At 72.4% G+C, this 211,203-nt stretch carries 192 protein-coding genes and 2 pseudogenes; 106 read left to right on the top strand and 88 right to left on the bottom strand.

Going from position 1 to position 211,203, the window contains the following annotated elements:
- Positions 1-497: 497 nt before the first annotated feature.
- Entirely contained in the window at positions 498-1,613 is a 1,116-nt protein-coding gene (locus ACFQRI_RS19665; protein WP_380670695.1) for a hypothetical protein, read from the bottom strand.
- Between ACFQRI_RS19665 and ACFQRI_RS19660 the strand changes: the two genes are divergently transcribed.
- From ACFQRI_RS19660 to ACFQRI_RS19585, 16 genes are all read left to right on the top strand, one after another.
- Positions 1,602-2,339 (top strand): tetratricopeptide repeat protein, encoded by a 738-nt coding sequence (locus ACFQRI_RS19660; RefSeq protein WP_380670693.1) that lies wholly within the window; start codon positions 1,602-1,604, stop codon positions 2,337-2,339. The genes ACFQRI_RS19665 and ACFQRI_RS19660 overlap by 12 nt on opposite strands.
- The gene (locus ACFQRI_RS19655) at positions 2,336-3,331 is read left to right on the top strand and encodes an HAD-IIA family hydrolase (RefSeq protein WP_380670691.1); all 996 of its coding nucleotides are present in this window, start codon (positions 2,336-2,338) and stop codon (positions 3,329-3,331) included. The genes ACFQRI_RS19660 and ACFQRI_RS19655 overlap by 4 nt, the downstream gene beginning before the upstream one ends.
- Before the next feature lie 70 nt (positions 3,332-3,401).
- Positions 3,402-3,632 (top strand): hypothetical protein, encoded by a 231-nt coding sequence (locus tag ACFQRI_RS19650; protein WP_380670689.1) that lies wholly within the window; start codon positions 3,402-3,404, stop codon positions 3,630-3,632.
- A 4-nt stretch (positions 3,633-3,636) separates the two neighbouring features.
- Entirely contained in the window at positions 3,637-4,482 is an 846-nt protein-coding gene (locus ACFQRI_RS19645) for a TlyA family RNA methyltransferase (RefSeq protein WP_380670687.1), read from the top strand.
- Positions 4,479-5,375, top strand: coding sequence for an NAD kinase (locus tag ACFQRI_RS19640; RefSeq protein ID WP_380670685.1), 897 nt, complete (start codon positions 4,479-4,481; stop codon positions 5,373-5,375). Before ACFQRI_RS19645 ends, ACFQRI_RS19640 begins: the two co-directional genes overlap by 4 nt.
- Before the next feature lie 116 nt (positions 5,376-5,491).
- Positions 5,492-7,273, top strand: a complete 1,782-nt coding sequence (gene recN / locus ACFQRI_RS19635) for a DNA repair protein RecN (protein ID WP_380670683.1) — start codon at positions 5,492-5,494, stop codon at positions 7,271-7,273.
- 91 nt (positions 7,274-7,364) lie between these two features.
- Complete coding sequence (gene steA, locus ACFQRI_RS19630) at positions 7,365-8,549, top strand: putative cytokinetic ring protein SteA (protein ID WP_380670681.1); 1,185 nt, start codon at positions 7,365-7,367, stop codon at positions 8,547-8,549.
- Positions 8,546-9,484: a copper transporter gene (locus tag ACFQRI_RS19625; protein WP_380670679.1), complete on the top strand. Its 939-nt coding sequence runs from the start codon at positions 8,546-8,548 to the stop codon at positions 9,482-9,484. Before steA ends, ACFQRI_RS19625 begins: the two co-directional genes overlap by 4 nt.
- Before the next feature lie 224 nt (positions 9,485-9,708).
- A complete protein-coding gene (locus tag ACFQRI_RS19620) occupies positions 9,709-11,409 on the top strand; it encodes a CTP synthase (RefSeq protein WP_380670717.1) in 1,701 nt (566 codons plus the stop codon).
- A gap of 116 nt (positions 11,410-11,525) precedes the next feature.
- Positions 11,526-12,182: an NUDIX domain-containing protein gene (locus tag ACFQRI_RS19615; RefSeq protein ID WP_380670677.1), complete on the top strand. Its 657-nt coding sequence runs from the start codon at positions 11,526-11,528 to the stop codon at positions 12,180-12,182.
- Positions 12,179-13,120 carry a site-specific tyrosine recombinase XerD gene (xerD, locus tag ACFQRI_RS19610; RefSeq protein ID WP_380670715.1) on the top strand — a complete coding sequence of 314 codons (942 nt, stop codon included), beginning with the start codon at positions 12,179-12,181 and terminating at the stop codon, positions 13,118-13,120. Before ACFQRI_RS19615 ends, xerD begins: the two co-directional genes overlap by 4 nt.
- A 238-nt stretch (positions 13,121-13,358) precedes the next feature.
- On the top strand, positions 13,359-14,291 hold the full coding sequence (locus ACFQRI_RS19605; protein WP_380670675.1) for a ParA family protein: 933 nt from the start codon (positions 13,359-13,361) through the stop codon (positions 14,289-14,291).
- Positions 14,288-14,647 (top strand): hypothetical protein, encoded by a 360-nt coding sequence (locus tag ACFQRI_RS19600; protein ID WP_380670674.1) that lies wholly within the window; start codon positions 14,288-14,290, stop codon positions 14,645-14,647. The genes ACFQRI_RS19605 and ACFQRI_RS19600 overlap by 4 nt, the downstream gene beginning before the upstream one ends.
- A complete protein-coding gene (locus ACFQRI_RS19595; protein WP_380670672.1) occupies positions 14,644-15,531 on the top strand; it encodes a segregation and condensation protein A in 888 nt (295 codons plus the stop codon). Before ACFQRI_RS19600 ends, ACFQRI_RS19595 begins: the two co-directional genes overlap by 4 nt.
- Entirely contained in the window at positions 15,528-16,250 is a 723-nt protein-coding gene (scpB, locus tag ACFQRI_RS19590; protein ID WP_380670670.1) for an SMC-Scp complex subunit ScpB, read from the top strand. Before ACFQRI_RS19595 ends, scpB begins: the two co-directional genes overlap by 4 nt.
- The gene (locus tag ACFQRI_RS19585; RefSeq protein WP_380670668.1) at positions 16,240-17,004 is read left to right on the top strand and encodes a pseudouridine synthase; all 765 of its coding nucleotides are present in this window, start codon (positions 16,240-16,242) and stop codon (positions 17,002-17,004) included. The genes scpB and ACFQRI_RS19585 overlap by 11 nt, the downstream gene beginning before the upstream one ends.
- Positions 17,005-17,055: 51 nt before the next feature.
- Here the strand turns inward: ACFQRI_RS19585 and ACFQRI_RS19580 are convergent, their stop codons facing one another.
- A complete protein-coding gene (locus tag ACFQRI_RS19580) occupies positions 17,056-18,234 on the bottom strand; it encodes a cation:proton antiporter (RefSeq protein WP_380670666.1) in 1,179 nt (392 codons plus the stop codon).
- Between the two features lie 24 nt (positions 18,235-18,258).
- Entirely contained in the window at positions 18,259-18,741 is a 483-nt protein-coding gene (locus ACFQRI_RS19575) for a cation:proton antiporter regulatory subunit (RefSeq protein WP_380670664.1), read from the bottom strand.
- A 165-nt stretch (positions 18,742-18,906) separates the two neighbouring features.
- On the opposite strand from ACFQRI_RS19575, the gene cmk reads away from it, so the two are divergent.
- The 5 genes from cmk to ACFQRI_RS19550 all read left to right on the top strand — a co-directional run bounded on the left by cmk (position 18,907) and on the right by ACFQRI_RS19550 (position 23,593).
- Positions 18,907-19,620: a (d)CMP kinase gene (cmk, locus tag ACFQRI_RS19570; RefSeq protein WP_380670662.1), complete on the top strand. Its 714-nt coding sequence runs from the start codon at positions 18,907-18,909 to the stop codon at positions 19,618-19,620.
- Positions 19,617-20,288 (top strand): lysophospholipid acyltransferase family protein, encoded by a 672-nt coding sequence (locus ACFQRI_RS19565; protein ID WP_380670660.1) that lies wholly within the window; start codon positions 19,617-19,619, stop codon positions 20,286-20,288. Before cmk ends, ACFQRI_RS19565 begins: the two co-directional genes overlap by 4 nt.
- Entirely contained in the window at positions 20,285-21,718 is a 1,434-nt protein-coding gene (der, locus tag ACFQRI_RS19560; RefSeq protein ID WP_380670658.1) for a ribosome biogenesis GTPase Der, read from the top strand. The genes ACFQRI_RS19565 and der overlap by 4 nt, the downstream gene beginning before the upstream one ends.
- A 133-nt stretch (positions 21,719-21,851) precedes the next feature.
- Positions 21,852-22,523: a response regulator gene (locus ACFQRI_RS19555; RefSeq protein WP_380670656.1), complete on the top strand. Its 672-nt coding sequence runs from the start codon at positions 21,852-21,854 to the stop codon at positions 22,521-22,523.
- On the top strand, positions 22,520-23,593 hold the full coding sequence (locus tag ACFQRI_RS19550; protein WP_380670654.1) for a sensor histidine kinase: 1,074 nt from the start codon (positions 22,520-22,522) through the stop codon (positions 23,591-23,593). Before ACFQRI_RS19555 ends, ACFQRI_RS19550 begins: the two co-directional genes overlap by 4 nt.
- Positions 23,594-23,629: 36 nt before the next feature.
- On the opposite strand, the gene ACFQRI_RS19545 is transcribed toward ACFQRI_RS19550, so the two are convergent.
- Positions 23,630-25,702, bottom strand: a complete 2,073-nt coding sequence (locus ACFQRI_RS19545; RefSeq protein ID WP_380670652.1) for a S9 family peptidase — start codon at positions 25,700-25,702, stop codon at positions 23,630-23,632.
- 304 nt (positions 25,703-26,006) lie between these two features.
- Between ACFQRI_RS19545 and ACFQRI_RS19540 the strand changes: the two genes are divergently transcribed.
- The 3 genes from ACFQRI_RS19540 to ACFQRI_RS19530 are packed head-to-tail and all read left to right on the top strand — an operon-like array spanning position 26,007 to position 31,120.
- Positions 26,007-26,972: a glycosyltransferase family 2 protein gene (locus tag ACFQRI_RS19540; RefSeq protein WP_380670650.1), complete on the top strand. Its 966-nt coding sequence runs from the start codon at positions 26,007-26,009 to the stop codon at positions 26,970-26,972.
- A gap of 6 nt (positions 26,973-26,978) precedes the next feature.
- On the top strand, positions 26,979-29,411 hold the full coding sequence (locus ACFQRI_RS19535; RefSeq protein WP_380670648.1) for a GtrA family protein: 2,433 nt from the start codon (positions 26,979-26,981) through the stop codon (positions 29,409-29,411).
- Positions 29,408-31,120, top strand: coding sequence for a PIG-L family deacetylase (locus tag ACFQRI_RS19530; RefSeq protein WP_380670646.1), 1,713 nt, complete (start codon positions 29,408-29,410; stop codon positions 31,118-31,120). The genes ACFQRI_RS19535 and ACFQRI_RS19530 overlap by 4 nt, the downstream gene beginning before the upstream one ends.
- Before the next feature lie 62 nt (positions 31,121-31,182).
- Here ACFQRI_RS19530 and ACFQRI_RS19525 read toward each other — a convergent pair whose 3' ends face one another.
- Positions 31,183-32,538, bottom strand: coding sequence for an MFS transporter (locus ACFQRI_RS19525; RefSeq protein WP_380670644.1), 1,356 nt, complete (start codon positions 32,536-32,538; stop codon positions 31,183-31,185).
- Positions 32,539-32,684: 146 nt separating this feature from the next.
- On the bottom strand, positions 32,685-33,473 hold the full coding sequence (locus tag ACFQRI_RS19520) for a DeoR/GlpR family DNA-binding transcription regulator (RefSeq protein WP_380670642.1): 789 nt from the start codon (positions 33,471-33,473) through the stop codon (positions 32,685-32,687).
- A gap of 122 nt (positions 33,474-33,595) precedes the next feature.
- On the opposite strand from ACFQRI_RS19520, the gene ACFQRI_RS19515 reads away from it, so the two are divergent.
- The 7 genes from ACFQRI_RS19515 (at position 33,596) to ACFQRI_RS19485 (ending at position 41,076) form a co-directional block, all read left to right on the top strand.
- Complete coding sequence (locus tag ACFQRI_RS19515; RefSeq protein ID WP_380670640.1) at positions 33,596-34,282, top strand: HAD family hydrolase; 687 nt, start codon at positions 33,596-33,598, stop codon at positions 34,280-34,282.
- 27 nt (positions 34,283-34,309) lie between these two features.
- Positions 34,310-35,368: a 2-hydroxyacid dehydrogenase gene (locus ACFQRI_RS19510; RefSeq protein ID WP_380670638.1), complete on the top strand. Its 1,059-nt coding sequence runs from the start codon at positions 34,310-34,312 to the stop codon at positions 35,366-35,368.
- Positions 35,365-36,831, top strand: a complete 1,467-nt coding sequence (locus ACFQRI_RS19505) for an FGGY family carbohydrate kinase (RefSeq protein WP_380670636.1) — start codon at positions 35,365-35,367, stop codon at positions 36,829-36,831. The genes ACFQRI_RS19510 and ACFQRI_RS19505 overlap by 4 nt, the downstream gene beginning before the upstream one ends.
- Positions 36,828-38,549 (top strand): dihydroxyacetone kinase family protein, encoded by a 1,722-nt coding sequence (locus tag ACFQRI_RS19500; RefSeq protein ID WP_380670634.1) that lies wholly within the window; start codon positions 36,828-36,830, stop codon positions 38,547-38,549. Before ACFQRI_RS19505 ends, ACFQRI_RS19500 begins: the two co-directional genes overlap by 4 nt.
- Positions 38,546-39,013 carry a ribose-5-phosphate isomerase gene (locus ACFQRI_RS19495; RefSeq protein ID WP_380670632.1) on the top strand — a complete coding sequence of 156 codons (468 nt, stop codon included), beginning with the start codon at positions 38,546-38,548 and terminating at the stop codon, positions 39,011-39,013. Before ACFQRI_RS19500 ends, ACFQRI_RS19495 begins: the two co-directional genes overlap by 4 nt.
- Before the next feature lie 79 nt (positions 39,014-39,092).
- Positions 39,093-39,731, top strand: a complete 639-nt coding sequence (locus ACFQRI_RS19490; RefSeq protein WP_380670713.1) for a class II aldolase/adducin family protein — start codon at positions 39,093-39,095, stop codon at positions 39,729-39,731.
- A gap of 85 nt (positions 39,732-39,816) precedes the next feature.
- On the top strand, positions 39,817-41,076 hold the full coding sequence (locus tag ACFQRI_RS19485; RefSeq protein ID WP_380670630.1) for a GNAT family N-acetyltransferase: 1,260 nt from the start codon (positions 39,817-39,819) through the stop codon (positions 41,074-41,076).
- Between the two features lie 60 nt (positions 41,077-41,136).
- On the opposite strand, the gene idi is transcribed toward ACFQRI_RS19485, so the two are convergent.
- A complete protein-coding gene (gene idi / locus ACFQRI_RS19480; protein ID WP_380670628.1) occupies positions 41,137-41,712 on the bottom strand; it encodes an isopentenyl-diphosphate Delta-isomerase in 576 nt (191 codons plus the stop codon).
- A gap of 729 nt (positions 41,713-42,441) precedes the next feature.
- On the opposite strand from idi, the gene ACFQRI_RS19475 reads away from it, so the two are divergent.
- From ACFQRI_RS19475 to ACFQRI_RS19465, 3 genes are all read left to right on the top strand, one after another.
- Positions 42,442-42,759 carry a (2Fe-2S)-binding protein gene (locus ACFQRI_RS19475; protein WP_380670626.1) on the top strand — a complete coding sequence of 106 codons (318 nt, stop codon included), beginning with the start codon at positions 42,442-42,444 and terminating at the stop codon, positions 42,757-42,759.
- Positions 42,756-44,117 carry an FAD-dependent oxidoreductase gene (locus ACFQRI_RS19470; protein WP_380670624.1) on the top strand — a complete coding sequence of 454 codons (1,362 nt, stop codon included), beginning with the start codon at positions 42,756-42,758 and terminating at the stop codon, positions 44,115-44,117. Before ACFQRI_RS19475 ends, ACFQRI_RS19470 begins: the two co-directional genes overlap by 4 nt.
- Before the next feature lie 311 nt (positions 44,118-44,428).
- Complete coding sequence (locus ACFQRI_RS19465) at positions 44,429-45,937, top strand: hypothetical protein (protein ID WP_380670622.1); 1,509 nt, start codon at positions 44,429-44,431, stop codon at positions 45,935-45,937.
- 48 nt (positions 45,938-45,985) lie between these two features.
- Here ACFQRI_RS19465 and ACFQRI_RS19460 read toward each other — a convergent pair whose 3' ends face one another.
- A complete protein-coding gene (locus ACFQRI_RS19460) occupies positions 45,986-47,548 on the bottom strand; it encodes an aldehyde dehydrogenase family protein (RefSeq protein ID WP_380670620.1) in 1,563 nt (520 codons plus the stop codon).
- A 323-nt stretch (positions 47,549-47,871) separates the two neighbouring features.
- Between ACFQRI_RS19460 and ACFQRI_RS19455 the strand changes: the two genes are divergently transcribed.
- Positions 47,872-48,681 carry an SGNH/GDSL hydrolase family protein gene (locus tag ACFQRI_RS19455; protein ID WP_380670618.1) on the top strand — a complete coding sequence of 270 codons (810 nt, stop codon included), beginning with the start codon at positions 47,872-47,874 and terminating at the stop codon, positions 48,679-48,681.
- A gap of 123 nt (positions 48,682-48,804) precedes the next feature.
- Positions 48,805-49,812 carry an Acg family FMN-binding oxidoreductase gene (locus ACFQRI_RS19450; RefSeq protein ID WP_380670616.1) on the top strand — a complete coding sequence of 336 codons (1,008 nt, stop codon included), beginning with the start codon at positions 48,805-48,807 and terminating at the stop codon, positions 49,810-49,812.
- A gap of 70 nt (positions 49,813-49,882) precedes the next feature.
- Here ACFQRI_RS19450 and ACFQRI_RS19445 read toward each other — a convergent pair whose 3' ends face one another.
- The 5 genes and pseudogenes from ACFQRI_RS19445 to ACFQRI_RS19425 form a co-directional block, all read right to left on the bottom strand.
- Positions 49,883-50,656, bottom strand: coding sequence for an SDR family oxidoreductase (locus tag ACFQRI_RS19445; protein WP_380670614.1), 774 nt, complete (start codon positions 50,654-50,656; stop codon positions 49,883-49,885).
- Complete coding sequence (locus ACFQRI_RS19440; RefSeq protein ID WP_380670612.1) at positions 50,657-51,553, bottom strand: dihydrodipicolinate synthase family protein; 897 nt, start codon at positions 51,551-51,553, stop codon at positions 50,657-50,659. It lies immediately after the preceding gene.
- Between the two features lie 79 nt (positions 51,554-51,632).
- Positions 51,633-51,788, bottom strand: coding sequence for a hypothetical protein (locus ACFQRI_RS19435; RefSeq protein ID WP_380670719.1), 156 nt, complete (start codon positions 51,786-51,788; stop codon positions 51,633-51,635).
- A 136-nt stretch (positions 51,789-51,924) separates the two neighbouring features.
- A pseudogene (locus tag ACFQRI_RS19430) lies at positions 51,925-52,026 on the bottom strand (hypothetical protein); the annotation flags it as partial.
- Between the two features lie 293 nt (positions 52,027-52,319).
- Entirely contained in the window at positions 52,320-52,799 is a 480-nt protein-coding gene (locus ACFQRI_RS19425) for a cation:proton antiporter regulatory subunit (protein WP_380670610.1), read from the bottom strand.
- Positions 52,800-53,206: 407 nt separating this feature from the next.
- Here ACFQRI_RS19425 and ACFQRI_RS19420 point away from each other — a divergent pair, with 407 nt between their 5' ends.
- From ACFQRI_RS19420 to ACFQRI_RS19405, 4 genes are all read left to right on the top strand, one after another.
- On the top strand, positions 53,207-54,292 hold the full coding sequence (locus ACFQRI_RS19420; RefSeq protein ID WP_380670608.1) for a J domain-containing protein: 1,086 nt from the start codon (positions 53,207-53,209) through the stop codon (positions 54,290-54,292).
- A gap of 78 nt (positions 54,293-54,370) precedes the next feature.
- Positions 54,371-54,781, top strand: a complete 411-nt coding sequence (locus ACFQRI_RS19415) for a DoxX family protein (RefSeq protein ID WP_380670606.1) — start codon at positions 54,371-54,373, stop codon at positions 54,779-54,781.
- A 20-nt stretch (positions 54,782-54,801) separates the two neighbouring features.
- Positions 54,802-55,194, top strand: coding sequence for a VOC family protein (locus ACFQRI_RS19410; RefSeq protein ID WP_380670604.1), 393 nt, complete (start codon positions 54,802-54,804; stop codon positions 55,192-55,194).
- Between the two features lie 138 nt (positions 55,195-55,332).
- Positions 55,333-56,019 carry a dienelactone hydrolase family protein gene (locus ACFQRI_RS19405; protein WP_380670602.1) on the top strand — a complete coding sequence of 229 codons (687 nt, stop codon included), beginning with the start codon at positions 55,333-55,335 and terminating at the stop codon, positions 56,017-56,019.
- A gap of 48 nt (positions 56,020-56,067) precedes the next feature.
- Here the strand turns inward: ACFQRI_RS19405 and ACFQRI_RS19400 are convergent, their stop codons facing one another.
- The 4 genes from ACFQRI_RS19400 to ACFQRI_RS19385 all read right to left on the bottom strand — a co-directional run bounded on the left by ACFQRI_RS19400 (position 56,068) and on the right by ACFQRI_RS19385 (position 60,636).
- Entirely contained in the window at positions 56,068-57,222 is a 1,155-nt protein-coding gene (locus ACFQRI_RS19400; RefSeq protein ID WP_380670600.1) for an NAD(P)/FAD-dependent oxidoreductase, read from the bottom strand.
- A complete protein-coding gene (locus ACFQRI_RS19395; protein WP_380670598.1) occupies positions 57,219-58,658 on the bottom strand; it encodes a sodium:solute symporter family protein in 1,440 nt (479 codons plus the stop codon). Before ACFQRI_RS19395 ends, ACFQRI_RS19400 begins: the two co-directional genes overlap by 4 nt.
- Positions 58,648-59,796, bottom strand: a complete 1,149-nt coding sequence (gene solA, locus ACFQRI_RS19390) for an N-methyl-L-tryptophan oxidase (protein WP_380670596.1) — start codon at positions 59,794-59,796, stop codon at positions 58,648-58,650. The genes ACFQRI_RS19395 and solA overlap by 11 nt, the downstream gene beginning before the upstream one ends.
- A 135-nt stretch (positions 59,797-59,931) precedes the next feature.
- Positions 59,932-60,636: a GntR family transcriptional regulator gene (locus ACFQRI_RS19385; protein WP_380670594.1), complete on the bottom strand. Its 705-nt coding sequence runs from the start codon at positions 60,634-60,636 to the stop codon at positions 59,932-59,934.
- Between the two features lie 129 nt (positions 60,637-60,765).
- On the opposite strand from ACFQRI_RS19385, the gene ACFQRI_RS19380 reads away from it, so the two are divergent.
- Entirely contained in the window at positions 60,766-61,911 is a 1,146-nt protein-coding gene (locus ACFQRI_RS19380; RefSeq protein ID WP_380670592.1) for a CaiB/BaiF CoA transferase family protein, read from the top strand.
- A 142-nt stretch (positions 61,912-62,053) separates the two neighbouring features.
- Positions 62,054-63,376, top strand: coding sequence for an MFS transporter (locus tag ACFQRI_RS19375; RefSeq protein WP_380670590.1), 1,323 nt, complete (start codon positions 62,054-62,056; stop codon positions 63,374-63,376).
- 59 nt (positions 63,377-63,435) lie between these two features.
- Here the strand turns inward: ACFQRI_RS19375 and ACFQRI_RS19370 are convergent, their stop codons facing one another.
- The 6 genes from ACFQRI_RS19370 to ACFQRI_RS19345 form a co-directional block, all read right to left on the bottom strand.
- Complete coding sequence (locus tag ACFQRI_RS19370) at positions 63,436-64,107, bottom strand: GntR family transcriptional regulator (protein WP_380670588.1); 672 nt, start codon at positions 64,105-64,107, stop codon at positions 63,436-63,438.
- A gap of 77 nt (positions 64,108-64,184) precedes the next feature.
- Positions 64,185-65,657 (bottom strand): FAD-dependent oxidoreductase, encoded by a 1,473-nt coding sequence (locus tag ACFQRI_RS19365; RefSeq protein ID WP_380670586.1) that lies wholly within the window; start codon positions 65,655-65,657, stop codon positions 64,185-64,187.
- Positions 65,650-65,970: a (2Fe-2S)-binding protein gene (locus tag ACFQRI_RS19360; protein ID WP_380670584.1), complete on the bottom strand. Its 321-nt coding sequence runs from the start codon at positions 65,968-65,970 to the stop codon at positions 65,650-65,652. The genes ACFQRI_RS19365 and ACFQRI_RS19360 overlap by 8 nt, the downstream gene beginning before the upstream one ends.
- Complete coding sequence (locus ACFQRI_RS19355) at positions 65,967-67,121, bottom strand: NAD(P)/FAD-dependent oxidoreductase (RefSeq protein ID WP_380670582.1); 1,155 nt, start codon at positions 67,119-67,121, stop codon at positions 65,967-65,969. Before ACFQRI_RS19355 ends, ACFQRI_RS19360 begins: the two co-directional genes overlap by 4 nt.
- A gap of 38 nt (positions 67,122-67,159) precedes the next feature.
- Positions 67,160-68,161, bottom strand: a complete 1,002-nt coding sequence (locus ACFQRI_RS19350; RefSeq protein WP_380670580.1) for a proline racemase family protein — start codon at positions 68,159-68,161, stop codon at positions 67,160-67,162.
- Between the two features lie 79 nt (positions 68,162-68,240).
- On the bottom strand, positions 68,241-69,143 hold the full coding sequence (locus tag ACFQRI_RS19345; RefSeq protein WP_380670579.1) for a dihydrodipicolinate synthase family protein: 903 nt from the start codon (positions 69,141-69,143) through the stop codon (positions 68,241-68,243).
- Positions 69,144-69,289: 146 nt separating this feature from the next.
- Here ACFQRI_RS19345 and ACFQRI_RS19340 point away from each other — a divergent pair, with 146 nt between their 5' ends.
- Positions 69,290-70,729, top strand: a complete 1,440-nt coding sequence (locus ACFQRI_RS19340) for an alanine/glycine:cation symporter family protein (RefSeq protein WP_380670577.1) — start codon at positions 69,290-69,292, stop codon at positions 70,727-70,729.
- Positions 70,730-70,828: 99 nt separating this feature from the next.
- Here the strand turns inward: ACFQRI_RS19340 and ACFQRI_RS19335 are convergent, their stop codons facing one another.
- The 4 genes from ACFQRI_RS19335 to ACFQRI_RS19320 all read right to left on the bottom strand — a co-directional run bounded on the left by ACFQRI_RS19335 (position 70,829) and on the right by ACFQRI_RS19320 (position 75,334).
- Complete coding sequence (locus ACFQRI_RS19335; protein ID WP_380670575.1) at positions 70,829-72,346, bottom strand: UxaA family hydrolase; 1,518 nt, start codon at positions 72,344-72,346, stop codon at positions 70,829-70,831.
- 136 nt (positions 72,347-72,482) lie between these two features.
- Complete coding sequence (locus ACFQRI_RS19330) at positions 72,483-74,087, bottom strand: GMC family oxidoreductase (RefSeq protein ID WP_380670573.1); 1,605 nt, start codon at positions 74,085-74,087, stop codon at positions 72,483-72,485.
- A 120-nt stretch (positions 74,088-74,207) separates the two neighbouring features.
- Positions 74,208-74,540, bottom strand: coding sequence for a helix-turn-helix domain-containing protein (locus ACFQRI_RS19325; RefSeq protein WP_380670571.1), 333 nt, complete (start codon positions 74,538-74,540; stop codon positions 74,208-74,210).
- Positions 74,537-75,334 (bottom strand): thioesterase family protein, encoded by a 798-nt coding sequence (locus ACFQRI_RS19320; protein WP_380670569.1) that lies wholly within the window; start codon positions 75,332-75,334, stop codon positions 74,537-74,539. Before ACFQRI_RS19320 ends, ACFQRI_RS19325 begins: the two co-directional genes overlap by 4 nt.
- Positions 75,335-75,509: 175 nt before the next feature.
- Here ACFQRI_RS19320 and ACFQRI_RS19315 point away from each other — a divergent pair, with 175 nt between their 5' ends.
- Positions 75,510-77,975 carry a M14 family zinc carboxypeptidase gene (locus tag ACFQRI_RS19315; protein ID WP_380670567.1) on the top strand — a complete coding sequence of 822 codons (2,466 nt, stop codon included), beginning with the start codon at positions 75,510-75,512 and terminating at the stop codon, positions 77,973-77,975.
- A gap of 15 nt (positions 77,976-77,990) precedes the next feature.
- On the opposite strand, the gene ACFQRI_RS19310 is transcribed toward ACFQRI_RS19315, so the two are convergent.
- The 7 genes from ACFQRI_RS19310 to ACFQRI_RS19280 all read right to left on the bottom strand — a co-directional run bounded on the left by ACFQRI_RS19310 (position 77,991) and on the right by ACFQRI_RS19280 (position 85,429).
- Positions 77,991-78,479, bottom strand: coding sequence for a SixA phosphatase family protein (locus tag ACFQRI_RS19310; protein WP_380670565.1), 489 nt, complete (start codon positions 78,477-78,479; stop codon positions 77,991-77,993).
- 100 nt (positions 78,480-78,579) lie between these two features.
- On the bottom strand, positions 78,580-79,380 hold the full coding sequence (locus ACFQRI_RS19305; RefSeq protein ID WP_380670563.1) for an SDR family oxidoreductase: 801 nt from the start codon (positions 79,378-79,380) through the stop codon (positions 78,580-78,582).
- Positions 79,381-79,652: 272 nt separating this feature from the next.
- A complete protein-coding gene (locus ACFQRI_RS19300) occupies positions 79,653-80,486 on the bottom strand; it encodes a sugar phosphate isomerase/epimerase family protein (RefSeq protein ID WP_380670711.1) in 834 nt (277 codons plus the stop codon).
- A 5-nt stretch (positions 80,487-80,491) separates the two neighbouring features.
- Positions 80,492-81,649, bottom strand: a complete 1,158-nt coding sequence (locus ACFQRI_RS19295) for a dihydrodipicolinate synthase family protein (RefSeq protein ID WP_380670561.1) — start codon at positions 81,647-81,649, stop codon at positions 80,492-80,494.
- Complete coding sequence (locus ACFQRI_RS19290; RefSeq protein ID WP_380670559.1) at positions 81,646-82,794, bottom strand: Gfo/Idh/MocA family protein; 1,149 nt, start codon at positions 82,792-82,794, stop codon at positions 81,646-81,648. Before ACFQRI_RS19290 ends, ACFQRI_RS19295 begins: the two co-directional genes overlap by 4 nt.
- A gap of 119 nt (positions 82,795-82,913) precedes the next feature.
- The gene (locus ACFQRI_RS19285) at positions 82,914-83,921 is read right to left on the bottom strand and encodes a LacI family DNA-binding transcriptional regulator (RefSeq protein WP_380670558.1); all 1,008 of its coding nucleotides are present in this window, start codon (positions 83,919-83,921) and stop codon (positions 82,914-82,916) included.
- 134 nt (positions 83,922-84,055) lie between these two features.
- Positions 84,056-85,429, bottom strand: coding sequence for an MFS transporter (locus ACFQRI_RS19280; RefSeq protein WP_380670556.1), 1,374 nt, complete (start codon positions 85,427-85,429; stop codon positions 84,056-84,058).
- 204 nt (positions 85,430-85,633) lie between these two features.
- On the opposite strand from ACFQRI_RS19280, the gene ACFQRI_RS19275 reads away from it, so the two are divergent.
- The 3 genes from ACFQRI_RS19275 to ACFQRI_RS19265 all read left to right on the top strand — a co-directional run bounded on the left by ACFQRI_RS19275 (position 85,634) and on the right by ACFQRI_RS19265 (position 90,283).
- The gene (locus ACFQRI_RS19275) at positions 85,634-86,731 is read left to right on the top strand and encodes a Gfo/Idh/MocA family protein (protein WP_380670554.1); all 1,098 of its coding nucleotides are present in this window, start codon (positions 85,634-85,636) and stop codon (positions 86,729-86,731) included.
- Positions 86,716-87,549, top strand: coding sequence for a DUF6807 domain-containing protein (locus ACFQRI_RS19270; RefSeq protein WP_380670552.1), 834 nt, complete (start codon positions 86,716-86,718; stop codon positions 87,547-87,549). The genes ACFQRI_RS19275 and ACFQRI_RS19270 overlap by 16 nt, the downstream gene beginning before the upstream one ends.
- A gap of 97 nt (positions 87,550-87,646) precedes the next feature.
- On the top strand, positions 87,647-90,283 hold the full coding sequence (locus ACFQRI_RS19265) for an exo-rhamnogalacturonan lyase family protein (protein WP_380670550.1): 2,637 nt from the start codon (positions 87,647-87,649) through the stop codon (positions 90,281-90,283).
- 66 nt (positions 90,284-90,349) lie between these two features.
- Here ACFQRI_RS19265 and ACFQRI_RS19260 read toward each other — a convergent pair whose 3' ends face one another.
- The 8 genes from ACFQRI_RS19260 to ACFQRI_RS19225 all read right to left on the bottom strand — a co-directional run bounded on the left by ACFQRI_RS19260 (position 90,350) and on the right by ACFQRI_RS19225 (position 99,075).
- Positions 90,350-91,123 (bottom strand): sugar phosphate isomerase/epimerase family protein, encoded by a 774-nt coding sequence (locus ACFQRI_RS19260; protein ID WP_380670548.1) that lies wholly within the window; start codon positions 91,121-91,123, stop codon positions 90,350-90,352.
- Positions 91,120-92,940 (bottom strand): DUF2264 domain-containing protein, encoded by a 1,821-nt coding sequence (locus ACFQRI_RS19255; protein WP_380670709.1) that lies wholly within the window; start codon positions 92,938-92,940, stop codon positions 91,120-91,122. Before ACFQRI_RS19255 ends, ACFQRI_RS19260 begins: the two co-directional genes overlap by 4 nt.
- Positions 92,940-93,908: a hydroxyacid dehydrogenase gene (locus tag ACFQRI_RS19250; protein ID WP_380670546.1), complete on the bottom strand. Its 969-nt coding sequence runs from the start codon at positions 93,906-93,908 to the stop codon at positions 92,940-92,942. The genes ACFQRI_RS19255 and ACFQRI_RS19250 overlap by 1 nt, the downstream gene beginning before the upstream one ends.
- Positions 93,905-94,750 carry a carbohydrate ABC transporter permease gene (locus tag ACFQRI_RS19245; protein ID WP_380670544.1) on the bottom strand — a complete coding sequence of 282 codons (846 nt, stop codon included), beginning with the start codon at positions 94,748-94,750 and terminating at the stop codon, positions 93,905-93,907. Before ACFQRI_RS19245 ends, ACFQRI_RS19250 begins: the two co-directional genes overlap by 4 nt.
- Positions 94,747-95,691, bottom strand: a complete 945-nt coding sequence (locus tag ACFQRI_RS19240) for a carbohydrate ABC transporter permease (RefSeq protein ID WP_380670542.1) — start codon at positions 95,689-95,691, stop codon at positions 94,747-94,749. The genes ACFQRI_RS19245 and ACFQRI_RS19240 overlap by 4 nt, the downstream gene beginning before the upstream one ends.
- A gap of 50 nt (positions 95,692-95,741) precedes the next feature.
- On the bottom strand, positions 95,742-97,028 hold the full coding sequence (locus ACFQRI_RS19235) for an ABC transporter substrate-binding protein (RefSeq protein WP_380670540.1): 1,287 nt from the start codon (positions 97,026-97,028) through the stop codon (positions 95,742-95,744).
- Positions 97,029-97,110: 82 nt separating this feature from the next.
- Positions 97,111-98,196, bottom strand: coding sequence for a substrate-binding domain-containing protein (locus ACFQRI_RS19230; protein ID WP_380670538.1), 1,086 nt, complete (start codon positions 98,194-98,196; stop codon positions 97,111-97,113).
- A 171-nt stretch (positions 98,197-98,367) separates the two neighbouring features.
- Positions 98,368-99,075 carry a GntR family transcriptional regulator gene (locus tag ACFQRI_RS19225; RefSeq protein WP_380670536.1) on the bottom strand — a complete coding sequence of 236 codons (708 nt, stop codon included), beginning with the start codon at positions 99,073-99,075 and terminating at the stop codon, positions 98,368-98,370.
- 95 nt (positions 99,076-99,170) lie between these two features.
- Between ACFQRI_RS19225 and ACFQRI_RS19220 the strand changes: the two genes are divergently transcribed.
- Positions 99,171-100,511 (top strand): MFS transporter, encoded by a 1,341-nt coding sequence (locus ACFQRI_RS19220; RefSeq protein ID WP_380670534.1) that lies wholly within the window; start codon positions 99,171-99,173, stop codon positions 100,509-100,511.
- Positions 100,508-101,533 carry an L-idonate 5-dehydrogenase gene (locus ACFQRI_RS19215; protein ID WP_380670532.1) on the top strand — a complete coding sequence of 342 codons (1,026 nt, stop codon included), beginning with the start codon at positions 100,508-100,510 and terminating at the stop codon, positions 101,531-101,533. The genes ACFQRI_RS19220 and ACFQRI_RS19215 overlap by 4 nt, the downstream gene beginning before the upstream one ends.
- On the opposite strand, the gene ACFQRI_RS19210 is transcribed toward ACFQRI_RS19215, so the two are convergent.
- Both ACFQRI_RS19210 and ACFQRI_RS19205 read right to left on the bottom strand, forming a co-directional pair.
- Positions 101,534-101,893: a VOC family protein gene (locus tag ACFQRI_RS19210; RefSeq protein WP_380670530.1), complete on the bottom strand. Its 360-nt coding sequence runs from the start codon at positions 101,891-101,893 to the stop codon at positions 101,534-101,536.
- A 59-nt stretch (positions 101,894-101,952) separates the two neighbouring features.
- Positions 101,953-102,864, bottom strand: coding sequence for a LysR family transcriptional regulator (locus tag ACFQRI_RS19205; RefSeq protein WP_380670528.1), 912 nt, complete (start codon positions 102,862-102,864; stop codon positions 101,953-101,955).
- Positions 102,865-103,200: 336 nt separating this feature from the next.
- Here ACFQRI_RS19205 and pqqB point away from each other — a divergent pair, with 336 nt between their 5' ends.
- Genes pqqB through pqqE form a run of 4 tightly spaced genes read left to right on the top strand, consistent with a single transcriptional unit; the run spans position 103,201 to position 106,155 of the window.
- The gene (gene pqqB / locus ACFQRI_RS19200) at positions 103,201-104,088 is read left to right on the top strand and encodes a pyrroloquinoline quinone biosynthesis protein PqqB (RefSeq protein ID WP_380670525.1); all 888 of its coding nucleotides are present in this window, start codon (positions 103,201-103,203) and stop codon (positions 104,086-104,088) included.
- On the top strand, positions 104,085-104,780 hold the full coding sequence (gene pqqC / locus ACFQRI_RS19195; RefSeq protein ID WP_380670523.1) for a pyrroloquinoline-quinone synthase PqqC: 696 nt from the start codon (positions 104,085-104,087) through the stop codon (positions 104,778-104,780). Before pqqB ends, pqqC begins: the two co-directional genes overlap by 4 nt.
- Complete coding sequence (gene pqqD, locus ACFQRI_RS19190; protein WP_380670521.1) at positions 104,780-105,043, top strand: pyrroloquinoline quinone biosynthesis peptide chaperone PqqD; 264 nt, start codon at positions 104,780-104,782, stop codon at positions 105,041-105,043. The genes pqqC and pqqD overlap by 1 nt, the downstream gene beginning before the upstream one ends.
- On the top strand, positions 105,040-106,155 hold the full coding sequence (pqqE, locus tag ACFQRI_RS19185) for a pyrroloquinoline quinone biosynthesis protein PqqE (RefSeq protein ID WP_380670519.1): 1,116 nt from the start codon (positions 105,040-105,042) through the stop codon (positions 106,153-106,155). The genes pqqD and pqqE overlap by 4 nt, the downstream gene beginning before the upstream one ends.
- Here the strand turns inward: pqqE and ACFQRI_RS19180 are convergent.
- Complete coding sequence (locus ACFQRI_RS19180) at positions 106,115-107,608, bottom strand: helix-turn-helix domain-containing protein (RefSeq protein WP_380670517.1); 1,494 nt, start codon at positions 107,606-107,608, stop codon at positions 106,115-106,117. The two genes, pqqE and ACFQRI_RS19180, sit on opposite strands and share 41 nt — an antisense overlap.
- Before the next feature lie 199 nt (positions 107,609-107,807).
- Here ACFQRI_RS19180 and adh point away from each other — a divergent pair, with 199 nt between their 5' ends.
- The 5 genes from adh to ACFQRI_RS19155 all read left to right on the top strand — a co-directional run bounded on the left by adh (position 107,808) and on the right by ACFQRI_RS19155 (position 113,269).
- Positions 107,808-109,331, top strand: a complete 1,524-nt coding sequence (gene adh / locus ACFQRI_RS19175) for an aldehyde dehydrogenase (RefSeq protein WP_380670515.1) — start codon at positions 107,808-107,810, stop codon at positions 109,329-109,331.
- On the top strand, positions 109,331-109,711 hold the full coding sequence (locus ACFQRI_RS19170; RefSeq protein WP_380670513.1) for a DUF779 domain-containing protein: 381 nt from the start codon (positions 109,331-109,333) through the stop codon (positions 109,709-109,711). Before adh ends, ACFQRI_RS19170 begins: the two co-directional genes overlap by 1 nt.
- Before the next feature lie 245 nt (positions 109,712-109,956).
- Positions 109,957-111,219: an iron-containing alcohol dehydrogenase gene (locus ACFQRI_RS19165; RefSeq protein ID WP_380670511.1), complete on the top strand. Its 1,263-nt coding sequence runs from the start codon at positions 109,957-109,959 to the stop codon at positions 111,217-111,219.
- An 11-nt stretch (positions 111,220-111,230) separates the two neighbouring features.
- The gene (locus ACFQRI_RS19160) at positions 111,231-112,589 is read left to right on the top strand and encodes a MadS family sensor histidine kinase (RefSeq protein WP_380670509.1); all 1,359 of its coding nucleotides are present in this window, start codon (positions 111,231-111,233) and stop codon (positions 112,587-112,589) included.
- Between the two features lie 5 nt (positions 112,590-112,594).
- Positions 112,595-113,269 (top strand): MadR family response regulator transcription factor, encoded by a 675-nt coding sequence (locus ACFQRI_RS19155; protein WP_380670707.1) that lies wholly within the window; start codon positions 112,595-112,597, stop codon positions 113,267-113,269.
- Positions 113,270-113,302: 33 nt separating this feature from the next.
- Here the strand turns inward: ACFQRI_RS19155 and ACFQRI_RS19150 are convergent, their stop codons facing one another.
- A complete protein-coding gene (locus ACFQRI_RS19150; protein ID WP_380670507.1) occupies positions 113,303-113,830 on the bottom strand; it encodes a phenolic acid decarboxylase in 528 nt (175 codons plus the stop codon).
- A gap of 96 nt (positions 113,831-113,926) precedes the next feature.
- Between ACFQRI_RS19150 and ACFQRI_RS19145 the strand changes: the two genes are divergently transcribed.
- On the top strand, positions 113,927-114,424 hold the full coding sequence (locus ACFQRI_RS19145) for a MarR family winged helix-turn-helix transcriptional regulator (RefSeq protein ID WP_380670505.1): 498 nt from the start codon (positions 113,927-113,929) through the stop codon (positions 114,422-114,424).
- 68 nt (positions 114,425-114,492) lie between these two features.
- On the opposite strand, the gene mftM is transcribed toward ACFQRI_RS19145, so the two are convergent.
- From mftM to mdo, 4 genes are all read right to left on the bottom strand, one after another.
- A complete protein-coding gene (gene mftM, locus ACFQRI_RS19140; protein WP_380670503.1) occupies positions 114,493-115,389 on the bottom strand; it encodes a mycofactocin oligosaccharide methyltransferase MftM in 897 nt (298 codons plus the stop codon).
- On the bottom strand, positions 115,386-116,903 hold the full coding sequence (locus tag ACFQRI_RS19135; protein WP_380670501.1) for a VWA domain-containing protein: 1,518 nt from the start codon (positions 116,901-116,903) through the stop codon (positions 115,386-115,388). Before ACFQRI_RS19135 ends, mftM begins: the two co-directional genes overlap by 4 nt.
- 19 nt (positions 116,904-116,922) lie before the next feature.
- Positions 116,923-118,110 (bottom strand): AAA family ATPase, encoded by a 1,188-nt coding sequence (locus tag ACFQRI_RS19130; protein ID WP_380670499.1) that lies wholly within the window; start codon positions 118,108-118,110, stop codon positions 116,923-116,925.
- A gap of 87 nt (positions 118,111-118,197) precedes the next feature.
- Positions 118,198-119,490, bottom strand: coding sequence for an NDMA-dependent methanol dehydrogenase (gene mdo, locus ACFQRI_RS19125; protein WP_380670497.1), 1,293 nt, complete (start codon positions 119,488-119,490; stop codon positions 118,198-118,200).
- Positions 119,491-119,851: 361 nt separating this feature from the next.
- Between mdo and mftD the strand changes: the two genes are divergently transcribed.
- Entirely contained in the window at positions 119,852-121,015 is a 1,164-nt protein-coding gene (gene mftD / locus ACFQRI_RS19120; protein ID WP_380670495.1) for a pre-mycofactocin synthase MftD, read from the top strand.
- Between the two features lie 61 nt (positions 121,016-121,076).
- On the opposite strand, the gene ACFQRI_RS19115 is transcribed toward mftD, so the two are convergent.
- On the bottom strand, positions 121,077-122,033 hold the full coding sequence (locus ACFQRI_RS19115) for an AraC family transcriptional regulator (protein ID WP_380670493.1): 957 nt from the start codon (positions 122,031-122,033) through the stop codon (positions 121,077-121,079).
- Positions 122,034-122,356: 323 nt separating this feature from the next.
- Here ACFQRI_RS19115 and ACFQRI_RS19110 point away from each other — a divergent pair, with 323 nt between their 5' ends.
- Both ACFQRI_RS19110 and ACFQRI_RS19105 read left to right on the top strand, forming a co-directional pair.
- Entirely contained in the window at positions 122,357-123,577 is a 1,221-nt protein-coding gene (locus ACFQRI_RS19110) for a cytochrome P450 (protein ID WP_380670491.1), read from the top strand.
- On the top strand, positions 123,577-124,605 hold the full coding sequence (locus ACFQRI_RS19105) for an NADH:ubiquinone reductase (Na(+)-transporting) subunit F (RefSeq protein WP_380670489.1): 1,029 nt from the start codon (positions 123,577-123,579) through the stop codon (positions 124,603-124,605). The genes ACFQRI_RS19110 and ACFQRI_RS19105 overlap by 1 nt, the downstream gene beginning before the upstream one ends.
- 265 nt (positions 124,606-124,870) lie before the next feature.
- Here the strand turns inward: ACFQRI_RS19105 and ACFQRI_RS19100 are convergent, their stop codons facing one another.
- The 4 genes from ACFQRI_RS19100 to kdgD form a co-directional block, all read right to left on the bottom strand.
- Complete coding sequence (locus tag ACFQRI_RS19100) at positions 124,871-126,334, bottom strand: GntP family permease (protein WP_380670487.1); 1,464 nt, start codon at positions 126,332-126,334, stop codon at positions 124,871-124,873.
- A gap of 268 nt (positions 126,335-126,602) precedes the next feature.
- Positions 126,603-127,925, bottom strand: a complete 1,323-nt coding sequence (gene gudD / locus ACFQRI_RS19095; RefSeq protein ID WP_380670485.1) for a glucarate dehydratase — start codon at positions 127,923-127,925, stop codon at positions 126,603-126,605.
- A gap of 16 nt (positions 127,926-127,941) precedes the next feature.
- The gene (locus ACFQRI_RS19090; protein ID WP_380670483.1) at positions 127,942-129,522 is read right to left on the bottom strand and encodes an aldehyde dehydrogenase (NADP(+)); all 1,581 of its coding nucleotides are present in this window, start codon (positions 129,520-129,522) and stop codon (positions 127,942-127,944) included.
- Complete coding sequence (gene kdgD / locus ACFQRI_RS19085; protein WP_380670481.1) at positions 129,519-130,433, bottom strand: 5-dehydro-4-deoxyglucarate dehydratase; 915 nt, start codon at positions 130,431-130,433, stop codon at positions 129,519-129,521. The genes ACFQRI_RS19090 and kdgD overlap by 4 nt, the downstream gene beginning before the upstream one ends.
- Positions 130,434-130,536: 103 nt before the next feature.
- On the opposite strand from kdgD, the gene ACFQRI_RS19080 reads away from it, so the two are divergent.
- Positions 130,537-131,472 carry a LysR family transcriptional regulator gene (locus tag ACFQRI_RS19080; RefSeq protein WP_380670479.1) on the top strand — a complete coding sequence of 312 codons (936 nt, stop codon included), beginning with the start codon at positions 130,537-130,539 and terminating at the stop codon, positions 131,470-131,472.
- A 75-nt stretch (positions 131,473-131,547) separates the two neighbouring features.
- Positions 131,548-132,600: a hypothetical protein gene (locus ACFQRI_RS19075; protein WP_380670477.1), complete on the top strand. Its 1,053-nt coding sequence runs from the start codon at positions 131,548-131,550 to the stop codon at positions 132,598-132,600.
- Here ACFQRI_RS19075 and ACFQRI_RS19070 read toward each other — a convergent pair.
- A complete protein-coding gene (locus ACFQRI_RS19070; protein ID WP_380670475.1) occupies positions 132,548-133,834 on the bottom strand; it encodes a YbiU family protein in 1,287 nt (428 codons plus the stop codon). The two genes, ACFQRI_RS19075 and ACFQRI_RS19070, sit on opposite strands and share 53 nt — an antisense overlap.
- A gap of 99 nt (positions 133,835-133,933) precedes the next feature.
- Between ACFQRI_RS19070 and ACFQRI_RS19065 the strand changes: the two genes are divergently transcribed.
- Positions 133,934-135,037 carry an ROK family transcriptional regulator gene (locus ACFQRI_RS19065; protein ID WP_380670473.1) on the top strand — a complete coding sequence of 368 codons (1,104 nt, stop codon included), beginning with the start codon at positions 133,934-133,936 and terminating at the stop codon, positions 135,035-135,037.
- 38 nt (positions 135,038-135,075) lie between these two features.
- Here the strand turns inward: ACFQRI_RS19065 and ACFQRI_RS19060 are convergent, their stop codons facing one another.
- From ACFQRI_RS19060 to ACFQRI_RS19050, 3 genes are read right to left on the bottom strand one after another with little or no spacing between them, the layout of a single operon-like run.
- On the bottom strand, positions 135,076-136,344 hold the full coding sequence (locus tag ACFQRI_RS19060) for an MGH1-like glycoside hydrolase domain-containing protein (RefSeq protein WP_380670471.1): 1,269 nt from the start codon (positions 136,342-136,344) through the stop codon (positions 135,076-135,078).
- Positions 136,341-137,135: a sugar phosphate isomerase/epimerase family protein gene (locus tag ACFQRI_RS19055; RefSeq protein WP_380670469.1), complete on the bottom strand. Its 795-nt coding sequence runs from the start codon at positions 137,133-137,135 to the stop codon at positions 136,341-136,343. Before ACFQRI_RS19055 ends, ACFQRI_RS19060 begins: the two co-directional genes overlap by 4 nt.
- Positions 137,136-137,137: 2 nt before the next feature.
- Positions 137,138-138,160 carry a zinc-dependent alcohol dehydrogenase gene (locus ACFQRI_RS19050; protein WP_380670467.1) on the bottom strand — a complete coding sequence of 341 codons (1,023 nt, stop codon included), beginning with the start codon at positions 138,158-138,160 and terminating at the stop codon, positions 137,138-137,140.
- 120 nt (positions 138,161-138,280) lie between these two features.
- On the opposite strand from ACFQRI_RS19050, the gene ACFQRI_RS19045 reads away from it, so the two are divergent.
- From ACFQRI_RS19045 to ACFQRI_RS19030, 4 genes are read left to right on the top strand one after another with little or no spacing between them, the layout of a single operon-like run.
- Positions 138,281-139,666, top strand: a complete 1,386-nt coding sequence (locus tag ACFQRI_RS19045) for an ABC transporter substrate-binding protein (RefSeq protein WP_380670465.1) — start codon at positions 138,281-138,283, stop codon at positions 139,664-139,666.
- Positions 139,667-139,679: 13 nt separating this feature from the next.
- Positions 139,680-140,639: a carbohydrate ABC transporter permease gene (locus ACFQRI_RS19040; protein WP_380670463.1), complete on the top strand. Its 960-nt coding sequence runs from the start codon at positions 139,680-139,682 to the stop codon at positions 140,637-140,639.
- A complete protein-coding gene (locus ACFQRI_RS19035) occupies positions 140,639-141,505 on the top strand; it encodes a carbohydrate ABC transporter permease (RefSeq protein ID WP_380670461.1) in 867 nt (288 codons plus the stop codon). The genes ACFQRI_RS19040 and ACFQRI_RS19035 overlap by 1 nt, the downstream gene beginning before the upstream one ends.
- Complete coding sequence (locus ACFQRI_RS19030; RefSeq protein WP_380670459.1) at positions 141,489-142,658, top strand: ROK family transcriptional regulator; 1,170 nt, start codon at positions 141,489-141,491, stop codon at positions 142,656-142,658. Before ACFQRI_RS19035 ends, ACFQRI_RS19030 begins: the two co-directional genes overlap by 17 nt.
- A 24-nt stretch (positions 142,659-142,682) precedes the next feature.
- Here the strand turns inward: ACFQRI_RS19030 and ACFQRI_RS19025 are convergent, their stop codons facing one another.
- From ACFQRI_RS19025 to ACFQRI_RS19010, 4 genes are all read right to left on the bottom strand, one after another.
- Positions 142,683-143,726, bottom strand: coding sequence for a glycoside hydrolase family 43 protein (locus tag ACFQRI_RS19025; protein ID WP_380670457.1), 1,044 nt, complete (start codon positions 143,724-143,726; stop codon positions 142,683-142,685).
- A 167-nt stretch (positions 143,727-143,893) separates the two neighbouring features.
- The gene (locus tag ACFQRI_RS19020; RefSeq protein WP_380670455.1) at positions 143,894-144,316 is read right to left on the bottom strand and encodes a PepSY domain-containing protein; all 423 of its coding nucleotides are present in this window, start codon (positions 144,314-144,316) and stop codon (positions 143,894-143,896) included.
- A 114-nt stretch (positions 144,317-144,430) separates the two neighbouring features.
- Positions 144,431-145,720 (bottom strand): sensor histidine kinase, encoded by a 1,290-nt coding sequence (locus ACFQRI_RS19015; protein WP_380670453.1) that lies wholly within the window; start codon positions 145,718-145,720, stop codon positions 144,431-144,433.
- Positions 145,720-146,415: a response regulator transcription factor gene (locus tag ACFQRI_RS19010; RefSeq protein WP_380670451.1), complete on the bottom strand. Its 696-nt coding sequence runs from the start codon at positions 146,413-146,415 to the stop codon at positions 145,720-145,722. The genes ACFQRI_RS19015 and ACFQRI_RS19010 overlap by 1 nt, the downstream gene beginning before the upstream one ends.
- Before the next feature lie 54 nt (positions 146,416-146,469).
- Here ACFQRI_RS19010 and ACFQRI_RS19005 point away from each other — a divergent pair, with 54 nt between their 5' ends.
- Positions 146,470-146,931: a hypothetical protein gene (locus tag ACFQRI_RS19005; RefSeq protein WP_380670449.1), complete on the top strand. Its 462-nt coding sequence runs from the start codon at positions 146,470-146,472 to the stop codon at positions 146,929-146,931.
- Here ACFQRI_RS19005 and ACFQRI_RS19000 read toward each other — a convergent pair whose 3' ends face one another.
- The 3 genes from ACFQRI_RS19000 to ACFQRI_RS18990 are packed head-to-tail and all read right to left on the bottom strand — an operon-like array spanning position 146,932 to position 150,139.
- A complete protein-coding gene (locus ACFQRI_RS19000) occupies positions 146,932-147,939 on the bottom strand; it encodes a sugar phosphate isomerase/epimerase family protein (protein ID WP_380670447.1) in 1,008 nt (335 codons plus the stop codon).
- 10 nt (positions 147,940-147,949) lie between these two features.
- Entirely contained in the window at positions 147,950-149,077 is a 1,128-nt protein-coding gene (locus tag ACFQRI_RS18995) for a Gfo/Idh/MocA family protein (protein WP_380670705.1), read from the bottom strand.
- Between the two features lie 60 nt (positions 149,078-149,137).
- Entirely contained in the window at positions 149,138-150,139 is a 1,002-nt protein-coding gene (locus tag ACFQRI_RS18990; protein ID WP_380670445.1) for a LacI family DNA-binding transcriptional regulator, read from the bottom strand.
- Positions 150,140-150,395: 256 nt separating this feature from the next.
- On the opposite strand from ACFQRI_RS18990, the gene ACFQRI_RS18985 reads away from it, so the two are divergent.
- Genes ACFQRI_RS18985 through ACFQRI_RS18965 form a run of 5 tightly spaced genes read left to right on the top strand, consistent with a single transcriptional unit; the run spans position 150,396 to position 155,053 of the window.
- A complete protein-coding gene (locus tag ACFQRI_RS18985; protein ID WP_380670443.1) occupies positions 150,396-151,616 on the top strand; it encodes an ABC transporter substrate-binding protein in 1,221 nt (406 codons plus the stop codon).
- 5 nt (positions 151,617-151,621) lie between these two features.
- Entirely contained in the window at positions 151,622-152,503 is an 882-nt protein-coding gene (locus ACFQRI_RS18980) for a carbohydrate ABC transporter permease (protein ID WP_380670441.1), read from the top strand.
- Positions 152,504-153,304, top strand: coding sequence for a carbohydrate ABC transporter permease (locus ACFQRI_RS18975; protein WP_380670439.1), 801 nt, complete (start codon positions 152,504-152,506; stop codon positions 153,302-153,304).
- A 13-nt stretch (positions 153,305-153,317) separates the two neighbouring features.
- Complete coding sequence (locus ACFQRI_RS18970) at positions 153,318-154,037, top strand: ThuA domain-containing protein (RefSeq protein WP_380670437.1); 720 nt, start codon at positions 153,318-153,320, stop codon at positions 154,035-154,037.
- Complete coding sequence (locus ACFQRI_RS18965) at positions 154,034-155,053, top strand: Gfo/Idh/MocA family protein (RefSeq protein WP_380670435.1); 1,020 nt, start codon at positions 154,034-154,036, stop codon at positions 155,051-155,053. The genes ACFQRI_RS18970 and ACFQRI_RS18965 overlap by 4 nt, the downstream gene beginning before the upstream one ends.
- A 168-nt stretch (positions 155,054-155,221) precedes the next feature.
- Here ACFQRI_RS18965 and ACFQRI_RS18960 read toward each other — a convergent pair whose 3' ends face one another.
- The gene (locus ACFQRI_RS18960; protein WP_380670703.1) at positions 155,222-156,214 is read right to left on the bottom strand and encodes a TerC/Alx family metal homeostasis membrane protein; all 993 of its coding nucleotides are present in this window, start codon (positions 156,212-156,214) and stop codon (positions 155,222-155,224) included.
- A gap of 260 nt (positions 156,215-156,474) precedes the next feature.
- Here ACFQRI_RS18960 and lexA point away from each other — a divergent pair, with 260 nt between their 5' ends.
- Positions 156,475-157,125, top strand: a complete 651-nt coding sequence (lexA, locus tag ACFQRI_RS18955; protein ID WP_380670433.1) for a transcriptional repressor LexA — start codon at positions 156,475-156,477, stop codon at positions 157,123-157,125.
- Between the two features lie 61 nt (positions 157,126-157,186).
- On the opposite strand, the gene ACFQRI_RS18950 is transcribed toward lexA, so the two are convergent.
- A complete protein-coding gene (locus tag ACFQRI_RS18950; RefSeq protein ID WP_380670431.1) occupies positions 157,187-158,086 on the bottom strand; it encodes a helix-turn-helix domain-containing protein in 900 nt (299 codons plus the stop codon).
- Positions 158,087-158,633: 547 nt separating this feature from the next.
- Between ACFQRI_RS18950 and ACFQRI_RS18945 the strand changes: the two genes are divergently transcribed.
- The 7 genes from ACFQRI_RS18945 (at position 158,634) to ACFQRI_RS18915 (ending at position 162,295) form a co-directional block, all read left to right on the top strand.
- On the top strand, positions 158,634-158,864 hold the full coding sequence (locus ACFQRI_RS18945; protein ID WP_380670429.1) for an alpha/beta fold hydrolase: 231 nt from the start codon (positions 158,634-158,636) through the stop codon (positions 158,862-158,864).
- Positions 158,865-158,874: 10 nt separating this feature from the next.
- Positions 158,875-159,528, top strand: a complete 654-nt coding sequence (locus tag ACFQRI_RS18940) for an alpha-ketoglutarate-dependent dioxygenase AlkB family protein (protein WP_380670427.1) — start codon at positions 158,875-158,877, stop codon at positions 159,526-159,528.
- 180 nt (positions 159,529-159,708) lie between these two features.
- On the top strand, positions 159,709-159,942 hold the full coding sequence (locus ACFQRI_RS18935; RefSeq protein WP_380670425.1) for a hypothetical protein: 234 nt from the start codon (positions 159,709-159,711) through the stop codon (positions 159,940-159,942).
- Entirely contained in the window at positions 159,939-160,364 is a 426-nt protein-coding gene (locus tag ACFQRI_RS18930) for a thioesterase, FlK family (RefSeq protein WP_380670423.1), read from the top strand. Before ACFQRI_RS18935 ends, ACFQRI_RS18930 begins: the two co-directional genes overlap by 4 nt.
- 180 nt (positions 160,365-160,544) lie before the next feature.
- Positions 160,545-161,387 carry a p-hydroxycinnamoyl CoA hydratase/lyase gene (locus tag ACFQRI_RS18925; protein WP_380670421.1) on the top strand — a complete coding sequence of 281 codons (843 nt, stop codon included), beginning with the start codon at positions 160,545-160,547 and terminating at the stop codon, positions 161,385-161,387.
- Between the two features lie 5 nt (positions 161,388-161,392).
- On the top strand, positions 161,393-161,839 hold the full coding sequence (locus ACFQRI_RS18920) for a MarR family winged helix-turn-helix transcriptional regulator (RefSeq protein WP_380670419.1): 447 nt from the start codon (positions 161,393-161,395) through the stop codon (positions 161,837-161,839).
- A gap of 21 nt (positions 161,840-161,860) precedes the next feature.
- The gene (locus ACFQRI_RS18915) at positions 161,861-162,295 is read left to right on the top strand and encodes an acyl-CoA thioesterase (RefSeq protein ID WP_380670417.1); all 435 of its coding nucleotides are present in this window, start codon (positions 161,861-161,863) and stop codon (positions 162,293-162,295) included.
- 547 nt (positions 162,296-162,842) lie between these two features.
- On the opposite strand, the gene ACFQRI_RS18910 is transcribed toward ACFQRI_RS18915, so the two are convergent.
- A complete protein-coding gene (locus tag ACFQRI_RS18910) occupies positions 162,843-163,865 on the bottom strand; it encodes a LacI family DNA-binding transcriptional regulator (protein WP_380670415.1) in 1,023 nt (340 codons plus the stop codon).
- A gap of 228 nt (positions 163,866-164,093) precedes the next feature.
- Here ACFQRI_RS18910 and ACFQRI_RS18905 point away from each other — a divergent pair, with 228 nt between their 5' ends.
- The 4 genes from ACFQRI_RS18905 (at position 164,094) to ACFQRI_RS18890 (ending at position 168,218) form a co-directional block, all read left to right on the top strand.
- A complete protein-coding gene (locus tag ACFQRI_RS18905) occupies positions 164,094-165,536 on the top strand; it encodes an Nramp family divalent metal transporter (RefSeq protein WP_380670413.1) in 1,443 nt (480 codons plus the stop codon).
- Positions 165,533-165,901, top strand: coding sequence for a hypothetical protein (locus tag ACFQRI_RS18900; protein ID WP_380670411.1), 369 nt, complete (start codon positions 165,533-165,535; stop codon positions 165,899-165,901). Before ACFQRI_RS18905 ends, ACFQRI_RS18900 begins: the two co-directional genes overlap by 4 nt.
- Positions 165,902-165,968: 67 nt before the next feature.
- Positions 165,969-167,306, top strand: a complete 1,338-nt coding sequence (locus ACFQRI_RS18895; protein ID WP_380670409.1) for an NAD(P)H-dependent oxidoreductase — start codon at positions 165,969-165,971, stop codon at positions 167,304-167,306.
- Positions 167,307-167,330: 24 nt separating this feature from the next.
- A complete protein-coding gene (locus ACFQRI_RS18890) occupies positions 167,331-168,218 on the top strand; it encodes an NAD(P)-dependent oxidoreductase (protein ID WP_380670407.1) in 888 nt (295 codons plus the stop codon).
- Between the two features lie 97 nt (positions 168,219-168,315).
- Here the strand turns inward: ACFQRI_RS18890 and ACFQRI_RS18885 are convergent, their stop codons facing one another.
- Positions 168,316-169,434, bottom strand: coding sequence for an NADH:flavin oxidoreductase (locus tag ACFQRI_RS18885; protein ID WP_380670405.1), 1,119 nt, complete (start codon positions 169,432-169,434; stop codon positions 168,316-168,318).
- A 161-nt stretch (positions 169,435-169,595) separates the two neighbouring features.
- Between ACFQRI_RS18885 and ACFQRI_RS18880 the strand changes: the two genes are divergently transcribed.
- From ACFQRI_RS18880 to ACFQRI_RS18870, 3 genes are all read left to right on the top strand, one after another.
- Positions 169,596-170,051, top strand: a complete 456-nt coding sequence (locus tag ACFQRI_RS18880) for an RrF2 family transcriptional regulator (RefSeq protein ID WP_380670403.1) — start codon at positions 169,596-169,598, stop codon at positions 170,049-170,051.
- A 105-nt stretch (positions 170,052-170,156) separates the two neighbouring features.
- Complete coding sequence (locus tag ACFQRI_RS18875) at positions 170,157-171,335, top strand: lytic transglycosylase domain-containing protein (RefSeq protein ID WP_380670401.1); 1,179 nt, start codon at positions 170,157-170,159, stop codon at positions 171,333-171,335.
- Between the two features lie 68 nt (positions 171,336-171,403).
- A complete protein-coding gene (locus tag ACFQRI_RS18870) occupies positions 171,404-172,879 on the top strand; it encodes an amidase (RefSeq protein WP_380670399.1) in 1,476 nt (491 codons plus the stop codon).
- A gap of 12 nt (positions 172,880-172,891) precedes the next feature.
- Here the strand turns inward: ACFQRI_RS18870 and ACFQRI_RS18865 are convergent, their stop codons facing one another.
- A complete protein-coding gene (locus tag ACFQRI_RS18865; protein ID WP_380670397.1) occupies positions 172,892-173,962 on the bottom strand; it encodes an acyltransferase family protein in 1,071 nt (356 codons plus the stop codon).
- A 278-nt stretch (positions 173,963-174,240) separates the two neighbouring features.
- Here ACFQRI_RS18865 and ACFQRI_RS18860 point away from each other — a divergent pair, with 278 nt between their 5' ends.
- From ACFQRI_RS18860 to ACFQRI_RS18850, 3 genes are all read left to right on the top strand, one after another.
- Positions 174,241-175,191 (top strand): HAMP domain-containing sensor histidine kinase, encoded by a 951-nt coding sequence (locus tag ACFQRI_RS18860; protein ID WP_380670395.1) that lies wholly within the window; start codon positions 174,241-174,243, stop codon positions 175,189-175,191.
- A 4-nt stretch (positions 175,192-175,195) separates the two neighbouring features.
- On the top strand, positions 175,196-175,843 hold the full coding sequence (locus ACFQRI_RS18855) for a response regulator (RefSeq protein ID WP_380670393.1): 648 nt from the start codon (positions 175,196-175,198) through the stop codon (positions 175,841-175,843).
- Between the two features lie 339 nt (positions 175,844-176,182).
- Positions 176,183-177,034, top strand: a complete 852-nt coding sequence (locus ACFQRI_RS18850; RefSeq protein WP_380670391.1) for a glycine/sarcosine N-methyltransferase — start codon at positions 176,183-176,185, stop codon at positions 177,032-177,034.
- Positions 177,035-177,059: 25 nt separating this feature from the next.
- Here the strand turns inward: ACFQRI_RS18850 and ACFQRI_RS18845 are convergent, their stop codons facing one another.
- Positions 177,060-177,815: an IclR family transcriptional regulator domain-containing protein gene (locus ACFQRI_RS18845; RefSeq protein WP_380670389.1), complete on the bottom strand. Its 756-nt coding sequence runs from the start codon at positions 177,813-177,815 to the stop codon at positions 177,060-177,062.
- A 61-nt stretch (positions 177,816-177,876) separates the two neighbouring features.
- Between ACFQRI_RS18845 and ACFQRI_RS18840 the strand changes: the two genes are divergently transcribed.
- Positions 177,877-178,161, top strand: a complete 285-nt coding sequence (locus tag ACFQRI_RS18840; RefSeq protein ID WP_380670387.1) for a hypothetical protein — start codon at positions 177,877-177,879, stop codon at positions 178,159-178,161.
- Positions 178,162-178,195: 34 nt separating this feature from the next.
- On the opposite strand, the gene ACFQRI_RS18835 is transcribed toward ACFQRI_RS18840, so the two are convergent.
- The 3 genes from ACFQRI_RS18835 to ACFQRI_RS18825 form a co-directional block, all read right to left on the bottom strand.
- Entirely contained in the window at positions 178,196-180,124 is a 1,929-nt protein-coding gene (locus ACFQRI_RS18835) for an aconitate hydratase (RefSeq protein WP_380670385.1), read from the bottom strand.
- A 238-nt stretch (positions 180,125-180,362) separates the two neighbouring features.
- The gene (locus ACFQRI_RS18830) at positions 180,363-180,932 is read right to left on the bottom strand and encodes a hypothetical protein (RefSeq protein ID WP_380670383.1); all 570 of its coding nucleotides are present in this window, start codon (positions 180,930-180,932) and stop codon (positions 180,363-180,365) included.
- 250 nt (positions 180,933-181,182) lie between these two features.
- A complete protein-coding gene (locus tag ACFQRI_RS18825) occupies positions 181,183-181,779 on the bottom strand; it encodes a TetR/AcrR family transcriptional regulator (protein ID WP_380670701.1) in 597 nt (198 codons plus the stop codon).
- Between the two features lie 105 nt (positions 181,780-181,884).
- On the opposite strand from ACFQRI_RS18825, the gene ACFQRI_RS18820 reads away from it, so the two are divergent.
- Positions 181,885-182,934: an NAD(P)-dependent alcohol dehydrogenase gene (locus tag ACFQRI_RS18820; protein ID WP_380670381.1), complete on the top strand. Its 1,050-nt coding sequence runs from the start codon at positions 181,885-181,887 to the stop codon at positions 182,932-182,934.
- Between the two features lie 59 nt (positions 182,935-182,993).
- Here ACFQRI_RS18820 and ACFQRI_RS18815 read toward each other — a convergent pair whose 3' ends face one another.
- Together ACFQRI_RS18815 and ACFQRI_RS18810 are read right to left on the bottom strand one after the other, a co-directional pair.
- Complete coding sequence (locus tag ACFQRI_RS18815) at positions 182,994-183,770, bottom strand: enoyl-CoA hydratase-related protein (RefSeq protein WP_380670379.1); 777 nt, start codon at positions 183,768-183,770, stop codon at positions 182,994-182,996.
- Positions 183,771-183,942: 172 nt separating this feature from the next.
- Positions 183,943-184,995: a LacI family DNA-binding transcriptional regulator gene (locus tag ACFQRI_RS18810; protein ID WP_380670377.1), complete on the bottom strand. Its 1,053-nt coding sequence runs from the start codon at positions 184,993-184,995 to the stop codon at positions 183,943-183,945.
- A 316-nt stretch (positions 184,996-185,311) separates the two neighbouring features.
- On the opposite strand from ACFQRI_RS18810, the gene ACFQRI_RS18805 reads away from it, so the two are divergent.
- Both ACFQRI_RS18805 and ACFQRI_RS18800 read left to right on the top strand, forming a co-directional pair.
- Entirely contained in the window at positions 185,312-186,070 is a 759-nt protein-coding gene (locus ACFQRI_RS18805; protein WP_380670375.1) for a pectate lyase, read from the top strand.
- Positions 186,071-186,194: 124 nt separating this feature from the next.
- Positions 186,195-186,962, top strand: coding sequence for an oxygenase MpaB family protein (locus ACFQRI_RS18800; protein WP_380670699.1), 768 nt, complete (start codon positions 186,195-186,197; stop codon positions 186,960-186,962).
- A 108-nt stretch (positions 186,963-187,070) separates the two neighbouring features.
- Here ACFQRI_RS18800 and ACFQRI_RS18795 read toward each other — a convergent pair whose 3' ends face one another.
- From ACFQRI_RS18795 to ACFQRI_RS18785, 3 genes are all read right to left on the bottom strand, one after another.
- Positions 187,071-187,796, bottom strand: coding sequence for a mycothiol-dependent nitroreductase Rv2466c family protein (locus ACFQRI_RS18795; protein ID WP_380670373.1), 726 nt, complete (start codon positions 187,794-187,796; stop codon positions 187,071-187,073).
- A gap of 72 nt (positions 187,797-187,868) precedes the next feature.
- Positions 187,869-189,602 (bottom strand): ABC transporter ATP-binding protein, encoded by a 1,734-nt coding sequence (locus ACFQRI_RS18790; protein WP_380670371.1) that lies wholly within the window; start codon positions 189,600-189,602, stop codon positions 187,869-187,871.
- On the bottom strand, positions 189,599-191,263 hold the full coding sequence (locus tag ACFQRI_RS18785; protein ID WP_380670369.1) for an ABC transporter transmembrane domain-containing protein: 1,665 nt from the start codon (positions 191,261-191,263) through the stop codon (positions 189,599-189,601). The genes ACFQRI_RS18790 and ACFQRI_RS18785 overlap by 4 nt, the downstream gene beginning before the upstream one ends.
- Positions 191,264-191,518: 255 nt before the next feature.
- On the opposite strand from ACFQRI_RS18785, the gene ACFQRI_RS18780 reads away from it, so the two are divergent.
- The gene (locus ACFQRI_RS18780) at positions 191,519-191,713 is read left to right on the top strand and encodes a hypothetical protein (protein WP_380670367.1); all 195 of its coding nucleotides are present in this window, start codon (positions 191,519-191,521) and stop codon (positions 191,711-191,713) included.
- A 183-nt stretch (positions 191,714-191,896) separates the two neighbouring features.
- On the top strand, positions 191,897-194,668 hold the full coding sequence (locus ACFQRI_RS18775; RefSeq protein ID WP_380670365.1) for an FAD-binding and (Fe-S)-binding domain-containing protein: 2,772 nt from the start codon (positions 191,897-191,899) through the stop codon (positions 194,666-194,668).
- A 56-nt stretch (positions 194,669-194,724) separates the two neighbouring features.
- Here the strand turns inward: ACFQRI_RS18775 and ACFQRI_RS18770 are convergent, their stop codons facing one another.
- A complete protein-coding gene (locus tag ACFQRI_RS18770; protein ID WP_380670363.1) occupies positions 194,725-195,768 on the bottom strand; it encodes a glycoside hydrolase family 43 protein in 1,044 nt (347 codons plus the stop codon).
- A gap of 59 nt (positions 195,769-195,827) precedes the next feature.
- Positions 195,828-197,828 (bottom strand): alpha-L-arabinofuranosidase C-terminal domain-containing protein, encoded by a 2,001-nt coding sequence (locus ACFQRI_RS18765; protein WP_380670361.1) that lies wholly within the window; start codon positions 197,826-197,828, stop codon positions 195,828-195,830.
- A gap of 351 nt (positions 197,829-198,179) precedes the next feature.
- Between ACFQRI_RS18765 and ACFQRI_RS18760 the strand changes: the two genes are divergently transcribed.
- From ACFQRI_RS18760 to ACFQRI_RS18750, 3 genes are all read left to right on the top strand, one after another.
- On the top strand, positions 198,180-199,214 hold the full coding sequence (locus ACFQRI_RS18760; protein WP_380670359.1) for a LacI family DNA-binding transcriptional regulator: 1,035 nt from the start codon (positions 198,180-198,182) through the stop codon (positions 199,212-199,214).
- A gap of 130 nt (positions 199,215-199,344) precedes the next feature.
- The gene (locus ACFQRI_RS18755) at positions 199,345-201,012 is read left to right on the top strand and encodes a sodium:solute symporter family protein (RefSeq protein WP_380670357.1); all 1,668 of its coding nucleotides are present in this window, start codon (positions 199,345-199,347) and stop codon (positions 201,010-201,012) included.
- Positions 201,013-201,030: 18 nt separating this feature from the next.
- Entirely contained in the window at positions 201,031-201,297 is a 267-nt protein-coding gene (locus ACFQRI_RS18750) for a hypothetical protein (protein ID WP_380670355.1), read from the top strand.
- A 54-nt stretch (positions 201,298-201,351) separates the two neighbouring features.
- Here the strand turns inward: ACFQRI_RS18750 and ACFQRI_RS18745 are convergent, their stop codons facing one another.
- Both ACFQRI_RS18745 and cmtR read right to left on the bottom strand, forming a co-directional pair.
- Complete coding sequence (locus ACFQRI_RS18745) at positions 201,352-202,005, bottom strand: cation efflux transmembrane domain-containing protein (RefSeq protein ID WP_380670353.1); 654 nt, start codon at positions 202,003-202,005, stop codon at positions 201,352-201,354.
- A complete protein-coding gene (gene cmtR, locus ACFQRI_RS18740; protein WP_380670351.1) occupies positions 202,002-202,331 on the bottom strand; it encodes a Cd(II)/Pb(II)-sensing metalloregulatory transcriptional regulator CmtR in 330 nt (109 codons plus the stop codon). The genes ACFQRI_RS18745 and cmtR overlap by 4 nt, the downstream gene beginning before the upstream one ends.
- Before the next feature lie 164 nt (positions 202,332-202,495).
- Between cmtR and ACFQRI_RS18735 the strand changes: the two genes are divergently transcribed.
- The 3 genes from ACFQRI_RS18735 to gcl all read left to right on the top strand — a co-directional run bounded on the left by ACFQRI_RS18735 (position 202,496) and on the right by gcl (position 206,036).
- Positions 202,496-203,299, top strand: coding sequence for a hydroxypyruvate isomerase family protein (locus ACFQRI_RS18735; protein WP_380670349.1), 804 nt, complete (start codon positions 202,496-202,498; stop codon positions 203,297-203,299).
- Complete coding sequence (locus ACFQRI_RS18730; RefSeq protein WP_380670697.1) at positions 203,296-204,213, top strand: 2-hydroxy-3-oxopropionate reductase; 918 nt, start codon at positions 203,296-203,298, stop codon at positions 204,211-204,213. Before ACFQRI_RS18735 ends, ACFQRI_RS18730 begins: the two co-directional genes overlap by 4 nt.
- Positions 204,214-204,332: 119 nt before the next feature.
- Positions 204,333-206,036: a glyoxylate carboligase gene (gcl, locus tag ACFQRI_RS18725; RefSeq protein ID WP_380670347.1), complete on the top strand. Its 1,704-nt coding sequence runs from the start codon at positions 204,333-204,335 to the stop codon at positions 206,034-206,036.
- Between the two features lie 322 nt (positions 206,037-206,358).
- Here the strand turns inward: gcl and bioD are convergent, their stop codons facing one another.
- The 4 genes from bioD to bioB are packed head-to-tail and all read right to left on the bottom strand — an operon-like array spanning position 206,359 to position 210,453.
- Complete coding sequence (gene bioD, locus ACFQRI_RS18720) at positions 206,359-207,003, bottom strand: dethiobiotin synthase (protein WP_380670345.1); 645 nt, start codon at positions 207,001-207,003, stop codon at positions 206,359-206,361.
- Positions 207,000-208,136 carry an 8-amino-7-oxononanoate synthase gene (locus ACFQRI_RS18715; protein WP_380670343.1) on the bottom strand — a complete coding sequence of 379 codons (1,137 nt, stop codon included), beginning with the start codon at positions 208,134-208,136 and terminating at the stop codon, positions 207,000-207,002. The genes bioD and ACFQRI_RS18715 overlap by 4 nt, the downstream gene beginning before the upstream one ends.
- Complete coding sequence (locus ACFQRI_RS18710) at positions 208,133-209,392, bottom strand: adenosylmethionine--8-amino-7-oxononanoate transaminase (protein WP_380670341.1); 1,260 nt, start codon at positions 209,390-209,392, stop codon at positions 208,133-208,135. Before ACFQRI_RS18710 ends, ACFQRI_RS18715 begins: the two co-directional genes overlap by 4 nt.
- Positions 209,392-210,453, bottom strand: coding sequence for a biotin synthase BioB (gene bioB / locus ACFQRI_RS18705; protein ID WP_380670339.1), 1,062 nt, complete (start codon positions 210,451-210,453; stop codon positions 209,392-209,394). Before bioB ends, ACFQRI_RS18710 begins: the two co-directional genes overlap by 1 nt.
- Before the next feature lie 160 nt (positions 210,454-210,613).
- Between bioB and ACFQRI_RS18700 the strand changes: the two are divergent.
- Positions 210,614-210,946 (top strand): annotated as a pseudogene (locus ACFQRI_RS18700) (TetR/AcrR family transcriptional regulator C-terminal domain-containing protein); the annotation flags it as partial.
- Between the last annotated feature and the right edge of the window lie 257 nt (positions 210,947-211,203).

Genomic DNA, 211,203 nt, shown 5'->3' with positions numbered 1-211,203 from the left:
AAGCTCCTTTGCGCTGATGGTACTGCACTCGGCAGGGTGTGGGAGAGTAAGGCACCGCCGACACATTCCCTGTGTGGTGGGGTGGAAACATTAACGTGTTTCCACCCCACCACTTTTTTATGCACTCTTCGGGTATCCACGCGTTCGACGCGCGGCTCGAACCCATGTGATCGGCTCGGGTGGGGCGGGGTCCCGGCGTCCGGCCGGTGCTCGTTGAGCTGTAGGATTGTTGGTGGTGGGCCCGGCCCTGCCTTCTGGACCGATCAGCGGTCCGGGCGGGGAGGTACGACGTTCCGGGATTCTCGGAGCGGCTGACTGCGATGGTGATGTCCCGGCGCGGTGCGGCGTGCCCCGCCGGCGGTGCTCCTCAGTCCGTGCGGCCCGCCCCGCTGCTGTCTCCGGCCGAGCGGCCGGAGTGCTGCGCGGTGTCCGGTGGACGCCCGCCGAACTCGGTGATTTGGCCCGTCTACCCTGGTAAGGTCTTGCTCTTTTCTGCTTCAGGAGGTTCGGTGTCCGGTTCCGATGACAAGCGCGGTGGACCCCGCCGCGGGGCCGGTGCCGGCCGAGGCGGCCAGGGAGGCCGCGGCGATTCTGACCGCCGTGGCGGTCAGGGCGGCCCGCGCCGCTACGACAACCGCAGGGATGACCGCCGCGACGATCGCGGTGGTCGTTTCAACGACGACCGCGGTCGGGACAACCGGCGGGACGACCGCCGGGATGACCGCCGGGATGACCGCGGCGGTGGACGCCGGTTCGACGACCGCGACAGCCGCGGCCGCGACAGCCGCGGCGATGACCGGCGCCGCGACGACCGGGGTGGCCGGGACAACCGCGATTTCCGCCGGGATGACCGGCGCGACGATCGCGGGGGCAACTTCCGCCGCGACGACCGCCGTGATGACCGCGGGGGCAACTTCCGCCGCGACGACCGGCGCGGTGGTGGTCGCGATGACCGCCGGGACGACCGGGGTGGCCGGGACAACCGCGACCGCGATTTCCGGCGCGACGACCGCAGGAACGATCGTCGCGACGATCGCGGTGGTTTCCGCCGTGAAGACCGCGGGGGCAACTTCCGCCGCGACGAGCGGGGCCGCGATGACCGCCGTGGGCCGCGTCGGGACGACCGGGATTTCCGGCGCGACGACCGGGACCGCGGTTTCCGCCGTGACGATCGCCGCGACGATCGCGGCTTCCGGAGGGACGACCGGGATGACCGCCGCCGTGACGATCGGCGCCGGGACGGCCGTCCGCAGCGCGACCGCCGTGACGACCGCGACCGCCGGGACGACCGGGGTGGCAGGTTCCGGCAGGACGACCGCGGCGGCCGGCGCGACGACCGGGACAACCGCGACCGCCGGGACGACCGCGGCGAGCGTCGCGGCGCCGGGCGCCGCGACAACCGCGATGAGCGCCGTGGCGGCAAGCGCGACTTCAACAAGGACGGCGAGCGTCGGCCGAAGGACGCGCCGCGCAAGGACGACGCGGCGAAGGCCGAGAAGAAGCCCGCCGAACCGGAACTCCCGGAGGGCACCGACCCGTCCGAGCTCGACTCGGAGATCCGCCGGGAGCTGCTGGCCCTGCCGAAGGGCAGCGCGGACGCGGTGGCCAAGCACCTCGTCGCGTCCGGCCAGCTGCTGGAGTCGGAGCCGGAGAAGGCGCTCGAGCACGCCCGGTTCGCCCGGCAGAAGGCGGCGCGGATCGCGTCGGTGCGCGAGGCCAACGGGCTGACCGCCTACCTGGCCGGCGAGTGGAACGAGGCGCTGTCCGAGCTGCGCGCGGCCCGTCGCATCGGGGGCGGCCCCGGACACCTGGCGATCATGGCCGACTGCGAGCGGGCCCTGGGGCGTCCGGAGCGCGCCGTCGAGCTGGTGCGCAGCGAGGAGGCGCTCCAACTGGACAAGGACGACGAGGTCGAGCTGCGGATCGTCGCTGCGGGCGCGCGTCGCGACCTCGACGAGATCGACGCGTCCGTGGTGAGCTTGCAGATCCCGGAGCTCGACCCGAAGCGGCAGGACCCGTGGAGCGCTCGGCTGTTCTACGCCTACGCGGACAACCTGCTGGCGGCCGGTCGGGACCGGGATGCCTTCACGTGGTTCGTGCACGCCGCGCACGCCGACGACGAGGAGGAGACCGACGCTCCGGAGCGGCTCGAGGAGCTGGCCGAGAAGCTGGGCGGTCCGGAGGTCGTCGACGAGCTCGTGACCGAGGCCGAGGCGGCCGCGGGCATCGAGGACGATGACGAGGACGAGGAGCTCGACGACGAGGCCGACGCCGAGGATGTCGAGGACGACGAGGCCGCGCCCGGTGACGTGGCCGGAGGAGGACCGCAGGCGCAGTGAGCGCGACGCTGCTCGACGGCCACGACGCCGTGCTGCTCGATCTGGACGGCACGGTCTACCGCGGTGGTGAGGCCGCTCCCGGTGCGCTCGAAGCGATCCGGGAGGTGCACCGCCGCGGCGTGGCGGTCCGCTACGTCACCAACAACGCCTCCAAGCCCGCGCGTGCGGTGGTCGATCACCTGGCCGCCTTCGGCCTGGAGGCCGAGGAGCGGGAGGTGAGCACCAGCGCTCAGGCCGGTGCTGCGGTGCTGGCCGAGAAGCTGCCCGCGGGCTCTCGGGTGCTGGTGCTCGGCGCCCCCGCGCTGGTGGCCGAGGTGGAGGGCCTGGGCCTGGAGCCGGTGCGCGAGTTCGCCGAGGAGCCGGTCGCGGTGGTGCAGGGCCTGTTCGCCGAGCTGACCTACGGGCAGTTCGCGGAGGCGGCGCTGGCGATCCGGGCCGGGGCGCTGTGGGTGGCGTGCAACGGCGACCGCACGCTGCCCACCGAGCGCGGGCTGCTGCCCGGCAACGGTGCGCTGGTCGAGTTGCTGCGCGCGGCCACCGATCAGGACCCGCTGGTCGCGGGCAAGCCGGAGCGCCCGCTGCTGGACCGCGCGGTCTCCTCTGCCGGGGCCGGTGATCCGCTGATGGTGGGGGACCGGCTGGACACCGACATCGCGGGTGCGGTGCACGCCGGGATGCCGTCGCTGATGGTCCTCACCGGGGTGAACACCCCGCGCGACCTGCTGGAGGCCGTTCCGGAGCAGCGGCCGGACCACGTGGCGGCGGACCTGCGCGGGTTGCACGCGCCGGTCGCCGAGGTCGCCGTCGCCGAGCAGTCGAGCTGGTCGGTGCGCGGGGGCGGTGATGAGCTGGAGCTCGCCGGTGCGGGCGACGCGCTGGGAGCCTTGCGCGCGCTGTGCGCGGCGCGGTGGGCCGCGGGCGCGGGACCGGTGCGGGTGCGCGCGGCCGACGACGGCGCGCGCGCGGCGCTGCGGTCGTTGGATCTGGACTGACCGGGCAGGATCGGGTTGGCCGGGTTCGGCTAGCGTTGAACCGGCACATGATCGAGGGGAGCAACCCGCCATGACCTCTCCGGAGCCGCAGGCGCCCAATCCGGGCATGCTGGCGCGCCAGGCCGATGACGGCCGGTCGGCGATCGATGCGATCGAGGCGGCCGTCGCCGAGCTCGAGCAGGTGCGCGAGCTGCCCGTCGCCGAGCACGTGCAGCGGTTCGAGGCGGTGCACACCGCGCTCACCGAAGCTTTGTCGAAGGCCGACCAGCTGCAGTCGGCCAACAACACCCAGCGGAGTTGAACAAGTGCCACGCAGGGCACGGCTGGACGCCGAACTGGTGCGCCGCGGGCTGGCGCGGTCCAGGGAGCACGCGAGCGAACTGGTCGACGCCGGCCGGGTGCTGGTCAAGGGCATGGTGGCCCGCAAACCGGCGACCGGGGTGACCACCGACGCGCCGGTGGTGGTCACCGAGGACGTCGACGACCCGGGCTGGGCTTCGCGCGGGGCGCACAAGCTGCTCGGCGCGCTGGAGGCCTTCGAGCCGGGCGGGTTGTCGGTGCCGGGCAAGCGCTGCTTGGACGCGGGCGCGTCCACCGGTGGTTTCACCGACGTGCTGCTGCGCCGGGAGGCCAGCGAGGTCGTGGCCGTCGACGTCGGCTACGGCCAGCTGGTGTGGAAGCTGCAGACCGATGAGCGGGTGCGGGTGCACGACCGCACCAACGTGCGCTCGCTGACCCCCGAGGACATCGGCGGTCCGGTCGATCTGGTGGTGGGCGACCTGTCGTTCATCTCGCTGCGGCTCGTGCTGCCCGCGCTGGTGGCGTGCTCGTCGGATTCGGCCGATCTGGTTCCGATGATCAAACCGCAGTTCGAGGTGGGCAAGCAGCGGCTAGGCTCGGGTGGCGTGGTGCGAGACGCGCGGTTGCGGGCCGATGCGGTGCTCGAGGTCGTGTCCTTCGCCGCCGAGCACGGGTTGGGGCTGCGCGACGTGGTGGCCAGCCCGTTGCCCGGTCCGTCGGGCAACGTCGAGTACTTCGCGTGGCTGCGCGCGGACGCCGACACCGATCCCGAGCGGGCGCGCGAGCTGGTGGAGGCCGCGGTCCAGCGGGGTCCGCAGGATTCGACGAGGTCCCGAGGGAGTGGGAGTTGACCCGACGGGTGCTGCTGGTGGTGCACACCGGCAGGCAGCACAACATGCGGACCGCCGAGAAGGTCGCCGGTCAGCTCCTCGCCGCGGGCCTGCTGGTGCGGGTGCTCTCCGAGGAGGTCCCGGAGCTGAGCAACGACTGCTACTACAGCGAGGTCGTGGAGTCCGGCCCGGACGCGGCGGTGGGCACCGAGCTGGTGCTGGTGCTCGGCGGCGACGGCACGCTGCTGCGCGCCGCTGAGCTGGCTCGCCCGGCCGGGGTCCCGGTGTTCGGGGTGAACATGGGCCGGGTGGGTTTCCTGGCGGGTGCTGATTCGGATGCGCTCGACGACGCGCTGGAGGCGGTCATCGAGCGCCGGTACCACGTGGACGAGCGGATGACGATCGAGGTCACCGCGAAGCTCGACGGCGAGGTGCTGGCGCGCACCTGGGCGCTCAACGAGGCGAGCGTGGAGAAGAGCAGCCGGGAGCGGATCCTGGACGCGGTCGTGGAGGTCGACGAGCACCCGGTGTCGGCGTTCGGTTGCGACGGGGTGCTGGTGTCCACGCCGACGGGGTCGACGGCCTACGCCTTCTCGGCGGGTGGTCCGGTGGTGTGGCCGCAGGTGCAGGCGCTGCTGGTGGTGCCGAGCAACGCGCACGCCCTGTTCTCCCGGCCGTTCGTGGTGGACAAGGACTCGGTGGTGGCCCTGGAGATCGATCAGCACGGGCATCACGCGGTGGTGACCTGCGACGGGCAGCGCCACGTGGACCTGCCGCCGGGCGCGCGGGTGGAGATCGTGGCCGGGGACAAGCCGGTGCGCCTGGTGCGGCTGCACGACACCCCGTTCACCGACCGGCTGGTGCGCAAGTTCGAGCTGCCGGTGCAGGGCTGGCGCGGTCCGGTCAAGGACTGATGCGCGGCACGACCTGAGCGGTCGCGTTGAGCTCGGGCAACGATGCGGTGGTGATCGCCGCAGTGGGGGTGGAATGGTCGCCCGGGCTCGATAGGGTGCAGGTTGTGTTGGCGGAGATGCGTATCCAGGGACTGGGCGTCATCGACGACGCCACGCTCGCACTGCACGCCGGCCTGACGGTGGTCACCGGTGAGACGGGCGCAGGCAAGACGATGGTGGTCACCGGGCTCCACCTGCTGGGTGGTGGCCGGGCGGACGCCTCCCGGGTCCGCAACGGTGCTCAGCGTGCGGTCGTGGAGGGCCGCTTCCAGACGACCTCCGACTCGCCGGCGGCGAAGGTCGCCGCCGGCGCCGGTGCCGAGCCCGATGACGACGGTGGGCTGATCGCGCTGCGCACGGTCGGCGCGGATGGCCGGTCGCGGGCGCACCTGGGTGGTCGTTCGGTGCCGAATTCGGTGCTGGCGGATCTCTCCGAGCAGGTGCTGGCGGTGCACGGGCAGAACGACCAGCTGCGCCTGGTGCGCCCCAACGAGCAGCGCTCGGTGCTGGACCGCTTCGCCGGTGAGCCGGTGCTGCGGGTGCTGGCCGAGTACCAGCGGGTGCGCGGCGAGTGGGCTGAGGCGGTGCGCGAGCTCACCGAGCGCACCGAGCGCTCCCGCGAGCTGGCGCGCGAGGCCGACATGCTGCGCCACGGGCTGTCCGAGATCGAATCGGTCAACCCGGAGGCCGGTGAGGACGCGGCGCTGGTCGAGGAGGCGCGGCGACTGGCCGATGTCGATCAGCTGCGCGAGATCGCGGCCGGTGCGCAGCACGCGCTGTCGGGTTCGGCCGACGGGGATCCGGAGGCGCCCGGCGCGATGGGCCTGGTCGGCGAGGCGCGCAGGCGGTTGGCCTCCTCGGAGGACCCGGTGCTGCGCGAGCTGGAGCCGCGGGTGGCCGAGGCCGCCGCGGTGCTGGCCGACGTGGGTGGTGAGCTCGGCGGGTACCTGGACAAGCTGGATGCCGATCCGGCCCGCCTGGAGCAGGTGCTGGCCCGGCAGGCCGAGCTCAAGCAGCTGACCAAGAAGTACGCCGCCGATGTCGACGGCGTGCTGGCGTGGGCCGAGGACGCCCGCGCGAAGCTGTCCAAGATGGACACCTCGGAGGAGGCGCTGGCGGAGCTGGCCGCGCGCCGCGACGAGCTGGCCGGTGAGCTCGCCGAGCACGCTTCGCAGCTCAGCGCCGCGCGCGCCGAGGCGGCCGAGCGGTTGGCCGCGGCGGTGTCCGAGGAGCTGTCCGGGTTGGCGATGGCGCAGGCCGAGCTGCGCGTCGTGGTGCAGCCCAAGGAAGCCGATTCCGCGGACGCCAACGCGCTCGCGGTCGACGGCCGGACGGTGCACGCGGGTCCGGACGGGGTCGACGAGGTCGAGCTGCAGCTGGTGGCGCACTCGGGTGCGCCCGCGCTGCCGATCCACAAGGGCGCTTCGGGTGGTGAGCTCTCCCGCGTGATGCTGGCGCTGGAGGTGGTGCTCGCCGACGCGGACACGGTTCCCACGCTGGTGTTCGACGAGGTCGATGCCGGGGTGGGTGGCCGCGCGGCGGTGGAGATCGGCAGGCGGCTCGCCAGGTTGGCCCGCACGCACCAGGTCGTGGTGGTCACCCACCTTCCGCAGGTGGCGGCGTTCGCCGATCAGCACCTGGTGGTCGACAAGGGGCAGGACGGCGGCACCACGCGCAGCGACGTGCGGCTGGTCGCCGAGGAGCAGCGGGTGGTCGAGCTGGCCCGGATGCTGGCCGGGATGGATTCCACCGAGACGGGTCGTGCGCACGCCGAGGAGCTGCTGGAGACGGCCAACACCTACAAGCTCACCCAGGAGAAGTTCGGGCGCCGCGGCAAGAAGGGCAAGGCCGCCGGCTAGCCCGGGTGGAGCAGCGCGCGTTGCGGTGTGCGCCGCAACACCCACGGCGTGGCGGAGCAACATCGCGTGGTTGGTTTGTCACTATCGGCTCATGAAACTCAGCGGTCTGCTGACTCTCCAGCGGGAAGATTTGCCCGGACTCACCGGGACGGCCCGGGTGGAGCGGCGCTCGGGCGATCTGCCGCGCCGCGTCCGCACCGGTGACATCGCGGTCATCGACCACGCCGACCTGGACCGCCGCACCGCGGAAGCGCTGCTGGCCGCCGGGGTGACCGGGGTGGTCAACGCGGCGCCGTCGATCTCCGGTCGCTATCCCAACCTCGGGCCCGAGGTGCTCATCGCGGCCGGGGTGGTGCTCGTCGACGGAGCCGGCTCGGAGGTGCTGCACCAGATCAAGGATGGGGCCAAGATCCGGCTGCACGAGGGCGGGGTCTTCGTCGGTGACGACGAGGTCGCCCGCGGCGTGGAGCAGGACGCCGACTCCGTCGCCGACCAGCTCATCGAGGCCAAGGCCGGGATGTCGACGCAGCTGGAGGCGTTCTCGGCCAACACCATCGAGTTCCTGCGCACCGAGCGCACGCTGATCCTCGACGGCGTGGGCGTGCCGGAGCTGTCCGGTTCGATGGAGGGCAGGCAGGCGCTGGTGGTGGCGCCGGGCTTCGAGCACGCCGACGACCTGCGCAACCTCAAGCGCTACATCCGCGAGTACCGGCCGGTGCTCATCGGCGTCGAGGGCGGTGCCGAGAGCCTGCGCAAGGCGGGGTACCAGCCGGACGTGATCGTCGGCGACCCGGAGACGATGAGCACCGAGACGCTCAAGTGCGGTGCCGAGCTGGTCATCCCCGCGCACCTGGACGGGCACGCGCCCGGCCTGGAGCGCATCCAGGACCTGGGGGTGGGGGCGGTGACCTTCCCGGCCTCGGGCAACGCCGAGGACCTGGCGCTGCTGCTGGCCGATGCGCACAAGGCCAGCCTGGTGATCACCGTGGGGTTCCAGGCCACGCTCAGCGAGTTCCTCGACCGCGGTCGCTCCGGTTCGATCCCCTCGACGTTCCTGACCCGGCTGCGGCTGGGCAGCAAGGTCATCGACGGCCGCGCGGTGGCGACCCTGCAGCGCAGCCGGACCCCGATGGCGGCGGTGGTGCTGCTGGTGCTGGCGGTGCTGCTGGTGGTGGCCGTGGCGCTGCTGGCCTCGCCGCTGGGCGGTGCGCTGATGGACATGGTCTCCCAGGCCGCCGGTGGGGCAGGCGCGTACTTCGAGGGGTTGTTGCCGTGATCTCCGTGCGCTACCACATCGTTTCGATCGCCGCGGTGTTCCTGGCGCTGGCCGTGGGCGTGGTGCTGGGTTCCAGCTCGCTGTCGGCCCGGCTGCTGGAGAGCGTGGGCAACGAGAAGGAGCAGCTGCAGCAGCGCGCCGAGGAGCTCGGCGCGCACAACGAGCGGCTGCGGGCGCAGGTGGCCACCGCGGACCACTTCGACTCCTCGATCGCTCCGATGGCCGTGCGCGGCCAGCTCGACGGGCGCAGCGTGGTGCTGATCAGCTCCGCCGACGTGCCCGACGGCGAGCGCGAGTCGGTGGCCGAGGTGCTGCGCGACTCCGGCGCCGAGCTGACCGGCCAGGTGCGGTTGGGCGAGTCGTTGTCGGACCCTGAGCGGGCCGCCTCGCTGGAGGGCGTGATCACCCAGCTGCTGCCTGCCGGTGTGCAGCTGCCCACGGCGGCCGACCCCGGGACCCAGGCCGGCGGGCTGATCGGGCCGTTGGCGCTGCTCAAGCAGGACGGGCAGTCGCAGGTCGACGACCAGGCGCGGGCGGCGGCCTTCGCCGGGCTGGCCGAGGGCGGGTTCGCGACCGCTTCGCCGGGGTTGCGCCCGGCTCAGCTGGCGGTGGTGCTCACCGGTGGCCAGCAGCGGGGCGAGCAGGCGGGCGACCGGGCCGCGATCCTGGCGCGCTTCGCCACCCAGGTGGACGCCGCCGGGCAAGGCGCGGTGCTGGCCGGGACGAGCGGTTCGGCGACCGGTTCCGGTGCGGTCGGGGTGGCCAGGGCGGACCCGGCCATCAGTTCGAGCCTGTCCACCGTGGACAACGCCGGCAGCGGTGCGGGCCGGGTCGCGGTGGTGCTCGCGGCTCGTGAGCAGGCCGAGCACCGGGCCGGGCACTACGGCACGGCCAGCTCGGCTCAGGGGCCGGTGCCGAACACGCCGCGCGATTGACGCGCCGGCGGTCGCTTCGCTGCGCTACCCCGCGTGACCGGTCGGTAAGCCCCTGGTTGGCGGTTGACCCGGCCGGTCCGCGGGGTTGCTTCTCGGGTGGGTCTCGGTGCGGGGGCCACCGGTCGTAGGTTAGGCTGGAATTCCGTGGGAGCGACGGATCCAGCCGTCCTGCCAGCGCAGAAATCCCAGCCAGGCGACGGCTCGACCACGGGGAGCTTTTGTTGGTGCCGCAAGCACGCACGATCAAGCACGTTTTCGTAACGGGGGGCGTGGCCTCTTCGTTGGGGAAGGGGCTCACGGCTTCGAGCCTGGGCGAACTGCTCACGTCCCGCGGCCTGCGGGTGACCATGCAGAAGCTCGACCCCTACCTCAACGTGGACCCGGGCACGATGAACCCGTTCCAGCACGGTGAGGTGTTCGTCACCGAGGACGGCGCCGAGACCGATCTCGACATCGGTCACTACGAGCGGTTCTTGGACCGCGATCTGACCAAGAACGCCAACGTCACCACCGGTCAGGTGTACTCCGCGGTGATCGCCAAGGAGCGCCGCGGCGAGTACCTGGGTGACACGGTGCAGGTCATCCCGCACATCACCGACCAGATCAAGGCCCGCATCCGGGCGATGGCCGAGCCCGACGAGGACGGTCGCACCCCCGACGTGGTCATCACCGAGGTCGGCGGCACGGTCGGCGACATCGAGTCCCTGCCGTTCCTGGAGGCCTGCCGCCAGGTCCGCCACGACGTCGGCCGGGACAACTGCTTCTTCCTGCACGTCTCGCTGGTGCCCTACCTGGCGCCCTCCGGCGAGCAGAAGACCAAGCCGACCCAGCACTCGGTGGCCGCGCTGCGCAACATCGGCATCCAGCCCGACGCGCTGGTCTGCCGCGCCGACCGGGACCTGCCCGAGGACACCAAGCGCAAGATCGGCCTGATGTGCGACGTCGACACCGAGGGCGTGGTGGCCTGCCCGGACGCGCCGTCGATCTACGACATCCCGAAGGTGCTGCACGCCGAGGGCCTGGACGCCTACCTGGTGCGCCGGCTGGGCCTGCCGTTCCGCGACGTCGACTGGTCGGTGTGGGGTGACCTGCTCGACCGGGTGCACAACCCCTCGGAGAAGGTCCGCATCGCCCTGGTCGGCAAGTACGTCGACCTGCCGGACGCCTACCTGTCGGTCACCGAGGCGCTGCGCGCCGGTGGGTTCGCGCACCGCGCCAAGGTGGAGATCTCCTGGGTGGGTTCGGACACCTGCGAGACCGACGCGGGCGCGGCGCAGGCGCTGTCGGGCATGGACGGCGTGCTGATCCCGGGCGGTTTCGGGGTGCGCGGCATCGAGGGCAAGCTGGGCGCGATCCGCTACGCGCGCACTCACGGCATCCCGCTGCTGGGGTTGTGCCTGGGCCTGCAGTGCATGGTCATCGAGGCGGCGCGGTCGCTGGCCGGGTTGGAGCGGGCCAACTCCACGGAGTTCGAGGAGCCCTGCCAGCACCCGGTGATCAGCACCATGGCCGACCAGCACGACGTGCTCTCCGGTGACCGCGACATGGGCGGCACGATGCGGTTGGGTTCCTACCCGGCGAAGCTGGGCGAGGACACCCTGGTGGCCGAGGCCTACGGCAGCACCGAGATCGCCGAGCGGCACCGCCACCGCTACGAGGTCAACAACTCCTACCGGGACAAGCTGAGCAAGGCCGGCCTGGTCTTCTCCGGCACCTCGCCGGACGACCGCCTGGTGGAGTTCGTCGAGCTGCCGCGCGAGGTGCACCCGTTCTTCGTGGGCACCCAGGCGCACCCGGAGCTCAAGAGCCGCCCGACGCGCCCGCACCCGCTGTTCGCGGCGTTCGTCAAGGCCGCGGTGGACTACCAGGCCGCCGAGCGGCTCCCGGTCGACCTGGAGGGCATCACCGAACCCGCGAACGCCTGACCTGCGGATCGGTCCTGCGGGCTCGCTCGCCTCGCGCGGGCGGGCCCGCTGTCGTCTCACCGGGCGGGTGGGAGGTTTCGCACCGCGTCGAGTCATCGCGCGTTCGCCGATCTAGGGTGGTGGGCGTGGACACGACGGGTAGCGGGGTTGCCAGAACCGGCGGAGCGCACGAATTCACCACGCTGACCAGCGAGGACGTCTACGTGGGCAGGATCCTGGCGTTGCGCGCCGACGAGGTCGGCATGCCCGGTGGCGGGCACGCGCGCCGGGAGGTCGTCGAGCACTTCGGGGCGGTGGCGATCGTGGCGCTCGACGAGCAGGACCGGGTCGCGCTGATCCACCAGTACCGCTATCCGCTGGGCCGCAGGCTGTGGGAGCTTCCCGCCGGGCTGCTGGACGTCTCCGGCGAGGCGCCGGTGCGCACCGCGCAGCGGGAGCTGGCCGAGGAGACCGGGCTGGCGGCAACCGACTGGTCGGTGCTGGTCGACGTGGCGACTTCCCCGGGTTTCACCGACGAGTGCGTGCGGGTCTTCCTGGCCACCGGGATCTCCGAGGTGCCGCGCCCGGACGCGGCCGGTGACGAGGAGGCCGACCTGGTGATCAGGTGGTTCCCGCTGGCCGAGGCGGTGCGGATGGCGCTGGGCGGGGAGATCGTCAACGGGCCGGCGGTGGCCGGGTTGCTGGCCGCGCAGGCGGTGCGCGACGGCGTCGCGGGCGCGCGACCGGCCGACGCGCCGTGGACCGACCGGCCGAGCCGGTTCGCCGAGCGGTGAAGGGCTTCGAGGAGCTGCCGCCGCGATTGCGCACGGCGGTCGGGGAGTACCTCGATCACCTGGCCGTGGAGCGCGGAACGGCGCGCAGCACCCTGGACTCCTACGCCCGCGACCTGCGCCGGTACGCCGAATTCCTCGCCGCGCAAGGCGTTCGCGCGCTGGAGGAGGTGCGCACCGCGCACCTGTCGGAGTTCCTGACCCGGATGCGCGAGGGTTCCGAGCAGCGCGCGCCGATGGCGCCGTCGTCGGCGGCGCGGGCGCTGGTGGCCGCGCGCGGGCTGCACCGCTTCGCCCACGCCGAGGGGCATCTCGCGGTCGACGTGGCCCGCGAGGTCGCGCCGCCGAGTCCGCCGAAGCGCTTGCCCAAGGCGTTGTCGGTGCACGACGTCGGTCGGTTGCTTGAGCACTCCGGCGGCGATGACGCGCGCGGGCTGCGCGATCGCGCGCTGCTGGAGCTGTTGTACTCGACGGGTGCGCGGATTTCCGAGGCCGTCGGGCTGGATCTCGACGACGTCGACCGCTCGGATCGCACGGTGCTGCTCGACGGCAAGGGCGGCAAGCAGCGGCTGGTGCCGATCGGGCGTCCGGCGCTGGAGGCGTTGGAGGCCTACCTGGTGCGCGCTCGGCCGGGCCTGCTCGCGCGCGGCCGGGGCAGCGCGGCGGTCTTCCTGAATTCCCGCGGCACCCGGCTTTCCCGGCAGAGCGCGTGGAACGCGTTGAAGTCGGCGGCCGAGCGCGCCGGGATCGAGTCCTCGGTCTCGCCGCACGTGCTGCGCCACTCCTTCGCCACCCACCTCGTGGAGGGCGGCGCGGACGTGCGCGTGGTCCAGGAGCTCCTGGGGCACGCCTCGGTGACCACGACGCAGGTGTACACGCTGGTCACGGTCAACACCCTGCGCGAGGTCTACGCCACCGCGCACCCGCGAGCTCACCTGTAGCGGGGGCTTTTCCGCGCGGCGCGGGACTCCTGCGGTCGGGCACTTCGGAGTGATGTTGCCCGCGAGATCGCCGGTTCCGCATGCGGTCGGGCGCGTGAAGGGGTAGATCTTGATCACAGGAGGATCACGTGATCCTCCGACGCAAATCCCGACACCACGGCGAGGCACGTTGCCGCAGGTCGTTAATGCCGCTTAGGCTGCGATCGATCGCCACCGGTACCTAAGGAGTCAGATCGCCATGTCGCTGCCGCAACCCTCCGCCGCCGGGCGGCCTCGGGGCGCGGTCGACCTGAGCATCGCCCCCGAGACGACAGGCCGCGAGGAGGAGGTCTCGTCCTCCCGCAGCCTGGGTCCGACCGGCCGGCCGCGTCGGCACATCCCGGAACCTCCGCTGCTGGACCAGCACGGTCCCGCGCAGATTCTGGCCATGTGCAACCAGAAGGGCGGAGTGGGCAAGACCACGTCGACCATCAACCTCGGGGCGGCGCTGGCGGAGTACGGGCGCCGGGTGCTGCTGGTGGACTTCGATCCGCAGGGCGCGCTCTCGGTCGGCCTCGGGGTGCAGCCGCACCAGCTCGAGCAGACCATCTACAACGTGATCATGGAGCGCTCGGTGAGCATCTCCGACGTGGTGCGCCGCACCACGGTCGAGGGGATGGACCTGCTGCCGAGCAACATCGACCTCTCGGCGGCCGAGGTGCAGCTGGTCGCCGAGGTCGGCCGGGAGCAGACCCTGCAGCGGGTGCTGTTCCAGGCGATGAAGGAGTACGACTACATCCTGGTCGACTGCCAGCCCTCGCTCGGCCTGCTGACGGTCAACGCGCTGGCCGCGGCCGACGGTGTGATCATCCCGCTGGAGTGCGAGTTCTTCAGCCTGCGCGGGGTGGCGCTGCTGATCGACACCATCGAGAAGGTCCGCGAGCGGCTCAACCCGAAGCTGGAGATCAGCGGCATCCTGGCGACCATGTTCGACCCGCGCACGCTGCACTCCCGCGAGGTGATGCAGCGCGTGGTGGAGGCCTTCGGGGACATCGTGTTCGACTCGGTGATCAACCGCACGGTCCGCTTCCCGGAGACCACGGTCGCAGGTGAGCCGATCACCCGCTGGTCGCCGCGCTCGGCGGGCGCCCAGGCCTACCGGGAGCTCGCCCGCGAGGTGATCGCGCGATGACGCGGCGGGTGGCCCTGCCCGGCGCGGCCGAGCTGTTCCGTACTACTGTTCCTCGCACGGATCAGCGCGCCGATCCGCAGCCGGAGGGCCAGGCCGAGCAGGCCGCTCCCGAGGCGCCGAAGGCCAAGCGCTCGGGTTCGGGACGGCGCAAGCACGATTCGAAGATCACCGTGTACGTCGCGGACGAGGAGTTGCTGAGGTTGGAGCAGGCGCGGCTGGCGCTGCGCGCGGAGCACGGCATCGCCGTGGACCGCGGTCGCGTGGTGCGCGAGGCGGTGGCGGTGCTGCTCGACGACTTCGACGAGCGCGGCGCGGACTCGGTTCTGGTCAGGCGCCTGCGGGAGTCCGGCGAGTGACCGATGCTCCCACCCCTGACGCCAATCTCGCCCCGCCGCAGACCGGTGATGCCGAGTCGGCGTCGTTAACCGACCCCGAGGGCGGCGAGAGCAAGTTCACCGTCCGCCTGGAGAACTTCGAGGGCCCGTTCGACCTGCTGCTGCAGCTGATCTCGCAGCACGAGCTCGACGTCACCGAGGTGGCGCTGCACAAGGTCACCGACGAGTTCATCGCCTACACCCGGGCCCTGGAGCAGACCGATCTGGACGAGACCACCGAGTTCCTGGTGGTCGCCGCTACGCTGCTGGATCTCAAGGCGGCCCGGCTGCTGCCGGCCGCCGAGGTGGAGGACGAGGCCGACCTCGCCCTGCTGGAGGCCCGCGATCTGCTGTTCGCGCGGCTGCTGCAGTACCGCGCCTACAAGCAGGTGGCTGCGCTGTTCGGCGAGTTGGAAGCCGGTGCGCTGCGCCGCTACCCGCGCTCGGTGTCGGTGGAGGAGCGCTTCGAGAACCTGCTGCCCGAGGTCGTCATCGGCGTCGATCCCGCGAAGTTCGCCGAGGTCGCGGCTTCGGTGTTCCGGCCGAAGCCACCGCCCGAGGTCTCCCTGGACCACATCCACCAGCACGGCGTCTCGGTGCGCGAGCACGCCGCGCTGCTGCGGGTGCGGCTGGCCGAGAAGGGCTCGCTGACCTTCACCGACCTGGTCGCCGACTGCGGCCACACCATCGAGGTGGTGGCGCGCTTCCTGGCGCTGCTGGAGCTCTACCGGGAGAAGGTGGTGCACTTCGAGCAGGAGGGGCCGCTGGGCGAGCTGCAGGTGCAGTGGGTCGGCGGCAGCCTCGAGCAGGCCCGGGCCGAGGCCGAGGCGCAGCGATCCGCCCAGGAAGAGGAGGAGTACGGGTGAGCGAGCCGGAAGCCCGGACGGTGCAGACCGAGCAGGGCACCGCCGAGGCGCTGGATGCGCAGGAGCCGACCGGCGCTGCGGCCGAACCGCAGCCGGAGGGGGCCGAGCCCGGGCCCGAGCAGCCCGAGGCCGCGCCGGGCGGTCCGGACGAGGTCGAGGCCTCCAGCGCCCCCGACCTCACCGCCGACGAAGCCCTGGACGCGGCGCTGGAGGCGCTGCTGCTGGTGGTCGACATCCCGGCGGGCGAGGAGCTGCTGGCCGACACCTTGGAGCAGCCGGTGGCGCGGGTGCGCACCGCGCTGCACCGCCTGTCGGCCGGCTACGCCGAGGCCGAGCGCGGGCTGGACCTGCGGCGGGTCGGCGACGGCTGGCGCTTCTACACCCGCGAGAAGTACGCCCCGTACGTCGAGCGCTACCTGCTCGACGGGCAGCGCACCAAGCTGACCCGGGCCGCGCTGGAAACCCTGGCGGTCATCGCCTACCGGCAGCCGGTCACCCGCGCCAAGGTGGGGGCGGTACGGGGTGTGAACGTTGACGGGGTTGTCCGTACCCTGGTAGGGCGCGGCCTGATCGAGGAGGCCGGCACCGACCCGGAGACGGGCGGCACCCTCTACTGCACGACCGAGCTGTTCCTGGAGCGGCTGGGGCTGTCGTCGCTGAAGGACCTGCCGCCGCTCGCACCCCTGTTGCCCGAAGTGGATTCGATCGATGACGTCTGAACGCCCTGCCCCGTCCAACACCGCGAACCAGGAGGGGGAGCGCCTGCAGAAGGTGCTGTCCCGCGCCGGGATCGCGTCGCGGCGCGCGGCCGAGGAGATGATCCTCGAAGGCCGCATCGACGTCAACGGCGAGACCGTGCTGGAGCTGGGCACCCGCGTCGACCCGGAGACCGCGGTCATCCACGTCGACGGGTCGCGCGTGATGGTCAACAGCAACCTGACCCACCTGCTGCTGAACAAGCCCACCGGCATCCTGTGCACCATGTCCGACGACCAGGGCAGGCCCTGCATCGGGGACTACCTGCGCGAGAGCCAGGGCAAGCTGTTCCACGTCGGGCGCCTGGACCAGGACACCGAGGGCCTGCTGCTGATCACCAACGACGGCGAGCTGGCCAACCGGCTGACCCACCCCTCCTACAAGGTGCGCAAGACCTACCTGGCGGAGGTGATCGGGCCCGTGCCCAAGGACCTCGGCAAGCGGTTGCGCGAGGGCGTGGAGCTCGACGACGGCCCGGTGAAGGTGGACAGCTTCAAGCTGATCGACACCAACCAGAACCGCGCGCTGGTGCAGGTCGTGCTGCACGAGGGCCGCAAGCGCATCGTGCGCCGGCTGCTCAAGCACGTCGGCCACCCGGTGCAGCGGCTGGTGCGCACCCGCGTCGGCGACGTGCAGCTGACCAACGAGCGCCCGGGCGCCATCCGCCCGCTCAACCGCCAGGAGGTCGGCTCGCTGTACAAGCTCGTCGGCATGTGATGGCCGTGCGCGAAGCCGGCCGGTCCCGCGGGACCGGCCGGCTTCGTCGTCTCACGCGGCGGCTCTCGGCCGGGTGGCCAGGAGCTTGCGGGCCAGCGGTTCGGCCACGCGCGCGGCCACCGGACCGAGGATGGCCATCAGCAGCACGTAGGCGGTGGCCAGCGCGGCGAGCTCACCGCTGACCGCGCCGGAGGACACGGCCAGGCCCGCGATGACGATGGAGAACTCCCCGCGCGCCACCAGGGCCGCCCCGGCTCGCAGCCGACCCATCCGGGCCACGCCCTGCATCCGGGCGGCCGTCCAGCCGGTGAGCACCTTCGTCGCGCAGGTGATCGCGGCCAGCGCCAGCGCGATCGGCAGCACCGGCGGGATCTTCGAGGGGTCGGTGTTGAGCCCGAAGACCACGAAGAACACCGCGGCGAACAGGTCGCGCAGCGGTTCGAGCATCCGGGTCGCGTTCTGCGCCGTGGACCCCGAGATGGCGATGCCCAGCAGGAAGGCGCCGACGGCCGCCGAGACCTGCAGCTCCGAAGCGATGCCGGCCACCAGCAGCGCCGCGCCCAGCAGGCGCAGCAGGAACACCTCGGGGTCGGGGCTGTCCACGATCGCCGAGACGTACTTTCCGAAGCGCAGCGCGATGACCAGCACGATCGTGATCACCAGCAGCGAGATGCCCACCGCGGTCAGCCCGCCCAGCAGGCTCACCCCGGCCAGCACCGCGGTCAGGATGGGCAGGTAGACCGCCATGGCCAGGTCCTCGAAGACCAGGATGGACAGCACCACCGGGGTCTCCCGGTTGCCCAGTCGGCCCAGGTCGCCGAGCACCTTCGCGACGATGCCCGACGAGGAGATGTAGGTGATGCCCGCCATCGCCAGCGCCCCGATCGGCCCCCAGCCCAGCAGCAGCGCCACCAGCGCACCGGGGATGGTGTTGAGCACCAGGTCGATCACCCCGGCCATCCAGGAGCGCCGCAGCCCCGTGACCAGTTCCCCGGCCGAGTACTCCAGGCCCAGCAGCAACAGCAGCAGCACCACGCCGATCTCGGAGGCGAGGTGGGTGAACGGTTGGATGCCGTGCAGCGGGATCAGCCCGCCGTTGCCGAAGGCCACCCCGCCCAGCAGGTACAGCGGGATCGGGGAGATGCCGATGCGCCAGGCGAGTCGCCCGAGGACGCCGAGACCGAAGAACACCGCTCCCAGCTCGATCAGGGAGATCGCCGTTTCGTGCACCGCTTTTGATTCCTTTCGCGCTGGTCAGCCGTGGGCGAGGATGTCCTCGGCTGCGCGCAGTCCGTCAGCGGTGCCGACCACGACGACTAGGTCGCCGGATGCGAAGCGGAAGTCGGGGCGCGGTGAGGGGTGAACGGTGCCGTCGCGCACCACGGCCACGATCGACACCGAGGTGCGGGTGCGCATCTCGGTGTCGCCCAGCTCGCGGCCGACGAACGGCGTGCCCGCGGCGATCGGCAGCTGCCAGGTGGTGACCCCGGCGACTTCCTGCTGCTGCTCGCTGAGCTGCGAGACCAGCTGCGGCGCGCCCAGCAGGCCGGCCAGGGTGCTGGTCTCGGCGCTGGTGAGCTCGATCGAGGCCGCGCAGCCGTCCGGGTCGTCCTGGCCGGAGACGATCAGCTCGAACCGGCCGTCCCGGTAGGTGATCACGCCCACGCGGTGGCCGGAACCGGTCATGAAGTCCTGGCGTGTGCCCAGACCGGGCAGCGGGGTCACGTTTACGTCCACGTCCCCGAGCTTAATCCCGCGCCCGACCTCGCTTTGATCGGCCACGCGAGTGGCGACCACCTCGCCGAGCCGGACGCGATTTCCGCCCGCGCGCCCCGACCGGGCAGAATGGAGGGCTGATCCGGCGCGCGTGCCGGTGAGGACTCACGGAACGGGGAGGAACGCGTGGCGCAGGCCAGGCTTCGCGGGGTGGTCGCCCTCGACGGCCCATCGGGCACCGGCAAGTCGACGGTGTCCCGGAGGTTGGCCGCCGAGCTCGGTGCGGCCTACCTTGACACCGGGGCGATGTACCGCGCGGTGACCTTGGCGGTGTTGCGCGCCGGCGTGGACCCCGCCGACGCCGTCGAGGTCGCCCGGGTGGCGCGCGCGGCGCGGCTGACCATGGGCACCGACCCGCTGGCGCCCGGCGTGCGCCTCGACGAGCTGGGCGTGGAGCAGGAGGTCCGGGGCCCGGAGGTCACCGGCGCGGTCTCGGCGGTCTCGGCCGTGCCCGAGGTGCGCGAGCTGCTGGTCGCCGCGCAGCGCGAGCTGATCTCGGCGGCGCTCCAGGAGCCGGGCGGCGTGGTCGTGGAGGGCCGCGACATCGGCACCGTGGTGGTGCCGGACGCGGGCCTGAAGGTCTACCTGACCGCCTCGGCCGACGCGCGGGCGCTGCGCCGCACCAAGCAGGACTCCTCCGAGGGCCGCGAGGGCGATCTGCGCGCCACGCACGCCGACGTGCAGCGCCGCGACGCGCTGGACTCCGGCCGCAAGGTCGCCCCGCTGCGGCGCGCCGACGACGCGCTCGAGCTCGACACCACCGAGCTGGACGTGGCCGGGGTGCTGGAGCAGCTGCACAAGCTGGTGGAGAGCCACGCCCTGCTGGGGGAGGGGCGATGAGCGGCACCCTGCCGCCCGGCGGGTGGCACTGGCTGCACTTCGTCGGGCGGTTGATCTCCCGGTTCATCGTGCGGCTGCCGTTCCGGGTCGAGGTGCACGGCGCCGAGCGGATCCCGCGCACGGGTCCGGTGGTGCTGGTGGCCAACCACAGCGCCATGCTGGACGGTCCGCTGCTGATCGGAATGCTCCCGCGGGCTTCGGTGTTCCTGATCAAGCAGGAGATGTTCCGCGGTCCGCTGGGCTGGTTCCTGCGCCGGATCGGGCAGATCGGGGTGCGCCGCGGCGAGCCGGACCGGCAGCCGCTGCTCACCGCGGTGCGGGTGCTCAAGGACGGCGGTGTGGTCGGGGTGTTCCCCGAGGGCACGCGCGGTTCCGGCGAGGTCGGCAGCGCGCAGAACGGCGCGGCGTGGCTGGCGCGCACCGCGGGCGCGCGGGTGCTTCCGGTGGCGGTGCGGGGCAGTCGGCGTCCCACCGACGGGAGCCGTAGGCTGTTACGCAGGATCGACGTGTTGTTCGGGGAGCCGATGACCCCGCCGAGCGGCAAGGGACGCGCGGGGCTGACCGAGGCGACCGAATCCGTGCGCAACGAGCTGGTCGAGCTGATCGCCGAACTGGACGGCCTGGTCGCCGACCGCAACCGAGACGACGTGAGAGGGAAACGAGCGTGACCGACGAGTCGCTGGAAGGCCTGGACGGCACGTGGTCCGACGAGTCCGAGTGGGCTGAGGTCGACCAGGGCGTGCTGCCGGGCGACGAGGAGGCGCCGCGGTCGCAGCCGGTGCTGGCCGTGGTCGGCCGCCCGAACGTGGGCAAATCCACGCTGGTCAACCGCCTGCTGGGGCGTCGCGAGGCCGTGGTGCAGGACGTGCCGGGCGTGACCCGCGACCGGGTGTCCTACGACGCGCTGTGGAACGGTCGCCGCTTCACCGTGGTCGACACCGGCGGGTGGGAACCCGACGCCAAGGGCTTGCAGGCCTCGGTGGCCGGGCAGGCCGAGCTGGCCATGCAGACCGCCGACGCGGTGCTGCTGATCGTCGACGGCAAGGTCGGCGCCACCGGTACCGAGGAGGCCGTGGCCCGCGTGCTGCGCCGCTCGAAGCGGCCGGTGCTGCTGGCGGCCAACAAGGTCGACGACGAGCGCGGCGCGGCCGACGTCCACGACCTGTGGTCGCTGGGGTTGGGCGAGCCGATGGCGGTGTCCGGCCTGCACGGCCGCGGCTCGGGCGACCTGCTGGACCGGGTGCTGGAGGTGCTGCCGGAGACCCCGCGCGACGACTTCGGCGCCTCGAGCGGACCGCGCAAGGTCGCGCTGGTGGGCAAGCCCAACGTCGGCAAGTCCAGCCTGCTCAACCAGCTCACCGGCGAGGACCGGTCGGTGGTGCACGACGTCGCCGGCACCACCGTGGACCCGGTGGACTCGATGGTCGAGCTCGACGGGCAGGTGTGGCGGTTCGTCGACACCGCGGGGCTGCGCAAGCGGGTCAAGACCGCCAGCGGCACCGAGTACTACGCCTCGCTGCGCACCAAGGCCGCCATCGAGGCCGCCGAGGTCGCCATCGTGCTCATCGACGGCTCCGAGCCGATCAGCGAGCAGGACCTGCGCGTGATCACCATGGTCGTCGAGGCCGGGCGGGCGCTGGTCATCGCCTACAACAAGTGGGACCTGGTCGACGGCGACCGGCGTCGCCAGCTGGAGAAGGAGATCGACCGCGACCTGGTGCGGGTGCGCTGGGCCGAGCGGGTCAACGTCTCGGCGCGCACCGGGCGCTCGGTGGCCAAGCTGGCTCCCCAGCTGCGCACCGCCCTGGAGTCCTGGGACACCCGGGTGCCCACCGGCCGGCTCAACAACTGGCTCAACGAGCTGGTCGCGGCCTACCCGCCGCCCGCGCGCGGAGGCCGCCAGCCCAAGATCAAGTTCGCCACCCAGGCCCAGACCCGCCCGCCGACGATCGTGCTGTTCACCACCGGCTTCCTCGAAGCGGGCTACCGCCGGTTCCTGGAGCGCAAGTTCCGCGAGACCTTCGGCTTCACCGGCAGCCCGGTGCGCATCTCGGTGCGGGTCCGCGAGAGCAAGGAGCGGGGCAAGGGCCGCCGCTGAGCCCTCCGCGCCCACGAGGAGGTTCCCGCGCGCTTCGTGCGGGGACCTTCCTGCGCATCGCGGCGGAGTCCGTGTCGTCACCCGTGCGGGGGGCGGTTAGTCTGCGGGCGGTGCGAACGCGGAGGTGAGGCCAGTGGTGCTGCCGACCGGCAACGGGCGCGCGGTGCGGGTCGTGCTCGCCGACGACGAGCCCATGCTGCTGCGCGGCCTGCGAGTGCTGCTGGAGGGCGACGGGACGATCGCGGTCGTGGCCGAGGCCGCCGACGGCGCCGAGCTGCTGACCGCGGTGGCCGAGCACCGGCCGGACGTGGCCCTGGTCGACGTGCAGATGCCCGGCACCGACGGGCTGACCGCGCTGCGCGACATGCTGGTCGACCCCGCCGCCCCGGCCACGGCGGTGCTGACCACCTTCGACCTGGACGACTACGTCGCCGACGCGCTGCGCTTCGGGGCGAACGGCTTCCTGCTCAAGGACGCCGAACCCGAGGCCCTGGTGCGCGCGGTGCACGACCTGGCTGCCGGGGGCGCGGTGCTCGACCCGCGGATCACCGCCCGGCTGCTGCCGCGGCTGCGCACCAACAGTGACAACTCGCGGGAGGTGGGCCTGGTGCGGGCGCTGTCCGCGCGCGAGGGGCAGGTGCTGCGGCTGCTGGCCGACGGCCGCTCCAACGCCGACATCGGGTCCCGGCTCGGGCTCACCGAGGCCACCGTGAAGAGCTACGTGTCGACGGTGCTGACCAAGCTGGGTGCCGACAACCGGGTGCAGGCAGCGCTGATCGCGCAGCGGGTCGAGGGGGAGCGATGACCGGTTCGCGCGGGCGCCGCGCCGCCCTTGAGGTGCTGGCGGTCGGGCTGCCGATGGCCGCGGTGATCGCCGCGCCCGACCCGATGGGCTACGGGGTGATCTCCGGTTCCTGCGCGGCCCTGGTGCTTCCGCTGCGGCACCGGTGGCCCCGGCTGTGCGTGCTGCTGTGCCTGCCCGCGATGGCCGGTGGCCTGGGCTGGGCCGCGATGCTGGTGGCGATGTTCCGCCTCGGCCGGGAACTGCTGGACCTGCGCGAGCTCGCCGGGTGGGTGCTGCTGACCTGCGTGGCCGCGATCGCGCCGGTGGCGTTCGCGGAGTCGCTGGCGGTCGGCCAGTGGGCGCTGACCCTCGGGTTCGTGCTGCTGGGAGCCGGTGCCCCGGCCGCGCTGGGTGCGCTGGTGGCGCTGCGGGCGAGGCTGGCCGAGAGCGTGGAGCGGCTGGCCGCGGCCACCGAGGTCGCGGCGCAGGCCAAGGCCGAGACCGCGCGGGCCGAGGAACGCGCCCGCATCGCCCGCGAGATCCACGACGCCGTGGGCCACCACGTCACGCTGATCGCCGTCGAGTCCGCCGCGCTGAAGACCACCAGCGGCGACGAGCAGGTGCGCGAGGCCGCCGAGCGGGTGCGCTCGCTGTCCCGGCGAGCCCTCGGCGAGATGCGCACGACCCTCGGGCTCGGTTCGGCGCAGGCCGACTCCGGCAGCATCGAGGAGCTCGTCGAGCAGGCCAGGGCCTCCGGCGTGGCCGTGGAGCTCTCCGGCGAGCTGGTGCGCGACGAGGTGCCCGGCGCGGTCGAGCGCGCCGCCTACCGCGTGGTGCAGGAGGCGCTGACCAACGCCGCCAAGCACGCACCCGGAGCGGAGATCCGGGTGCGCCTGAGCGACCAGGCCGACGCGCTGCGCATCGTGGTCAGCAACGACGCGCCAGGCCGGCCGACGGGCGAACCGGTCGACTCCGGCGGGGCGGGTCTCAGCGGCCTCACCGAACGCGTCCGCACCGTCGGGGGCGAGCTCACCGCCGGGCCTTCCGAGGACGGCGGCTTCGAACTCGTCGCCTCCCTGCCCCAGCGCTAGTGCCGACCCGCTGCCCGGAGCGATCCCGAGCTGCTGCTAGCCCAGCGACTTGCGCAGGAAGTCCACCTGCAGCAGCAGGAGGTTCTCCGCGGTGGTCTCGTCGGTGGGCATGTGGCTCACGCCGGGCAGCGGCAGCATCTGGTGCGGGCGGCCCGCGGCCGTGAGGGCGCCCGACAGGCGCAGCGCGTGCGCGAGCACCACGTTGTCGTCGACCGTGCCGTGCACGATCAGCATCGGGCGCTGCAGCTCGGCCGCATCGCCCAGCAGCGAGTTCGCCTCGTAGACCTCGGGCGAGGTGTTCGGGTCGCCCAGGTAGCGCTCGGTGTAGTGGGTGTCGTAGAGCCGCCAGTCGACCACCCCGGCGCCCACCACGGCCGCGTGGAAGACGTCCGGGCGGCGCAGCACCGCCAGCGCCGCCAGGTAGCCGCCGAAGGACCAGCCGCGGATGGCCACCCGCTCCAGGTCCAGCTCGGGGTGCTCGACGGCGGCCGCGCGCAGCGCGTCGACCTGGTCCTGCAGCGGCGGCCCGGCCAGGTCCCCGGCGATCTCGCGGTCCCAGACCGGGCCCCGCCCCGGCGTCCCGCGGCCGTCGGTGACCAGCACGGCGAAGCCCTGATCGGCGAACCACTGCGAGGTCAGGTAGCCCTGCTGGCGGGCCAGCACCCGCTGGGCGTGCGGACCGCCGTAGGGGTCCAGCAGCACCGGCAGCGGTCCGTCCCCGGGCCGGTGATCGCTGGGCAGCAGCAGCGCGCTGCGCAGCTCGCGGTCGCCCAGCCGCAGCAGCCGCACGTTGAGGTCCAGGCCGTGCTCCTCGGCGTGGTTGGCGATCTCGGCGACGCGGTGCTGGCCGCGGGAGACCACCGTCGAGGAGCGCGGCTGGTCGAGCGTCGTCGACGAGACCACCAGCACCTCCCCGCCTCGGGTCCCCGCGTGCACCCCGGCGCCGGTGGTCAGCCGCTCCGCGCCGGCCGCGGTCACCCGGTGGAGGTGCACCTCGGCCGGGTCGCCCTCGGAAGCGCTGATCAGCACGTCCTCGCCGACGTCGACGATCCCGCGGACCTGCAGCGGCGCCCCGGTCCACGGCTTGTCGCCGACGACCAGCCGGTAGGCGCCCTCGGCGGCCTCGATGCGCACCAGCTCACCGCTGGGGTTCCAGGCGGGCCAGCCGGGCAGGACGTCGATCCACCGCTCGTCGGTGTCGCGGTGCAGCTCGGTCGTCGCGCCGGTGCCCGGGTCGAGGGCGAGCACCAGCTGGGTGCGCTGGTCGCGGGTCTGCACCGCCAGCAGCGGGCTGCCGTGCTCCGACCAGTGCGCGGTGACCAGGTACGGGTAGTCCGACCGGTCCCACTCGACGTCGGTGCGCCGCCCGTCGAGGTGGAACACCGCCAGGCCGACCTCGGCGTTGGCGGTTCCCGCCGCGGGGTAGCGGGTGGCGGTGGGAACGCGGTCGGGCTGGTTCGGGTCGCCGAGGTACCAGTGGTCGACGGGGCTCTCGTCGACGCGCGCGGCCAGCAGCCGCGAACCGTCCGGCGACCACCAGTAGCCGCGGTAGCGCTGCATCTCCTCGGCGGCGATGAACTCCGCCGCTCCCCAGCTGACGTCGGGCCCGTCGGGCTCGGCGATCGCGCGGTCCCCGGTGCCGTCGGCCTCGATCACCCGCAGCGCGCCGCCCGCCAGGTAGGCGATCCGCGCGCCGTCCGGGGACGGGCGCGGGTCGGCGACCGGTTGCTCGGCCGGGAGCTCGCGCGTGGCACCGGTGTTGACGTCGGCGGTGAACAACCGCCCGGACAGCGGGAACACCACGAGCTCACCGGAGCGGTCGGTGCTGTACCCGGTGATGCCGGTCGCCCGCTCCCGCGCGCGCTCGCGACGCGCCTGCTCGGCCGCGGTCACCTGATCAGCGGCCTGCAGCGCGGCCGGATCGGCCAGCAGCCGCTCCTGCCCGCTCGCGGTGTCGAGCGCCCACAGCGCGGTGGTGCGGTCGGTGCCGCTGGCGGACCGCAGGAACAGCACGCGCGCACCGTCGCCGACGACGGTGAAGCTTCGGGGCGCCCCCAGGGTGAACCCCTGCGTGCGGGCGCTTCGGCGAGGAAACGATGCGGACGACATGCGAACCACCCTGCCATCACCGATCGCCCCCTGCTCCGCCAGGTCAAAACACGACACCTGGTGCCCGCGCGCTGAAACCGGGCGATCACCCACCGCGCAGGTCCCGCGGCGCGCCGCGGCGAGATCGCGGGCGCGGTCTCCTCGCGGCGCGGCAGCGATTTTCAACTCGGACGGGGGATTCGAGTGGTGTGTCGGGCGGGGGTGATCGTGCGCGCCGCGCCACTGTTCTCGGCGGATTCAGCAAGGCGCGCAGCGGTTTCCCGGTCGACCGCCGGGTCCGCTCCCGAGTGGGATGAGATCTGCGATGTACCTGTCGATGGTGGTGCCGTGCTTCAACGAGGGGCACGGCTTGCAACGACTGCACGACGCGCTGGTGACGGCGCTGTCCGGGCACGTCGGTGACTACGAAGTGATCCTGGTCGACGACGGCAGCACCGATGCCACGCTGGTCGAGGCGCGCCGCTTGGCCGCCGCCGATCCGCGGTTCCGGTACGTGTCGTTGAGCCGCAACTTCGGCAAGGAACCCGCGATGCTGTGCGGGCTGCGGCACGCGCGCGGCAGCCGGGTGGCGCTGCTCGACGCCGACCTGCAGCACCCGCCCGAGCTGCTGCGCCGCATGCTCGTCGTGCTCGAATCCGGGTACGACCAGGTGGTGGCCCGCCGCAGCCGGGTCGGGGAGGGGCGGTGCCGCACCGCGCTGACCCGGACCTACTACCGGCTGGCGCGGTGGTTGCTCGACGTGCCGCTGCAGGACGGCGCCGGGGACTTCCGGGTGCTGTCGCGGCGCGCGGTCGACGCGGTGCTGTCGCTGCCCGAGCACCACCGCTTCTCCAAGGGCCTGTTCTCCTGGATCGGTTTCGACACCGCCTACCTGCCCTACCGCAACGTGCGCCGGCGGGCGGGCCGTTCGCGGTGGAGCGTTCCGGCGCTGCTCGACCACGCCGTGGACGGTCTGACCGGGTTCAACACCAAGCCCCTCCGGCCGGCGATCCACCTCGGCGGGGCGCTGGTGGCGCTCGCCGCCGGTGGCGGCGGTCGGGTGCTCTGGCGCGCCGCGGGCGGCGGGGCGCCGAGGCCGTCGGGGCTGCTGCCGGTGACGTTGGGCCTGGCCGGGTTGCAGCTGTGCGGGCTCGGGGTGCTGGGGGAGTACCTGGGGCGCAGCTGCGCCGAGGCCAAGCGGCGGCCGCACTACCTGGTCAAGGAGGTCGGTCCGCCGTCCCGGCCCGCTCCCGCCGGGACTCGCCCGCCCGCCGCGGAACTGGCCCGGTGAGCCGGGATGCACCGGCTCGGCGATTCGCGGTTCGCCCGCTTCGCGCTGGTCGGCGGCGCGAACACCACCGTGCACTGGGCGGTGTACCTGGTGCTGTGGCTGGTGCTGCCCTACCTGCTGGCGCACGTGCTGGCCACCGCTGCGGCCACCGCCTGCTCCTACCTGCTCAACTGCCGCTTCACCTTCGGGGTGCCGCCCAGCGCGCGCAGCCTGCTGCTGTTCCCGCTGTCGAGCCTGGCGCTGCTGGGGGCGAGCACGCTGGCCGTGGCCGCGGCGGTCGTCGTGTTCGGCGTGGACCAGCGCCTGGCACCGCTGGTCGGGTTCGCGCTGGTGCCTGCCTCGTTCCTGGCCACCCGCGCGGTGCTCACCGAGCGCCGGCGTCGCGACGGGACCTGGCGCGGCGCGACCGCGGTGGCTGCCGGCACCGCGGTGCTCGGCGCGCTGCCGCTGCTGGCCGACCCGGCCTTCTACTTCGCCGACGACAGCGCCGCGCAGTTCCTGCCGATGTGGCACCGGCTCGGCGAGCGGCTGCTGGCCGGGCAGTGGTCGCTGGGCCTGGAACCGGACTCGTGGATGGGCGGCAACCTCGCTGCCGAGGGGTTGTTCGGCATCTGGAACCCGGTGAACCTCGCCGAGTTCGTCCTCGTCGCGCTCATCGGCGATCTGAGCGTGGCCGCCGCCGTGGTCAAGATCCAGTTCCTGGTGCTGCTGGCCACCGGCACCTTCTTGCTGTGCCGGGAGCACGGTGCGCGGCCGGGGCCGGCTTCGGCGCTGGCCGTGGCGCTGCCCTTCTCCGGCTTCGTGCTGTACTTCCAGGCCGCGAGCTGGGCGGGCGGGCTGATCGGCCTGGCCTGGTTGCCGTGGGCGTGGTGGGGGCTGCGCCGCCACCTTCGCGGCCGCGCCCGCGCGCTGCTGCCCTTCCTGCTGGGCTACCTGTGCGTCTCGTCCGGCGATCCGTACGCGCTGCTGGCGCTGCTGCTGGTGTGCGCCGTGCTGGTGGTGGAGTTCGGCCCGCGCCGGGCGCTTCCGCCGATCGCGACCATCGCCGCGTGCGTTCCGCTGATCTTCTGGCCGGTGCTGGTGACCGCGAGCGCGGGCTGGCGCGGCGGCCAGGAGCTGTTCAACTCCGGGATGCTGGTGCCAGGCCTTGGCGATCTGCTCAACGCGAGCCTGCCCAGCTTCCTGCCGCACGTGCGGTCCTTCGGCGACGTGCGGATGACGGTGCCCGCGGTGTACCTGGCGTGGTTCGCCGTGCCGATCCTGCCCTGGTTGAACTGGCGGGCGATGCCGTGTCGGCGCTGCGCCGGGGCGATCGCGATCGCCGGCTGGTACTTCGCGCTGTGCTTGGGGCCGTCGAACGCGTGGATGTTCCGCTGGCCGCTGCGGCACGTCGAGGTGCTGCACCTGGCCGTGGCGGTGCTGCTGGCGGTCGCGCTCAGCGGCGGTGTGCGCACCGATCGGCTGCGGCTGCGGTTGGGCTGCACCGCGCTGGTGCTGCTCGGCGGCGGATACCTGGCCTTCGCGGGATTGCCCGCGCGTGCCCCCGAGCACCTGCTGTCGCTGGTGCTGCTCGCGGTGCTGCTCGCGGCCGCCCTGCGCTGGCGGCGGCGGACCGTCGCGGTGCTGCACCTCGGCACGGCGCTGGTGCTGGGACTGCAGCTGCTGTGGTTCCCCGCCAACCGCGACGTCGCCGACTACGGGTTCCCGACCGACGTGTCCGCGCTGCGCGCCGAGCACGCCCCGCTGCGCGGCGGAACGGTCGTGCAGATCGCCGCGCGCGAGCGGGTCCCGCCCGAGCGGATCGCCGACGGCAGCGCCTGGTCGACCCTGCTGTTCGGCAACATGCCCGCCGCGGCGGGGGTGGCGGGGCTGGTGTCCTACAGCGGGATCGGCAACGAGGCCCTGCGCGAGGCGCTGTGCTCGAACTACTTCGGCGCCACCTGCCCGCGGGCGTACGACCGGCTGTGGCGCGGCGGGCTGGCCGAGCGGCTCAAGGCGACCCACGTCGTGGTGCAGCGCAGGCTGCGCGAGGTCGCCCAGCCGCCGCCGGGCTGGACGATCGCGCGGCGCGACGCCGAGGTCGTGCTCCTGCGCCGGCGAGATCCGCTGCCCTGGCCGGGCGGGCGGCTCAGCGAGGCGCGGGGCGTGCGCGTGCTCGACGACCGGCAGCTCGGCGCGCGCACCGAGCGGGTGCGGTTCACCGGCTCGGGCCGGCTGGTGTTCGCCCGCCTGGCCTGGCCCGGCTACCGGGCCTCGGTGGGCGGGCGGGATCTGGCGGTGTCGAGCACGCGCGCCGGGCTGCTGGCGGTGCGGATCCCGTCGGACGTCAGCGGCGGGACGCTGCGGGTGAGCTGGTCGCCGCCCGGGCTGCGGGTCGGCGTGCTGCTGGTGCTCGGCGCGGCGGCCGCCGCCCTGGTGATGTCGAGGAGGCCGCGTTGAAACCCGTCGCCGCGCTGATCCTGCTCCTGGTGGTGGTGCTGCCGGCGACGCCCGCAGCTGCGGCCGCCGAACGGCCGTCGCACCTGCAGGTCGTGGCCCATCCCGACGACGACATGCTGTTCATGGCCCCCGACCTGGGCCTGTCGATCCGCTCGGGCGCGCGGGTGACCACCGTGTTCATCACCGCGGGCGAGAGCGATGTCGAACCGGCAGCGGACTACGCGGCCGACCGCCAGGCCGGGGCGCGCGCCGCGTTCGCCGCGATGGCCCGCGCGCCCGACCGGTGGGACCGCTCGGTGCTGGAACTGCCGGGCGGGCACGTCGCCGAGCTGCACCAGTTGCGCGCCCGCCCGCGCGTGTCGTTGGTGTTCCTGGGGCTGCCGGATGACAACGACGCGAACGCGACCGGTGGCGAGCACGCGCTGATCAGGCTCTGGCGGGACCCCTCGGAGCGGGTGCGCACCGTGCCCGCGGCGGGTTCGGGCATCCCGGTGCGCGCCCACGACCGCGGTTCGCTGCTGTCCGCGCTGCGGCGGCTCCGGGCGGTCTTCGAGCCGGACCTGGTGCGCACCCAGGATCCGCGTCCCGACCCGCGGTACCAGCAGCAGTGGCAGCGGTTCCAGGACCACCCGGACCACGTGATCACCGCCCGCCTGGTCGCCGAGGCGATGCCGGATGCGCTCGTGGCGCACTACCGGCAGTACAACACCGCGGACACGCCGCCGAACCTGCCCGCGCGGGTCCTGGCCGACAAGCGGAGCGCGTTCGCCGCCTACACCGAGCACGACCCGCGGGTCGGCCTCGGTGAGCCGTACGCCTCGTGGCTGGCGCGCATGCGCCAGCGAAGACCGCTCGGTGCGCGCTGGATCGGCGATCGCGGCCGCTACGCCTACGTGCGCGGCGACCGGCTCATCTCGGGCGATCGCACCGGGGAGTCCACCGTGGACACCCCGTTCGCGCCGCGCGCGGGGTCGGCGGTCTTCGCCGGTTCGACCCTGCTGGTCCAGCAGCGCCGCACCGGCGCGGTGTTCGGCCGAGCGCCGGGAGGCGAGTGGCACCGCATCGGCGCCCCACCGCCGCGAGCTCCCGGGGTGGAGATCTCGCGTCCCGCGGCCGTCGAGGTCGCGGGACGGCTGGTGCTCGCGGTGCGCGACCGGGGCGGGGGAGCGAGCGTGCACGACGGCCGCGGCTGGTGCCGGCTCGGCGGTTCGGGCGTCGAGTCGGTGTCGGCCCTGGTGACCGCGTCCGGTCAGGTGCACGTGCTGGCCACCACCGCCGCCGGCGGGATGCTGCGCTGGCGGCTGTCCGGGAGCTGCGGGCGGCGGGTCGCCGTGCCCGACGGGATTCGCCCGGCGGGCGCGATCGCCACGACCTCGGGGGAGCACGCGCAGGCCGCCTTCCGCGACGAGCGCGGCGATCTCGTCGTGCTCGCCGAGCGAAGCGGCTGGCGCCCGGTGCTGCGCCGCGAGGCCGAGGCGCTGTCGGATCCGGCGCTGGCGGTGGACGCGGCCGGACGGCCGCTCCTGGCGGTGCGCAACGGCGCAGGACGACTGGAGGTGCTCAGCGCGACCGGGAGCCGGACGGGCCCGCGGATCCAAGGCGGTCCGGCGCTCGACCCGAGCGGCTCCCTGGTGGCCGCGCTCGACGATCGGGGCGCCCCGGTCCTCTGGTCGGTCGGGGACGAGGGCGCACCGGTGAGCCGCGGATGACCGGCCGGGCGCGACGTGCGGTGGGTCCGGCGCGACTCGCGCCGGACCCACCGCATCCGCTGTCACGCAGTGGCGCCCGCGGTGGCCGCCTCGGCCCGCCCGGGCTTGACCTCGCCCGGGTCGCTGCTGTCCTTCATCCGCAGCGACAGCAGCCCGACCAGCAGGTACATCGCGCAGAACGCGATCGCCACGCCGCCGCCACCCACGAACGGGTAGAGCACGGTGACCACCACCGGTCCGACGAACGCCGCGCCACCGGCACCGAAGTTGAGCACCGCCAGCGACGAGCCCTTGTCCTTGGGCGCGACCATCGAGGGCATCAGCGCCGACAGCGGGACGAACCCGGCCAGCAGCAGCCCGTAGATCACGCCGAAGGACGCGGTGATCGCGAAGTTCTGCGAGGCGATCGCGGTGAAGTACCACAGCGGGGTCGCGATCGCGCAGCCCACGCAGCCGAACCAGGTCACCGTGCGCCGCCAGCCGAACCGGTCGCCGAACACGCCGAAGAACAGGTTCGCCGCGATGTTGGCGCCGTAGGTGATCGAAGCCAGCATCGCCACCTGCGAGGCGGTGAGGAAGCCGCCGTCGGGCGCGGCCGGGCCGAAGGTGAACGGGAACATCGCGAAGAACCCGTACTGCGGCGTGGTGTTGACGATGCGGATCAGGCCGCCGGCCAGCACCCGGCGGTCGCGCCACAGGATGTCCACGCCCTCGGACAGGCGCTTGAGGCTGCGCGGGTTCTTCACCGTCTCGTCGGCGATCGGCTGCAGGCCGTGCTCCTCGCGCACCCCGAAGGAACCGATCAGCACACCGACGGTGACCAGGATCAGCGACAGCACCAGGGTCCCGTAGTCGCTGAGGCCCAGACCGCCCATGGACAGCGCCGCGAAGGCCGCGCCCAGCGTGGGCAGGCCGCCGGTGAAGGCGAACCAGAACCAACCCGCCACCGAGCCGCGCATCTTCGTGGGGCTGGCGACCTGCGCCCAGGCCAGGAAGGAGAACGCGAACAGCGGGTAGGCGAAGCCGCGCAGGCCGTAGGCGCCCACGATCAGCACCGCGCTCTGCGTCGGCAGCGCGATGAACAGGAAGATGATCTCGAACACCACCCACCAGGCACCGCCGAGCCACATGACCCGGCGCGGGCCCCAGATCGCCGAGAGCGTCCCGGAGAACCAGGCCGCGATCATGGCCGCGACGCCGTAGAGCGTCACGGTGGCGAACGAGGCGACCGCGCCCGGCAGCGCACCGCCCTCGGGGCGCTGCAGGTAGTCGGACAGGAAGGTGGTCTCCACGCCGTCGCCGATCATGAAGATCAGCACGGCGACGAAGCCCCAGAACAGCTTCCGGGGGATGCCGATGCGGTCCAGGAAACCGCCAGGGGCCGCGGAACCGGTGTCCGCGGAGGTGGATTGGGACATCACTGTCTCCAAGCGATCGAAAGTACCCGGCGCGTCCGCGCCCAAGCCAAGAAGTGATCGCTATCATGCACCTAGTTGAAGTTAACACGCAAGACGTTAATTCAGATCGGTGCGAATGGGAGCGGTGTGACCCCCGGGGCCCGTGCTCAGGGCGTGGCGACGTGGCGCACGTCGGTCTGCTCGCGCATCTCCTCCAGCAGCGCCTCGTCCAGCTCGCCGGCCAGCAGGGCGTGGTCGAAGGCGCTGACCGGCGCGAACTGGTGCAGCGCCGAGCGCCCCACCTTGCTGGCGTCCATCATCAGCACCTTGGTCGTGGCGCTTGCCAGCATCGCGCGCTTGACCAGCACGATCTCCTGCTCCTGGTGGTAGGTCAGCCGGGCGTTCATCGCCGAGGTGGACAGGAACACGATGTCCACCGAGAACGCGCTGACCATCTCCTGGCACGGCAGCCCGATGTAGGAGTCGTGGGTGCGGGAGTACTCGCCGCCCAGCCCGATCAGCCGGATGTCCGGGGTGTCGCGCAGCACCTCCTGCACCTGCCGGTAGTTGCTGACCACCGTCAGCGGGCCGACGTCGGGCAGCAGCCTGGCCAGCGCGAGCGCGGTGGTGGAGTCGTCGAGCATCACCGACGTGCCGGGCGTGATGAACCGCAGCGCCTCGCCGGCCAGCGCCTCCTTCTCCGCGGTGTGGGTGTGCAACCGGAAGTCCGAACTGGACTCGAACACCGTGGAGGGCTGGGCCGACACCCCGCCGTGGTACTTGCGCAGCAGTCCGCGGGTGACCAGGTCGTCGAGGTCGCGGTGCACCGTCATCAGGCTGACGCCGGTCAGCGAGGACAGCTCCGCGGCGCTGGCGAAGCCCTGCGCGACCACGTGGTCGATGATCTTCTGCTGGCGCAGGAGCCTGGGGGACTGCTTCTTCGATGCGGACGCCATGGGGACATCTTGCCTTCCCGGCGCTGCTGCGCACCGAACGCCACACGATCTATCACTGAACCAGTGACAGTTAACGGTATAGCTGTTAATTTAGCTCCATCAGCGTTTGGCGGGAGGTACAGATGACCCAGTCCGATGGGCCGGACGGCGCGCACCGCGCGGTCGTTTTCGACATGGACGGCGTCCTGGTCGAGAGCGAGCACCTGTGGGAGCGGATGTGGGCGCGGTTCGCCGCCGACCGCGGCGCGACCTGGACCAGCACCGAGACCCGGCAGGTCCAGGGGATGAGCGCGCCGGAGTGGGCGGCCTTCCTCGCCGAGTTCAGCAAGGCCTCCGAGGACGTCGAGACCACCGAGCGGCTGGTCGTCGACGACATGATCGCCGCCCTCGACGGCGGTGAGATCGAGCTGCTGGCCGGGGCCGAGAAGATGGTCACCGACGTCGCGGCCCGCGCGCCGATCGCGCTGGCCTCCTCCGCACCGCGCAGGCTCATCGACGCGGTGCTCGACCGGCACGGCCTGACCGAGCACTTCACGGCCACCGTCTCCAGCGCCGAGGTCCCCAAGGGCAAGCCCAGCCCCGACGTGTACCTCGCCGCGGCGGGCAAGCTCGGAACCGAGGCGGCCGGCTGCCTCGCGGTGGAGGATTCCAGCAACGGGCTGCGCGCCGCCGCGGCCGCGGGCATGTCGGTGGTGGCCATCCCCAACGGCGACTACCCGCCCGCGGAGGACGCGCTGGCCGGGGCGGGCTACGTCGCCACCGATCTCGACGACGTGCGCGCGCACCTGATCAGCTGCCTGGGTAACTGAACACCTCCACGTGACAAAGGAGTCCGCATGACCAGCGTTCTGGCCGCAGGCGATCACTTCGTGCACCCCGAGGTGTTCGCCGACGCGCTGCGCCGCGCCGCCGGTGCCCACGACCTCCAGCTCAGCCAGCTGCAGCTGCCGTGGCCGGTCGAGCCCTTCGGCCCGGTGGGCAACGTGAAGGAGGCCAGCGGCACCGAGCAGCAGCTGCTCGACGCCCTCGGCGACGCCGAGATCGTCGCCACCCAGATGGCCCCCTTCACCGCGGAGGTGCTGGCCGGCGCGCCGAACCTGAAGTTCGTGGGCGTCTGCCGCGGCGGACCGGTCAACGTCGACCTCGCGGCCGCCACCGAGCAGGGCGTCATCGTCAGCTACGCCCCGGGGCGCAACGCCGCGGCGGCCGCCGAGTTCGCCGTCGGCCTGATCCTCGCCGCGCTGCGCCGCATCCCCGGCTCGGACGCCGAGCTCAAGGGCGGAAACTGGCGCGGCGACTACTACGCCTACGACAACGCGGGCATCGAGCTGGAGGGCTCCACCGTCGGTCTCGTCGGCTACGGCGCCATCGGCCGCATCGTCGCCCGCGTGCTGCACGCCTTCGGCTCCCGGGTGCTGGTCGCCGATCCGTTCGCCGACCCCGGCCAGGCCAGCGCCGATGGCGTGGAGCTCGTCGAGCTCGACGAGCTGCTGCGCCGCAGCTCGGTGGTCAGCCTGCACGCCCGGCTCACCCCGGAGACCGAGCACCTGCTCAACGCCGACAACCTCAAGCTGCTGCCCGAGGGCGCCGTGCTGGTCAACTCGGCCCGCGGCGGCCTGCTGGACTACGATCCGCTTCCCGGGCTGCTCGAGTCCGGTCACCTCGGTGCCCTGGCCGTCGACGTCTACGACATCGAACCGCCGCCGCGCGACTGGCCGCTCTTCGACGCGCCCAACGTGATCACCACCCCGCACCTGGCCGGCGCGACCCGGCAGACCGCCCACCGCGCGGCCGAGATCGTCGCGGGCGAGGTGGCCCGGTTCCTCGGCGGCCAGCAGCCGCGCTTCGTGGCCAACCCGGACGTGCTGTCGAAGTTCGAGGACCTGCGGCCATGATCATCGGAGTCGACGTCGGAACCTCGGTCACCAAGGCCTCCCTGCTGGGCCGCGACGGTTCGGCGCTGGTGACCCGCAGCAGGCGCTCCGAGCTGCACCGGCCCGGCCCGGGACGCGTCGAGCAGGACCTCGACGAGGTCGTGGACTCGGTGGTGCACGTGGTGCGGCAGGTCGTGACCGCCGCCGAGCAGGCGGGCCAGAGCGTCGAAGCGCTGGCCCTGACCGGGCAGGGCGACGGGTTGTGGCTGCGCGACGAGGCGGGCGAGTCGGTCGGCCACGCCATCTCCTGGCTCGACGCCCGCTCCTCCGAGGTGCTCGCCGGGTGGGCGGACTCGGGCGTGCAGCAGCAGGTCTACGCGCGCACCGGTTCCGGGATGTTCCCCGGTTCGGCCGGGCCGCTGCTGGCCCACCTCGCCGAGCACGAACCGCAGCGGCTGCGACGCGCGGCGGTGGCCGGGTACTGCGTGGACGCCATCGTGCAGCGCTTCACCGGCGAGATCACCGTGGACGCCTCCGACGCCTCGCTGCCGTTCCTCGACGTGCCCAGCCGCACCTACTCGACCGAGGCCCTGGAGATCTGCGGGATCGCCGAGCACCGCGATCTGCTGGCCGAACCCGCCCCGCCCGGCAAGCTCTTCGCGCTCAGCGGCAAGGCCGCCGCCGAACTCGGCCTGCCCTCGGGACTTCCGGTCTCGGCGGGCCCGTTCGACCTGCCCGCCTGCGCCTTCGGCTCCGGGGTCGGCGCGGTCGGCGACGGCAGCCTGGTCATCGGCACCACGCTGGGCTGCCAGGTGCTGCGCGACACCGTCGACATCGATCCCGCCGGGGAGCCCGCGGGCATGTGGCTGGCGACCCCGGTTCCCGAGCGCTACCTGCGGGTGATGCCGGCCATGGTGGGCACCGCCAACCTCGACTGGGTGCTCGGCACCGTCGGCCACGACGTCGCCGACCTGGAAACCCTGCTCGCGCGGAGCGAACCGGGCGCGGGCGGGGTCTCGGCGCTGTCGTTCCTGTCCAGCTCCGGCGAGCGCGCCCCGTTCGTCGACGCCAGGGCGCGGGGTCAGTTCACCGGGCTGTCGCTGGAGACCACCCGCGCGGACATGGTGCGCGCGATGTGCGAGGCCGTGGCCTACGCGGCCCGGCACAACCTGGAGTCCGCCGGGCTGACCGGCCAGGTCGCCGCCTGCGGTGGCGGGGCCCGCTCGGCCCGGTGGAGCCAGATCTTCGCCGACGTGCTCGGCAGGCCGCTGCACGTGCCGCACGAGGAGGGCGTGGGCGCCCGCGGCGCGGCGATGACCGCCTGGGACTCCCTGGGCGACCCCGTCGACCGCGATCGGTGGGCCGCCGAGCGCCGAACCGTCGAGCCCGATCCCGACGCCGCGGCCTTCTACGACCGCGGGTACCGCGAGTACCTGGCTTCCATCGACCGCGCTCGCCCGCACTGGGGAGGAGATTCCGCATGACGCGCCTCTACGACGATCCGGCCGCGTTCACCGAGGACATGGTCACCGGTTTCGTGGCCGCGCACCCCGAGCACGTGCGCCGGGTTCCCGGTGGCGTGGTTCGCGCCAAGCGCGCCCGCAAGGGCAAGGTCGCGGTGGTCACCGGCGGCGGCTCCGGGCACTACCCGGCGTTCTGCGGCGTGGTCGGTCCCGGCTTCGCCGACGGAGCGGTGATCGGCAACATCTTCACCTCGCCCTCGGCCGAGGACGCCTACTCGGTGGCGCGGGCGGCCGATCGGGGCGCCGGCGTGGTGTTCTCCTTCGGCAACTACGCCGGCGACAACATGAACTTCGGGCTCGCCGTGGAACGGTTGCAGCGCGAGGGCATCCGCGCCCACAACGCCGTGGTCACCGACGACGTGGCCAGCGCCCCGAGCGAGGAGGCGGGCAGGCGGCGCGGCGTGGTCGGCGACTTCCCGGTGTTCAAGGTCGCCTCCGCGGCGGCCGAGGAGGGGTACGACTTCGACGGGGTCGTGCGCGTGGCCGAGCGCACCAACGAGCGCACCCGCAGCCTCGGAGTGGCCTTCGACGGCTGCACCCTGCCCGGCCAGGACCACCCGCTGTTCGAGGTGCCCGAGGGGCGCATGGGCCTCGGGTTGGGCATCCACGGCGAGCCCGGCGTCTCCGAGCGGGAGATGCCCTCGGCCTCGGAGCTCGCGAAGATCCTGGTCGACGGGCTGCTCGCCGAGGCGCCCGCCGACGGCGGGCGGCGGGTCACCGCGATCCTCAACGGCCTCGGCGCGACCAAGTACGAGGAGCTGTTCGTCGTCTGGGGCACCGTCTCGCGGCTGCTGGCCGAAGCCGGCCTGGAGGTCGTGGCCCCCGAGGTGGGCGAACTGGTCACCAGCCTGGACATGGCCGGCTGCTCGCTGACCCTGACCTGGCTCGACGACGAGCTCGAACGCCTCTGGCAGGCCCCCGCCGACACCCCCGCCTACCGCAAGGGCGACGCACCGTCGAGCGGAACCGCCGAGGACGACGACGAGCTCCCCGAGATCGAGCGGGAACCGGTCGTCATCGCCCCGGCCGAGGGGCAGCGGACCGCGGCCGAGGTCGTGCGCGCGCTGGACGCGATGGCCGAGCTCATGCGCGAGCAGGAGGACGAGCTCGGCCGGATGGACTCGGTGGCCGGCGACGGCGACCACGGTCGCGGCATGACCCGGGGCAGCGGCGCGGCCGCCGAGGCGGCGCGGGACATCGCCGCGCAGGGCGTCGGCCCGGCCGCGGTGCTGGTCGCCGCGGGCGACGCGTGGGCCGCCAAGGCCGGTGGCACCTCCGGGGTGCTGTGGGGAGCGGCGCTGCGGTCCTTCGGCGACCTGCTGCCCGACGACCGGCCAGCGGTCGGCGCGGACCTCGTCGCCGGGGCGGAGGCCGCGCTCGCCGCGGTGCGGCGGCTCGGACGCGCCGAACCCGGCGACAAGACCCTCGTGGACGCGTTGCAGCCGTTCACCGCCGAACTGCGCGCCGCCGTCGGCGACGGCGGCGCCGAGGCGTGGCGGCGCGCGGCGCAGGTGGCCACCAAGGCCGCCGCGGACACCGCCGATCTGCGGCCCCGCACCGGGCGGGCCCGGCCGCTGGCGGAACGGAGCGTGGGAACTCCCGATCCGGGTGCGACGTCGTTGGCGCTCGCGCTGACCCGGATCGGCGAACTCCTCGGAGAGCGAGAGGAAGCGGCGTGAGCGAACAGGCGTGGCGCATCGTGGTCGGCTCCGACGATGCCGGACTGGACTACAAGGACGCGCTCAAGCGGGACCTGGAAGCCGACCCGCGCGTGGCGAGCGTGGTCGACGTCGGCGTGGGCGCCGACGAGCACACCGCCTACCCGCACGTGGCGGTGCACGCGGCTCGGATGGTCGCCGAGGGCGAGGCCGACCGCGCGCTGCTGGTGTGCGGCACCGGGCTGGGCGTGGCCATCAGCGCCAACAAGGTGCCCGGCATCCGCGCGGTCACCGCGCACGACAGCTACTCGGTGGAGCGCTCGGTGCTGAGCAACAACGCGCAGGTGCTCTGCTTCGGCCAGCGGGTGATCGGCCTGGAGCTCGCCCGCAAGCTCGCGGGCGAGTGGCTCGACTACCGTTTCGACGAGACCTCCGCCTCCGCGGGCAAGGTCGCCGCCATCGACGAGTACGAAACCGCCTGCTGAACCGGCGGTTCGGCGTCGGACCGGCCCGATCGGGGGCGCGGTCCGGCGCCGAACCGCCCGATCCCGAGGAGTGAGCACGTTGCAACTGGCCGAGGAGCGCGACGAGGTCATCGCCATCGCGCGGCGGATGATCGACGACGGGCTCGTCGTCGGAACCTCCGGCAACGTCTCGGTGCGCAGCGGAGACCTGATCGCGGTCACCCCCTCCGGCGTGGACTACGACCGGATGCGCGCCGAGGACGTCCCGGTGGTCGACCTCGACGGCGCGGTGGTCGACGGCGCGCTCAAGCCGACCTCCGAGATGCCCATGCACCTGGCCGCCTACCGCGCTCACGAGGCGGGAGCGGTGGTGCACACCCACTCGCTGCACGCCACCGCGCTCTCCCTGCTGCGCGACGAGGTGCCCGCGGTGCACTACCAGCTGGCGGACTTCGGTGGGCCGGTGCGCGTGGCCGAGTACGCCACCTTCGGCACCGAAGCGCTGGCCGAATCGGTCTCGACCGCGCTGCGCGACCGCACCGGCGGCATCCTGCGCAACCACGGCACGATCACCATCGCCGACGCGCTGCCCAAGGCCTACGCCCGCGCGGCTCAGCTGGAGTGGATCTGCCAGCTGTGGCTCACCGCCGCCCGCGTCGGCGACCCGCGCCTGCTGCCGGACGGGGAGCTCGAACGCTGCGCCCCGATGTTCCGCGCCTACGGCCAACAACCCGGCTGATCCACCGGGAACGCGCGGCTCCCGGTTTTACCGGGATGTCATCGCGGTGCGAACCGCTGCAATCCGCGCCCGCGACCATGTGGGCATGACTTCCGGAACGCAGCGCCGAGGCCCCTGGGACCGCGAGATCCTCGAACTGGCCGTGCTGGTCCTGGCCGCCGGGGCGGCCCACGCGGTCGCGACCGGCGGCCACGACGCGGCCACCGCGGTGCTGCTGTGCGCGGGCGCGGCGCTGCTGGTCATCGGCGCGGTGCGGCTGACCGGGCGCCGCCGCTCCCGCGCTCCGGCGCCCGAGCAGCCGACCGAACGCGAGGCGCCGGCGGTCCAGCACCTCTGGCGGCTGCGCGCCTCGGTCACCGACACCCCCGGACGCCTCGCCCGGCTGTCCGGTGCGCTGGCCGCGCTCGGCGGCGACATCCGGACCATGCAGGTCCACCCGGTCGCCGAGGGCGCCGTGGACGAGGTGCTGCTGCACGTGCCCGCGCGGGTCGAGCAGCGCGACCTGGTCGCGGCGGTGGAGGCCGCCGGGGCCGACGAGGTGACCGCGGTGCGCGCCGACGTCCGGGAGCTCGACGACGTGCCCACCCGGACCGCCACCCTGGCCAGCGATCTGGTCGGCGGGCGCACCGACCTGGTGCGCGCCCTGCGCTCGCTGCTCGGCGCGGTCGAGGTGCGCTGGCAGGAGGAGGCCGACTCGCCGCAGGTCGGCGAGCTCGCCGGGGACGCGATGTGCCTGACAGATCCCGGCGGCGGGGTGCTGGTGCTGCACCGCTCCGGTGGCGCGTTCACCCCGGCCGAGTTCGCCAGGGCGCGCGCGATGTCGGACCTGGCGGCCAGCTGCCGCGCGCGGCTGCGCCCGGTGACCCGGGACGTCGCGACCTCGCGGGGCGTGCCGCTGACCGTGCGCCCCGCCGACCGCGCCGACATCGAGCTGGTCGAGGAGTTCCACCAGCGCTGCTCGACGGCCGCCCGCAGCGGGCGCTACTTCAGCCCGGGGCCCGGTTCGGCCGACGGCGGGTTGCGCCGCCTGCTGACCCCAGCGCTGGGGCGCTGCCTGATCGCGCTCGGACCGGACGGCTCGGTGGTGGGCATGGGCAACTTGATGTACGACGGCGACGCCGGGGAGCTGGCGCTGCTGGTGCGCGACGACTGGCAGCGCCGGGGAGTGGGCGCGCTGCTGGCCGAGCAGCTCGCCGAGCAGGCCACCGGGTTGGGCCTCAGCGAGCTCACCGCGCACACCCACGTGGACAACACCGCCATCGCGCGCACGCTGCGCGGCGCTGGGCTCAAGCTCGTGGGCGCGCCGGAGCCCGGCGAGTGGAGCTGGACGCGAGCGCTCACCTAGCAGTTCGGCCCACGACCGCGCCCCCGAGGAGGTGCGGTCGCGGGCCGAACTGCGGACGTCTCACGCCACCTGCGCGGCGGGCGGCAACTGCACGGGTGCCCCGGTCGGCCACCACGACGGGTCCTCGCCGAGTTCGGCGAGCTCGGCGACCTGCAGCCGGCACCAGGGCGAGACCTCGACGTCGCCGGAGAGCACCCCGGCGGAGAACTCGGGCCAGGCCACCCAGCGGGTCTCGGCGACCTCGTCCGGGTTGGGGCTGGGGGAGTCGGAGGTGAACGCCACGAACACCGGGCACATCTCGTTCTCCACCACGTCGTCCATCTCGGCGCGGTAGCGGAAGCCGGGCAGCACCAGTTCCAGGCCGCGCACCCGAAGCCCGAGCTCCTCGCCGAGCCTGCGGGTGATCGCCGCCTTCATCTCCTCCTCGGGGGCAGGGTGCCCGCAGCAGGTGTTGGTCCACACGCTCGGGAAGGTCCGCTTGTGGTGCGCCCGCTGGGTGAGCAGGAACTCGCCGCGATCGTTGAACACGTAGCAGGAGAAGGCCAGGTGCAGCGGGGTCTGCCGGTGGTGCACGGTCGCCTTGTCCTCGACGCCGATCGCCTCGCCGGTCTCGTCGAGCAGGACCACCTGTTCCACGTGCGGTACCTCCCTGGTGGTGGAAGAAATGATCTTCGAGCGGCTGCGGACGTTACGGCACTGCGTGCACGCCCGGCCATACGATCTTGATCACGGGCGGGGTCGGAAATTCACTATGCCTCACCCTCATCGCAGGTCCAAGCCGTGCCGACCCGGAGAACGCGAACGAGTTGCCGACCACGCATCGTAGTCCCCGCCGGGTCCGGGAGCGCTCGCGGTGGCTTCGCCGGTGGGGTGAACGCGGCGCGTCGGGCGAGTTCTCGTCAACGGTGCTGAAGCACCGGCCGAGCTGGCTACCTTGGTCGGCGAGCTCGAGTTCGGCGGAGGGGAAGCGCGGCGTGGTGCACCGATCGATACCGGCGTTGACCGCCGGCACCAGGCCGCGCGCCCGCAGCGCCCCGCGTTCGGTGAACGGGGCGAGCGTCGAACCGGGCCACCGGAGGGGAAGGGGCCGCGCCCCGGCAGGCGCCGCAGCGCAGGCGGCCGCAGCCGCCGGGGCCGGCTTTCCGCCTTCGCCGCCCTCCTCCGCCTAAAGGCGGGGGCTGGCACGACCCGGCTGGTGCGAGCGTCCTCCGCCGGATCCGCCGTTGGATTGATGCGCGATCGCGCGCGGAGTCGTTGAATGCCGACGGGCGCCCGGAGTCCCGCCCGGGCGAGTCGGATCTGGTCCTCGGGGGAGCGAAGAGCTGTGGTGGTGGGCATGCATCGGTCGTCGCGCGAGGTGCTCGCATGACGGGTCCCTTCCGGCTGCCCGAGCACCTCGACCCGGCCGAGCCCCGCTACCGCAGCCGCTTCACCGTCGAGGTCGACGGTCGGCGCATCGAGGCGCGCGGCGGGCAGACGGTCGCCGCGGTGCTCATGGCCTTCGGTCGCACCTCCTGGCGGATCAGCCGGTCCGGCCGCCCGCGCGGGCTGTTCTGCGGCACCGGTGAGTGCTTCGACTGCTTGCTGACCGTCAACGGCGTCGCCGACGTGCGCGCCTGCCGGCGGGAGGCGCGACCGGGCGACGTGATCCGCGCGCAGGGCGACGAGGGCGAGGTCGCGTGACCGTCGTGGTGATCGGCGGGGGACCGGCCGGCATGAGCGCCGCGATGAACGCCGCGCGCTGCGGCGCCGAGGTCGTCCTGGCCGACGCGGGTTCCGATCTCGGCGGGCAGCTGCACCAGCCGCTGCCCGCCGAGTTCGACGCGGTTCGGCCGCAGCGCGTCCAGCGCAGGAAGGCCCAGGTCGTCGCGCTCGCCGAGGAGGTCCGCGCGCACCCGCGCATCCGCCACCTGGCCGGCGCCGAGGTGCGGGCCGTCGACGGCCGCGCGGTGCACCTGCGGGCAGGTCCGGCCGACTCGCCCGGGCGCGTCGACGAGTCGGTGCGCGCGGAGGCCGTGGTGCTGGCCACCGGCGCCGCCGAGCGGGTGCTGCCCTTCCCCGGCTGGGACCTGCCGGGCGTGTGCACCACCGGGGCGGCCGAGGCGATGGCCTCCGGCCAGCGCGTCGCGGTCGGCGGGAGGGTGCTGGTCAGCGGGACCGGCCCGAGCCTGCTGCCGGCGGCCGAGGCGCTGCTCGACGTGGGCGCGGAGGTGCTGGGCGTGCTGGAGGCGGGAGAGCCCGGGGCCTGGTTGCGCAGGCCGTCGGTGCTGGCCTGGGGCGCGCTGGTCGAGCTGGCCGGCTACGCCCGCCGGATCGCGGGCAACGCGCCCTACCGGCGTCGCACCGCGGTGGTCGCGGCGCGCGGCCGGGGCCGGGTGCGCGAGGCCGTCGTGGCCCGGTTGGACGCGCGGTGGCGCCCCATCCCGGGCAGCCGCGAGTCGGTCGCGGTCGACGCGGTGTGCGTCGGGCACGGTTTCGAACCCCGCGCCGAACTGGCCCGCGCGGCCGGCTGCCGGCTCGTGGACGGGTTCGTGCACGTCGATGCCGCCCAGCGAACCTCGGTGCCGCGGATCTACGCCGCCGGTGAGCTCACCGGCATCGCCGGGGCCGAGCCGGCGGCGGCCGAGGGAGCTCTCGCCGGCATGGCCGCCGCTGTGCAGGCCCGCGCCACGACCTGGGCGGATCTCGAAAAGCAGGCCAAGCGAGCGGGTTTGAAGGTCCGCTGTGGACGTCGGTTCGGTAGCGCGATGGCCGCGGCGCACCCGATCGGGCGGGACTGGCCGCAGTGGCTCACCGGTGAGACCCTCGTCTGCCGCTGCGCGGACGTCACCTACCGCGAATTGGGCGAAGCGGTGGTCGAGCACGCGGCCCGCGACCTCGCGTCGCTGCGGCTGCGCTGCGGTGCGGGTCTGGGCGCCTGCCAGGGCAGGATCTGCGGGCGCAACGTCGGAGAGCTCGCCGGGAACCTGCTCGGCGGGCCCCTGGCCGAACCACCGGCCGAGCCCGCGGCCTGCGGGTTCGCCGCGCAGGACGGCCGCTGAAGCAGGCGCGGGCGATCGCCGTGGCAGGCCTCGAGCGCACGACCGTGCTCGCGCTGCTGCGGCGGCCCCGGGCGCGATCCTGATCCGCCCTCTCACGTGCGAAGGCATCCCCGGGGGGCCGCGATGATCCGCTCTGGAAGGGGTTCCCGGAACGGTGAACCCGAAAGTGCCTCGCAACGGTTGGGTCTCCGGCCAGGCCGGTTCATTCGGCCGGGTGGCAGACCGCGCAAAACGGGCGGCGCGGCGAAGTTCTGGAAGACTCCCACAGCGTCACACCGTGCCTTTCGACCTGGGGGCGAAGGATGAACGTCGTGCGGGCGGCAGCAGGTGAGGCGCTTTCGGCGAGTTCCCGGAACACCGCAGCAGGGGCGCGGCAGCGCACCAACCGACCGGCGTGGACCGCTGCGGCCACCGCCGCGGTGCTGGCGGCAGCGCTGTTCTGGCTGGTCCACGACGCGTTGACCGACGACGCCTACATCACCCTGGGCTACGCGCGCGGCGTGGCACTGCACGGGCACTGGGGCATGATCCCCGACGAGACCGCCAATTCCGCGACCTCGCCGGGCAACGTGCTGCTGCTGGCGGCGCTGACGCTCGCGCTGCGCAGCCCCGTGCTCGCCCTGGGCGCGCTGTTCGTCGCCAGCGCGGTCGTGCTGGTCCTGGCGCTCCGCCGCGGCGCGCTGGACCGCGGCATGCCCGGCTGGACCGGGACGCTCACCGCCGCCCTGGTGGGCGTGAACCCGCTGCTGCTGTCGACCGTCGGCCTGGAGATGACCCTGGCCGCCGCGCTGCTGGCGACGTTGCTGGCCGCGGTCACGGGCGGGCGGCCGTGGTTGTTCGGCCTGGCGGTGGGGGCGCTGGCGTTGACCCGCCTGGACCTGGGCGTGTTCGTGATCGCCGTGCTGCTCGGGTGCCCGCGGATGTGGCTCGGCTGGTGGAAGTGGCTGACCACCGCGCTCCTGGTGTGCGCGCCGTGGTTCGCCTTCAGCTGGTTCCGCTTCGGCTCGGCAATCCCGGACACGCTGGTGATCAAGCAGTTGCAGGAGTCCTGGGGCCGCTACGGCTTCGGCAACGGGCCGGGCAAGTACTACGACATGGCGCCGCTGCCGACCGCGCTGGCCGCGCTTCCGGCCGCCTGCGGGGTGGTGGCCCTGCTCGCGCTGATCGGCTGCGCCGTCGCGCGGCGCGGATCGCGCGCGTGGCCGTGGGCGGTGCTCGGCCTCGGCGGCGTGGCGCACTACTCGCTCTACGCGCAGTTGGACGTGCCGCCCTACCACTGGTACTACGCGCCTTCGCTGATGGGCGTGACGCTGGCGCTCGGCGGTGCGCTCGGGCTGGTCGCGACCGGGGTGCGCTGGCGCGTGCCCGTCGCGGCGCTGGGCGCGATCCTGCTCGTGCCGCAGGTCGGCCTCGCCCTCGCGCAGGGCACCCCGTGGCGCACGGCACCGATCCAGACGAACTGGGCCAGCCCGGCCGACTACGCCCGCATCGGCGCCGAGATCGGCGAGCGCGTCGGCGACGCCACCGTGGCCAGCCCCGGCGAGATCGGAACGCTGGCCTACTTCTGCGAATGCCACATCGTCGACGGCTTCTCCGACCGCGGCTACCTCGCCGCCGGGATCGACGAGCGCTTGCGGCGAGCCGGACCGCTCGCCGCAACCCTGCTCCGCTGGAACTACCACCACTTCGCGCCCACCGAGCCCCGCCGGATCGACTACGTCCTCACCGCCGAACCCGGCCCCGGACCCGACCCGTTCTGGACCATCTCCACGCCGCTCAGCCCACCGGGCCACCTCGTGCTGGCACCCGCCGAGCGGTAGCGCGAGCCGGCCCGGCCCGAGGGAACCTCGCGCCGGGCCGCCCGCGGGCTAGGACGTGGCCGGGTAGCGGTGGTAGCCGGGGAAGTTGCCGTAGAGCTGCTCGCCGGGCGGGCCCTGGGTCACGGCGTGCACCAGGTACTGACCGCCGACGAAGGCGCCCTTCCAGGAGGCGCCGCGACCGCCGAAGGGCTCCTCGCGGTCACCGCGCGAGCGCGGCTTGTTGATGCCGACCTTGAACGCCTGCACGTGCTCGGCCAGGTCCGCCGCGAAGGCGTCGTCGTCGCTGGCGATGCTGGCCACCAGAGCGCCGTTGGAGGCGTTCATCTGCGCCAGCAGCTCGGCTTCGGTGTCGACCACCACGACGGTGTCGACCGGGCCGAACGGTTCCTCGTGCATCAGCCTGCTCGCACCGGGCGGCGCCAGCAGCGTCACCGGGGCCGCGTAGGCCGAGGTGTCCTGGCCGTCGATGAACCGGCCTTGCGACTTGTCGCCGCGGTGCAGCGGGACCGCGCCGTGGCGCAGCGCCTCCTGCACCCGCCCGTCCAGCTCGGCGGCCTTGGCCGCCGAGATCAGCGGGCCGAAGTCCAGCTCGGGCAGGTCCTCGCCGGCGCTGGCCAGCGGGTGGCCGAAGCGCACCGACTGCACCACCGGCAGGTAGGTCGCCAGGAACTTGTCCACGAGCTCGCGCTGCACCACGAACCGCGGGTAGGCGGTGCAGCGCTGCTTGGCGTACTCGAAGCCCTTGCGCAGGTGCGCGGCGAGCCCGTCCCAGTCGGAGAAGTTCCACAGGCCCCAGGTGTTGAGGCCCTCCTGCTCGAGCATGTGGCGCTTGCCGCTGTCGACCAGCTGCGCGGCGATCTTGCCGCCGTTGGAGCGGCCGCCGACGAACGCCACCGCGCCCACCTCCGGCGAGCGCACCAGCGGGTCCGACAGCGCCGAGCCGTCCCCGGAGATCAGGGTGACCGGCAGGCCGGCGCGGGCCATGAGGGCGTGCGCGGCGGTCAGCGTGACCGCACCGCCCTGGGTGGGCGTCTTGGCGATCACCGCGTTGCCGGCCAGCAGCTGCACCAGCTCGGCGTGCACCAGCACGCTCATCGGGTAGTTCCAGCTGGCGATGTTGCTGACCGGGCCGGGCAGCGCCTGGCGCTTGTAGGGGGCTCCCTCGACGTCCTGGTTGAGCATCTGCTCGGTGTTCTCGGCGTACCAGCGTGCGCCGTCGAGGCAGCGGTCGACGTCGGCGCAGGCGGCCTTCCACGGCTTGCCGATCTCCCAAGCCAGCAGCAGGGCGAGGTCGTCGCGCAGCAGAGCCATCGTCTCGACCGCCTCGGTGACGGCTTCGCGGCGCTGGTCGTAGCTGGTCTGCGCCCAGGAGCGGTGCGCCCCGGCCGACGCGCGCACCGCGTCGACCGCGGCGTCGGCGTCGAGCTTGGGCAGCTGGGAGATCACGGTGCCGTCGACCGGCGAGATCTGGTCGGCGGGCTCGCCGATGGCCTGCCAGCGGCCGTCGACGAGGTTGCGCGGAACGCCGTCGTCGAACGCTTCCGGCACCGCTGCGGTTATCCGTCCCTGCACCGCCGAGGCGGTGCAGTGATCGGGTACCCGGAGTGTCATGCGCCCTCCTGATGATTTATTTCCGGATGGGGTGCCGGGAAAGTTGCACTATGCCATGTCCGAGCGGATTCCGCCTACTGCGATCGTGCCCTTTTCAACAAACCGTACGTGCGTTTTCCGTGAATTCCGGGATTTTCGCTGGATCGATCGGATCAGCGCGAATTGGTCCGCGCGTCAACGGGATCCTCTCGAACGGCGGGTGCGCGGAAACGTCCGAGCTGCGCGGTGGGCAGGTTACTGGCGGGTACTCGCCAAAGCGCACGAATCGGAAGGCGAACGTCCTTCACTGGTGACGCATTCGGGCTCCGCGAACGGAGGAAAGCATGCGTCACGCGAGGAAATTCGTCGGGCTGCTCGCCGGAATCGCGGCGGTCAGCGGCCTCTCGACCGTTCCAGCTTCAGCCGAATCCACGTCCGACACCGCAGTCGAGAACTACGTCGCCCTCGGCGACTCCTACGCCTCGGGCACCGGCACCCGCGAGTACTTCGAGGACAGCGGCGACTGCCTGCGCAGCCCCAAGGCCTACCCGCAGCTGTGGGCCGACTCCCACGAGGTGTCGAACTTCGAGTTCGCCGCCTGCTCGGGCGCCGTCACCGACGACGTCCTCGCCGATCAGCTCGGCGCGCTCAGCGCCGACACCACCCTGGTCACCATCTCCGTCGGCGGCAACGACGTCGGCTTCGTCGACGTCATCACCCGCTGCCTGACCGGTGACGACGCGGCCTGCGACGCGGCGGCCACCGAGGCCACGGAGAAGGCCCGCAGCGAACTGCCCGCCAAGCTCGACGCCACCTACTCCAGCATCCGCGAGGCCGCGCCCAACGCCGAGGTCGTGGTGCTCGGCTACCCCCGCATCAACGAGATGGGCGATTGCGGGATCCCCTTCTACACCGAGACCAAGCGCCAGCGCATCAACGAGGGCTCCGACGAGCTCGCCGCGGTGATCGCCGACCGCGCCGCCGCGGCCGGGTTCACCTTCGCCGACGCGCGCCCGGCCTTCGAGGGCCACGGCGTGTGCGCCGACGACGAGTGGATCAACGGGCCCAGCAACCCCGTGCAGGAGTCCTTCCACCCGGACGTCGACGGGCACGCCCAGGCGTACCTGCCGACCCTCGAATCGGTCACCGGCTGACCCGGGCGTCGACGAGGGGACCGCTCCAGCAGGAGCGGTCCCCTCGGTCGTCCCGCCCGGTGGCCGCCCGCGCACTCGGGTACGACCATGGGGGCGAGCCGAGCCGGCAGGGGGTGCGGGGAGATGGTCTTCCCCTCGACGATGGGTCTTCCGCCCGAGCGCGCTGAGGAGGTCGTCCGGCTGGCCGGGATGGCGCCCTCGCTGCACAACCGCCAGCCGTGGCGGTTCCGCTTGCTCGCTCACCTGATCGAGCTGCACTTCGCCCCGAGCGCGCGACTCCCGGTGGCCGACCCGCACGACCGCGAGCTGCGGCTCGGCTGCGGCGCGGCGCTGCTGAACCTGCGGATCGCGCTGGAGCACGCGGGCGTGCGCCCGATCGCGACCCTGCTGCCCCGGCTGCACGGCCAGACGGCCCTGGCGGAGGTGCGCGCGGGCAGCGGCGAGCCGCCCGCGCCCGACGAGCGGCGGCTGCACCGGGCGATCTCCGAGCGCCGCAGCAACCGGCGCCCGTTCCTGCCCGACCCGGTTCCCGAGCGCGACCGGCACGCGCTGGCCCACGCGGTGCACGAGGAGGGCTGCCGCCTGCACGTGGTCGAGCGCGAGCAGCTCAGCGCCCTGGAGGAGCTGGTGCACCGGGCGCACCGCGCGCAGACGAGCGACCCGAAGTTCCGCTCGGAGCTGGCGCGCTGGACCGGGCGCGCCGAAGGCGAGGCCGAGGGCGTGCCCGTCTCGGCGGCCGGACCCCAGCCGGAACCGCACGACCTGTGGGTGCTGCGCGACTTCTCCGCCGGTCAGGCCCGGCAGCGGGTCCCGGGCAAGGACTTCGAGACCGACCCGCTGATGGTGGTCGTCTGCTCCTACCACCCGGGACGGCTCGCCGACCTGCAGGCCGGGCAGGCCTTGCAGCGGATGCTGCTGACCGCGACCTCGCTGGGCCTGGTCGCTTCGCTGATCTCGCAGGTGGTGGAGGTCGACGAGACGCGGGAGGAGCTGCGGCGGCTGCTCGGCGGTCGGCTCCAACCGCAAGCGCTGCTGCGGCTGGGGTACGGGTCCCCGGCCCCGGCCACGCCCCGGCTGCAACCCGCCGAACTGCTCGTCGACGACGAGACCGCGGCCGAGTCCGGACCGTGAGCGGGCTTTCTCATCAGACGTCCCGAGCGCAGCGCCCGGGCACTTCTGATGAAGGGAGGGCAGCGCGCGGCTACAGGGTCGGGACGAGGCCGCCGTCGCAGCGCAGCGTGGTGCCGGTGATGTAGGCGGCGTGCGCGCTGCACAGGAACGCCGCAGTCGCGCCGAACTCCGCGGGGTCGCCGTAGCGGCCCGCCGGGATCGCCGCCTCGCCGCGGGCGCGGGCCTCGTCGAACGAGATCCCCTCGCGCTCGGAGGTGGCGGTGTCCAGGGCGGTCAACCGGTCGGTGGCGATGCGGCCGGGCAGCAGCAGGTTGGCCGTCACGCCCTCGTCGGCGACCTCGGTGGCCAGGCTCTTGAGGTAGGCGGCCAGCGCGCTGCGGCCGATGTTGGACAGCGCCAGGTTCGGGATCGGCGCGGCCACGCCGCTGGAGGCGATCGACAGGATCCGGCCCCAGCCGCGCTCGCGCATGCCCGGCAGCACCCCGCGCACGAGCTTCTGCTGCACCAGCAGCAGGTTGCCCACCGCCTCGGCGCTGTCCTCGGCGGTCATCTCCGAGGCGGTGCCCGGACGCGGACCCGGGCCGTTGAGCACCAGGACGTCGATCTCGCCCAGCGCCTCGGTGGCCTGCGACAGCAGCCGCTCGGCGCCGCCCTCGGCGGTCAGGTCCGCCTCGATGCCCACCGCGCCCGGCAGCTCCTCGGCGATCGCCTTCGCGCGGTCGCCGCGGCGACCGGAGACGACCACCCTCGCGCCCTCGGCGGCCAGCGCGCGGGCCGTGGCCTCGCCCAGCCCACCGGTCGAGGCGCACACCAGCGCGTTGCGCCCGGAAATTCCCAGATCCATCTACTTCTCCACGTGGTCCACGGCCGCCAGGTGCCGATCCAGTTGTTCCATCAGGCTCGGCGGCATGGCCGGGGCGGGTGCCCGGACCGCCGCCGCGGCCAGCAGGCCTCGCCTGCGCAGCGCCTCCTTGCGGACGGCCAGCCCGATGCGGGCCTGCGCCTCGAAGTTCACCAGCGGCAGGTACCTCAGGTAGGCCTCCAGCGCCGCCGAGTACCCGCCCGCGCGCCAGGCGTCGACGCAGGCGACCAGCCCCTCCGGGAAGGAGAAGCCGGTCATGGCCCCGGCCGAGCCCGCGGCCAGCTCGTCGAGCAGCCCCACCCCGCCGAGACCGCCGAAGACCGGCGCGCGGGTGCGCGCGGCGAGCTTCGCGATCGCCGGGGGAGTGGGCGGGGCCTCGGCCTTGATCCCCACCACCGAGCCGACCTCGCCGACCGCCTCGGCCAGCGCGTCCGCGCCGATCGACACACCGGTGACCAGCGGGTAGTCCTGCACCACCAGGCCGGCGCCGGTGGCCCGGTGGGCGGTGTCGAGCTGGCTGGCCAGCAACCGCGGGTCAGGGGTGTTGACCTGCACCATCGCCCCGGCCAGCCGATCGCCGGTGACCTCGACCGCCAGCTCGATCTCCTCGATCACCGGGGCGAGCGAGGTCGACGAGGCGCCCACCACGACCGGCAGGTCCACCGCGTCGACGACCACCTGCAGCACCGCTCGCTTCTCGGCGGTCGAGAGCCGGACCGCTTCGCCGAAGACCCCGAGCACGGTCAAGCCGGTCACGCCGATCGAGCGATGGTGCCGCACCAGGTTCGCCAGGGACTGCTCGTCGACGTCCATCGTGGACGCGGTGAACGGCGTGGCCACCACGCCCCAAACACCCGGGCTCAGGGGATTCGTCGGCATCGGCCACCTCTCACTCGGCACGGGCGCAAAACCGCCGCGCAGCGCCGCGAAAATCCTATGCACGTCGAACGACGTCCGGTCAACCGGGCGCGGGCCGACCCCACCACCGGGTGATCAGCGCGCCGCTGATGGCCAGGACCAAGGCGTAGGCGGTCGCCAGCGGGCCGATCGGTCCACCGCGCGCGGCCACCAGGCCGACGATGGTGACCGAGAACTCGCCGTGCGCGATCAGCACGCCGCCCGCCCGCAGCCGCCCCGCCTGCCAGCCCCGCTGCGCGCGGCCCGCAGGAGCGGAACGAGGGCGGCCGGGCCACGGCGAAGCCGACCGCCAGGAGGAACGCGGCGGCGAACAGGTCGCGCAGCGGGGCCACCAGGTCGCGCACCCGTTCGGCAAGCGGTCCGGTCAGCGCCAGGCCCACCAGGAAGGCCCCCACGGCCGCCGAGGCGTCCGCCAGCTCGGCCGGCGCGGCCACCACCAGCGCCAACCCCACGATGCGCCGCAGCAGCTGCTCGGTGTCGTGGTCGTCGACGGTGATGCCCCCACCGCTTCGAGGTGATCGCAGCACACCACGCCGATCGAGGCGCCGATCTCCGCGAAGTCGCCCGCTGCCGGGAGCGGGGCGATGCCGCCCTCGCCCATCGCCAGCCGCGCAACGGGTACAGCGGGATCGGCGACACCCCGATGCGCCTGGTCGCCGAACCGACCGCTCCGAGGAAGACCAGGACGACGCCCAGCTCCAGCAGCAGAGCGATCGAGGTGCGCGGCTCAACCGGCCAGGATGTGCTCAACTCCGGTGATGCCCTGCTGCGTGCCGATCACCACCAGGATGTCGCCGGTCCGCAGGGTCTGGCCGGGCTGCGGGGACGCTATGACCTCCTCGCCGCGCACCACCGCCACGATCGACGCCCCGGTGCGGGTGCGGGCGCGCGTCTCGCCGAGCGCGCGGTCGGCGTAGGGCGAACCCGCCGTGACCTCCACCTGCCCGGAGCTCAGCCCGGGGACCTCGCGGGTGAGGTCGGCGAACCGCTCGGCGATGCGCGGGGCGCCGAGGATCTCGGCGACCGCGCCGGCCTCCTCGGCGCTGAGCCGGAACAGCGGCCGCACCTCGTCGGGATCCGGGTCGGGGTGGTCGACGAACTCGATGTCCCCGCTGCGGCGCGCGACCACTCCGATGTGCTGCCCGTCGGTGGTGGTGAACTCGTATCGCAACCCCACGCCGGGCAGCAGCACTTCGCTGACGTCCATGCCGGACATCATCGGCCCGCTCGCGACGCCACGCCCGCCGGTCGGGCGCGAGATCTCCCCACGGCGGGGGCCCATCGGCTATCGTGGGCGACGACGCCCGGCGGGTCCCACTCCCGGGGCGATTGACATCGAGACTTCGCGGTGGCCGGGATCCCCGGCGCGACGCCGTGCAGCAAGCCGAGCGGGTTCCGGCGCCACTTCGACGAACCCAGCTCGGTTCCCGGGCGGTCAAAAGGGAGGGACGATCCCCGATCGTCTCGGCCGCCCGAGTGGAGAAGCCCGCTGGCACAGCCAGCGGGTTTTTTCGTTTCCGCCCGAATTCCGCCCTCGGTTGATCATGCTCGGCGGCCGGGCAATATCATTGCCGCGCAGTTGTTGCCGCGCGGTCTGGGAGGCTGGGGAAGGTAGTGCGCGGGGTCGACTACTACGAGCTGCTCGGACTGCGGAGCGAGGCCACGGCGGCGGAGGTGAAATCCGCCTACCGGACCCTGGCGCGCACCATGCACCCGGACGTGGGCGGCAGCGACGGCCAGTTCCGGTTGCTCCAGGAGGCCTACGAGACGCTGGCCGACCCGGTGCGTCGCGCGGCCTACGACCGCAAGCGCGCCACCAGGGCCAAGCGCACCGCGCGCCCCGGCGCCACCCGGCGGCGCCCGGGGCGGTCGTTCGGCGAGGACCCCGACTACGTGCCCAAGCCGCCCCGCCTGCGCCTCGACGACATCCCGTGGTGGGACGCGGTCAACCCGGAAGCCCGGGTGCGCTACCTGCCGGTGATCGGACCCAAGCGCGGGCCCACGCTCGCGCTGGTCGGGGCCTGGTCGCTGCTGCTGATCGCGGGCCTGGCCGCGCAGCTGAGCACCCCGCTGATGGCCACCTGGCTGGGCCTGCTGATCGCCTCCGGCGTGGGCGTGGTCGTCCTGCTGCGCAGGCACCTCAACGCCCACCGCGCGCGCAGGATGTTCAGCGCCGAGTTCGGCGACCAGCGCATCTTCGGCGTGCCCGACCCCAAGCACCAGCGCCCCCAGGTGCTCACCGCCGACCTGTGCGCGAAGTACCTGATGCGGATGCCCGGGGTCCGGGTCTTCCACGGTCTCGTGCGGCCGGACGACGAGTTCACCGACGTCGACCACGCGGTGCTGTGCGGCAGGCGGATGGTGCTGGTGGAGTCCAAGAGCTGGCTGCCCGGTCACTACACCGTCGACGAGGCGGGTGAGCTGTGGCGCAACGGCCACCCGTTCCGCGGCGGGGAGACCGGTCTGGCCGAGGGCGTGGCGACCTTCGAGGAGCTGCTGCCCGAGGTCGAGGTGCGCGGCGCGGTGCTGATCTACCCGAGCCGCGCGGGCGAGGTCACCACCGTCGACCAGCGGGAGCACCAGGTGGTGCCGATGACCCCCGAGCAGTTCGTGCACGACATCGGCCGCTGGTTGGCCCAGGACGCCGGCACCGTGGACCGCGAGGTGTTCACCGCGGTGCTCGACCAGCTCGTGGAGTGATGTCGCCCCGCGGCGATGAGTTCTCGCCGCGCCCGGAGTCGTAAGGGGTGAAGACCCCTCGCGAGGAAGGCGGAGGCGATGACCACCACGACTCGTCCGGCTGCGGCCACCAGGACCCGACCGGCTCGGGCGCGCGCGCTCGGCATCGGTCTGCTGGTGCTGCAGGTGCTGCTCGCGGCGCTCTTCGCGTTCGCCGCGCTGCCCAAGCTGCTCGGCGATCCGGTGGCCGTGCGGATGTTCCACGAGATCGGCTTCGGCTCGTGGTTCCGCCACTTCACCGGTGCGGTCGAGCTGCTCGGCGCGGTCGGACTGCTGGTCCCCCGGTCGTGCGGTTTCGCCGCCGCCGGGCTCGCCTGCGTGATGATCGGTGCCACGATCAGCAACCTCGCCCTGGGCGCGCCGGGTGCCGCGGTGACGACGATCGCCCTGTTCGCCGTGCTCGTCGTGCTCGCGCGGGCCCGCCGCAACACCTTCCTGCCCGTCCGCTGACACAACACCGGGAGAAAACCATGCCTCAGGCGACCTTCATCAACCTGCCCGTCCGCGACCTCGACCGCTCGATCGCGTTCTTCACCGCGCTGGGCTTCTCGTTCGACGAGAACATGACCGACGAGCGGGCGACCGCGATGATCATCACCGACCAGTCCTACGCGATGCTGCTGACCGAGCCGTTCTTCAAGACCTTCACCGACAAGGAGATCGCCGACGCCGGCAAGACCACCGAGGTCATCACGGCGCTGAGCGTGGAGTCCCGGGAGAAGGTCGACGAGCTCATCGGCCAGGCCCGCTCGGCGGGTGCTCCGCACGTCGGCGAGCCCGCCGAGAACGGGCCCATGTACGGCGGCAGCTTCGCCGACCCCGACGGGCACCTCTGGGAGGTCTTCCACTTCCCGATGGGCTGACGCCCGACCGCTCGTCCGCCCGTCCCGCCGGGGTGCTGCCACCGCGGCGGGACGATCGCGTTCCGGTTGCTGCGGTCGCTCGACCGAGCGGAGAGGATGGACGGCGTCCAGGTCGACCCCGGGCGAAGGAGGACGCGCGTGACGAATCCGCACCAGAACACCAGCTTCCGCAGCAACGGCCGCACCGCCCACGGGTACCTCGCGGTTCCGCAGGAGCCGGGGCCGGGGGTGGTGGTCGTCCAGGAGTGGTGGGGGCTGACCGACCACGTCGCCGACGTCGCCGACCGGTTGTGCGCGGAGGGGTTCGTGGCGCTGGCGCCGGACCTCTACGGCGGGCGCACCACCCACGATCCGCAGGAGGCCGCGCGGATGATGCAGCAGCTCCCGGTCGAGCAGGCCGCGCGCGACCTCGGCGGCGCGGTCGACCACCTGCTCGCCCACGAGCTGGTGACCGGGTCGTCGGTCGGCGCCGTCGGGTTCTGCATGGGCGGCAAGTTCGCGATCGTGCTCGCCGCCCAGCAGGGCGACCGGGTGGGAGCGGTCGTGCCCTTCTACGGCATCCCGTCGCCGAGCGAGACCGACTTCTCCCGGCTGACCGCGCCGATGCTCGGGCACTTCGGCGAGTACGACCGCGGGGTGACCGTCGAGGCCGTGGGCGAGATGAGCGAGGCGGTCCAGCAGCAGTCCCCGGTGCGCCCGCAGATCCACATCTACCCGGCGGGCCACGCGTTCTTCAACGACCGGAATCCGGCTTCGTACCAGGAGGAATCGGCTCACCTGGCCTGGCCGCGGACCCTGGACTTCCTGCGCCGCAACCTCACCTGAGCGCGACCGCGGATCACGCGCCCGAGGCGCGCGATCCGCGGCCCCCGGCTACTGCTGGCCGGCGAAGCGGGCCGGGCGCAGCTCGGGCAGGTCGGTGGCGCCGACGAGCCGCTGCGGGCGGAAGTCCGCCAGCTGCTCGGCCTCCGCACCGGTCACCACCTCCTGCGCGGCGAGCTTGCCCAGCAATGGCCCGAGCGTGATGCCGCTGTGCGTGCACAGCGCGTAGATCCGCGACCTGTCGTCGAGGAAGCCGGCCGCGGTGAGCCCGTCGGCGGGCATCGCGCGCTGCCCGACCCGGAAGGACTCCAGCCGCGCGCCCGAAGCGCCCTCCAGCAGCGCGTCGAGCCTGCGGCACAGCTCGGTGGCGTGCTGGCCGGAGGTCGCGGGCGGGTCGGCGGGATCCGCGTGCGCGTCGAGGTCGAGCCCCTGCACGACCAGCCGCCCTCCGCCCTCGGGGCGCACGTTGAGCCCCGGGGTGGTCAGCACCAGGTTCAGCCGGGTCGGCAGGGGGGCGGTGTAGCCGAGCAGCCCGACGGTCGCCGAGCCCGCGGCGTCCGGATCGGCCACCGCCACCCGGTGACCGGTGGTGGCCGTCAGCGCCTCGGTCCACCGGCCGGTCGCGGTGACCACGGCATCGGCCTCGTGCGCGCCCCCGGCGTGCTCCAACCGCACCCCGCGGGGCGTCTCGCCGATCGCCGTGATCTCGGCCCGGTGCAGCCGCGCCCCGAGATCGCGGGCCTCGCCCCACAGCCGGGCCACCAGCAGCGCCGGGTTGAGGTACCCTTCGGTCGGGTAGAAGGCGATGTCGGCGTCCGGAACCCGCAGGTCGGGGGCCAGTTCCCGCGCTCTGCGCGGGGTGATCCACTCGACCGGGTAGTCCCGGGCGCGCAGTTCGCCCACCGACTGCGCGAGCCGTTCGGCCCCCTCGCCCTCGGCCCACTCCAGGTTGCCGGTGCGCGCCAGCCACGGCCGGTGCGCGCCGGGGTCCTCGGCCAGCGCGACGTGCTCGGCCATGCCCGCGACGTTGAGGTCGTGGTAGCTGCGCGGGTTCTTGTTGTGCGAGTTCACCCAGGCGAACGAGGTCCCGGACGTGCCCGCCAGCGGCGCGTCCCGCTCGAAGACGGTCACCTCGGCGCCCGCCCCGGCCAACGCGCGAGCTGCGCTGGCGCCCAGCACGCCGAGCCCGACCACCGCAACCTTCATGCCTGCTCCTCCTTGACTCCCTCGTGGACCGCCGCGGGCGGCTTGCCCGAGCTCAGCGCGATGGCCAGCAGCACCACCGCCGAGGCGCCGATGCCGTAGACCGCGTAGGGCACCGCGGTGTCGAGCGCCTGGGCCACCGCGCAGCCGGTCAGACCGGCGAGCATGCCGCCGATGGCCGCCGCCGGGGTCAGCCTGCGGCGCCGGCGCAGCGCGTAGCCCAGGAAGATCGGTGCCGCCAAGGCCGCCGCCGAGTAGGCGTAGCTGGCCACCAGCCAGGTCAGCGCCTTGGAGAACACGATGGCCAGCACCGCGGCCAGCACCGACACGGCCACGGTGATCAGCCGGGAGAGCGTCACCGTGCGCCGTTCGCCGATCTCGCGCCCGGCGATGGTCTGGTAGACGTCGCGGGTCAGGTTGGCCACCACCGATTGCAGGGCGGATCCGGTGGTCGACACGATCGTGGAGACCAGGAACGCGCCGAAGACGACCACCAGCCAGCCCGGCAGCCGGGTGAGCAGCCACCCCGCCGCGTCCTCCTCGTTGACCAGGCCCGGGTTCATCGAGTGCACCGCGAGCCCGATGCAACCGGCGTAGATCCCGCCGATGAGCATGGTCAACCCGGAAAGCCCCAGCCCGCGGCGGGCGTCGGAGACCTTCTTGGTGGCGAAGACCCGCTGGTAGTACAGCTGGTTGGTCAGCGTGCCCGGCACGATCGCCGCGACCCACAGCCAGATCTGGTCCCACCCGGCCGCGGTGATGCCCTCCCAGCCCCACAGCCGCTGCGGCACGGTCGCGGTCACCTGGCCCCAGCCGCCGGCCAGGTGGATGGCGTAACCCGCCACGCCCAGCGACATCACGATCATGAACAGGCCGAACACGAAGTCCGTCCAGGCGACCGAGGTCAGCCCGCCGGGCAGCACGAAGAACAGCGAGGCGACCATGATCACCAGGATCAGCACCGTCGGCGATGCTCCGGTGAACCTGCTGAACAGCTGGCCGAAGGCCACGAACTGCGTGGCCAGCCAGCCGAAGGGCACCACCAGTGCGGCCAGCGCGGCGATCGCGGTGACCAGCTTGTTCTCCCCGAACAACCGGGTCACGATCTCGGGGACTGTGGTGAAGCGCTGCTCGCGCAGCCACCGCGCGATCAGCATCAGGATCAGGAAGCCGACGAGCACGCACCCCTCGTAGGCGAACACCGACCAGCCGGACTCGTAGCCGATGCCGACGTGGGCGATCAGCACGCCGCCCCCGGTCGCGGTGGCGAACTGGGTGACGATCACGACCAGCAGCGGCAGCGATTCGCCCGCGGACAACCAGTCCTGCGCGCTCTTGGCCTTGCGTCCGAAGTAGACGGAGAGTGCGATGCCGGAACCGATCACCAGCAGGCTGGCGATCGCCAGACCGGCGATCTGAGCGGCGGGTTCACCGGACATCGGCGGCCTCCGCGAAGCGCTCCGGCGCCAGGTGCGCGATGTCGTGCCCGGTGGTGCCGGTCAGCGCCAGATCGGTGCCGATCTCGCCGAACACCGGGGCGAGCTTGAAGCCGTGTCCGGAGAACCCGGTCAGCACCGTGGCGTTCGCGCTCCCGGGCAGGGCGCCCAGCAGCGCGTGCTCGTCGGGCGTGAAGCCCTCGGCGTAGGTGGCGATGCGGATCGGGTGCGGCACCACCCCCGGCAGCAGTCGTTCGGCCGCCCGCCCCGCCGCGCGAGCCCACTCCGGGGACTCGCCGCGCGGCAGGTCCTCGGGGCGGTCCAGGTCCGGGCGGGGCAGGTGGTGCGGGATGATCTTGATCGACGCGCCGTCGAGCGCCGGGAAGCAGGAGAACCCGGCCTCGGGGTGCCTGCGGATCGCGATCGGCAGCGCATCGGGCTCGTGCGCGGCGACGTCGCGCGCCGCGAACCAACTGGCGGTGATCACCCGGGGCTGCACGGGCAGCTGCCGCAGCGGTTCCAGCCCTCGGGCCCACGGGCCGGGCGCGAAGATCGCGTGGTCGACCTCGAAGGTCTCCCCGCCGCTGGAGATCCGCCAGCCCGAGGAGGTCTCGACGGCCTCGGCGACCGGGTGGTGCGGCAGCACGCGCGCACCCGCGGACTCGGCGGCGCGCAGCGCGGCCTGCACCGCCGGTTCCGGGCGCAGCACCCCGGCCGCCGGGTCGAGCAGCATCACCTCGCCCTCGTCGAGGTGGTGCTGCGGGTAGCGCCGCCGGGCCTCGGCGGTGCCGAGCACCTCGTGGTCGAGGTGCTGCTGCTCGGCGCAGCGGCGCACCGCCGCGACGTCCGGGTCGTCCGGCGCGCCGATGGTCAGCCCGCCGCACATGGTCAGCAGCCGCGCGTCGGCGCTGCGCTCCAGCTCGCGCCACATCTCGCGGGCGCGCTGCAGCAGCGGCACGTAGGCCGGGCCCTCCTTGTAGGCGGTGCGGAAGATCCGCGACTCGCCTGCCGAGGCGCCGCGATCGTGTCCGGGGGAGTGCGTGTCGAAGGCCAGCACGTCGGCGCCGCGCAGGGCCAGCCGCCAGGCGGTCATCGCGCCGATGACTCCGGTGCCGACCACCGCGATGCGTGGTGAGGACATGGGTGCTCCCGTGAGGTGCGGGGCGGTGCGGGTGACGGCCCGCGCGCGCACGAGGTCTCGCGGCGCTTCGCGCCGGGAAGTCGTGCGAGCGGGGGCGTTTCCCGAACCGCCGCGGATCAGGAATCCGAAGTGGACTTAGAGGGTGCGCTCGACGAAGAACTCGACGAGGTCCGGTCGGATGATGTGCCACATCGCCTCGGCGAGCTTGCCGTCGGCGAGCCAGGTCAGCCTGCGCAGCCGGATCACCGCCTGGTCGGGGGTGAGGTCCAGCCGGGCGGCGGTCGCGGCGTCCAGCCGAACCGGGTCGATGTAGACCCGGGACTTGGCGGCCGGCACGCCGGTGCGGGCGAAGTAGTCGTGCACGGTCAGCTGTTCGAGGTCCTCGTCGAGCAGCTTCGGCGCCAGCTCGAAGGGGACGGCGGTGAGCTCGACGGCGATCGGGTTGTCCGCGCTGTCGAACTTCAGCCTGCGCAGCCGGTTCACCGGCGCGTCGGCGTCGATCCCGGGCATGCCCACGTCGGCATCGCGTGCCGGGACGACCCCGGCGGACTCCACCGCGTGCCGCCCGGGGATCTCCGGGCCGTGCAGCGTGGGGTTCGCCAGCCGCAGCAGGTTCTGCTGCTGCGCGCCCTCGGCGACGAAGGTCCCCCGCCGCCGGTGGCGTTCCACCAGCCCGGCCTGCGCCAGCTCGGTCAGCACGCGTTGCGCGGTCGCGCGACTGACCGAGTACTGCTCGCGCAGCTGCGCCTCGGTGGGCAGCCGGCTGCCGGGCGGCAGCGCACCCGAGTGGATCCGCTGCTCCAGTTCGGAGCGGATCCGCAGGTACGCCGGTGTCGCCACGACCGGGAATCTAGCCCCGCGCAATTGACCGGTCAATACTTGATTGGTTCGGTCGATTGAGCGTTGACACCGCGTTCACGGGCGGTGATGCTCGCGGGCGGACTGGCCGCGCGAATCGCTGGAGGCGCGATGCTGCCGCTGGAGGGCGTGACCGTGGTTTCGCTGGAGCAGGCGGTGGCGGCTCCGTTCGCGACGCGCCAGCTGGCCGATCTCGGTGCCCGGGTGATCAAGGTGGAACGCCCCGGCGGCGACTTCGCCCGCGGTTACGACACCACGGTCAACGGGATGTCCAGCCACTTCGTGTGGATCAACCGCAGCAAGGAATCCATCGTGCTGGACCTCAAGGAGCCGGACGATCGCCGCGCGATGGACAAGCTGCTGGCCAAGGCCGACGTGTTCGTGCAGAACCTGGCGCCGGGCGCGGCGGCCAGGCTGGGCCTGTCCGCCGAGGAGCTGCGCGCTCGCGACCCGCGGCTGATCGTCTGCGACCTCTCAGGCTACGGCTCCACCGGTCCCTACCGCGACAAGCGCGCCTACGACCTGCTGGTGCAGTGCGAGACCGGGCTGGTGTCGATCACCGGCTCGCCGGGCGAACCGGCCAAGACCGGCGTGTCCACCGCCGACATCGCCGGCGGAATGTACGCCTTCAGCGGGGTGCTCACCGCGCTCTACGAGCGGGAGCGCACCGGTGCGGGAACGGCCTTCGAGGTCTCGCTGTTCGAGGCGCTCGGCGAGTGGATGGGGTTCCCGCACTACTTCACCGCCTACGGCGGCACGCCCCCGAAGCGCTCCGGCGCCCGGCACGCCGCCATCGCCCCCTACGGTCCGTTCGAGGCCGGTGACGGCCAGCAGGTGTTCCTCGGCGTGCAGAACGAGCGGGAGTGGGTGAAGTTCTGCGCCCAGGTGCTGCGCCGCGCCGAGCTGGCCGAGGACCCGCGCTTCGCGGGCAACCCGGAGCGGGTCGCCAACCTCGCCGAGCTGGAGGCCGCGATCGGCGAGGTGTTCGCCGGGCTCACCGGCGCGGAGGTGGAGCGGCGCCTGGAGGGCGCGGGCATCGCCAACGCCCGGATGCGCACCGTGGGCGAGTTCGCCGAGCACCCCCAGCTGGCGGCGCGCGATCGCTGGCGGGAGGTCGACACGCCCGTCGGCGGTGTCGACGCGCTGCTGCCGCCGGTGACCGTGCCCGGCCGCGAGCCGCGCATGGACCCGGTCCCCGAAATCGGGCAGCACACCGCGAAAATCCTCGACGAGCTGGGCGAAGAACCGCGCGGTTGAGCAGCGATCGTCCCTCCACAATGGACTAGAACGTGATTGTGGCGCAGTGCACTCGAATTTCGGCTAACCATTTCCGTCGCCGCGACGACATACGAAGTGCTGGACCGTTCGGGTGTTTCTTCTGCATGGGGAGGTCATACAAGTGGCTGCCGACCGACCGGAGAGTCGGGCTTGGTGGATCTGGAGCGTGGCGGTGGTCGCCTACCTCGCCGCGGTATTTCACAGAGGCAGCTTGGGGGTCGCCGGGACGCAGGCGCTGGACCGCTTCGACGTCGGTCCGGCCGCGCTGAGCGCGTTCACGGTGCTGCAGGTCGGCATCTACGCCGGCATGCAGATTCCCACCGGATTGCTGGTGGATCGCTTCGGCCCGCGCCGGGTGATCACCACGGCGGTGTTGTTGCTGGGGTTCGGGCAGGTGCTGTTCGCGCTGTCCGGTTCCTACGCGATGGGGTTGTTCGCCCGGGGTGTGCTGGGCCTGGGGGATGCGTTGCTGTGGGTGTCCATCCTGCGGCTGGTGGCCACGCTGTTCTCCGCGCGGCGCTACGCGCTGGTGGCCACCGTCTCGAGCGCGCTGGGCGCGATCGGTGGCGTCGCGGCCACCTTCCCGCTGGCCGCCGCGCTGGGCGCGCTGGGCTGGACGGCGACGTTCCTGCTGGCCGGTGCGCTGACCGCGGGCTACGCGGCGATGACGTTCACGGTGGTGCGGGACAACTCGCCCAAGGCCGCGCCCGCCAGGAGCGGGGGAGCGGTGCTGGCGCAGGTCAAGGACGCGTGGTCGGTGCCGGGCACTCGCCTGGCGTTCTGGACGCACTTCTGCACGATGTTCGCCTCCGGTGCGCTGACCCTGCTGTGGGGCTTCCCCTACCTGGTCGAGGGCTTGGGCGTGCCCGCCGCGACGGCGAGCGTGCTGCTGAGCCTGCTGATCATCGGGCAGGTCGCCGGTGGACCGATGGTGGGCTGGCTGATCGGCAAGCGGCCCGAGGTGCGGATGTACCTGGTCGTGGGCTACCTGGCGCTGAACCTGCTGACCTGGGTGGCGCTGCTGGGCTGGCCGCAGGGCCGCCCGCCGGTGGTGGTCATCGCGGTCGGGTTCGTGATCTTCGCGCTCGGCGGGCCGGTGTCCTCGGTGGCCTTCGCCCTGGTGCGCGACTACAACGCGCTGCGCCAGGTCGGCACCGCCACCGGGGTGGCCAACTCCGGCGGGCACTCGGCCACCGCGCTGGGGGTGCTGCTGGTCGGGCTCGTGCTGCAGGTCTTCGAGCCGATGCCGGGCGGCTCGGAGTACCGCGTGGCGATGCTGGCGCTGGTCGGGCTGCTGGTCTTCGGCGCCTTCCGCACGCTGGTGTGGTGGCGCCGCGCCCGCGCCGCGGTGTTCGCCGCCGAGGGTCGCGGCGAGCAGGTGCCCGTGGTGCTGCACCGGCACCGCTGGGACCTGCGCGAGGTCCGCGAGCCCGTCGCGGCCTGAGCTCCGCTCTCGAGGGGTCCCCGAGCGCTCCGAGCGCTCGGGGACCCTTTCGCTTGGTCTCAGGTGGTGGGATCGGGGGAGGGGCTCGCCCAGGGGCCTCGGACTTGGCTGATGTGAGCTCGCATCAGCGATTCGACGGCGTCCGGGTCGCGCGACTCGATGGCGTCGACGATCGCGTGGTGCTCGTTGGCGGCGTCGACGAGCCCGCCGCGTTCGCGCAGCGCCGTCAGGCCGAACAGCCTGGTGCGGGCGCGCAGGTCGGACACCAGGTCGCTCATCCGCGGGTTGTTGGCGTAGGAGAGCAGGCGCAGGTGGAAGACGCGATCGGCCTCGGTGTACTCGACCAGGTCACCGGCCTCGGCGGGGGTGACGATGCGCTGGGCGAGCTCCCGCAGCTCGGCGAAGTCCTCCTGCGGGATCACGGGGGTGACCTTGCCGACCGCGGGCGGCTCGATCAGCAGCCGGATCTCGGTGATCTGGTCGAGGTCGGCCTCGCTGACCTCGGTGACGCGGAAGCCCTTGTTCGGCACGATCGCCACGAGGTCCTCGCGCACCAGGTCGAGCATGGCTTCCCGGACCGGCGTGGCCGACACGCCGAACCTGGAAGCGAGGGAAGGCGCCGAGTACACCACGCCGGGCTCCATCTCGCCGGAGATGATCGCCGCCCGCAGCGCCCGCCCGACGCGGTCGCGCATGCTGACCTTCTCCATCTGAACCAGCTTCGGACCCACCGCTACCTCCACGTTCTGCGCACATCCATGGTATGTGACGTGGTACTGCGGCTGCTGGACCGGCGTCTCCGGCCGCTTCACCCGGGTTGCGTGGTTTCGGCGAGCTGCTCGAGCGGGACGGGCGCGGTGAACGACTGCTTGGCGGTGGGTCGGAGGTCCTCGGCGGTGAGCTCGCGGCCCTCCGCGGCGGCGGTGAGCTTCGCCGCGGCGAAGCCGCAGACCCGACCCTGGCACCAGCCCATCCCGGGCCGCGCCAGCAGCTTGACGGTGCGCGCGTCACCGGCCCCGAGGTCGTCACGCGCCGTCCGCACCTGCTCGTGGCTGACCTCTTCGCACCGGCAGATCGTGGTCTCCGGTCGCAGCCATTCGTGCCAGCGAGGGGGCACGGGGTGCGCGGTGTGCATGGCCGCGGCGAAGCGACGGTGGCGGGCGATGCGCGTCCGCAGCGCCCGCACGTCCGCCTGCGAGACCTGCTCGCGCTGGTCTCGCGCGGCGGTCAGACCGGCGAGCGCGCCTTCGGCCACCGCGAGCATCGCCCCGCCGACGCCGGTGGCCTCGCCCGCGACGTAGACGCCGGGCGCGGTGGCGCGCTGTTCCGCGTCGACCACCGCCACGAGCGAGTCGTCGACGTCCTTGCGGGTCGCGGCGCCGGTCGCGGTGATGAGCTCCAGCGAGGGCGTGAAGCCCCATCCGAGCGCGACGAGGTCGACCTCGGCGGATCCCGCCCGGCCGCGGATGCGGCCTTCGCGGTCCAGCCGGGACAGCTCGACCGACCGCACGGCCTCGTCGCCGCGGATAGCGGTGACCGCGGTCCGCTGCCGGTACGGGATGCGGTGCCGGGCCAGCGCGGCGGCGTGCTCGACGGCTTCGCGCGCTTTCGCCGGGATCGCTGCGGCGGCCAGCGGGTGCCGGGCCCAGCCGGTGATCGATCCGGCCTCGCAGACGGCGACGACCTCAGCACCGGCCCTGGCCAGACCGGCGGCCACCGGAAGCAGGAACGGGCCGGTCCCGGCCACGACCGCACGCCGACCCGCCAAGGTGCGGTGGGCCTTCAGCAGGGCTTGCACACCGCCCGCGGCCATCACCCCGGGCAGGTCCCAGCCCTGGATCGGCAGCTGGCGGTCGTATCCGCCGGGGCACAGGATCAGCGCGTCGGCGGTCACCGAGCGCGGGGCGATGTCGGCCGCGGCTTCCACGTGGGCGGTGGTCAGGTGCAGGGTGTGGCTCGGCACCTCGGCGCGCGCGGGTCGTTCGACGAACCAGACCTGCCGGCGGGGCAGGTGGGTGATCCGCTGTCGGCTGCTGAGCAGGCGAAGCCGGGTGCGCAGGTCGGTGAAGGTGGGCCAGTCGTGCTGACCGAGCGATTCCGGCCCGCGCGGGGCGGAATCGTCGGGGCGGCGCCAGTACTGGCCGCCCGGTTGCTCCCCGGAATCGACGAGCACGACTCGGCGACCGGCCTCGGCCGCGCTCACGGCCGCGGCGAGCCCGGCCGGGCCCGCCCCGACCACGGCGACGTCGTAGCGGGCGCGCGCGGATGCGGGTTCAGTCAACGGTGTCCTCCCCGGTCTCGAACGGCCGGTGCTCCGGCGAGGTGCTGGACAGCGTCATGCCCGGCCGTGCCGGGACCAGGCAGGCGCGCTGGTTGGGCACGCCGTCGACGGTGAGCAGGCAGTCGTAGCAGATTCCGATGCCGCAGAACAGGCCGCGCGGCCGGTGCTGGACGCGGGTGGTGCGCCAGGACCGGATCCCGGCGTCGAGCAGGACCGCTGCGAGGCTCTGGCCCGCGGTCGCGGGCAGCGCGCGGCCGTCGAACGCGACCTGGAAGCGCTCCGGTTCGGGCTCGGACCGTTGGGCGGGACTCATGATGCCTCCACGAGATCGAAGCGCTCGGGCGCGAAGGGCGCCAGGTCGAGGTCGGGCCCCGCGCCGGTCAGCTGCTGGACGAGCAGCTTCGCCGAACCGACCGAGAGCCCGATCCCGGCGCCCTCGTGCCCCGAGGCGTGCCACAGACCGGGCGCGCGCGGGTCGTGGCCGATCACCGGGAGGTGGTCGGCGCAGTACGGGCGGAAGCCGGAGTAGTTGCGCATGATCTTGGTCTTGGCCAGCGCCGGGTACAGTCGCACGGCCTTGGCCGCGATCTGGCGCAGCGCGGGCAGCGAGACGGTGGCGTCGAATCCGACGCGCTCGCGGGAGGAACCGATCAGGACGGTGCCCGCCCGGGTGCCTTCGATGACCGTGGAGGTCTGCAACCCCGCGTCGGATGAGGTGGTGCTGGCGACGTAGTCGCCGGAGTAGACCTTGTGGAAGACCGTCCGCGGCAGCGGTTCGGTGACCAGCACGAACCCGCGCCGCGGCAGGATCGGCAGCCGCACCCCCGCGAGCTGGGCGAGGTCGGCGGCCCAGGTCCCGGCGGCGTTGATGACGTGCTCGGCGTGGACCTCGCCGCGGGTGGTGGCCACACCGGTCACCGCGTCGCCGCTGCGGAGCAGTCCGGTGACCTCGGTGCGCGTCCGGATCCGCGCGCCCGCCGCGCGAGCGAGGCGGATCAGTTGCGCAGCCATCAGCATCGGCTGGACCTGGCAGTCCTGCGGGTAGAACGCGGCTGCGGTGAGGCCTTCGGTGATGTGGGGCTCGTAGCGGTGCACCTCGTCGGCGGCGAGGTCGGTCGCTGCGATGCCCGCGTTGCGCTGACGTCGGGTCAGCTCGGCGAGGTTCCGGGCCCCGTCCTCGGTGGTGGCGACGATCAGTCCGCCCTTCTCGTCGAACTCCCACAGGTGGTTGTGCGGCGCGAGATCGTCTCGCCAGACCTGGTTGGAGTACAGCGCGAGGTCGAGCTCGGGCCCGGCCTCCTTGTCCGAGACCAGCAGGTTGCCCTCGCAGGCGCTGGTGGTTCCGCTGGCGATCTCGCCGCGCTCGACGACCTGGACGCGCAGGCCCCGTTCGGCGGCGAAGAAGGCGCACGCGGCGCCGAGGGCGCCTGCTCCGATGACGACGACGTCGGCGGTGCTTGCCATCGCTGCCTCCGTTGGTCGGTTCCGGGCCGTGCGGGCGGTCAGAGCTCGAAGCCCGCGGGGAAGGGGTCGGAGGGGTCGAGCACGTACTGCGCGGTGCCGGTGATCCAGGCGCGGCCGGTGATCGTGGGCACCACCGCGACCCGACCGGCGACCTCGGTTCGTTCGACGAGCCTGCCCACGAAGGTGGTGCCGATGAAGGATTCGTTGACGAAGTCGGTGTCGAGCGCGAGTTCGCCGCGCGCGTGCAGCTGCGCCATCCGGGCGCTGGTGCCGGTACCGCACGGCGAGCGGTCGAACCAGCCCGGGTGGATGGCCATGGCGTGCCGTGAGCGCTGAGCGGTCGAGTTCGGTGCCTTGAGGTAGACGTGGTGGCAGCCGGCGATGTCGGGCCGCTCGGGGTGCACCGGCCGTGCTTGCTCGTTGATCGCCGACATGATCGCCAGACCGGCGTCGAGGAGTCGCTGCTTGGCGGCGCGCTCGAAGGGCAGGCCCAGCGCCTCCAGGTCGACGACGGCGTAGAAGTTGCCGCCGAAGGCCAGATCGCAGACCACCTGGCCGAACCCCGGCACGTCGATCTTCTGGTCGAGTGCATGGCTGTACGAGGGCACGTTCTTGATCGTCACCGCCTCGGCGTGCCCGTTGCGGACCGCGACGTCGGCGACCACGAGACCGGCGGGAGTGTCCAGCCGGACCTGGGTGACCGGTTCCGTCACCGGGACCATCCCGGTCTCGACCAGCACCGTCGCGGTGCCGATGGTGCCGTGCCCGCACATCGGCAGCAGGCCGGAGACCTCGATGAACAACACGCCCCAGTCCGCGTCGGGGCGGGTCGGCGGTTGCAGGATCGCCCCGGACATCGACGCGTGCCCCCGGGGCTCGCACATCAGCAGGGTGCGCAGGTCGTCGTTGTTCTCGACGAACCACTGCCGCCGCTCGGCCATCGTCGCCCCGGGAACGACCCCGACGCCGCCGGTGATCACCCGGGTCGGCATGCCCTCGGTGTGCGAATCCACGGCGTGCAGGACACGACTGGTCCTCATCGACCGCTCCTTTCGACGCTGCGGACGTGTTGGGCGCCGCTCCGCGGAGCGGGACGGCGCCCACCGTCCCCTCGATCGGTCAGGCGTGGCCCTTGGCCAGGACCTTCTCGGTGTCGTTCGCGATGCGCTCGGCGACCTCGGGCGCCAGTGGTGCGCGCGGCGGGCGACAGGCGCCGCCCCGGCGGCCCGCCACGTCCATCGACAGCTTGATCGCCTGCACGAACTCGGTCTTGGAGTCCCACCGCAGCAGCGGGTGCAGGTCGCGGTAGATCGGCAGCGCCTCGGTGAGGTCGCCCGGATCGCCCGAGGTGGCCAGCTCGTAGAGCTCGCGGCAGGCGGCGGGCAGAGCGTTGGGGTAGCCCGCGATCCAGCCGACTGCACCTGCCAGGCCCAGCTCGACCAGCACGTCATCGCTGCCGACCAGCAGGTCGAGGTCCGGGGCGAGCTCGTCGATCTCGTAGGCGCGCCGCACGTCGCCGGTGAACTCCTTCACGCCGACGATGCAGCCCTCGGCGTGCAGCTCGGCCAGCAGCGCGGGGGAGAGGTCGACCTTGGTGTCGAACGGGTTGTTGTAGGCCACGATCGGGATGCCGACCTGCGCGGCCATCCGGTAGTGCTGCACGATCGCCGCGCGATCGGCGCGGTGGGCGTTCGGCGGCAGCAGCAGCACCGAGTGCGCTCCTGCCTCGGCGGCGTGCTCCACCCACCGGCGGGTTTCCAGCGCGCCGTAGGCGGCGACCCCTGGCATCACGTGGAAGCCCTCCGGGGCGGCCTCGATCGCGGTGGTCACCACCTGTGCGCGTTCCTCGGCGGTCAGGGTCTGGTACTCGCCCAGCGAGCCGTTCGGCGTGATGCCGTGCACGCCGTTCGCGGCGAGCCACCGGACGTGCTCGGCGAAGCCGTCGTAGTCGATCGACAGGTCGTCGTCGAACGGCAGGGCCGAGGCGACGTGGATGCCGCGCCAGGGCTTGAGCTCGGTCATCGAGCCTCCCTTCAAGGGGTTGTGAAGAAGTATGTGACATTGCACTGACGGTCGCAAGCACGTAGGTTCCTGTGACGTGACGCACGCTCTATGCAATGTTACATGTCACGTCCCGCGTTCGTCGGCTCGATGAGGAGGGCGCGCGAATGGGCCTGCTGACCCAGATCAACGATTGGCTCTGGACACCGCTCGTCGTCCTGGCGCTGGGCTTCGGGCTGGTCCTGACGGTTCTGACCCGATGCGCGCAGCTCCGCCTGCTCCCGGCGATGCTGCGGCAGCTGGTGCGGGGCGAGCGGTCGGCGGAGGGCATCTCGTCGTTCCAAGCGCTGTCGCTGACGTTGTCCAGCCGGATCGGAGTCGGCAACATCGCCGGCGTCGCGACCGCGATCGCCGCGGGTGGTCCGGGTGCGCTCTTCTGGATGTCGGTGATGGCCTTCCTGGGCGGAGCAACGGCTTTCGTGGAGTCCACCCTCGCGCAGATCTACAAGCGCCGGATCGACGGGGAGTTCCGCGGCGGCATGCCGTACTACATCGAGCAGGGCCTCGGGATGCGCAAGGTCGCGCTCGTCGGCGCCTCCGTCGCGGCGCTGCTCTACGCGGTGCTGGCACCCGGCGTGCAGTCCAACGCGATCTCCAGCAGCTTCGGCTCGGCCCTGGGCGTCGATCCGCTGATCAGCGGGCTCGTCGTCACCGGGGCGCTGGCGTTCGTCGTCCTCGGGGGTCGTCGGCGCATCGTGATCTTCGTCGAGGTCGTCGTCCCCTTCATGGCGGTGGCCTACGTGATCGCGGCCGTGGTGGTGCTGGCCGTCAACGCGACCGCGCTGCCCGCCGCCGCGGGGCTGGTGCTCTCCAGCGCGTTCGGCGCGAACTCCGTCTACGGGGGGATCCTCGGTTCGGCGATCGCGTGGGGCGTGCGCCGCGCGCTGTTCTCCAACGTGGCGGGCGTCGGCGAAGGCACCTACGGCTCGGCCGCGGCCGAGGTCTCGCACCCGGCCAAGCAGGGTCTCGTGCAGTGCTTCTCGATCTACGTCGACACCCTGTTCCTCTGCTTGGCGACCGGGCTGATGATCATCGTGACCGGTGCCTACAACGTCCAGCCCCCCGGTGGTCCCGCCCTGGCCTCGAACCTGCCGGGGACCGAGGCGGGCCCCGCCTACACCCAGGCCGCGATGGACTCGGTGCTCGTCGGTGCCGGTGGCCCGTTCGTCGCGATCGCGATCGCGCTGTTCGCGTTCTCGACGCTGGTTGCCTTCTACTACATCAGCGAGACCAACCTCGCCTACGTGCTCGGCCGCACCCCCGCCGCGGCCACGGCGGTCCTCAAGGTCGTCCTGCTCGGGACGACGTTCTGGGGAGCTGTGCAGTCCGCCGACCTGATCTGGGCCGTCGGCGACGTCGGCTACGCCGCGCTGGCCTGGGTGAACATGCTGTGCCTGCTGCTGCTGGCGAAACCGGCCCTGCGGGCGCTGCGCGACTTCGACGCGCAGCGGCGGCGCGGCCTGGACCCGACCTTCGACCCCGTCGCGATCGGGATGACCGGTCTCGACTGCTGGGGCCCCGGCGCGGAACCGGTGCGTCGTCGCTGACGTCCCTCCCCTGCTCCAGGTGCGCGTCACCGCTCTTCCCGAGATGAGCCCCAGGAGCGCTCGGAGTCCAGGGGGCTCATCTCGGAGAAGGGGCGGTGGTCACAGCACCGTGGACAGGTGCCAGGGCACGAACTCCTCCTCGCCGTAGCCGAGCTCCTCGCTCTTGGTCTCCTCGCCGGAGGCCACGCGCAGGATGTGCTGGAAGATCTGCTCGCCCATCTCGGGCACGGTCAGCTCGCCGTCGGCCACCACGCCGCAGTTGATGTCCATGTCGTCGGTCATCCGCTCGTACAGCGGGGTGTTGGTGGCCAGCTTGATGCTCGGCGCGGGCTTGCAGCCGAAGGCCGAGCCGCGGCCGGTGGTGAAGCACAGCAGCTGCGCGCCGCCGGCGATCATCCCGGTGGCGTTGACCGGGTCGTAGCCGGGCGTGTCCATGAACATCAGCCCGGGCCGGGTGATCGGCTCGGCGTACTGCAGCACGTCGACCAGGTTGGTCGTGCCGCCCTTGGCCGCCGCGCCCAGCGACTTCTCCAGGATCGTGGTCAGCCCGCCCTCCTTGTTGCCGGGGGAGGGGTTGTTGTTGATCGAGCTGCCGTCGGCCTGGACGTGCTTCTCCCACCAGCGGATGCGGTCGACCAGCTTCTCGCCGACCTCGCGGGAGACAGCGCGCCGGGTCAGCAGGTGCTCGGCGCCGTAGATCTCCGGCGTCTCGCCGAACACCGCGGTGCCGCCGTGGCGGATCAGCAGGTCGGCGGCCGCGCCCAGCGCCGGGTTGGCGGTGATGCCGGAGTAGGCGTCCGACCCGCCGCACTCCATGGCCAGCATCAGCTTGTCGGCGCCGACGGTCTGGCGCCGGTTGGCGTCGGCCACCGGCAGCATCTCCTCGATGCGCCGCACGCCCTCGGCGACGGTCTTCTTGGTGCCGCCGAACTCCTGGATGGTCATCGCGTGCACCGGCATGCCCTCGGGCAGGTTCAGGTCCGAGGTCAGCGACTTGATCTGGTTGACCTCGCAGCCCAGCCCGAGCACCAGCAGCCCGGCGACGTTGGGGTGCCCGGCGTAGCCCTGCAGGGCGCGGCGCAGCACCTCGAAGCCCTCGTTGCCCGCACCGGAGTGCCCGCAGCCCAGCGTGTGGGTCAGCGGGCAGACGCCGTCGACGTTCGGGTAGTCGTCGAGGATCCCGGAGGCCTCGACCTTGCGGGCGATCATCTTGGCCGCGGTCGCCGAGCAGTTCACCGAGGTCAGCACCGCGAGGTAGTTGCGGGTGCCGACGCGGCCGTCGGGGCGCACGAAGCCCTGGAAGGTGGCGCGCTCGGCTTCGGCGACGTGCTCGGTGGGCGTGACGTCGGCGCCGAAGGCGTGCTCGCGCTGGAACTCGTGGTAGTCGACGTTGTGCGTGTGCACGTGCTCGCCCGCGGCGATGGCGCGCGCGGCGAAGCCGATGATCTGGCCGTACTTGCGCACCGGCTCGCCCTCGGCGAGCGCGGAGGTGGCCAGCTTGTGGCCGCGCGGTACCTGGGTGCTGACGCTGAGGCCTTCGTAGGTGCCCGGCTCGATGTCCTGCCGTGCGATGAGCACGGAATCGTCGGCGTGCAGGCGGAATCCCAACTGGTCCAAGGTCGGCGACGACAACCGGATCACCCTCGCTTCACATCTATGAAAACAGTTCGTGCAGGTGAACACGACCATAGTGCTGCGAACAGCGGTTGTCATCGCAGTCTGCGCCGGATTTCCCGAAGCCGCCGGAGCGCCCTCAGATCAGCGAGGCCGCCATCTCGCCGATCATCAGCGACGGCGCGTTGGTGTTCCCGCCGGGGATGCTCGGCATGATCGACGCGTCGGCCACCCACAGCCCGTCCACGCCGCGCACCCGCAGCTGCGGGTCGACCACCGCGCGCTCGTCGGCGCCCATCCGGCAGGTGCCCACCGGGTGGTAGACCGAGTGGATCCGCCGCGGCAGCTCGCGGCGCAGCGCGGTCTCGTCGGTGAACTCCGGGCCCGGGCTGAACTCGCACTTCACGTCGCCTGCGATGGTCTTGTTCGCCATCACCTCGCGGATCGTCGAGATCGCCTCGACCAGGAAGTCCGCATCGGCAGGGTCGCTGAGGTAGCCGGGATCGATCAGCGGCGCGGCCATCGGGTCCGCCGAGGCCAGCCGCACCTGCCCGCGGCTGTGCGGGTAGATCAGCGTGGGGAAGATCGTCAGCGCCGGGCGGGTGTCGGTGCGGTGCAGCTTGTCGGCGTCCTGGTTCGGCGTCGGGTAGCTCCACGGGATGGTGTGGATCTGCAGGTCCGGCACGTCGCGGGCGCGCGAGGTGCGCGCGAACCCGACGGATTCGAACAGGCTGCGCCCGATCCAGGACTCCCCGCGCGTCCCGAAGGTCTCCTTGGCGATCCCGCTGAGCAGGTGGCCGGGCGTGGAGCGGTGCACCGCCTTGTCGCTGAGGAAGGTCATCGGCACGAACAGGTGGTCGTGCAGGTTCTCGCCCACCGGCAGGTCGGCGAGCACGTCGACGCCCACCTCCCGCAGGTGCCCGGCCGGTCCGATACCGGAGAGCATCAGCACCTGCGGCGAACCGATGACCCCGGCCGAGACGACCACGCCGGAACCGGCGCGCAGCACCTGCTGCTTGCCGGTCCTGGTGTCGGAGATCTCGACGCCGGTGGCCCTGCCGTCGTCGATGATCACGCGTCGGACGTGCACGTGGGTGCGCACCTTCAGCGTCGGCAGCTCCCGCTCGGTGAGGTATCCGCGCGCCGAGCTGTAGCGGCGGCCGCGGTTCGCGCTCTGCTGGAAGACCGCCACGCCCTCCTGCGACTCCCCGTTGTAGTCGTCGATGACCGGCACGCCGAGGGTTTCCGAGGCCGCGGCCATGAACTGCTGCGATGCCGGGGTGAGGTCCTTCTGCCTGGTGACCTCGATCGGTCCGCCGGCGCCGCGCAGGTCGCTGGCCCCGCCCTCCCAGTTCTCCAGCCGCTTGAAGGCGGGGAGCACGTCGTCGTAGCTCCAGCCGTCGCAGCCCTCGGCGGCCCAGGAGTCGTAGTTGGCCCGGTTGCCGCGCACGAACAGCATCCCGTTGACCGAGCTGGAACCGCCGAGCACCTTGCCGCGGGTCATCGGGATCTCGCGCTCGTCGGCGTGCTTCTGCGGCACCGAGCTCTGCTTCCAGGTGACCTGCTTCTTCAGCTGCGGCACGGTGTGCATCAGCGAGATCATCCCGGGCACCCCGACCAGCGGCGTGTCGTCCGCGCGCCCGGCCTCCAGCAGCAGCACCTCGGCTCCGCGCTCGGCGAGCCTGCTGGCCACGATGGCGCCGGCGCTACCGGCTCCGACGACGATGTAATCGGCATCGCTCACGGGAACTCCTCAGAGCTGTCGTCGTTGACTACTCCACGCGCCACCACCTCGCGGCGGTCATACAGATCATGGATATGTGTATGACTCGGAGTCAAGGCTCCACCGGAGTCACCGGAGCGCTCAGCGGCCCGGGCTCTGCGGAACCTCGCGCTCGCGGATCCGGCGCAGCATGCGCGCGTCGGCGAACCCGACCGACCTCGCGGCGGACTCCGCGGTGGCGCCCCGATCGAGCAGGTGCTCGGCCCGCTCCAGCCGCAGGGCGTGCTGGCACCGCAGCGGCGTCAAGCCCGTCGCGCGGACGAACGACCGGGTCAGCGTCCGCGGGCTGCAGCTCACCGCGGCCGCCAGCTCGGCGAGCGGGAGCGCCTCGGCGAACCGCTCTTCCGCACGAGAAATCCCCGGGGCGATGTGCTCCGGGGATTCTCTCGTTCGAGTGGCGAGCGGATCCGTCACCGCATCGCGGGATTGGCCACCGCGCTCAGCGCGCAGTAGCCGATCGGGCCCCGCGTGTCGTGGAAGGTGCAGCTGCCGGTGGCCACGCCCTCGGCGTCGAGGTGCCCGGTGGCCTCCATGCCGATCTCGGCGCTGTCCGGCAGCCTGCTCAGCGTGAGGGTGTAGTCGGCGTTGATGAACTCCAGCACGCCGCTGGGCGCGAAGTTGGTCAGCGGGCTGGCGAAGTCCGCGGCCGTGGCCACCCGCTGGAACGGCGTCATCGGCTCACCGGCGACCAGGTCGTGGGTGTCGCGCAGCCAGGCGCGCCGCGACTTCGCCGACCAATCGGCGGCCCGGCCGTCCGAGTCCACCTTCCACACGTCGAACGGCGCGACCCACTTGCCCGGCGACTCCGGGGGCGGGCCGAGCTCGGCGGGTGCCGGCGCGTCCCACGCGGGCGTGCTGGGCACCTCGTGCATCGGCTGCTCGCCGCGGCGCAGCAGCACCGCGCTGGCCCGGGCCACCGCCTTGTCCCCGGCGTGGATCGTGGCGTCGGCGACCCGGATGCGGCGCCCGTCGCGCACCCGCTCGGTGCGCACCCGCACCGGCTCCAGCTTGGCGCTGCGGAACAGGTCCACCGTCAACCTGCTGAACTGGAACTCCGGCGAACCGTGCTCGCGCTCCAGCGACCTGGCCAGCAGGCCGCCGAACAGCCGTCCGTGCATCATGTCCGGCGCCCACGGGCTGTCCGCGCGCGTGGAGGGGACCAGCTGGTCCCCGTCGAGGTGGAAGAACGCCTCGTCGCTGTCGGCCACCGGTCCTCCTTGACTCGCCGAGCTCCTCCAGCCGATTCCAGCACCCGCCCCGCCCGATGGCACGACGTTTGTGCTCGGGCCCACCGCGGCGGCCGCGCGCCGCGCTCGTCTTGACACCCCGCGTGCGCGGTGATCGACTCGCTCGGTCTGGACATTTGCGGAATGGCGGGACGAAATGATGAAGAGGGCTCTGCTCGGCGCGACGACCGCACTCATCACGGCGCTTCCAGCGCTGGTCGTTCCCACCGCGCAAGCCCAGCCCGCTTGCGATCCCTTCACCCGCCCGGCCGTCGACGAAGCGGTGCCCACCGCGCGCGAGGTCCTCGGCTTCGACCTGGGGCAGCGCGAGGTCACCACCGCCGAGTCCGACCGCTACCTGCAGGCCGTCGCCGACAGCAGCGCGAAGGTCACCGACGACGTCCTGGCCACCTCGAGCCGGGGCCGCCCGCTGCGCTACGCCGTGGTAGGGAAGCCGGAGAACACCACGCCGGGGGCGCTGGCGGGCATCGGCGAGAAGCTCGGCCTGCTGCGCGACCCGAAGACCCCGGAACCGGTGGCGCGGCGCATCATCGACGACACCCCGTCGGTGCTGTGGGTGGCGGGCAACGTGCACGGCGACGAGGAGAGCGGAACCGGCGCCGCGCTGCGCGTGCTCTACGAGCTCACCGCGCGCACCGACTGCACCGCACCGTCCATCCTGGACGACGCCGTCGTGGTCGTGCTGCCCACGCAGAACCCCGACGGCCGCGAGCTCGACACCCGCCGCACCGCGACCGGTTTCGACGCCAACCGGGACTGGTTCGCGCGCACCCAGCCGGAGACCGACGGCAAGCTGGAGAAGCTGCGCGAGCTCCCGCCGCAGATGTTCGTCGACGCCCACGAGATGGGTTCGGACGACTACTTCTTCCCGCCCAACGCCGACCCGGTCTACCACGACATCGGCGAAACCCCGCTGGACTGGGTCTACGAGCGCTACGGCCCGGCGATGCAGCGCGCCTTCGGGCGCTTCGGGATCCCCTACTTCAACGGCAGCTCCTACGACCTGATGTACATGGGCTACGGCGACACCGTGCCGCTGACCGGGTTCAACGCCGCGGGCATGACCTTCGAGAAGAACGAGGACGACCCGATCGCCGAGCGGGTGCAGGAGCACTACACCGCGATCTGGTCCACCCTGATGTCCGCCGGTGCGCAGGACGCCGAGCTCCGCGCGCAGTGGCGCGCCGCGCACCTGGAGGCCTACCGGCAGGGGCGGGCCGGAGAACTGGAACCCAACCGGCTGTACTGGAACGACGGCGAGATCACCAACCCGGTGCCCGACATCCGGATCAAGCACTACTTCCTGCGCACCGATGATCCGGCCAAGTCCGAGGGCGTGCAGCGGCTCGCCCGCCGCCTGCAGCGCATGGACGTGGACGTGCGGCGGCTCACCGCCCCGCTGGTGGTGCCCGACTACACCCCCTACGGCCGCCCCGGTGGCGAGACCACGCTGCCCGCGGGCACCCTGTGGATCCCGCTCGCCCAGGGCCAGAAGCACTGGATCCAGGCCATGCTCGGGGAGAGCAGCTACGTGCCCTTCCCGTACTTCTACGACGTGACGGTCTGGAGCGGGCCCCTGCTGGAGAACCTCGACGGCGGTCGCTCCGGCGCCGATCTCAACCCGGTGGCCGCTCCGCTCCCGCCGCAACCGGAACCGAGCGCGCGGGCGCTCGACGCGCCGAAGACCGCCGTGTGGCAGACCTCCCGGTCCGGGGCCGCGGTGGAATCGGCGGGCTGGTTGCGGCACTGGCTCGGCGAGCACCGGGTCGACTTCGGCGATCTCACCGCCCAGCAGATCGCCGGCGGCGCGCTGTCGGACTACCGCGCCCTGGTGATCCCCAACGGCGATGGCGACGCCGCGTTCGAGGCGCTTGGGCCGGCCGGGCGGGGAGCGCTGACCGACTGGGTGCGCGGCGGCGGAAAGCTCATCGCGCTGCGCGACAGCGCGACGCTGGCCGCCAGGCTCGGTCTGACCAGCGCCACCCACGCCGAGCCGACCTCGGACGTCCCCGGTGCGCTGGTCCGCACCGAGCTGGATCCGGCGAGCCCGCTGGCCGAGGGCGTGGGCCCGACGGTCTGGTCGATGTACGAGTACGACCAGGTGTGGACCGCGCCGCCGGAGGCCAGCGCCGCGCGGTTCCCCAGCGCCGGTGATCCCGACTGGCACGTCTCGGGCTTCGCCGAGGGCGCCGAGGAGCTGCACGGCAAGACCGCGGTGGTCGACGAGAACGTCGGCGAGGGCCGGGTCGTGCTGTTCGGGTTCGAGCCCAACTACCGGGCGTTCACCAACGGCGCGGCCCGGATGCTGGGCAACGCCCTCGCCGGGGACCGCCCGGAGACCCCGGTGCGCCGCGCGGTCGCGCCCCCGCAGGGGCCGACCGACTCGGCGACCGGACGTCTGGTGATCAGCGTGCGGCCGGAGGTCGCCGACCAGGTGCGCGGGATGCTGCACCGGCGCAGCGCCGAGTTCACCGAGACCGGTGAGGGGCGGTTCCTGGTGGACCTGGGCGGCATGACCGCCGACGAGCACCCGTGGGCGCGGGATCTGGCGGGCGAGGTCGCCGGGCTCGGGAGCTCGGTGCGGGCCATCCGGCTCCCGTAGCACCCGATCGGGTGGTCACCCGCGCGGTTTGGCGAAAGTGGCCGCCGCGGCCCAGGACTCGTCGGCGTCGGCCCACTCGCGCTCGCTGCACAGCATGGCCACCGCCGCGGTCTTGAGCTCGACGTGCTCGCCGGTGAGCAGGTGCACCAGGTCTTCGAGCCCGGGGTTGTGGCCGACGAGCGCCACCGTCATCGCGTTGACCGGCATCTCGCGGACCACGGTGAGCAGCCCGCGCGCGGTGGCCGCGTAGATGCGCTCGTCGAAGGACACCACCGGTTCGGCGGGGACCTCCGGTGCGATCAGGTCCCAGGTCTGCCGGGTGCGGGTCGCGGGGGAGCAGCGCACGGTCTCGACCGCGTGGGCGTTCTCCCGCAACCAGCGGCCCACCGCGGGCGCGTCCCTCTCCCCCCGGTGCGCCAGCGGGCGCTCGAAGTCGTCGAGCCCGTCGGGGTGGGCCGACTTCGCGTGCCGGATCAGGAGCAGTTTCCGCCGCGCGTCCGCCATGTCGCATCCCACTAGTTCGCCGTTGAATCCAGTCCCACGGTACCCAACGCGATTCGGGTAACGCGCCGCGGAACGGCGCGTGGCGGGTGGACGTCGCGGACTACTCGGGCTCGACGTCCGGGAACGGCATCGGCAGGTTGGGCGCGACCAGCCCGCCGTCGACGGCCAGCACCTGGCCGGTGACGTAGCCGGCGGCCCGGCTGGCCAGGTAGAGGATCGCGGCCGCGACGTCCTCCGGTTCGCCGATGCGGCGCAGCGGCGTGTGCTGCTCCAAGGTGGCCTTGAGCTGCGGGTCCTCTGCCACGACCTCCAGCGCTTCGGTGCGGATCGCACCGGGGGCGACCGCGTTCACCCGGATCCGCGGGTTGAGGTCGGCGGCCAGCAGCCGCACCGCGTGGTCCAGCGCGGCCTTGGCGGTGCCGTAGGCGAGGTAGCCGCGGCCGGAGAGGTGCCCGGTGGAGCTGGAGACCAGCACGACCGAGGCGGCCTCGGAGCGCGCCAGGTGCGGCGCGGCCTCGCGCACCAGCCGGACGCCGTCGACGACGTTGCGCTCGAAGGACTTGCGCAGCGCCTCGTCGCGGGTGTCGGAGAACGGGCGCGGCATCGCGCCACCGGTCACGCCGACCAGCACGTCGAGCTGCCCGAGCTCCTCGACGCAGCGGCCCACGGCGGCGCTCGCGGCCTGCTCGTCGGAGACGTCGGCCGGCACCGCGACCGCGCGACGCCCCAGCCCGCGCACCTGCTCGGCGACCTCCTCGATCTGTTCCGGCGTGCGGGAAAGCACCGCGACGTCGGCTCCCGCCTCGGCCAGCGCTAGCGCGGTGGCGGCCCCGATCCCGCGCCCCGCCCCGGCCACCAGCGCGACCCGGCCGTCCAACCGGAACAGCGGCAACGTGCCCATCCCGCACCCTCCCAACATCGAACCAAGCACTTGCTCGGTACGCTAGCGCGCGCCCCGCACCCCTGACCAGCCCCGCACCCCGACCACGTGGGGAGACCGGTCCAGCGGGAGAGACCGAACCCGGCCTCGTCGAAGCGTCCGCGGAACCACCGCCCGCGGAAAATCCTCCCGAACGGCACGCCGATTCCCCTCCCATTCCGGGGGCGGATTGGGAGGGGAATCGGCGCTGGCTTCCGGAGGGTTTTCGGCGTGGTTCGGGCAGGCGTGCCGTCTCAGCCGAGGTGGGGGAGGACCAGCTCGCGGTAGCGCTCGGTCATCGTGGCCAGCACCGAATCGCCCGGGGAGTCCCAGATCTCGGCGTTGAAGATCTCCACCTCGACATCGCCCGAATAACCCGTCTCGGCGATCATGCGGGTGATCGCGGCGAAGTCGACGACGCCGTCGCCCATCATGCCGCGGGACAGCAGCGCGTCGGCCGCGATCGGCAGGTTGAAGTCGCACACCTGGTAGGAGGCGATGCGCCCCTCCCGGCCGGCGCGTTCGATCGCGCGCGGCAGCGCCGGGTCCCAGAACACGTGGAAGGTGTCGACCACGACCGCGACCTCCTCGGCGGTGTGCGGCGCGGCGAGGTCCAGCGCCTGCTCCAGCGTGGAGATCACCGCCCGGTCGGCCGCGTACATCGGGTGCAGCGGCTCCAGCACGATGCGCACCCCGCGCTCGCGGGCGCGCGGCACCAGCTCGGCGATCCGCTCGGCCACCCGCTGCCGCGCACCGGCCAGATCGACCGAGCCCTCCGGCAACCCGCCGACCACCATGACCAGCGCGTCCGTGCCCAGCGCCGCGGCCTCGTCGAGCGCCGCGCGGTTGTCGTCGAGCGCCTCCCGGATTCCTTCCGGGGACGTCGCGGTGAGGAACCCGCCCCGGCACAGGCTGGAGACCCGCAGGCCCGCGTCGCGCACCAGCTTCGCGGCGCGGTCCAGCCCCAGCTCGTGCACCCGGTCCCGCCACAGGCCCACCGAGGGCAGCCCGGCGCGCACCGCGCCCTCGACCGCCTCGGCGAGGTTCCACTTCTTGGTGGTCGCGATGTTCAGCGACAACCGGTCCAGATCGCTCAACGTCCCACTCCGTTCACCGCCAGGAACCCCCGCATCCGCTCGACCGCCGCGTCGGGATCGACCAGCAGCCCCGCCCGATCGGCCAGCCGGAAGACCTCGGCCAGGTGCGGCACCGACCGGCCCGCGTGCAGACCGCCGGCCATCGAGAAGCCCGGCTGCTGGCCGTTGAGCCAGGACAGGAACGCGATCCCGGTCTTGTAGTAGTAGGTCGGCGCCTGGAAGATGTGCCGCCCGAGCTCCTTGGTGTCCTCCAGGGTCGACAGCGCCGCTGCCGGGTCCTCGCGGTCCAGCGCCTGGATCGCCGCCGAGGCCGCGGGGTAGATCGCCGCGAAGATGCCCAGCAGCGCGTCCGAGTGCCCGTCGGCCGAACCGACGATGAGCTCCGGGTAGTTGAAGTCGTCGCCGGTGTAGAGGCGCACGCCCTCCGGGAGCTCGCGGCGCAGCGCGACCTCGTGCTCGGCGTCGAGCAGCGAGACCTTCACCCCGTCCACCTTCTCCGGCCGCGCCCGGATGATCTCCAGGAACGTCTTGGTGGCCGTCGGGACGTCCTCGCTGCCCCAGTAACCGCGCAGCGCCGGGTCGAACATGGGGCCCAGCCAGTGCAGGATCACCGGTTCGTCGGCTTCGTCGAGCAGGGCGCCGTAGACCCGGGCGTAGTCCTCGGCAGAGCGCGCCAGCTTCGCCAGCGCGCGCGAGGCCATCACGATCACCCGCGCGCCGCTGCCGGCGACCACCTCGAACTGCTCGCGGTAGGCGGCCAGCACCGCGTCCACGTCGGTCCACTCGGTCAGGTGGTCGGTGCCCGCTCCGGCGGCGATCCGGCCGCCCTCGGCGCGGGCCTCGGCGGCCGAGCGGCGGATCAGCTCGGCCGCCTGCTCCCAGTCGACCCCCATGCCGCGCTGCGCGGTGTCCATCGCCTCGGCCACGCCCAGCCCGTAGTCCCACAGCGCGCGCCGGTAGGCCAGCGTGGCGTCCCAGTCGACGTCGGCCGGTGCCCCGGGCACGTTCTCGCCCAGCACGCGCGGAACCACGTGCGCGGCGGCGTAGACCACCCGGCTGCGCAGCGCGCCGGTCGGTTTCGGCCACTCGCGCGGTGCGGAGACGGTGTGCTCGGCCAGCGACCCGTCGGAGCGGGGGAGCAGCAGCGCGGTCACGGGGTCACCTCGCCGAGCTCGACCCGCTTGCCCTCGCGGGAGGACTCCAGGCCCGCCTCGGCCAGTCGCACGCCGCGCGCCCCGGCCAGGAAGTCGTAGGGGTGCTCGCCCTCGTCGCAGGCGAAGCGCAGGAACTGCTCCCACTGCGCCTTGAAGCCGTTGTCGAACTCCTGGTTGTCCGGCACCTCGTACCACTGCTGCCGGAACGGCGTGGACTCCACCAGGTCCGGGTTCCACACCGGCTTGGGCGTGTGCATCCGCTGCTGCGCCGCGCACCGGTGCAGGCCCGCCACCGCGCTGCCGTGCGTGCCGTCGACGTGGAACTCCACCAGCTCGTCGCGGTGCACCCGGGTCGCCCACGAGGAGTTGATCTGCGCGATCACCCCGCCCTCCAGCTCGAAGATGCCGTAGGCGGCGTCGTCGGCGGTGGCCGCGTAGGCCTCGCCGCGCTCGTCCCAGCGCTGCGGGATGTGCGTGACGATCTTCGCGGTGACCGCCTCCACGCGCCCGAAGAGGTTCTCCAGCACGTAGTTCCAGTGCGGGAACATGTCGCTGGTCATCCCGCCCCCGTCCTCGGCGCGGTAGTTCCAGCTGGGGCGCTGGGCGGGCTGCCCGTCGCCCTCGAAGACCCAGTAGCCGAACTCGCCGCGCACCGACAGGATCCGGCCGAAGAAGCCCGACTCCACCAGCCTGCGCAGCTTGAGCAGTCCCGGCAGGTACAGCTTGTCGTGCACCACCCCGGTCTTGACCCCGGCGTCGGCGGCGGCGCGGGCCAGCCGCAGCGCGCCGTCGACGTCCTCGGCGACCGGCTTCTCGGTGTAGATGTGCTTGCCCGCGGCGATCGCCTTGGAGATCGCCTCCTCGCGCACCGAGGTCAGCTGCGCGTCGAAGTAGATCTCCTCGCCGCCCGACAGCGCCGCGTCCAGATCCGTCGTCCAGCGCTCCACGTCGTGCCGCTTGGCGATCTCCTCCAACTTCTCCGCGTTGCGTCCCACCAGCACGGGCTCGGGCACGATCCGGGTTCCGTCGCGCAGCTCGACTCCGCCCTGCTCCCGGATCGCCAGCACCGAGCGCACCAGGTGCTGCCGGTATCCCATCCGCCCGGTAACGCCGTTCATCACGACGCCCAACCGACGCTCGGACATGTCCTATCAGCTCCTTAGGAAAGCGCTTACCAAGACGGTAGCCGCAAGCCGCGAGCCGACACAAGTCCCAGGCGTCCTCGCACGTGAGCGCGGATGCCCCGGGAATCAGCGGGAAGGGGTCAGCGGGGCGGGGTGCTCTCCCGGACGATGATCTCGCCGCGCACCTTGCGGCGACGCGGCTTGGCGGCGGGCTCGCCCAGCACCATCTCCAGCGCCATGCGGCCCATCTCGGTGAGCGGGAGCCGGACCGTGGTCAGCGCCGGGGTCACGTCGCGCAGCGTGGAGATGTCGTCGAACCCGGCCACCGCCAGGTCGCCGGGCACGTCCAGGCCGCGGTCCCGGCAAGCCGCCATGGCGCCCATGGCCATCAGGTCGTTGATCGCGAACACGCAGTCCACCTCGGCACCGGAGTCGGCGAGGCGCTGCATCGCGTTGAAGCCGCCGTCGCGGCTGAACTCGTCGGCGACCACGATCGGCTCCTCGCCGGACCAGCCCTCGACGAAGCCGTCCCGGCGATTGCGCGAGACCAGCAGCTTCTCCGGCCCGGTCAGGATCGCCGGGCGCCGGTAGCCGAGCTCGCCGATGCGCACCGCCAGATCCCGCGCGGCGCTCTTGTTGTCCACCACCACGGTGTCCACCGACAGCTTCGGCTCGCTGATCGCGGCGACCCGGCCGCCCGCGGCGATGAACGGCTCCATCTGGTCGGAGAGCTCGCGCAGGTGCTCGCGGTCGTCGATGCGGCTGCCGGCCAGCACGATCGCCCGGCCGCGCTGGCGCCGCAGCGCCGCCAGCAGCTCCAGCTCCTGCTCGGGCTGCCCGCCGGTGCTGCACAGCATCACCAGCAGGCCCTGCTGCTCGGCGGCCGCGGCCAGCCCCGCGGCGATGGTGGAGAAGTAGGGGTCGGCGATGTCGTTGACCATCAGGCCCACCAGGTCGGTGGACCCGCGCGCCATCGACTGCGCCTGCGCGTTGGGGGTGTAGCCGAGGCGGTTGGCCGCCTCGATGACCCGGGCGTGCAGCTCGGCGCGCACCACCCGGTCGCTGCCGTTGAGCGCGCGCGAGGCGGTGGCCAGCGAGACTCCCGCCTCCTTGGCGACGTCGGTGAGGGTCGCTGCTCGTGCCTGCACACCGCTCCTTCCCGGTACCTGCGGAGGTACCAGGATAACGGCCGGACCGCGCGCCCCGGGCGGGGCGCGCGGTCCACAGTGGCGTTGCCGGGCCGGGAGCGGGCCGTTCGCGCGTCCCCCGGCCCGGGGGCCGGTCAGCCGGCCCGCAGGCGCTCGAACTCCGCGCGCGGCAGCGGCTGCGCGTCCGGCTCGCCGAGCTGGTCCAGCGGAACCCGGTGGGTCTCCCGCGCGGTCCAGGCCGCGCCGGCCGCCAGCACCGTGATGCCCAGGCACAGCCCGCCGACGACCAGCCACACGTTGGCCGATCCGGGCGGCGCGACCAGGGTGAACAGGCTGGGCAGGAACGCGGTGAGCGTCAGGCCGACGTTCTGCGCGATCGCGAAGCCGGTCACGCGGGTGCGGGCGGGGAACAGCTCCTGGAAGAACGCCGCGAAGGTCGCGTTGCTGATCTGGTAGAACACGCCCCAGGTGAAGATCGCCAGCACGATGGTCAGCAGGACCGCGCCCTGGCTGACCGCCCACAGGTAGGCGATCGACAGCAGGCCCGATCCCAGCGCTCCGGTGATCATCATCGGCCTGCGCCCGAAGCGGTCCGACAGCGCGCCGAACCACGGGATGAACGGCAGCGCGACCAGGTTGGCCACCACCGGGATCCACAGGTAGATGCTCTTGTCCATGCCGATGCCGTAGCCGGACTGCGTCGCGTAGGCGGCGCCGAAGACCGAGACCACCACGCCGATCACGTTGACCATGGTCATGCAGATCGCCCGCAGCACGTCGGCGCCGCTGTTGCGCAGCACCTCGGCCACCGGCGGGCGGGAGGGCTCCTCGGTGCGCTCCAGGAAGGTGCGGGTCTCCTCGACCTTGCGGCGGATGAGGTAGCCGGCGAACACGACCACAGCGCTGAGCAGGAACGGGATCCGCCAGCCCCAGGAGTTGAACGCCTCGTCGGACAGCACCGCCGACAGCGGCAGGAACACCGCGGCGGCGATCACCTGGCCCGCCTGCGTGCCGTGCAGGCTGAAGCTCACGTAGAAGCCGCGCTTGCCGAACGGCGCGTGCTCGGCGATCATCGCGCTCGCCCCGCTGAGCTCGCCGGAGACCGCGAAGCCCTGCACGAAGCGCAGCAGCACCAGCAGGACCGGCGCCCACACCCCGACCTGGTGGTAGGTGGGCAGCAGCGCGACCGCGAAGGTCGAGAAGCCCATCAGCAGCATGGCCAGGACCAGCACGTGCTTGCGGCCGTGCCGGTCACCCCAGTGGCCGAACACCAGCGCGCCGATGGGGCGCGCGACGTAGCCGACCGCGTAGGTGCCCAGCGAGGACACCAGGGCGACGGTGGCGTTGCCCGCCGGGAAGAACACCGTCGGGAAGATCAGCGCTGCGGCCTGCGCGTAAACGAACCAGTCGTAGTACTCCAGCGCGCTGCCGACCCAGCCGCTGGCCGCGGCCTTCCGGGTCTGGGAGTTGCTGGAACGGGGAGGGGCGTCCCCGGTTTCGCTCGTCAATTCGGCTCCTCGGTCATGCGGTCACGTCGTTGTCCCCGATACCGGCTTGGGTAAGCGCTTTCCATTGAGCAGTCGCCGAGCGCCGATGTCAACACCGCGGTGGGCGGCGAGGTTCGCCGCCGCGGCGGAATCGGCCGGCCCGGAACCCTTGGAATGCGCTTTCCTGATGGTTACGATCGCGACAACCGAGACTTGCGAGGACCGATGACCGAGGCGACGACCGCAGTGCTGGCCGGGGTGCACGGGCACGGCCGATGGCACCTGCGCAACCTGGAGCGGCTGAGCCCGCAGGTGCACCTGGCCGGGATCTGCGACCTGCGCCCGCCGGAGACCGACGTGCCCACGAGCCCGGACCTCGACGAGCTCCTCCAGCGGGTGCGCCCGGACGTGACCGTGGTGTGCACCCCGATCCACACCCACGTGGACCTGGCGCTGAGCGCGGCGAAATCCGGTTCGCACGTGCTGCTGGAGAAGCCGCCGGCGCCGACGCTGGGCGAGTTCGACCGCCTCGTCGAAGGGCTCGCCGCCACCGACCGCGCCTGCCAGATCGGCTTCCAGAGCCTGGGCTCGCACGCCCTGGCGGAGGTGCGCCGCCTGATCGCGCAGGGGGCCGTCGGCCAGGTCGTCGGCATCGGCGCGGCCGGGGCCTGGCAGCGCGACGCCGCCTACTACGACCGCGCCCGCTGGGCGGGCATGCGCAGCCTGGACGGCATCCCGGTGGTCGACGGCGCGCTGACCAACCCCTTCGCGCACGCCATCGCCAACGCGCTGGCCGTCGACGGCGGCGGCGAGCCGGTCGAGCTCGACGTCGAGCTGTACCGGGCCAACGACATCGAGGCCGACGACACCTCCTGCGTTCGGATGGTCACCGCGCGCGGCACGCCGATCGTGGTGGCCGCAACGCTGTGCGCCGAGCAGGAGGTCGAGCCGCACGTCGTCGTGCGCGGCACCCGCGGCCGGATCGTCCTGGAGTACCGCAGGGCCCGGGTGCGCCTGGAGGCCGAGGGCCGGGTGGTCGAGACCGAGCACGGCAGCACCGACCTGCTGGAGAACCTCGTGGCGCACGCCCGGGAGGGCGCCGCGCTGCTGGTGCCGCCGGAGGACACGCGTCCGTTCATGCGCGTGCTGGAGGCGGTGCGGCTGGCACCGGACCCGCAGGTGATCGCCGAGCGGCACCGCCGGGTCGACCGCGACCGCGCGCACCCGCTGCGCGTGGTCCCCGGCGCGGCCGAGGCCGTGGTGCGCGCGGCGCGCGAACTGACCCCGCTGTCCGAGCTGGAGCTGCCATGGGCGAACCGATGATGTTGCGGATCGACGGCTTTCCGGTGGCCGAGTACCCGGACGGCGCCGACCTGCCCGCGTCCCTGGGCCCGCGCCCGCACCTGCACCCGGTGCGCACCCTCGGCGGGCGGGTGGTCACCGACGCCCTGCCCGAAGACCACCGGTGGCACCTGGGTTTCTCGGTGGCGCTGCAGGACGTGGACAACTGGAACTTCTGGGGCGGTCGGACCTACGTGCGCGACCGCGGCTACACCGAGCTCGACGACCACGGCCGCATCGAGCACGTCTCGTTCCCGCTGATCCGCGACGACGGGTTCGCCGAGCGGCTGCGCTGGCGGTCCGGGGCGGGCGAGGTGCTGGTCGACGAGTCCCGGGACGTGCGGGCCCGGCGCGTCGAGGCGGGGTGGGAGCTGGCCCTGTCCAGCACCTTGGGCAACGCCACCGAGCGGGAGATCGAGCTGGGCAGCCCGGCGACCAACGGCCGCACCGGTGCGGGTTACGGCGGGCTGTTCTGGCGGCTGCCCCCGGCGGTCGCGCCGCGCGTGTTCACCGCGGCGGCCTCCGGCGAACGAGCCGTGCACGGCTCGGTCGCGCCGTGGCTGGCCTGGACCGACCGCGACTTCACCCTCGCGCTGACCGGCATCGACGAGGCCACCCGGGCCGACCCGTGGTTCGTCCGCGTCGACGACTACCCCGGCGTGGGGTCCCAGCTCGCCGCGGTGCGCCCCGTCGCGCTGCCCGCGGGCGGCGCGCTGACCCGCGGGTTGCGGGTGCTGATCGCCGACGGCGCGCTGGACGCCATGCGCATCGCCGCCTGGGCCGGATCTCCCCGCTCCTGACGCCCCCGCCGGACCGGCCGTGCGGCCGATACCGCTCCGCGCCGCGCGAGAGCAGGACCTCGAATCGAAAGGGCCGATGATGTCCCCTGATCTGTCCGTGTCCAGACGCGTCTTCCTCGGCGGCTCGGCCGCGGCCGCGGCCGCGGTGCTCGCCCGGCCCGGATTCGCCCAGACACCGGTCGACCGGGTGCCGCTGCGCTGGCTGGCGGGCCCGCCCGCGGCCTCGACCGGCAGCTCCTTCGGCGTGCCCTGGCCGCGCGGCGCCCTGCGCGAGGGCACCCCGCTCGCGCTGACCAGCGACGGGAACCCGGTGCCGGTGCAGTCCCGCCCGCTGGCCTTCTGGCCGGACGGCTCGGTGAAGTGGACCGCGCACGCCGTGACCGGCGGGGTCACCGGGGAGTCCCTGGAGCTGCGGCGGGGCACGCCCGCCGCGCCCGCGGCCCCGGTGACCGCGAAGCGCTCCGGCGGGGAGGTGGTGCTGGCCAACGGCGTCCTGGCGGTGCACGTGGCCACCTCCGGCGGGGTCGTGCTGCCCGAGATCAGCCGGGGCGAGCGCACCACCGCCACCGACGGCACCCTGCTCCTGCGCCTGCAGGACGACCCCGAGCGGCCCGAGAACCACCAGCGGCTGACCGGAGCCGTGCAGCAGGTCGAGATCGAGCAGTCCGGCCCGGTCCGCGCGGTGGTCAAGGCCAGCGGCACCTACCGGGCCGGCGGGCGCTCCATCCTGCCCTGGACCCTGCGGATCTACCTGGGCGCGGGCGACGAATCGCTGCGGCTGGTGCACAGCTTCGTCTGGGACGCCGACGAGAAGCGCGACTTCGTCTCCGGCCTGGGCATGAGCTTCTCGGTGCCGATGACCGACGCCGCGCACGACCGGCACGTCCGCTTCGGCACCGCCGAGGGCGGTGTGTGGGGCGAGGCGGTGCGGGGGCTCACCGGGCTGCGCCGCGACCCGGGCCGGGCGGTGCGCGAGGCGCAGGTCGAAGGCAACGCGACGCCGCCGGTGGAGCAGTGGTCGGAGAAGGTCCGCGCGGGGTACCAGCAGTTGCCGCTGTGGAACGACTACACCCTGTTCCAGGAGTCGGCCCGGCACTTCGCGATCTGGAAGCGCGTCGGGGAGCGCGGGTCCTGGCTCAAGCACGCCGGGAGCGGTGAGCGCGCCGCCGGGTTCGGCTACCTCGGCGGGGTCAGCGGCGGGCTGGCCTTCGGGATGCGCGACTTCTGGCAGCGCTTCCCGCGCTCGATCGACATCCGCGGCGCGGCGCGCGACAGCGCCGAGGTCACCCTGTGGTCCTACGCCCCGCAGGCCGCGGCGATGGACCTGCGCACCTACGACACCGAGGCGCACGGCCTGGACCTCGCCTACGAGGACGTCCAGGAGGGCTTCGGCACGCCCGAGGGCGTGATGCGCTCCACCGAGATGACCCTGTGGGCCTTGGAATCCACCCCGTCGCGCGATCAGGTGGCCGCGCTGTCGCGCGCGCAGACCGATCCGCCGCAGATCGTCGCCGAGCCGCAGACCTACCACGCCGCAGGAGTTTTCGGCCGTTGGAGCCTGCCGGACCGAAGCACGCCGGATCGCGCCGCGCTGGAGGACTCCATCTCGCGCGACCTGGAGTTCTACACCGGACAGGTCGACCAGCGCGAGTGGTACGGGTTCTGGCACCACGGCGACGTGATGCACACCTACGACGCCGACCGGCACGAGTGGCGCTACGACGTCGGCGGTTTCGCGTGGGACAACGCCGAACTCGGCACCGACGCGATGCTGTGGTACGCGTTCCTGCGCTCCGGCGACCCGCGCGCCTTCCGGCTGGCCCGCGCCATGACCCAGCACGTCGCGGAGGTCGACACCTACCACTCCGGCCGCTTCGCGGGCCTGGGCTCCCGGCACGCGGTGGTGCACTGGGGCGACGGCGCGAAGGAGGCCAGGGTGGCGGAGTCGTTCACCAAGCGCTTCGCCTACTACCTCACCGCCGACGAGCTGCTCGGCGACGTCCTGCGCTCGACGTTGCAGGCGGACCGGACGCTGCTGGAGGTCGAGCCGCTGCGCGAGGTGCTGCCCCCGCAGGACGAGGCGCCGACCCGGCTGCGCATCGGCCCGGACTGGTACGCGCTGGTCAGCAACTGGCTCACCGAGTGGGAACGCACCGGCGAGACGAAGTGGCGCGACCGGATCGTCACCGGCATGCGCGACATCGCGACCTTCCCTGCGGGCCTGTTCACCGGCGAGGCGGGCGGTGCGGTCGGCTTCGACCCGGAAACCGCGCACCTGACCAACTTCGAGCGCGGCGACTTCGAGGGCAGCCGCAACCTGTCGATGGCCTTCCTGGGCGAGCAGATCCTCTGGGAGACCCTGGACCTGGTCGACGTGCCCGAGTTCCGCCAAGTCTACCTGGACTTCGCCAAGTACGGCCAGGCCACCCCCGAGGAGAAGCGGGCCCGCTACGGCCGCGACTTCGACGCGAACCTGTTCCCGACCATCTACTCCCGGGTCTCGGCGTGGGCCGGCGAGCAGCTCGACGACCCCGCCCTGCGGCGCCGGGGCTGGCGGGAGTTCCTCGACGATCCCGACGGCCGACCGTGGCCGGCTCCGGTCCGGGTCGGCGGCTCGGCGGTGGCCGCCCCGGTCGAGGAGATCCCCGTCGAGACCACGGCCACCAACGACGCGGCGCAGCGCACCCTGGCCATCATCTCCCTGCTGGCCATCGCCCCGCAGGAAGCGCCATAGCAGTTCGGCCGTAAACCGCGCGCTCCCCGGGCGCGCGGTTTACGGCCGAACTGCCGTCGCACACCCTCACCCGGGGTTCCAGGTGCGGAACCAGGCCGTGGTGGCCGGCAGTGCGGCTTCGACCCGGGGGATCCCCGGGTACCAGGCCTTCTCCCACTCCAGGGAGACCCAGCCGGACCACGTCTGGAGCAGGCGGGCGCACTCGGTGAGCGGCACGCCGCCCTCGCCGGGCGGCAGGGGAGTGGTGTCGGCGGGTCCGGCGGCGTCCTTGATCTGGAAGTGGCCGAGGAACTCGGCGAGCTCGGCGCGGGTGCGCTCCGGGGGCTCGCCGTGGCGCCAGGGGTGCAGCGCGTCCCACAGGACCGCCACGACGCCGGGATCGGCGAAGGGCTCGACGACGCGGCGGGCGAGCTCCCCGGTCGGGTGCGAGTCGTGGGTCTCCAGCAGCAGCCGCACCCCGCTGGCGCGCAGGTCCTCGACGACCGCGCCGATGCGCTCCACCGCGGGGCCGTCCTCGGCCGGCCGGCCACCCGGGAACACCCGGATCGACGGGGTGCCGAGGCCCGCGGCGAGTTCGATCAGCGACCGGAGCTCGTCCACCACGGGCCGGTCCGGGCCCGGGTGGCAGATCTTGGCGTACCCGGCCAGGCACGCGACCTGCAGGCCGTCGTCCTCGACGCGGCGGCGCGCCGGTCCCGGGTCGATCCCGAGCCGGACCTCCTCGTCGGGGTGCGCGCGCAGCTCCAGCCCGTGGCAGCCGTGCGCGGTGGCCACCGAAACCGCTTCGCGCAGCGGCGCTCCCGGCATCCCCAGGGTGCTGAACGCCAGCTTCCAGCTCATCGCACCTCCACTGGTTCGAACGAGACCAGCGTCGTGGTTCCATCGCTCCAGCGCACCTCGAGGCGGTCGTGCTGGGCCCGAACCCCGGCGACCGCCCCGCGCAGCTCCACCGGCTCGGCGGTGAGGCCCGCCAGCGCCGCGAAGACCCCGTTGCCGGAGCCGCTGAGCCGGGGCACCCGCACCGAACGGGCGAACGCCGTGCCCGCCGGGGCGAGCACCTCGTCGGCCGACTCCCAGCCGTGCAGCGGGTGCAGGGCCGAGACCAGCTCGTCGCCTGCGGCCCAACCGGTCAGCTCCGCGCCGGCTTCCGGCGGTGCGCCGGTCACCCGGTGCACCCGAAGTTCGAGCCAGCCGCGCACCACCACGACCGAGTCCACGCGCAGCCCCGGTAGCGCGGCCACCGGGCCGTCGAACACCGGCACGTGCCGCGACGCCGCCCAGCCCAGCTCGCCGGCACCGCCCGCCCCGAGCGGCTCGACGCGGCGCCGCGCGCTGCGCGAACCCCGGAAAACCACGGCGAAGTGGTTGTCCGCCACGTTGTCCCGCGCGGTCGGTCCGGTGCTGCTGGAGTAGGCCTGCCGGTCGTAGAGCGGATCGGCCTCGGCTGCGATCGCGGCCTGGTGCGGGCGCAGGTGCCCGCTGCCGTGGTTGTGCAACCGCGCGATCCCGCCGGAGGTCTGCAGCAGCAGCCCGGGCCCGGGCAGCGCGACCGCCCATTCCTGCTCACCGGGTGCCGGCTCCTCCTGCTCGGTCCACAGCGGGTGGTCGGGCCCGGCGAGCAGGCACGTGAAGGCCTTCGAAGCCCAGTACGGCGAAGCCGGGCCCGAGTAGGGCTGCAGCGTCGCCTCGTGCGGGCCGTGCCAGCCCAGGCTCAGCAGGCCGTCCTCGTCGAGGCACCCCCGGTCCAGGAAGTACCGCAGGTTGCCGCTGATCAACCGCCGCGAGACCCCGGGCGACAGCGGCGTGCTGCCGGTGACCGCGCCGAGACCGACCGCCGAGGCGGCGGCGAAGCGGTAGGTCATCGACCGCCCGAAGTAGACCGGTGCGCCGTCGGCGCCGAACATCAGCCCGAAACCGGACAGGAACTCCCGCAATCGCGCGGCGTGCTCGGTGGAGCGCCCGTCCAGGTGCGCGTCGAGCACCGGGTAGAGGTGCAGCGCCCACCCGTTGTAGTGGTCGAAGGCCTGCCCGTCGCCGTCGGTGTACCAGCCCTGCCCGCGGTACCAGGTCTCCAGCAGCTCGAGCGCCCGCTGCCGCACCCGCGCGGTGTCGGCGTCGCCGCGCCCGACCGATTCCAGGAACCCCGCGACGGAGAACGGGAACAGGTACCAGTTGTTCGGCGCTGGCAGCGAGCGCAGCGCCCCGCGCAGCCAGGCCTCCACCCGGTCCTGCACCGAACCGTCGAGCCGGTCCCACAACAACGGGCGGGTCAGCCGCAGACCCAGCGCGACCGAGGCGGATTCGACCATCGGCTGGCCGAACGCGTGGTGGTCGCGGATCACCGGCCAGGACTCGGCGTCGTCGGTGCCGGGCGTGCGCGTGCCGGCGTCCAGCCCGTCGGCGTAGCGCTCCAGCCAACCGCGCGGGTCCGCGCCGCCCGCGGTCCGGAAGGCCGCGGCCAGCATGGTGCGCGCGAAGCCCTCCAGTCCGTCCGAGCGCGCGCCGGACCTCGACGGTCGTCCGGGCAGGTCCAGTCGGCCCCCGCTGGGGCTGGCCCAGCGCCAGGCCGCCGCCAGCAGGCCGTCCGCCGCGGCCTCCCAGTGCAGGCGGGTGAAACCGGTGTGCGGGCTGAGCTCGCGGTCCTCTTCGGGCAGCATCACGCGATCCGCTCCAGGTGCTCGTGGTGGACGGGATGGGCGAAACCGGCGCCGTCGACCCAGCGCCGCAGCTCGTCGATCGCGTGCCGGGCCAGTCGGCGCAGCTCGTTCCCCTGCGATCCGGCGATGTGCGGGGTGATCAGCACGTCCTCGCGCCGCCACAGCGGGTGCTCGGCGGGCAGGACCTCCGGTTCGGTCACGTCGAGCACCGCTCGGACCGGCGCGTCGGCGAGCGCGTCCTGGTCGACCACCGCGCCGCGCGCGGTGTTGATCAGCACCGCGCCCGGGCGCATCGATTCGATCAGCTCGCGGCCGACCAGCCCGCGGGTGCTCGGCAGCAGGGGCGTGTGCACGCTGACCACGTCGCTGCTCGCGAACAGCTCGGCCAGCTCGACCGGGCGCGCGCCCAGCGCCTCGGCCTCGGCGCGATCGACGTAGGGGTCGCACAGCAGCACCTCGAAGTCGTGCGGGCGCAGCAGCTCGATCAACCGGCGCCCGACCAGCGAGGCCGACAGGACCCCCACCACGCGCCCGAAGTTGCCCACCCCGGGCGGTACGTCCTTGACCCGCGTGCGGCGGTAGTCGCGCGCTTGGTCGAGCACCCGCTTGCCCTCCAGCAGGATCATCGCCAGCGCGTACTCGGCCACCGGGACCGCGTTGGCCGCTGCCGCGGAGGAGACCTCGATCCCGCGCTGCCAGCACGCGGGCGTGACGTGCCCGCGCACGGTGCCCGCGGTGTGCACGATCGCCCGCAGCCGCGGCGCCGCGGTCAGCACCGCTTCGTCGACCGGAGGGCAGCCCCACCCGGTCACCAGCACGTCGACGTCCCGCAGCGCCGCCAGGGCGGCGTCGTCGAAGGTCTCGATCACGCCGGGCACCAGCTCGCAGACCGCGGCCAGCTCGCCCAGCGCGCGCTGGTCGAGCACCGCGTCGGCGGCCTCCGCCGACATCGCCACCGCCGCCTTCACTTCACCGCTCCCGCGGTCAGGCCGGACCGCCAGAACCGCTGCAGCAGCAGGAAGGCCGCGATCAGCGGCAGCACGGCCAGCAGCGAACCGATGATCACCACCGGGTAGTACTCCGGCGAGACGGTCGCCGAGGAGTTCCAGCTGTACAGGCCGAGGCTCAGCGGGTAGAGCTCCTCGTCGGAGAGCATCACCATCGGCAGGAAGAAGTTGTTCCAGATCGCCGTGAGCTGGAACAGGAACACCGTCACCAGGCCCGGGCCGAGCATCCGCAGCGCCACCTTGAAGTACCCGGCCAGCTCGCCCGCGCCGTCGATGCGCGCGGCCTCCAGCACCTCGTCGGGCACGTAGCCCTCGCTGAAGATCCGGCCCAGGTAGACGCCGAACGGGTTGAACAGCACCGGGACGAACACCGCCCAGAAGGTGTTGACCACTCCCAGGTTCGACGCGATCAGGTACAGCGGCAGCGCCAGCACGGTCTGCGGCACCATCACCGCGGCCAGCACCAGCCCGAAGAGCTTCTCCTTGTGCCGGAAGGCGTACTTGTCGAAGGCGTAACCGCAGGCGATGCTGATCAGCGCGCTCAGCAGCGCCCCGCAGCCGGCGTAGAGCAGGCTGTTGAGGTACCAGCGCCCGTAGATCCCGTCGTCCATGGCCAGCAGGTCGCGCAGGTTGGACAGCGGGGTGAAATCGCCCGGGGACAGCAGATCGCTGCCGAACAGCGAGTCGGCGTTCTTGGCCGAGGCCAGCACCAGCCACAGCACCGGAAGCAGCGTGTAGAGCACCGACACGCCGACCACGGCGTTGACCGCGAACCTGCCGAGCAGGCGGGGCCGCGCGCTCATCGGACCTCCCGGTTGCTCCAGCGGGTCACCGCGTAGGACAGCGCGATCGTGCAGCCCAGCAGCACCACCGAGGCCGCCGCGGCCAGCCCGTAGTTCCGGCGGGTGAACGCCGCGTCGAAGATGTACATGCTCGGCGAGAACCGCGCGTTGACCACGGGGGTGGACTGGCTGAGCAGCATCGGCTCGGTGAACAGCTGCAGGGTGAAGATCAGGCTGAACAGCAGCACCAGCACCACCGAGGAGCGGATCAGCGGCGCCTTGATCCGCACCGCCGTGCGCACCGGCCCCGCCCCGTCGACCACCGAGGCCTCCACCACCTCGCGCGGCACGGCCTGCAGCGCCGCGTAGAACACCACGACGTTGTAGCCGAGGTTGGTCCACAGCGCGATGTTGACCATCGCCGGGATCACCGTCTGCACGCCGAGGAAGTCCACGTGGATCTCGGCCCGGCCCAGCAGCTCGACCACCGGGGAGATCCCCGGGGTGTAGAGGTAGAGCCAGATCAGCGCGGCGATGATGCCCGGCACCGCGTGCGGCAGGAACAGGCCCAGCTGCGCGAACGCCCGCGACCGCACCACTCCGGAGTCCAGCAGCAGCGCCAGCGCCAGGGCGCCCAGCACCAGCACCGGCAAGTAGCCGACCGCGAACACCAGCACCACGCCGAGACCGCCGAGGAACGTCGGATCGGCGAACACCGCCAGGTAGCTGCGCAGCCCGACGAAGGTCAGGTTCTCCGGGCCGAAGCCGAGCCCCGGCTGGTCCGAGGCGAAGAAGCTCAGGTAGACCGCCGTGCTCACCGGCACCAGGAACACGCCGATGAGCAGCAGGAAGAACGGGGCCATCAGCACCCCGCACGCCAGCGCGGTCCCGCGCCCCCGCCGCCGTCCGGCCGCTCGCGGTGCTGACCCGCGCACCTCCGGCGCGGATGTCACCGAAACCATCGGCCATCACCTCCCTTTCGCTGGATGGCGCCTCCGTCGCGCCGGCGCGGTCAGAGCTCTTCGATGGACAGCCCGAGGGCGCGCAGGTCCGGGATGGTGCCCTCCTGCGCCGCGCGCACCGCGTCGAGCAACGTGCCCCGGCCGGCGGTGACCCGTGCGAAGTTGTCCTCCATGACCTGCAGGGTCGCGGTCATCCGCGGTCCCCACGTCCAGTCGCCCGGGACCCGGGGCGCCTCCCGCTCGAACAGGTCGTAGATGTCCTGGCCGCCGTAGTAGGAGACGTCCATCGCCCGCCGACCGACGTCGACCAGGTCCGGCACCGCCGGGTACTGCAACCCGGCGCCGGAGTTCAACCGCGCGCGCAGCGAGTCGGGGCTGGAGACCTGCCACTCGATGAACTCCATCGCGGCTTCGGCCTTCTCGCTGCCCGCGGTGACGGCGAACGTCGATCCGCCGTGGTCGCCGATGCGGGAGTCGGCCGGATCCCACCGCGGCATCGGCGCGATCGCCCACTTGCCCGCCTGCCCGGGATGCTTGGTCACCTGCGCGGCCGCGTCCCACGCGCCGCTGAGCCGGGTGAGCACCTGACCGCCGCTCACCTGCGAGTCGTAGCGCAGGCTGTCGGCAGGCCCGGTGAACACCAGGTCCTCGTCGATCATGCGCTGCCAGAACTCGGCGACGCGCCGGGTCGGCCGGTCGGTCAGCGAGATCTGCCAGCGGCCGTCGCGGGTGTCGAACCACCGCGCGCCCGCCTGCATGCAGTACGCCGCGAACTGCGCGCCGCCGTCGGTCGGGAACGTCGAGAGCCGGGTCCCCGGCAGGTGATCGCGCACCGCGCGGGCCAGCTGGGCGAACTCCTCCCAGGTGCGCGGCACCTCGAATCCGTGCGCGGCGAAGACGTCGCTGCGGTAGTGCAGCACCATCGGCTCGAAGTCGGAGGGGACCGAGAACACCTTGCCCGCGAAGGTGGTGCGCTCCAACGCCTGCGGCAGCAGGCGTCGGCGCAGCCGGTCGCTGATCAGATCGGTGAGGTCCCGCGCCACGCCGTCGATGGCGAATCCGGGCAGCTGCGGGTACTCGATGGTGGCCACGTCCGGGGCGTTCCCGGCTCGGGCCGCGTTGCTCAGCTTCGCGTAGCCGCCCTGGCCGCCGGTCGGGATCTGCTCGTACGACACCCAGATCCGGTCCTGCGCGCGGTTGAACGCGTCCACCACCGGTTGCGTGGCGCGCAGCGCCGACCAGAAGGTGATCTCGGTTCGTCCCGCGGGCTTTCCAACACACCCGGCGACCGGCAGCACCAGCGCCGCGGTGAGCGCGCTGCGGCGGTTGAAGGGCATCGTTGCCTCCAGGGCTCTCGTGGCGAGACCTGGAGAGCATGAACGTCTTTGCGAAAAGCGGTCAATAAACGCCGAAAAGCGATCAATCGATCAGCACGCGGGTGGAGCCGCGCACGACCAGGCGGGGGAGCAGCTCGACGCGCTGCGCCCAGCGCTCGTCGGGGTTGTCCAGCCGGCGGCGGAGGAGTTCGGCCGCCACCCTGCCCACCTCGGCCTTCGGCGGTGCGACGGCGGTCAGCGGCGTCGCGCCCATGGCGGCGACCACGTCGTCGTAGGCGACCACCGAGCAGTCCTCGGGCACCCGCACACCGGCCTCGGCCAGCTGCTGGACGAGCATCAGCGCGTCCACGTCGCCGTGCAGGATCGCCGCGGTGGCGCGGTTCTCGCGCAGGGCCCGCGCCGGCCAGCCGGGATCGAAGTCCTGCCCGGCGGCCAGGCCGTCGGGATCGGCGTCGTGCGCCGACACCGCGACCGGGCACTCCTCCAGCTCCGGTCGCGCGGCGACCAGCTCGGCGAACGCGCCGCGGATCGCGCGGGCGGTGGGGCTGTCGGCGCGCGCGGCCAGCAGGATGCGCCGGTGCCCGAGGCCGATCAGGTGATCGACCGCCAACCGCATGCCGTGGAAGTGGTCGCTGCAGACCGAGTCCAGGGCGTGCAGCGGGCTGTCCCGGGGCGGTCGGCGCTCCATCAGCACCGCGGGCAGCCGCACCTGGGCGAGCCAGCGGTACTCGTCCTCGTCGGCGGCGCTGCGCCAGCGCGGCGCGATCAGCACGCCCCGGACCTCCTCGGCGTCCAGCCGCTCCACGATCGGACGCTCGGCCCCGGAGGCGTGCGGCACCACGTGCAGCACCACCCGTATGCGCGCCTGCTCCAGGGCGGTTCGCGCGCCGTGCACGACCTCGTGCAGGTAGGCGTGCCGCTCGGGCACCAGCAGCGCGACGGCGCCCGGGCTCGACGAGCTCGCCGCGGGAGCTCGTCGCGGCACCAGCGAACGGGCCACCCCGTGCCCGCGCCGGATGCTCCCCTCGCGAGCCAGCTCCTCGACGTCGCGGCGCGCCGTGACGATCGAGACCTCCAGCTCCGCGGCGAGGTCGCTGACCTTCACCGCTCCGCGGGCCTGCACCGCGGCCAGGATCCGCCGCCGCCGATCCGCAACGGCTTCGCGCATGGCTCCCCCTGATCGATCGATCGCTCGGAGAGCACCATAGCGATCGGAACGAAGCCGGACGACGGTCGCGAGATCCCCTGCTGGGGCGTGCGTCGCGGTCGTTCCGCGCGGCGGTGCGGGCAGCTCGCCCGCTCGCCGAGGCGAGGGCGGCTCCGCCGCTTCGACGCGGACCTAGCGCCAGACGGTCACCGTGGTGCGGACCGGGGTGGCCTCGTCATCGGCGAAGAGGTCGGGCTGGCGCTCCCGGATGCGCTCGATGTCGGCGAAGACCTCGCGCAGGTGGTGGCGCATGGTGGTGCGGGCCAGGTCCAGGTCGCGGGCGCGGACCGCCTCGAGGATGCGCACGTGCTGGTCGGCGAAGGTCTGCGGCGGGCTCGACTCGTAGAGGCCGAGGCGGCGGGCGCGGTCGAGGTGGCCCTTGGCCGAGACCACCGTGGGCCAGGCCCGGTCGTGGCCGGACAGGCGCAGCAGGCCGTGGTGGAAGCGCTCGTCGAGGGCGAAGAACTCCTCGACGTCGTCGCCGGCGGCGCGCTGCTGGGCGAGGTTGTCCTCCAGCGCGGCGAGCAGCTCCGGGTCGGGCTGCTGCGGGAGGTCCTCCAGAGCCGTGAGCTCGACGGCCTCGCGGAGGAACTGGGCGTCGGCGACCCGTCGCATGTCGACGCGGGAGACGAACGAGCCGATCTGCGGGAACACCTGCACCAAACCGTCCTCGGCGAGCAGGATCAGCCCTTCGCGGACCGGGGTGCGGCTGACCCCGAGGTCGGCGGCCAGGTCCTTCTCGGAGAGGGCTTCGCCGGGCCGCAGCTGCAGGGTCAGCACTTGGCGGCGCAGCGTCTCGTAGACGGTGCGGCGGCTGGACTGCTTGCTGGACCCGGGCACGTCACGATCCTAGCCCGCCTTGACCGCACTGATCGATCAGTGCTTGTATACCAGTACTGCCATATCAGTCCGCTCGTGCCGCGAAGGAGCTCACGATGACCGACAGCACCCAGTCGCCGCCGGGAGTGGCGCGGCGCAGCACGCGCGAGCTGAGCAAGGCAGCGGTCTCCGGCTGGCTGGGCACGGCGATGGAGTTCATGGACTTCCAGCTGTACTCGCTGGCCGCCGCGATCGTGTTCAACAAGATCTTCTTCCCGGACGTCAGCCCGGCGATCGGGCTGATCGCGGCGATGGCCACCTACGGCGTCGGCTACGTCGCCCGGCTGATCGGCGCCGTGTACTTCGGGCGCATGGGCGACCGGATCGGGCGCAAGAAGGTCCTGTTCCTGACCATCACGATCATGGGCGCGTCGACCACGCTGATCGGCGTGCTGCCGCCCTACCAGACGATCGGCATCGCCGCGCCGATCCTGCTGGTGGTGCTGCGGCTGATCCAGGGATTCGGCGCGGGCGCCGAGATCGCCGGGGCCACCGTGATGCTCGTGGAGTACGCACCGGTCAAGCGACGCGGCCTGGTGGCCTCGCTGGTGTCGCTGGGCACCAACTCCGGCACGCTGGCCGCCTCCGGGCTGTGGGCGGTGCTGCTGGCGGTCCTCACCGAGGAGCAGGTCGTCGCCTGGGGCTGGCGGCTGCCGTTCCTGCTGAGCTTCGTGCTGCTGCTGTTCGGCGTGTGGATGCGCGCGAACCTGCGGGAGAGCCCGGTGTTCGAGGAGCGCCAGGACGCCGAGGAAGCCGCGGAGGCCGAGAGCGCCATCGAGACCGGGCTCAAGCAGCGCAAGGGGCGCTCGTTCCTGGTCGCGCTGGGACTGCGGTTCGGCCAGGCGGGCAACTCCGGGCTCGTGCAGACCTTCCTGGTCGGCTACGTCGCCTCCACGCTGATGATCGAGCGCTCGGTGCCCACCAACGCCGTGGTCTACGGCTCCGTACTGGGCTTCGCCACCGTCCCGCTGGTGGGCATGCTCGGCGACCGGTTCGGCCGCAGGCCCGTCTACCTGGCGCTGAGCCTGCTGACCGCGGTGCTGGCCGTGCCGATGATGGCCACCATCGCGACCGGGAACACCATCGCGCTGACCGCGGCGATGATCCTCGGGCTCAACATCGGTGTGCTGGGCCTGTTCTCGGTGGAGAGCGTCACCATGGCCGAGCTGTTCGGCTCGCGCACCCGGTTCACCCAGCTGGCCGTGGCCAAGGAGATCGGCGGCACGCTGGCCACCGCGATCGGGCCGGTGATGGCCGCCGGGCTGACCGCGTGGACCCAGCACTGGTGGCCGATCGCGGCGATGCTCATCGCCTACTCGTCGATCACGTTCCTGGCGACCTGGCTCGCCCCCGAAACGCGCGGACGTGACCTGGTTCGAACGGAGGACGCCCTGTGAAGGCCGTTGTCGCGCACGGGGAAGGCGACGTCCGCGTCGCCGACCTGCCCGATCCCGTCCCCGCTGCTGGGGAGGTGCTGGTGGCCATGGAGTGGGGCGGGATCTGCGGATCCGACGTCTCCTACTGGCGCCACGGCGGCACCGGAACCGCAGCGCTGCGCCACCCGATGGTGCTGGGACACGAGGTCGCCGGGCGCATCGCCGCGGTGGGACGAGGGGTTTCGGGCCTCGAGGTGGGATTGCCGGTCACGGTGCACCCGGCCGAGCTGGTCGGCGACCCCGGGCTGCCCGCGCGCATCGCCGGGCGCACCAACCTGCACCCGCACGTGCGCTACTTCGGCTCGGCGGCCTTCCAGCCGCACACCGACGGCGGGTTCAGCCAGTACCGCGCGGTGCCCGCCGATCAGATCCGGACGCTGCCGGACGGCGTCTCCACGTTGCACGGTGCGCTCGCGGAGCCGCTGGGGGTGGCTCTGCACGCGGTCAACCGGGCGGGGGAACTGCGCGGCAGGACTGTGCTGGTCAACGGTGCCGGTCCGATCGGTGCGCTGGTGGTCGCCGCGGCGAAGCGGCGCGGGGCGGCGGTGATCGCCGCCGACCCCGCGCCGGCCTCGCTGGCCATCGCGCGGCGGATGGGAGCCGACGAAACCCGCGATCTGTCGGCCGGGGACGAGCTCCCGGCCGACGTGGAGCTGTCCTTCGAGGCCTCCGGCGTGCCGGCGGCGATCGGGCCGGTGCTGCGGTCGACCGCGCGCGGCGGCGCGGTCGTGCAGGTCGGCAACCTGCCGGGCGAGCCGGCCCCGGCCGCGCTCGGCGACCTGGTCACCCGCGAGCTGACCTGGATCGGCTCGTACCGCTTCGTCGACGAGATCACCGATGCGCTCCAGCTGATGCGCGACGGTCTCGACGTCAGCCCGCTGATCACCCACACATTCGGCCTGGGCGAGGCGGTCGAGGCGCTGGCCACCGCGGCGGACCGGTCCACCGGCAGCAGCAAGGTCGTGCTCCGCCTCGACGGGTGATCAGTCCACCGGGACGACGCGGACGAGGTTGCCGTCGGGGTCGGCGACGACGAACGTGCGGCCGAAGACGTCGTCGTGCGGCTCCTGCACGACCTCGACCCCCTTGTTCGCCCAGTCCCGGTGGTAGCGGTCGATCTCCTCGGCGCCACCCGACAGGCACAGGCACACCTCGCTGGTGCGCGAGGGGCGGGCCTCGCCGGAAGCCCCGCTCCACAGGGCCAGCTGGACGCCGCCGCCGAGCTCGAAGGCGATGAACCGCGGGCTCTCGAAGCACGGCTGCATCTCGAACAGCTCGCCGTAGAACCGCGCGGACTTCGCGGCGTCGGCGACGTGGACGATGAACATGTTCGGTGCGGGCACGGACGGCTCCTCCCGGTCGGATTCGAGGAGGAGCGTGCACCGGGGCACCGACAACCCGGTCAGTCGCTCGGGGGGAGGTCGAGGATCGACTGGAGGTCGATCCGGCGGGCCGTGTCGACGAAGGCCTTGGCGAGGATGGGTTCGGGGTCGCGGTCGTGCAGGACCACCCCGATGGTCTTGCTGATCTCCGGTTCGGACAGCGGCACCGCGCGCATGCCCTCCGGGATGCCGAAGCGCAGCAGCCAGGTGTGCGGCAGCACCGTCGCCCACGGCCCCTCCTTGACGTGCGAGTACAGCGCGCTGATCGAGTCGGTCTCCACCGCGGGCTGCGGGTCGACCCGGGCCTGCTCGAACACCGCGTTGAGGATGCGGCGGTTCTGCATGTCCTCGGTCAGCAGGCACAGCGGGAGCTCGGCGGCCTCGGCCCAGGTCGCCGCGGAGCGGTCGGCGAGCTGCGCCTCGTCGGCCAGCAGCAGGTAGCGCTCGGGGTAGAGCGGGACCGTGCGCACGTTGGTCAGCGGCTCGTTGTCGATGTAGGTCACCCCGACGTCGAGGCCGTACTGGGACAACCCGCGCTGGATCTCGATGGAGGTCAGCGAGGTGACGGCGATCCGCACCCTGGGCTGGGCCTGGCACAGCAGCGACGTCAGGATCGGCACCACGCACAGCGCGGTGGGGATGCTGCCGATGCGCAGGCGCCCGCTCAGCCCCTCCCGCATGGCCCCGACGTCCTCGACCAGGGCGTCGCGCTCGGCGAGGATCCGGTAGGCCCACCTGAGGATGCGCTCGCCCTCCGGGGTGAATCCGATGAACCTGTTGCCGCGCTGGATGATCTGCACGTGCAGCTCGGCCTCGAGCTTGCGGATCGCCGCGGACATGGCGGGCTGCGAGATGTAGCACGCCTCGGCGGCGCGGGCGAAGTGCCGCTCGCGCGCGAGGGTCGTGAGGTACTCGAGTTGTCGCAGCAGCATGGCGGAATGCTAGTCCGGCGGACGCCCGCGCAGTCCCCGCGAATCGGTGGGCGGAACGCCGATCGCCGAACGGGAGTTCCGCCGGGCCGTTTCCGATCACCACCGGGCGGGTACCCGCCCGGCCAGCTGGGGTCGCACCGCTCGTCCCGGGAACCGCGCCTCTGGTGGGGGATCGAATTCCGCTGGTTGCCGATCGGTTGTCACCGCATCCGCCGATCGCCGAAGCTCGACGCAGTCACGTTGCTCAAGGAGGACGGTATGACCTGGGAAGAGCCCGAGTTCACCGTGGTCGAGGTCTGCGCCGAGGCGACCGGCTACTTCCACCGGCGATAAGCCATGCTGCTGCGTTGCCTCGGAGTCGCCGCGGGCGGTGGTTACCCGCAGTGGAACTGCGCCTGCGCCGGCTGCCGCGCGGCCCGCGACCGGCCCGAGCGGGCCTCGATGCACGCGGGCCTCGCGGTCTCCGGGACGGGGGAGCGGTGGTTCCTGCTCAACGCGACCCCGGACGTGCACCACCAGATCGCCGCCGACCCGAACCTGCACCCCGGTCCCGGACCGCGGGACACCCCGGTGGCCGGGGTGCTGCTCACCGACGCCGAGTTCGACCACACCATCGGGCTGCTGATGCTGCGCGAGGGCGCCGAGCTCGTCGTGCGCGGCACGCCCGAGGTGCTCGACGCGCTCGAAACCCGGTTCCCGGTGCGCGGGCTGCTCGGCGACTACGCCAGCGTCGACTGGCGACCGGTCGAACTTGGCGAGCCGATCGAGCTCGACGAGCGGCTGCGCGCCACGGCGTTCCGCACCGGCGGGAAACCGCCCCGCTACGTGGGTTCGGACGAGCGCGCCAACTGGGAGCTGGGCTACCGGCTGCAGGACGCCGTCACCGGAGGCACCGCGGTGTACGCGCCGACCGTGCCGCGCTGGGACGAGGCCTTCGCCGCGCAGGTCGCCGACGCCGACTGCGTGTTCTGCGACGGCACCTTCCACACCGACGACGAGATGTCCCGCCAGGGCACCGGATCCCGGCCCGGGCTGTCCATGGGCCACATGCCGATCGACGGCCCCGACGGTTCCGCGCGGCGGCTCGCCGAGCTGCCCGGGCGCAAGATCTACGTCCACGTCAACAACACCAACCCGATCCTCGACGAGGACTCGGCCGAGCGCCGCAGGTTGGCGCGGCTGGGCATCGAGGTCGGGCACGCGGGTTTGGAGGTCGAGCTATGACGCCGCTGCCTGCTGCGGAGTTCGAGGAGGAGCTGCGAGCGATCGGCGAGCAGCGCTACCACCACCTGCACCCGTTCAACGAGCGGATGCACGCCGGTGACCTGACCGAGGACGAGTTCCGCGGCTGGGTGCGCAACCGCTTCTACTACCAGCTCAACCTGCCGATCAAGGACGCGTTCGTCCTGACCAAGCTGCCCGGCTCCGAGCACCGCAGGCGGTGGATCAAGCGGATCACCGACCACGACGGCACCGACGGCGCCGAGGGCGGTATCGAGCGCTGGGTGCGGCTGGGCGAATCGGTGGGCCTCACCCGCGCCGACCTGCACGACGACCGCGCGGTGCTGCCCGGGGTGCGCTTCGCGGTGGACGCCTACGTGGCGTTCTGCCGCGACCGGCCGTGGCTGGAGGCGGTGGCCTCGGCGATGACCGAGCTGTTCGCCCCGGACCTGCTCAGCCGCCGCATCACCGACGTCCGCGAGCACTACCCGTGGATCGCCCCGTCCGGGCTGGAGTACTTCCGCACCCGGCTCACCCAGCAGCCCGCCGACATCGAGCACCTGCTGGAGCTGGTGCTCACCCACGCCGACACCCGCGAGAAGCAGCTCGCCTGCGCTCGGGCGCTGGAGTTCAAGTGCGACGTGCTGTGGACGCTGCTGGACTCGGTCCAGCTGGCCTTCGGCAAGGACGCCTGATGGATCCGGAGGGCGCACCGCGGCTGGTGCCCAAGGGCAGGCTGCGCTTCGACAAGGTCCGCGGCGGCGACATGCTGCTGCTGCCCGAGCGGGTCGTGGAGCTCAACACCTCCAGCGCGGCGATCCTGCGGCTGTGCGACGGCACCCGCACGGCCGCCGAGATCATCACCGAGCTGGAGGCCGACTTCAACACCTCCGGGCTGTCCGAGGACGTCCTGGGATTCCTGCGGGACGCGCACCGACGAGGCTGGGTGACGACATGACCAACGCGCCGTACGGGCTGCTCGCCGAGCTCACCCACCAGTGCCCGCTGCACTGCTTGTACTGCTCCAACCCGCTGGCCCTGCGCCCGCGCGACGAGGAGCTGGGCACCGAGGACTGGCTGCGGGTGATCCGGGAGGCCGCCGAGCTCGGGGTGCTGCAGGTGCACTTCTCCGGCGGCGAACCGCTGGTGCGCGGCGACCTGGAGGAGCTCATCGCCGAGGCGGACCGCTGCGAGCTCTACACCAACCTGATCACCAGCGGGCTCGGGCTCACCGAGAACCGGGCGAAGGCGCTGGTCGGCGCCGGGCTCAACAGCGCGCAGCTGAGCGTTCAGGGCGACACCCCGGAGTCGACCGACCAGATCGCCGACAGCAAGCGCTTCGACAAGAAGCGGGAGGCGGCCGGCATCATCCGCGACAGCGGGCTGCCGCTGAACATGAACGTCGTGCTGCACCGGCTCAACCTCGACCGGCTCGACTCGATCATCGACGTGTGCGACGCCTGGGGCGCCGAGCGCCTGGAGCTGGCCAACACCCAGTACTACGGCTGGGGCCTGCGCAACCGGGAGGTGCTGCTGCCCAGCCGGGACCAGCTCGCCAGGGCCGAGGCCGTTTACCGGCGGCGCAAGCAGGAGCTGGCCGGCCGGATGGAGCTGCTGTGGATCCTGCCGGACTACTACGAGCCCTACCCGAAGCCGTGCATGGGCGGCTGGGCGCACAGCAGCTTCACCGTCGCACCGGACGGGACGGCCTACCCGTGCCCGGTGGCCGCCGAGATCGACGGCATGACCTTCCCGTCGGTGCGGACCGGTCCGCTGGAGCGGATCTGGGCGGAATCGCCGGCGTTCCAGGCGTTCCGGGGCACCGACTGGATGCCGGACCCGTGCCGGAGCTGCTCCCGCAAGGAGATCGACTTCGGCGGTTGCCGATGCCAGGCGTTCGCGCTCACCGGCGACGCCGCGCGAACCGACCCGGTGTGCGTGCACTCGCCGGACCACCACCTGGTCCGGGACGCCGTGCAGCGGGCCAACTCCGACGACCCGGCACCCGAACCGGTCTTCCGGCGCAGCGCTAGTCCTCGCCCTCCAGGACGTGCTGCATCCGGGCCGTGACCAGCGGGCGGCGGGGGTCGTGGCGGGGGAGGCGGTGCGCCAGCTGGCCGAGGATCTCCAGGTCGTCGGTGGGTTCGCTGCCGAACAGCGACCACAGCGCCTCGACGTCGCCGCGGTCGAGGACCGCGTTGCGCAGCGAGGCGAACAGCTCGTCGCGCTCGTCGCGGATCGCCGGCGCCTCGCTGTCCTCCAGCAGCGGTCCCCGGTAGGTCTCGGTGGCGGTGCGGATGTCGCCGTCGCGCAGCGCGCGGCGCACGGTGCGGAAGTCGGCGTCGACCGCGGCGCGCAGCCGGTAGGGCTTGGTGCCGATGACGTGCTCGCCGAGGTGCGCGCGCAGCCGGTGGATCTCGGCGCGCGCGGTCACCGGGTTCCCGTGGTCGCCGTAGAGCTGGTAGGCCAGCCGGTCGGCGGTCAGGCCTGCCGGGCGCATCGCCAGCAGGGTGAGGATCTCCGCGTGCCGCAGCGACAGCGGGATCTCGCGCCCGTCGAGCACCGCGCGCGGCCCCGAGGAGTCCAGGAAGGACAGCGAGAGCACCGGCTGCGGACGGGTCGAGGCCCGCTCACCGGGCAACCGCAGCAGGAACCCCTCCGGCAGCCGCTCCAGCAGGGCTTCGCGCCCGTCGGCGAGCGGCACGCTGTCGGAGCTGACGTCCACGCGTTCGGGAAGGTGCAGTCCAGGACCGGATTCGACCGCCAGCACCCGGCCGGTGCGGGTCAGCAGCGCCCCGGCCTCGCCGCGCAGCGCGCGCAGGTGCGGCATGTTCTTGGCCCGCAGCCGCTCGTCGCGCGCGGCCATCCGCGCCCGCAGGTGGCTCTCGGCGAGCTGGGCGGCCGCGCTGACCAGCGAGACCATCGCCGGGTGCACGGTGCGCAGCGGGCCGCTGATGTCCACCGATCCCAGGGCCTCCCCGGTGTCGGGGTCGTAGATGGGGCTCGCCGCGCAGGTCCAGTCGTGGTAGGTGCGCACCAGGTGCTCGGCGGAGTAGATCTGCACCGGTTTGCCCACCGCCAGCGTGGTTCCCATCGCGTTGGTTCCGATGGCCTCCTCCGACCAGCGGGTCCCCTCGGCCAGCCGAACCCGGTCGGCGCTGCGCTGGACGTCCGCGTTGCCCTCGCGCCACAGGATCAGCCCGTCGCGGTCGGTCACGATCATCACGTGCATCGCCTCGTCGGCGACGTCGAGCACGGTCTGGCGCAGCACCGGGATCGCGTCCACCAGCGGGTGGTTCGACCGCATGTCGCAGACCTCGTCGCGCTCGCAGACCACCGGCGCCTCGCAGGCGTCCGGGTCGACCTCGGCGGCCAGCGAGCGCTCCCAGGACTGCGAGACCAGCGGGCGCGGCGATCGCGGGGCGTGGTCCCCGCGCAGCACCGACTCCCAGACCTCGCCCAGCAGCGAGGCGTACTCGATGGGGTCGGCGAGCAACGTCGCGTTCTGCTGGTCGAGCTCCACGTGGCCTCCCGTGCGGACGTCTGCGCTGGCGCCTGCGCCGGTCATCATGACCACGGCGGAACGTCCTGGACAAGGGAACCACGCGCAATCCCGTCCGTTCGGTCAGGTCATCGGCTCCGTCACGGGATGCAACTCCGTTGCAACGTGACGTGAAGCACGCTGCGCGGGACAGCTGACGGTTCCGTGCAGGAGGACCAAGATGACGAAGTACGCAGCGCCGGGTGAGCAGGGCAGCGTCGTGGCCTACGAGTCGCGCTACGACCACTACATCGGCGGTGAGTACGTGGCACCGGCCAAGGGCGGCTACTTCGCGAACCCGACCCCGGTGACCGGCCAGGACTTCACCGAGATCGCGCGCGGCACCTCCGACGACGTGGAGCGCGCGCTCGACGCCGCGCACGGCGCGGCCCCGGCGTGGGGTCGCACCTCGCCCGCCGAGCGGGCCGTGGTGCTCAACCGGATCGCCGACCGGATGGAGGCGAACCTGGAGAAGCTCGCGGTCGCCGAGAGCTGGGAGAACGGCAAGCCGGTGCGCGAGACGCTGGCCGCCGACATCCCGCTGGCCATCGACCACTTCCGCTACTTCGCCGGCGCGATCCGCGCCCAGGAGGGCGGCATCAGCGAGATCGACGGCGACACGGTGGCCTACCACTTCCACGAGCCGCTGGGCGTGGTCGGCCAGATCATCCCGTGGAACTTCCCGATCCTGATGGCGGTCTGGAAGCTCGCTCCCGCGCTGGCCTCGGGCAACGCCGTGGTGCTCAAGCCCGCCGAGCAGACCCCGGCCTCGATCCACGTGCTGCTCGACGTCATCGGCGACCTGCTGCCCGCGGGCGTGCTCAACGTGGTCAACGGCTTCGGCGTCGAGGTGGGCAAGCCGCTGGCCTCCAGCGATCGGATCAGCAAGGTGGCCTTCACCGGTGAGACCACCACCGGCCGGCTGATCATGCAGTACGCCAGCGAGAACATCATCCCGGTGACCCTGGAGCTGGGCGGCAAGAGCCCGAACATCTTCTTCGAGGACGTCGCCGCGCACGACGACGGCTTCTACGACAAGGCGCTCGAGGGATTCACGATGTTCGCGCTCAACCAGGGCGAGGTGTGCACCTGCCCCTCGCGCGCGCTGGTGCAGAGCGGCATCTACGAGAAGTTCCTGGGCGAGGCGGTGCAGCGCACCCAGGCGGTCAAGCAGGGGCACCCGCTGGACACCGAGACCATGATCGGCGCGCAGGCCAGCAACGACCAGTTCGAGAAGATCCTGTCCTACATCGACATCGGCAAGCAGGAGGGCGCCAAGGTCCTCACCGGCGGGGCCAAGGCCGATCTCGGCGGCGAGCTCTCCGGCGGCTACTACGTGGAGCCGACGGTCTTCGAGGGGCACAACAAGATGCGGATCTTCCAGGAGGAGATCTTCGGCCCGGTGGTCTCGGTGGCCCGCTTCGACGACTACGCCGACGCGATCAAGACCGCCAACGACACCCTCTACGGCCTGGGCGCCGGGGTGTGGTCGCGCGATGCCGGCATCGCCTACAAGGCGGGCCGCGAGATCCAGGCGGGCCGGGTGTGGGTGAACAACTACCACGCCTACCCGGCGCACGCGGCCTTCGGCGGCTACAAGCAGTCGGGCATCGGCAGGGAGAACCACAAGATGATGCTGGAGCACTACCAGCAGACGAAGAACCTGCTGGTCAGCTACTCGCAGAACAAGCTCGGCCTCTTCTGATGGGATATTCCCGGGTTGCCGTGACCCCGGAGGCGGCGCAGCTGCTGCGCCACCTCCGGGCCGACCACGGCCCGCTGATGTTCCACCAGTCCGGCGGGTGCTGCGACGGCAGCGCGCCGATGTGCTACCCGGCGGGGGAGTTCCGCACCGGCGATTCCGACGTGCGCCTCGGTGAACTGCTGGTGGAGGGGATCGACGAGCTGATCCCGGTGTGGATGTCGGCGGCGCAGCACGAGTACTGGAAGCACACGCACCTGACCATCGATGTCGTGCGGGGGCGGGGCAGCGGCTTCTCGCTGGAGGCGCCGGAGGGCGTGCGCTTCCTGATCCGCTCCCGTCTGCTGACCGACGCGGAGCTCGAAGCCCTCGGCCTCGTCTGATCGTCGAGCGCCGGGGAACGGGGGGATCGCGGCGGCGGGCTCGTACCGACCGGTCGGGTCCGCCGCCGCGCGTTCGTCATGCCAACGGACGGCCGCACCCGCGAGCGGTGTGGTCGGGGTCACGATCCGGGCTAGGATGGGTGGCGGATCGGTTCGCGGCGGCTGCGCCGACGAGCCGGCGATCGATCGCGGTCCACCAGCGGCCGAGCCGCGGAAGTTCCCTGCCCGGTGCTTGGAGGATGCCCATGACCGTGCGAAGCCAGGTGCCTCGCCCGCGCGACGACAACCCGATCAGCACCGTGACCGAGCCCGAGCTGCTCGGGCCGCAGGCGGTGCGCGGTGGCCACTCGGGTGGTTGCGGCGACCTGGCGAAGTTCCACGTGCCGGAGGTCGTCTTCGGGCCCGGTGCGCTGGCCGAGCTGGGGCACTGCGCGCGGCGGTTGGGCGCCCGGCGGCCGTTCCTGGTCACCGACGGCGGGCTGACCGAGGCGCGCTGGGTGCGCGAGGCCGAGGGGCACCTGCAGGACGTGGGGCTCGCGGCGGTGGTGTGGGACCAGGTCACGCCCAACCCGAAGGATCACGAGATCGAGGCCGCTCATCGGCGCTACGCCGACTCCGGCGCGGACGTGATCATCGGGGTCGGCGGCGGTTCGGTGATCGACGCGGCCAAGGGCGTGGCGATCCTGTCCGGCAACGGCGGTCGGATCCTGGACTACGAGGGCGTCGACCAGGTGGTGCACCCGATCCCGCCGCTGGTCATGGCCCCGTCGACCTCGGGCACCGGAGCCGACGTCTCCCAGTTCGCCATCGTCACCGACACCGCGGCAGCGACCAAGATCACCATCCTCAGCCGCACCCTGGTCCCCGAGATCTCGGTGGTCGACCCGCGGTTGCTGATCACCATGCCGGACTGGCTCAACGCCGCCACCGGGCTGGACGCGCTCACCCACGCCATCGAGTCCTACGTCTCGAGGGCCCGCAGCACGCTCACCGACCAGCACTCGCTGCACGCCGCGGGGCTGATCAGCGGAAACCTGGCGCGCACCCTGTTCCGCCCCACCGAGGCCGCGCCCCGGGTGGCGATGGCCCAGGGCGCCCTGGAGGCGGGGATGGCCTTCACCAACGCCATCCTCGGCGCCACCCACGCGATGAGCCACCAGGTCGGCGGTCTGCTGGACGCCCCGCACGGGGTGATCAACGGGGTGCTGCTGCCGCACGTCATCCGGTTCAACGCCGAGACCGACGCCGCGCGCTACGTCCCGCTGGCCGAGGCGGTCGGGGTGGACACCGCCGCGCTCTCGGCCGAGGAGGCCGCCTTGCAGCTGGCCGACCGGGTGCGCGAGCTCGCCGACGTGGTGGGCGTGCCCAAGTCCTTGCGCTCGCTGGGCGTGTCCGACGTGGACGTACCGGTGCTGACCCGCAACACGCTCAAGGACGCCTGCCTGACCACCAACCCGCGCGAGGCCACGGCGGCCGACATCTCCCGGCTGTTCCGGGCCGCGCTGTGAGCGAGCACCTCATGTCCGCGCAGGACCCCGGCGAGCAGACCGACCTGGGCGTGCTGACCGGTCTGCGCTCCGGCAAGCGCTCCTTCTACCCGGAGTACGTGCGCTCGGCCGAGCGCCTGGAGTACGCGGTGCGCGCGCTGGACCGCATCTCCGGCGCGCTGGTGCGCACCGTCGAGGGGCCTCGGACGCTGGTGGAGGCGGTGGTCCGCGCCGCGGCCGAGCACCTGCAGGCCGACCGGTTGCTGCTGGCCATCGCCGACGGGGCGCTGCGCGCCGCCCGCCCGCGGTTCCTGCTGCTGTGCGGGGGCGAGCTCGTCGACCACGAGGCCGGGCTCGATCCCGAGGTGCGCGAGCAGCTGGACGCGGTGCGCTCCCGCCCGTGGGAGGTCGAGCTGGAGCCCGGCGGGCCCGGCTGGGTGCGGGCGCCGATGACGCTCGACGGCGAACCGGTCGGCGGCATCGTGGGCTGGCCCGGTGGCGGGGTCGCGGTCGCCGACACCGATCTGGCGATCCTGCGGGTGCTGGCCAACCAGGCGGCCGTCGCGGTGCACAACTCGTTCCTGTTCCACGCCGCCGCCCAGCTGCGCGGGCGCACCGAGCAGCTCTCCGAGGCGGCCGCGCAGCAGGCCCGCGACCTGGCCGCCCGCAACGCCGAGCTGCAGGAGGCCCAGCGGCGGCTCGTCGAGGCGATGCAGCGCCAGGCGCTCGACGACGAGCGGCACCGCATCGCCCGCGAGCTGCACGACACCGTCACCCAGTACGTGCTCAGCGCCGGGATGACCGTGGAGGTCTGCCGCGCCGAGCTCGCCGAGATGGGTCCCGGGCCCGCGGCGGTGGCCGAGCGGCTCGCCCCGGCCAAGGGCATGACCCAGGAGGCCGTCGGCCGGTTGCGCGCGGCGATCTACGCGCTGCACCACGGCGCCGAGGAACCGCCGGGTTCGCTGCCGGTGCTGCTCAAGCAGCTGTCCACGGTGCACCTGTCGGGCGAGCTGAAGGTCAAGGTCCGGGTGGAGGGGGCTCCGGCGCCGCTGCCGCCGGAGGACGAGAGCTCGATCCTGCGGCTCACCGGGGAGGCGCTGTTCAACATCGTCGCGCACGCCGAGGCGAGCCGCGCCGTGGTGCACCTGGCCTACCGGCCGGACGAGCTGCGGCTGACGGTCTCGGACAACGGCACCGGCGATCCCGCGCAGCTGCGCCGGTCGCTGCGCCTCTCGGAGGCCGCCGACCTGGCTGGCCGGCACCGCGGTCTGGTGAACATGAACGCCAGGGCCCGCGAGCTCGGCGGCACGCTGAGCATTCGCAAGGCGCGCATCGGCGGGGTCGCGCTGCAGCTGCGCGTCCCGCTCGACGTGCGGCGGGAGGAGTCGTGACCAGCATGGACCGGCGGAGCCCTGCGGAATCCGCGCCGGAGACCGCGACGCGGGTGCGCATCGTGCTCGTCGACGACCACGCGATCGTCCGGCACGGCCTGCGCTCGGTGCTCGAGCGGGAGGGCGACCTGGAGGTGGTGGGCGAGGCCGCGACGGCCGCCGAGGCGCTGACCGTCGTCGAGAGCGCCGAGCCGCACATCGTGCTGCTCGACCTCAAGCTCTCCACCGGCGACAACACCGAGGGGCTGCGGCTGTGCGGGCAGCTCACCGAGCGGTACCCGGAGCTGGGCGTGCTGGTGCTGACCACGTTCCTCGACGGCGGGCTGGTGGTCGACGCGATCCACCGCGGCGCCCGCGGTTACGTGGTCAAGGACGTCGACACCACCGAGCTGGTGCGCTCGATCCGCGCGGTGGCGCGCCGGGAGAGCTCGTTCGACTCGCGCTCGGCGGCGGCGATGGTGCAGTCGATGAACGCGCCCAGCGCCGAACCCGGGCTCACCGAGCGCGAGCTCAACGTGCTGCGCCAGCTGGCGCACGGGTTGAGCAACCGGGAGATCGGCGGCGAGCTGTTCATCTCGGAGACCACCGTGAAGTTCCACGTCCGCAACATCATGCGCAAGCTCGGCGCGGCCAGCCGGGCCGAGGCGGTCTACGAGGCCAGCAAGCTGCGCCTCATCTAGGCGCGGCGCGAATCCGGGAGAAGCCCGCGGCGCCTAGTTCGTGCGGTCCGCCCAGCCCTCGGGCAGGTCGGCCGGGGCCACCGAGATGACGTCCTCGTCGTTCTCGCCGACGTGCTCGAACAGGGTGATCCTGGCGAACTCCGGGACCACGTAGATCGGGTAGGTCGGGCCGGCGTCGCGGTAGGCGCGCATCTCGTCGAGGTGGTCGTTCTGGTGCAGCACGGTGCGCTCGCCGTGGGTGCGGATCCAGTCCGGGAAGAAGATCACGCCGTGCAGCAGGCGCTCGGCGGGGATCACGTTGACCGCCACCGAGGTGCCGGTCGGCTCGGTCCAGGAGACCTTGTAGACGCCCTCGGTCAGCCGCACCAGGTCGACCTCCTGGTCCTTGACCCAGCGCCCGCCGACGTGGCCGGTGTGGATCCGGTAGTCGATCGTGCGCTCGTTCTTGACGTACATCTCGTACTGCCAGCCGTTGGCGTAGGTGTAGATGAACCGGTGGCCGACCAGCCCGGAGAGGTCCTGCGCGGGAACGGGTTCGGAAGGGGTGGTCGGCGTGGCCATGGCGATCAGTCCTCGTCGGGTCGGGTCGTTCCTTGCATATTCAAGTTTGCCACAAAATTATTTTGAGGCAAAAATGAATCGGCTATGATGTGAGTCATGGACACCGCGGCCGAGCTCAGCCGACTGCTCGGACCCCTGCGCCGATCCGTGCTGCGGGCCACGCGCGGGGCCGAAGGTCTGCCCGATCTGCCCGAGGCGCAGATCGAACTGCTGCGCACCCTCGCCACCGCCGGCCCGCTCGGCCCCGGCGAGGCCGCCCGCCGGATGGGCGTGGCGAACTCGACGGTCAGCAACCTGGTCAGGGCGATGGGAACGGCGGACCTGGTCCGCCGCGAGCGCTCCCCGGAGGACTTCCGCGCGGTGCGCCTCGCCCCGACGGAAACCGCCCTGGACTTCCTCGACCGCTACGACCGCACCAGCACCGCGGCGCTGGCCGAGGCCATCGCCCGCCTACCACCCGACGAGCGCGAGGCCCTGGCGGCCGCCATCCCGGTGCTGGCACACCTGGCAGAAGACCTCGACGGCCGCCGGAGCCAGGTTCTGCGCTGCTCCGCTCGGCGTTGCGAGCAGCCGAACCTCAGCGGGCGTTCCTGAAAAGCCCTAGCGGGAGCGAACTCCCCCGCGCGACGCCCCGCGCGGACGTGGCGAGCGGCGACGGGTGATCAGCGCCCGGTGCGGATCTCCAGCCAGCCGCCGTGGTGTTCGGTGACCCGGTGGGGGAGGCCGGTGCGGGCGCCGAGGTCGGCGAGGTCGTGCGAGGTGAAGGTGCGGACGTGGCCGAAGGCCGAGGTCGGCTCGTCCTCGAAGGGGACCGCGATGAGCACCCGGTCGCGGGCCAGGCGCAGGGCCTCGGCCACGACCGCTTCGCCGCGCGCCGGCTCCAGGTGCTCCAGCAGGTGCATCGCGGTGACCGTGTCGACGGCGTCGTCGGGCAGCGGCACCTGCGCGGCGTCGCAGACCAGGGTCCGCATCCGGTGGCCGCGCGCGCCCGCGACGGTCTCCAGCAGGCGCATGCTGCCCGGGGCCAGGTCCGAGGCGATGATCTCGTACCGGCCCCGCTCGGCGAACAGCAGCGGCAGGAACCCGAAGCACGAGCCCAGGTCGAGCACCCGGCCGGGCGGGGCGAGCCGCATAGCCCGCCGGTAGACCGGGGCGAAGTCGGCGATCGAGGAGTGCGGGGCGCCGTCGGCCGGGCGCGCCCAGCACTCCCGGATGCGTTCGAGGGTGTTGTCGTAGAACAGCGTCCACGCGCGCAGCGGGTCGTCGAGCACCGACTGCACCACCCCGGTGAAGACCCGTTCGAATACCTCGATCCCGCTGAGCCAGCCCGGCGCGAACAGCTCGTCGGCGAGCAGGCCGGACAGGTTGTTGTCCAGCTGCTCCGGCGCCAGCCAGTGGGTGACCTCCACCCGGTGGTCGCGCCGGTGCAGGCAGAAGTTGCGGGTGCGGGTGGCGCGCCCGGTGCAGGTGGTGCCGTGCCGGGCCACCGAAACCGGCTGGTCCGGGCCGTCCGGGGACAGCGGGTCGATGTGCCGCGCCGCGCGCTCGGCCGCGCTCACCGCCCGGTCACCCCGGTCGCGATGGTCTCGGCCGCCCGCGCCAGCCCGGACAGGTCGCGCACCACCCGCACCCGGTCGCAGTGCTCGGCGTAGTCGGGCAGGTCGCAGCGGCCGAGCCGCCAGGAGTACCTGGGTTCGGGCGTCAGCCAGATGGTTTCCCGCGCGCGCCTGGCGATCTCGCCGAACGCCTCCACGTTCGGGTCGTTGCCGTTCCCGCGCCCGTCGCCGAGGACCAGCACCGTGGTGCGGCGGTTGAGCGCGTTGCCGTAGGCGTCGAGGAACCCGGCGAAGGTCGTGCCGTAATCGGAGTTGCCGTCCACGTCGAGGACGCCGCCCTGCGGCAGGCCGTCGAAGACCAGCCCCAGCGCCCGCTCCAGCGGGTGCTCGGCGAACAGCTCGGTGATCTCCACCGGGTCGTCGACGAACGCGAAGGTGCGCACCTGCGCGAACAGCGCCTGCAACCCGTGCACCAGGTGCAGGGTGAACCGCGCGGTCGAGCGCACCGACAGCGACACGTCCGCCAGCACCACCAGCCGCGGCTTGTCCTCGGCGCGGCGCACCGTCACCGGCCGGAAGGGCACCCCGTCGTAGCGCATGTTGCGGCGCATCGTGCGCGCCGGGTGCACCCGTCCGCGCGGGGTGTTGCGCCGCCTGCTGGTCGGCGCGCCCCGCAGGCTGTGCACGATCCTGCGCAGCGATTCCTCCAGCTGCTGGCGCTCGGCCTCGTCGACGCGGTCCAGCCTGCCCGAGGTGACCTCGCGGGTCTCCTTGGCGGTGCTCTCCAGCTCGGCGAGCTTGGCCAGGTGCTGCTGGAGCAGTTCCGGCAGGTTCTCCAGGAAGCCCACCGGTCGCCCGCCCGCGACCTCCTCGCCGGCGTCGTCCTCGTCGGCCAGCCAGTCCAGCAGGGTGCGCTCCTCGGCGATGCTCAGCCGGGTGTCGATGCGCGTGCCGGTGTGCTCGGCCAGCGAGCCGGGGCTGCCCGCGTTGTGCAGGTGCTCGGTCTCCACCTGCACCGAGGGCACCGCGTTCGCGCCAGCGCTGTTCTCCTTGGAGAACACCATCTCCTCGGTCATCGACGCCAGGTCGACCTTGTTGCTCTCCTGGTGCAGGTTGTACTGCTGCGCGAGGTCCTCGGGGTCGAAGTAGTCCCGGATGTCCACCGGCTCGTCGTGGTTGTGCCCCTTCTGCGGGGTCTCGGCGGGTTCCTCGGACACCGTCATCGACTGCAGCTCCCCGGTGTCGGAGAGGTCGTCGTGCTCGTGGCCGTGCCCGTGCCGGTCGTCCTCGGCGACCACCGGGCGCAGGGCGAAGAACGCGTCGTAGACCTCGTCGAAGATCTCCTCGTCCCGGCGGTCCTTGACCATCGCGACCTTGAGCGCGGCGCGCAGCGACTCGCGGTCGTCGAGCATCCCGGGCTGGGCGGCGCAGCGCATCGCGTCGGTGGCCTCGGACACCGAGATGCGCATGCCGAACAGGCGAAGCAACCGGACGAACCGGTGCAGGGCGGATTCCATGCCGGCCTCCCGCGGCGGACTACGAGCGGCGCCGGGTCGCGGCGCCGAACGAGCGGTGTCCCTGCCCGCCGGTGCGCTGCGGCGGCGTGCTCGGGCCGGAGCCGGGGGAGCCGTAGTAGCCCTCGTCGTGCCTGCCCGGCCGGTCCTTGGCCGCTCGCACCTCGCGCCCGTCGTCGTGCTCGTGCTCGTGGTCGTGGGAGTGCCCGTGACCGTGGCCGTGCCCGTGGCCCCGGGAGGGCAGCTGCTCGGGGACCACGCGGTTCGGGTCGTCGAGCTCGCCGATCACGCTCATCGCCTGCTGCAGGTCCCGCTCGTACTTGACCACCACGTTGACCGTGTCCGACAGCACCGCGGCGTTGAGCTCGTCGGCACCCAGCACCGCCAGCGTGCGCGCCCAGTCGATGGTCTCCGAGATGCTCGGGGCCTTGCGCAGCTTGAGCTCGCGCAGCTGCCGCACGACGCCCACCAGCTGGTCGGCCAGGTTCTCCGGCAGGCCGGTGCGCTTGGAGCGCACGATCTCCAGCTCTCGCTCGTGGTCCGGGTAGTCCAGGAACAGGTGCAGGCAGCGCCGCTTGAGCGCCGCCGAGAGGTCCCGGGTGTTGTTGGAGGTCAGCACGACGTACGGCGCGGTGGAGGCGGTGTAGGTGCCGATCTCGGGCACCGAGACCTGGAACTCGGCCAGGCACTCCAGCAGCACCGCCTCCAGCGCCTCGTCGGCGCGGTCGACCTCGTCGACCAGCAGCACCGCGGGCTCCTCGCCGCGGATGGCCTCCAGCAGCGGGCGGGCGGCCAAGAACCGGTCGGAGAAGAACACGCTGTCCTGCGCGCTGATCCGGTCGATCGCCGAGGTCAGGTCCGGGGCGTCGGCGATGATCTCGCTGATCTTGTCCCGCAGCATCTGGGTGTAGAGCAGCTGCTTGCCGTAGTCCCACTCGTAGAGCGCCTTGCTCTCGTCCTGGCCCTCGTAGCACTGCAGCCGCAGCAGCTTCCGACCGGTGACCGCCGCCAGCGTGGTGGCCAGCTCGGTCTTGCCCACCCCCGCCGGGCCTTCCAGCAGCAGCGGTTTGTCCAACCTGGACTGCAAGTAGACGGTGGTGGCCAGCCGGTTGTCGGTGATGTAGCCGTGCTCGGCGAAACCGCTGCTGACCTCCTCCACCGAACCGAAGGGCTTCTCGCCGGGCTGGGGGTTGTCGATGTCCTCGGGCACTGCGCACCTCCACCGATGCCGTTGCGGGAGTGGGAAGCCGTGGCGCCGCGGTGGACCGGTTGCGCGACGCCACGGCCGTTCGGAGGATCAGCTGGTCAGATCGTCGAGATCACCGGTCATGCAGTGCTCCACGACCGGCCGGACGGTGTCGAAGGTGCACTCCTTGGCGTTGCCGGGGGTGCAGGCGTCGCCCAGGACGTGGTTGGTGATCCGGTCGACGTCGGCGGCGTCGCCGGAGATCGTCTTGGCGCGCTGGTAGAACTCGGTCGGGCCCTGCCCCAGCCGGTTCTTCGAGTAGCTGTCCGGGCCGACGTCGACGAAGCGCTCCGGGATGCCCACGTCGCGCAGCAGCCGGATCGCGGCGTCCAGCGCGGCGTCGGCGGCCTGCACGTCGGTCATGCCGTGGGTGTCGACGCCCATCGCTTCGGCCATGTCGGCGAAGCGCTTGTAGGCCACCGGCATGTTGAAGGCCCACACGCGCGGCAGCGCGATCGCGTTGTTCAGCCCGTGGTGGGTGTCGTAGAAGGCGCTCACCGCGTGCGAGATCGAGTGGATGATGCCCAGGCCACCGGAGTTGAACGCCTGCGCGGCGATGTACTGCGCGTACATCATGCCCTCGCGGCCGGCCAGGTCCTGGCCGTTCCACACCGCCTGCCGGAGGTTCTGCGCGGTCAGCTTGACCGCGTGCAGCGCGTTGCCCAGCGACGGCTGGAAGTTCAGCCGCGAGACGTAGGGCTCGGAGGCGTGCGCGAGCACGTCGAAACCGCACTGCGCGGTGTAGTCGACCGGGCAGTCGTAGTACAGCACCGGGTCGTCGATGGCCAGCGTGGTCACCGAGTTGTCGTCGAAGGCGACGTACTTGTGCGGGTTGTCCGGGTCGGTGGTGGTGTCGGTGATGACGTAGGCCCAGGAGGTCTCCGAGCCGGTGCCCGCCGTGGTCGACACGGCGATGTGCGGCGGGTTCTTCGGGTTCTCCGACTTGTTGAAGCCCTCGAACTCGTTGACGTTGCGGCCGTCGTGGGCCACCGCGATGCGCGCGCCCTTGCACGCGTCGTGCGAGGAGCCGCCGCCGATCGACACGAACGAGTCGCAGGCGTTGTCCTGGTACATCGTCACGGCGTCCATGACGTTGTAGTCCTTGGGGTTGGACTCGACCTGGTCGTAGACGACCACTTCCAGGCCGTGGTAGCGCATCGACTCCACGATCTTGTGCACGATGTCGGTACCGCGCAGGCCCGAGGTCATCACCAGCGTCTTGGTGAAGCCGAGGTTCAGGGCCTCCGGCCCGATCATCTCGTGCGCACCCGGCCCCATCAGGGCGCGGGGGAACGGGTGGAACTCCTTGATGGGGAACGGCTTGAGCAGCTCGTCGACCTGCATGGGGCTGTCCTTTCCACGCGCGGCGTTGCACGTCGGTCTCCGCCGGTGCGCCGGTGGCGCCGGCTGTCGACCCGGTCGGCCGAAACGTACGGCGGCGCACCCACCTGCGAGAACAGCTGCGAACCAAGACCGACTCATCCGGCAGCCGGTTCGAGACGATCGGGGAGGGGCCGACCTGACCGATCGGACGGGTCGGTTGCCACGCCCGTTCGAACGGACAGGTCGGGTGGGCCTGGTCGCAGGGCTTCGGTCGGGCGCGGCGGGGCCTAGCGTGTGAGCCTCTGTCCGCAAGACCCGGGCGCCGCGCGCTCGCCCCTCCCGAGCCGCCACGGGCCCCGAGAAGACGAACGGAGAACCGCCAATGTCGCAGTGGTTCGAAACGGTCGCCGAGGCGCACCGCCGCGCCCGCAAGCGCCTGCCCAAGTCCGTCTACAAGGCGCTGGTGGCCGGCAGCGAGCGCGGCACCACCTTGCAGGACAACATCGCCGCCTTCGGCGAGATCGGCTTCGCCCCGCACATCGCGAACCTGCCCGCCGAGCGGGACCAGCGCACCGAGGTCATGGGCCAGGAGGTGGCCTCACCGGTGCTGATCTCCCCGACCGGGGTGCAGGCCGTGCACCCCGAGGGCGAGGTCGCGGTCGCGCGGGCCGCCGCCGAGGCCGGGGTGGCGATGGGTCTGTCGTCGTTCGCCAGCCGCTCGATCGAGGACGTCGTCGAGGTCAACGAGCAGACCTTCTTCCAGCTCTACTGGGTGGGAGACCGCGAACGGGTGCTGGCCCGCGCCGAGCGCGCCAAGAAGGCCGGGGCCAAGGGCCTGATCCTCACCCTCGACTGGTGCTTCGCGCACGGGCGCGACTGGGGCAGCCCGCCGATCCCGGAGAAGATGGACCTGCGCACCAAGCTCGGCTTCGCCCCGCAGGGCCTGCTGCGCCCGCGATGGCTCTACGGCTTCCTCCGGCACGGCCTGCCGGACCTGACCACCCCCAACATGGTCCCGCCCGGCGAGCAGCCGCCCACGTTCTTCGGCGCCTACGGCGAGTGGATGTTCACCCCGCCGCCCACCTGGGAGGACCTGGCCTGGCTGCGGGAGCGCTGGGACGGGCCGATGGCGATCAAGGGCATCACCCGCCCGGACGACGCGCGCCGCGCGGTGGAGGTCGGTGCCGACGCCATCTCGGTGTCCAACCACGGCGGCAACAACCTCGACTCCACACCGGCCGCGATCCGGCTGCTGCCCGCGATCGCCGAGGCCGTGGGAGACGACGTCGAGATCCTGCTCGACGGCGGCGTCCGCCGCGGCAGCGACGTGGTCAAGGCGCTCGCGCTGGGCGCCAAGGCAGTGCTCATCGGCCGCGCCTACCTCTGGGGCCTGGCGGCCGAGGGACAGGCCGGGGTCCGCAACGTGCTCGACATCCTGCACAGCGGCATCGACTCCGGGCTGCTGGCCCTGGGCAGGTCATCGGTCCACGACCTCCGCCCGGAGGACGTCATCGTCCCCGAGGGCTTCACCCGCGCAGCCGGCTGAGCGCCTGCGCGCACCGGAGTCCCCCGCGCATCGGCGCGGGGGACTCCCGCGCGAGCGCGCCCTACCGCTGCAGCGTCTCCGAGGGGGAGAGACCGTACTTGGCTCGGTAGGCGGCCGCGAAGCGCCCGGTGTTGGTGAAACCCCACCGCGCGGCCACCTCGGCCACGGTGGCGGCCTCGGCGGCCAGCAGGTCCTCGTGGGCGCGCGCCAGCCGCAGGTCCCGCAGGCACGCCGAGGGCGTGGCGCCCACGTACTCCCGGAAGCCCTCCTGCAACCGCCGCACGCTCACCCCGGCGATCCCGGCCATCTCGGCAGCCGTCCACGGGTGCGCCGGGTCGGCCTGGATCCGGTCGAGCACGCGGCTGACGATGCGCGGCCGCGCGGGCGCGGCGAACTCTCGCTCCGGGTGCATGGCCAGCACGAACCCCGTCATGATCGTGCTGGACAGCTGCGCGGTGAGCACCTCGCTGCCCAGCAGCGCGCTGATGCCCTGCAGGTCGGCCGACAGGGTGCGCACGAAGTGCAGCCAGCCGCGCGTGGCCGCGCTGCTCCCGTCGATCCGGCTGGGCAGGTCGAGCCCACCGGCGACCGGGGTGGCCAGCACCCGCTCGGCGGTGCGCTCCAGGCTCGCCCGGTCGAACTTCACCCCGACCACGGTGCACTCGGCCGACCAGCGGGTGATCGGGGTGGTGCGGTTCGGCCGGAAGATGGTGCCGGTTCCCTCGCCGGAGACCACCGCGTCCCGGCCGTGCCGGGACTCCAGGCTGCCCGCCAGCGGCATGTTGACCTCGTAGGCGTCCGGGTAGGCGCAGTCGATGGCCACCTCGGCGCCCCAGCCGATCCGGCCCACCGTGACCGGGCCGAGGTCGACGGTGTGCATCGCCAGGTCGAGCCGTTCGGCCGGGGCCAGCCTGCGCAGCTCGTGCGGGAAGTAGGCGCCGGTGACCTCCCGGATCGCCTCGCCCCAGTCGCGCGTGGTCGCCCGGCGGACGACGTTCGCCGACGTTCCGTTAGCCATGTCGCCTCCTCGTCGAGCCGGCGGCCTGCGGAGCTCTCGGTTGGCAAGGATTAAACCCCGCGCGCACCCGTTGGTTAAGCGCTGCTGCGCCCGCGGTGGCGAATTCGTCGCGCAATTCGTCCCGCCGCCGCGCTCGGAGGCTCGACGCCGAACCGCTCGCCCTGGTGTCGTCCCAGGTGACAGCGGCGAACGGCGATCCCGGAACCGCCGCGGGGTTTCTCGAGACGAACGAACGACCCGGTTTATCAATTCCGCCCGATCGAGAAGTCGTGCAATTCATCCCGCGCCGCCGCGCGCCGGAAAACCCGTGGAGGAGACCTGCGATGACCACTACGACGCCGAGCTGGATCGCCGACGTGACCATGGAGGAGCTGGAGCGCGATCCCTACCCGTTCTACGAGCGGCTGCGCGCCGAGGCGCCCCTGGCCTACGTCCCGGCCCTGGGCTGCTGGGTGGCTTCGACCAAGGAGATGTGCCGCCGCATCGCCGGGTCCGACGACAGCGACTTCGAGGGCGTCATCGCCCCGGCCGGGCGCCGCACCTTCGGCGACCCGGCGGTGCTGGACGCCAACGGCGCCGCGCACGACGACCTGCGCGCGATGGTCGACCCTGGTCTGCAGCCCAGCGAGGTGGACCGCTACGTCGACGGGCTGGCCCGACCGATCGCCCGCCGCTACCTCGCCGAGTTCGAGAACGACGGCGAGGCCGACCTGGTCTCGCAGTACTGCGAGCCGGTCAGCGTGCGCAGCCTCGGCGACCTGATGGGGTTGCAGTCGGTGAGCTCGGACAAGCTGCGCGCGTGGTTCCGCAAGCTCAGCGCGTCGTTCACCAACGCCGGGGTGGACGAGAACGGCGACTGGGCCAACCCGGAGGGCTTCACCCCCGGCGACGAGGCGAAGGCCGAGATCCGCGCCGTGGTGGACCCGCTGCTGGACAGGTGGACCGAGCAGCCCGACGACAGCGCCCTGTCGCACTGGCTGCACGACGGCATGCCCCCGGGGCAGGTGCGCGACCGCGAGGTGATCTACCCGAACGTGTTCGTCTTCCTGCTCGGCGCCATGCAGGAGCCCGGGCACGCGATGGCCTCCACCATCGCCGGCCTGTTCACCCGGCCCGATCAGCTCGAGCGCGTCATCGACGAGCCGTCGTTGGTGCGCAGGGCGATCACCGAGGGGGTGCGCTGGACCTCGCCGATCTGGTCGGCGGTCGCGCGGCGCAACCACGAGGACATGACCATCGACGGCATCCACCTGCCGGCCGGTTCGGTGGTGATGATGAGCTACGGCAGCGCCAACCACGACGAGGGCGACTACCCCTCGCCGGCGGCCTACGACCTGGACCGCACCCCGGTGCCCAACCTCGCCTTCGGCGCGGGCAAGCACGCCTGCGCGGGCACCTACTTCGCCACCGAGGTGGTGCGCATCGCGCTGGAGGAGCTCTTCGAGGCCATCCCCAACCTGGAGCCCGACACCGCTCACGAGGTCGACTTCTGGGGCTGGGGCTTCCGCGGTCCGCTGGAACTGCACGCCAAGTGGGAGGTGTGATGACCGCGCACGAAGTCCGCATCGCCGCGCTGGACCGCGTCGCGGAGTGCCCGGCCGACGGGTCGATCCTGGAGGCCTGCCTGCGCGAGGGCATCTGGCTGCCGCACTCGTGCACCCAGGGGACCTGCGGCAGCTGCAAGATGAAGGTCGTCGAGGGCGAGGTCGACCACCGGGATTCCTCGGAGTACACCCTCACCCCCGAGGAGCGCGCCGCCGGGATCGCCCTGGGTTGCCAGGCCGCGCCGCGTTCCCCGCTGGTGCTCGAGCCCCTCGAGCAGGTCGACCCCGACGACGGCGTGCCCCGGCACCCGCTGCGCGATCACCGGGGCAGGGTGGTGGTGCTCGACGACATCGCCCGCGACATCCGCAGGCTGGTGGTCGAGCTCGACGAGCCGATGGCGTTCAACCCGGGCCAGTGCGCCGAGATCCTGGTTCCGGGCTCGGGCGCGGCCCGGCAGTACTCGATGGCCAACCCGCCCTCGGAGACCCGGCGCCTGGAGTTCCACGTCCGCCGCGCGCCCGGCGGTGTCGCCACCGACGGCTGGATCTTCCGGGACCTGCGCGTCGGCAGCACCATCGAGCTCAAGGGGCCGCTGGGCGACTTCGGAATGCCCGTGGCGCAGGAGGAACCCGCCATCCTCGTCGCGGGCGGGACGGGCCTGGCCCCGCTGAAGTCGATCGCAGTGCACGCGCTCGCCCACGACCTGGCCCCGCAGCTGCACCTCTACCACGGAGGGCGCACCGAGCAGGACCTCTACGACGTGGAGCTCTTCCGCGAGCTGGAGCGCGAGCACGCCAACTTCAGCTACCACCCCTGCCTGTCGGAGCAGGACTGGACCGGTGCCACCGGCCTGGTCACCGATGCGGTGCTCGCGGACTTCCCGTCCTGCCGGGGCTTGAGCGCCTACCTCTGCGGCCCGCCCGCGATGATCGAAGCCGGGGTCAAGGCCCTCAAGCGCCGCCGGATGGCACCCCGCAAGATCCACCGCGAGGAGTTCCTCGACACCTCCCACACGGCCGCGGTATGAGCAGTTCGGCCGGAAACCTCACTCCCAGAGGGGGTGAGGTTTCCGGCCGAACTGCGCGCGGCCGCACCGCCCGCCTCACGCGGGCTAACGCGACAACCGCGCGAACTCGTCGGGACCGCGCACGACCCCCGGCTTTCGACGCGCAGGCGCGGATCCATCGCGGGTTGCGACTCAGATGCGCCGCGGCCCACGCAGTTTGGCCGGAAACCTCACCCCTCGAGGGGCGAGGTTTCCGGCCAAACTGCGTAGGACCATCGGGGCGGGGTCAGGTCAGGGCGAGGGCTGCGCTGATGGCGGCGGCGATGAGGAAGGCGGCGCCGCCCATGAACGTCTCCATCAGGGTCCAGCTCTTGAGCGTGCCCTTGATGTCGAGGTCCATGTAGCGGTTGAACAGCCAGAAGCCCGAGTCGTTGACGTGCGAGAGGACCGTGCCGCCCGCGGCGACCGCGACGACCACCAGCGCGATCTCGGGTTGGGACAGGCTCATCTGCTCGATCAGCGGGGCCACGATCGGGGCCGTGGTCACGATGGCCACCGTCTTGGAGCCCAGCGCCACGCGCAGCGCGGTGGCGATCAGGAACGCCAGCACCACCACCGGCAGCGAGGTGCCCGCCAGCAGGTCGGCCAGCGCTTCACCGGCACCGCTGTGCTCCAGCACCGCGCCGAACACCCCGCCCGCGCCGGTCACCAGCAGCACCAGGGCCACCGGGCCCAGCGAGGCCGAAGCGGCCTTCTCGATGCGCTCCATGCTGAACCCGCCGCGCAGGCCGAGCACCCAGAACGACAGCAGGGTGGCCACCGTCAGCGCGATCACCGGGGCGCCGATGAACTGCAGGGCTTCGCGCAGCGCCCCTGCGGGGACGACGAGCTCGGCGAAGGTGTTGAGCATGATCAGCAGCACCGGCAGCACGATCACCGACACCGTCACGCCCAGCGAGGGAGGCGCCTGGGTGGTCACCCCTGCGCCCTCGCCCGCGCCGGTGCGCTCCCCGGACCGCCTCTCGGCCTCGCCGACGAGCTGGGTGGGCACCGGGGTGCCCATCCGATCGCCGATGCGGGTGCCGAAGAGGTAGGCGCCGACGAACCACGCGGGCAGGCCGCAGATCACGCCCATGATCGCCACCCAGCCGAAGCTGGCACCCAGCAGGCCCGCGGCGGCCACCGGGCCGGGGTGCGGCGGCAGCACCGCGTGCATGATCGCCAGACCGCCGACGGCGGGCAGCGCGATGCTGATCACCGAACGGCCCGACCGCTGCGCGATCGAGTAGATCAGCGGCAGCATGATGATGAACCCGACGTCGAAGAACACCGGGATGCCGAAGATCAGCGCCGTGATGCCCACGGCGAGCGGGGCGCGCTTCTCCCCGACGGCCGTCAGCATCCGCTCGGAGAGCACTTCGGCGGCACCGGACTCCTGGATCAACCTGCCGAGCATGGCGCCGAGCGCGACGACGATGGCGATCTCGCCCATCGTCTCGCCCATGCCGTCCTCGAGCAGGCCGGGGATGTCCGCCGGGCTGATGCCGGCCGCCACCGCGACAGCGACGCTGACCACGAGCAGCGCGACGAAGGCGTGCAGCTTCGCCTTGATCACCAGCAACAGCAGCAGCGCGATGCCGCCCGCCACGAGCAGCAGCAGCGCCCACGGCGGCAGGTTCCACGCCATCGCCGGTGCGTCGTCGGCCGCTAACGGCGTCGCGGTCAACACGTCCATCGATCTGGTAGGCATCGTTGCCTCCTGTTCGGGGTGCACAGGGCCGGGCGGACGGGGTCGATCCCGTTCGCCTGTCGCGATTTTCGCGGCCGGGTTCCGGTGCGGCCGCGGGTCTTTCGATCGGAGCTAGGGGCTGTTTGGGAATGCGGCGGAGCCGCTGTTCCAGGTGTGGGACTCAGCCCGCACCGCCGCAGGTTCTCCAGCGGCTTCGTGGTGATACGGAGCCGCTGGAGGTTCTGCCACCCGCACCGCCAAGCAAAGCAATCCCTGAACGATCTCCAGGTCAGTCGCGCACCAGCGCGGGGCGTTTCGGGTCGAAGGTCCAGCCGGGAACGAGGTACTGCATGCCCACCGCGTCGTCGCGGGCGCCGAGCCCCTGCTCCAGGTAGAGCTGGTGCGCGGCCTGCACCCGCTCCTCGTCGAGCTCGACGCCCAGGCCCGGCGCGTCGGGCACCGCGAGCAGCCCGTCGCGGATGCGCAGCGGATCGGTGGAGAGCCGCTGGCCGTCCTGCCAGATCCAGTGCGTGTCGATCGCGGTGATCTCGCCCGGCGCCGCGGCGGCGACGTGGGTGAACATGGCCAGCGAGACGTCGAAGTGGTTGTTGGAGTGCGACCCCCAGGTCAGGCCCCAGTCGTGGCAGAACTGGGCGACCCGCACCGAGCCGCTCATCGTCCAGAAGTGCGGATCGGCCAGGGGGATGTCCACCGCGCCGGCGCGCACCGCGTGCCCGAGCTGGCGCCAGTCGGTGGCGATCATGTTGGTCGCGGTCGGAAGACCGGTGGCGCGGCGGAACTCCGCCATGGTCTCCCGGCCCGAGTAGCCGGCCTCGGCGCCGCACGGGTCCTCGGCGTAGGCCAGCACGTCGCGCAGGTCGCGCCCGATCTCGATGGCCTCCGACAGCCCCCACGCCCCGTTGGGGTCGAGGGTGATGCGCGCGTCCGGGAAGCGCTCGGCCAGCGCGGTCACCGCCGCGGCCTCCTCTGCGCCGCGCAGCACGCCGCCCTTGAGCTTGAAGTCGCGGAAGCCGTAGCGCTCGCGGGCCGCCTCGGCCAGCCGCACCACGGCCTCCGGGGTCAGCGCCTCCTCGTGCCGCAACCGCTGCCAGTCGTCGCCTCCCGGCTCGCCGCGGTAGGGGAGGTCGGTCTTGCCGCGGTCCCCGACGAAGAACAGGTAGCCCAGGACCGGCACCTGCTCGCGCTGCTGGCCGTCGCCGAGCAGTTCGGCCACCGGCACGCCCAGGTGCTTGCCCAGCAGGTCCAGCATCGCCGATTCGATCGCGGTCACCGCGTGCACGGTGACGCGCAGGTCGAAGGTCTGCGCACCGCGGCCACCGCGGTCGCGCTCGGCGAAGCGCGCGTGCACCTCGCGGAGCACCGACCGCAACCGCGGCACGGGCTCGCCGACCACCAGGTCGGCGGCCTCCGCCAAGGTGCTGCGGATCGGTTCCCCGCCGGGGACCTCGCCGACGCCGGTGCGGCCCTCGGAATCGGTGAGCACCACCAGGTTCCGGGTGAAGAACGGCGCGTGCGCGCCGCTGAGGTTGAGCAGCATGCCGTCGTGCCCGGCGACGGGGATCACGCGCATGTCCGAGATCACGGGAGTCATGGTCGTTCCTTCGCGTTCAGTGCCTGTCCGGTCGGCCGTCGACGCGGCGCAGCAGTCCGTCCGGATTTCCCTCGGCCACCGAGCTCGGCAGCAGGTCGACGGGCACGTCCTGGTAGGCGACCGGGCGCAGGAAGCGCTCGACGGCCAGCGTTCCCACCGAGGTCGTGCGGGTGTCCGAAGTGGCCGGGAACGGTCCACCGTGGACCATGGCGTGGCCGACCTCGACGCCGGTCGGCCAGCCGTCGAACAGCACCCGCCCGGACTTGAGCTCCAGGACCTCCAGCAGCGCACCGGCCTCGGCGCGGTCGTCCCCGGCTGCGTGCACGGTGGTGGTCAGCTGACCCTCCAGCGCCTCGGCGACCGCGCGGACCTGCGCGGCGTCGCGGCAGCGCACCACGATCGAGCAGGCCCCGAACACCTCCTGGCGCAGCGCTTCGTCGGCGACGTAGTCCTCGGCGTCTGTGGCCAGCAGCGCGGGCCGGCAGGCCACCGGGAGCTCGGTCTCCGGCCCCCTGGCCAGCACCTGCACCGAGGGGTGCTCGCCGAGGTCCCGCAACCCGGCCGCGTAGGCCTCGGCGATGCCGGGGGTGAGCATGGTGGCGGCCTCGCTGCCGCCGACCAGCTCGGCGGCGAGCTCCAGGAACCTCCGCAGCTCCGGCCCGTCGACGGCCACGACCACGCCCGGGTTGGTGCAGAACTGCCCGGCCCCGCTGGTCAGCGAGCCGACGAAGCCGCGGGCGATCTCCTCGCCCCGCTCGGCCAGCGCACCGGGCAGCAGGAAGACCGGGTTGGTGCTGCTCATCTCCGCGTACACGGGGATCGGTGTCGGCCGGGATCGCGCGGCGGCCACCAGCGCGAGACCGCCCGGGCGCGAACCGGTGAACCCGACCGCCTTGATCCGCTCGTCGGTGACCAGCCGGACGCCGAGGCCCGGTCCGGAGCCGAACAGCAGCGAGAACGTCCCCGCGGGCAGCCCCGACGCGGCGACGGCGTCGGTGATCGCCCGCGCCACCAGCTCCGAGGTGCCCGGATGCGCGTCGTGGCCCTTGACCACCACGGGACAGCCGGCGGCCAGCGCGGAGGCGGTGTCGCCGCCGGCGACCGAGAAGGCCAGCGGGAAGTTGCTGGCGCCGAAGACCGCCACGGGTCCCAGCGGCACCCAGCGCTGCCGGATGTCGGCGCGCGGCGGGGTGCGCTCGGGCACGGCCGGGTCGACGCGCGGGACTTCGAGGTCGCCGCGGCGCAGCAGCTCGGCGAACATCCGCAGCTGCCCGGTGGTCCGGCCGCGCTCGCCGTGGAGGCGCGCGAGCGGCAGCCCGGTCTCGGCGTGCGCGCGCTCGACCAGCGCCTCGCCGAGGCCCTCGATGTTGTCGGCGATGCGCTCCAGGAACGCCGCGCGGTCGGCCAGCGGGGTGCGCCGGTATCCGCCGAAGGCCTCGGCGGCCGCGGCGCAGGCGCGCTCGACGTGGGAGTCGTCGCCGTGGCCGAAGGCCGGTTCGAGCGGGGATCCGCTGCTCGGGTCGATCGCGCGGATCCGCTCGCCGGTCCCGGTGACCGGGCCGCCCGCGATCATCATGCTTCCGGTCGGCTCGGTCACCGGGGCACCTTCTCGATCAGCTCGGTCAGCAGTTCCTGCTCGGTCTCGTCCAGGTCGGTCAGCGGTGCGCGGACCGGTCCGGCCGGGCGGCCGATCGCGCGCATGCCGGCCTTGACGATGCTCACCGCGTAGCCGTTGGCGCGGTTGCGGATGTCGCAGTAGGGCAGCACGAAGTCGTTGAGGTAGCGGTAGACCGCGGCGCGATCCCTGCGGCGCACCGCGTCGTAGAAGCGCAGCGCGAACTCGGGCACGAAGTTGTACATCGCCGAGGAGTAGGTCGTCACGCCCATCTCGAGGTAGGGCAGGGCGAAGGTCTCGGCGGTCGGCAGCCCGCCGACGTAGGTCAGCCGGTCGCCCACCCGCGCGTAGATGCGGGTCATCCGCTCGATGTCGCCCACGCCGTCCTTGAACCCGATCAGGTTCGGGCAGTCCTCGGCCAGCCGCGCCACCGTCTCGTCGGAGTAGACCGCGTTGGCCCGGCTGTAGACGATCACGCCCAGGTCGGTGGCCTCGCAGACCGCGCGCACGTGGGCGCGCAGGCCCTCCTGGGTGGCCGCGGTCAGGTACGGCGGGAGCAGCAGCAGCGCGTCGGCCCCGGAACGCTCGGCCGAGCGCGCCAGCTCGACGGCGGTGGAGGTGCCGCAGCCGGCCGGTGCGATCACCGGGACGTCGCGGACCTCCTGCACGGCCGCGGTCACCACCTGCTCCACCTCGGCGGTGGTCAGCGAGAAGAACTCGCCGGTGCCGCCCGCGGCGAACAGCCCGGCCGCGCCGAACTGCCCGAGCCAGCCGAGGTTGTCGCGGTAGGCGGGCTCGTCGAAGCTCAGGTCGTCGCGGAAGTGCGTCACCGGGAACGACAGCAGGCCACCGGCGAGCCGTTCGGCGACCTCGGGTGGCGTGAAGCGGGACATCGTCATCCTCCAGATCGGGTCTGCGGTCGCAGGAGACGTTAAGGTCGGTCATCAATGCACGTCCAACTCCAATACCGCATCCACTGATACCCGAACGGCATCGATGTTCACGATCAACCAGCTGACCGGATTCGTCGCGGTCGCCGAAGAAGGGCACTTCGGCCGCGCCGCGCGTCGGCTCAACCTCACCCAACCGCCGCTGAGCAGGCAGATCCAGCAGCTGGAGCGCGAGCTCGGGGTGGAGCTCATCGACCGCACCAGCCGTGCCATCCGGCTCACCCCTGCCGGGCGGGCGTTCCTGCAGGACGCCCGGAGGCTGCTGCACGACGCCGACCAGGCCGCGCGGTCGGTGCGCCGGGTGACCGGCGGCCGCTCCGGGGTGCTGCGGCTGGGTTTCACCGCGACCTCGGCCTACGGCGTGCTCGGCGGGCTGCTGAGCACCGCCCGCGAGCAGCTGCCGCACGTGGAGGTCGTGCTGCACGAGCTGGTCACCCGCGACCAGCTGGAGCGGCTGGCGGCCGACGCGCTGGACCTGGGGCTGGTGCGCCCGCCGGTTCCGCCGGGCATGGCATCGCGGCGGCTGCGCGCCGAGCCGCTGCTGGCGGCGGTGCCCGCCGGTCATCCGCTGGCCGCGGTGGACGAGCTGGAGCTCTCGGATTTCCACCGCGCCGAGGTGGTGGGGTACTCGCCGTTCGAGGCCCGCTACTTCTACGACCTGCTGGCGGCGACCTTCCACGAGGCGGGCGTGCGCCCCACCTACGTGCAGCACGCCGACCAGGTGCACACGGTCCTGGCCCTGGTGGACGCGGGCTTGGGCATCGCCCTGGTCCCGGCCACCGCGTCCCGCCTGCACGTCGAGGGCGTCGTGCTCCGCCCGGTCCGCCTGCCCGTCCCGCGTCCGGTGGAGCTCCACCTCGCCTGGCGCGAGACCAACAACAACCCGGCCCTGCACACCTTCCTGGACCTGATCCCCACCCCCGACGAACTCCGTGACCCGCACCGCGCCGGCGACGAAGTTCGAGGCAGTTCCGCCGGTTGAAAGCCCTTGGATTCAGCGGGTGGAATTCGAGGGTTTTCGAACGTCTCACCGATCGGTGTACGTCGGGGTGCGTAGGTGCGGGGTCGTGCGCGGGCCGACGTCGGCGGGGTCGCGGGGTGGAAGGCTCGGATCGGTCAGGACGGGTCGGTGTTCGCGGGGGTGAGCCGGGTGCGCGGTGTGGCGGCGTTGATCGGTGCGGATCTGGTCGCGGCGTACCGGGGCGGATCGCGGGTCGAGCGCGCGTGCTACCTGCTGGCGGCTGCGCTCGTGGCCAGCGGTGTTGCCCACCTCGGGGTGCTGCTGGCCGCGGGAGGGCAGTGGGTCGGGCCGTTGTCCTGGCGCAAGCCGATGACCTTCGGGCTCTCGTTCGGGCTGACCCTGGCCACGATGACCTGGGTGCTGTCGTTCCTGCCGATGCGTCCGCGCTTGCGGGCCGGACTGCTCGCTGCCTTCGGCGCCGCGTGCGCCGTCGAGGTCGCGGGCATCACCGCCCAGGCCTGGCGCCGGGTGCCCTCGCACTTCACCCCGCCGGACCGGTTCACCGGCCCGGACGTGCTGGCCGCCGCGGCGGCGGCCGCCGGTGCGGTGGTGATCGTCGCGGTGGTCGTGGTCGCCGCCGTGCGCGCGCTGCGCCGCGGGGACGAGGTCGATCCGGTCATGCGCCTGGCCCTGCGGGTCGGGTTCCTGTCGCTGCTGCTGGCCATGGCGATCGGCGTGCTGATGCTGGTCGGCGGCCAGGTGCTCACCCGCACCCAGGGCGAGGTGGCCGCGGCTTTCGCGTTCACCGCGACGCTCAAGCCCGGCCACGCCGCCACCATGCACGGCGTGCTGGTGCTGCCCGCGATCGCCTGGCTGCTGCGCTTCACCGACGGCGGCGAGCGGTTCCGGCTGCGCGTGGTGCGCCTGGCGTGCGGCGGCTACGCGGCCTTCGCCGCGATCGTGGTCGCCGAGACCCTGGCCGGCATCGACCCGCTCGGGGCGGCCCCGCTGCTCGCGCGCGTGCTGCCCGCGGTGGGAGCGCTGGCGCTGGTCGCCGCGGGCGCCACGACCCTGCTGGCCCTGCGGCGCACCGACGTCACTCGAATCCCATTCCGCGACGGCCGGTCTCGTTCAGCTGCTCGAAGCTGAACCGGCCCTCCCAGTCCCGCTCGTAGTGCTCGGGCGGGAAGTCCGCCGGGCTGGACCCGCTGCGGAACGCCTCCCGCACGCTGGCCGCGTAGGCCTCGTTGCGCGGGCACCACGGCGCGGCGGGGATGTACATGACGTTGCCCCAGCCGCGCTGGTCGGCGACCGGTGCGACGCCGTGGACCAGGTCGCAGTGCCACCACACCGAGTCCCCGGCGCGCACGTCCGGGATCCCGGTCAGCCCGTCGAGCAGTTCGGAGTGCCACTCGGGGTCGGCCGGGAAGACCTGGTCGGTGCTGACCCCGCACATCTCGTCCTCGGGCACGTCGCGCAGCAGCGGGCGCAGCATCTGGTAGGCCATCGCCTCCGGGATCGGCACGGTGCGCAGCGCGCCCTGGTCGTGGTCGATGTCCGACAGCGCCGTCCAGCCCTGGAAGGTGCGGAACGCCGAGCACATCGTCGAACCTGGGTACTGCGCGCCCGACGTGCGGTGCGCGGCGTCCCAGGGGTCGTAGTCCTCGACGGCGCCGTCGAACAGGTGCCGGAAGGCGCGCTGGTAGCCCGCGGTCATCCACAGGTCCAGCGTTCCCGCGTCGCAGTGCGGGCCCAGCCCGGCCGAGTCGGCGCCTTCGGGCCGGCGGCGGACCCGGTCCGGGTACAGCGCGTCGCGGCCGGGGTCGAACCAGCGCACCCCGTTGGAGGAGTGCCGCCAGAAGGAGTTCAGGAACGCCTGGACGCGGGCCATCCGGGCGCTCTGCCGCGCCTGCATCTGCGGCGGCGACCAGTAGATCGGGTAGATCTCGGGTTGGGAACCGACGCTGCCGAAGAAGTCGTCGGCCGGGCCCCGGTAGGCCTCGAAGAACCCGTTGCGCTCGACGTAGTCCACGATGCGGGTGTCCCACAGCAGCGCTTGCGAGCGCTCGAAGTGCCCGCGCACCACCAGGCAACCCCGGCGTCGAACCGCCTCCACCTGTTCGGCGCCGACGGTCCCGGCGGCGATGTCCGAGTATTCGATTACCGGCCACACCGGCTGGCCCAGCTCGCGCATCCGCTCGATCTCGGTCACCCGGGCGCGGATCCGGTCCTCGACGACGGCGAAGACCTCCTCGACGCTCCGCCCGGAGTCCTCGATGCGGGCGCGCAAGGCGGTTTTGATCTCCCGGATCGCTCCGGGGAGGTCTGGCGGTGGGGTCTCCCAGTGGGGCAGGGCGGGCAGCCCTTGGCGCGTTGCGGTCACCGTCGACCTCCTTTCAGCAGGACTCCTTACTAAAGGATGTCCTGCTGAACCTAGCTTCAACCGGGTGTTTGGGCAACACTCCTGACTAAACTGAGCCGGGTGTCGACCGCCAAGCCCTCGCTGGAACTGCTGCGCACGATGACCGACGAGCACGTGCTGCGCGCGATCATGGCCGGCGGGCGGATGACCCGCACCGAGATCGCCGCGCGCACGGGCATTTCCAAGCCCACCATCTCCGACAGCGTGCGCAGGCTCGCCGCGGCCGGATTGCTCGCCGACACCGGCGAGCGCACCACCGGACGCGGTCGCGCGGGCTCCTACTACTCGCTGGTCCCGGACGCCGGTGCGGCGCTGGTGGCCGAGATCGGACCGAACGGCGTGCTGGCCGAGGCCGTGGACGCATTCGGCGGGATCGCGGCGAGCGCCCGCGCGGAGCTGGGCCGCGCACCGGGGGCGGAGCAGGCGGCAGCGGCGCTGCGCCGGGTGGCCGAGCAGCTCAGCGGCTCGGCGCGGCTGCGCTGCGCGGTGGTGAGCGCGGCCGATCCGGTGGACCGGGCCAGCGGAGCCCTGGTGCGGTTGCCCGACGAGCCCTTCCTGGTCGGCGACCTCGACCCGGTGGCGGTGCTGCGGAGCTGCGTGTCCGGCGAGGTGCTGGTGGACAACGACGTGAACTGGGCCTCCTGCGCCGAGCGCGACCGCGGCGCGGCGCGCGAGGTGGACGACTTCGCCTACTTGCACCTCGGCGAGGGCCTGGGCGCTGCGGTCGTGACCGACGGGGAGGTCCGGCGCGGGCACCGCGGCCTGGTCGGCGAGATCGCGCACCTGATCACCACCGGCCCGTCGGGCACCGCGATCCCGTTCATCGAGTTCTTCGGCGAGACCGGGCTGCGCCAACCCGGCACCACCGCGATCGACGTCGCCGCGCTGCGCGAGCGCTACCGGCCCGGCCCGGACCAGGTGCTCGACGACCTGGCGCGGGCGGTCGGCGGCGTGGTCTCGGCGATGGTCGCCCTGGTCGATCCGCAACTGGTCGTGCTGGGCGGGAGCTGGGGGCGGGACGCCGAGGTGCTCGACGCGCTGCGCCGCCACCCCGCGCCCCGGACGGCGGAGTTCGCGGTGGCCGAGGTCGAATCCCCCGAGCTCACCGGTGCTCGCGCCCGCGCCGTCGAGCGCCTGCGCGAGCTGATCATCCGCGCGGCCTAGCGGCGGGCGCAACCGCGCGCACCAGGACTCGCGGGCGCTCAACGGGTTTCGATCAGGTCGAGGGTCAGCGCGGCGGTCCAGGCGAAGCGGTGGGCGCCGAGCCCGGTCGCGCGGTGCGGATCCGCGTACTCCCGGAATCCCGCGCGCTCGGCGACTTCGAGGTAACCGGAGCGCAGCACCTCGGCCAGCTTCGAGGCCCCGTGGGTCAGCAGGCCCCGCCGGATCAGCCAGCCGATGTTGAACCAGGCCGGACCGCGCCAGTAGCGGGCGGGGTCGAACCGCTCGTCGGTGAGGTCGAAGCTCGGCACCACGCCGAGCTCGCCCGCGCGGAACCGCGGGCCGGTCGCGGTCGCGATCAGCTCCTCGGCCACCGGGAGGTCCGGCACGACCAGCGGCACCAGCCCCGCGACGCTGCCCACCTCGGTCAGCTCGCCGGAGCGGACGTCGAACGGGTGGAACAGGCCCCCGGAGAACAGCCGCGCGACCATCGCCTCGCGCAGCCGGGCCAGCTCGGCCAGGTGCGGGGCGGCCGGGGCGCCGACCTCGTCGGCGATGCCGGCCATGGCCTCCTCGGAGGCGGCCAGCAGCGCGTTGGTCAGCGGGTCCTCGACGGCGAACTCGTGCACCTCCGGCCGGTCGGCGTAGCCGCTGTCCCGGTAGGTCTCGACCAGCCGCACGTAGCGGCCGTAGTCCTCGTCGGTTGGGCGCTGGGAGGCGTCGGCGTGGTCGAGGTCCCGGCGGCGGTAGCGGCGCATCGAAACCGGGCGCACCCGGGCCAGCGCGGGGTCCCACGCCGGGCTGTTGTCCATTCCGGACTCCCACGGGTGCACGATGGAAACCAGCCCGGCGCCGCCGAGATCGCGCCGGCAGCGCAGGTATTCGTGCCAGGCCACCAGCTTCGGGTAGAGGCGCTGCAGGAACCGCCTGCGCTGCGCGGTGTCCGGGTCGGACTGGAAGACCTCCCAGGCCGCCAGCGCGTGCACCGGGGGCTGCACGATCCCCGAGGTGGCCGCCACGCCGGGACCGGTGACCGACTTCGAGTTCCAGAACGACGGGCCGGGGAAGTAGCCCTCGTCCGGGGTCGCCGGGTCGAACACGATGTGCGGGACCCTGCCGTCGTCCCACTGCGCGCCGAACAGCGACTCCAGCTCGCGCTGCGCGCGCAGCGGGGACAGGTGCCGGGTGCCGATCGCGATGAACGCCGAATCCCAGCTCCACTGGTGCGGGTAGAGGTCCGGTGCGGGAACGGTGTTGTAGCCGCGCCAGTTGCCCAGCAGCACCCGGAGCGCCTCGGAGCGGGTGTTCACGCGGACCTCCGCAGGAAGGCCGGAACCGATGCCAGCGCCTGCTCGGGCTCGCCCCGAAGCCGGCATTCCAGGGCGAGGTAGCCGTCGTAGCCCGCGGCCTCCAGGGTGCCCAGCAGCGCCGGCCAGTCCAGGTGGCCGGTGCCCGGCTGGAAGCGGTTGGACTCGCTGACCTGCACGTGCCCGAGGTGGTCGGCGGCTGCGAGCAGCGCGGTCGCCGGATCGTCCTCCTCGATGTTCATGTGGTAGGTGTCGGCCACCACCTGCACCGATCGCAGGCCGACCTCGCGGACCAGGTCGACAGCCTGGTCGAGCCGGTTGACCATGTGGTCCTCGTAGCGGTTGAGCGGTTCGAGGTACAGCGCCACGCCCTCGGACTCGGCGTGCTCGCCGAGCTCGCGCAACCCGGCCAGCAGCACCTCGCGGTCCTGCTCGGGCGAGCGGGGCGGCTCGAACGGCGGCAGCCTGCGGGAGAACATCCCGTAGGAGGCCGGGGTCATCGCGCCGCGCCCGCCGAGCTCGGCGATCACCGACAGCTGGGACTTGAGCTGCGCGACGGCGTCGCTGCGCAGTTCTTCGTCGAAAGCGCCGAAGAAGTGCGACATCTCGACGCACACCGTCGGCATCGGCACCCCGTTGGCCGCCGCGCGGCGCAGCTCGGGCAGCCGCTCGCGGAAGGCGAACCGGCCGCGGCCGCGCAGCTCGATGGCCGAGTACCCGGCTCCGGCGGCGAACTCCCACTTGGCTTCCAGGGTGTCGCCGGGGATCAGTTGTTCCTGGCAGGCGATGCGCACGTTCACTCCTGACCGAAATCCAGCACGATCTGCAGCACGTCGGGGTCGCCCTCGTCGAGCAACCGGTAGGCCCGCTGCACCTGGGCCGGTTCGAGCAGGTGGGTGACCAGCGCGGTCGGGTCGACGTTGCCCTCGGCGCACTGGCGCAGGAAGGTCGCGTTGAGCCGGTCCTGGTCCCACCGCCCGGCGAGCTCGCGCGGCACCCCGCCGATCTGCGAGCTGACCAGCTCCACGCGGTTGTGGTGGAACTCCTCGCCGAGCCGCAGTCCGACGCCCTCGTCCTGGTAGAACCCGGCGGCCACCACCCGTCCGCCGACGTGCACGGTTCGGACGGCCTCGTGCAGCGCGCGGTAGGACCCGCTGAGGTCGATGGCGACGTCGGCGCTGCCGAGCTCGCGGATGCGCTCGCCCGCGCCCGCGCCCTCGAAGGCGTGCGCGGCGCCGAGATCGACGGCCTTGGCGCGGCGCTGCGCGATGTCGTCGACCGCGACGACCTCGGCGCCGCTGCAGCGCAGCAGCCTGGTGGCCAGCAGCCCGATCACGCCCTGGCCGAACACCGCCACGCGCTCGCCGAGGTGGACACCGGACGAGAGGACCGCGTTGAGCGCCACCGCGCCCACGCGGGCGAAGGACGCCGCGAGCGGGTCCAGTCCTTCGGGTACCGCGCGGAGCTTGGCGGCGGGCAGCACGGCTTCGCTGCGGTGCCCCCAGATTCCCCACACGGTCCGGCCCGGGGGCATCGCGGCGTCGTCGGACTCGACGACCTCGCCGACCTCCGAATAGCCCCAGCCGACCACGGGATAGGGCTGGCTGGGCGCGGATTCGGCGGTGGTGAACAGGCGCAGCTCGGGGTCCCAGGTCCGCGTCAGGTACGGGTTGGTGCCCCGGTAGGCGGTGAGCTCGGTGCCCGCGGAGATCCCGGAGTAGCGGGTGCGGACCCTGACCTGGCCCGAACCCAGCGGCTCGCCGGGGGTTTCGGCGTACTCGACCTCTCGGGGGCCGGTGAACTGGACGACCCGTGGCACGGGGTTCCCTCCAGGCGATCGGAGATTTGTCGAGCAGTTTACAGACTTATGTATTGCGGGCAAGCATAAGTTGCTGGTGTGATGTGCCCGCAACGGACGCGCAAGGGAGCGTGATCGCCAATGCGACGGGGCTTACCCCGGGTGCTGGGTGTGCTGCTGGCGGCTGTGACCGCGGCCGGACTGCTGTCGGGATGCGCGCCGCAGGCGCGCGACGACGCCCTCGTGGTGTGGAGCCTGGAGAGCCAGACCGACCGGGTCCGCACCACCGAGCGGATCGCCGCGCGCTACACCGCCGAAACCGGCGTGCCGGTGCGCGTGGTGGCCGTGGACGAGAACCAGTTCGCCCAGATGGTCATGTCCGCCGCGGCGGCCGACGACCTGCCCGACGTCATCGGCGCGCTGCCGCTGAGCGCCACCTGGCAGATGGCGGGCAACGACCTGCTCGACACCCGCGCCAACCAGGAGATCCTCGACGAGCTGGGCGCGCAGACCTTCTCCCGGCGCGCGCTGAGCCTCACCGCCCGCGGCGGGCAGCGGCTGGCGATCCCCTCCGACGCCTGGGCGCAGATCCTGGTCTACCGCAAGGACCTCTTCGCCGAGGCCGGGCTCCCGGTGCCCGACAGCTACGCCGAGATCGAGCGCGCCGCGCGGCGGCTCAACCGCGACGGCATGGCCGGCATCTCGATGTCCACCCAGGCCAACGACACCGCCACCGGCCAGGCCTTCGAAGCCCTCGCGCTGGCCAACGGTTGCCGGCTGGTCGACCGCTCCGGCCGGATCACCCTGGACAGCCCGCAGTGCCGCGAGACGTTCCGCTTCGTGCGCGAGCTGACCACCCGCTACTCCACCCCCGGTGCGCAGGACGTCGATTCCACCCGAGCGACCTACTTCGCCGGTCGCTCGGCCATGCTGGTGTGGTCGACCTTCCTGCTCGACGAGCTCGGCGGGCTGCGCGACGACGCGATGCCCGCCTGCCCGCGCTGCCAGGGCGATCCCGGATTCCTCGCCCGCAACACCGGCATCGTCGGAGCGATCCGGGGACCGCACGCCGAGGAACCCGCGCAGTACGGCGAGCTGACCTCCTGGACCGTGCCGGTCGGGGCCCAGCACGAGAGGGCCAAGGACTTCGTAAGGTTCATGATGGGCGAGCGGGGCTACCCGGACTGGCTGGGCATGGCCACCGAGGGAAAGCTGCCCGCGCGCAAGGGAACCCGCCAGGACCCCGAGCTGTTCACCCGCGCCTGGGAGATGGCCCCGGCGGGCGTGGACACCAAGCGCAGGCTCAACGAGATCTACCCGCCGGAGACGATCGCCGAGCTGCGCGACGGCGCCGACCAGTTCCGCCGGTGGGGCTTCGAGCAGCAGCAGGGCGTGCTCATCGGCGCCACGCTCGGCGAGATGCCGGTGCCGCGCGCGGTGAACTCGATGCTCAGCGGCGCCGATCCCGGCGAGGCCGCGGCCGAGGCCGCCGATGAGATCCGCTCCATCCTCACCTCGTTGAACTGACCGGACGGTGACCATGATTTCGGCTTCCGCGAAACGGCGGACCCTGAGAGCGCGGGAGAACCGCGACGGACTGGTGCTGCTCGCGCCCACGCTGCTGGTGGTGCTGGCGGTGGTGGTGCTGCCGATCCTGTGGACGGTGGTGCTCGCCTTCCAGCGCATCCGGCTGATCGACATCCAGCGCACCGGCCTGTTCGAGGCCTACACGCTGCGCAACTTCGCGGTGGTGCTCGGCTCGCCCGGGTTCTGGAGCTCGCTGTGGACCACCGCGGCCTACGCCGTCGGCGGCACCGTGCTGTCGCTGGCGCTCGGGCTCGTCGCCGCCCTCGCGCTGCGCAAGCCCTTCCGCGGCCGGGCGCTGCTGCGCGGCGCGATGCTGCTGCCCTACGTCGCACCGGTGGTGGCGGTGGCCTTCGTGTGGGAGGTGATGCTCAGCCCGCAGTACGGCATCGTCAACGACTGGGGCGTGCGGCTGCTGGGCTGGGACGAGCCGATCGCCTTCCTCACCGACCGGCAGGCCGAGCTCTCGGTGCTGGGCCTGCAGATCCCGATCCCGGTGGCGCTGCTGACCGTGATCGTCTTCGAGGGCTGGCGCTACTTCCCGTTCGCCTTCCTGTTCCTGCTGGCCCGCATCCAGGCCGTCCCGCACGACCTGGAGGAGGCCGCGGTCGTCGACGGCGCGGCCCCGACCCAGCGGTTCCGACACATCATCTGGCCGCAGCTGGCCCCGGTGCTCGGGTTGCTGGCGATGCTGCGGTTCGTCATGAACTTCAACAAGTTCGACGACGTCTACCTGCTCACCGGCGGCGGCGCGGGCACCGACGTGGCCAGCGTGCGCGTCTACGACTTCCTGACCGCGCGCTTCGACGTGGGCGCGGCCTCGGCCCAAGCGCTCGTGCTGGCCGCGGTGCTGCTGGTGTTCCTGGCGGTGTACCTGAAGTTCTTCGCCCCGGCGGGCGAAGGCGAGGAGCGGTGATGACGCGCATCGGATTCGAGAACCGCCTCTTCGGCGCGCTGCGCTGGGTGGTGCTGGCGGGACTGGCGATCGCCACCCTGTTCCCCTTCTACTACATGCTGCTGCTGTCGGTGCGCCCCGTGGAGCAGCTGCTGCAGGACCCGGGCGCGCTGTGGGTGGGCCTCTCGGAGTGGACCGCCGAGACCTACGCGGAGGTGCTGCGCCCGGAGGACGACGACGGCCAGGGCATGCTGGCGCTGCTGGGCAACTCCGCGCTGGTCTCGCTGGGCACCGTGGTGCTCACGCTGCTGGTGTCGATCCCCGGGGCCTACGCGGTGAGCAGGCTGCGCTTCTTCGGCCGGGACAAGGTGCACTTCCTGTTCCTGGCGGTCTACATGTTCCCGGCGATCCTGCTGGCCGTGCCGCTGTTCGTCGGGTTCACCCGGATCGGCCTGCGCGGTTCGCTGGTCGGCCTGGCCATCGTCTACATCGCCCAGACCGTGCCGGTGTCGATCTACATGCTGCGCAACTACCTGTCCACGGTCCCGGACTCCATCGAGGAGGCCGCGGCGATCGACGGGTGCGGCCGCTGGCAGACCATGTGGCGGGTGACCATGCCGCTGGCAGCGCCCGCGCTGCTGGCCAACGGGCTGTACGTGTTCATGATCGCCTGGAACGAGTTCCTGTTCGCGCTGCTGTTCCTGGTCGGCGACCGGGACCGGTGGACCGTCTCGCTGGGGCTGGCGCAGCTCGCCGGTGGTATCGAGGTTCCCAAGACGGTTCTCATGGCAGGATCGGTGGTGCTTACCATCCCGATCGTCGTGCTGTTCTACGCAGCCGAACGGATGTTGACCGAAGGGCTCACAAGCGGTGCCGACAAGGGCTGAGGACCTCACCAGCGCGGGACAGCTGCTGTGGCTGGTGCGCACCGGGCGCGCTCGCACCCGGGCCGAGCTGCAGCGGGTCACCGGGCTGTCGCGGTCGACCGTCGGCCAGCGCCTGGACGCGCTGCTGGCGCACGGGTTCCTCCGGTCCGCCGGGGTGGAGGAGTCCACCGGCGGCAGGCCGCGGGTGCGGCTGGACTTCAACCACGAGCACGGCCTGGTGCTGGTCGCCGACCTCGGCGCCACGCACTCGCGCGCCGCGCTGTTCGACCTGGCGGGCGAGACCCTGGCCGAGACCGCGGGCGACGCGGCGATCGGCGACGGACCGGAGGTCGTGCTCGACCGCATCGACGAGCAGTTCCGCGAGCTGCTCGCCGAAGCCGGCCGCGGGCCCGAGGAGGTGCGCGGCGTCGGTCTGGGCGTGCCCGGTCCCGTGGAGTTCGGCACCGGCGCGGTCCGGCAGCCGCCGATCATGCCCGGGTGGGACGGGTACCCGATCATCGAGCACCTCCGGGCCCGCTGGGACGTGCCGGTGCTGGTGGACAACGACGCCAACGTGATGGCCTTCGGCGAGCACCACCACGCCTTCCCGGAGTGCCCGTCGCTGGTGCTGGTCAAGGCCTCGACCGGGATCGGTGCGGGCGTGGTCGTCGACGGCCGGGTCTACCGGGGCATCGACGGGGGAGCTGGCGACCTGGGCCACGTCCGCGTGGCGGGCGCCGAGGACGCCCGCTGCATGTGCGGGTCGGTGGGCTGCCTGGCCGCAGCGGCCAGCGGCTCGGCGCTGGCCCGCCGCCTCGACGCGGCCGGCGTGCCCACCAGCACCAGCCGGGAGTTCGCCCAGCGCGTCGCCGAGGGCAGGCCCGAGGCGCAGCGCTTGGCGCGCGAGGCGGGCCAGCTCATCGGCGAGGTGTTGAGCACCGTGGTCTGCCTGATCAACCCGCAGGTCCTGGTGCTGGCGGGAGACCTCGCCGACGCGCAGTTCGTCACCGGCGTCCGCGAGGTGCTCTACCAGCGGGCCCTTCCGAGGGCGACCCGGAACCTGCTGGTCACCACCAGCGAACTGGGCGCCCGCGCCGGGATACTGGGCGTTCACGCCATGGTCGTCGAGTCGGTGTACTCGCCCGCCTCGGTCGACGAGGCCCTGCGGAGCTGACGGCTCGCTCCCGCGGTCGGTCGCTCAATCGGCGGCCGGGATGCCGAAGTCGGGCGTGCCGTCGGGGTTCCAGCGCAGCCGCTGGATCCGGGTGTGGCGGTTGGGATCCAGCAGCGGATCGCCTTCGACCTGCTCGTACGGGCGGGCGTGGTAGACGAGGACGTCGGACGAGCCGTCCTCGGCGACCGTGAAGCTGTTGTGCCCGGGGCCGTACTGGCTGGTGAGCTCGCTGCTGGCGAAGACCGGTTCGGTCGACTTCTCCCACGACGCCGGGTCCATCAGGTCCGCCTCGGCCGGTGCGGTGAGCAAGCCGAGGCAGTAGTTGGCGTCGGTGGCGCTGGCCGAGTAGGTCAGCAGCACCCGCCCGTTGCGCACGATCACCGCGGGTGCCTCGTTGACCGCGTGCCCGCGGCGCTCCCACTCGAAGGTCGGCTGCGACAGCAGCACCGCGGGCGCTGCCGGCGTGAGCGGGTCGGCCAGCGGCGCCAGGTAGATGTTGGTGTTGCTGTCGATCCGGCGGTCGTGCTGCGCCCAGACCAGGTAGCGGATGCCCCGGTGGGCGAAGGTGGTGGCGTCCAGCGAGAACGACGACCAGCCGGTGTCGATCGGGCCCCGCTCCACCCACCGCCCGGAGAGCGGGTCGGGGGAGGAGTTGACCAGCGCGTACATCCGAATCCGCCAGAGGTCCCCGCCGTCCCCGGCGGCGAAGTAGACGTACCAGCGCCCGTCGACGCGGTGGATCTCCGGGGCGAAGATCTGCGAGCTCAGCTCGCCGCTGTCATGGCTGCGCCACAGCACGTGCTCGCGCGCGGTGCGCAGGCCCTGCAGCGTGGTGGACCGGCGCAGCACGATCCGGTCGGACTCGGGGACCGTGGCGGTGAAGTAGTAGTACCCGTCGGAGTGCCGGAGGACGTGCGGGTCTGCGCGCCGCCGCGCGATCGGGTTGGCGTACTCCGCCGCGGCGGCCGGGCCGCCCGCGGCCAACGCCGCACCGGCGAGCAGGATCCCGCTCAGAACCCCGCGCCGACCCATCGCACCCGAACGCTTCGCCGGACCATCGCCGACCACGATACGCCGCTCCTCCTCGTCGCACCGGCGCTTGCGCGTCCACAGTGTCCGGAAGGGGAGCGGTGCGGCGGCCATTTCCGCAGTTCGGCGTTGCGTTCGAAGCCGCCGAGCGGCGGCCGCACGGTGGCCGGGCGGTGAACCTCGCCGCCCGGCCACCGTGCGAGCTGCTAGTCGTCGAGGTCGTGGTCCTCGTCCTGGTCGAACTCGACGACCTGGCCGCCGCGCGCGTCGACCTGCACCTCGTACTCGGCAGCGCCCCGGCGCAGGTCGACCTCCCACTCCAGGCCGTAGCAGCGGTCGAGGTCGATCCCGGTCACGTCGGCTCCGGGGACCTCGCCCAGCGCGATCCGCTCGGCCCGCTCCGCGCGGATCGGCGGATCCTCGGTCGAGCAGTGCTCCGGCCACGGGTCGTCGTGCTCGTAGCGCGGCCCGGTGGGGATCTGGTCGGGGGCCGGATCGGTGCGGTGGCCGATCTCGGCGGCGGGAACCGGATCGGAATCCCGATCACCGGCGAACGCCACCGCCGTGCCGCCCAGCGCCAGCAGGCCCCCGGTCAGCCCGACCGCCACGAGCACCTTCTTGTTGCCCATCACCGCATGCCCTTCCGTCGTGGTTCGCGACTCGGCGTCGCCGTCGACCACGACGGTGCCAACGCCCCGGCTAACCCGGCGCTATTCGAAGGCTAAGGAAACGCTAAGAGGGAATCACGCCGCTCGCCCCAGCTCGACGATCACCCTGGCGCCTCCGCCGGGAGCCCGGTCCAGGCGCACGCCGCCACCCGAGTCGGTCGCCGCGCGCCGCGCGATGTCGAGCCCGAGCCCGGTCGAACCGCTGCCGCTGGCACCGCGGGACAGCGGGCCGGTGTCCGAGGCGGGGAAGCCGGGCCCGTCGTCGTCGACCACCAGCCGCACCACGTCGTCGCCCGGCGCGAGCGAAACGGCCATGCCCACGCCGTCCTCGGTGTGCGCGAAGACGTTGCCGAGCAGCGCGTCCGCGCAGGCGCCGAGGTCCGCCTCGCTGATCGCCACCCACAGCGGCCCCTCGGCGAGGACGGTGCGCAGCTCGCGCTCGGTGTCCTCGGCCAGCACCGACCAGAACGCCACCCGCTCGGCGACCACGCTGGCCGCGTCGCAGCGCAGGGCAACCTCACCGGTGGTGGTGCTGCTGCGCCGCTCGGCCTCGTCGATGATCCGGGTGACCGCCCGCTGCAGCGTCTCGACGTGCCCGGTGATCCGCTGCGACTCCGCCGGATCGGACAGCGCCTCGGCGTCGAGCCGCAGCGACATCAGCGGCGTGCGCAGGCGGTGCGAGAGGTCCGCCGAGCGCTCGCGCTCCTCGGCCAGCAGTTCGCGGATCCGCCCGGCCAGGTGGTTGAGCGCGGTGCCGACCTCGCGCATCTCGCGCGGGGCCGCCACGCCGGCGCGCGCGTCCAGCTCACCGCCGGCCAGGCGGTGCGACACCTCGGCCAGCTCGCTGGTCTGCCGCACGAGACCGCGCGCCATGCGATCGGCGACGAACAGGCTCAGCGCGCACAGCGCCACGCCCAGACCGGCCAGCAGCAGCCACGCGCGGTGCACCCCGCGCATGAGCTCGCGCTCGCTGACCTCGGTGCGGATCACCGCTTGGCCCCCGGCGGCATCGCCCACCGACACGACGACCTCGGCCCCGTCGCGGGTGTCCACCGTCAGGCTGCGGCCCCGCTCGGCCAGCCGCACCGCCGGGGTCCGCCGCGCCGGAGCGCCGAGCCGGGTGCCGTCGCTGCGGAAGACGGTCACCGGGAACCGCCCGTCGGCGTTGGCCTGCTGGACGCTGAGGCCGAGCACCTGCGGGTCGGCGGTCGACACGACCGCGGTCAGCGACTGGGCCTGCACCGTGGCGGTGTTGATCGCGCGGTCGAACGCCACGGTCCGCGCCAGCAGCGCCAGCGGGATCAGGAAGGCCACCACGACCAGCACGGTGGTCGCGGTGACCAGGACCGCGATCCGCCTGCGCATCAGGCGTCCGCCTCGTCGCCGGGATCGCCCAGGCGCACGCCCACCCGGCGCACGGTGTGCAGGTAGCGCGCGGTCTTGGCGGTCTCGCCGAGCTTCCGCCGCAACCAGGACAGGTGCACGTCGACGGTCTTGTCCGTTCCGCCGTAGGGCAGCTGCCAGACCTCGGTGAGCAGTTCCCGCTTGCTGACCACCTGGCCGGGGCGCAGCGCGAGGTAGTGCAGCACGTCGAACTCGCGCGGGGTCAGGTCGAGCTCCGCGCCGTCGAGCGCGGCCGTCCGGGAGGCGGGGTCGATGCGCAGCCCGCCCACCTCGATGACCTCCGGCGCGGAGCGCTCGCCGCTGCGCCGCAGCACGGCGCGCACGCGCGCGTCGAGCTGACCGGCCCCGAAGGGCTTGACGACGTAGTCGTCCGCGCCCATGTCGAGCACCCGCACGATCTCGTCCTCGGCGCTCCTGGCGGTGGCCACGACCACCGGGACGCGGCTGACCGAGCGGAGCATGCGCAGCATCTCGCGCCCGTCGAGGTCCGGCAGCCCGATGTCGAGCACCACCACGTCCGGTTTGCGCGCCACCACCTGGTTGAGCCCGTCCATGGCGGTGGCCGCCGAGGTGACCGCGTGCCCCAGTTCGTGCAAGGCCCTGCTCAACGAGCCGCGAATGGTGGCATCGTCTTCGACCAACAACACGTGCGCCACGTGCTGCACGGTAGCCCGTGCGAGTTCGTCGGACGGCTTGGCATAGTGGGAGCCATGGCCGTCCCGCACCGCACCGCGCGCATCGCCCTGGCGGTGCTGGGCTGGTTGGCCGCCGCCTGCGTCGCGGTGGCCGTGGGCCTGGTCGCGGTTTCCGCCCTCGGGCGGGGCGTTCTCGCCTCGGGCCCGCCGTTGACCGAACCGGCCGAGGTCGAAGCCGAACTGGCCCGGCCCGCCTCACCGGCCCCGGCCGATCCCGCCCCGGAGTCGCCGGCGACCGACCGGCCGCCGGCGCGCGACGTGGAACGCACTCCCGGCGGCTCGGTGGTGACCGGCTGCGACGAATCGGGGCGGGCGGTCCTGCTGTCCTGGAGCCCGGCGCAGGGATTCCGCGTGGACGACGTCGACGACGTCCCGGAGAGCGAGGCGGAGCTCACCTTCGAGTCCCGCGACGCGACCGTGGACGTCTCGGTGAGCTGCACCGACGGCAACCCCGTCGCCAAGGTGGAGGTCGACTAGCTAGTCGGTCGTCCGGAAGGCCGCGTCGAAGGACTGCGCCGGGGGCTCGATGGCCGCGAGACCGCGGACGAACCGCAGGGCGTCCGGGGCGCCTTGCAGGCGGTCCATCCCCGCGTCCTCCCACTCCACCGAGATCGGGCCCTCGTAACCGATGGAGTTGAGCATCCGGAAGATCGGTTCCCACGGCACGTCGCCGTGGCCGGTCGAGACGAAGTCCCAGCCGCGGCGCGGGTCGGCCCACGGCAGGTGCGAGCCGAGACGTCCGTTGCGGCCGTTGAACCGGGTGACCGACTCCTTGCAGTCGACGTGGTAGATGCGGTCGCGGTAGTCCCACAGGAAGGTCAGCGGGTCCAGGTCCTGCCAGATGAAGTGGCTCGGGTCGAAGTTCAGGCCGAACGCCTCGCGGTGGCCGACGGCTTCCAGCGCCCGCTGCGTCGTCCAGTAGTCGTAGGCGATCTCGCTGGGGTGGACCTCGTGGGCGAAGCGCACGCCCTGCTCGTCGAACACGTCGAGGATCGGGTTCCAGCGCGCGGCGAAGTCGGCGTACCCGCGCTCGATCATCTCCGGCGGGACCGGCGGGAACATCGCCACGGTGTGCCAGATCGAGGAACCGGTGAAGCCGACCACCGTGGACACCCCGAGCTTCCGCGCGGCCCTCGCGGTGTTCTTCAGGTCCTCGGCGGCGCGGGCGCGCACGCCTTCGGGTTCGCCGTCGCCCCAGATCCGCTTCGGCAGGATGTTGCGGTGCCGCTCGTCGATCGGATGATCGCAGGTCGCCTGACCGACCAGGTGGTTGGAGATCGTCCAGACCTGCAGGCCGTAGCGGTCCAGGATCTCCCGCCTGCCCGCGACGTAGTCGTCCTCGCTCACCGCGCGGTCGACCTCGAAGTGGTCTCCCTGGCACCCGATCTCGAGCCCGTCGTAGCCCCACTCCGAGGCCAGCCGGCAGACCTCCTCGAAGGGCAGGTCGGCCCACTGCCCGGTGAACAACGTGACCGGTTTCGGCATCGCGCTCTCCTCACTGCTGTTGTTCGGCAACGGTGGTCCAACGACCCTCGGCGGCGGCGCTGCGCTCGACGGCGTCGAGCACCAGCTGCACCGAGAGGCCGTCGTCGAACGACGGTCGCGGCTGCTCGCCCGCGGCCAGCGAGCGGACCAGGTCGGCGACCTCGTGGGTGAAGCTGTGCTCGTAGCCCAAGCCGTGGCCCGGCGGCCACCAGGCCTCCAGGTACGGGTGGTCGGGTTCGGTGGCCAGCACGCGGCGGAAACCGGCGGTGCTCGGGTCCTCGCCGGCGTCGTGGAACTCCAGCTCGTTGAGCCGTTCCAGGTCGAACGCGAGGCTGCCGCGGGAACCGTTGATCTCGATGCGCAGCGCGTTCTTGCGGCCGGTGGCCATCCGCGTCGCCTCGAACGCGGCGAGCCCGCCGCCGGAGAGCCGGGCGGTGAACAGCGCCGCGTCGTCGACGGTCACCTCGCCCTCGCCGGAGCCGTCCGCCAGCGGGCGGTGACGCACGAAGGTCTCGGTGGTGCCCGACACCCCGACGATCCGCTCACCGGTGAGGAACTGGGCGAGGTCGACGACGTGCGCGCCGATGTCGCCGAGCGCGCCGGAGCCCGCCTGGTCCCTGTCCAGGCGCCACACCAGCGGGAACTCGGGATCGGTGAGGAAGTCCTGGAGGTACTGGGCGCGCACGTGGCGCACCTGGCCGATGCGGCCCCGCGCGACCAACCGGCGGGCCAGCGCCGTCGCGGGCAGCCTGCGGTAGTTGAACCCGACCATCGCGAACGCGCCGCGCTCGGCCGCGCGCGCCGCCGCGGCGGCCATGTCGCGCGCCTCCTCGACGCCGTTGGCCAGAGGTTTCTCGCACAGCACGTGCTTGCCCGCCTCCAGCGCGGCGATCGCGATCTCGGCGTGCGCGGAACCGGGCACGCAGATGTCGATCAGCTGCACGTCCGGATCGCCGAGCAGTTCTCGCCAGTCGGTTCCCGCGGTTCGCCAGCCCAGGGTGCCGGCCGCCGCGGCGACCCGGCTCGCATCGCGTCCGACCAGCGCGTTCATCCCGATCTCCACCGGCAGCTCGAAGAACCGGCCGGCGCTGCGCCAGGCGTGCGAGTGCGCCCTGCCCATGAACGAGTGGCCGATCATCCCCACGCCGAGGACGGGTTCGGTCGATGGCACCTGCTCTCCTCCCGGTTCGTCGCGCTCTCAGCGCCGCGGTTCGACGCTCTTGCCCGGTACGACCTGCGGTGCGAGCAGCCGCGTTTCGGGGGCTCCGGAGCCCTGCAGCGCGCGCATCGCCAGCTCCACCGCGATGCGCACCATGTCCTCGGTGGGCAGCGGCACCGTCGTCAGCGGGACCTCCCGGTGCGCCGCGCTGTCCTGCCCGACCGCGACCACCGAGATGTCCTCGGGAACGTGCCTGCCGCTGTTGTGCAGCTCGGCGAGCACCGAACCCAGCGCCGCCTCGTTGTGCACCACCAGACCGGTGATCTCCGGCCGCTCCTCGAGCAGTTCGCCCAGGCACGCGCGCACCGCGTCGTAGTCGGGCGCGCACGAGCGCGAGCTGCCGCGCATCCCGCGATCCCGCACCGCCTCGTCGAAACCGCGCAGGAACCGGGTCGCGAAGCTGGTGCCCCGCTCGTAGACGACCGGGGGCGAGCCGATCAGCGCGACGTCGCGGTGACCGGCGTCGCCCAGCTCGGCCACGCAGCGCTTCGCCGCGGCCGTGAAATCCAGGTCCACGCAAGGCAACCCGCCCGGATCGTCGGGAAGCCCGATCAGCACGGCGGGCCGGGACAGCTCCCGCAGCACCGGGATCCTGGGGTCGTCGGCCTCGACCTCCATCACCAGGAACGCGTCGGCCATCGCGGAGTTGGCCACCCGGCGCAGGCCGGCCGGTCCCTCGTCGCTGGTCAGCAGGAGCAGGTCGTAGTCGTGCGCCCGCGCGGCGGTGGCCATCGAGGTGACGAAGCGCATCATCGCCGGCATGTGGATGTCGGTGCGCAGCGGCATCACCAGGGCCAGCACGCTGGTGCGGCTGCTGGCCAGGGCGCGGGCCCCGGCGTGCGGGTGGTAGCCGAGCCGCCGGATGCTGGTCTCCACGCGGCGCTGGGTCTCCGCCGAGATCGACCGCTTCCCGGACAGCGCGTAGGACACCGTGCTGGCCGACACGCCGGCATCCTTGGCGACGTCGGAGATCGACACCATCGGATCCTCCACAGGTGCGTCGAAGCGCATCGAAAGAGTCTGGTTGCGGAGATTAGGCCTGCGGGGCCGGAAACGCAAGAAGCGCCGAATTCTCGTTCTTCCGTCCCATGAAAAGCATTGACCAGATGCGCAATCCGACCGCACAATTCCGAGCCGTCCGGTCGAGAAATCATCGAAATGTTCGACATCAATTGTCGAAACGCTTCGACTGAGAACCACGTGGACCCCTATTGCGACGAAGCAACAGGAGGACGGTTTGAGAGCCCAGGCGCGAACCCGAAGACGAACGCTGCTGGCCGCTTCGCTGAGCGCGGTGCTGGCCACCGGCTGCGCCGCCGGCCGGGAGCCGGACCGGCTGACCTTCATGGACTACCACGGCGACGAACCCATGCGATCGGCGATGAGCGCCCAGCTGGAGGAGTGCGGGCGCCAGATCGGGATCGGCGTGCGGCACTACAGCGTCACCGGTGATCAGCTGGTGCCCAAGGCGTTGCGGATGGCCTCCTCGCGCTCGTTGCCGGACGTGCTGATGCTCGACAACCCGGACCTGCCGCAGTTCGCCGATACCAGCGCGCTGGTCCCGCTGACCGATCTCGGCGTCGGAGCCGAGGGGATGGCCGCCAACATCACCGGGACCGGCCGCTACCGCGGCGAGCTCTACGGCGTGGCCCCCACGGTCAACACCTTGGCGCTGTACTACAACGAGGACATCCTGCGGGCGGCCGGGGTGCGGCCGCCGAGGACCTGGGACGAGCTCCGGCGGAGCGCGCGCGAGCTCACCACGGCGCAGCACCGCGGCATCGGCTTCAGCGCCTACGCGTCCTTCGAGGGCGCCTACCAGTTCCTGGCGTTCCTGTGGCCCAACGGCGGCGACGAGCGCCGGCTCGACTCGCCGCAGGTGGCGGGCGCGCTGCGGCTGTGGACCGACCTGGTGCGCTCCGGGGCGGCGCCGCAGTCTGTGCTCAACTGGGAGCAGGGCGACGTGAAGAACCAGTTCACCGCCGGACGCCTGGCGATGATGGTCAACGGCAGCTGGCAGGCCGCCGAGATCCGCGAAACCCCGGGGCTGAACTGGGGAGTGGTCCCGATCCCGGTGCCGCGTCCCGGAGCGCCGCCCGCGACGGCGCTCGGCGGCGAGGTCATGACCATCCCGAAGACCGAGCCGTGGCGCCAGCGCAAGGCCGCTGAACTCGTGCGCTGCATGAACACCGAGAAGGCGCAGATGGCGGTGGCCCGCGCGGCCAACCGGGTGCCCAGCCGTCCGGCGGCCGCGGCGAAGCTGCACCCGCAGGTTCCCGACCTGCAGGTCTTCTACGACACCGCACCGGCCGCCCGCGCGCGCACCGAGCACCTGGGCACCCGCTGGCCGGAGACCGCCCGCGCGCTGTGGACGGCGATCCAGTCGGCGATCTCCGGGAACGCCACGCCGGAGCAGGCGCTCGAACGCGCCCAGCAGCAGGCGAACGCGGGAGCGTGATGGCGATGACCGCGCGCACCCGAGCCGCCAAGTGGGCGTTCCTGCTCCCGGCGATCGTCTACCTCGCCGCGTTCTTCGGCTACCCGCTGGTGAACAACGTGGTGATGAGCTTCCAGAGCTACACCGCCGCCACGTTCTTCACCGGCGAAGCCCCGTTCGTCGGCCTGGCCAACTGGCGGGCCGCGTTCGCCGACCCGGTGTTCGGCCGCGCCGCGATCAACACGGTGCTGTTCACCGTCGGCTCGCTGGTCGGGCAGTTCGGCATCGGCCTGCTGCTGGCCCTGCACTTCCGGCGGAACTTCCCGCTGTCCCGGTTGCTGCGCTCGCTCCTGCTGCTGCCGTGGCTGGTGCCGCTGGTGGCCGCCGGGATGGTGTGGCGGCAGATGCTCGACCAGGAAGGCGGCGTGCTCAACGGCTTCCTGCGCACCACCGGGCTGATCGAGCACAACGTGCCGTGGCTGAGCAGCCCGCAGGTGGCCCTGCTGTCGGTCGTGCTGGTCAACATCTGGATCGGGATCCCGTTCAACATGGTCATCCTCTACGGCGGGCTGCAGGAGATCCCCGCCGACCTCTACGAGGCGGCGGCCCTCGACGGGGCGGGCCGCTGGCGGACCTTCCGCACCATCACCTGGCCGATGCTGCGCCCGGTGGCCGGCGTGGTGCTGCTGCTCGGCTTCATCGCCACGGTCAAGGTGCTCGACATCATCCTGGTGCTCACCGGCGGCGGTCCGGCCAACTCGACCGAGTCGCTGAGCACCCAGGTGTTCCAGAACTCCTTCATGAACCTCGATTTCGGCCGCGGCGCGGTCGTGGGCAACGTGCTGATGGCCGCGTGCCTGGTGTTCGCGCTGCTCTACCTGCGCGCGGGCCGCAAGGAGGTGGGCTGAGTGCGATCGGCGACCTCGACCGCGGTGGCGCTGGCGATCGTCGCCGTGCTGCTGTTCCCGCTCTACTGGATGATCAACATCGCGCTGCAACCCGGGAGCAGCCTGGCCGCGCTGAGCCCGGTGCCCGACGACGCCGGGCTCGGCGGGTTCGCCGCGGCGCTGCGCGACCAGGGCGGCGCGATGGCCACCAGCCTCGCGATCGCGCTCGGCGCCGCGGTGCTGTGCCTGGCGATCTCGGCGCCCGCCGCCTACGCGCTGGGCCGCTTCCGCCTGCGGGGCGCGCGGCTGGTGCTCTTCGGCTCGCTGGTGGCCCAGATGGTCCCCGACATCGTGGTGGCCAACGCGGTCTACAACGCCTACGTCGACCTGCGGCTGGTCAACTCCTACCTCGGGCTGATCCTGGCCGACGCGGCGCTGGGCATCCCGTTCGCGACGGTGCTGCTGCGCGCGTTCATGGCCGGGCTGCCCGGCGAGGTCCTGGAGGCGGCCATGGTCGACGGCGCCAACCGGTTGCGCACCTTCGTCTCGGTGGTCGTTCCGATGAGCCGCAACGCCCTGATCACCGGTGGGGTCTTCGCGTTCCTGTTCGCCTGGAGCGACTTCCTGTTCGCGCTGACGCTCAACACCACCGACGACGTCAAGCCGGTCACCTTGGCCATCTACGACTACCTCGGCGTCGACACCACCGACTGGAGCGCGGTGATGGCCACCGCGGTCCTCGCGTCGCTGCCCGCGGCGGTGCTGCTGGTCTTCGCCCAGCGGCACATCGTCTCGGGCATCAGCGGCGGTTCCGTCAAGTAGGAAGGGAACATCCATGCGGGTCACGGTGTGGAACGAGAACGTCCACGAGACCACCGAAGCCGATGTGGCCGAGCGCTACCCGGAGGGCATCCACGGAGCGGTGGCCTCGGCGGTCACCGACCACCACCCGGAGGCGCGGGTGCGCACCGCGACGCTGGCCGACCCCGAGCACGGGCTCACCGAGGAGGTGCTGGCCGGCACCGACGTGCTCACCTGGTGGGGGCACGCCGCGCACGAGGAGGTCGACGACGAGGTCGTCGAGCGGGTGCAGCGGCACGTGCTCGCCGGGATGGGACTGGTCGTGCTGCACTCCGGGCACCTGTCGAAGACCTTCCGCAGGCTGCTGGGCACCACCTGCAACCTGAACTGGCGCAGCGCGCAGGACCGCGAGCTGGTGTGGACGGTCGATCCGACGCACCCGATCGCGCGAGGCGTTCCGCACCCGATCGCGATCGAGTCGCAGGAGATGTACGGGGAGTTCTTCGACATCCCCGCGCCGGACGAGCTGATCTTCATCAGCTCCTTCAGCGGCGGCGAGGTGTTCCGCTCCGGGTGCACCTTCCGCCGCGGGCACGGGCGGATCTTCTACTTCAGCCCCGGCGATCAGGCCTTCCCGGTCTACCACCACCCCGACGTGCGGCGCGTGATCGCCAACGGCGTGCGGTGGGCCGCACCTGCCGGCGAACGCGAGATCCCGGTGCTGCGCAACCGTCCCGAGGGGTGGTTCGAATGAGCTTCCGGACCATCACCGACGACCGCCCGCTGCGGTTGGTGATCGTCGGTGCCGGTCAGATGGGCCGCACGTGGGTCGAGGCCGTCGCCGGCAGCCGGCTCGCGGAGGTCGCGGGCGTGGTCGACCTCGACGAGGGCGCCGCGCGCGCGGCCGCACCGCCCGGTGCGGCCGCCGGGGCGTCGCTGGGCGAGGTGGCCCGGCGCAGCGCGGCCGACGCCGTGGTGGACGTGACCGCACCGGCCGCGCACCTGCCGGTCACGCTGGAGGCCCTGGAGCTGGGGCTGCCGGTGCTGGGGGAGAAGCCGCTGGCGGCGACGCTGCCCGAGGCGGTGAAGCTGGTGCGAGCCGCCGAGCAAGCGGGCGAGCTGTTCGTGGTCAGCCAGAACCGGCGCTTCCACCCCGGCCTGTGGCGGCTCAAGCGGGAGGTGGCGGCACTCGGCGAGGTCGGCCTGCTCACCCACCAGTTCTTCAAGGCACCGCACTTCGGCGGCTTCCGCGAGGCGATGGCGCACCCGCTGGTGGTGGACATGGCCATCCACAACTTCGACGCCGCGCGCTTCCTGCTCGACGCCGACCCGGTGGCGGTCTACTGCGAGGAGTTCAACCCCTCGTGGAGCTGGTACGCGGGCAGCGCCGCGACCACCGCGGTGTTCGAGATGAGCGGCGGGTCCCGCTTCGTCTACACCGGGTCCTGGTGCAGCCCGGGCCTGGAGACCTCGTGGAACTCGGACTGGCGGGTGTCGGCCGCGGGCGGGACGGCCACCTGGGACGGCATCGGCGAACCGCAGGTCGAAGCGCTCCGGCCGCGCGCGGTGGCCACCGCCGAGGACTACCCGGGCGACGACCTGCGCGGGTCGCTGGCGGTGTTCGTCGAAGCCCTGCGCACCGGTGTCGAACCGATGAACGAGTGCCACGACAACCTGCGCAGCCTGGCGATGGTCCACGCGGCCATCGCCTCGGCCGAGACCGGCTCGCGGGTCCGGGTCGACGAGGTGCTGGCCGCCGCGGAGGGCTGAGCCGCTGCGGGCACCGCGCCGCGGTGCGGTGCCCGCAGCGGGACGGCCCGCGTCAGCGGTGCGGTGCTCTCGGCGGGCGGGGGTCGAGCAGGACCGCGCAGGTGATCAGCAGCGCGATCAGCAGGAGCGCGGTGGCCGCGGCCTCGACGAGGACGGTGGTGAGCATGGTCAGCTCCTGGGCGTGGCGGGTTCGGCGGTGTTGCGGGCGCGCAAGCTCGTCAGCGTGACGGTCGCCAGGATCAGCACGATGGCCGCCAACGAGATGGGCGTGGGGATCTCCGGGACGCCGGGCCAGATGCCGTGCGCCCAGTGCAGGACGAGCTTGGCGCCGATGAGCGCGAGGATGAGCGCCAGCCCGTGGTTGAGGTGGGTGAGCTTGGACAGCGCCGTGTGCAGCACGAAGTACAGGGCGCGCAGGCCCAGCAGGGCGAAGGCGTTGGTGGTGAACACCAGGTAGGGATCGTCGGTGACCCCGTAGACAGCGGGCACCGAGTCGATGGCGAACACGACGTCGGTGGCGAACACCGCCACGACCACCACCGCCAGCGGGGTCACGGCGCGCCTGCCCGCTTCGCGAACCGTCAGCCGGGCGCCGCGGTAGTCGTCGGTGACCGGTGTCATCCGGCGCAGCAGCCGCACCGAGCGCAGCTGCGACACGTCGCGCTCGACGGTGGCACCGGCCAGCGCTTCGTGCAGGATCCGGGCCGCGGTGGCGAACAGGATCGCGCCGAAGAGCAGGAAGGCCCAGGTGCCCGCCTGGAGCAGGGCGGCACCGGCGGCGATGAACACGCCGCGCAGCACGAGCGCGCCGACGATGCCGTAGAGCAGCACGCGCTGCTGCAGATCGGGCGGTACCGCGAAGCCGGCCAGGATCAGGATGAACACGAACAGGTTGTCCACCGACAGGGACTTCTCCACCACGTAGCCCGTGATGAACTCCAGCGCCTGCGGACCGCCGGAGATGACCCACAGGCCCAGCCCGAACACCAGCGGCAGCGCGAGGTAGAACACCGACCAGAGGACGGCCTCGCGCATCGCGACCGCGTGCGGGCGGCGGGTGACCAGGAAGTCCGCGATCAGCAGGACGACGAGCACGGCGATGGTCACGACCCACAGCAACGGCGAGCCGATCGATTCCGACGGAGCGGCGAGCACGTGCACGGGCGTCTCCTCGAACCGCGTCGCGATCGAGGTCTCCTTCACCGCTGCGGGCGGCCTCCCGGGGACACCGGGGGTGTCCGTCCTGACCGGGCAGGCCCTTGGAAGTACTCCCCTCAGCGGCAGTATCGAGCAGCGCGGTGAGCTCGGCCATCCGAGCGGCGCCCGGGTGGGGGACCGCGGGCGCCGGGAGGGGATCCCTCGGCGAGTCCGGTGTGGACCGTGGTGCTGGAGGTTCGGAGGAGGCGTTTAGGATTCCGCGGGTGACCGCATTCGACGAACTCGAGCACCTGGACACCTCGGTCCTGCCGGATCGCCAGCAGCGCATCCTGGCGGTGATCCGGGACTTCGTGGTCAAGCACGGCTACGCGCCGAGCACCCGCGAGATCGGCGATGCCGTCGGCCTGCGCTCGTCCTCGTCTGTGTCGCGGCACCTGGCCGCGCTGGAGGACAAGGGGTTCCTGCGGCGCAGCAACACCCTGGCCAAGCCCATCGACGTGCGGCTGTTCCTGCAGGAACCGCAGCAGGAGAACCGGGAGGACTCGGTTCCCGTCCCGGTGGTGGGCGACATCGCGGCCGGCGCGCCCATCGCGGCCGAGGAGCACGTCGACGACGTGCTCAGCCTGCCGCGCGAGCTCACCGGCCGCGGCAACGTCTTCGGCCTGCGGGTTCGGGGTGACTCGATGGTCGACGCCGCGATCTGCGACGGCGACATCGTGGTGGTCCGCCAGCAGGCCGAGGCGCACTCCGGGCAGATCGTCGCCGCGATGATCGACGAGGAGGCCACGGTCAAGGTCTACCGCCGCCGCAACGGCCACGTGCACCTCGAACCGCGCAACCCCGCCTACGAGGTCATCGACGGCGACGACGCCACCATCCTCGGCGCGGTCGTCTCGGTCCTGCGGAACGTCTGAGCGCCCGCGGCTCCGCTCGGGAGTGCGGCGGAGCCGCTCACACCGCTGGGCGGAGCAGCTCCTAGGCGCGCAGGGCCGCGATGACCCACTCGAACGCCGGCACGCGCGGTGACCAGTTCGGCCAGTCGTTGAGCACGCCCAGCAGCTGCCAGTAGCGCTCCACCCGGCGGTCGGTGAAGGTCGTCATCCGCTCGGCCAGGTCCCGACGCTGCTCGGCGGTCATCGCGGGATCGATGAGCCGGTGCAGGACCTGCTGGCCTTCGGTCGATTCGGGGGCGATCCCGGCTTCCACCGCCGCGGGCACGTGCTCGATCACCTCCTGCGGGTCGTACTCGGTGAGCTGCTGGGGCTGCGCGCCCGCCACCGCCATCTCGCGCACGCGCGCGCGGAAGTCGGCGTCGCCGACCAGGTCGGCCAGCTCCACCCACGCCTCGACCTGCTCGGCGCTCGGGTAGTCGGGCAGGGTCGCGGGCATGGTCCGCATCGCCTGCGCGATCTGCGAGCCGGGGGCGACCTCCTCGACGCCGGCGAAGGCCTCGCGGACGAAGTCGTCGATGATGCGCTGCCGCTCGTCGGCGGACATGCGCGCCACGTCGTTCATGAGTCTCAACTCCTCGGTCGTGCTGCCACGTCGAGCGACCCACCGCAGCACCGCCCGCCGCACCTGCAGCGTGCGGATCTCGGCGTCCAGCGCCTCCAGGTGCGCCTCGGCGACGTCCTGGACGGTTTCCCGGCTGCTCAGCACCCGCCGCACCGAGTCCAGGTCCAGCCCCAGCTCGCGCAGGGTGCGGACCAGCTCGACGCGAGCCACCGCCGTCGCGTCGTAGAGGCGGTACCCGCCGCCGGACCGGGTCGTCGGGGTGATGACCCCGCTGTCCGACCAGAAGCGGATCGTGCGCACCGCCATCCCGGTGCGCCGAGCCAGCTCGCCGATGCTGAGCAGTTCGCTCCGATCGCTCACGTCGACCACGGTCAACCTTCCAGCCGGTGGAGACTCAAGCCCATTTTCCGGAGATCTCCCAACGCACACCGATCGGGAACGCAACCGTACCTATACGTACGTGCAATGAGAGTGTTTCTGGAATGAAGAGGAATGATAAGTACGATGCGTCGTCGATGAGCGACTCGGGGGCGACGTGACGCGCGCGCACGCAGATCCACCGCTCGGAGCGGGGCGCTCGGCGCATCGAGGAGGGCCACCGGTGGTCGCTCGACGAGTGGCCGATACCGGCCGAGCGGCAGCTGATCCCGACCGGGCTGGGGGAGACCTTCGTGCTCAGCTCCGGGCCGCAGGGCGCGCCTCCGCTGGTGCTGCTGCACGGCTGGGGCGCCAACTCGGCGATGTGGCGCGACGACGTGCTCGCGCTCGCGCGGCACGTCCGGGTGCACTCGGTCGACGTCGTCGGCTGCTGGGGCCGGGGGGAGCGGCGCTCGGTGCGAGCGGTCGCGGGACTCGGCGCGGCGAGCGACGGCCCCTTCCTGGCGTGCCTCGCCGAGATCGTCACCGAGTGCGCACCGCGAACCGACTGCCGGTGTTCACCGATGCCCAGCTGCGCGAGCTGCGGATGCCGGTGCTGGTCATCGCCGGGCGCGAGGACGTCATGTTCGACACCGCCGAGACCGGGCGCAGGCTGCGCGAGGTGGTCCGCGGGCGTCGGTGCGCGCGCTGCCCGGCGTCGGGCGCTCGGTGCTGGGGCAGACCGAGCGGGTGCTGTCGTTCCTGCGGAGCTGAGCAGTAATGTCGCGGGAGTGGAGCTGTTCCCGCGTCCGCGCACCGAAATCGCCCCGGGCGCGGTGCATCTGCCCGGCTGGTTGTCGCTGGACCTGCAGCGGCGGCTGGTGCTGGCGTGCCGCGACTGGGCCAAGCCGCCCGCCGGCCTGCGCGCCGCGCGGCTGCCCAGCGGTGCTCGGATGTCGGTGCGCACGGTCTGCCTGGGTTGGCACTGGTACCCCTACCGCTACTCCAGGACGGTCGACGACGGCGACGGCTCACCGGTCAAACCGCTGCCCGCCTGGCTGGCCGAGCTCGGGCGGCGGGCGGTCGCCGAGGCCTACCAGGACCCGGCGGCGGGGGAGTCCTACCGGCCGGACGTCGCCCTGGTGAACTTCTACGACGCGGACGCGCGCATGGGCATGCACCAGGACCGCGACGAGGTCAGCCGGGCGCCGGTGGTCTCGCTGAGCCTGGGCGACGAGTGCGTGTTCCGCTTCGGCAACACCGAGAACCGCAACCGGCCGTGGACCGACGTGGAACTGGGTTCCGGGGACCTGTTCGTCTTCGGCGGGGCGTCCAGGCTGGCCTACCACGGCGTTCCCCGCACGCGTCCGGGAACGGCCGACCCCTCCATCGGGATGACCGCGGGACGGCTCAACATCACGTTGCGCGAGTCCGGAATGGACTGACGCTCGTCCACTGTGGAGCACAGGGCTGCGCGGCCCGCACGACGAATCGGAGGTTGATCACCTACCGGGTGATTCAGCGGCAATGATTTCCATCGTCCACTTCAGTTTCGATCTTGGTCTGGCGATAACTCCCACGGTGCGGACATCGCCGTGGTCCGCCGAAGCCGACTAGGAGGTTCAATGACCGCTGTCGAACTGAATCGATCCGGAGACGCGTTGGCGATCGCCGCCCGGTGTCCGCTGTGCGGGTGGGAGCCCGCTTGGGCGCCGGCGCCGCTGGAGCGCTGGTACTGCCCGGACTGCGAGGTCTCCTGGCGCGACGAGCGCGGGCCGGGCCTGCGCGAGCGGCCGATCCGCGTCGACGGGCGCGAAAGCACCGAAGCACCATCGCTTTTGGGGGAATTTCAGCGATGACCACCGCCAAAACCGCCGATTTCGAGCAGGACCGGGTGCGCACCGGCCTGCGCACGATCGGCACCGAGCACACCGTGCCGCGGATCCTGCCCGGCAGCCTGCTCGCCAGCCGCGGCGAGCCGGTGTGGGCCACCGCGTCGCTGATCGCGATGCTGGAGGACGCGACCTGGGAGCTGATCGCCCCGGACGTGCCCGAGGAGTTCGCGATGCTCGGCTGCGGCGGTACTTACGAGCACGCCGCTCCGACGCTGGCCGGGCAGCGGGTGCGCATCGAGCTCGAGCGCGGTGGGCATCCGCTGAGCGGCCGGCGGACCTGGACCGCTCGCGCGGTCAACGCCGACACCGGCGAGCAGGCCGGGGTGCTGCGCCACCAGGTCGCCGTGGTCGACCGCGAGCGCTTCTACCGGCGCCTCGGCCGCTGACCTGCGAAGGGGGCATCAGGTGCGGCCTGTTCACCTGCTGTGCTGGGCAGGTCGCTCCGATGGCGATCAGGAATCCTGCTCGAAATGGGTGAGTTGGATCTCCAAAGCTTGCGCGCAGCAGGTTCGCACGTTGAACATCCCGAGCATAACAATCAGGAACCCTGATGAATGGGAGCTCGGATGACCGCGCACCGCGAGAGCCCGTGGGGCGACACCGTCGACGTCGAGTTCGACGAGGGGATCGCCTGGGTGACGCTCAACCGCCCGGACAAGCGCAACGCGATGAACCCCGCGCTCAACGACGAGATGGTGCGCACCCTCGACGCCCTGGAGGCCGACCCCCGCTGCCGGGTGCTGGTGCTCACCGGTGCGGGCGAGTCGTTCTCGGCGGGCATGGACCTCAGGGAGTACTTCCGCGAGGTCGACGAGTCCGGAGACCCCGCGCTGCAGATCAGGGTGCGCCGAGCCAGCGCTGAGTGGCAGTGGAAGCGGCTGGCCAACTGGTCCAAGCCGACCGTGGCGATGGTCAACGGCTGGTGCTTCGGCGGCGCGTTCACCCCGCTGGTCGCCTGCGACCTGGCCATCTCCGACGAGGACGCGCAGTTCGGGCTCTCCGAGATCAACTGGGGGATCCCGCCGGGCGGCGTGGTCAGCCGGGCGCTGGCGGCGACGGTCAGCCAGCGCGACGCGCTGTACTTCATCATGACCGGCGAACCCTTCGACGGCCGCCGCGCCGCCGAGATGCGGCTGGTCAACGAGGCGGTCCCCACCGCGCGGCTGCGCGAGCGCACCCGCGAGCTGGCCGCCAAGCTCGCCGCCACCAACCCCGAGGTGCTGCGCGCGGCCAAGGTCGGCTACAAGGTCGCCCAGGAGATGCCCTGGGAGCAGGCCGAGGACTACCTCTACGCGAAGTTCGAGCAGGCCCAGTTCGTCGACGCCGAGCAGGCCAGGCGGCGCGGCATGCAGCAGTTCCTCGACGAGAAGACCTTCCGGCCGGGGCTGTCGGCCTACGCACGGGAATGACGCGGATGCGCGATGATGGTGGCGTGTCCGATGAGCCGTTGACGCTGTACCTGGTGAAGCGCCTGGAGCTGGTGATCCGAGCGCGGATGGACGAGGCGCTGCGCCCGCACGGCCTGACCGCCACGCAGTTCACCGCGCTCACGGCGCTGCGCCGACGGGCCGGGCTCTCGTCGGCGCAGCTGGCGCGTCGCTCGTTCGTCACCCCGCAGACGATGAACGAGATGGTGCGCTGGCTGGAGGAGCGCGGGCACATCGAGCGGCACCGCGATCCGACCAACCGCCGGGTGCTGCTGATCAGCCTCACCGAGGACGGGCACGCGCTGCTGCGCGGCTGCGACCCGGTGGTCGCCGAGATCGAGGACGAGCTGCTCGCGGCGATCCCCGAGGTCGAGCGCCCGCTGTTCCGCCGGAGCCTGGAGCGCGCGCACGACGACCTCAGCGGCGGGGAGTAGGGCCCGTGTGAGGATGGCGGGGTGAGCGCAACACCCGAGGACTTCCCGGCCACCCGCGTCTACGCCACCCGGTGGACCGACAACGACATGTACGGGCACCTGAACAACGCGGTGTACTACCAGCTGTTCGACACCATGATCAACGGGTGGCTGGCGGCCAACGCCGCGGTCGATCCGGCCGCGGGCGAGGTCGTCAACGTCGTCGCCGAATCCGGGTGCCGGTTCTTCGCCGAGGTCGGGTTCCCCGCGGACGTCACCGTCGGGCTGCGGGTCGCCCGCCTGGGCAGCAGCAGCGTCACCTACGAGCTCGCGCTGTTCGACGACGAGGCCGTCTGCGCGGCCGAGGGCAAGTGGGTGCACGTCTACGTCGACGCGCGAACCCGACGCCCCACCCCGATCCCCGCGGACGTCCGCGAAGCGCTGCAGGTGCTCGCGGGGGCCACGCGGAGTGAATGATTCCGGAAACAACCACCATTCAGTCGAGTCGCGCCTGGGTCGTCCGAGTGGCTGGCCCAGCCCGCATTGGTTACATTCCGTTCGTGCGAGTGATAGGGACTTCTCGCACGGGCTAGCCGCACGCGGCGCGCTCCTGCGGTTGGGCCCCGCGGCGGCGCTGGGTTGGTCATCCCCTTCCTCGGCCAGCCCGGCGCCGTCGAGCCGGTCGCCCGCGCGGGCTGGTCGCGAGCTCCTGCGAACGCGAGACGCCCGCTCCGCCGGTGTGTGAGACTGCGGCGCATGCCTGGTGGTTGGGAATTGATCGTGTTCTTCGGGTTTCCGCTGTTCGTTCTCGGCGGCATCGCCGCGTTGGTCGTCCTGCTCAAGCGGCGCGGCTGAGCAGCGGTTCTCCCGAGGCGAGATCGCGCGGCGCCGCACGGGCCCTCGCGTCGCGCGAACGCGCTCGTGCGGACGAGATGTCGCCTGACGCCCCGAGAGCGGGGCGGCCTCCGCGTGGTGCGCTGCGACCCGCGCACCGGTGGGGCTTCACGCAGGATTTCCGCGCGGCTCAGGGTGGCGGGCCGATGCTGCCGCGGACGACGAGCTCGCTCGGCAACCGCTTCTCGCGCCGGCGCAGCCGCTCGGTCGACTCCAGCCTGCTGTGCAGCATGTCGACGGCGTGCTCGGCGAGCTCGTCGAGCTGGTGCCGCACGACGGTCAGCGGCGGCGACATCAGCGCGGTCCACTCGGCGTCGTGGAAGACGACCACCGAGAGGTCGTCCGGAATCGCGATGCCGGATTCGCGCAGGTGCGTCACGATGGTCGCCGAAACCGCGGTGTTGCCCACGATCAGCGCCGTCGGTGGTTCCGGCTGCGACAGCACCCGGGACAGCGCGGATTCCGCTTCGACGTTGCGGAAGGCGAGCTCGGCCACCATTCCGGGCGCTTCGTCGACGCCGCGCTCGCTCAAGGCGCGGCTGTAGCCGCTGACCCGCTCGCGCCCGGTCGACGTGGTGCTGGGCCCGCTGATCAGGGCGATGCGGCGGTGTCCGCGTTCGAGGAGCGCGGTGGTCGCGTCGTGCGCGGCGCGTTCGTTGTCGACCCCGACCACGTCGATGCTCCCGATGCGATCGACGAAGCGGTCGACGAAGGTCAGCTCGATGCCGAGGCTCCGCATGTGCCGCCACGCCGCGCGGTTCTCGGTGCCCGGGGCGGCGATCACTCCGCACACCCGCTTCTGCATCAGCAGCTCGATGCTCTTGAGCTCCATCGCGGGGTCTTCTTGCGTGGTCGTCAGCAGAACGCCCAGTCCGGCGCGGGTCGCATGGCGCACGACGTGATCGGCCAGCTGGGAGAAGAACGGGTTGGCCACGTCGGCGAGCACGAGGCCGATCGTGTTGGTCGTGCGGGTGCGCAACTCGCGCGCGGCGCTGTGCGGGCGATAGCCCAGCTCGTCGATGGAGTCGAGCACGCGCTGACGGGTTCGGTCCGAGACCGAACCGTTCGCGTTGACCACCCGCGAGACCACCCCCGGGGAGACTCCCGCGTGCTCGGCGACGTCCTTGACGGTGGGTTCGCGACCCCGTGCCATGGTCCCCCTCCTTCGCTCCGAGCATTCTCGCGAGAGGTGCCGCTCAGTCGTCGAGCGGGTTGACAGCGGAACGTCCGGATGCCACAAAATACAACGTTGCACACCGAGTATAACGTTATACATGACTGACGAAGGAGTCAGCATGCACGGCATCGGAGTCGAGTTCGCGCGAAGTTCTTCGAGGAACGGCAGCCGAGCGGCCGCGCTCGGGACGGCGGGGGTGAGACCATGAGTTCCCGGGATTCGGAGGTGCCGGCCGAGCCGGAGCAGCTGCCGGAAGTGCCGCCGGAGTTGACCGAAAGGCGGCTGAGCCTCGGCACGATCGCGAAGTTCTTCGGCCCCGGAGCGATCATCGCCTCGCTCACCGTGGGCAGCGGGGAAACCGTGCTCGCTTCTCGGATGGGTGCGGTCTTCGGCTTCGCCGTGCTCTGGCTCGTGGTCGTCGGAGCGGTCGCCAAAGCCGCGGTGATCTACTCGTCGAACCGCTACGCGGTGCTCACCGGCGAGCACCCGATGCGGGGGCTCGCCAGGGTGATTCCCGGTCCGCGCGGTTGGTTCCCGATGCTGATCGGCGTGCTGGCGGTGCTGTCCTTCCCCTTCGTGGCCAGCGCGCTCGCATCGGGCATCGGCGGCTACCTGCACCGCATCGCCGGCGGTCCGGCGATCGCGTGGGGACTGGTGCTGCTGGTGCTGGCCGCGGCGATCGCCTGGTTCGGCTGGTACGCGCTGTTGGAGCGCGCCCAGGTCGCGATCGTCGCGCTCAAGGTGACGCTGGTGGTCGTGGCGGTGTTCGCGGCCGATCCGCAGTGGCTCGACGTGCTGAGCGGCTTCGTCCCGCAGACCTTCGCCTACCAGCCGTTCGTGGGAGCCGAGTACCCGGACATCGCGGCCGAATCGGCCTGGGTCGAAGCGGTGGTGTTCATGGGCGGCCTCGGCGGCGGCATGTACGACTACATCGGGTACGCGGGCCTGATGCGCGAGAAGCGCTGGGGCGCGATGGGTCTGCCCGGGCGGGCCGACGACGTCCCGCTGGTCGAACCGCTGGCGCTGACCGAGACCGAACGGGAAGCTCGTCGGGTTCGCGGATGGGCGCGGGCTCCGCTCGGCGACGTGGTGCTCAGCTTCGCCACGATGGCGCTGACCGCCGTCGCGTTCATCATCACCGGCAAGGAGATCCTCGGTGCTGCGCACAACGTGCCCAGCGGCAACGACGTGCTGACCTACCAGGGCGACGTGCTGGGCATCATCCACCCGGTTCTGCGGTACTTCTACATCGTCGCGATCATCATGGTCTTCCTGGGCACCATGTACGCGATCTGGGAGGTCTACACGCGCACCACCCACGAATCGCTGTCGGCGGTGTCCAAGCGGGTGCACGCGGGCGGCGTGGCGCGGACCCGGCGCTGGGTCTACGGCTACGTGCTGCTGGGCGGGGTCGCGCTGCTGCTCACCGGGGGAGATCTCGTCGACCTGATCAGCCCGGCGAACATCGTCGGGGGCACGGTCGCCGTGGGCGTCTACGGGTTCGGGCTGCTCGTGCTGGAGCGGCGGGTGCTCCCGAAGGCGCATCGCATCGGACGGGCCGGTCGAGCGCTCGTGACCGCGTCTTCGGCGATCCTGCTGGTGGCGGGCCTGATCGCGCTGGCCCAGTACCTGGGCGTCGTCCGATGAGCGGCATCAGTCCCGGTCATGCCGTCGGAGCGGGTTGCTTCCTCCTGCTGGCCGGGTTCCGAGCGCAGGACGGTTCGTGGTGGTGGGCCCTGGTCTTCGCCCTCGCTTCGGCGTGCCAGGTCTACTTGGGACTGCGCGGGGGAGGAGGGGGATCGGGAGCCCGCCCCGCGTCGGAACCGGACGCGCGCAGCTCGCGCACCTGGCGCGCGCTCGCGGTGTCGTCCTGCGTGCTCACGGCCGGGATGCTGGTCGTCCAACCGGTGTTGAGCCCGATCGCGGCCATGGCCGCCCTGTACTGCTCGTGGATGGTCGGCCGCGCTCGCGGTCGGTTCCGCGCCAACCCGCGAGATCGCTTGAGCGGATGACGTGCGCCGCGCACGCCCCCGAACCCGATCGAAATCGTCATCACCTGCTATCAGCTGGGAGCTTCTGGTGAACTTGCACGAATTGCTGCTGGACCGCGAACAGGCCGACGACCCGATCCGGGTCGGGGTGATCGGCGCGGGCCGATTCGGGACGATGTTTCTGTCCCAGGTGCGCAACACGCCCGGCATGCGGGTCGCGGCGATCGCCGACATCGACCTCGAACGCGCGCACGCGGCGCTCGACCTGGTGGGCTGGCCGCGCGAGGACGTGACCGACGATCCGGGCGACGCCGTCTCCGCGGATCGCACCGCGGTCGTGGCCGACGCAGGCGTTCTGTTCCGCGAGGGCATCGACGTGATCGTGGAAGCCACCGGGAACCCGATCGTCGGCATCGCGCACGCGCTGCGGGCGTTCGACGCCGGGCAGCACGTGATCATGGTGACCGTGGAGGGCGACGCGCTCGCCGGACCAGCGCTGGCGAAGCGCGCGGCCGACCGGGGACTGGTCTACTCGCTGGCCTACGGCGATCAGCCGGCCCTGGTCATGGAGCTGGTCGACTGGGCTCGGACGTCGGGATTCGACGTGGTCTGCGCGGGCAAGGGCGCGAAGTACCTCGAGCACTACCACGAGATGAACCCCGACAACGTCTGGGAGCACTGGGAGTTCTCCAAGGAGCTGACCGATTCCGGGCAGCTGAACCCCTACATGCACACGGCCTTCCGGGACGGCACGAAGGCGGCGATCGAGATGGCGTCGGTGGCCAACGCCGCCGGTCTGGTGCCCTCGGACGACGGGCTGACCTTCGCACCCGGCGATCTCGAGGAGATCGCCTCCGTGTGCCGGCCGAGGGAATCCGGGGGCGTTCTGGCGCACGAAGGCTCGGTGGAGGTGATGTCGAGCGTCACCCGCGATGGCGAGTGGATCCCGCACAACACCCAGGAAGGCGTGTTCGTGGTGGTCAAGGCGACCAACGACTACGTCTCCGGCTGCTTCTCCGAATACCCGTGGCACCCGGACCCGTCGAAGCGCTACGCCGCGCTCTACCGCCCCTACCACTACGTCGGTCTCGAACTGGGCATGTCGATCGCCAACGCCGTGCTCCGCGGCGTGGCCACTGGTGCGGCCAGGGGCTTCTACGGCGACGTGGTGGCAACGGCGAAGAAGGACCTCTCGGCTGGCGGCGAGCTCGACGGGGAGGGCGGTTACACGGTCTGGGGCAAGCTGATCTCGGCGCGCGCCTCGATGGAGCGGGGGGCTCTGCCGATCGCCCTCGCGCATCACGTGGAGCTGCTGCGGGACGTACCCCGGGGCACCGTTCTCACCCGCGATGACGTCGTGCTCGACGGGCGGTTCGACCAGGTCCTGGAGCTCCGCTCGGAAACCGAGGAGTTGCTGGCGAAGTGAACGGCGAGCGGGAGGTGGTCGGCGATGGCGCTTCCAGCTGACGGCGAGGTGTCCCTGCTCGGTCTCGGGCCGATGGGCGCGCCGATGGCGGAGAACTTGCTGCGCGACCGGGGCGAGCTCGTGGTGTGGAACCGGACTGCCAGCCGCGCCGGGAGATTGGTGGCCCGCGGGGCTCGTCGGGCCGCCACACCCGCCGAGGCGGCGGGCGAGGTGGTGTTGACGGTCCTTCCGGATCTGCCGGAGGTGGAGGCCCTGTTGTCCGGACCCGGCGGACTGCTCGAGGGATGGCGCAGCCGGGGTGTCGCGCGGCCGGTCCTGGTCGTGCACGGCACGGTCTCGCCGGTGGCGCTCCGGGAGTTCGCCGAACGACTCGAGGCGCAGCACGGCGTCCGCGTCGTCGACGCGCCGATGAGCGGGGGCGTGCCGGGGGCGCAGCGCGGCGAGTTGAGCCTGATGGTCGGCGGGGACCAGGTCGCGGTCGAGTCGCTGCGACCCGTGTTCGACGCGGTCGCCGGATCGGTGGTGCACATGGGTCCTGCCGGCAGCGGTCAGCTGGCCAAGGCCTGCAATCAGGTGGTGGTCGCGGGGACCATCTCGGCGTGGTGCGAAGCGCTGGTGATGGCCGAGCGGCACGGGCTCTCCCGCGCCGACCTGCTCGACGCGCTGGGGCGTGGTCTCGCCGGCTCCGCAGTGCTGGAGCAGAAGGCGAGGCGCTGGTTGGAGGCCGGGTTCACCGGGGGCGGTAGTGCCCGCAACCAGCTCAAGGACCTCGTCTTCGCGCGCGATGCGGCTCGCGAGGTCGGCGCTCCGTCAGCGCTCGTGGAGCTCGTCCTCGAGCAGTTCGAGCGGATGGTCGAGGCGGGCGACGGCGACCTCGACCACTCGGGCCTCGTCCGAACCCTCGGCGGCTGACGGGAACCCGTCGGAACCGGTGCGCCCGGCGCGGGACTCCCGGCCGGTCCGGCCGCACCCGGAGGCGAGCGCTTCACGGGTGCGGCCGAGCACCTGCTCAGTACAGGGTCGTCAGGGCGTCCTTGGTGAACGGGACGAGCTCCTGCTGGCGGTCGTTGAGGACCTTCTCGGCCCACAGCGGGTCGGCGAGCATGGCGCGGCCGATGGCCACCAGGTCGAACTCGTCGTTCTCGAAGCGCTCCAGCAGGCGTTCGATGCTCTGCACGCCGGCGCCCACGCCCATTCCCGCGCCGGGGTCGAAGGCCAGGTCCAGGCCGACCGAGCCGACGGTGATGACCGGCTTGCCGGTGAGCTTCTTGGTCCAGCCGGCGATGTTGAGCTCCGGGTCGGCCTGCGGGAACTCGGCCTCCCAGTAGCGGCGGCCGGAGGCGTGGAAGGCGTCCGCACCGGCTTCGGACAGCGGGGCGAGGATCGCCTCCAGCTCGTCCGGGCCCTCGGCGAGCTTGGCGTCGTAGTTGTCGGCCTTCCACTGCGAGAAGCGGATGACCACGGGGAAGTCCGCCGAGACCCGCTCGCGCACCGCGCGCACGATGTCGGCGGCGAACCTGGTGCGCTCCACGTGGTTCCCGCCGTAGGCGTCGGTGCGGCGGTTGGTGCGCTCCCAGAGGAACTGGTCGATGAGGTAGCCGTGCGCGCCGTGCAGCTCCACGCCGTCGAAGCCGATGCGCTCGGCCTGCGCGGCCGCCTCGGCGAAGGCGTGGATCACGTCGTCGATGTCGCCCAGGGTCATCGGCGAGCCCGCGCCGGGGGTTCCGTCGAGGCCCACGCCGGACGGGGCCACCGTCGCCGCCTCGGGGTAGGCGCCGGAACCGGCCGGGCGCTGGATGCCCACGTGCCAGATCTGCGGCATGATCTTGCCGCCCTCGGCGTGCACCGCGCGCACCACGCGCGACCAGCCGGCGAGCTGCTGCTCGCCGTGGAAGCGCGGGATGTCCGGGCTGAAGCCGGCCGGCGGGTGGTCGACGAAGGTCCCCTCGGTGATGATCAGGCCGGTGCCCGCGGCGGCGCGGCGGGCGTAGTAGGCGGCGACGTCATCACCGGGAATCCCGCCGGGTGACTGGATGCGGGTCATGGGGGCCATGACGATCCGGTTCGGCAGCGAAGTGCCGCCGATCTCGAACGGGCGGGCCAGTGCCTGCGCAGCGCGGGTGGTCACTCGCGGCTCTCCTGTCGTGCGGTCCAGGTCCGCGACCCGGACGGGAAAGTGTGCACGACAAACGTACAGATCCCGTCCGAAGAACTGCAACTGTGTCTGTTGCTATTATGGGGTGGTCCACGTTGTTAAACTGCGCGCCGTCCTGCGAGGGGGTGGAGAACGTGCTGGACATCCGGTTCTGCCGGGCGCTGCAAGTCATGATCCGGCTTGCCGTGGCGGCCGAGGGCGAGTCCGCCGTGCTCAGCTCCACCCGGTTCGCCGAGGAGCTCGGCACCAACCCGAGCCTGGTGCGCAAGCTGCTCGTCCCGCTGGCCGCGGGCGGCCTGGTGGTCAGCACCAAGGGCCGCGGTGGCGGAGCCAAGCTGGCGCGGCCCGCCGAGGAGATCACCCTCGCCGAGATCTACCGCTGCGCGGTGGGCGACAAGCCGCTGTGGGCCTCGCCGGACTGCGAGCACGTCTGCGAGACCACCGCCAACGCCACCCGCTACTTCGCCGATCTGACCGCCGAGGCCGAGCAGGCGGTGCTGGCCTCGCTCGGTGATCGGACGCTCGCCGACAGCGTTCGCGAGTTCCGCTCGATCGACGCCGAGCCGGGTGGCAAGGCCTCGGCGGAGTGACGTCCGTTTCGCGCCCGCTGCGCCGAATGGCGGTGCCGACTGCTCGTTCTTGATCGAATACTGCACCACCGGGTGCCGTGTCCGCGGATCGGGAGGTGCGGGTTGGTGGGGTTCACCGGTGAGCGATTCACCGCTGTGACCAGCGGAGTTCTCATGCTGGTGGTGCCGACGCTGGCGATGCGGGGCGATTCGACCGTGCAGCCGCAGCAGCGCCCTCCGGAGTCCGATCCCGCGCCGAAGCGACCCTCCGGCGAACCGGGTGTGAACGGGCGGTTGCCCGAGGACCGGGCGCTGAGCCCGGGCTTCTACGACGACCTCGACCGGGGTCGCGTCGGGCGCGGCACCGGTCGGCTCGGAAGCATTCCGGAGGGCACGCTCGGCATCCCGGGTGTCGTGCTGGCCGCCTACCAGCGCGCGGAGCGGTCGTTGGCGGCGTCCGATCCGGCGTGCGGGCTGCACTGGTCGGTGCTGGCAGGCATCGGCCGGATCGAGTCCAACCACGCGCGCGGCGGGCAGGTCGACCGCTCGGGCCGGACGTTCTCGCCCATCCTGGGTCCGCGGCTCAACGGCGGGCCGGGGATCGCGGCGATCTCGGACACCGACGGCGGCCGCCTCGACGGGGACTCGGTGTGGGATCGGGCGGTCGGGCCGATGCAGTTCATCCCGAGCACCTGGCGCGGTTACGCCGCCGGCGGCGACCCGCACAACGTCTTCGACGCGGCGCTGGCCTCCGGGCGCTACCTGTGCACCGGCAGCGGGAACCTGCGCGACCGCGCGCAACTGGCCGCCGCGATCTTCCGCTACAACCCCTCGGAGACCTACGTGCGCGCGGTGCTGGCCTGGGCCGACCGCTACGCGCGCGGCGTCGTGCCGACCGCGGGCCTGCCACCGGGCAGCCCGGATCCCGGCGGTTCGCTGCTCGACGTGCCTCCCGGCGCGCCGATGAGCACGGCCGGTCCCGCGGGCGCGCCGCCGGGTCCGGGAGCGCCCCCGCCACCGCCGCCCGCTCCGGTCGCCGGTCCGGGGCCTGCCCCCGCTCCGCCGCCCCCTCCGGCTTCGGAGCCCCCGCCTCCGCCACCGCCTTCGGACCCGCCGCCACCGCCGCCCTCGGAACCGCCACCCCCGCCACCACCGTCTTCCGAGCCCCCGCCGCCACCGCCGTCTTCGGAGCCGCCACCCCCGCCGCCGAGCTCCTCGACGCCCCCGCCGAGCGAACCGCCGCCGCCTTCGAGCACCGAGAGCCCCGAGTCGACCGCCGAACCGGAGCCGACCTCCAGCACGTAGGACGGTGACCTTCCGGGTACCTCGGTCGTTCTGCACGCGGGAGCAGTGCGTTCGAAGGAGACGGGTCTGTGGACGTGAGCGAGTACCTGGAGCACGACGGTCTCGGCCTGGCCGGGTTGATCGCCGAGGGCGAGGTCACCGCGCCGGAGGTGCTGGCGGCCGCGCGGGAACGCGCCCGGGCGGTGAACCCGCGGATCAACGCCGTCGTGCGCAGGCTCGACGAGCACGCCGACCAGCGGGCCGCGCAGCCGCTCACCGGGCAGTTCGCCGGGGTGCCGTTCCTGCTCAAGGACCTCCACCAGGACCTGGCCGGATACCCGACGTCCAACGGGTGCCGGGCGTACCTGAACCGGCCCGCGACGTGGACCAGCACGGTGGTGCAGCGCTGGCTGGACGCCGGGCTGGTGATCTTCGGCAAGACCAACACGCCCGCCTTCGGCGTCAAGGGAACCACCGATCCGGAGGTGTTCGGACCGACGCGCAACCCGTGGAACCTCGAGCGCACCCCGGGCGGCTCGTCGGGCGGCAGCGCGGCTGCCGTGGCGGCGGGCATCGTGCCCGCAGCGGCGGCCAGCGACGGCGGCGGGTCGATCCGGATCCCGGCGGCCTGCAACGGGCTGGTCGGGCTCAAGCCGGGCCGCGGGTTGGTGCCCGCGGGGCCCGGCGCGGGAGAACCGCTCAACGGGCTGAGCACCAACGGCGTGATCTCGCGCACTGTCCGGGACACCGCCGCGCTGCTCGACGTCGTCATCGGCGAGGAAGCCGACAGCCCCTTCGCCGCGGCGAAGCCCGGCGGGCTGCTGGACGCGCTGGAAGCACCGCCCGGTCGGTTGCGCGTGGGCTGGACCGCGCGCTGCGCGCTGCGCCCGGAACCGCACCCCGAGGCGGTGCGCGCGGTCGAGCGCGCCGCGGAACTGCTCGCCGAGCTCGGCCACGAGGTCGAGGAGGTCGACCCGCCGCACGACGACCGGCAGCTCGGCCGCGATTTCCTGAGCATCTGGATCGTCGGGCAGGCCATCGAGCTCGCCAGGGCCAAGCGCGAGACGGGGTGCGGCGACGAGGGCTTCGAGCTGGAGACCTTGCTGCTGGCCGCGCTGGGCGAGGCCGCCAGCGCGGTGCGGACGCAGGCGGCGCAGGAGCGCCGCGCCGAGCACACCGCGGCGCTCGCGGCCTTCCACGACCGCTACGACCTGCTGCTCACCCCGACCCTGGCCGAACCGCCGATCCGCATCGGCTCGCTGGACATGCCCGCCGCGCAGCGGTTCGCGGGCAGGCTGGCGCTGCGCACCGGGACCTCCCGGCTGCTCAAGCACCTCGGCGTGGTCGACGAGGTAGTGGAGCGCAACCTCGCGTGGGTGCCGTTCACCCAGCTGGCCAACCTCACCGGTCGCCCCGCGATCAGCCTCCCGCTGCACCGCACACCCGACGACCTGCCGCTGGGCGTGCAGTTCGTCGGACCGCTGCGCAGCGAACCGACCCTGCTGCGGCTGGCCCGCCAGCTGGAGGAGGCCGCGCCGTGGAGCATGCCGAGCGGCTTCGCCTGACGGCGCGCGGGATCAGGCGAAGCTGCGCTCCTTCCGCTGGAAGGGGCGCATCAACACCCGGTGCGCCGGTTTCTCCACCAGCTTGGTCAGCGCCCAGCCCAGCACCGTTCCGGTGACCAGCATCGCCGCCACCTGCGGTCCCGGGCCGAACCCGTGGTCCTGCAGCTTGCGCATCACCACGTAGCCGAACGCCTGGTGCATCAGGAACACGCCGTAGGAGATGCCGGCGAACCAGGTGATCGCGCGCTGCGCGGGGACGGGGATGACGCGGTCCCAGTCCGGGCCGCGCGCCACCAGCGCCAGCACGCACATCCCGATCCACACCGCGACCGTGGACCCCCAATCGGCGACCAGGCCCTCGGGCGTGTTGGCGTAGTTGTGGAACGCCTGCGCGATCATGCACGCCACCAGCAGCGCCGCGAAGTGGCCGTCGCGGATCCGCCGCGTCGACCACATCCAGATGGCGACCCCGGCGATGAACAGGTGCCAGCGGTGCAGGCCGAACCCGTCGACGATCATGCGGTAGGTCTCCGGCGGCTCGCCGACGCGGACCGGCCACAGCATCAGCGGGACCAGCACCGCGGCCCACATCACCGCGATCATCCGCTTGCCGTGCCCCCAGCGGCTGGCGTAGAGCAGGCTCGCCGCGGTGAAGCCCATCAGCTGCATCGGCACGGTCCAGTGCGAACCGTCCAGGAACCAGTAGTCCTGCGGTTTCCAGTGCCACAGCATCAGCAGGTTGGCCCGCAGATCGGCCGGCCCCGGGAAGAACCAGCCCTCGATCGGGAAGGCGCGCAGCAGCAGGTAGATCACCACCACCGCGGCCAGGAACGACGGCAGCAGTCTGGCGATGCGGCCCCACCAGTACTTCAGCAGCGAACCGCGCCCCATGGTCACGCAGGCGAAGTAGGCCGAGACGACCAGCAGCATGCTTGCGCCGACCTGGAACGGGAAGGTCACCGGCCGCGGTGCGAGCTCCGGGTGCAACCAGGTGCTCAGGCTCGTCGAGTGGTAGAGCATCACCAGCACGACGCAGCCCGCGCGCACCAGGTCCCAGCTGATCTTCCGACGGCTGCTCGCCACTTGTTTCGTCCTCCGTGCCGAAAATTCCCGCTGCGGCGTGCGCGCGGCCACGGCGCGCGTTCGGGCAGCGGAGAGCCGGACGTGCGTCCGGCCCCCCGAGAAGCCAGGCGCGCGCCCGGCACGTGCGCGCAATGCTCACTCGAACGGACGAAGATCCGCATCGGGGACAACACCCATTTCGGGCGTGGGGGTCGTCGCAGCACCCTCGGGGCGGGTCGTGGCCGCGCCGGGCGCACCGCGATAGTTGTGCTGACCGCTCGCGGAGGAGGTGATGGACGGTGTCGTTGTTCTGGCGCGTGTTCCTGCTGAACGCGGCCGTGTTCGTGGCGGGCGCGGCGGTGCTCATGCTCAGCCCGGCCACCATCTCCGCCCCGGTCTCGCCGACCGAGGTGGTGGTGCTGCTGGCCGGGCTGGTGGTGATGCTCGTCGCGAACCTGGCGCTGCTGCGCATCGGATTCGCCCCGCTGGGGCGGCTCATCCGCGCCATGACCTCGGTGGACCTGCTGCGCCCCGGAGCCGCCCGCCCCGAGGTCCGCGGGCGCGGGGAGGTCGCCGAGCTGATCTCGGCGTTCAACGCGATGCTCGACCGCCTGGAGGTCGAGCGCGCCACCAGCAACGCCCGCGCGCTGTCGGCCCAGGAGTCCGAGCGCCGCCGGATCGCCCGCGAGCTGCACGACGAGGTCGGCCAGAGCCTGACCGCGGTGCTGCTGGAGCTCAAGCACGTCTCCGACGAGGCGCCCGCGGAGGTCTCCGGCAAGCTGAACCAGGTCCAGGAGATCACCCGGGACAGCCTCGACGAGATCCGCCGCATCGCCCGCAGGCTGCGCCCGGGCGTGCTGGAGGAGCTCGGGCTGGCCAGCGCCGTGAAGTCGCTGACCACCGAGCTGCACGACCACGCGGGCCCGGCAGCCCGCTACCGCGTCGACGGCGAGCTGCCCGCCCTGGACGACTCCGCTGAGCTGGTGATCTACCGGGTGGCCCAGGAGAGCATCACCAACGCCGCTCGCCACGCCGCCGCCCACCGCCTCGACGTGCTGGTGCGCAGCGACGAGCACGGCGTGCGGCTGCGCGTGCGCGACGACGGGCACGGCATCGGCGAGGCCCCCGAGGGCGCGGGCATCCGCGGCATGCGCGAACGCGCGCTGCTCGTCGGCGCCCGGCTGACCATCGGCGATGCGCCCGGTGGCGGCACCGAAGTCCTCCTCCACCTGCCGAACAGGAGCGCTTGAACCCATGGCCGAGACCCGGATCCTGCTGGCCGACGACCACGCCCTGGTCCGCCGGGGCGTGCGGATGATCCTGGACAACGAACCCGATCTGACCGTGGTCGCCGAGGCGGGCGACGGGGTCGAGGTGGTCGAGCTGGCCACCGCGGACCCGCCGGACCTGGCGATCCTGGACATCGCCATGCCGCGGCTGACCGGGCTGCAGGCCGCCAAGCAGCTCTCCCGCAGGCTGCCCGAGCTGCGGATCCTGATCCTGACCATGTACGACAACGAGGAGTACCTCTTCGAGTCGCTCAAGGCCGGGGCCTCGGGGTACGTGCTCAAGTCGGTGGCCGACCGCGACCTGGTGGAGGCCTGCCGCGCGGCGATGCGCGGCGAGCCCTTCCTGTACCCGGCAGCGGTGACCGCGCTGATCCGCAGCTACGTCGACCGGGCCGGGCAGGGCGGGGTGCCGGACAAGGCGATCACCGACCGCGAGGAGGAGATCCTCAAGCTCGTCGCCGAGGGCAATTCCTCGAAGGAGATCGCCGACCTGCTGTTCATCAGCGTCAAGACGGTAGAGCGCCACCGCGCCAACCTGATGACCAAGCTCGGCATGCGCGACCGCCTCGAGCTCACCCGCTACGCGATCCGGGCCGGCCTCATCGAGCCCTAGCAGCTCGGCCGGAAACCTCACGCCCGAGGAGCGTGAGGTTTCCGGCCGAACTGCTCCGTGCGCTCAGCGACACCAGAGTTCGCTGGGAGAACAACGCCCCAGGTGGATTTTCGGCGCTCTCCCGCGCCCGTGCGCCGGGCCGCTGCCGCGCTGGTCAACAGCGGTACTCCGCGCCCGCTGGCGTGCGGCTCAGAAGCGCCGGGGGAGCGGTCGGTCGCGCTGCGGGCCCTTGCTCCGAATCCGATCGCGATTAGTGTCGGATCCGACGTCGGAATTCCGGCCCCGGCGGATTCGCCGGTGCGCGCGCGTTCGTTTTCGAGCGATTCGAGGAAAGGGACAATGTCGAAAGACGTTCAGGTCGACAGCACGAGCGAATTCTTCCGAGTTCACGAGCAGGAATTCGGCGACGACCCCTTGGCGGTCCGGCAGAGCGACCACTACGCCCAGGAGTACGTCGGCGGCATCGTCGACAAGTGGGACGATCTGATCGACTGGCCGCGCCGCGCCGAAGGCGAGGGGCGCTTCTTCGTCGACCAGCTCAAGTCGCGCGGTGCGCAGCGGGTTCTCGACGCCGCCACCGGTACCGGCTTCCACTCCGTGCAGCTGCTGGAGGCGGGCTTCGACACCGTCAGCGTCGACGGCAGCCCGCAGATGCTGGCCAAGGCCTTCCGCAACGGCCTGCAGCACGGCGGTCACCTGCTGCGCGTGGTCAACGCCGACTGGCGGCAGCTCAACCGCGACGTGCACGGGGAGTTCGACGCGGTGATCTGCCTCGGGAACTCGTTCACCCACCTGTTCTCCGAGCACGACCGGCGCAAGGCGCTCGCCGAGTTCTACGCGATGCTCAAGCACGACGGCGTGCTGATCATCGACCAGCGCAACTACGACGCGCTGCTGGACGGCAAGACCACCGGCAAGAGCACCTACTACTACTGCGGCGAGCAGGTCGACGCGGTCCCCGACCACGTCGACGAGGGCCTGGCCCGCTACAAGTACACCTTCGACGACGGCGGCGAGTACTACCTGAACATGTACCCGCTGCGCCGCGACTACCTGCGCGGGCTGCTGCGCGACGTCGGGTTCCAGCGCATCGACACCTACGGCGACTTCCAGGAGACCGCCACCGAGCACGAGCCCGACTTCTACATCCACGTCGCCGAGAAGAGCTACCTCGCCGAGCTCGGCGACTGAGGCGACGACCGCGGCGCCGGTGAGCTCACCGGCGCCGCGGTTTCAGCTGCAGGTCCGCCTCGATGCGGGCCGCGGTCCTGGCCAGCAGCGGGACGATCTCCCGCCGCACCCCCTCCTCGGTGGAGGAGTGCACGTCCAGCGAGACGTTCGCCGCCGCGCACACCCCGCCGTCGGCGTCGTGCACCGGGACCGCCACCCCGCGCAGGCCCTCCTCGAGCTCGTCGTCGGCGATCACGTATCCCTGCTTGCGGATCTCGGCGAGCTCGGCCAGCAGCTCCTCGCGGGTGGTGACGGTGTGCCGGGTGAGCGCGGGCAGGTCCGCCGAGCGCAACCCCGCCTCCAGCCGCTCCGGGGCCACCGCCGCCAGCAGCACCTTGCCCATCGAGGTGGCGTGCGCGGGCAGCCGGGTCCCCACCGGGATCGCGACGCCCAGCAGCTTCGGGCTGGGCACCTGCGCGACGTAGCGGATCTCGGTGTCCTCCAGCACGGCCAGCGCGGTCATCTCGCGCACCTCGGCGGTCAGCCGCCGCAGGTGAGGCTCGGCGATCTGCGGCAGCGACCGGCCGGACAGGTAGGCGTGCCCGAACTCCAGCACCTGCGGCGTCAGGGCGAAGCGGCGCTGCTCGTGGCGCACGTAGCCCAGGTCGACCAGCGCCAGCAGGATCCGCCGCGCTCCGGCCCGGTCCAGACCGCTCGCCTCGGCGACCTCGGTCAGCGTCAGCTCGGCCCGCTCGGCCGAGAACGCCCGGAGCACGGCCAGGGTCCGCTCCACCGAACGCACGCAACACCCCCGTCTCGATTCTCGTGACCAGGGATTTTAATCCATCAACCCAGGGTGATCGGTGCGCTGCGCCCGCTACCCGGAGCACTCGGCGGGCACCGCGCCCGCGAGCATCCCCCAGCCCTTCGGGCTGAGGGGCAGGTGGTCGCCGCCGCACCGCGGGCAGCAGGCTCCGCGGTGCGGCGGGATCGCGGACCGCGGCGTCGAAGTCGGCCACCCCGCCGAACTCGCCCCGAGCGCGGTCGACGAGCTGGTCGGTCCGGCGATCGTTGCCATCGGTGGTCGATCCGAGCCGTCGCTCACCGCCAGCGCCGAGGCGCGAGCGCACCTCCGGGCTGCTCAGTGAGCTGCGCACGGCCCGCCGATGTCGCGGGTGCCGCTCAGCGGGTGCCGGCCAGCCTCGGGATCACCCCGCCGGCCAGGATCGCCTCGACCTGCTCGCGGGACAGCGCGTGCCGCGCGCGGAAGCGCAGGCCGCGGGTCTCGTTCCGGATCTCGATCTCGTTCCCGGAGCGCAAGGCCTCGGGCAGGTCCTCCAGCACGAGCACGTCGTCGCGCTCGATCGAGTCGTAGTCTGCCGGGTCGGCGAACGTCAGCGGGACGATCCCGAAGTTCGCGAGGTTCTGCCAGTGGATGCGCGCGAACGACTTGGCCACCACCACGCGCAGTCCCAGGTAGCGCGGCGCGATCGCGGCGTGCTCGCGCGAGGAGCCCTGCCCGTAGTTGGAACCGCCGATCACGACGTGCGGTTCGCGGGCGCGCGCCGGGTACTCCTCGTCGAGGCGGGTGAAGCTGAACTCCGCCAGCTTCGGGATGTTCGAGCGGTACGGAAGGGCCCGCGCCCCGGCGGGGGAGATCTCGTCGGTCGACACGTCGTCGCCTGCCTTGAGCAGGACCGGGGCCTCGACCCGCTCCGGGAGCGGATCGAGTTCGGGCAGCGCCGAGATGTTCGGGCCCTTGACCGGTTCGACCTGGCGCGCCCGCGCGGGCTCCTCCGGGGCCACCAGCATCGCGGTGTTGATCGACGCCTCGGCGGGCAGGTCGAGCTTCGGGGGAGTGCGGCCCATCTCGCGCGGATCGGTGATCACGCCCGCCAGCGCCGAAGCGGCCGCCGTCTCCGGCGAGCACAACCACACCGAGTCCTCCGGGGTGCCCGACCGGCCGGGGAAGTTGCGCGGGAACGTCCGCAGCGAGTTCGTCCCCGACGCCGGTGCCTGCCCCATCCCGATGCACCCCATGCAACCGGCCTGGTGGATCCGCGCACCGGCCGCGACGAGGTCGAACGTCGCCCCCATCTTGGTCAGGTCCGACAGGATCTCCCGCGACGTCGGGTTCACGTCGAAGCTCACCGAGTGGTCGGTCTGCCGGCCGCGGACGATCGCGGCGGCCACCGCGAAATCCCGCAGGCCCGGGTTCGCCGACGATCCGATCACCGCCTGCCCGATGGGCTCGCCCGCGACCTCGCGCACCGGGACCACGTTGTCCGGAGCCGAGGGCTTGGCGATCAGCGGTTCCAGGGCGGAGAGGTCCACGCGGTCCTCGACGTCGTACTCCGCGCCCGGATCGGCCTGCCACTCCTCGAAGTCGGCTTCCCGGCCCTCGGCGCGCAGGAACTCGCGCACGGCGTCCTCGGCGGGGAACACGGTGGTCGTGGCACCGAGCTCGGCGCCCATGTTCGCGATGACGTGCCGGTCCATCGCCGACAGCCCCGCGAGTCCCGGTCCGTGGTACTCGATGATCCGGTTCACCCCGCCGGAAACCCCGTGGCGGCGCAGCATCTCCAGGATCACGTCCTTGGCCGACACCCAGTCCGGCAGCTCGCCGTCCAGCCGCACGCCCCAGATCTCGGGCATCCGGATCCGCAGCGGCTGGCCCGCGATCGCCAGCGCGACCTCCAGCCCGCCGACGCCGATCGCCAGCATCCCCAGCGAACCCGCGGCGCAGGTGTGCGAGTCGGAGCCCACCATCGTCTTGCCGGGGATCCCGAACCGCTGCATGTGCGTCGGGTGCGACACGCCGTTGCCCGGCTTGGAGAACCAGATCCCGTAGCGCTGGCAGGCCGTGCGCAGGTACTCGTGGTCCTCGGCGTTGAGCTGGTCGGCCTGCAGCAGGTTGTGGTCGACGTACTGCACGCTGCGCTCGGTGCGCGCCCGGTCCAGGCCGAGCGCTTCGAGCTCCTGCATCACCAGCGTGCCGGTGGCGTCCTGGGTGAGCGTCTGGTCGATCGACAGCCCGATCGGCTCTCCCGGAGTCATGTCCCCCTCGACCAGGTGCGGAGCGATGAGCTTGTGCGCCAGGTTCCGCGCCATCGACGCCTCCTTCCGACGGGGTGCCGCGTTCCGGAGTACCCCGCCGGAAGGCGCTGGAAACCTTCAGCCGCGCAGCGCGATTCCAGGCACCGCACCGGTTCGGCCGGAGGTCGCCGAACCGGAGGGATCGCTGATCGGCGCCGCCTCGTGCAATACCGGTGCGTCGATGAGAGGCATGCCCCCGGGGCAGGAACGCACCCGGGGGGCATGCCGTGGCGACCGCGGGGCAGTTCGCCGCTCAGGTGACGCGCGGGGCGAGTTCGGCAGCGGCCTTCGCGGTGGCCTCGAGCAGCTGTTCCGGGGCGGCGCCTGAGGCAGGTTCGGATTCGGCGACGAACACGGTTCGACGCTGCTGGTCGGAGTCGTAGTTGTGCCCGGTGAACTCGACGGTCGGCAGCACGGGTCGGGTGTCGCCGGTGCCGTGGCGGTCGATCAGCGCCGTGAACCGACGAGCTTCGGAAGCCGAGCGCATCCGGACCTCCGATACCAGCACCCAAATCCGGCCGCCCTCGTAGGAGACGGGGAACTGCACCCGCCGCATGCTGCGACACGGATGGCGCGCGAAGAAGTCCTGGACCTCGCCGAAGCTCAGGCTCGCGCACTCAACTGCGTCGAGCGTGTTGTTCGCTCCCTTGCGCAAACCCAACCGTCGCCACGCCTGGCCTGGCTTGCCGCGGCGCACGTCCCGCTTCGCCTTGGACAAGTTGCTCTGCACGTTGCGCACCACGGCCGACTCAGCCGCCGACATCGCGGCCGACCCGGTCGTGCCGCCCACCGCGCCGCCACCTGCGCTGGCGGCGAGCGCCACGGCGACCCCGCCTGCGACCACGGCGCCCGTCGACCCGCTCTTGCCCTTGATCGGGTACTTCGTTCCGTCCGGACGCGTTCGAATGGATGGTGGCACGCTGATCCCCCTTTCAGTCAGGCGAACGCATGGTGCTCACTCGAAGAAGTCCAGGCGGCCGAATGGACGAAGATCACCCGTCCGCAGTAGGCGCGAACGGGGTGCGAAAAGCGCGGTTCAGCCCGGAACTGCTCGGACCGATCGCTTCGCGGGTCTAGGGGCGGTCGTCGACTTGGTGGCCGGCGACCGCGATCCGGGCGGCTCTGGTGGACTTCCGGACCACCAGGTCCGGGGTGTAGCCGTGCTTGGTGAACACGCCGTTGAGCCAGAACGTGCCGTAGCCGTGGGCCTGGGTGAACAGCTGCTCCATCAGCTCCAGGGCTTCGGGGGCCGGTGCGATCTGCAGGCAGCGCAGCAGGAACTGGTCGGTGAGCCTGCGGACCTGGTCGTGCAGCTCGGCGTGCTGCTCGCCCTGCAGGGCCTCGGCGTTGATCAGCTCCATGCCCGCGCGGCGGCCGATGAGGCTGGCGGTGTAGGCGCCCGCGGCGGCCGCCAGCGACTCCGCGACGTCGTCGTGGGCTTCGGCCGCCTCGGCGACCTCGTCGGCCAGTCGGCGCGCCAGGTCGGCGGCGACCGCGGCCAGCAGGCTCTCCCGCTCGGCGAAGTGCCGGTACGGGGCCGCCGCGCTCACCTTGGCCCTGCGGGCCACCTCGGCCACCGAGAACCCGTCCAGCCCGCGCTCGGCGATCAGCTCGAGCCCGACGCGCACGAGCTCGGCGCGGAGATCGCCGTGGTGGTACTTGCCGCCCATGTCCTGGCTCACATCCGTCGCGGGGAATGCGCATCTCTGCGCGCGGGTTCCAATGTAAGAGGTCTCTTACACGTGGGGGTCCTCGTCGAGTTCTTTGGAGGGTTCATGAGCACGATCACGCACGCTATCGCCGCGCAGTCGCCGGGGGCACCCCTGGCGCCGACGACGATCGAGCGACGTGACCTGCGGTCGAACGACGTGCTGATCGACATCAAGTTCGCCGGGATCTGCCACAGCGACATCCACCAGGTCGAGGAGGACTGGGGCTCGGCGATCTTCCCGATGGTCCCGGGCCACGAGATCGCCGGCGTGGTCGCCGCCGTCGGTGACGGCGTGACCAAGTACCAGGTCGGCGACCGGGTCGGCGTGGGCTGCATGGTCGACTCCTGCGGCGAGTGCGAGCACTGCCGGGCGGGCACCGAGCAGTTCTGCGTCGAGGGCAACGTCCAGACCTACAACGGCGTCGGCTTCGACGGCGAGAACACCTACGGCGGCTACAGCCAGCACGTCGTGGTGCAGGCGAACTTCGTCTGCGGCATCCCGGAGGGCATCGAGCTCGACGTCGCCGCGCCGCTGCTGTGCGCCGGCATCACCACCTACTCCCCGCTCAAGCAGTGGGGCGCGGGTCCGGGCAAGAAGGTCGCCGTGGTCGGCCTGGGCGGGCTCGGCCACATGGCCGTCAAGATCGCCAACGCGATGGGCGCCGAGGTCACCGTGCTGAGCCAGAGCCTCAAGAAGCAGGCGGACGGGCTCGAGCTGGGGGCCGTGGACTACTTCGCCACCAGCGACGAGACGACCTTCACCGACAACCGGGGTCGCTTCGACCTGATCCTCAACACCGTGTCCGCCCAGCTGCCGGTCGACGCCTACCTGAGCCTGCTGCGCCCGGGCGGTGCGATGGTCAACGTCGGCGCTCCCGGCGAGCCGCTGTCCTACAGCGCCTTCTCGCTGATCGCGGGCAACAAGACCCTGGCCGGTTCGATGATCGGCGGTCTGCCCGAGACCCAGGAGATGCTGAACTTCTGCGCCGAGCACGGCATCGGCGCGGAGATCGAGACGATCTCGGCCGACCAGGTCAACACCGCCTACGAGCGGGTCACCAACAGCGACGTGCGCTACCGCTTCGTGATCGACACCGCCACGATCGGCGCGTGAGCCGTCGTTCCGGGCGCTGACGATCGCGGCCGCGGGTCCTCCGGGGGCTCGCGGCCGCGTCAGCCCCGCGACCAATCGGGTTGCCGCTTCTCCAGGAACGCCGCCATGCCCTCCGCGGCGGCCGGGGTCTGCGACGCGGCGGCCATGACCTCCAGCGCGATGGCGTAGGCGTCCCGCTCCGGACGCCCCAGCTGCGCGTAGAGGGTCTGCTTGCCCAGGGCCTTGCTCGCCCGGCTGCCGCGGGTGGCCCGACCGAGCAGCTCGGCGACCGCGTCGTCGAGCTCGGCGTCGGGCACCACCCGGTTGACCAGACCCCAGTCCAGCGCCGTGGCGGCGTCGACGACGTCGCCGGTCAGCGCCATCTCCATCAACCGCTTGCGGCCGATGTTGCGCGCCACCGGAACGGCCGGGGTGTGGCAGAACCAGCCGCCCTTGCCGCCCGGCAGCGCGAAACCGGCGGACTCGGCGGCCACCGCGAGATCGCAGGCGCCGACCAGCTGGCAGCCCGCCGCGGTCGCCAATCCGTGCACCCGGGCGAGCACGACCTGCGGCGCGGACTGGACGGCGTCCATCAGCTCGGTGCACAGCGCGAGCAGGTCGCGCACCCCGGCGTGGTCCCGCGCCGCCACGTCGCCGAAGTCGTGCCCGGCCGAGAACACCGGGCCCTCGCCGGCGAGCACGATGCCCGCCGCATCGGTCTCGCCCGCCTCGCGGAAGGCCGCCAGGAGCTCGGCGAGGTGCTCCTCGGACAGGGAGTTGCGGCGCTTCGGCCGGGCCATGGTGATCGTGATGACCTCGTCGGTCCGCTCGCTGCGGATGTGCTCGTAGTCACCCATGCCCGCACCGTACTAGGAACTGCTCGGCAGCTTCCCCGCTCGGCGGTGCGGGCAGCGGAAGCCGCGCCCCACGTCCGATGCGCGCCGGTCGGACCCGGCACGGAAACGGCGGCTCCGCGGCGTTCTCGAACGGCTCGGCGCGAACCCCGGTGACCCCGGCGGGAGCTCGGGGTCAGGCCGGACCGCCCGCGCTGCTCTCCCGGACCTCCAGGCGGTGCGCGGCGGCCGCGAAACCGGGCTCCTCGGTGAGCTCGCCGGAGAGCCGGCCGGTCAGGCGGCTCAGCGCGAGCTCGGCGATGCCGTCCTTGTCCGGCGAGACAGTGGTCAGCCGCGGCGTGCTGAAGCGGCCCTCCTCGATGTCGTCGAAGCCGACCACCGCCACGTCCTCGGGCACCCGCAGGCCGTGGTCGGCCAGCGAGCGCATGGCGCCCAGCGCCAGCGTGTCGTTGAAGGCGAACACCGCGTCGAACGGCGTGCCCGCGGCCAGCAGCTCGTCCATCGCCCGCATGCCGTCGGCGCGCCGGAAGCGACCGGCGTGCAGGATCAGCGCCGGGTCCAGCGGGATGCCCGCCGCCGCGAGCGCCTCGGCGTAGCCCTGCTTGCGCAGCGTGACCGGGCCCGCGTAGAAGTCGTCCTCGCCGATCATCGCGATCCGGCGGCGGCCCTGGGCCAGCAGGTGCTCCACGGCCTGCCTGCCGGCGGCGACGTTGTCGATGGCGATGTGGTCGACCTCGGCGTCGTAGAACCGCTCGCCGAGCAGCACCGTCGGCCGCGAGCTCGCGCACGCGCGCACCTGCTCGGGCCGCAGCGACAGCGGGCTGAGGATCAACCCGTCGATGAGGTGCGCGCGGAACCCCTTGGCCACCAGCAGTTCCTTGTCCGGGTCGCCGCCGGTCTGGTCCAGCAGGACCGTGCGGTCGAAGCGCTCGGCCGCGCGCTGCACGGCTCCGGCGAGCTCGGCGAAGTAGGGCAGCTCGATGTCGGGCACGGCGAGCGCGATGATCCCGGTGCGCCCGTTCTTGAGCAGCTTGGCCGCCGGGTGCGGTCGGTAGTCCAGCTCCTGGACCGCTTGCTGAACGCGCTCCCGCGTGCGCGCGGAGATGTGCGGCCGGTCGTTGAGCACATTGGACACCGTTTTGACCGAAACGCCCGCTCGCGCGGCGACGTCCTTGAGGCTCATGGCCGTCCGGGTGCCGCCGGACGGGCCGGGCTCGGATTTGGGCACCTGCGTTCTCCTGTCCCCCTGACCCGCGCTGGGCCGCGTCGCTGTGATGCGACCACTCTACCGCCGGAGCAGTAAACGATGGAAAAAATGCCGTCCGGGGTGCTGCCAACAGATCGCATTCCGGGGCCCTCCGCCAGCCCCGGCGGGCCAGATGAGATCGGCCTCACAGGGTCGGCGGCGACGGCCGGGTGGGAAATCCGGGGCCGGTCGGGAAAACGGGCGTCGTGCGGGAACGGGTTGGGCCGTTGGTGTGTTGACCGTCTGGATAGCGCTTTCCTAGGTTGGCGGAGTTGTCCGCTTTCCAGGGAGGACGAAGATGTCCGGAACGATGACGCGACGCCTGGCCACCGGCCTCGCCGCGGTGGGGCTGGTCGTCGCCGCCGCTGGTGGTGCCTCCGCCGAGGCGCAGGCCGACCACCCGGTCGGCGAGACCATCCAGGTCGCGGCGGGGGAGACCTTCGACGGCGGTGGCGACCGCTACTACGGGACCGGGGATCTCGGCGGCGGCGATCAGGAGGAGGGCCAGGGCCCGATCTTCGAGCTCGCCGACGGCGCCCAGCTGTCCAACGTGGTGCTCGGGTCCCCGGCCGCCGACGGGGTGCACTGCCTCGGCAGCTGCACCTTGCGCAACGTGGTGTGGGAGGACGTCGGCGAGGACGCGGCCACGTTCGAGGCCGAGGACCCGGCGGCGACCATGACCGTCGACGGCGGCAGCGCGGCGCTGGCCGACGACAAGGTCTTCCAGCACAACGGCCCCGGAACCATGATCATCCGCAACTTCGAGGTCTCCGACTTCGGCAAGCTCTACCGCTCCTGCGGCAACTGCAGCACCAACCCGGTGGAACGGCACGTGGAGATCTCCGACGTGACGGCCACGGCCCCCGACACCGCGCTGGCCGGCATCAACGTCAACTACGGCGACACCGCCACGCTCGACGACATCACGGTGGTGGGAGACCGCGAGATGGACATCTGCGTCTGGTACGAGGGCGTCACCGACGGCGAGCCCTCCGAGATCGGCAGCGGTCCCAGCGACCAGTGCCGATACGACCCCGGGGCGATCCGCTACGAGTAGCGCCGGCGCACCCGTTCGCGCGCGGAAGGCCTCCTCCCGGATTGCTAGCCTGATTCTGCAGGGCAGAGATGGGGAGGCCTCCGTGTCGCGGGCGTTCGACGAGCTGATCGTCGGTGCCGAGCTGATGGCCGGCGCCGCGAACGTGGTGATGCAGCTGGCCCGGCCGGGCGTCGGCTACGGCGTGGTGGAGAGCTCGGTGGACTCCGGGAACCTGTTCCTGCACCCGTTCAAGCGCGCCCGCACCACCTTCACCTACCTCGCCGTGGCGACCTCGGGCACCGCGCAGGACAAGCGCGTCTACCGGCGCGCGGTCGACCGCGCGCACGCCCGGGTGCGCTCCACCGAGCGGAGCCCGGTGCGCTACAACGCCTTCGACCCGGAACTGCAGCTGTGGGTCGCCGCGTGCCTGTACAAGGGGTTCGAGGACGCGTTCGAAGCTCTGAGCGGCAGCAGGCTCTCCGACGCGCAGCGGGAGGCCGCGTACGCCGGTGCGGCGCCGCTGGGCACCACCCTGCAGGTGCGGCCGGAGTCCTGGCCGGCGAGCCGCGCGGAGTTCGGGCGGTACTGGCAGTCGCAGCTGGAGCACGTGCGCGTCGACGAACCGGTGCGCGAGCACCTGATGGCGGTGGTGGAGCTGCGCTTCCTCCCCGCGGTGCTGCGGGTTCCCCTCGCTCGGCCGAACAGGTTCGTGACCACGGGTTTCCTGCCGCCGGTGTTCCGGGAGCAGATGCGGCTGCCGTGGACCGAGCGCGATCAGCGCCGCTTCGACCGCTTCACCCGCGCGGTGGGCGCGGTCGCCCTGCGCCTGCCCGGCCCGCTGCGACGCTTCCCGTTCAACGCCTTCCTCCGGGACTTCCGCTGGCGCGTCCGCACCGGGCGCCGGTTGGTGTGAGCGGTTGCCGGGATCCGGTTCGACCGGCGCACGTCAGGCGTGCCCGGCGTCCGCTGAGCCGCCCGGGGACTGCTGCCCGCACCGAGCAGAGCAACTCGTGAGCAGCTCCTAGCGCTTCTGCCTGCGGCTGCCGCCGTGCCAGTCCTCCTGGACGCCCACGTCGTCCTCGCCGACCCCGAGCGCGCGCAGTTGCGGCCGCTCGCGCAGGCTGCGCTTCAGCTCGGCGAAACCGGGGAAACCGGCCAGGCCGACGACGTGGTCCCACAGCTCGAGCGCCTGCTCGGCGTCGGGCAGGCGACTGATCACCGGGCCGAAGAACGCCACGCCCGTCGGCGGTTCGAAGTGCAGGATCGGCGTGCCGACGTCCTTGCCGGTCAGGGAGAGCGCTTCATCGGTCTCGGCCCGGATCTCCGCGTCGCGGCCGTCGTCGTCCAGCGCCTCCGCCAGCTCGTTCGGCAGGCCCGCTTCGGCCAGGACCGGTTCGACGAACTCGCGGGTGCCGCGGTACCCGGGGTCCTCGGCGTCCCCGGCCGGTTCCCGGTCGAAGATGCGGCTTCCCATGGCGGCGTAGAGCCGGGCCACGGAGTCGCGGCCGTGCTCGGCGCGAGCGCGAGCCGCCACCCGCAGCAGGCGGAGCCCGGCGGTGTGGCCGGCCTCGTACTCCGGCGGGAAGTGCGCGTCGTAGTCGACCTCGGCGTTGACCAGGCGCAGCGAGATGAACCGCCAGTCCACCTGGTAACCGCGCTGCTCCTGCACGATGCGCACCCATTTGCTCGTCATCCAGCAGAACGGGCACACCGGGTCGAAGTAGAAGTGGACGTCCGCATCGGCCATCTCCCGAGGCTAGCCCACGTCGCCGCGCCGCACAGCGAACAGGCGATCGATCGCGGAGGCGCCCGCGCGGCATCAGCGGTCCGACCACGCCCGCCAGAGCCGGGCGTAGGGTCCGCCGGCCGCGAGGAGTTCGGCGTGCGGGCCCTGCTCGACCACGCGCCCGGCCTCCAGCACGACGATCCGGTCGCAGGCCGCGGCCTGGTCGAGGCGGTGGGCGACCACCAGCGCGGTGCGACCGGCCAGGACCCGGTCGGCAGCGGCCTCCAGCTCGCGGGCGCCCGCGCTGCCCGCCTCGGCGGTGGCCTCGTCGAGGATCGCGATCGGGTGCTCGCCGAGGGCGAGGCGGGCCAGCGCCAGCTGCCGGGCCTGCGCGGCGGTCAGCCGGTGCCCGCCGTCGCCGACCACGGTGTCCACGCCGCGGGGCAGCGCCTCCGCCCAGCCGAGCGCTCCCGCCGCGCGCAGGGCCTCGCGCAGCTCGGCGTCGGTGGCTCCGGGGCGGGCGAGCCGGAGGTCCTCGGCCAGCGGGCCGGCGAAGACGTGGACCTCCTGGCTGACCAGCGCCACCTCCGCGCCGACGGACCGGCCCAGCTCGTCCAGGGCGATCCCGCCGATGCGGATCGCGCCCCTGGTCGGCAGGTGCACCCCGGCGATGAGCTTGGCCAGCGTCGTCTTGCCGGCCCCGCTCGCGCCGACCAGCGCGACCCGCTCCCCGGCGCGGACCTCCAGGTCGACGTCGTCGAGGACCGGCTGGCCGGGCCGGTGCTCGTGGCCGAGGGCGGCGATCTTGATGGAGCCGTCGGTGCGCGCGGCGGCGGTGTCGTCCCCGTCCTCGGGCAGGTCGGCGACGCCGACCAGGCGAACCAGCCCGGCCAGCGCGATCTGCGCGTCGTCGACCAGCCGCAGCGCCGCGTTGATCGGGTTGAACAGGTTGTGGAAGTACAGCGCGGCCGCGCTGGCCGTGCCGATCGTGGTCGAACCGGTGGACACCAGCGCGAACCCGGTGGTCAGCACCGCGGTCAGCCCGACGAACTCGGCGAGGTTGAGCCGGTTGTAGAAGCCGGTCAGCAGGTCGACCCCGCGCAGCATCAGCTCGACCGCGCGCCAGGACCGCTCGCGCACCTTCCTGCGGTGCGCCGCCTCCAGGCCGAAGGAGCGCACCGTGCGCGCACCGCCGACGGTGTCGAGCAGCTGGTGCTGCTGGGCGCCCGCGGCCACCCGCTGCTCGGCGTAGAGCGGTTCCGCGCGGCGCCGGTACCAGCGCACCGCGGCCACGTGGATCGGCGCGACCACCAGCGCCACCAGCGCGAACCGCCAGTCCAGCAGGACCAGCGCGACCAGCGTGAGCACGATGGTCAGCCCGGATCTGACCAGCTCCGGAAGCGCGATCCGCACCGCCTGACCGACCGTGCTGACGTCGTTGGCCACTCGCGAGGTGAGATCGCCGGAACCGGCGCGCTCGACGCGCTCCAGCGGCAACGCCAGGGCGCGCGCGACGAACCGCTCGCGCAGCGCGGCCAGCGCGGACTCGCCGAACTCGGCGACGTCGGCCAGCCCGCGCGCGGTGAGCACTCCCTGGCCGAGCACGGCCAGCAGGATCAGCAGCACCGGTGCGGTGATCTCCTCCGGGCTGCCGCCGGAGGCCACGACGTCGATGATCCGGCCCAGCAGCGGTGCGATCAGCAGCCCGAGCCCGGTCGCGGCGAGCAGCAGCGCGAAGGCGCGCAGCACGACCGCGCGGTGAGGGCGCAGCAGCTGGGCGACCGCGGCGCGGGTGCGCGCGCGGTCGGCGGTGGGCAGCAGGCTCACGCCAGCACCACCGCCCGGTAGTCCGGGTCGGCCAGCAGCTGCGCGTGCGGGGCGACCGCGCCGGAGTCGGCGAACACGACCCGGTCGGCGACCGAGAGCAGCGCAGGGCTGGTGGTGACCAGCAGCGTGGTTCTGCCGGTGCGGACCTGCCTGATCCCTTCCGCGATGCGGGCTTCGGTCACCGCGTCCACCGCGGTGGACGGGTCGTGCAGCACCAGAACGGGAGCCGCGGCGGCAAGGGCGCGGGCCAGCGCGACCCGCTGGCGCTGACCGCCGGACAGCGATCGGCCGCGCTCGGCCAGCACGGTCCCGGCCCCCTCGGGCAGCGCGCGGATCACCTCGTCGGCGGCCGAGGCGGTCAGGGCCCGATCGAGCTCCGGGCGCGGGGCGCCCGCGGTGATGTTGTCGTGCACCGATTCCTCGAACAGGTCCGCGTCGTGCGCGGCGACCAGCAGCGCGGCGCGCAGCTCCGGGACGTCGACCGCCGCGATGTCCTGCCCGTCGAGCTCGACCGACCCGGAGTCGGGGTCGGTCTCGCGCCCGAGGCACGCCAGCAGCGCCGCCGCGAGGCGGGGATCGCCGGTGACCACGCCGGTCAGCTCGCCGGGTGCGGCCTCGAAGTCGACGCGCGAGCCGCCGAGTCCCACCCGGACGCGGAGCTCGCCGCGCGCGGGCCGGTGGAGCCGGGCGGTCCCCGCGCGCACCGCGCCCGGTGCGCGGAGCACCGCGTCGATGCGCTCGGCCGAGGCGCGGGCGAGCGCCAGGTCGCCGTTGACGAAGGAGAACGTCTGCAGCGGGCCGAGCAGGAACTGCGCCAGGCCGACCGCGGCGACCAGGCCGCCGACGCTGATCTCCCCGCGCGCCGCCAGCCGGCCGCCGACCAGGGCGATCACCGCGATCAGCACGCCGGTCGCCACCAGCATCCCGCCGTCGTGCCAGGCCTTGGCCCGCGCGGCGCGCAGCGTGGCGTGCAGCGAGCGCGCGCTGGTGTCCCGGTAGCGGGCCACCGCGGCCGGAACCGCGCCGATGCCCTTGAGCACGCGCAGACCGGAGACCAGGTCGGCGGCCATCCCGGAGGCCCGCGCGGCGCGCTCCTGCTCTGCGGCACCGCGCCGCTCCAGCGGTCTGCCCAGCAGGTGAGCCAGGAACAGCAGCAGCGGTGTGCCCAGCAGCACGACCAGCCCCAGCACGGCGGAGATGCGCAGCAGCGCGACCGCCGCGACGAGCAGCCCGCACAGCGCGGCCAGCCCGATCGGCAGGGCGAGGTTGACCGCCCCCACCCGCTTGGCGTCGTTGGTGGCGATGTTGACCAGCTCGCCGGGGAGCCGGTCGGATTCCGCTCCGCCGCGCGGGTCCAGCACCCGCCGGGAGAGGTCGAGCCGCAGCTGGTGGGCGGCCAGGTGGGAGGCCCGCTCGCCCAGCCGGGCGCCCTGGCGGAAGCTCGTCGCCAGCACCAGGAACACCGCCCCGAGAACGGCGATCAGCAGCGCGAAGCGGTCGGGGGAGCGGGTGGTCACGGCTTCGTCGAGCACCAGGCCGATCAGCACCGGCACCAGCGCCTCGGCGCCCTGGTGGAGCGCCGAGAGGACCGCGCTCGCGCTCACCGGTCGCCACTGCCCGCGGATCGCGGTGCCGAGCGCCCCGCGCGCTCCTCGCGTCATCGCGCCCTGCCCTTTCCGCTCGCGGCTTTGCCGGACAAGGCTACGTCGGCTTAACCCGTCCGGAGGTATCGACCGGTGGATGAGCCGAGCCTCATCACAGCGCGTATATTCGTGCGTGCTATTCGTTCAGTCATAAGTGAAATCAATCCGGTGAACCCCGCCTGCGGTGCGATCGCAGCGAGGCCGGAGAGATCATCCGTCCGGGCGACGTGTCGCACCGGCGAACGCGCGCTCGGGTCGTGAACCATGATCACCATGAGCAGTTCCCGCCGAGGTGTCATCTCGGATTCGCTCGCCGCGGCCCGCAACGTCCGGCCCTGGCTGCAGACCGGGGAGCTCGGGGTCCCCGAGAGCAAGGTCTGGCAGGCGCTGCGCGGAGCGCCCGCCGAGGCCGCGTCGAAGCCCGGGCGGCATCGGCGCTGCGAGGACGAGCTCGATCACCGGAGGTGAGCTCGGCGCGGTACGACTCCCGCCGACCCGGGTAGTGGATCTAGAGTCGGGCGGGTGATCGGTCGGCGCGGCGTCCTGCGCCGGGCCCGGGCGCGGGCGGAAAATGCGCGCGTGCCGGAGCCCGCGATGACGGCGCCGTTGCCGGCCTGAACCGCAGTCGGACCCTGGTGAGCGGAGCGTGTGATGGGCGTGGAGTCGACCGACCTGCTGGCCGAGCTGCGGAGGCGCGGCGTCGACGACGTCTCCGACGCGAGCCTGACGCGGGCGCTGTACTCCTCCGACGCCTCGCTCTACCGCGTCGTGCCGCAGGCCGTCGCGCGCCCGCGCGACCCAGACGAGCTGCCCGCCGTGCTGGAGGCGGCGCGCGAGCTCGGCGTGCCGGTGACCATGCGCGGCGCGGGCACCTCGATCGCGGGCAACGCGGTGGGCCCGGGCATCGTGGTCGACACCCACCGGCACCTCAACCGGGTCCTCGACATCGACCCGGAGGCCGGGACCGCGCGGGTCCAGCCCGGCGTGGTGCACGCCCAGCTGCAGCGCGCCGCCGCGCCGCACGCGCTGCGCTTCGGCCCCGACCCCTCGACGCACACCCGCTGCACGATCGGCGGGATGATCGGCAACAACGCCTGCGGCTCCCGCGCGCTCGGCTACGGCCGCACCGCCGACAACGTCACCGGCCTCAAGGTCGCATTCGGCACCGGCGAGGTCGCCCGGACCGGCGAGCACTCCAAGGCGCGGGTGGCGCTGGAGGCGCTGGCCGACGATCACCTCGCGCACATCCGCACCACCTTCGGCCGGTTCTCCCGGCAGGTCAGCGGCTACTCGCTGGAGCACCTCCTGCCCGAGCAGGGGCGCAGGCTGGAGCGCTTCCTCGTCGGTTCCGAGGGCACCCTCGGCATGGTCCAGGAGGCCACCGTCCGGCTGGTCGGCGACGAACCGCACCGCAGGCTGGTGGTGCTCGGCTACCCCTCGATGGCCGAGGCCGCCGACGCGGTGCCGGGAGTGCTCGACGCCGCGCCGGGCAGGCTGATCGCCTGCGAGGGGCTGGACGCGCGCATCGTCGACCTCGCCAAGGCCAGCGGAACCTCCGTGCCCGCGCTGCCGCACGGCGGCGGCTGGCTGTTCGTGGAAGTCGCGGGCAGCGACTCCGCGGCCCTGGCCGCCGACGTGATCTCCTCCGCCGAGGCGCTGGACCACCGCGAGGTCATCGACCCGGGCGAGGCGGCCGCGCTGTGGCGCATCCGGGAGGACGGGGCGGGGTTGGCCGCGCGCAGCCTGGAAACGCCGGCCTACCCGGGCTGGGAGGACGCCGCGGTGCCGCCGCCGCAGCTCGGCACCTGGCTGCGCGAGTTCGAGGAGCTGCTCTCCGAGCACGGGCTGCACGGCGTGCCCTACGGGCACTTCGGGGACGGTTGCGTGCACGTGCGGGTGGACTTCCCGTTCGCGCCGGGGGATCCGCGCGGCAACCAGGTCTTCCGGGAGTTCATGACCGCCTGCGCCCGCAGGCTCAGCGAGCACGGCGGCTCGCTGTCCGGTGAGCACGGCGACGGCCGGGCCCGGTCCGAGCTGCTGCCGCTGATGTACGACGCGGAGTCGATCCGGCTGTTCGGCGCGGTCAAGCAGATCTGCGATCCCGGTGGCGTGCTCAACCCGGGCGTGCTGGTGGACCCGGCGCCGATCGACGCCGACGTGCGGCCCAACCGGCCGAGCAAGCCGGTCACCCCGGCGCTGCGGCTGCTCCACGACGGGGGATCGCTGGCCGAGGCCGCGCACCGCTGCACCGGTGTCGGCAAGTGCGTGGCGCCCAAGACCGGTGGCGTGATGTGCCCGTCCTACCTGGCCACCAGCGAGGAGAAGGACTCCACGCGCGGTCGCGCCCGCGTGCTGCAGGAGGCGCTGGACGGCTCGGTGGTCGACGGGCTCGCCGATCCGGCGGTGCACGAGGCGCTGGACCTGTGCCTGTCCTGCAAGGGGTGCGCCTCGGACTGCCCGACCGGGGTGGACATGGCCACCTACAAGGCCGAGGTGCTGCACCAGACCTACCGCGGCAAGCGCCGCCCCCGCAGCCACTACACCCTGGGACGGCTGCCGCGGTGGGCCAAGCTCGGCGCACCGCTGGCGCGGGTGGCCAACGCTATGCTCGGGGTGCGGCCGCTGGCGGGCCTGGCCCGCGCCGTCGCCGGCATCGACCAGCGCCGGTCCATCCCCGCCTTCGCGCGCCGAACGCTGCGCGCGGGTGCGCGGGAGTACAGCCGCCTCGAACCCGACGTGTGGATCTGGGCGGACTCGTTCACCGACCACTTCCTGCCGGACCGCGGGCACGCGGCCATCCGGCTGCTGGAGGCGGCGGGCCTGCGGGCCAGGGTGATCGAGCAGGACGCCTGCTGCGGGCTGACCTGGGTGACCACCGGCCAGCTCGACGAGGCCAGGGCGATCGTGGAGCAGAGCGCGGCGGTGCTGGCTCCCTACGTGGAGTCCGGGGTGCCGGTGATCGGGCTGGAACCGTCCTGCCTGGCGACCCTGCGCTCGGACGCGGTGGAGCTCACCGACGACCCGCGGGCCCGCGAGGTCGCCGCGGGCGTGCGCACGCTCGGCGAGCTGCTCGTCGAGGTCGGCTGGACGCCACCGGACCTCACCGGCGTCGAGGTCGTCGCGCAACCGCACTGCCACCATGCGGCGGTGCTCGGCTGGGCCGCCGACGAGAAGCTGCTGGCCGACGCCGGGGCGAAGGTCACCAAGGTGCCGGGGTGCTGCGGCCTGGCCGGGAACTTCGGCATGGAGAAGGGCCACTACGAGGTGTCCAAGGCCGTGGCCGAGACGCACCTGCTGCCGGCGGTGCGCGAGCACCCCGGCGCGGTCGTGCTCGCCGACGGCATGTCCTGCAGCCACCAGCTCGACGACCTCGCCGGGGTCCCGTCGGTGCACCTGGCCGAGCTCCTCGCCGCCCGGGTCTGAGGCCGCGGTCCGGGCCGGAACTCCCCGGTGGGGCGGAGTTCCGGCCCGGAGCCGGCTCACGCGTCGGGCACGGGTGCCCCGAAGTCCGGGGTTCCGTCGGGGTGCCAGCCGAGGGGCTGCACGCGGGTGTGGCGGTTGGGGTCGAGCAGCGGGTCGCCGTCGATCTCCCGGTACTGCCGCGCGTGGTAGACGAGCAGGTCGGTGCGGCCGTCCTCGGCCAGCGCGAAGCTGTTGTGCCCAGGGCCGTACTGGCCGTTCTCCTCGTCGCTCCGGAACACCGGTTCCGGCGACTTCGCCCACGACGCGGGGTCCATCAGATCGGCTTCGGCGGAGGCGGTCAGCAACCCGAGGCAGTAGTTGGCGTCGGTGGCGCTGGCCGAGTAGGAAAGGAACACCCGCCCGTTGCGCTGGATGACCGCGGGCCCCTCGTTGACCGCGTACCCGCGGGTCTCCCAGTCGTAGGTGGGCTGCGACAGCCGCGCCGGCGCACCCGAGATGGTCCAGGGGTCGCTCATCGGCGCGAGGTAGAGGTTGCTGTTGCTGTCGATCCCCGGTTCCTCCTGCGCCCACGCGAGGTAGCGGGTTCCCCCGTGGACGAAGGTGGTGGCGTCCAGCGCGAAGCTGTCCCAGGGGGTGGCGATCTGGCCCTTCTCCACCCACTCGCCGGCGAACGGGTCGGCGGCGGCGTTCTCCAGCACGTACATCCGGATCCGCCACACGTCCTCGGCGTCGCCGGCGGCGAAGTAGATGTACCAGCGCCCGTCGACGCGGTGCAGTTCGGGCGCCCAGATGTGCGCGCCCATCGGGCCGCTGGCGTGCTCGCGCCACAGCACGACCTCGTCGGCGTCGGCGAGGCCGCCGATGGTGCGGGCGCGGCGCAGGATCAGCCGGTCGTACTCGGGAACCGTGGCGGTGTAGTAGTAGAAGCCGTCGGTGTGCCGGGTGATGTGCGGGTCGGCCCGCTGCCGGACCAGCGGGTTGGCGTAGCGGGCGGCGGCCGCGCTGGCGGGGGCCGCGGTGGCGGTGGCCGGCATCGCGGTCGCGCCGAGGGCGAGAGCGCCCGCGGACAGCGCGGTGCGGCGCGAGATTCGTGCGTGCATCAGGTCCTCCTCGGGACCCGGGGTGCCGCGCGCGTGGTCGGCGCGGCACCCCGGGAGGTTCAGGACTGCGCGGGGCGCAGCCGCATGAAGGTGATCGAGTGGGCCGGGAAGGTGTGGTCGAACTCCGCGGCGGCGCCCTCGAAGGTGGACTCGACGGGGCGGATGGGCCGCTGGGTGGCGGTGTTCTCCGCTTCGGGGTCTCCCCGCAGCGTGGTCACCCGCGCGACCGGGTCGACCTCGGTGCCCACGTCGAGGTGGGTCCGCGCCGGCGCGGACCCGGCGTTGACGACCTTGACGATCAGCTCGCCGGTCGCCTCGTCGCGGGTGACGACCTGCCGGAGGGTCTCGTCCTCGGTGGCGGTGCTGGGCACCACCCGGTCACCGACGTTGTTCATGAACAGCTTCTGGGTCGCGTAGCTGGTCGATCCCCAGGAGCGGGCGTTGTCGAACCAGATCATGTCCGGGCTCCACTGCACGTAGTCCACGTTGGACAGCAGTGGCGCGTAGGAGGCCAGCTTCACGACGTCGGCGTTGCGCTCCAGGCCGGTCATGTAGGCGGCTTCGGCCAGCGAGTTGCGGAACTTGTTGTCCTCGGAGGCGTACTCGCCGAGGAAGACCTGCGGGCCGTTGCGGTCGTAGCCGTCGTACCGGTGGTTGTTGGCCAGGAACCAGGCGGGGTCGTTGTAGTAGTGCTCGTCGACCATCTCGACGCCGTGCTGCCGGTTGAGCTCCCAGGCGCGGTCGAAGACCTGCCCGCTGTCGTCCGGACCGGAGTTGCTGATCACGGTGATGTCCGGGTGCTCGGCTTCGACGGCGTCGCGGAACTGCGCGAAGCGCTCCATGAACTCGTCCGGCAGGTTCTCCTCGTTGCCCACCGCGAGGTGGGTGAGGCCGAACGGCTCCGGGTGCCCCATCTCGGCTCGCTTGGCGCCCCAGGTCGAGGTGACCGGTCCGTTGGCGAACTCGATGAGGTCCAGGGTGTCCTGGATGTGCCGCCGCAGCAGCTGCGGATCGTCGGTGGCCTGGTTCTCCCCGCAGCCGGTGACCAGCGCGGGCACCACCGGCAGCGGCATCGCGCCGACGTCCTCGGCGAACTGGAAGTACTCGAAGTAGCCCAGGCCGTAGGACTGGTTGTAGCCCCAGAAGTTGGCGTTGGTGGCGCGCTGCTCGACCGGGCCGATGGTGTCCTTCCACTGGTAGGAGCGCTTGCGCTCCCAGTTCGGGGCCTCGTAGGCCTCGTGGCTGCCGGTGTTGACCAGGCAACCGCCGGGGAACCGCAGGAATCCGGGGTTGAGCGCGGCGATCTTCTCGGCCAGGTCCTGGCGCAGCCCGTTCGGGCGGTCCTTGAAGGTGTCCCGCGGGAACAGCGAGATCATGTCCAGGCCCAGCGTCGCCGGCCCGGTGGCCGAGACCTCCAGGCGTCCTCGGGTGCTGGTCTTCGTGGCGGTGAGCGTGCCGGTGTACTTGGCCCAGCCGTCGGCTCGCACGGCGAGCTCCAGCGGCCGGGACAGCGGCGCGCCGGAGGGATCGCGCAGCACCGCGGTCAGCGGGGTTCCCGCGGGCTGGTCGGTGCGCGCCCACACCGAGAAGTCGTACTCGGCGCCTTCGCGCAGGGAGAACCCGGTGTTGTAGCCGGTGTTGGCGATGCCGTAGCCCCGCGGGCCGTCGGCGGTGAGCCGGAGGTAGTTGCGGTTGCGCTCGTTGAGCCTGCCGGCGTCGTCGACGACCTCGGCCGATCCGCCGGAGCTCGCGGGCTGCCAGGCGGTCAGCGGCGCGTAGTCCGGGTTGTCCACCGGGGCGTACTCGAAGGAGCGGTTCTGCACCAGTTCCGCGTACAGCCCGCCGTCGGCGGCGCGGTTGATGTCCTCGTAGAAGACGCCGTACATGTTGTCGGCGATGGCGGGCCCGTCGCGGTCGGGGTGGACGGTGATCTGGTGGTCCGCCGCCTGCGCCGCCGCCTGCGGGGCGATGACCAGGCCGGCGGCCAGCGCGATGGCCAGCGCGGATCGTCGTCCGCGCCGTCGCCTCGCGGTGCCTCGGAGGGGTAACGCTCTCGTCATCCTGATCTCCTCGGAACAGCCATGTTCGATATTTCGGACAACGTGCGAACCCGTGATCAGGCCTGCGGCGGGGTGCTGGAACCCGGTGGATGTCGCCGACCTGGCGGGGTGGTGCGAAGTGAGCGCTAACAGCGCGATCGAGATCGGAAGGTACGGACGGGTCCCGATCCGGTCAACCCGGACTCCGGCCGACAACACCCGGATGGCCGGTTCGCCTACCGCTCGGCGGAAGTCGGCGCTCGGTTCCGGTGATGTTTCGGCAACCGCGCGGGATTCGTCGAGCGATCGGGGTTGACGGCGAGTGTGTTATCGCTAACATCCTCGTCGATCGTCGACGAAGCGAGGTGCCGGATGGCGAAGCGAACCGAGGGCCCGGCCGGGTCCGGGAAGCAGCCGGCGCTCAGCGATGTCGCCGCGGCCGCCGGTGTTTCGCACATGACGGTCTCGCGGGTGGTCAACGGCAGCGGGTCGGTGCGCGCCGAGACCCGGCTGCGCGTGCTGGAGGCGATCCAGAAGCTCGGCTACCGGCCGAATTCGCTGGCCAGAGGGCTTGCCACCGGGCGCTCGCGCACGCTGGGCGTGGTGGCGCTGGACTCGGTGCTCTACGGCCCGGCCAGCACGCTCTACGGGCTGGAGAACGCCGCTCGCGACGCGGGCTACGCCGTGTCGATCACCAGCGTCAACGCTCCCGAGCACGCGCAGATCAGCAGCGCGCTGGACCGGCTGCGCGGGCAGGGGGTCGAGGGCGTGGTGGTGATCGCGCCGCACGAGGCCACCGCCCGGGCCTTGCGCGACGTGCCGCAGGACGTCCCGCTGGTGGCGGTCGCCGACGTCGAGGGATCGTCGGTCCCGGTGTCGACCGTGGACCACCGGGACGGCGCGCGCCGGGCCACCGAGCACCTCTTCGCGCTGGGGCACGAGACGGTCCGGCACATCGCCGGTCCGCACGGCTGGCACGAGTCGCGCTCCCGCGAGGCGGGCTGGCGCGACGTGGTCGCCGCCCGCGGAGCGGCCGAGTTCCCGGTGCTGCGCGGGGATTGGAGCCCGCACTCGGGCTATCTCGCCGGTTGGGAGCTGCTGCACGACCCCGATCCGGTCGGCGCGGTTTTCGTGGCCAACGACCAGATGGCGCTCGGCGTGCTGCGGGCCTTCTCCGAGGCGGGGGTGTCGGTGCCCGACGACGTGCGGGTGGTCGGCTTCGACGACATCCCCGAATCCGCCTACTTCTGCCCGCCGCTGACCACGGTCCGGCAGGACTTCATCGCCCTCGGCAAGCAGACCTTCGGGCAGCTGCTCAACCGCATAGAGGGCCAGCAGGCCCAGCAGCGCACCGTGGTGCCCGCCGAGCTGATCGTCCGGGAGAGCACCGGGCCGCGCAGGGTCTGACCGAGCACCGGCAGCTCTTCGCTCGACGACGAGAGGAGAACATCGGCACGACTCGCGCGACGCGGGGCGCGGCGCCCCGACTGTGGAAGACCCGTTATCGCACGACCTGCTGCTACTCCGGGGAACACGCATGCACATCTACGCGGATTCATTACGCCTGTCCATGAACTGGGCGGACAACGTCATCCTCGCCTCGTACTTCGCCGTGGTGCTGGGCATCGCGTTCGCGGCGAAGCGGAGCGTGAACAACAGCCTGGACTTCTTCCTGTCGGGCCGCTCGCTGCCGGCCTGGGTGACCGGGCTGGCGTTCGTGTCGGCCAACCTGGGCGCCACCGAGATCCTCGGCATGGCCGCCAACGGCGCCCAGTACGGCGCCTACACGGTGCACTGGTACCTCATCGGCGCGATCCCGGCGATGGTGTTCCTCGGCCTGGTGATGATGCCCTTCTACTACAACTCCAAGGTGCGCAGCGTGCCGGAGTTCCTGCTGCTGCGGTTCAGCCGGTCCTCGCACCTGCTCAGCTCGGTGATCTTCGCGGTGGCGTCCGTGCTGATCGCCGGGGTGAACCTCTACGCGCTGGCGATCGTGCTGCGCGCGCTGCTGGGCTGGCCGCTGCCGGTCTCGATCTTCGTGGCCGGTGTGTTCGTGCTGGCCTACATCGTCATCGGCGGGCTGTCCTCGGCGATCTACAACGAGGTCCTGCAGTTCTTCGTCATCGTCGCAGCGCTGGTGCCGCTGACCGTACTGGGGATGATTCGCATCGGCGGCTTCGACGGGCTCATCGACAAGGTCCGCAGCGGCCCCGGCCCGGAGTTCCTGACCGCTTGGGGCGGAACGGGTTTCGGTCAGGACAACCCGCTCGGGGCGAACTGGCTGACGATCACCCTGGGCCTGGGCTTCGCGGTGTCGTTCGGCTACTGGACGACCAACTTCGCCGAGGTCCAGCGCTCGCTGTCGGCCAAGAACCTCTCGGCGGCCAAGCGGACCCCGCTGATCGCGGCGTTCCCCAAGATGTTCATCCCGATGATCGTGGTGCTGCCCGGCATCATCGCGCTGCTGGTGCAGCCCTCGATCGGCAAGGCGGGCAGCGGGCTGGACTACAACGACGCGATCCCGATGCTGATGCGCGACCTGCTGCCCAACGGCGTGCTCGGGCTGGCGGTCACCGGTCTGATGGCGTCGTTCATGGCGGGCATGGCGGCCAACGTCTCGAGCTTCAACACGGTGTTCACCACCGACATCTGGCAGGCCTACATCAAGCCGAACATGCCCGACGGGCACTACCTCGCGGTGGGCCGGGTGATCACCGCGGTCGGCGTGATCATCGGCATGGGCACGGCGTTCATCGCCGCGTCGTTCAGCAACATCATGAACTACATGCAGACGTTGTTCTCGTTCTTCAACGTCCCGCTGTTCGCCACGTTCATCCTGGCGCTGTTCTGGAAGCGGATGACCGCCCAGGCGGGGTTCTGGGGCCTGCTGCTCGGCACCGCGGCGCCGATCTGCTTCTACGTGTCCTACCAGCTGGGCATCGTGCCGATCAGCACCGACCAGGGCGCGAACATGGTCGCCTCGATCGTGGCGTTCGTGGTGGACGTGGCGGTGAGCGTGCCGATCGCGCTGGCCACCGCGCCCAAGTCCGATGCGGAGCTGGAGGGCCTGGTCTACACCCGCAGCGCGGCTCGGGACCGCGGCGAGCACGCCGCGGGCGACGAGGCCTGGTACCGGCGTCCCGCGCTGCTGGGCTGGGGCGCGATCGTGCTGGCCGCCCTGTGCTACGTCCCGTTCTCGCTGTGATCGTCCGGAGGAGATGAGATGTCCGAAAGCACTGTGGAGGAACCGGACTTCGACGAGTTGGAGCGGCGTTCCGGCACGGCGTCGAAGCTGTTCGACATCCGCGCGGTGATCGGCGGGCTGTTCGCGTTCTACGGAGTCCTGATCGGTCTGATCGGCGTGTTCGCCTCCGAGGCCGACATCCAGAAGGCCCAGGGGGTCAACATCAACCTCTGGACCGGGGTGAGCATGCTCGTCGTGGGCGGGCTGTTCTTCCTCTGGTGGAAGCTGCGCCCGCTGCGCCCGTAGCCGGTTCGGCCCGGGACCTCGCCCTCGTCGGCAGCGGGGTCCCGGGCCGAACCGCTAGCAGCAGTGCTCTCCCCGCCAGGCCTTGCGGCCTTCGAGGACCGCGACGGCGCCGATGAGCAGCGCCACCAGCGGGTCGGCCCAGGACCAGCCGAGCAGCCCGTTGAGCAGCAGCCCCACCAGCAGCGCCGCGGAGAGGTAGGCGCACAGCAGGGTCTGCTTGGAGTCGGCGACCGCGCTGTTGGATCCCAGCTCCCGCCCGGCGCGTCGCTGCGCGTAGGACAGCCCGGGCATGACCACCAGCGACACCGCGGCCAACGCGATGCCGACGGGGGAGTGCGCGGCCTCGCCCGCGCCCACCAGCGCGCGCACGGCCTCGACGGTCACGTAGGCGGCGAGGGCGAAGAACGACACCGCGATCACCCGAAGCGCCAGGCGTTCCCGGGATTCCGGATCGCGGCCGGCGAACTGCCAGGCCACGGCGGCGGCCGAGGCGACCTCGATGGTCGAGTCGAGGCCGAAGCCGATCAGCGCGGTCGAGGACGCGACCGCTCCCGCGCCGATGGCCACGATCGCCTCGACGACGTTGTAGGCGATGGTGGCCGCCACCAGCAGCCGGATCCGCCTGCTGAGCACGTCCTTGCGCGCCGCGGCGGCGACCCCGCCGCCGCAGGAGCCGCCGCAGCAGCCGTCGTTCCCGGACTCGCTCATGCCGGCACCTCGTCGTCGAGGCACTCCTGCTCGGGGTCGACGGCCAGCACGACCTTGAGCAGCTCGTCGAGGGCGTGGCCGAGGTGGGGATCGGCGAGCTCGTAGCGGACCTGGCGCCCGGCGTAGGTGGCCACGACCAGCCCGCAGCCGCGCAGGCAGGACAGGTGGTTGGAGACGTTGGAGCGGGTCAGCCCGAGCCGCTCGGCCAGCTGCGCGGGGTAGCCGGGGCCCTCCTGCAGCGCCACCAGGATCCGGCAGCGCGTCGGATCGGCCAGCGCGCGTCCCAAGCGCGCGATGGCGCTCTCCCGCGTCTCGCATGTCAGCATGAGCCGAACAATACAGGCCGGGCTGAATTGTTGGGAACCCCTCCGATATTCACCTCAACACTTTGTTGAAAACCACTGGTGAGGCCTTGACTGCGGCACTGCTTTGTCGCTATGGTGTCGCTATACGGAAAGATAATTCCGAATTACGAAAACAACCACGGAGGATGCCGATGGACCCGAGTCGGTACGAGGTCAACTGCTCGATCCTGTTCGGCGAGCTGGACCTGCTCGAGCGGCCGGCCGCGGCCAAGAAGGCCGGGTTCGACGCGATCGAGTTCTGGTGGCCGTTCCCCGATCCGGTGCCGACCGATCGCGAGGTGGACCGCTTCGTCCGCGCGGTGGAGGACGCCGGGGTCTCGCTGGTCGGGTTGAACTTCTTCGGCGGCGACCTGCCCTCCGGTGACCGCGGCGTGCTCTCCGTTCCCGCGCGCTCCGCGGAGTTCACCGACAACATCGACGTCGCGGTCGGCCTCGGCGAGCGGCTCGGCTGCAAGGCGTTCAACGCGCTCTACGGCAACCGCGTCGAGGGCGTCGACCCCGCGGTGCAGGACGGCCTGGCCACCGAGAACCTGGTGCGCGCGGGCAAGGCCGCGGAACGCATCGGCGGGACGGTGCTGATCGAGCCGATCAGCGGCGTGGACAGCTACCCGCTGAAGACGGCGGGGGAGGCGCTGGCGGTCATCGACCGGGTGGGTGCCGAAGGCGTGCACAACCTCAAGCTGCTGTTCGACATCTACCACCTGGTGGCCAACGGCGATGATCCCGACGCCGTGCTCGACCGGCACGCGGAGAGCATCGGCCACGTGCAGATCGCCGACGTTCCCGGTCGGGGCGAACCCGGCAGCGGGAAGGTCGATTTCGGGCACTACTTCGATCGGCTGGACGCGGTCGGTTACGCAGGCCCCATCGGACTCGAGTACAAACCCACGGTCGCCAGCGCGGACAGCTTCGCCTGGATCGAGCGCTGAACCGTGCAGCTGGCGAACCACAACGGAGGTGGCGAATGAGCAAGGTCGGTTTCATCGGGCTGGGCATCATGGGCGGCCCGATGGCGGCCAACCTGGTCAAGGCCGGTCACGAGGTCACCGGGTACAACCGCAGTCAGCCCAAGATCGACCAGCTGGTCGCGGACGGCGGCAAGGGCGCGAGCAGTGTCGCCGAAGCGGTCTCCGGCGCCGAGATCGTGTTCACCATGCTGCCGGACTCGCCGGACGTCGAGCAGGTCGTGCTCGGCGAGGACGGCGTGCTGGCCCACGCCGAGCCGGGCGCGCTGCTGATCGACTGCAGCACGATCCGCCCCGACGTCTCGCTGCGGGTCGCCGAGGCGGCCTTCGAGAAGGGCGTGCGCACGCTGGACGCTCCGGTCAGCGGTGGTGAGCCGAAGGCCATCGACGGCACGCTGTCGATCATGATCGGCGGGGCTCGCGAGGACGTCGACACGGCCTGGGGCGTGCTCGACGCGGTGGGCGCCACGATCGTGCACGTCGGCCCCGCCGGTGCCGGGCAGACGGTCAAGGCGGCCAACCAGCTGATGGTGGCCGGGCACATCGGCCTGCTGGCCGAGGCGCTGGTGTTCCTGGAGCGCCACGGCGTGGACACCGAAGCGGGCCTGCAGGTCCTCGGCGGTGGTCTGGCCGGCAGCGCCGTGCTCGACGCCAAGGGCGCCAAGATGCGCGAGCGGGAGTTCGCCCCGGGCTTCCGGCTCGAACTGCACCACAAGGACCTGGGCATCGTGCAGTCCGCCGCCCGCGAGGCGGGCCTGAGCATCCCGCTGGGATCGCTGGTCAGCCAGCTCGTGGCGGCCGCGGTCGCCCAGGGCGGCGGCCAGCTGGACCACTCCGGTCTGCTCAAGCAGATCACCCAGCTCAACGCCCGTTCCTGAGCGAGAGCTCGAGACGGTCACGGGTCGGCGGCTCAGCGCCGCCAAGCAACCACGCCGCCGACCCGTTCCCAACTTGGTGCGCGCCGCGGAGGTGCGCACCCGAGAGGAAGTCTTACATCATGGCCAGAGTTCCTGTCATGCAGGCCGTCGTCGACGTGCTCAAGTCCGAGGGCGTCGACGTGACCTTCGGGTGCCCGGGCGCGGCGATCCTCCCGCTGTACGCGGCGATGGAGGACAGCGACATCCGCCACCTGATCGTGCGCCACGAGGAGGGCGCCACGCACATGGCCGACGGCTGGGCGCGCACCAACGGCAACGTCGGCGTCGCCATCGGCACCTCCGGGCCCGCCGGCACCAACATGATCACCGGTCTCTACACCGCCCAGGCCGACTCCATCCCGATCCTGTGCATCACCGGGCAGGCGGTGTCCTCCAAGCTGCACCAGGAGGCCTTCCAGGCCGTCGACATCGTCGAGATCGCCAAGCCGGTGAGCAAGTGGGCGGTGCAGGTCAAGGAGGCCGCCCTGGCGCCGTGGATCTTCCGCGAGGCCTTCCGCATCGCCCGCTCCGGCCGACCCGGCCCGGTGCTCATCGACCTGCCGCTGGACGTGCAGAAGCAGGAGATCGAGTGGGACCCGGAGATCGACGCCCCGCTACCCGTGCAGCGCATCGAGCCGCACCCGCCGCGGGTGCGGCGCGCCCTGGACATGCTGCTGGACGCCGAGCGACCGCTGATCCTGGCGGGCGGCGGGATCATCGGCGCCGAGGCCTCCGGCCAGCTGCGCGAGCTGGCCGAGCTGCTGGGCGTTCCGGTGCAGGTCACGCTGATGGGCAAGGGCTCCTTCCCGGAGGACCACGAGCTCTACGCGGGGATGACCGGCATCCAGACCTCGCAGCGCTACGGCAACCAGTCGTTCCTGGAATCCGACGTGGTGCTGGCGGTGGGTGCGCGCTTCGGCGACCGGCACACCGGGGCGCTGGACGTCTACCGGGGCGAGCGCAAGTTCGTGCACGTCGACATCGAGCCGACCCAGATCGGCCGGGTCTTCGAGCCCGACCTGGGGGTGGTCTCCGATGCCCGGCTGTTCCTCGAAGCGATGCTCGACGAGGCGCGGCAGCGCGCGGTCGGCAAGCGGTTCGACGACTGGGTCGGGCGCGTCGGCGAGCTCAAGCAGACGCTGACCCGACCGGACGACTACGACTCGGTGCCGATCAAGGCTCCCCGGGTCTACCGGGAGATCAACGAGATCTTCCCGCCGGAGACCTACTTCGTCACCGCGATCGGGCTCTACCAGATCTGGGGCGGGCAGTTCCAGCGCGCGCACCAGCCGCGGCACTACCAGGTGTGCGGGCAGGCCGGACCGCTCGGCTGGGAGATCCCGGCGGCCATCGGCGTCAAGTCGGCCGAGCCGGACGCCGAGGTCGTGGCGGTCGTGGGCGACTACTCGTTCCAGTTCCTGGTCGAGGAGCTGGCGGTGGCCGCCCAGTACGACGTGCCGTTCGTGGTCATCATGCTCAACAACGAATACCTGGGCCTGATCCGGCAGGCGGAGTCCGACGGGTTCGGGATGAACACCGAAGTGGACATCCACTACGACGAGAACGGCACGGACAACGTGGCTCTCATGCGCGCCTACGGCTGCTCGGGATGCCGCGTGTTCGAACCCGGTGAGCTGCAGAGCTCCATCGAGTGGGCGCGCAAGGAGGCCGTGGCCACGAGCCGTCCGGTGCTGGTCGAGGTGATGATCGAGCGCGAGGCCTCCACGGCGCGGGGCACCCGGATCGACTCGCTGATCGAGCCGGAGCCCGTGCCCAACCCCTGACCCGGGCTGGTGGGCCGGAAAGCCGGGACCGGACCCGCCATCCGCGGAGGAGCGCCCGCTATCTCCGGGCGGGCGCGACCTCCTCCTACCGGGGCGCGACGGCGTCGCGCCCCACGTCCCCCGCCGGGTCGCACTGCCGGACGATCCGGCGGGGGACACCCCCAGCTGCAACGCGCGGCGCGGCGCCAGCGCCGGTGCGTTGCTCGACGAGGTGCCCCGACGCGCTGCGGTGTCGGGGCACCTCGTTCGTCGAGGCGCGTCGCGCAGCGGGCCCCGGCCGGAGGACGGCCGAGACCCCGCCGCGCGAGACGCGAAACGGCGCCTAGACCAGCGCCGCGCGGAACTCCTCGGGCGTCACGAGCGCGGCGTCGCCGGGGATCTCCAGCACGATCGGCACCCCGGTCACGCGGGGGAGCTCGACCCTGTTGCGCTGCTCGGCCAGCCCCGGTCGGTCCGGTGCGGACCCCACGACGAGCCCCGCCGGTTCGATGCCGCGCGAGCGCAGGGCGGTCACGGTCAGCTCGGTGTGGTTGAGCGTTCCCAGCCCCAGCCGCGTCACGACCAGCACCCGAACGTCCTGGTCGCGAGCCAGGTCGGCGGCGAGATCGAGCAACGTCCCACCGCGGCGGTCCAGCCGGACCAGCAACCCGCCCGACCCCTCCACCAGCACCGCCTGGTGGGTGCGCGCCAGCTCGCGGATGCGGTCGGCGTGCTCGGCCACCTCGGGGATCTCGACGCCGCGAAGCCGCGCCGCGGTGTCCGGGGCCAGCGGATCGGCCAGGCGGGTGAACTCGGCGACCGCGCACCCGGCCAGCCGCTCGATCACCGCGACGTCCGGGGTGTCGGGGCCGACCCCGGTCTGCGCGGGCTTGACCGCGACCGCACCCGATCCGCACCGCACCGCCAACGCCGCGGTGGCAACGGTCTTGCCCACTCCCGTGTCTGTTCCGGTGACGATGGTGATCACTGCTCGCTCCGGTGCTCGTCGATGATGCGGGCCAGCACTTCCGCGGCCCGGTTCCAGCTCGGCGCGTCGAGCCCGGCCTGCGCGGTGATGCGCAGTCGGGAGACGCCGTCGGGTACCGAGGGCGGCCGGAAGCAGCCCACCCGAACCCCCTCGGCCAGCGCCTTGGCCTGCGCGGCAAGCGCGACGCCGGGGCTCGGCATCGGAACCGACAGCACCGCGCCCGCCGACCGCGGGACGACCAGCCGGTCGGCCAGCCGCGCCGCGCGCCGGTGGATCTCGCCGGGCAGCTCGGGAGCGGCGCGCAGCTGCCGCAGCGCCGCCTGCGCGCCCGCGACCGCGGCCGGGGCCAGCGCGGTGTCGAAGATGAACGGGCGCGCGCGGTTGGTCAGGTGGTCGATCAGGGCGGGCGAGCCCAGCACGGCTCCGCCCATCGCGCCGAGCGCCTTGGACAGCGTCGCGGTGACCACCACGTTGGGATGCCCGGCCAGCCCGAGCGCGTGCACCAGCCCTCGCCCGCCCGGGCCGAGCACGCCCAGGCCGTGGGCCTCGTCGACCAGCAGCAGCGCGTCGTGCTCGGCGCAGACCGCGGCGAGCTCGGCCAGCGGCGCCGCGTCGCCCAGCACCGAGAAGACCGATTCGGCGAGCACGATCGCGCGCCGGTCGGTGTCGGCCAGGGCGGCGCGCACCGCGGACACGTCGTTGTGCCCGACCACCTCGATCGACGCGCGGGAGAGCCGAGCGGCGTCGATCAGCGAGGCGTGCACGTGCGCGTCGGAGACGATCAGCGCGTCCTTGCCGGCCAGCGCGGTCACCGCCGAGAGGTTGGCGTGGTAGCCGGTGGACAGCACCAGCGCGGCGCGCTGCCCGGTGAACTCGGCCAGCTCGCGCTCCAGCTCGGCGTGCAGCTCGGTGGTCCCGGTGACCAGCCGCGAAGCGCCCGCGCCCGCTCCCCAGCCCAGCGCGGCGCCGGCGGCGGCGCGACGCACCTCGGGGTGCGCGCTGAGCCCCAGGTAGTCGTTGCCCGCCAGGTCGATCAGGTGCTCGTCCCGTGCGCGCGGGCGCAGCGCGCGCTGCAGGCCCGCCCGCTCGCGCTCCTCGCGCTGCTCGGCGAACCACCTCTCCCAGGCGCTCATCCGGCCTCCGCGGCCGCCGCGATCGCGGTGCAGATCGCGGCGACGTCCTCGTCGCTGCACGCGTAGGGCGGCATGGTGTAGAGCAGGTTGCGGAACGGGCGCAGCCAAACCCCGTGCTCCAGCGCGATCTCGGTCGCCTTGGCGGTGTCCACGGGGTGGTCGAGCTCGACCGCGCCCACCGCGCCGAGCACCCGCACCTCGGCGGCGTCGACCTGGTGCAGCGCCTGCAGCCCGGCGTTGATGCGGGCGACCTCGCCGGCCCAGTCCCCACCGGTGAGCAGGTCGATGCTGGCCACCGCGACCGCGCAGGCCAGCGGGTTGCCCATGAACGTCGGACCGTGCATGAGCACCCCGGAGTCGCTGGCCGACAGCCCGCGCGCGATCCGCGAGGTGCACAGCGTCGCGGCCAGCGTCAGGTAGCCGCCGGTGAGGGCCTTGCCCACGCACAGCACGTCCGGGCTCACCCCGGCCGCCTCGGCGGCGAAGAACGTTCCGGTGCGGCCGAAGCCGGTCGCGATCTCGTCGAAGATCAGCACGAGCCCGTGCTCGTCGGCGACCTCCCGGAAGACCCTTAGGCACGACGCGGCGTAGGGCCGCATCCCGCCAGCGCCCTGCAGCAGCGGTTCCACGACCAGGCCGGCCAGCGCACCGGCGTGCGCGGCGGCCAGCTCCCGGAAGCCCTCGGCCCAGGCCTCCACGTCGGACTCCTCGCGCGGCGGGCGCTCGCCGAAGACCTGCTGCGGCAGCACCTCCGACCACATCGAGTGCATCCCGCCACCGGGATCGCACACGCTCATGCAGTCGAAGGTGTCCCCGTGGTAGCCGCCGCGGACGGTCAGGAACCGGGTGCGCTCCGGGCGGCCGACGCCGCGCTGGTACTGCAGCGCCATCTTCATCGCGACCTCGACGCTCACCGATCCCGAATCGGCGAGGAACACCCGGTCCAGCCCGGCCGGGGAGACCTCGACGAGCCGCCGGGCCAGCTCGACGGCGGGCTCGTGGGTGAGCCCGCCGAACATCACGTGCGACATGCGCTCGGCCTGGGCGCGCAGCGCTTCGTCGAGCACCGGGTGGCGGTAGCCGTGCACGGCCGACCACCAGGAGGCCATCGCGTCGACCACCGGGCCGGTGCCCTCGATGGTGATCCTGCTGCCCTCGGCCCCGGTGACCAGGCGCGTCGGGGCCGGATCGAGCATCGAGGTGTAGGGGTGCCACAGGTGCTCGCGGTCGTGGGCGAGCAGGTCCTCGGCGCGCATCAGGCGTTGGGCACCAGGTCGGTTCCCGCGCCGCGGCGGCGGATCGCCGGGTCCTGGTGCTCGCGCTGGGCCAGCTCCTCGTCGGAGCCCAGCACCACGAACCCGCTGTCGCGGATCATCGCCAGGTCGGCCTCGGCGTCCTGGCCCTCGGAGGTCAGGTAGTCGCCGAGGAAGATCGAGTTGGCCACCTGCAGCGCCAGCGACTGCAGCGAGCGCAGGTGCATCTCGCGGCCGCCCGCGATGCGGATCTCCCTGTCCGGGCACACGAAGCGCGCCATCGCCAGGATCTTCAGGCAGCGGGTGGGGGAGAGCTCCCAGGTGTTCTCGAACGGCGTGCCGTCGAAGGGCATCAGGAAGTTCACCGGGATGGAGTCCGCGTCGAGCTCGGCGAGCGCGAAGAGCGCCTCGACGAGCTGCTCGTCGGTCTCGCCGAGCCCGGCGATCAGGCCCGAGCACGGCGAGACGCCGGCTCCCTTGGCCTTCTCCACCGTGTCGATCCGGTCGCCGTAGGTGTGGGTCTGCACGATGTTGTCGTGGTTGCTCTCGGCGGTGTTGATGTTGTGGTTGTAGGCGTCGACGCCGGCTTCCTTGAGCCGCTCGGCCTGTCCCTCGCCGAGCAGGCCGAGGCACGCGCAGACCTCCACGCCGGGGTGGTTCTCCTTGAGGTCGCCGACCATCTCGGTGACCTTGTCGATGTCCCGGTTGGACGGTCCGCGCCCGGAGGCGACCAAGCACACCCGGCTGGCCCCGCCGCCGAGCCCGGCCTCGGCCTGCTTGAGCGCCTCCTCGGACGACAGCCAGGAGTACTTCAGGATCGGGGCGTTGGAGCCCAGCGCCTGCGAGCAGTAGTTGCAGTTCTCCGGGCACAACCCCGATTTCAGGTTGACCAGGTAGTTCACCTTGACGGTGTTGCCGAAGTGCGCTCGCCGCAGCTCGCCCGCGGCGCTGACGACCTGCATCAGCTCCTCGTCGGTGGCGCGCAGCACCGCCAGCGCGTCCTCGGGCGTGGCCGGGGTCCCGCTGCGGACTCGCTCGGCGATGTGCTGGAAGGTGCCGCCCATCATCGCTCCCTACTGAACGGTGTTCACCTGAACAGCGTTCAAGATAGACTGGGGTGCGAGATCGGTCAACACGAGAGGGGACGGGGTGCGCTACCACCGCAGCGACGTCGTGGATCGCGCGATCGCGGTGCTCGACGAGTACGGGCTGGAGTCGCTGACCATGCGGCGACTGGCCAGCGAGCTCGGGGTCCAGCCGAGCGCGCTCTACCACCACGTGCCCAACAAGCAGTCCCTGCTGGCCGCGGTGGCCGACGAGATCCTGGCGCGCGGCAGGCGCCCGCGCCGGGCCAGCGCGTGGGAGCAGCGGGTCGTGGAGGTCTGCGGCGAGCTGCGCGACGCGATGCTGGCCTACCGCGACGGCGCCGAGGTGGTGGTCACCGCGCACACCTTCGGCCTCGGAGCGGGCGAGCCCGCCGAGGAGATCCGGGCGGCGCTGCGCGACGGCGGGCTGCCCGACGACCTGGTCGGAGTCGGCACCCGCGCCCTGCTGCACCTGGTCTTCGGCCACACCGCCGAGGAGCAGACCGCGCTGCAGGCGGCCAGCGCCGGCGCCATCGATCGGAACCCCGGCGGCCCGGCCGACTTCGAGCGAGGCCTCCAGCTCGTCCTCGACGGCCTGCGCAGCCGAACCGCTAGTCCCTCAGTCGTCGCTGGAGGTGCTCAGGCCCTTCGAGATGAGGTCCATGACCGAGGAGTCGGCCAGCGTGCTCACGTCGCCGACCTCGCGGTTCTCGGCGACGTCGCGCAGCA

It is taken from the genome of Saccharopolyspora griseoalba (genome assembly GCF_042665275.1).
In the GTDB taxonomy this organism is placed as follows: Bacteria; Actinomycetota; Actinomycetes; order Mycobacteriales; family Pseudonocardiaceae; genus Saccharopolyspora; species Saccharopolyspora griseoalba.
This window is presented reverse-complemented; position numbering and strand designations above follow the sequence as displayed.

Bases quoted from the DNA above. Each gene is read 5' to 3' on its own strand.
- ACFQRI_RS19585 (WP_380670668.1), top strand. From the start codon at position 16,240: ATGACGTCTGAACGCCCTGCCCCGTCCAACACCGCGAACCAGGAGGGG.
- ACFQRI_RS19380 (WP_380670592.1), top strand. From the start codon at position 60,766: ATGCTGCCGCTGGAGGGCGTGACCGTGGTTTCGCTGGAGCAGGCGGTG.
- ACFQRI_RS19550 (WP_380670654.1), top strand. From the start codon at position 22,520: ATGACCGGTTCGCGCGGGCGCCGCGCCGCCCTTGAGGTGCTGGCGGTC.
- recN (WP_380670683.1), top strand. From the start codon at position 5,492: ATGCGTATCCAGGGACTGGGCGTCATCGACGACGCCACGCTCGCACTG.
- ACFQRI_RS19035 (WP_380670461.1), top strand. From the start codon at position 140,639: ATGACGCGCATCGGATTCGAGAACCGCCTCTTCGGCGCGCTGCGCTGG.
- ACFQRI_RS19165 (WP_380670511.1), top strand. From the start codon at position 109,957: ATGACCGTGCGAAGCCAGGTGCCTCGCCCGCGCGACGACAACCCGATC.
- ACFQRI_RS19455 (WP_380670618.1), top strand. From the start codon at position 47,872: ATGCGTCACGCGAGGAAATTCGTCGGGCTGCTCGCCGGAATCGCGGCG.
- ACFQRI_RS19345 (WP_380670579.1), bottom strand. From the start codon at position 69,143: ATGACCGAGCTCAAGCCCTGGCGCGGCATCCACGTCGCCTCGGCCCTG.
- ACFQRI_RS19475 (WP_380670626.1), top strand. From the start codon at position 42,442: ATGACGGGTCCCTTCCGGCTGCCCGAGCACCTCGACCCGGCCGAGCCC.
- ACFQRI_RS18825 (WP_380670701.1), bottom strand. From the start codon at position 181,779: ATGGGCGGCAAGTACCACCACGGCGATCTCCGCGCCGAGCTCGTGCGC.
- bioB (WP_380670339.1), bottom strand. From the start codon at position 210,453: ATGGGCGGCACCTTCCAGCACATCGCCGAGCGAGTCCGCAGCGGGACC.
- ACFQRI_RS19135 (WP_380670501.1), bottom strand. From the start codon at position 116,903: ATGGAATCCGCCCTGCACCGGTTCGTCCGGTTGCTTCGCCTGTTCGGC.
- pqqE (WP_380670519.1), top strand. From the start codon at position 105,040: ATGACCAACGCGCCGTACGGGCTGCTCGCCGAGCTCACCCACCAGTGC.
- ACFQRI_RS18735 (WP_380670349.1), top strand. From the start codon at position 202,496: ATGCCGATGGACCCGAGTCGGTACGAGGTCAACTGCTCGATCCTGTTC.
- ACFQRI_RS18795 (WP_380670373.1), bottom strand. From the start codon at position 187,796: ATGGCCGATGCGGACGTCCACTTCTACTTCGACCCGGTGTGCCCGTTC.
- ACFQRI_RS18890 (WP_380670407.1), top strand. From the start codon at position 167,331: ATGGCGCTTCCAGCTGACGGCGAGGTGTCCCTGCTCGGTCTCGGGCCG.
- ACFQRI_RS19600 (WP_380670674.1), top strand. From the start codon at position 14,288: ATGACGCGGCGGGTGGCCCTGCCCGGCGCGGCCGAGCTGTTCCGTACT.
- ACFQRI_RS19040 (WP_380670463.1), top strand. From the start codon at position 139,680: ATGATTTCGGCTTCCGCGAAACGGCGGACCCTGAGAGCGCGGGAGAAC.
- mdo (WP_380670497.1), bottom strand. From the start codon at position 119,490: ATGCAGGTCGACGAGCTGCTCAAGCCGTTCCCCATCAAGGAGTTCCAC.
- ACFQRI_RS18710 (WP_380670341.1), bottom strand. From the start codon at position 209,392: ATGCGCGCCGAGGACCTGCTCGCCCACGACCGCGAGCACCTGTGGCAC.
- ACFQRI_RS19290 (WP_380670559.1), bottom strand. From the start codon at position 82,794: ATGTCCGAGCGTCGGTTGGGCGTCGTGATGAACGGCGTTACCGGGCGG.
- ACFQRI_RS19045 (WP_380670465.1), top strand. From the start codon at position 138,281: ATGCGACGGGGCTTACCCCGGGTGCTGGGTGTGCTGCTGGCGGCTGTG.
- ACFQRI_RS18785 (WP_380670369.1), bottom strand. From the start codon at position 191,263: ATGACGCGAGGAGCGCGCGGGGCGCTCGGCACCGCGATCCGCGGGCAG.
- ACFQRI_RS18905 (WP_380670413.1), top strand. From the start codon at position 164,094: ATGAGTTCCCGGGATTCGGAGGTGCCGGCCGAGCCGGAGCAGCTGCCG.
- ACFQRI_RS19310 (WP_380670565.1), bottom strand. From the start codon at position 78,479: ATGGCGGACGCGCGGCGGAAACTGCTCCTGATCCGGCACGCGAAGTCG.
- ACFQRI_RS18745 (WP_380670353.1), bottom strand. From the start codon at position 202,005: ATGAGCGAGTCCGGGAACGACGGCTGCTGCGGCGGCTCCTGCGGCGGC.
- ACFQRI_RS19545 (WP_380670652.1), bottom strand. From the start codon at position 25,702: ATGTCGTCCGCATCGTTTCCTCGCCGAAGCGCCCGCACGCAGGGGTTC.
- ACFQRI_RS19015 (WP_380670453.1), bottom strand. From the start codon at position 145,720: ATGCGCAGGCGGATCGCGGTCCTGGTCACCGCGACCACCGTGCTGGTC.
- ACFQRI_RS18715 (WP_380670343.1), bottom strand. From the start codon at position 208,136: ATGAGCGCCTGGGAGAGGTGGTTCGCCGAGCAGCGCGAGGAGCGCGAG.
- ACFQRI_RS18760 (WP_380670359.1), top strand. From the start codon at position 198,180: ATGGCGAAGCGAACCGAGGGCCCGGCCGGGTCCGGGAAGCAGCCGGCG.
- ACFQRI_RS18965 (WP_380670435.1), top strand. From the start codon at position 154,034: ATGAGCTTCCGGACCATCACCGACGACCGCCCGCTGCGGTTGGTGATC.
- ACFQRI_RS19650 (WP_380670689.1), top strand. From the start codon at position 3,402: ATGACCTCTCCGGAGCCGCAGGCGCCCAATCCGGGCATGCTGGCGCGC.
- ACFQRI_RS18820 (WP_380670381.1), top strand. From the start codon at position 181,885: ATGAGCACGATCACGCACGCTATCGCCGCGCAGTCGCCGGGGGCACCC.
- ACFQRI_RS18800 (WP_380670699.1), top strand. From the start codon at position 186,195: ATGGCCGGCGCCGCGAACGTGGTGATGCAGCTGGCCCGGCCGGGCGTC.
- ACFQRI_RS18925 (WP_380670421.1), top strand. From the start codon at position 160,545: ATGACCGCGCACCGCGAGAGCCCGTGGGGCGACACCGTCGACGTCGAG.
- pqqB (WP_380670525.1), top strand. From the start codon at position 103,201: ATGCTGCTGCGTTGCCTCGGAGTCGCCGCGGGCGGTGGTTACCCGCAG.
- ACFQRI_RS19450 (WP_380670616.1), top strand. From the start codon at position 48,805: ATGGTCTTCCCCTCGACGATGGGTCTTCCGCCCGAGCGCGCTGAGGAG.
- ACFQRI_RS19460 (WP_380670620.1), bottom strand. From the start codon at position 47,548: ATGACACTCCGGGTACCCGATCACTGCACCGCCTCGGCGGTGCAGGGA.
- ACFQRI_RS19270 (WP_380670552.1), top strand. From the start codon at position 86,716: ATGGGCGAACCGATGATGTTGCGGATCGACGGCTTTCCGGTGGCCGAG.
- ACFQRI_RS19315 (WP_380670567.1), top strand. From the start codon at position 75,510: ATGATGAAGAGGGCTCTGCTCGGCGCGACGACCGCACTCATCACGGCG.
- ACFQRI_RS19170 (WP_380670513.1), top strand. From the start codon at position 109,331: ATGGGATATTCCCGGGTTGCCGTGACCCCGGAGGCGGCGCAGCTGCTG.
- solA (WP_380670596.1), bottom strand. From the start codon at position 59,796: ATGTCCTCACCACGCATCGCGGTGGTCGGCACCGGAGTCATCGGCGCG.
- ACFQRI_RS18935 (WP_380670425.1), top strand. From the start codon at position 159,709: ATGACCGCTGTCGAACTGAATCGATCCGGAGACGCGTTGGCGATCGCC.
- ACFQRI_RS19485 (WP_380670630.1), top strand. From the start codon at position 39,817: ATGACTTCCGGAACGCAGCGCCGAGGCCCCTGGGACCGCGAGATCCTC.
- ACFQRI_RS19150 (WP_380670507.1), bottom strand. From the start codon at position 113,830: ATGGCCACGCCGACCACCCCTTCCGAACCCGTTCCCGCGCAGGACCTC.
- gudD (WP_380670485.1), bottom strand. From the start codon at position 127,925: ATGACTCCCGTGATCTCGGACATGCGCGTGATCCCCGTCGCCGGGCAC.
- ACFQRI_RS18995 (WP_380670705.1), bottom strand. From the start codon at position 149,077: ATGATCGGCCACTCGTTCATGGGCAGGGCGCACTCGCACGCCTGGCGC.
- ACFQRI_RS19540 (WP_380670650.1), top strand. From the start codon at position 26,007: ATGTACCTGTCGATGGTGGTGCCGTGCTTCAACGAGGGGCACGGCTTG.
- ACFQRI_RS19105 (WP_380670489.1), top strand. From the start codon at position 123,577: ATGACCGCGCACGAAGTCCGCATCGCCGCGCTGGACCGCGTCGCGGAG.
- ACFQRI_RS19535 (WP_380670648.1), top strand. From the start codon at position 26,979: ATGCACCGGCTCGGCGATTCGCGGTTCGCCCGCTTCGCGCTGGTCGGC.
- ACFQRI_RS19305 (WP_380670563.1), bottom strand. From the start codon at position 79,380: ATGGGCACGTTGCCGCTGTTCCGGTTGGACGGCCGGGTCGCGCTGGTG.
- ACFQRI_RS19605 (WP_380670675.1), top strand. From the start codon at position 13,359: ATGTCGCTGCCGCAACCCTCCGCCGCCGGGCGGCCTCGGGGCGCGGTC.
- ACFQRI_RS19565 (WP_380670660.1), top strand. From the start codon at position 19,617: ATGAGCGGCACCCTGCCGCCCGGCGGGTGGCACTGGCTGCACTTCGTC.
- ACFQRI_RS19245 (WP_380670544.1), bottom strand. From the start codon at position 94,750: ATGAGCGCGCGGCCCCGCCTGCTCGGCAGGTTCGCGGTCAACGCCGTG.
- ACFQRI_RS19205 (WP_380670528.1), bottom strand. From the start codon at position 102,864: ATGCTGCTGCGACAACTCGAGTACCTCACGACCCTCGCGCGCGAGCGG.
- ACFQRI_RS19525 (WP_380670644.1), bottom strand. From the start codon at position 32,538: ATGTCCCAATCCACCTCCGCGGACACCGGTTCCGCGGCCCCTGGCGGT.
- ACFQRI_RS19520 (WP_380670642.1), bottom strand. From the start codon at position 33,473: ATGGCGTCCGCATCGAAGAAGCAGTCCCCCAGGCTCCTGCGCCAGCAG.
- gcl (WP_380670347.1), top strand. From the start codon at position 204,333: ATGGCCAGAGTTCCTGTCATGCAGGCCGTCGTCGACGTGCTCAAGTCC.
- ACFQRI_RS19425 (WP_380670610.1), bottom strand. From the start codon at position 52,799: ATGGACGTCAGCGAAGTGCTGCTGCCCGGCGTGGGGTTGCGATACGAG.
- ACFQRI_RS18765 (WP_380670361.1), bottom strand. From the start codon at position 197,828: ATGACGAGAGCGTTACCCCTCCGAGGCACCGCGAGGCGACGGCGCGGA.
- ACFQRI_RS19110 (WP_380670491.1), top strand. From the start codon at position 122,357: ATGACCACTACGACGCCGAGCTGGATCGCCGACGTGACCATGGAGGAG.
- ACFQRI_RS18900 (WP_380670411.1), top strand. From the start codon at position 165,533: ATGAGCGGCATCAGTCCCGGTCATGCCGTCGGAGCGGGTTGCTTCCTC.
- ACFQRI_RS18920 (WP_380670419.1), top strand. From the start codon at position 161,393: ATGCGCGATGATGGTGGCGTGTCCGATGAGCCGTTGACGCTGTACCTG.
- ACFQRI_RS19260 (WP_380670548.1), bottom strand. From the start codon at position 91,123: ATGAGCTGGAAGCTGGCGTTCAGCACCCTGGGGATGCCGGGAGCGCCG.
- ACFQRI_RS19500 (WP_380670634.1), top strand. From the start codon at position 36,828: ATGACGCGCCTCTACGACGATCCGGCCGCGTTCACCGAGGACATGGTC.
- adh (WP_380670515.1), top strand. From the start codon at position 107,808: ATGACGAAGTACGCAGCGCCGGGTGAGCAGGGCAGCGTCGTGGCCTAC.
- ACFQRI_RS18815 (WP_380670379.1), bottom strand. From the start codon at position 183,770: ATGGGTGACTACGAGCACATCCGCAGCGAGCGGACCGACGAGGTCATC.
- ACFQRI_RS19240 (WP_380670542.1), bottom strand. From the start codon at position 95,691: ATGGTTTCGGTGACATCCGCGCCGGAGGTGCGCGGGTCAGCACCGCGA.
- ACFQRI_RS19220 (WP_380670534.1), top strand. From the start codon at position 99,171: ATGACCGACAGCACCCAGTCGCCGCCGGGAGTGGCGCGGCGCAGCACG.
- ACFQRI_RS19005 (WP_380670449.1), top strand. From the start codon at position 146,470: ATGGCCGTCCCGCACCGCACCGCGCGCATCGCCCTGGCGGTGCTGGGC.
- mftD (WP_380670495.1), top strand. From the start codon at position 119,852: ATGTCGCAGTGGTTCGAAACGGTCGCCGAGGCGCACCGCCGCGCCCGC.
- ACFQRI_RS19020 (WP_380670455.1), bottom strand. From the start codon at position 144,316: ATGGGCAACAAGAAGGTGCTCGTGGCGGTCGGGCTGACCGGGGGCCTG.
- ACFQRI_RS18750 (WP_380670355.1), top strand. From the start codon at position 201,031: ATGTCCGAAAGCACTGTGGAGGAACCGGACTTCGACGAGTTGGAGCGG.
- pqqC (WP_380670523.1), top strand. From the start codon at position 104,085: ATGACGCCGCTGCCTGCTGCGGAGTTCGAGGAGGAGCTGCGAGCGATC.
- ACFQRI_RS19415 (WP_380670606.1), top strand. From the start codon at position 54,371: ATGACCACCACGACTCGTCCGGCTGCGGCCACCAGGACCCGACCGGCT.
- ACFQRI_RS19080 (WP_380670479.1), top strand. From the start codon at position 130,537: ATGTTCACGATCAACCAGCTGACCGGATTCGTCGCGGTCGCCGAAGAA.
- ACFQRI_RS19505 (WP_380670636.1), top strand. From the start codon at position 35,365: ATGATCATCGGAGTCGACGTCGGAACCTCGGTCACCAAGGCCTCCCTG.
- ACFQRI_RS19340 (WP_380670577.1), top strand. From the start codon at position 69,290: ATGGGCCTGCTGACCCAGATCAACGATTGGCTCTGGACACCGCTCGTC.
- ACFQRI_RS18990 (WP_380670445.1), bottom strand. From the start codon at position 150,139: ATGGTGTCGATCTCCGACGTCGCCAAGGATGCCGGCGTGTCGGCCAGC.
- ACFQRI_RS19275 (WP_380670554.1), top strand. From the start codon at position 85,634: ATGACCGAGGCGACGACCGCAGTGCTGGCCGGGGTGCACGGGCACGGC.
- ACFQRI_RS19235 (WP_380670540.1), bottom strand. From the start codon at position 97,028: ATGCCCTTCAACCGCCGCAGCGCGCTCACCGCGGCGCTGGTGCTGCCG.
- pqqD (WP_380670521.1), top strand. From the start codon at position 104,780: ATGGATCCGGAGGGCGCACCGCGGCTGGTGCCCAAGGGCAGGCTGCGC.
- ACFQRI_RS19410 (WP_380670604.1), top strand. From the start codon at position 54,802: ATGCCTCAGGCGACCTTCATCAACCTGCCCGTCCGCGACCTCGACCGC.
- ACFQRI_RS19115 (WP_380670493.1), bottom strand. From the start codon at position 122,033: ATGGCTAACGGAACGTCGGCGAACGTCGTCCGCCGGGCGACCACGCGC.
- ACFQRI_RS19160 (WP_380670509.1), top strand. From the start codon at position 111,231: ATGTCCGCGCAGGACCCCGGCGAGCAGACCGACCTGGGCGTGCTGACC.
- ACFQRI_RS19350 (WP_380670580.1), bottom strand. From the start codon at position 68,161: ATGAGGACCAGTCGTGTCCTGCACGCCGTGGATTCGCACACCGAGGGC.
- ACFQRI_RS18855 (WP_380670393.1), top strand. From the start codon at position 175,196: ATGGCCGAGACCCGGATCCTGCTGGCCGACGACCACGCCCTGGTCCGC.
- ACFQRI_RS18930 (WP_380670423.1), top strand. From the start codon at position 159,939: ATGACCACCGCCAAAACCGCCGATTTCGAGCAGGACCGGGTGCGCACC.
- ACFQRI_RS19515 (WP_380670640.1), top strand. From the start codon at position 33,596: ATGACCCAGTCCGATGGGCCGGACGGCGCGCACCGCGCGGTCGTTTTC.
- ACFQRI_RS18780 (WP_380670367.1), top strand. From the start codon at position 191,519: ATGAGCAGTTCCCGCCGAGGTGTCATCTCGGATTCGCTCGCCGCGGCC.
- ACFQRI_RS19395 (WP_380670598.1), bottom strand. From the start codon at position 58,658: ATGTCCGGTGAACCCGCCGCTCAGATCGCCGGTCTGGCGATCGCCAGC.
- ACFQRI_RS19510 (WP_380670638.1), top strand. From the start codon at position 34,310: ATGACCAGCGTTCTGGCCGCAGGCGATCACTTCGTGCACCCCGAGGTG.
- ACFQRI_RS18910 (WP_380670415.1), bottom strand. From the start codon at position 163,865: ATGGCACGGGGTCGCGAACCCACCGTCAAGGACGTCGCCGAGCACGCG.
- steA (WP_380670681.1), top strand. From the start codon at position 7,365: ATGAAACTCAGCGGTCTGCTGACTCTCCAGCGGGAAGATTTGCCCGGA.
- ACFQRI_RS18805 (WP_380670375.1), top strand. From the start codon at position 185,312: ATGTCCGGAACGATGACGCGACGCCTGGCCACCGGCCTCGCCGCGGTG.
- kdgD (WP_380670481.1), bottom strand. From the start codon at position 130,433: ATGTCCCGCTTCACGCCACCCGAGGTCGCCGAACGGCTCGCCGGTGGC.
- ACFQRI_RS19255 (WP_380670709.1), bottom strand. From the start codon at position 92,940: ATGCTGCCCGAAGAGGACCGCGAGCTCAGCCCGCACACCGGTTTCACC.
- ACFQRI_RS18770 (WP_380670363.1), bottom strand. From the start codon at position 195,768: ATGCACGCACGAATCTCGCGCCGCACCGCGCTGTCCGCGGGCGCTCTC.
- ACFQRI_RS18850 (WP_380670391.1), top strand. From the start codon at position 176,183: ATGTCGAAAGACGTTCAGGTCGACAGCACGAGCGAATTCTTCCGAGTT.
- ACFQRI_RS19440 (WP_380670612.1), bottom strand. From the start codon at position 51,553: ATGCCGACGAATCCCCTGAGCCCGGGTGTTTGGGGCGTGGTGGCCACG.
- ACFQRI_RS19360 (WP_380670584.1), bottom strand. From the start codon at position 65,970: ATGAGTCCCGCCCAACGGTCCGAGCCCGAACCGGAGCGCTTCCAGGTC.
- ACFQRI_RS19000 (WP_380670447.1), bottom strand. From the start codon at position 147,939: ATGCCGAAACCGGTCACGTTGTTCACCGGGCAGTGGGCCGACCTGCCC.
- ACFQRI_RS18980 (WP_380670441.1), top strand. From the start codon at position 151,622: ATGACCGCGCGCACCCGAGCCGCCAAGTGGGCGTTCCTGCTCCCGGCG.
- ACFQRI_RS19400 (WP_380670600.1), bottom strand. From the start codon at position 57,222: ATGAAGGTTGCGGTGGTCGGGCTCGGCGTGCTGGGCGCCAGCGCAGCT.
- ACFQRI_RS18970 (WP_380670437.1), top strand. From the start codon at position 153,318: ATGCGGGTCACGGTGTGGAACGAGAACGTCCACGAGACCACCGAAGCC.
- ACFQRI_RS19100 (WP_380670487.1), bottom strand. From the start codon at position 126,334: ATGCCTACCAGATCGATGGACGTGTTGACCGCGACGCCGTTAGCGGCC.
- ACFQRI_RS18775 (WP_380670365.1), top strand. From the start codon at position 191,897: ATGGGCGTGGAGTCGACCGACCTGCTGGCCGAGCTGCGGAGGCGCGGC.
- ACFQRI_RS19445 (WP_380670614.1), bottom strand. From the start codon at position 50,656: ATGGATCTGGGAATTTCCGGGCGCAACGCGCTGGTGTGCGCCTCGACC.
- ACFQRI_RS19230 (WP_380670538.1), bottom strand. From the start codon at position 98,196: ATGCGCGAAGCCGTTGCGGATCGGCGGCGGCGGATCCTGGCCGCGGTG.
- cmtR (WP_380670351.1), bottom strand. From the start codon at position 202,331: ATGCTGACATGCGAGACGCGGGAGAGCGCCATCGCGCGCTTGGGACGC.
- ACFQRI_RS18835 (WP_380670385.1), bottom strand. From the start codon at position 180,124: ATGGCGCGGAACCTGGCGCACAAGCTCATCGCTCCGCACCTGGTCGAG.
- ACFQRI_RS19355 (WP_380670582.1), bottom strand. From the start codon at position 67,121: ATGGCAAGCACCGCCGACGTCGTCGTCATCGGAGCAGGCGCCCTCGGC.
- ACFQRI_RS18755 (WP_380670357.1), top strand. From the start codon at position 199,345: ATGCACATCTACGCGGATTCATTACGCCTGTCCATGAACTGGGCGGAC.
- ACFQRI_RS19145 (WP_380670505.1), top strand. From the start codon at position 113,927: ATGGACACCGCGGCCGAGCTCAGCCGACTGCTCGGACCCCTGCGCCGA.
- ACFQRI_RS19155 (WP_380670707.1), top strand. From the start codon at position 112,595: ATGGACCGGCGGAGCCCTGCGGAATCCGCGCCGGAGACCGCGACGCGG.